The sequence below is a fragment of the Nocardioides sp. Soil_C_8 genome, assembly GCF_057656315.1.
This window is the reverse complement of record NZ_JBDGKQ010000001.1, coordinates 725,089-952,780: the sequence shown is the minus strand read 5'-3', so window position 1 is coordinate 952,780 and position 227,692 is coordinate 725,089. Positions and strand designations below refer to the sequence as shown.

General features: G+C 71.7%; 220 protein-coding genes, 1 tRNA gene and 1 riboswitch (2 of these 222 running past the window's edge). Of the genes, 148 read left to right on the top strand and 73 right to left on the bottom strand.

The genetic code is table 11. The annotated features are described in order from the left end of the window. From AC3A3L_RS04655 to AC3A3L_RS04625, 7 genes are all read left to right on the top strand, one after another. Window positions 1-520, top strand: the end of a protein-coding gene (locus AC3A3L_RS04655; RefSeq protein ID WP_487638857.1) for a quaternary amine ABC transporter ATP-binding protein. It extends 551 nt beyond the left edge of the window; 520 of the gene's 1,071 nt are visible here — the last part of the coding sequence; its start codon lies beyond the left edge, outside the window; it ends in the stop codon at window positions 518-520. Beyond that, on the top strand, window positions 517-2,595 hold the full coding sequence (locus tag AC3A3L_RS04650) for an ABC transporter permease (RefSeq protein WP_487638856.1): 2,079 nt from the start codon (window positions 517-519) through the stop codon (window positions 2,593-2,595). Before AC3A3L_RS04655 ends, AC3A3L_RS04650 begins: the two co-directional genes overlap by 4 nt. A gap of 61 nt (window positions 2,596-2,656) precedes the next feature. Further along, on the top strand, window positions 2,657-3,646 hold the full coding sequence (locus tag AC3A3L_RS04645) for an ABC transporter substrate-binding protein (RefSeq protein ID WP_487638855.1): 990 nt from the start codon (window positions 2,657-2,659) through the stop codon (window positions 3,644-3,646). A gap of 117 nt (window positions 3,647-3,763) precedes the next feature. Then, window positions 3,764-5,497 (top strand): BCCT family transporter, encoded by a 1,734-nt coding sequence (locus AC3A3L_RS04640; RefSeq protein WP_487638854.1) that lies wholly within the window; start codon window positions 3,764-3,766, stop codon window positions 5,495-5,497. 139 nt (window positions 5,498-5,636) lie between these two features. Further along, on the top strand, window positions 5,637-8,162 hold the full coding sequence (locus AC3A3L_RS04635) for a GcvT family protein (RefSeq protein WP_487638853.1): 2,526 nt from the start codon (window positions 5,637-5,639) through the stop codon (window positions 8,160-8,162). Next, a complete protein-coding gene (locus tag AC3A3L_RS04630; protein ID WP_487638852.1) occupies window positions 8,159-8,929 on the top strand; it encodes an electron transfer flavoprotein subunit beta/FixA family protein in 771 nt (256 codons plus the stop codon). Before AC3A3L_RS04635 ends, AC3A3L_RS04630 begins: the two co-directional genes overlap by 4 nt. Further along, the gene (locus AC3A3L_RS04625) at window positions 8,926-9,906 is read left to right on the top strand and encodes an electron transfer flavoprotein subunit alpha/FixB family protein (protein WP_487638851.1); all 981 of its coding nucleotides are present in this window, start codon (window positions 8,926-8,928) and stop codon (window positions 9,904-9,906) included. Before AC3A3L_RS04630 ends, AC3A3L_RS04625 begins: the two co-directional genes overlap by 4 nt. Window positions 9,907-9,960: 54 nt before the next feature. Here the strand turns inward: AC3A3L_RS04625 and AC3A3L_RS04620 are convergent, their stop codons facing one another. From AC3A3L_RS04620 to AC3A3L_RS04600, 5 genes are all read right to left on the bottom strand, one after another. Then, window positions 9,961-10,179: a hypothetical protein gene (locus AC3A3L_RS04620; RefSeq protein ID WP_487638850.1), complete on the bottom strand. Its 219-nt coding sequence runs from the start codon at window positions 10,177-10,179 to the stop codon at window positions 9,961-9,963. 16 nt (window positions 10,180-10,195) lie between these two features. After that, window positions 10,196-10,387, bottom strand: a complete 192-nt coding sequence (locus AC3A3L_RS04615; protein ID WP_487638849.1) for a hypothetical protein — start codon at window positions 10,385-10,387, stop codon at window positions 10,196-10,198. Between the two features lie 95 nt (window positions 10,388-10,482). Next, window positions 10,483-11,133, bottom strand: a complete 651-nt coding sequence (locus tag AC3A3L_RS04610) for a Crp/Fnr family transcriptional regulator (protein WP_487638848.1) — start codon at window positions 11,131-11,133, stop codon at window positions 10,483-10,485. A gap of 36 nt (window positions 11,134-11,169) precedes the next feature. After that, window positions 11,170-11,556, bottom strand: coding sequence for a response regulator (locus AC3A3L_RS04605; RefSeq protein ID WP_487638847.1), 387 nt, complete (start codon window positions 11,554-11,556; stop codon window positions 11,170-11,172). A 4-nt stretch (window positions 11,557-11,560) separates the two neighbouring features. Further along, on the bottom strand, window positions 11,561-13,822 hold the full coding sequence (locus AC3A3L_RS04600) for a GAF domain-containing protein (protein ID WP_487638846.1): 2,262 nt from the start codon (window positions 13,820-13,822) through the stop codon (window positions 11,561-11,563). 255 nt (window positions 13,823-14,077) lie between these two features. Between AC3A3L_RS04600 and AC3A3L_RS04595 the strand changes: the two genes are divergently transcribed. From AC3A3L_RS04595 to AC3A3L_RS04525, 15 genes are all read left to right on the top strand, one after another. Further along, window positions 14,078-15,034 (top strand): ABC transporter ATP-binding protein, encoded by a 957-nt coding sequence (locus AC3A3L_RS04595; protein WP_487638845.1) that lies wholly within the window; start codon window positions 14,078-14,080, stop codon window positions 15,032-15,034. A 6-nt stretch (window positions 15,035-15,040) separates the two neighbouring features. After that, window positions 15,041-15,826 (top strand): MlaE family ABC transporter permease, encoded by a 786-nt coding sequence (locus tag AC3A3L_RS04590; RefSeq protein WP_487638844.1) that lies wholly within the window; start codon window positions 15,041-15,043, stop codon window positions 15,824-15,826. Then, window positions 15,823-16,653 carry an MlaE family ABC transporter permease gene (locus tag AC3A3L_RS04585; protein ID WP_487638843.1) on the top strand — a complete coding sequence of 277 codons (831 nt, stop codon included), beginning with the start codon at window positions 15,823-15,825 and terminating at the stop codon, window positions 16,651-16,653. The genes AC3A3L_RS04590 and AC3A3L_RS04585 overlap by 4 nt, the downstream gene beginning before the upstream one ends. Before the next feature lie 7 nt (window positions 16,654-16,660). Beyond that, entirely contained in the window at window positions 16,661-17,935 is a 1,275-nt protein-coding gene (locus tag AC3A3L_RS04580) for an MCE family protein (protein WP_487638842.1), read from the top strand. Beyond that, entirely contained in the window at window positions 17,932-18,969 is a 1,038-nt protein-coding gene (locus AC3A3L_RS04575; protein ID WP_487638841.1) for an MCE family protein, read from the top strand. The genes AC3A3L_RS04580 and AC3A3L_RS04575 overlap by 4 nt, the downstream gene beginning before the upstream one ends. Then, window positions 18,966-19,928 (top strand): MCE family protein, encoded by a 963-nt coding sequence (locus AC3A3L_RS04570; protein ID WP_487638840.1) that lies wholly within the window; start codon window positions 18,966-18,968, stop codon window positions 19,926-19,928. The genes AC3A3L_RS04575 and AC3A3L_RS04570 overlap by 4 nt, the downstream gene beginning before the upstream one ends. Window positions 19,929-19,931: 3 nt before the next feature. After that, a complete protein-coding gene (locus AC3A3L_RS04565) occupies window positions 19,932-21,104 on the top strand; it encodes an MCE family protein (protein WP_487638839.1) in 1,173 nt (390 codons plus the stop codon). After that, window positions 21,101-22,552 (top strand): MCE family protein, encoded by a 1,452-nt coding sequence (locus tag AC3A3L_RS04560; protein ID WP_487638838.1) that lies wholly within the window; start codon window positions 21,101-21,103, stop codon window positions 22,550-22,552. Before AC3A3L_RS04565 ends, AC3A3L_RS04560 begins: the two co-directional genes overlap by 4 nt. Beyond that, complete coding sequence (locus AC3A3L_RS04555) at window positions 22,549-23,862, top strand: MCE family protein (RefSeq protein ID WP_487638837.1); 1,314 nt, start codon at window positions 22,549-22,551, stop codon at window positions 23,860-23,862. Before AC3A3L_RS04560 ends, AC3A3L_RS04555 begins: the two co-directional genes overlap by 4 nt. A gap of 58 nt (window positions 23,863-23,920) precedes the next feature. Continuing rightward, window positions 23,921-24,595: a hypothetical protein gene (locus tag AC3A3L_RS04550; RefSeq protein WP_487638836.1), complete on the top strand. Its 675-nt coding sequence runs from the start codon at window positions 23,921-23,923 to the stop codon at window positions 24,593-24,595. Continuing rightward, a complete protein-coding gene (locus AC3A3L_RS04545; protein WP_487638835.1) occupies window positions 24,592-25,416 on the top strand; it encodes a J domain-containing protein in 825 nt (274 codons plus the stop codon). Before AC3A3L_RS04550 ends, AC3A3L_RS04545 begins: the two co-directional genes overlap by 4 nt. A 263-nt stretch (window positions 25,417-25,679) precedes the next feature. After that, on the top strand, window positions 25,680-29,261 hold the full coding sequence (rpoB, locus tag AC3A3L_RS04540) for a DNA-directed RNA polymerase subunit beta (RefSeq protein WP_487638834.1): 3,582 nt from the start codon (window positions 25,680-25,682) through the stop codon (window positions 29,259-29,261). Between the two features lie 85 nt (window positions 29,262-29,346). Next, window positions 29,347-33,192: a DNA-directed RNA polymerase subunit beta' gene (locus AC3A3L_RS04535; protein WP_487638833.1), complete on the top strand. Its 3,846-nt coding sequence runs from the start codon at window positions 29,347-29,349 to the stop codon at window positions 33,190-33,192. A gap of 116 nt (window positions 33,193-33,308) precedes the next feature. Then, complete coding sequence (locus AC3A3L_RS04530; RefSeq protein ID WP_487638832.1) at window positions 33,309-34,556, top strand: geranylgeranyl reductase family protein; 1,248 nt, start codon at window positions 33,309-33,311, stop codon at window positions 34,554-34,556. Further along, on the top strand, window positions 34,553-35,341 hold the full coding sequence (locus tag AC3A3L_RS04525; RefSeq protein WP_487638831.1) for a lysophospholipid acyltransferase family protein: 789 nt from the start codon (window positions 34,553-34,555) through the stop codon (window positions 35,339-35,341). The genes AC3A3L_RS04530 and AC3A3L_RS04525 overlap by 4 nt, the downstream gene beginning before the upstream one ends. On the opposite strand, the gene AC3A3L_RS04520 is transcribed toward AC3A3L_RS04525, so the two are convergent. Next, the gene (locus tag AC3A3L_RS04520; protein ID WP_487638830.1) at window positions 35,316-36,347 is read right to left on the bottom strand and encodes an acyltransferase family protein; all 1,032 of its coding nucleotides are present in this window, start codon (window positions 36,345-36,347) and stop codon (window positions 35,316-35,318) included. The two genes, AC3A3L_RS04525 and AC3A3L_RS04520, sit on opposite strands and share 26 nt — an antisense overlap. A gap of 31 nt (window positions 36,348-36,378) precedes the next feature. Here AC3A3L_RS04520 and AC3A3L_RS04515 point away from each other — a divergent pair, with 31 nt between their 5' ends. The 4 genes from AC3A3L_RS04515 to AC3A3L_RS04500 all read left to right on the top strand — a co-directional run bounded on the left by AC3A3L_RS04515 (window position 36,379) and on the right by AC3A3L_RS04500 (window position 40,764). Further along, window positions 36,379-37,281, top strand: a complete 903-nt coding sequence (locus AC3A3L_RS04515) for an NUDIX domain-containing protein (protein ID WP_487638829.1) — start codon at window positions 36,379-36,381, stop codon at window positions 37,279-37,281. Next, the gene (locus AC3A3L_RS04510; RefSeq protein WP_487638828.1) at window positions 37,274-38,539 is read left to right on the top strand and encodes a hydroxyacid-oxoacid transhydrogenase; all 1,266 of its coding nucleotides are present in this window, start codon (window positions 37,274-37,276) and stop codon (window positions 38,537-38,539) included. Before AC3A3L_RS04515 ends, AC3A3L_RS04510 begins: the two co-directional genes overlap by 8 nt. A gap of 130 nt (window positions 38,540-38,669) precedes the next feature. Next, window positions 38,670-39,872, top strand: coding sequence for a class I SAM-dependent methyltransferase (locus tag AC3A3L_RS04505; protein ID WP_487638827.1), 1,203 nt, complete (start codon window positions 38,670-38,672; stop codon window positions 39,870-39,872). Continuing rightward, window positions 39,865-40,764: a hypothetical protein gene (locus AC3A3L_RS04500; RefSeq protein WP_487638826.1), complete on the top strand. Its 900-nt coding sequence runs from the start codon at window positions 39,865-39,867 to the stop codon at window positions 40,762-40,764. Before AC3A3L_RS04505 ends, AC3A3L_RS04500 begins: the two co-directional genes overlap by 8 nt. Window positions 40,765-40,794: 30 nt before the next feature. Here the strand turns inward: AC3A3L_RS04500 and AC3A3L_RS04495 are convergent, their stop codons facing one another. Both AC3A3L_RS04495 and AC3A3L_RS04490 read right to left on the bottom strand, forming a co-directional pair. Then, on the bottom strand, window positions 40,795-41,484 hold the full coding sequence (locus AC3A3L_RS04495; RefSeq protein ID WP_487638825.1) for an aspartate/glutamate racemase family protein: 690 nt from the start codon (window positions 41,482-41,484) through the stop codon (window positions 40,795-40,797). A gap of 20 nt (window positions 41,485-41,504) precedes the next feature. Next, on the bottom strand, window positions 41,505-42,257 hold the full coding sequence (locus AC3A3L_RS04490; protein ID WP_487638824.1) for an SDR family NAD(P)-dependent oxidoreductase: 753 nt from the start codon (window positions 42,255-42,257) through the stop codon (window positions 41,505-41,507). A gap of 25 nt (window positions 42,258-42,282) precedes the next feature. On the opposite strand from AC3A3L_RS04490, the gene AC3A3L_RS04485 reads away from it, so the two are divergent. The 4 genes from AC3A3L_RS04485 to AC3A3L_RS04470 all read left to right on the top strand — a co-directional run bounded on the left by AC3A3L_RS04485 (window position 42,283) and on the right by AC3A3L_RS04470 (window position 45,469). Continuing rightward, window positions 42,283-43,167: an RNase H family protein gene (locus AC3A3L_RS04485; RefSeq protein ID WP_487638823.1), complete on the top strand. Its 885-nt coding sequence runs from the start codon at window positions 42,283-42,285 to the stop codon at window positions 43,165-43,167. Between the two features lie 59 nt (window positions 43,168-43,226). Continuing rightward, complete coding sequence (locus AC3A3L_RS04480) at window positions 43,227-43,598, top strand: hypothetical protein (RefSeq protein ID WP_487638822.1); 372 nt, start codon at window positions 43,227-43,229, stop codon at window positions 43,596-43,598. A 96-nt stretch (window positions 43,599-43,694) separates the two neighbouring features. Beyond that, complete coding sequence (gene mshA, locus AC3A3L_RS04475) at window positions 43,695-44,951, top strand: D-inositol-3-phosphate glycosyltransferase (protein ID WP_487638821.1); 1,257 nt, start codon at window positions 43,695-43,697, stop codon at window positions 44,949-44,951. Beyond that, window positions 44,948-45,469, top strand: coding sequence for a type III secretion system chaperone family protein (locus AC3A3L_RS04470; RefSeq protein ID WP_487638820.1), 522 nt, complete (start codon window positions 44,948-44,950; stop codon window positions 45,467-45,469). The genes mshA and AC3A3L_RS04470 overlap by 4 nt, the downstream gene beginning before the upstream one ends. Window positions 45,470-45,505: 36 nt before the next feature. On the opposite strand, the gene AC3A3L_RS04465 is transcribed toward AC3A3L_RS04470, so the two are convergent. The 3 genes from AC3A3L_RS04465 to AC3A3L_RS04455 form a co-directional block, all read right to left on the bottom strand. Beyond that, complete coding sequence (locus AC3A3L_RS04465) at window positions 45,506-46,432, bottom strand: DMT family transporter (protein WP_487638819.1); 927 nt, start codon at window positions 46,430-46,432, stop codon at window positions 45,506-45,508. 89 nt (window positions 46,433-46,521) lie between these two features. After that, a complete protein-coding gene (locus AC3A3L_RS04460) occupies window positions 46,522-47,199 on the bottom strand; it encodes a response regulator (RefSeq protein WP_487638818.1) in 678 nt (225 codons plus the stop codon). Further along, window positions 47,196-48,428, bottom strand: coding sequence for a sensor histidine kinase (locus AC3A3L_RS04455; RefSeq protein ID WP_487638817.1), 1,233 nt, complete (start codon window positions 48,426-48,428; stop codon window positions 47,196-47,198). The genes AC3A3L_RS04460 and AC3A3L_RS04455 overlap by 4 nt, the downstream gene beginning before the upstream one ends. A gap of 120 nt (window positions 48,429-48,548) precedes the next feature. Here AC3A3L_RS04455 and phoU point away from each other — a divergent pair, with 120 nt between their 5' ends. Further along, window positions 48,549-49,199: a phosphate signaling complex protein PhoU gene (gene phoU, locus AC3A3L_RS04450; RefSeq protein ID WP_487638816.1), complete on the top strand. Its 651-nt coding sequence runs from the start codon at window positions 48,549-48,551 to the stop codon at window positions 49,197-49,199. A 178-nt stretch (window positions 49,200-49,377) separates the two neighbouring features. On the opposite strand, the gene AC3A3L_RS04445 is transcribed toward phoU, so the two are convergent. The 3 genes from AC3A3L_RS04445 to AC3A3L_RS04435 are packed head-to-tail and all read right to left on the bottom strand — an operon-like array spanning window position 49,378 to window position 51,332. Next, the gene (locus tag AC3A3L_RS04445; protein WP_487638815.1) at window positions 49,378-50,121 is read right to left on the bottom strand and encodes a phosphoglyceromutase; all 744 of its coding nucleotides are present in this window, start codon (window positions 50,119-50,121) and stop codon (window positions 49,378-49,380) included. After that, entirely contained in the window at window positions 50,118-50,600 is a 483-nt protein-coding gene (locus tag AC3A3L_RS04440) for a copper chaperone PCu(A)C (RefSeq protein ID WP_487638814.1), read from the bottom strand. The genes AC3A3L_RS04445 and AC3A3L_RS04440 overlap by 4 nt, the downstream gene beginning before the upstream one ends. A gap of 21 nt (window positions 50,601-50,621) precedes the next feature. Further along, complete coding sequence (locus AC3A3L_RS04435) at window positions 50,622-51,332, bottom strand: UbiA family prenyltransferase (RefSeq protein WP_487638813.1); 711 nt, start codon at window positions 51,330-51,332, stop codon at window positions 50,622-50,624. Between the two features lie 157 nt (window positions 51,333-51,489). Between AC3A3L_RS04435 and AC3A3L_RS04430 the strand changes: the two genes are divergently transcribed. After that, the gene (locus tag AC3A3L_RS04430) at window positions 51,490-51,975 is read left to right on the top strand and encodes a CarD family transcriptional regulator (RefSeq protein WP_056602200.1); all 486 of its coding nucleotides are present in this window, start codon (window positions 51,490-51,492) and stop codon (window positions 51,973-51,975) included. A 2-nt stretch (window positions 51,976-51,977) separates the two neighbouring features. Next, window positions 51,978-52,571 carry a 2-C-methyl-D-erythritol 4-phosphate cytidylyltransferase gene (locus tag AC3A3L_RS04425; RefSeq protein ID WP_487638812.1) on the top strand — a complete coding sequence of 198 codons (594 nt, stop codon included), beginning with the start codon at window positions 51,978-51,980 and terminating at the stop codon, window positions 52,569-52,571. Here AC3A3L_RS04425 and AC3A3L_RS04420 read toward each other — a convergent pair. Together AC3A3L_RS04420 and ispF are read right to left on the bottom strand one after the other, a co-directional pair. Beyond that, window positions 52,552-53,235, bottom strand: coding sequence for an IspD/TarI family cytidylyltransferase (locus AC3A3L_RS04420; protein WP_487638811.1), 684 nt, complete (start codon window positions 53,233-53,235; stop codon window positions 52,552-52,554). The genes AC3A3L_RS04425 and AC3A3L_RS04420 overlap by 20 nt on opposite strands. A gap of 10 nt (window positions 53,236-53,245) precedes the next feature. After that, a complete protein-coding gene (ispF, locus tag AC3A3L_RS04415; RefSeq protein WP_487638810.1) occupies window positions 53,246-53,731 on the bottom strand; it encodes a 2-C-methyl-D-erythritol 2,4-cyclodiphosphate synthase in 486 nt (161 codons plus the stop codon). Between the two features lie 36 nt (window positions 53,732-53,767). On the opposite strand from ispF, the gene AC3A3L_RS04410 reads away from it, so the two are divergent. Continuing rightward, the gene (locus tag AC3A3L_RS04410) at window positions 53,768-55,285 is read left to right on the top strand and encodes a molybdopterin-dependent oxidoreductase (protein ID WP_487638809.1); all 1,518 of its coding nucleotides are present in this window, start codon (window positions 53,768-53,770) and stop codon (window positions 55,283-55,285) included. Between the two features lie 34 nt (window positions 55,286-55,319). Here AC3A3L_RS04410 and AC3A3L_RS04405 read toward each other — a convergent pair whose 3' ends face one another. Beyond that, entirely contained in the window at window positions 55,320-56,282 is a 963-nt protein-coding gene (locus AC3A3L_RS04405) for a hypothetical protein (protein WP_487638808.1), read from the bottom strand. Window positions 56,283-56,390: 108 nt separating this feature from the next. Continuing rightward, entirely contained in the window at window positions 56,391-57,602 is a 1,212-nt protein-coding gene (locus AC3A3L_RS04400) for a C39 family peptidase (protein ID WP_487638807.1), read from the bottom strand. 111 nt (window positions 57,603-57,713) lie between these two features. Here AC3A3L_RS04400 and cysS point away from each other — a divergent pair, with 111 nt between their 5' ends. Genes cysS through AC3A3L_RS04385 form a run of 3 tightly spaced genes read left to right on the top strand, consistent with a single transcriptional unit; the run spans window position 57,714 to window position 61,599 of the window. After that, a complete protein-coding gene (cysS, locus tag AC3A3L_RS04395) occupies window positions 57,714-59,114 on the top strand; it encodes a cysteine--tRNA ligase (RefSeq protein ID WP_487638806.1) in 1,401 nt (466 codons plus the stop codon). A 5-nt stretch (window positions 59,115-59,119) separates the two neighbouring features. Further along, window positions 59,120-60,076, top strand: coding sequence for a 23S rRNA (guanosine(2251)-2'-O)-methyltransferase RlmB (gene rlmB, locus AC3A3L_RS04390; RefSeq protein WP_487638805.1), 957 nt, complete (start codon window positions 59,120-59,122; stop codon window positions 60,074-60,076). 2 nt (window positions 60,077-60,078) lie between these two features. After that, window positions 60,079-61,599: a metallophosphoesterase gene (locus tag AC3A3L_RS04385; RefSeq protein WP_487638804.1), complete on the top strand. Its 1,521-nt coding sequence runs from the start codon at window positions 60,079-60,081 to the stop codon at window positions 61,597-61,599. Here AC3A3L_RS04385 and AC3A3L_RS04380 read toward each other — a convergent pair. Both AC3A3L_RS04380 and AC3A3L_RS04375 read right to left on the bottom strand, forming a co-directional pair. Then, window positions 61,583-62,791, bottom strand: a complete 1,209-nt coding sequence (locus AC3A3L_RS04380) for a DUF4032 domain-containing protein (protein WP_487638803.1) — start codon at window positions 62,789-62,791, stop codon at window positions 61,583-61,585. The two genes, AC3A3L_RS04385 and AC3A3L_RS04380, sit on opposite strands and share 17 nt — an antisense overlap. 9 nt (window positions 62,792-62,800) lie before the next feature. Beyond that, the gene (locus tag AC3A3L_RS04375; protein WP_487638802.1) at window positions 62,801-64,636 is read right to left on the bottom strand and encodes a glycoside hydrolase family 13 protein; all 1,836 of its coding nucleotides are present in this window, start codon (window positions 64,634-64,636) and stop codon (window positions 62,801-62,803) included. Between the two features lie 49 nt (window positions 64,637-64,685). Here AC3A3L_RS04375 and AC3A3L_RS04370 point away from each other — a divergent pair. Then, window positions 64,686-64,758 (top strand) — tRNA-Thr (locus AC3A3L_RS04370). A gap of 103 nt (window positions 64,759-64,861) precedes the next feature. Here the strand turns inward: AC3A3L_RS04370 and pdxY are convergent. From pdxY to AC3A3L_RS04340, 6 genes are all read right to left on the bottom strand, one after another. Next, entirely contained in the window at window positions 64,862-65,725 is an 864-nt protein-coding gene (gene pdxY, locus AC3A3L_RS04365) for a pyridoxal kinase PdxY (RefSeq protein WP_487638801.1), read from the bottom strand. 110 nt (window positions 65,726-65,835) lie between these two features. Further along, on the bottom strand, window positions 65,836-66,609 hold the full coding sequence (locus tag AC3A3L_RS04360; RefSeq protein WP_487638800.1) for a dioxygenase family protein: 774 nt from the start codon (window positions 66,607-66,609) through the stop codon (window positions 65,836-65,838). A 96-nt stretch (window positions 66,610-66,705) separates the two neighbouring features. Further along, window positions 66,706-67,416, bottom strand: a complete 711-nt coding sequence (locus tag AC3A3L_RS04355) for a uracil-DNA glycosylase (RefSeq protein WP_487638799.1) — start codon at window positions 67,414-67,416, stop codon at window positions 66,706-66,708. Then, window positions 67,416-68,849: a pyridoxal phosphate-dependent decarboxylase family protein gene (locus AC3A3L_RS04350; RefSeq protein WP_487638798.1), complete on the bottom strand. Its 1,434-nt coding sequence runs from the start codon at window positions 68,847-68,849 to the stop codon at window positions 67,416-67,418. Before AC3A3L_RS04350 ends, AC3A3L_RS04355 begins: the two co-directional genes overlap by 1 nt. Next, window positions 68,846-70,198 carry an MFS transporter gene (locus tag AC3A3L_RS04345; protein ID WP_487638797.1) on the bottom strand — a complete coding sequence of 451 codons (1,353 nt, stop codon included), beginning with the start codon at window positions 70,196-70,198 and terminating at the stop codon, window positions 68,846-68,848. Before AC3A3L_RS04345 ends, AC3A3L_RS04350 begins: the two co-directional genes overlap by 4 nt. Then, window positions 70,195-71,385, bottom strand: coding sequence for an alpha/beta fold hydrolase (locus tag AC3A3L_RS04340; RefSeq protein WP_487638796.1), 1,191 nt, complete (start codon window positions 71,383-71,385; stop codon window positions 70,195-70,197). Before AC3A3L_RS04340 ends, AC3A3L_RS04345 begins: the two co-directional genes overlap by 4 nt. Window positions 71,386-71,498: 113 nt before the next feature. Here AC3A3L_RS04340 and AC3A3L_RS04335 point away from each other — a divergent pair, with 113 nt between their 5' ends. The 4 genes from AC3A3L_RS04335 (at window position 71,499) to AC3A3L_RS04320 (ending at window position 75,139) form a co-directional block, all read left to right on the top strand. Further along, the gene (locus AC3A3L_RS04335) at window positions 71,499-72,137 is read left to right on the top strand and encodes a fasciclin domain-containing protein (RefSeq protein WP_487638795.1); all 639 of its coding nucleotides are present in this window, start codon (window positions 71,499-71,501) and stop codon (window positions 72,135-72,137) included. Between the two features lie 39 nt (window positions 72,138-72,176). Beyond that, complete coding sequence (locus tag AC3A3L_RS04330) at window positions 72,177-72,818, top strand: RNA polymerase sigma factor (RefSeq protein WP_487638794.1); 642 nt, start codon at window positions 72,177-72,179, stop codon at window positions 72,816-72,818. After that, complete coding sequence (locus tag AC3A3L_RS04325; protein ID WP_487638793.1) at window positions 72,805-73,515, top strand: anti-sigma factor; 711 nt, start codon at window positions 72,805-72,807, stop codon at window positions 73,513-73,515. The genes AC3A3L_RS04330 and AC3A3L_RS04325 overlap by 14 nt, the downstream gene beginning before the upstream one ends. A 61-nt stretch (window positions 73,516-73,576) precedes the next feature. Then, window positions 73,577-75,139: a glutamate synthase-related protein gene (locus tag AC3A3L_RS04320; protein ID WP_487638792.1), complete on the top strand. Its 1,563-nt coding sequence runs from the start codon at window positions 73,577-73,579 to the stop codon at window positions 75,137-75,139. Window positions 75,140-75,158: 19 nt separating this feature from the next. Here AC3A3L_RS04320 and AC3A3L_RS04315 read toward each other — a convergent pair whose 3' ends face one another. Next, window positions 75,159-76,601: an alpha,alpha-trehalose-phosphate synthase (UDP-forming) gene (locus AC3A3L_RS04315; RefSeq protein WP_487638791.1), complete on the bottom strand. Its 1,443-nt coding sequence runs from the start codon at window positions 76,599-76,601 to the stop codon at window positions 75,159-75,161. Between the two features lie 213 nt (window positions 76,602-76,814). On the opposite strand from AC3A3L_RS04315, the gene napA reads away from it, so the two are divergent. The 5 genes from napA (at window position 76,815) to AC3A3L_RS04290 (ending at window position 80,437) form a co-directional block, all read left to right on the top strand. Next, a complete protein-coding gene (napA, locus tag AC3A3L_RS04310) occupies window positions 76,815-77,108 on the top strand; it encodes a nucleoid-associated protein NapA (protein ID WP_487638790.1) in 294 nt (97 codons plus the stop codon). Between the two features lie 120 nt (window positions 77,109-77,228). Then, window positions 77,229-77,720 carry a LytR C-terminal domain-containing protein gene (locus AC3A3L_RS04305; RefSeq protein ID WP_487638789.1) on the top strand — a complete coding sequence of 164 codons (492 nt, stop codon included), beginning with the start codon at window positions 77,229-77,231 and terminating at the stop codon, window positions 77,718-77,720. A gap of 77 nt (window positions 77,721-77,797) precedes the next feature. Next, entirely contained in the window at window positions 77,798-78,628 is an 831-nt protein-coding gene (gene otsB, locus AC3A3L_RS04300) for a trehalose-phosphatase (protein ID WP_487638788.1), read from the top strand. Window positions 78,629-78,703: 75 nt separating this feature from the next. Then, window positions 78,704-78,842, top strand: a riboswitch (SAM riboswitch). A gap of 10 nt (window positions 78,843-78,852) precedes the next feature. After that, entirely contained in the window at window positions 78,853-80,145 is a 1,293-nt protein-coding gene (thrC, locus tag AC3A3L_RS04295; protein ID WP_487638787.1) for a threonine synthase, read from the top strand. Window positions 80,146-80,161: 16 nt separating this feature from the next. Further along, on the top strand, window positions 80,162-80,437 hold the full coding sequence (locus AC3A3L_RS04290) for a MoaD/ThiS family protein (RefSeq protein ID WP_268109825.1): 276 nt from the start codon (window positions 80,162-80,164) through the stop codon (window positions 80,435-80,437). A gap of 20 nt (window positions 80,438-80,457) precedes the next feature. Here the strand turns inward: AC3A3L_RS04290 and AC3A3L_RS04285 are convergent, their stop codons facing one another. Together AC3A3L_RS04285 and AC3A3L_RS04280 are read right to left on the bottom strand one after the other, a co-directional pair. After that, on the bottom strand, window positions 80,458-80,955 hold the full coding sequence (locus AC3A3L_RS04285) for a GDYXXLXY domain-containing protein (protein WP_487638786.1): 498 nt from the start codon (window positions 80,953-80,955) through the stop codon (window positions 80,458-80,460). Further along, the gene (locus tag AC3A3L_RS04280; RefSeq protein ID WP_487638785.1) at window positions 80,952-82,202 is read right to left on the bottom strand and encodes a DUF2157 domain-containing protein; all 1,251 of its coding nucleotides are present in this window, start codon (window positions 82,200-82,202) and stop codon (window positions 80,952-80,954) included. The genes AC3A3L_RS04285 and AC3A3L_RS04280 overlap by 4 nt, the downstream gene beginning before the upstream one ends. A gap of 124 nt (window positions 82,203-82,326) precedes the next feature. Between AC3A3L_RS04280 and AC3A3L_RS04275 the strand changes: the two genes are divergently transcribed. The 32 genes from AC3A3L_RS04275 to AC3A3L_RS04120 all read left to right on the top strand — a co-directional run bounded on the left by AC3A3L_RS04275 (window position 82,327) and on the right by AC3A3L_RS04120 (window position 115,415). Beyond that, window positions 82,327-83,166, top strand: coding sequence for an SGNH/GDSL hydrolase family protein (locus AC3A3L_RS04275; RefSeq protein WP_487638784.1), 840 nt, complete (start codon window positions 82,327-82,329; stop codon window positions 83,164-83,166). Between the two features lie 9 nt (window positions 83,167-83,175). Further along, a complete protein-coding gene (locus AC3A3L_RS04270; protein WP_487638783.1) occupies window positions 83,176-84,018 on the top strand; it encodes a hypothetical protein in 843 nt (280 codons plus the stop codon). Then, complete coding sequence (locus tag AC3A3L_RS04265) at window positions 84,015-84,881, top strand: ATP-grasp domain-containing protein (protein WP_487638782.1); 867 nt, start codon at window positions 84,015-84,017, stop codon at window positions 84,879-84,881. Before AC3A3L_RS04270 ends, AC3A3L_RS04265 begins: the two co-directional genes overlap by 4 nt. A gap of 197 nt (window positions 84,882-85,078) precedes the next feature. Further along, window positions 85,079-85,498, top strand: coding sequence for a TadE/TadG family type IV pilus assembly protein (locus tag AC3A3L_RS04260; RefSeq protein ID WP_487638781.1), 420 nt, complete (start codon window positions 85,079-85,081; stop codon window positions 85,496-85,498). After that, entirely contained in the window at window positions 85,495-86,979 is a 1,485-nt protein-coding gene (locus tag AC3A3L_RS04255; protein WP_487638780.1) for a TadE/TadG family type IV pilus assembly protein, read from the top strand. The genes AC3A3L_RS04260 and AC3A3L_RS04255 overlap by 4 nt, the downstream gene beginning before the upstream one ends. Before the next feature lie 244 nt (window positions 86,980-87,223). Next, entirely contained in the window at window positions 87,224-88,852 is a 1,629-nt protein-coding gene (gene groL, locus AC3A3L_RS04250; protein ID WP_487638779.1) for a chaperonin GroEL, read from the top strand. A gap of 215 nt (window positions 88,853-89,067) precedes the next feature. Next, window positions 89,068-90,516, top strand: coding sequence for a hypothetical protein (locus tag AC3A3L_RS04245; protein ID WP_487638778.1), 1,449 nt, complete (start codon window positions 89,068-89,070; stop codon window positions 90,514-90,516). A 215-nt stretch (window positions 90,517-90,731) separates the two neighbouring features. Then, complete coding sequence (locus tag AC3A3L_RS04240; protein ID WP_487638777.1) at window positions 90,732-91,781, top strand: ABC transporter ATP-binding protein; 1,050 nt, start codon at window positions 90,732-90,734, stop codon at window positions 91,779-91,781. A gap of 9 nt (window positions 91,782-91,790) precedes the next feature. After that, entirely contained in the window at window positions 91,791-93,008 is a 1,218-nt protein-coding gene (locus AC3A3L_RS04235; RefSeq protein WP_487638776.1) for an ABC transporter substrate-binding protein, read from the top strand. Between the two features lie 4 nt (window positions 93,009-93,012). Continuing rightward, window positions 93,013-93,891, top strand: coding sequence for an ABC transporter permease (locus tag AC3A3L_RS04230; protein ID WP_487638775.1), 879 nt, complete (start codon window positions 93,013-93,015; stop codon window positions 93,889-93,891). Between the two features lie 16 nt (window positions 93,892-93,907). After that, on the top strand, window positions 93,908-94,717 hold the full coding sequence (locus AC3A3L_RS04225) for an ABC transporter permease (protein ID WP_487638774.1): 810 nt from the start codon (window positions 93,908-93,910) through the stop codon (window positions 94,715-94,717). Window positions 94,718-94,756: 39 nt separating this feature from the next. Next, on the top strand, window positions 94,757-95,446 hold the full coding sequence (locus tag AC3A3L_RS04220) for a hypothetical protein (RefSeq protein WP_487638773.1): 690 nt from the start codon (window positions 94,757-94,759) through the stop codon (window positions 95,444-95,446). 83 nt (window positions 95,447-95,529) lie between these two features. After that, entirely contained in the window at window positions 95,530-96,033 is a 504-nt protein-coding gene (locus tag AC3A3L_RS04215) for a hypothetical protein (RefSeq protein WP_487638772.1), read from the top strand. Then, window positions 96,030-96,581 (top strand): nucleotidyltransferase family protein, encoded by a 552-nt coding sequence (locus tag AC3A3L_RS04210; protein ID WP_487638771.1) that lies wholly within the window; start codon window positions 96,030-96,032, stop codon window positions 96,579-96,581. Before AC3A3L_RS04215 ends, AC3A3L_RS04210 begins: the two co-directional genes overlap by 4 nt. 120 nt (window positions 96,582-96,701) lie before the next feature. Next, window positions 96,702-97,745 (top strand): ABC transporter substrate-binding protein, encoded by a 1,044-nt coding sequence (locus AC3A3L_RS04205; protein WP_487638770.1) that lies wholly within the window; start codon window positions 96,702-96,704, stop codon window positions 97,743-97,745. Further along, window positions 97,738-98,631 (top strand): ABC transporter ATP-binding protein, encoded by an 894-nt coding sequence (locus AC3A3L_RS04200; protein WP_487638769.1) that lies wholly within the window; start codon window positions 97,738-97,740, stop codon window positions 98,629-98,631. The genes AC3A3L_RS04205 and AC3A3L_RS04200 overlap by 8 nt, the downstream gene beginning before the upstream one ends. Further along, a complete protein-coding gene (locus AC3A3L_RS04195) occupies window positions 98,628-99,650 on the top strand; it encodes an ABC transporter substrate-binding protein (protein WP_487638768.1) in 1,023 nt (340 codons plus the stop codon). Before AC3A3L_RS04200 ends, AC3A3L_RS04195 begins: the two co-directional genes overlap by 4 nt. Next, a complete protein-coding gene (locus AC3A3L_RS04190; protein WP_487638767.1) occupies window positions 99,647-100,489 on the top strand; it encodes an ABC transporter permease in 843 nt (280 codons plus the stop codon). Before AC3A3L_RS04195 ends, AC3A3L_RS04190 begins: the two co-directional genes overlap by 4 nt. Beyond that, a complete protein-coding gene (locus AC3A3L_RS04185; RefSeq protein ID WP_487638766.1) occupies window positions 100,486-101,265 on the top strand; it encodes an SDR family NAD(P)-dependent oxidoreductase in 780 nt (259 codons plus the stop codon). Before AC3A3L_RS04190 ends, AC3A3L_RS04185 begins: the two co-directional genes overlap by 4 nt. Then, the gene (locus tag AC3A3L_RS04180) at window positions 101,262-102,503 is read left to right on the top strand and encodes a cytochrome P450 (RefSeq protein ID WP_487638765.1); all 1,242 of its coding nucleotides are present in this window, start codon (window positions 101,262-101,264) and stop codon (window positions 102,501-102,503) included. Before AC3A3L_RS04185 ends, AC3A3L_RS04180 begins: the two co-directional genes overlap by 4 nt. Continuing rightward, window positions 102,500-103,069 (top strand): nuclear transport factor 2 family protein, encoded by a 570-nt coding sequence (locus AC3A3L_RS04175; RefSeq protein ID WP_487638764.1) that lies wholly within the window; start codon window positions 102,500-102,502, stop codon window positions 103,067-103,069. The genes AC3A3L_RS04180 and AC3A3L_RS04175 overlap by 4 nt, the downstream gene beginning before the upstream one ends. 63 nt (window positions 103,070-103,132) lie before the next feature. Continuing rightward, the gene (locus AC3A3L_RS04170; protein ID WP_487638763.1) at window positions 103,133-104,044 is read left to right on the top strand and encodes a beta-keto acid cleavage family enzyme; all 912 of its coding nucleotides are present in this window, start codon (window positions 103,133-103,135) and stop codon (window positions 104,042-104,044) included. Between the two features lie 57 nt (window positions 104,045-104,101). Beyond that, a complete protein-coding gene (locus AC3A3L_RS04165) occupies window positions 104,102-104,980 on the top strand; it encodes an AAA family ATPase (protein WP_487638762.1) in 879 nt (292 codons plus the stop codon). Then, entirely contained in the window at window positions 104,977-106,179 is a 1,203-nt protein-coding gene (locus AC3A3L_RS04160) for a vWA domain-containing protein (RefSeq protein ID WP_487638761.1), read from the top strand. Before AC3A3L_RS04165 ends, AC3A3L_RS04160 begins: the two co-directional genes overlap by 4 nt. Then, the gene (locus AC3A3L_RS04155) at window positions 106,172-107,305 is read left to right on the top strand and encodes an XdhC family protein (protein WP_487638760.1); all 1,134 of its coding nucleotides are present in this window, start codon (window positions 106,172-106,174) and stop codon (window positions 107,303-107,305) included. Before AC3A3L_RS04160 ends, AC3A3L_RS04155 begins: the two co-directional genes overlap by 8 nt. Before the next feature lie 67 nt (window positions 107,306-107,372). Then, the gene (locus tag AC3A3L_RS04150) at window positions 107,373-108,287 is read left to right on the top strand and encodes an exonuclease/endonuclease/phosphatase family protein (protein ID WP_487638759.1); all 915 of its coding nucleotides are present in this window, start codon (window positions 107,373-107,375) and stop codon (window positions 108,285-108,287) included. 93 nt (window positions 108,288-108,380) lie between these two features. After that, complete coding sequence (locus AC3A3L_RS04145; protein WP_487638758.1) at window positions 108,381-109,598, top strand: AfsR/SARP family transcriptional regulator; 1,218 nt, start codon at window positions 108,381-108,383, stop codon at window positions 109,596-109,598. Between the two features lie 111 nt (window positions 109,599-109,709). Further along, entirely contained in the window at window positions 109,710-110,774 is a 1,065-nt protein-coding gene (locus tag AC3A3L_RS04140) for a ScyD/ScyE family protein (RefSeq protein WP_487638757.1), read from the top strand. 117 nt (window positions 110,775-110,891) lie between these two features. Continuing rightward, window positions 110,892-111,374, top strand: a complete 483-nt coding sequence (locus tag AC3A3L_RS04135; protein ID WP_487638756.1) for a (2Fe-2S)-binding protein — start codon at window positions 110,892-110,894, stop codon at window positions 111,372-111,374. Continuing rightward, window positions 111,371-113,857 carry a xanthine dehydrogenase family protein molybdopterin-binding subunit gene (locus AC3A3L_RS04130; protein ID WP_487638755.1) on the top strand — a complete coding sequence of 829 codons (2,487 nt, stop codon included), beginning with the start codon at window positions 111,371-111,373 and terminating at the stop codon, window positions 113,855-113,857. The genes AC3A3L_RS04135 and AC3A3L_RS04130 overlap by 4 nt, the downstream gene beginning before the upstream one ends. Further along, window positions 113,854-114,699, top strand: coding sequence for an FAD binding domain-containing protein (locus tag AC3A3L_RS04125; protein ID WP_487638754.1), 846 nt, complete (start codon window positions 113,854-113,856; stop codon window positions 114,697-114,699). Before AC3A3L_RS04130 ends, AC3A3L_RS04125 begins: the two co-directional genes overlap by 4 nt. A 2-nt stretch (window positions 114,700-114,701) precedes the next feature. Then, the gene (locus tag AC3A3L_RS04120; protein WP_487638753.1) at window positions 114,702-115,415 is read left to right on the top strand and encodes an SRPBCC family protein; all 714 of its coding nucleotides are present in this window, start codon (window positions 114,702-114,704) and stop codon (window positions 115,413-115,415) included. Here AC3A3L_RS04120 and AC3A3L_RS04115 read toward each other — a convergent pair whose 3' ends face one another. Beyond that, entirely contained in the window at window positions 115,416-116,036 is a 621-nt protein-coding gene (locus AC3A3L_RS04115) for an alpha-ketoglutarate-dependent dioxygenase AlkB (protein WP_487638752.1), read from the bottom strand. 111 nt (window positions 116,037-116,147) lie between these two features. On the opposite strand from AC3A3L_RS04115, the gene AC3A3L_RS04110 reads away from it, so the two are divergent. After that, window positions 116,148-116,870 (top strand): GntR family transcriptional regulator, encoded by a 723-nt coding sequence (locus AC3A3L_RS04110; RefSeq protein ID WP_487638751.1) that lies wholly within the window; start codon window positions 116,148-116,150, stop codon window positions 116,868-116,870. On the opposite strand, the gene AC3A3L_RS04105 is transcribed toward AC3A3L_RS04110, so the two are convergent. Genes AC3A3L_RS04105 through AC3A3L_RS04085 form a run of 5 tightly spaced genes read right to left on the bottom strand, consistent with a single transcriptional unit; the run spans window position 116,857 to window position 122,895 of the window. Further along, a complete protein-coding gene (locus tag AC3A3L_RS04105) occupies window positions 116,857-117,450 on the bottom strand; it encodes an HD domain-containing protein (protein WP_487638750.1) in 594 nt (197 codons plus the stop codon). The two genes, AC3A3L_RS04110 and AC3A3L_RS04105, sit on opposite strands and share 14 nt — an antisense overlap. Beyond that, window positions 117,447-118,313 carry an oxygenase MpaB family protein gene (locus AC3A3L_RS04100; RefSeq protein ID WP_487638749.1) on the bottom strand — a complete coding sequence of 289 codons (867 nt, stop codon included), beginning with the start codon at window positions 118,311-118,313 and terminating at the stop codon, window positions 117,447-117,449. Before AC3A3L_RS04100 ends, AC3A3L_RS04105 begins: the two co-directional genes overlap by 4 nt. A 42-nt stretch (window positions 118,314-118,355) precedes the next feature. Continuing rightward, window positions 118,356-120,002, bottom strand: coding sequence for a DNA repair helicase XPB (locus tag AC3A3L_RS04095; RefSeq protein WP_487638748.1), 1,647 nt, complete (start codon window positions 120,000-120,002; stop codon window positions 118,356-118,358). A gap of 10 nt (window positions 120,003-120,012) precedes the next feature. Beyond that, a complete protein-coding gene (locus AC3A3L_RS04090; RefSeq protein WP_487638747.1) occupies window positions 120,013-120,579 on the bottom strand; it encodes a CGNR zinc finger domain-containing protein in 567 nt (188 codons plus the stop codon). Between the two features lie 45 nt (window positions 120,580-120,624). Further along, window positions 120,625-122,895, bottom strand: a complete 2,271-nt coding sequence (locus tag AC3A3L_RS04085) for a helicase-associated domain-containing protein (RefSeq protein WP_487638746.1) — start codon at window positions 122,893-122,895, stop codon at window positions 120,625-120,627. 68 nt (window positions 122,896-122,963) lie between these two features. Between AC3A3L_RS04085 and AC3A3L_RS04080 the strand changes: the two genes are divergently transcribed. From AC3A3L_RS04080 to AC3A3L_RS04055, 6 genes are all read left to right on the top strand, one after another. After that, window positions 122,964-123,779 carry a PP2C family protein-serine/threonine phosphatase gene (locus AC3A3L_RS04080; RefSeq protein WP_487638745.1) on the top strand — a complete coding sequence of 272 codons (816 nt, stop codon included), beginning with the start codon at window positions 122,964-122,966 and terminating at the stop codon, window positions 123,777-123,779. Further along, a complete protein-coding gene (locus tag AC3A3L_RS04075; protein WP_487638744.1) occupies window positions 123,776-124,924 on the top strand; it encodes an FHA domain-containing protein in 1,149 nt (382 codons plus the stop codon). Before AC3A3L_RS04080 ends, AC3A3L_RS04075 begins: the two co-directional genes overlap by 4 nt. 86 nt (window positions 124,925-125,010) lie before the next feature. Next, window positions 125,011-126,132 (top strand): RDD family protein, encoded by a 1,122-nt coding sequence (locus AC3A3L_RS04070; RefSeq protein ID WP_487638743.1) that lies wholly within the window; start codon window positions 125,011-125,013, stop codon window positions 126,130-126,132. A gap of 36 nt (window positions 126,133-126,168) precedes the next feature. Beyond that, entirely contained in the window at window positions 126,169-128,016 is a 1,848-nt protein-coding gene (locus tag AC3A3L_RS04065; protein WP_487638742.1) for a helix-turn-helix domain-containing protein, read from the top strand. 97 nt (window positions 128,017-128,113) lie between these two features. Continuing rightward, the gene (locus AC3A3L_RS04060) at window positions 128,114-128,884 is read left to right on the top strand and encodes a 3-hydroxybutyrate dehydrogenase (RefSeq protein WP_487638741.1); all 771 of its coding nucleotides are present in this window, start codon (window positions 128,114-128,116) and stop codon (window positions 128,882-128,884) included. A 45-nt stretch (window positions 128,885-128,929) separates the two neighbouring features. Continuing rightward, the gene (locus tag AC3A3L_RS04055) at window positions 128,930-130,300 is read left to right on the top strand and encodes an MFS transporter (RefSeq protein WP_487638740.1); all 1,371 of its coding nucleotides are present in this window, start codon (window positions 128,930-128,932) and stop codon (window positions 130,298-130,300) included. 67 nt (window positions 130,301-130,367) lie between these two features. On the opposite strand, the gene AC3A3L_RS04050 is transcribed toward AC3A3L_RS04055, so the two are convergent. Continuing rightward, the gene (locus tag AC3A3L_RS04050; RefSeq protein ID WP_487638739.1) at window positions 130,368-132,479 is read right to left on the bottom strand and encodes a S8 family serine peptidase; all 2,112 of its coding nucleotides are present in this window, start codon (window positions 132,477-132,479) and stop codon (window positions 130,368-130,370) included. A 213-nt stretch (window positions 132,480-132,692) separates the two neighbouring features. On the opposite strand from AC3A3L_RS04050, the gene AC3A3L_RS04045 reads away from it, so the two are divergent. Beyond that, window positions 132,693-133,088 carry a cold-shock protein gene (locus AC3A3L_RS04045; RefSeq protein WP_487638738.1) on the top strand — a complete coding sequence of 132 codons (396 nt, stop codon included), beginning with the start codon at window positions 132,693-132,695 and terminating at the stop codon, window positions 133,086-133,088. 19 nt (window positions 133,089-133,107) lie between these two features. Here AC3A3L_RS04045 and AC3A3L_RS04040 read toward each other — a convergent pair whose 3' ends face one another. Next, window positions 133,108-134,562 (bottom strand): MFS transporter, encoded by a 1,455-nt coding sequence (locus AC3A3L_RS04040; protein WP_487638737.1) that lies wholly within the window; start codon window positions 134,560-134,562, stop codon window positions 133,108-133,110. A 111-nt stretch (window positions 134,563-134,673) separates the two neighbouring features. On the opposite strand from AC3A3L_RS04040, the gene AC3A3L_RS04035 reads away from it, so the two are divergent. Continuing rightward, window positions 134,674-135,468 carry a DUF3027 domain-containing protein gene (locus tag AC3A3L_RS04035; RefSeq protein WP_487638736.1) on the top strand — a complete coding sequence of 265 codons (795 nt, stop codon included), beginning with the start codon at window positions 134,674-134,676 and terminating at the stop codon, window positions 135,466-135,468. A 28-nt stretch (window positions 135,469-135,496) separates the two neighbouring features. On the opposite strand, the gene AC3A3L_RS04030 is transcribed toward AC3A3L_RS04035, so the two are convergent. Continuing rightward, on the bottom strand, window positions 135,497-136,093 hold the full coding sequence (locus AC3A3L_RS04030; protein ID WP_487638735.1) for a class I SAM-dependent methyltransferase: 597 nt from the start codon (window positions 136,091-136,093) through the stop codon (window positions 135,497-135,499). After that, window positions 136,090-136,377, bottom strand: a complete 288-nt coding sequence (locus AC3A3L_RS04025) for a DUF2530 domain-containing protein (RefSeq protein WP_487638734.1) — start codon at window positions 136,375-136,377, stop codon at window positions 136,090-136,092. The genes AC3A3L_RS04030 and AC3A3L_RS04025 overlap by 4 nt, the downstream gene beginning before the upstream one ends. A 69-nt stretch (window positions 136,378-136,446) precedes the next feature. On the opposite strand from AC3A3L_RS04025, the gene AC3A3L_RS04020 reads away from it, so the two are divergent. The 8 genes from AC3A3L_RS04020 (at window position 136,447) to AC3A3L_RS03985 (ending at window position 145,087) form a co-directional block, all read left to right on the top strand. Continuing rightward, window positions 136,447-137,934, top strand: a complete 1,488-nt coding sequence (locus AC3A3L_RS04020; RefSeq protein WP_487638733.1) for an NCS2 family permease — start codon at window positions 136,447-136,449, stop codon at window positions 137,932-137,934. Window positions 137,935-138,110: 176 nt separating this feature from the next. Next, the gene (locus AC3A3L_RS04015) at window positions 138,111-138,554 is read left to right on the top strand and encodes a MarR family winged helix-turn-helix transcriptional regulator (protein WP_487638732.1); all 444 of its coding nucleotides are present in this window, start codon (window positions 138,111-138,113) and stop codon (window positions 138,552-138,554) included. Between the two features lie 95 nt (window positions 138,555-138,649). Further along, window positions 138,650-139,867, top strand: a complete 1,218-nt coding sequence (locus AC3A3L_RS04010) for an MFS transporter (protein WP_487638731.1) — start codon at window positions 138,650-138,652, stop codon at window positions 139,865-139,867. Between the two features lie 215 nt (window positions 139,868-140,082). After that, window positions 140,083-140,454, top strand: a complete 372-nt coding sequence (gene rpsL / locus AC3A3L_RS04005; protein ID WP_056906817.1) for a 30S ribosomal protein S12 — start codon at window positions 140,083-140,085, stop codon at window positions 140,452-140,454. Further along, window positions 140,454-140,924: a 30S ribosomal protein S7 gene (gene rpsG / locus AC3A3L_RS04000; protein WP_135838828.1), complete on the top strand. Its 471-nt coding sequence runs from the start codon at window positions 140,454-140,456 to the stop codon at window positions 140,922-140,924. Before rpsL ends, rpsG begins: the two co-directional genes overlap by 1 nt. Window positions 140,925-141,013: 89 nt before the next feature. Then, complete coding sequence (gene fusA / locus AC3A3L_RS03995; RefSeq protein ID WP_487638730.1) at window positions 141,014-143,131, top strand: elongation factor G; 2,118 nt, start codon at window positions 141,014-141,016, stop codon at window positions 143,129-143,131. Between the two features lie 74 nt (window positions 143,132-143,205). After that, complete coding sequence (tuf, locus tag AC3A3L_RS03990; protein WP_487638729.1) at window positions 143,206-144,399, top strand: elongation factor Tu; 1,194 nt, start codon at window positions 143,206-143,208, stop codon at window positions 144,397-144,399. Between the two features lie 106 nt (window positions 144,400-144,505). Then, complete coding sequence (locus AC3A3L_RS03985; RefSeq protein ID WP_487638728.1) at window positions 144,506-145,087, top strand: mismatch-specific DNA-glycosylase; 582 nt, start codon at window positions 144,506-144,508, stop codon at window positions 145,085-145,087. A gap of 18 nt (window positions 145,088-145,105) precedes the next feature. On the opposite strand, the gene AC3A3L_RS03980 is transcribed toward AC3A3L_RS03985, so the two are convergent. From AC3A3L_RS03980 to AC3A3L_RS03930, 11 genes are all read right to left on the bottom strand, one after another. After that, window positions 145,106-145,525 (bottom strand): hypothetical protein, encoded by a 420-nt coding sequence (locus AC3A3L_RS03980; protein WP_487638727.1) that lies wholly within the window; start codon window positions 145,523-145,525, stop codon window positions 145,106-145,108. A 32-nt stretch (window positions 145,526-145,557) separates the two neighbouring features. After that, on the bottom strand, window positions 145,558-146,193 hold the full coding sequence (locus tag AC3A3L_RS03975; RefSeq protein ID WP_487638726.1) for a helix-turn-helix domain-containing protein: 636 nt from the start codon (window positions 146,191-146,193) through the stop codon (window positions 145,558-145,560). 30 nt (window positions 146,194-146,223) lie between these two features. Continuing rightward, window positions 146,224-147,585 carry a transaminase gene (locus AC3A3L_RS03970; RefSeq protein ID WP_487638725.1) on the bottom strand — a complete coding sequence of 454 codons (1,362 nt, stop codon included), beginning with the start codon at window positions 147,583-147,585 and terminating at the stop codon, window positions 146,224-146,226. Between the two features lie 7 nt (window positions 147,586-147,592). After that, window positions 147,593-149,053, bottom strand: coding sequence for an NAD-dependent succinate-semialdehyde dehydrogenase (locus tag AC3A3L_RS03965; RefSeq protein WP_487638724.1), 1,461 nt, complete (start codon window positions 149,051-149,053; stop codon window positions 147,593-147,595). Next, window positions 149,053-150,405 carry a 4-aminobutyrate--2-oxoglutarate transaminase gene (gene gabT / locus AC3A3L_RS03960; RefSeq protein WP_487638723.1) on the bottom strand — a complete coding sequence of 451 codons (1,353 nt, stop codon included), beginning with the start codon at window positions 150,403-150,405 and terminating at the stop codon, window positions 149,053-149,055. Before gabT ends, AC3A3L_RS03965 begins: the two co-directional genes overlap by 1 nt. Next, entirely contained in the window at window positions 150,402-151,757 is a 1,356-nt protein-coding gene (locus AC3A3L_RS03955; protein WP_487638722.1) for a saccharopine dehydrogenase family protein, read from the bottom strand. Before AC3A3L_RS03955 ends, gabT begins: the two co-directional genes overlap by 4 nt. A 25-nt stretch (window positions 151,758-151,782) precedes the next feature. Further along, on the bottom strand, window positions 151,783-152,667 hold the full coding sequence (locus tag AC3A3L_RS03950) for an ABC transporter permease (protein WP_487638721.1): 885 nt from the start codon (window positions 152,665-152,667) through the stop codon (window positions 151,783-151,785). A gap of 1 nt (window position 152,668) precedes the next feature. Beyond that, window positions 152,669-153,580: an ABC transporter permease gene (locus AC3A3L_RS03945; RefSeq protein WP_487638720.1), complete on the bottom strand. Its 912-nt coding sequence runs from the start codon at window positions 153,578-153,580 to the stop codon at window positions 152,669-152,671. Then, window positions 153,577-154,689 carry an ABC transporter ATP-binding protein gene (locus tag AC3A3L_RS03940; protein WP_487638719.1) on the bottom strand — a complete coding sequence of 371 codons (1,113 nt, stop codon included), beginning with the start codon at window positions 154,687-154,689 and terminating at the stop codon, window positions 153,577-153,579. Before AC3A3L_RS03940 ends, AC3A3L_RS03945 begins: the two co-directional genes overlap by 4 nt. A gap of 1 nt (window position 154,690) precedes the next feature. After that, the gene (locus AC3A3L_RS03935; RefSeq protein WP_487638718.1) at window positions 154,691-155,944 is read right to left on the bottom strand and encodes an ABC transporter substrate-binding protein; all 1,254 of its coding nucleotides are present in this window, start codon (window positions 155,942-155,944) and stop codon (window positions 154,691-154,693) included. A gap of 70 nt (window positions 155,945-156,014) precedes the next feature. Next, complete coding sequence (locus AC3A3L_RS03930) at window positions 156,015-157,460, bottom strand: gamma-aminobutyraldehyde dehydrogenase (protein ID WP_487638717.1); 1,446 nt, start codon at window positions 157,458-157,460, stop codon at window positions 156,015-156,017. A gap of 181 nt (window positions 157,461-157,641) precedes the next feature. On the opposite strand from AC3A3L_RS03930, the gene AC3A3L_RS03925 reads away from it, so the two are divergent. From AC3A3L_RS03925 to trmB, 3 genes are read left to right on the top strand one after another with little or no spacing between them, the layout of a single operon-like run. Next, a complete protein-coding gene (locus AC3A3L_RS03925) occupies window positions 157,642-158,112 on the top strand; it encodes an Lrp/AsnC family transcriptional regulator (protein WP_487638716.1) in 471 nt (156 codons plus the stop codon). Beyond that, on the top strand, window positions 158,109-159,512 hold the full coding sequence (locus AC3A3L_RS03920; RefSeq protein ID WP_487638715.1) for an aspartate aminotransferase family protein: 1,404 nt from the start codon (window positions 158,109-158,111) through the stop codon (window positions 159,510-159,512). The genes AC3A3L_RS03925 and AC3A3L_RS03920 overlap by 4 nt, the downstream gene beginning before the upstream one ends. A gap of 60 nt (window positions 159,513-159,572) precedes the next feature. Beyond that, on the top strand, window positions 159,573-160,304 hold the full coding sequence (gene trmB, locus AC3A3L_RS03915) for a tRNA (guanine(46)-N(7))-methyltransferase TrmB (protein WP_487638714.1): 732 nt from the start codon (window positions 159,573-159,575) through the stop codon (window positions 160,302-160,304). Here the strand turns inward: trmB and AC3A3L_RS03910 are convergent. Beyond that, entirely contained in the window at window positions 160,280-160,687 is a 408-nt protein-coding gene (locus AC3A3L_RS03910) for a hypothetical protein (RefSeq protein ID WP_487638713.1), read from the bottom strand. The two genes, trmB and AC3A3L_RS03910, sit on opposite strands and share 25 nt — an antisense overlap. Before the next feature lie 80 nt (window positions 160,688-160,767). Here AC3A3L_RS03910 and AC3A3L_RS03905 point away from each other — a divergent pair, with 80 nt between their 5' ends. The 26 genes from AC3A3L_RS03905 to AC3A3L_RS03780 all read left to right on the top strand — a co-directional run bounded on the left by AC3A3L_RS03905 (window position 160,768) and on the right by AC3A3L_RS03780 (window position 175,969). Beyond that, complete coding sequence (locus AC3A3L_RS03905; protein WP_487638712.1) at window positions 160,768-161,580, top strand: alpha/beta hydrolase family protein; 813 nt, start codon at window positions 160,768-160,770, stop codon at window positions 161,578-161,580. A 388-nt stretch (window positions 161,581-161,968) separates the two neighbouring features. Continuing rightward, entirely contained in the window at window positions 161,969-162,277 is a 309-nt protein-coding gene (gene rpsJ, locus AC3A3L_RS03900; RefSeq protein WP_008360994.1) for a 30S ribosomal protein S10, read from the top strand. Window positions 162,278-162,285: 8 nt separating this feature from the next. Then, window positions 162,286-162,951 (top strand): 50S ribosomal protein L3, encoded by a 666-nt coding sequence (gene rplC, locus AC3A3L_RS03895; protein WP_487638711.1) that lies wholly within the window; start codon window positions 162,286-162,288, stop codon window positions 162,949-162,951. A 2-nt stretch (window positions 162,952-162,953) separates the two neighbouring features. After that, window positions 162,954-163,820: a 50S ribosomal protein L4, sunset domain variant gene (rplD, locus tag AC3A3L_RS03890; protein ID WP_487638710.1), complete on the top strand. Its 867-nt coding sequence runs from the start codon at window positions 162,954-162,956 to the stop codon at window positions 163,818-163,820. Next, window positions 163,817-164,122, top strand: a complete 306-nt coding sequence (rplW, locus tag AC3A3L_RS03885; protein ID WP_056599661.1) for a 50S ribosomal protein L23 — start codon at window positions 163,817-163,819, stop codon at window positions 164,120-164,122. Before rplD ends, rplW begins: the two co-directional genes overlap by 4 nt. A gap of 24 nt (window positions 164,123-164,146) precedes the next feature. Further along, window positions 164,147-164,983: a 50S ribosomal protein L2 gene (gene rplB, locus AC3A3L_RS03880; protein ID WP_129453376.1), complete on the top strand. Its 837-nt coding sequence runs from the start codon at window positions 164,147-164,149 to the stop codon at window positions 164,981-164,983. 5 nt (window positions 164,984-164,988) lie between these two features. Then, window positions 164,989-165,270: a 30S ribosomal protein S19 gene (gene rpsS, locus AC3A3L_RS03875; protein ID WP_090969263.1), complete on the top strand. Its 282-nt coding sequence runs from the start codon at window positions 164,989-164,991 to the stop codon at window positions 165,268-165,270. Next, window positions 165,267-165,710: a 50S ribosomal protein L22 gene (gene rplV / locus AC3A3L_RS03870; protein ID WP_487638709.1), complete on the top strand. Its 444-nt coding sequence runs from the start codon at window positions 165,267-165,269 to the stop codon at window positions 165,708-165,710. Before rpsS ends, rplV begins: the two co-directional genes overlap by 4 nt. Further along, window positions 165,710-166,528, top strand: a complete 819-nt coding sequence (gene rpsC, locus AC3A3L_RS03865; RefSeq protein WP_487638708.1) for a 30S ribosomal protein S3 — start codon at window positions 165,710-165,712, stop codon at window positions 166,526-166,528. The genes rplV and rpsC overlap by 1 nt, the downstream gene beginning before the upstream one ends. A gap of 4 nt (window positions 166,529-166,532) precedes the next feature. Beyond that, a complete protein-coding gene (gene rplP, locus AC3A3L_RS03860) occupies window positions 166,533-166,952 on the top strand; it encodes a 50S ribosomal protein L16 (RefSeq protein ID WP_135838849.1) in 420 nt (139 codons plus the stop codon). After that, window positions 166,952-167,194, top strand: a complete 243-nt coding sequence (gene rpmC / locus AC3A3L_RS03855; protein ID WP_204811325.1) for a 50S ribosomal protein L29 — start codon at window positions 166,952-166,954, stop codon at window positions 167,192-167,194. Before rplP ends, rpmC begins: the two co-directional genes overlap by 1 nt. Beyond that, a complete protein-coding gene (gene rpsQ / locus AC3A3L_RS03850; RefSeq protein ID WP_172262169.1) occupies window positions 167,191-167,475 on the top strand; it encodes a 30S ribosomal protein S17 in 285 nt (94 codons plus the stop codon). The genes rpmC and rpsQ overlap by 4 nt, the downstream gene beginning before the upstream one ends. Before the next feature lie 103 nt (window positions 167,476-167,578). Continuing rightward, on the top strand, window positions 167,579-167,947 hold the full coding sequence (rplN, locus tag AC3A3L_RS03845; protein ID WP_056599693.1) for a 50S ribosomal protein L14: 369 nt from the start codon (window positions 167,579-167,581) through the stop codon (window positions 167,945-167,947). 3 nt (window positions 167,948-167,950) lie between these two features. Continuing rightward, entirely contained in the window at window positions 167,951-168,304 is a 354-nt protein-coding gene (gene rplX, locus AC3A3L_RS03840) for a 50S ribosomal protein L24 (RefSeq protein WP_487638707.1), read from the top strand. A 1-nt stretch (window position 168,305) separates the two neighbouring features. After that, window positions 168,306-168,872, top strand: a complete 567-nt coding sequence (gene rplE, locus AC3A3L_RS03835) for a 50S ribosomal protein L5 (protein WP_378550484.1) — start codon at window positions 168,306-168,308, stop codon at window positions 168,870-168,872. A 1-nt stretch (window position 168,873) separates the two neighbouring features. Next, complete coding sequence (locus tag AC3A3L_RS03830) at window positions 168,874-169,059, top strand: type Z 30S ribosomal protein S14 (protein ID WP_011757321.1); 186 nt, start codon at window positions 168,874-168,876, stop codon at window positions 169,057-169,059. A gap of 89 nt (window positions 169,060-169,148) precedes the next feature. Continuing rightward, window positions 169,149-169,568 (top strand): 30S ribosomal protein S8, encoded by a 420-nt coding sequence (gene rpsH / locus AC3A3L_RS03825; protein WP_487638706.1) that lies wholly within the window; start codon window positions 169,149-169,151, stop codon window positions 169,566-169,568. A 34-nt stretch (window positions 169,569-169,602) separates the two neighbouring features. Then, on the top strand, window positions 169,603-170,145 hold the full coding sequence (gene rplF, locus AC3A3L_RS03820) for a 50S ribosomal protein L6 (RefSeq protein WP_487638705.1): 543 nt from the start codon (window positions 169,603-169,605) through the stop codon (window positions 170,143-170,145). A gap of 1 nt (window position 170,146) precedes the next feature. Continuing rightward, the gene (gene rplR / locus AC3A3L_RS03815) at window positions 170,147-170,530 is read left to right on the top strand and encodes a 50S ribosomal protein L18 (protein ID WP_268109908.1); all 384 of its coding nucleotides are present in this window, start codon (window positions 170,147-170,149) and stop codon (window positions 170,528-170,530) included. Window positions 170,531-170,568: 38 nt separating this feature from the next. Then, complete coding sequence (gene rpsE, locus AC3A3L_RS03810) at window positions 170,569-171,192, top strand: 30S ribosomal protein S5 (RefSeq protein ID WP_487638704.1); 624 nt, start codon at window positions 170,569-170,571, stop codon at window positions 171,190-171,192. After that, entirely contained in the window at window positions 171,192-171,374 is a 183-nt protein-coding gene (rpmD, locus tag AC3A3L_RS03805) for a 50S ribosomal protein L30 (protein WP_056599717.1), read from the top strand. The genes rpsE and rpmD overlap by 1 nt, the downstream gene beginning before the upstream one ends. A gap of 1 nt (window position 171,375) precedes the next feature. Beyond that, the gene (gene rplO / locus AC3A3L_RS03800) at window positions 171,376-171,816 is read left to right on the top strand and encodes a 50S ribosomal protein L15 (RefSeq protein ID WP_487638703.1); all 441 of its coding nucleotides are present in this window, start codon (window positions 171,376-171,378) and stop codon (window positions 171,814-171,816) included. A gap of 204 nt (window positions 171,817-172,020) precedes the next feature. After that, the gene (secY, locus tag AC3A3L_RS03795) at window positions 172,021-173,316 is read left to right on the top strand and encodes a preprotein translocase subunit SecY (protein WP_487638702.1); all 1,296 of its coding nucleotides are present in this window, start codon (window positions 172,021-172,023) and stop codon (window positions 173,314-173,316) included. After that, window positions 173,317-173,892, top strand: a complete 576-nt coding sequence (locus AC3A3L_RS03790) for an adenylate kinase (RefSeq protein ID WP_487638701.1) — start codon at window positions 173,317-173,319, stop codon at window positions 173,890-173,892. A gap of 16 nt (window positions 173,893-173,908) precedes the next feature. After that, entirely contained in the window at window positions 173,909-174,733 is an 825-nt protein-coding gene (gene map / locus AC3A3L_RS03785) for a type I methionyl aminopeptidase (protein WP_487638700.1), read from the top strand. A gap of 204 nt (window positions 174,734-174,937) precedes the next feature. Next, window positions 174,938-175,969 carry a TerC family protein gene (locus AC3A3L_RS03780; RefSeq protein WP_487638699.1) on the top strand — a complete coding sequence of 344 codons (1,032 nt, stop codon included), beginning with the start codon at window positions 174,938-174,940 and terminating at the stop codon, window positions 175,967-175,969. 27 nt (window positions 175,970-175,996) lie between these two features. Here AC3A3L_RS03780 and AC3A3L_RS03775 read toward each other — a convergent pair whose 3' ends face one another. After that, window positions 175,997-177,463, bottom strand: coding sequence for a serine/threonine protein kinase (locus tag AC3A3L_RS03775; RefSeq protein ID WP_487638698.1), 1,467 nt, complete (start codon window positions 177,461-177,463; stop codon window positions 175,997-175,999). Further along, window positions 177,460-178,644, bottom strand: coding sequence for an FHA domain-containing protein (locus AC3A3L_RS03770; RefSeq protein ID WP_487638697.1), 1,185 nt, complete (start codon window positions 178,642-178,644; stop codon window positions 177,460-177,462). The genes AC3A3L_RS03775 and AC3A3L_RS03770 overlap by 4 nt, the downstream gene beginning before the upstream one ends. A 176-nt stretch (window positions 178,645-178,820) precedes the next feature. Here AC3A3L_RS03770 and AC3A3L_RS03765 point away from each other — a divergent pair, with 176 nt between their 5' ends. From AC3A3L_RS03765 to rplQ, 11 genes are all read left to right on the top strand, one after another. Beyond that, window positions 178,821-185,081, top strand: a complete 6,261-nt coding sequence (locus AC3A3L_RS03765; protein ID WP_487638696.1) for an Ig-like domain-containing protein — start codon at window positions 178,821-178,823, stop codon at window positions 185,079-185,081. 31 nt (window positions 185,082-185,112) lie between these two features. After that, window positions 185,113-186,084 (top strand): AAA family ATPase, encoded by a 972-nt coding sequence (locus tag AC3A3L_RS03760; protein WP_487638695.1) that lies wholly within the window; start codon window positions 185,113-185,115, stop codon window positions 186,082-186,084. A gap of 20 nt (window positions 186,085-186,104) precedes the next feature. Next, window positions 186,105-187,274 (top strand): DUF58 domain-containing protein, encoded by a 1,170-nt coding sequence (locus tag AC3A3L_RS03755; RefSeq protein WP_487638694.1) that lies wholly within the window; start codon window positions 186,105-186,107, stop codon window positions 187,272-187,274. Beyond that, window positions 187,271-189,763: a transglutaminase domain-containing protein gene (locus AC3A3L_RS03750; protein ID WP_487638693.1), complete on the top strand. Its 2,493-nt coding sequence runs from the start codon at window positions 187,271-187,273 to the stop codon at window positions 189,761-189,763. Before AC3A3L_RS03755 ends, AC3A3L_RS03750 begins: the two co-directional genes overlap by 4 nt. Window positions 189,764-189,965: 202 nt before the next feature. Next, window positions 189,966-190,187, top strand: a complete 222-nt coding sequence (infA, locus tag AC3A3L_RS03745) for a translation initiation factor IF-1 (protein WP_056599768.1) — start codon at window positions 189,966-189,968, stop codon at window positions 190,185-190,187. Between the two features lie 30 nt (window positions 190,188-190,217). Continuing rightward, window positions 190,218-190,331: a 50S ribosomal protein L36 gene (rpmJ, locus tag AC3A3L_RS03740; RefSeq protein ID WP_004008316.1), complete on the top strand. Its 114-nt coding sequence runs from the start codon at window positions 190,218-190,220 to the stop codon at window positions 190,329-190,331. A 152-nt stretch (window positions 190,332-190,483) separates the two neighbouring features. Next, window positions 190,484-190,858, top strand: coding sequence for a 30S ribosomal protein S13 (gene rpsM / locus AC3A3L_RS03735; protein WP_056599771.1), 375 nt, complete (start codon window positions 190,484-190,486; stop codon window positions 190,856-190,858). Window positions 190,859-190,925: 67 nt separating this feature from the next. After that, on the top strand, window positions 190,926-191,321 hold the full coding sequence (rpsK, locus tag AC3A3L_RS03730; RefSeq protein WP_056906616.1) for a 30S ribosomal protein S11: 396 nt from the start codon (window positions 190,926-190,928) through the stop codon (window positions 191,319-191,321). Window positions 191,322-191,349: 28 nt separating this feature from the next. Further along, window positions 191,350-191,958, top strand: a complete 609-nt coding sequence (rpsD, locus tag AC3A3L_RS03725; RefSeq protein WP_135838865.1) for a 30S ribosomal protein S4 — start codon at window positions 191,350-191,352, stop codon at window positions 191,956-191,958. Window positions 191,959-192,083: 125 nt separating this feature from the next. Next, entirely contained in the window at window positions 192,084-193,100 is a 1,017-nt protein-coding gene (locus AC3A3L_RS03720) for a DNA-directed RNA polymerase subunit alpha (protein ID WP_179619758.1), read from the top strand. A gap of 113 nt (window positions 193,101-193,213) precedes the next feature. Then, window positions 193,214-193,816 carry a 50S ribosomal protein L17 gene (gene rplQ, locus AC3A3L_RS03715; protein WP_487638692.1) on the top strand — a complete coding sequence of 201 codons (603 nt, stop codon included), beginning with the start codon at window positions 193,214-193,216 and terminating at the stop codon, window positions 193,814-193,816. Window positions 193,817-194,065: 249 nt separating this feature from the next. Here the strand turns inward: rplQ and AC3A3L_RS03710 are convergent, their stop codons facing one another. Genes AC3A3L_RS03710 through AC3A3L_RS03690 form a run of 5 tightly spaced genes read right to left on the bottom strand, consistent with a single transcriptional unit; the run spans window position 194,066 to window position 197,115 of the window. Beyond that, window positions 194,066-195,022, bottom strand: a complete 957-nt coding sequence (locus AC3A3L_RS03710) for a ketopantoate reductase family protein (RefSeq protein WP_487638691.1) — start codon at window positions 195,020-195,022, stop codon at window positions 194,066-194,068. Window positions 195,023-195,057: 35 nt separating this feature from the next. Next, on the bottom strand, window positions 195,058-195,657 hold the full coding sequence (locus AC3A3L_RS03705; protein ID WP_487638690.1) for a dihydrofolate reductase family protein: 600 nt from the start codon (window positions 195,655-195,657) through the stop codon (window positions 195,058-195,060). Further along, the gene (locus AC3A3L_RS03700) at window positions 195,654-196,232 is read right to left on the bottom strand and encodes a TIGR03086 family metal-binding protein (protein WP_487638689.1); all 579 of its coding nucleotides are present in this window, start codon (window positions 196,230-196,232) and stop codon (window positions 195,654-195,656) included. The genes AC3A3L_RS03705 and AC3A3L_RS03700 overlap by 4 nt, the downstream gene beginning before the upstream one ends. Next, window positions 196,232-196,753 (bottom strand): SRPBCC family protein, encoded by a 522-nt coding sequence (locus tag AC3A3L_RS03695; RefSeq protein WP_487638688.1) that lies wholly within the window; start codon window positions 196,751-196,753, stop codon window positions 196,232-196,234. The genes AC3A3L_RS03700 and AC3A3L_RS03695 overlap by 1 nt, the downstream gene beginning before the upstream one ends. Then, the gene (locus AC3A3L_RS03690) at window positions 196,750-197,115 is read right to left on the bottom strand and encodes an ArsR/SmtB family transcription factor (protein WP_487638687.1); all 366 of its coding nucleotides are present in this window, start codon (window positions 197,113-197,115) and stop codon (window positions 196,750-196,752) included. The genes AC3A3L_RS03695 and AC3A3L_RS03690 overlap by 4 nt, the downstream gene beginning before the upstream one ends. A gap of 125 nt (window positions 197,116-197,240) precedes the next feature. On the opposite strand from AC3A3L_RS03690, the gene truA reads away from it, so the two are divergent. Continuing rightward, window positions 197,241-198,077, top strand: a complete 837-nt coding sequence (truA, locus tag AC3A3L_RS03685) for a tRNA pseudouridine(38-40) synthase TruA (protein WP_487638686.1) — start codon at window positions 197,241-197,243, stop codon at window positions 198,075-198,077. Continuing rightward, on the top strand, window positions 198,070-198,678 hold the full coding sequence (locus AC3A3L_RS03680; RefSeq protein ID WP_487638685.1) for a class I SAM-dependent methyltransferase: 609 nt from the start codon (window positions 198,070-198,072) through the stop codon (window positions 198,676-198,678). The genes truA and AC3A3L_RS03680 overlap by 8 nt, the downstream gene beginning before the upstream one ends. On the opposite strand, the gene AC3A3L_RS03675 is transcribed toward AC3A3L_RS03680, so the two are convergent. Genes AC3A3L_RS03675 through AC3A3L_RS03665 form a run of 3 tightly spaced genes read right to left on the bottom strand, consistent with a single transcriptional unit; the run spans window position 198,675 to window position 201,680 of the window. Then, window positions 198,675-199,616: a phosphotransferase family protein gene (locus AC3A3L_RS03675; protein WP_487638684.1), complete on the bottom strand. Its 942-nt coding sequence runs from the start codon at window positions 199,614-199,616 to the stop codon at window positions 198,675-198,677. The two genes, AC3A3L_RS03680 and AC3A3L_RS03675, sit on opposite strands and share 4 nt — an antisense overlap. Window positions 199,617-199,663: 47 nt before the next feature. Continuing rightward, window positions 199,664-200,386 (bottom strand): class E sortase, encoded by a 723-nt coding sequence (locus AC3A3L_RS03670; protein ID WP_487638683.1) that lies wholly within the window; start codon window positions 200,384-200,386, stop codon window positions 199,664-199,666. Window positions 200,387-200,417: 31 nt separating this feature from the next. After that, window positions 200,418-201,680: a cytochrome P450 gene (locus AC3A3L_RS03665; RefSeq protein WP_487638682.1), complete on the bottom strand. Its 1,263-nt coding sequence runs from the start codon at window positions 201,678-201,680 to the stop codon at window positions 200,418-200,420. 98 nt (window positions 201,681-201,778) lie between these two features. On the opposite strand from AC3A3L_RS03665, the gene mgrA reads away from it, so the two are divergent. From mgrA to AC3A3L_RS03645, 4 genes are all read left to right on the top strand, one after another. Next, complete coding sequence (gene mgrA / locus AC3A3L_RS03660) at window positions 201,779-202,813, top strand: L-glyceraldehyde 3-phosphate reductase (RefSeq protein WP_487638681.1); 1,035 nt, start codon at window positions 201,779-201,781, stop codon at window positions 202,811-202,813. Further along, on the top strand, window positions 202,810-204,183 hold the full coding sequence (locus AC3A3L_RS03655) for an FAD-dependent oxidoreductase (protein WP_487638680.1): 1,374 nt from the start codon (window positions 202,810-202,812) through the stop codon (window positions 204,181-204,183). Before mgrA ends, AC3A3L_RS03655 begins: the two co-directional genes overlap by 4 nt. A gap of 96 nt (window positions 204,184-204,279) precedes the next feature. After that, entirely contained in the window at window positions 204,280-205,395 is a 1,116-nt protein-coding gene (locus AC3A3L_RS03650; RefSeq protein ID WP_487638679.1) for a hypothetical protein, read from the top strand. Window positions 205,396-205,520: 125 nt separating this feature from the next. Beyond that, window positions 205,521-206,255 carry an N-acetyltransferase gene (locus AC3A3L_RS03645; protein ID WP_487638678.1) on the top strand — a complete coding sequence of 245 codons (735 nt, stop codon included), beginning with the start codon at window positions 205,521-205,523 and terminating at the stop codon, window positions 206,253-206,255. A gap of 12 nt (window positions 206,256-206,267) precedes the next feature. Here AC3A3L_RS03645 and AC3A3L_RS03640 read toward each other — a convergent pair whose 3' ends face one another. After that, the gene (locus AC3A3L_RS03640) at window positions 206,268-207,521 is read right to left on the bottom strand and encodes an Nramp family divalent metal transporter (protein WP_487638677.1); all 1,254 of its coding nucleotides are present in this window, start codon (window positions 207,519-207,521) and stop codon (window positions 206,268-206,270) included. Between the two features lie 173 nt (window positions 207,522-207,694). On the opposite strand from AC3A3L_RS03640, the gene AC3A3L_RS03635 reads away from it, so the two are divergent. Next, window positions 207,695-208,468, top strand: coding sequence for a PASTA domain-containing protein (locus tag AC3A3L_RS03635; RefSeq protein ID WP_487638676.1), 774 nt, complete (start codon window positions 207,695-207,697; stop codon window positions 208,466-208,468). A gap of 183 nt (window positions 208,469-208,651) precedes the next feature. Here AC3A3L_RS03635 and AC3A3L_RS03630 read toward each other — a convergent pair whose 3' ends face one another. Next, entirely contained in the window at window positions 208,652-210,067 is a 1,416-nt protein-coding gene (locus AC3A3L_RS03630) for an HNH endonuclease signature motif containing protein (protein WP_487638675.1), read from the bottom strand. Between the two features lie 189 nt (window positions 210,068-210,256). On the opposite strand from AC3A3L_RS03630, the gene AC3A3L_RS03625 reads away from it, so the two are divergent. The 5 genes from AC3A3L_RS03625 to AC3A3L_RS03605 are packed head-to-tail and all read left to right on the top strand — an operon-like array spanning window position 210,257 to window position 216,331. Continuing rightward, window positions 210,257-211,936, top strand: a complete 1,680-nt coding sequence (locus tag AC3A3L_RS03625; RefSeq protein WP_487638674.1) for an ABC-F family ATP-binding cassette domain-containing protein — start codon at window positions 210,257-210,259, stop codon at window positions 211,934-211,936. Next, window positions 211,933-212,958 (top strand): GNAT family N-acetyltransferase, encoded by a 1,026-nt coding sequence (locus AC3A3L_RS03620; RefSeq protein ID WP_487638673.1) that lies wholly within the window; start codon window positions 211,933-211,935, stop codon window positions 212,956-212,958. Before AC3A3L_RS03625 ends, AC3A3L_RS03620 begins: the two co-directional genes overlap by 4 nt. A 58-nt stretch (window positions 212,959-213,016) precedes the next feature. Then, a complete protein-coding gene (locus AC3A3L_RS03615; RefSeq protein ID WP_487638672.1) occupies window positions 213,017-214,051 on the top strand; it encodes a glycosyltransferase family protein in 1,035 nt (344 codons plus the stop codon). Further along, window positions 214,048-215,508, top strand: coding sequence for a glycosyltransferase (locus tag AC3A3L_RS03610; RefSeq protein WP_487638671.1), 1,461 nt, complete (start codon window positions 214,048-214,050; stop codon window positions 215,506-215,508). Before AC3A3L_RS03615 ends, AC3A3L_RS03610 begins: the two co-directional genes overlap by 4 nt. A gap of 34 nt (window positions 215,509-215,542) precedes the next feature. Next, window positions 215,543-216,331, top strand: a complete 789-nt coding sequence (locus tag AC3A3L_RS03605; protein ID WP_487638670.1) for an LLM class flavin-dependent oxidoreductase — start codon at window positions 215,543-215,545, stop codon at window positions 216,329-216,331. On the opposite strand, the gene AC3A3L_RS03600 is transcribed toward AC3A3L_RS03605, so the two are convergent. The 10 genes from AC3A3L_RS03600 to AC3A3L_RS03555 form a co-directional block, all read right to left on the bottom strand. Continuing rightward, window positions 216,328-217,545, bottom strand: coding sequence for a hypothetical protein (locus tag AC3A3L_RS03600; RefSeq protein ID WP_487638669.1), 1,218 nt, complete (start codon window positions 217,543-217,545; stop codon window positions 216,328-216,330). The two genes, AC3A3L_RS03605 and AC3A3L_RS03600, sit on opposite strands and share 4 nt — an antisense overlap. 24 nt (window positions 217,546-217,569) lie before the next feature. Continuing rightward, window positions 217,570-218,721, bottom strand: coding sequence for an acyl-CoA dehydrogenase family protein (locus AC3A3L_RS03595; protein ID WP_487638668.1), 1,152 nt, complete (start codon window positions 218,719-218,721; stop codon window positions 217,570-217,572). After that, on the bottom strand, window positions 218,721-219,857 hold the full coding sequence (locus AC3A3L_RS03590) for an acyl-CoA dehydrogenase family protein (RefSeq protein WP_487638667.1): 1,137 nt from the start codon (window positions 219,855-219,857) through the stop codon (window positions 218,721-218,723). Before AC3A3L_RS03590 ends, AC3A3L_RS03595 begins: the two co-directional genes overlap by 1 nt. Before the next feature lie 12 nt (window positions 219,858-219,869). Next, window positions 219,870-221,021 (bottom strand): acyl-CoA dehydrogenase family protein, encoded by a 1,152-nt coding sequence (locus AC3A3L_RS03585; RefSeq protein ID WP_487638666.1) that lies wholly within the window; start codon window positions 221,019-221,021, stop codon window positions 219,870-219,872. 96 nt (window positions 221,022-221,117) lie between these two features. Next, window positions 221,118-222,467 carry a S1C family serine protease gene (locus AC3A3L_RS03580; protein ID WP_487638665.1) on the bottom strand — a complete coding sequence of 450 codons (1,350 nt, stop codon included), beginning with the start codon at window positions 222,465-222,467 and terminating at the stop codon, window positions 221,118-221,120. 131 nt (window positions 222,468-222,598) lie between these two features. Then, complete coding sequence (locus AC3A3L_RS03575) at window positions 222,599-223,132, bottom strand: GNAT family N-acetyltransferase (RefSeq protein ID WP_487638664.1); 534 nt, start codon at window positions 223,130-223,132, stop codon at window positions 222,599-222,601. A gap of 17 nt (window positions 223,133-223,149) precedes the next feature. Beyond that, on the bottom strand, window positions 223,150-223,659 hold the full coding sequence (locus AC3A3L_RS03570; protein WP_487638663.1) for a SigE family RNA polymerase sigma factor: 510 nt from the start codon (window positions 223,657-223,659) through the stop codon (window positions 223,150-223,152). A gap of 13 nt (window positions 223,660-223,672) precedes the next feature. After that, window positions 223,673-224,383, bottom strand: a complete 711-nt coding sequence (locus AC3A3L_RS03565; protein ID WP_487638662.1) for a hypothetical protein — start codon at window positions 224,381-224,383, stop codon at window positions 223,673-223,675. Window positions 224,384-224,513: 130 nt separating this feature from the next. After that, window positions 224,514-226,841 carry an ATP-binding protein gene (locus AC3A3L_RS03560; RefSeq protein WP_487638661.1) on the bottom strand — a complete coding sequence of 776 codons (2,328 nt, stop codon included), beginning with the start codon at window positions 226,839-226,841 and terminating at the stop codon, window positions 224,514-224,516. Window positions 226,842-227,001: 160 nt separating this feature from the next. Continuing rightward, a protein-coding gene (locus AC3A3L_RS03555; RefSeq protein WP_487638660.1) for a citrate synthase crosses the window boundary here: on the bottom strand, window positions 227,002-227,692 show its 3' portion. Its footprint extends 614 nt past the window's final position; only the last 691 of its 1,305 coding nucleotides appear in the window; its start codon lies beyond the right edge, outside the window; the stop codon is at window positions 227,002-227,004.

Here is a 227,692-nt window from a genome sequence, read left to right as displayed (position 1 = left end):
GCAGCAGCGCGTCGGGCTGGCCCGGGCGCTCGCCGGTGACCCGGAGATGCTGCTCTTCGACGAGCCGTTCTCGGCACTCGACCCGCTGATCCGGCGTGACATGCAGAACGAGGTCATCCGGCTGCACCGCGAGCTGGGCAAGACGATGGTCTTCATCACCCACGACCTGAGCGAGGCCCTCAAGCTCGGTGACCGGATCCTGATCATGCGGGACGGTGCGATCGTCCAGATCGGCTCGCCCGACGAGGTCGTCGCCCGGCCGGCCGACGACTACGTCACGGACTTCGTCTCCGAGGTGCCGAAGTCGCACGTGCTGACCCTGAAGTGGGTGATGCGCGACCCGCGGCCCGGGGAGTCGCTGGAGGGCCCCGCGCTCCCGGTGACCACGATCGTGCGCCAGGCCGCCCGCGCGGCGATCGCATCGGAGCACCCGATCCGGGTGGTGGACGGCGAGGAGCTGCTGGGCGTCGTGGACGAGGAGGACATCATGCGCGTGGTGGTGGCCGAGGAGGCGTCATGACCGCCACCGCCCCAGCCCCCGCCGTCCGCAAGCCGGTCGAGCCCGGCGCCGAGCCGCCGCCTCCCGAGCGGAGGTCCGTCAGCCGGTGGATCCCGGCCGCGGTGGTCGTCGGCGTCTGGATCGTCGTCTACCTCCTCATGGAGGGCACCGACACCCTCGCCCTGCCGGGCGTCGCGCGGACCGACCTCCACGACCGGCTCACCGAGTTCAACAACGACCTCCTCGCGAGTCGCGACACCAACCCGATCATGCAGCTCACCAACTCCATCTCGGACCTGCTGCGCAGCCTCTTCGAGTGGGTGCAGCGCATGGTCGTCGTGCCGAACCCGCCACGCCCCGTGCCGGAGATCGGCTGGCTCGGCGTCGTCGCGATCGCGACGTACGTCGGCCTGGTGATCGCCAACTGGCGCATCGCGGTCCTCGTCTGCCTCTCCTTCCTCTCGTTCGGCGTGCTGGGCTACTGGCAGGACTCGCTCGACCTGCTCATCGTCACCTTCATCTCGGTGGCGATCGTGATCGTCCTGGGGATGCCGCTGGCCGTCCTGGTTGGCACGAGCGCCCGGGCCAACAGGGTGATCACGGTCGTCCTCGACCTCATGCAGACGATGCCGACGTTCGTCTACCTGCTGCCCGTCGTGCTGTTCTTCGGCATCGGCGTGAGCGCGGCTGTCGTGAGCACGATGATCTACGCGCTCCCGCCACTCGTCCGGATCGCCGGGTTCGGGATCCGGGAGGTCCCGACGACCACCATCGAGGCGACCGACTCGGCCGGCCAGACCTACTGGCAGCGGCTGTTCAAGGTGCAGATCCCCATGGCGCGCAAGACCATCATCGTGGGCCTCAACCAGACCACGCTCGCCGCGCTCTCGATGGCCACGCTGGCGGCGTTCGTGAACGGGCCGGGTCTCGGCAAGCCCGTCCTGGCCGGCCTGCGGATCAACGACGTCGGCGCGGCGTTCGTGCCGGGCGTGCTGATCGTGGTCATGGCCGTCATGCTCGACCGGACCACGACGGCCGCCAGCGAGCGCTCGGAGAAGGTCGCGCGCGGCGGCGGCGGCGGCGTCCGGCTGCGGCGCATCCTCCTCGCCGTCGGCGGGGCCGGGACGCTCGTCGCCGTCTACCTCTCGCGCACGTACATCAGCCTCGCCGAGTTCCCCGTCTACACCATCGGCGACCGGATCGCCACGTGGGTGAACGACGTCATGGACTGGGTCACCAGCACCTTCGGCGGCATCACCGGCGCCTTCAAGGACTTCGTGACCGACTGGCTGCTCAACCCGATGCAGTCACTGATCGCCGAGTCGCCGTGGTACGTCTCCTTCGTCGCGATCGCCGCCCTGGCGTTCGTCTTCGGCGGCGGCCGTGCCCTCGTGTCGGCCCTGGTGTGCCTGACCGGCATCTGGTTCTTCGACCTGTGGCACGACGCGATGATCACCCTGACCATGACGCTGGTCGCCACCGTGCTCGTGATGGTCCTGGCCCTGGTCTTCGGGGTCTGGATGGCCCGGGACCGGAAGGTCGACCTCGGGATCAGGCCGCTGCTCGACGCGGGCCAGACGATTCCGCCGTTCGTCTACCTGATCCCGGTGCTGGCCCTCTTCGGGCCCTCCCGCTTCACCGCGATCGTGGCCGGCGTCGTCTACGCGGCCCCCGCCGCCATCAAGCTGGTGGCCGACGGCGTCAAGGGTGTCTCGCCCACGACCATCGAGGCGGGCCGCTCGACGGGTCAGACGACGTGGCAGGAGATCACCAAGGTGCAGCTGCCGATGGCGAAGGGCTCGCTCGTGCTGGCCACCAACCAGGGCCTGCTCTACGTGCTGTCCATGACCGTGATCGGCGGCCTCGTCGGCGCGGGCGCCCTCGGCTACGACGTCGTCTACGGCTTCTCGCGCAGCGAGGCGTGGGGCAAGGGCCTCGCCGCGGGCATCACCATCGTGCTTCTCGGCGTGATGCTCGACCGGATCACCCGCGCGGCTGCAGACGTACGCCGGGACGACGGACCCGGACCGCGCCGGGCGTTCCACACGCGGCTGCCGATCGGCTTCCCGGGCGACCGGAAGGTCGTCGAGACGTGACCGCCGGGCCCCGGAGGCCACCAACGCCATGTGCGACCAACCACCAGATGAGGAGACCCACATGAGAACTCCCCGCAGCCGGGGTGCGCGAATCGGGGCAGTAGCCGCCGTCGCCACGCTGGCCCTGTCCGCCTGTGGCGGCGGATCGATCGACGAGCAGACCCAAGCCAACGAGGAGCAGGCCGCCGAGTCCGGTGGCGAGTGCGGCGACCTCAACATGGCGGTGAACCCGTGGGTCGGCTACGAGGCCAGCGCCTACGTCGTCGGCACGGTCGCCGAGCAGGAGCTCGGCTGCAACGTCGAGTACAAGGAGCTCAAGGAAGACGTCTCCTGGCAGGGCTTCGGCACCGGCGAGGTCGACGTCGTCATCGAGGACTGGGGCCACCCCGACCTCGAGAAGAAGTTCTTCGCCGACCAGGGCGACGGCACCGCGACGGACTTCGGCCCCCAGGGCAACGTCGGCATCATCGGCTGGTTCGTCCCGCCGTGGCTCGCCGAGGAGCACCCGGACATCCTCGACTGGGAGAACCTCAACAAGTACGCCCAGGAGTTCGCGACGTCGGAGTCCGGCGGCCAGGGCCAGTTCCTCGGAGCCGACCCCTCGTACGTGCAGTTCGACGAGGCGATCGTGAGCAACCTCGACCTGGACTTCAAGGTCGTCTTCTCCGGCTCCGAGGCCGCCTCCATCGAGGCGTTCCGCAAGGCCCAGGAGAACAAGGAGTGGGTCATCGGGTACTGGTACGAGCCGCAGTACTTCAATGCCGAGGTGCCGATGCAGCGCGTCGCCCTGCCGCCGTACGAAGAGGGCTGCCAGGACGACCCGCAGACGGTCGCGTGCGACTACCCGGAGACCGAGCTGAAGAAGATCGTCAGCACCGAGTGGTCGGAGGGCGACTCGACCGCGGTCGACCTGGTCCAGAACTTCACGTGGACCAACGAGGACCAGAACGTCGTGGCGGGCTACATCGCCTCCGACGGCATGTCGCCGGAGGACGCCGCGGCAAAGTGGATCGACGAGAACCAGGACAAGGTGGACGCCTGGCTCGGCTGACGCCGGGCGAGACCCTATCCCGGGCGACCCTTGACACCCGCCCGGGGGAGGGTCATCGTACGTCTGTTGCAAGTCACGCACTAGGTTGCGCAAGACGCAACCGGATGGGTAGGCGGCATGGCGCTCAAGGAACCCGTCGGAGAAGCCCTGATACCTCCGCACAAGCAGGGGCAGGACCTGTCGCTCGACAAGGTGACGTTCGGTGTGGCGGCCGCGCTGGCGATCGCCTTCCTCCTGTGGGGGACCCTCGACTCGGAGGGGATGGGCACGACCACCGGCGAGCTGCTCGGCTGGCTGGAGACCACGTTCGGCTGGCTGTTCATCCTGGTCAGCGCGTCGTTCCTGCTGTTCTCGGGCTACCTCGCGGTGACCCGCTACGGCAACATCAAGCTGGGCCCCGACGACTCCGAGCCGGAGTTCTCGACGTTCTCGTGGGTCTCGATGATGTTCGCGACGGGCATGGGGATCGGCCTGATGTTCTGGGGCGTCGCCGAGCCGCTCACCTACCTCACCGCGACCGACGCGTCGAGCATCCCGCCGGGCCGGGGTGACCCGTCGACCCCGGACAGCGCACGGGTGGCGATGGAGTACGCGTTCTTCCACTGGGGCTTCCACCCGTGGGCCATGTACGCCGTGATCGGGCTCGCCATCGGGTACTTCGCCTACCGCAAGAACACCGGCAACCTCGTCTCCGGGGCGTTCGGGCCCCTCCTGGGGCGCCGTGCGACGGAAGGCCCAGGCAAGGCCATCGACGTGATCGCGATCTTCGCGACGCTGTTCGGCTCCGCCACCTCCCTCGGCCTGGGCGCCCTGCAGATCACCGGCGGCCTCGACGACGTGTTCGCGACCGGCGACTCGAAGTGGCTGACGGTGGCGGTGATCGCCGTGCTGACCTTCTGCTTCGTGGCCTCCGCCGTGACCGGCATCGAGAAGGGCGTGCAGTACCTCTCCAACGCCAATGCGATCGCCGCCCTGCTCCTCGTCTTCTTCCTGTTCGTCGTCGGCCCGACGGTCTTCATCCTCAGCACCTTCACCGAGTCCCTCGGTGGCTACCTCACGCACCTGCCGACGATGGCGTTCCGGACCGGCGCCTTCGGTGGCAGCGAGTTCCTCGACGCCTGGACGATCTTCTACTGGGCGTGGTGGATCTCCTGGACCCCCTTCGTGGGCATGTTCATCGCTCGCATCTCCAAGGGCCGCACGATCCGGCAGTTCGTCGTCTACGTGATCCTGGTGCCGAGCGTGGTGTCGTTCGTCTGGTTCTCGATCCTGGCCGGCTCGGCGTTCGACCTGCAGCTCTCCGGCGCCAAGGACCTCGGCGCCGTGCTCGCGGACGAGGGCACCGAGAGCGCCTTGTTCGCCACGCTGCGGGAGTACCCGCTCTCGAGCATCACGGTCGTGCTGGCGGTGTTCCTCGTCGCCATCTTCTTCATCACCGGCGCCGACTCGGCCTCGATCGTCATGGGCATGCTGAGCCAGCACGGCGAGGAGCACCCGATGCGCTGGCTGGTGATCTTCTGGGGCGTCGCCCAGGGCGCGGTGGCCGCGGTGCTGCTGTTCTCCGGGGGCCTCGGCGCGCTGCAGACCCTGGTGATCATCGTGGCCGGACCGTTCATGCTGGTGATCTGCGCCATGTGCGTGTCGCTCATGAAGGCGCTGCGCCAGGAGCCCTACGAGTCGACGCTCCCCTCGAGGGTGCGCAAGGCCGTGCTGCACGCCCAGAAGTACGACTCGGTGGAGAACCAGTCGGTCGCCCTGACCGCCCTCGGCGCCGACCCGGAGGAGGTCACCAGCACGCCCCCGGGAGACGAGACGTCCTCAACCGCTGGCCGGCGCCCCGAGGGCTCGTAGCACGACCGTCCGCCGTCGCCCCGAGCACCTTGACAGTGCTCCGGGGCGACGGCGTACATTTCTGAAATCGCGCAAGACGCAACAAGTTGCACGATGCGCAACACGTAGTGACACCGTCGTCCCGTCCTAGGAGCCCGCCATGGCAGACGTCCCCACGACCGCGAACGTCGTCGTGATCGGTGCCGGCATCGTCGGCAACAGCCTCGTGCACCACCTCACCAGGCTCGGGTGGACCGACGTCGTGCAGATCGACAAGGGCCCCCTGCCCAACCCGGGTGGGTCGACGGGCCACGCGTCCAACTTCATCTTCACCGTCGACCACTCCCGCGAGATCACCGACCTGACCCTCGACTCGGTCGCGCAGTACAAGGAGATGGACGTCTTCACGCAGTCGGGGGGCTTCGAGATCGCCCGCACCGAGGAGCGCATGGAGGAGCTGCGCCGCCGCATGTCGAGCGCGAAGGCCTGGGGGATCGAGGCCGAGCTCGTCAGCCCCGCCTTCGTGAAGGAGAAGGTGCCCTTCATCGAGGAGGACCAGTTCATCGGCGCCTTCTGGACGCCCGGGGTCGGGGTCGTCGACTCCCTGCGTGCCGGCACCGTCATGCGGGAGCGCGGTCTCGCCACCGGCGAGCTGACCGTCGTCCCGACCGTCGAGGTGACCGGCCTCGACACGACCGAGGGCCCGAACGGACGGCGCCGGATCACGCGGGTGCGGACGACCGGCGGGGACATCGAGACCAGCGTCGTGGTCATCGCCGCGGGCGTGTGGAGCCCCAAGCTCGGCGACATGGCCGGCATCAGCATCCCGCTGACGCCCGCCGTGCACCAGATGATCAGCGTCGGGCCCTGCCCGCAGCTGGCGGAGAAGGAGGGGGAGATCTCCTTCCCGATCGTCCGCGACATGGACACCTTCTGCTACGAGCGCCAGCACGGGGCCGACATGGAGGTCGGCTCCTACGCCCACCGCGCGATCCTCCACGAGCCCGAGGACATCCCCTCGATCGAGCAGGCCAAGCTGTCGCCGACCGAGATGCCCTTCACCTCCGACGACTTCGACCCCCAGCTCGAGCAGGCCTACGAGCTGATGCCCGAGCTGCTGGGCGCGGAGGGCGCCGAGATGCGCTACGCCATCAACGGCCTGCTCTCGCTGACCTGCGACGGCAACCCGATCCTGGGCGAGAGCGAGGTCGCCGGGCTCTGGACCGCCGCCGCGGTGTGGATCAAGGAGGGTCCGGGCGTCGGGCGCGCGGTGGCCGAGTGGATGACCCACGGCCACTCCGAGATCGACCTGCACCACAGCGACATCGCGCGCTTCCACGAGCACCAGAAGCGTCGCGAGCACACCCGGCTGCGCACCACGGAGTCGTTCATCAAGACCTACGGCATCGTGCACCCGGGCGAGCAGTACGAGTCCGACCGTGACCAGCGGCTCTCCCCGATGCACGACTCCCAGGAGAAGCTGGGCGCGGTGTTCTTCGAGACGGCCGGCTGGGAGCGCCCGTTCTGGTACGAGACCAATGCGTCCCTGCTCGAGGCGTACGGCGACGCGGTGATGCCGCGCGAGCACGAGTGGGACTCCCGCTGGTGGAGCCCGATCATCAACGCCGAGCACCTGCGGATGCGCGAGGCGGCCGCGGTGATCGACCTGTCGGCGTTCTGCATCTTCGACATCGAGGGGCCCGAGGCGCTCGACGTGGTGCAGCGGACCTGTGTCGCGCAGTGCGACGTCGCGGTCGGGAAGGTGATCTACACGCCCGTCCTGGACGCGAAGGGCGGCTTCCGCTCCGACCTGACCGTGATGCGGCTCGGCGACGACCACTTCCGGGTCGTCACCGGCGGAGCCCACGGCATGGCCGACCGGGCCTGGTTCTCGGGGCACCTGCCCGAGACGGGCTCGACCACGCTCACCGACCTCACCGACGACGTGTCCACCATCGGCATCTGGGGGCCGCGCGCACGCGACATCGTCTCCTCGCTGACCTCCGCCGACGTCTCCGACGCCGAATTCGGGTTCCTCACCTGCCGGGAGGTCGAGCTCGCGGGCACGTCCGTCCTCGCCTCGCGCATCTCCTACGTCGGCGAGCTGGGCTGGGAGCTCTACGTCCCGATGGAGCACGCGGCCGGGCTGTGGGACGCGCTCCTCGAGGCAGGCGCGCCGCACGGCGCGGTGCCCGCCGGCATCGGGGTCTACGGCACGACGGGGCGCATCGAGAAGGGCTACCGGGCCTACGGCGCCGAGCTCGACAGCGAGCGCACGATCGTCGAGGCCGGCATGCAGCGGCCCAAGGTCAAGGCGGCCGACTTCGTGGGCAAGGAGGCCTACCTGGCCCAGCGCGAGTCCGCTCCGCAGACGGTGCTGTGCACGCTGACCGTCGACGACCACACCTCGGCGTCCGGGACGAAGCGCTACATGCTCGGCGGCGAGCCGATCCTGACCCGCGACGGCGGCACGCTCACCGACGGCCACGGTCACCATCCCTACGTCACGAGCGCCGGGTCGGCCCCGTCCCTCGGCAAGCACGTGCTGCTCGCCTACCTGCCGCCCGACCAGGCCGTCATCGGCAACGAGCTCGCCGTGTCCTACATGGAGGAGCTCTACCCGGTCACCGTCGGGTCCGTCGACGCCACCCCGCTCCTCGACCCGACCAACGAGCGCATCCGATGACGAACCCCCTGGTGTGCGTGAAGCGCGTCGTCGACGCGACGAGCGAGGTCGTCCTCACCGAGGACGAGCAGGGCGTCGACGGCCGCTACGCCGGCTTCACGACGAGCGCCCACGAGGAGTGCGCGGTCGAGCTCGCGGTCCGCATCGCCGCCGACGGAGGTGCGGCGACGGTCATGACGCTCGGGGACGGCGACGCCGTGGAGCAGCTCCGGGCGGCCCTCGCCGTCGGCTGCACCGCGGCCACCCACGTGGTGGCCGAGGCGCAGGCGTTCGGCCCGGCCGACGTCGCCCGCGAGATCGCGGCCGTGGTCCGCGACCACGAGGCCGCCGGCACGCCCCACGAGCTCGTGCTGCTGGGCAACGACGCCGCCGACTCGGGCGACTTCCAGGTCGGCATCCGCCTGGCCTACGAGCTCGGCTGGCCGGTCGTCAACGGGGTCAGCACGGTCACGGTCGCCGACGGCGAGGTGACGGCGAGCGGGGCCGGGCCCGACGGCCACGAGACCTTCCGCCTGCCCCTTCCTGCCGTGGTCACGGTCCTCGAGGGCGGGGTCGAGCCCCGCTACCCGAGCGTCCCGGGCCGGATGAAGGCCAAGAAGGCGCCGATCGAGGAGCGCCGGCCCACCGCCGACCCGGTCGGACCGTCGCGCGTCCGGCTGGTCCTGCCGCCTCCCTCCCCGTCGTCCGTCCAGGTCCTCGGCAAGGGCCCCGAGGCCGCGCCCGCCGTCGTCGACCTCTTCGAGCAGCTGGGGGTGCTGGCCCGATGATCGTGGTCCTGGTCGAGGTGACGCCGGCAGGGGAGGTCGTCGAGACCTCCCTCGAGGCGATGACGTTCGCGCGCGAGCTGTCCGCCGCCGGGGGCGGTGTGCCCGTCGACAGCGTTGTCGTCGGACACCCCGACGACGCGCTCGTCAGCACGCTGGCGTCGTACGGCGCCCGCCGCGTGCACGCGCTCACCGGTCCGGCCTACGACTCGTTCTCCGGCGCCGCATGGGCTGCCGGCCTGATGGCCGTGCGCGAGCAGGCGGGGGCGGTCGTCGTCACCGCTGCCGGCACCGCGCGAGGCAACGAGGTCCTCGCCCACGTCGCCGCGCGATCCGGGGTGCCGATGGCCGCCAACGTGGTGTCGTTCGGCAGCCTGTCGCCCTTCACGGTCACCCGCCAGGTGGTGGGCGGGGCCGCGCTGGAGGAGATGAGCCTGGCCCAGCGCCCGGCGGTCTTCAGCCTCGCCGGTCACGCGGTGGAGGCGACGCCGGCCGCGGCGCCCGGTGCCGGCGAGCTGGTGGTGGAGACCCCGGAGGTGGCCGAGGCCGACCTCGTGGCCCGGGTCGTCTCCACCGAGGAGCCTGAGCCCGACCTCTCCGGCACCCTGAAGTCGGCCCGCGTCGTGGTCGGCGCCGGTCGCGGTGCCGGCTCGGCGGAGGGCTTCGACGACCTCCTCGAGCTCGTCGACCTCCTCGACGCCTCGCTCGGGGTCTCCCGCGTGGTGACCTCCCTGGGCTGGCGGCCCCACCACGAGCAGGTGGGCCAGACCGGCAGCCGGATCTCGCCCGACCTCTACATCCCGTGCGGCATCAGCGGCGCGATCCAGCACTGGGCCGGGTGCAGCAGCGCCAAGGCCATCCTGGCCATCAACACCGATCCCGACGCGCCGATGGTCACCAAGGCCACCCACGCCGTCATCGGCGATCTCCACGAGATCATCCCGGCGGTCAATGCCGAGATCCGCCGCCGCCGCGCGTGAGGGCCCCCTCGTCGAGGTCATCGAGCGGTGCGGTGCGCCGTACCCGGACCTCGGTCATTCCGGAAGGTGCTGGTCAGCAGCCTCGCGGAGGGCTGCGGCGCACTGGCGGTGGACGACCACGGTGACGGGAGTGGGTTCCCAGTAGTGCACGCGTGCCGCCTCCCGGCTGGCGGCGTCGTCCTCGTGCTGGGCCAGACGGAGCAGCTCCTGACGCAGGGCGTCGTGGAGGAGGTCGGGCCGGACGGTGGCCCGGCCGCGGGAGCGGATGTTCATGGTCGACTCCGTGCGGTCAGCCGTATGCGTGCGAGAGGTGGACGAGCCTCCAGAGGCGGGAGCGCGGGCCGGCGGACCCGGTCGCGGCGCCGCCCGCGCTGCGTGGCTCGGACTGCCCGGTCCTGCGGACGAGGCGGCAGTGGTCCGCCTCGCGGACGCGGTCGGCGATGATGGCTCGGCTGAGGGCTTCGGCCTCGTAGGGGTACATGACGGGCTCCTTCGGTGGGATCTGTGTGGTGATCCCGATCCTGAGCCGCCGCGAGGGAAAGTTCTGTTCGCCCGGAGACACTCCTGGCAGGTCGCTCAGGTACCGCGTCGGCGCAGCTCCGCCGGGTCGAGGACCTCGATCCGCGAACGGCTCAGGCGGACCACGTCGCGGTCCGCGAGCCGCCGCAGGACCTGGTTGACCGGCGGCCGCGTCGCACCCACCAGGTCCGCGAGCTGGGCCTGGCTGAGGGGGATGGTGACGGCGCCGTTGCCCTCGCCGTAGGCGTCTGCGAGATCCAGGAGGCGGCGGTGGACCCGGCGGTCCAGGCTCTCGTACATCGTCTCGAGGAGTCGTCGGCTGAGGAGGTCGATCCGGTCGGCCAGGAGCATGGCCACGACCCTCTCGATGCCCGGGTTGCGCTCGCAGAGCCGGTCGAAGGCCGTTCCCGCCACCGCGAGTGTCCGGCTCGGTTCCAGTGCCGTGACCGTCGCCGTGCGACGTCTGTCGGCGCGCAGCAGCGCGAGCTCTCCGAAGTAGTCCCCAGGCGAGAGGACCGTGAAGGTCGCGGCGGCACCCGACGCCAGCGTGCCGCGCACGGCCAGGTGGCCGCGTTCGACCAGGTGGAGCGAGTCCGCCGGGTCGCCCTCGTGGCAGAGGACCTCGTCGCGCGCGAACGTGCGGCGGTGGGCGAGGGCGAGGAACGCCTCCCGGTCCTCGGCTCGCAGGGGTTCGAGCAGCCGCCACACGGTGTCAATGACGCCGGGTGCGTCGGTCGTCGGGGGTCATCGCACCTCTCCGAGGCCGAGGAAGTCCTCCACCTGTTGGGGCAGGGCCCGCACGCTGATCGGCTTCTCGACATAGCCGTCGAACCCGGAGGCGAGCGCCCGCTCGCGGTCGTCGTCCATGGCGAAGGCGGTGACGGCCACGACCGGCACGGAGCGGGTGCTCTCGGCTTCCCGGAGCCGCCGCAGCGCCTCCGCGCCGTCGATGCCGGGCAGGTGCAGGTCCATCAGGACGAGGTCGGGAGCGACCTGTGCGGCGAGGCGCACTCCCTCCTCGCCCGTGGTCGCCTCGACGACCTCGTAGCCGTAGTGGGTCAGCACGTCCCGGACGAGCTTGAGGTTCTTGGGGTTGTCCTCGACGACGAGGACCCGCCTGCCGGTGGTCACGTCCTCACTCCTCTCCTGCCACGTGGGAACCCGTGTGGACGGAGGGCACGACCTCCGCAAGGGCGTCGAGCAGTGCGCTGCGGCCGACCGGCTTCACGAGGTAGGCCGCAGCCCCCAGCGCGGCGCCGCGCTGCCGCTCGTCCACGATCGACACCACGATCACGGGGATGTCGCGGGTCTCGGGGTCCTGCTTGAGGGTGGTCAGGACCGCCCAGCCGTCCATGCCCGGCAGCCTGATGTCGAGCAGCACCGCGCTCGGCCGGTTCCGGCGCACCGCCTCGAGCCCGGCCGCCCCGTCGCGTGCGGTGATGACCCGCACCGAGGCGCCGTCGAGGAAGGCCGTGAAGAGGTCGAGCGAGGGCCGGTCGTCCTCGATCACGACGACCTCGCACATCCCGGAGGTCGGCACCGGAGCGGCGGCGTCGTCGCTGGTGCGCGACGGGAGCGTGAAGCCGAAGGTGCTGCCGACGCCCACCTCGCTCTCCAGCCACATCCGGCCGCCGAGCAGCTCGACGATGCGGCGCGACAGGGTCAGCCCGAGTCCGGTGCCCTCCTCGCGTGAGGCACCCCGTCCGCCCTGCTGGAAGGACTCGAAGATGCGCTCACGGTCCGCCTCCGGGATGCCGACCCCGGTGTCGGTCACCGTGACCTCGATGTCGACCGGCGTGCGCCGTGCCCGCACCGCCACCGAACCACCGTCGCCGGTGAACTTGACGGCGTTCGTCACGAGGTTGAGCACGACCTGCTTGAGCCGCAGCTGGTCGGAGTATGCATGGACCAGGCCCGGCTCCACGTCCACGGTGAGGTCGATCTCGTGCGCGGTCGCCCGCTCGCGGAGCATGGCCACCGCCTCCTCCAGGAGCACGCGCAGCTCGAACGCGGAGTAGTCGATCTCCATCCGCCCGGCTTCGACCTTCGACAGGTCGAGGATCTCGTTCAGCAGCTCGAGCAGGTGCTTCCCCGAGCCGTGGATGTCGCGCAGGTACTCCTCCTGTCGTTCGTTGATGTCGCCGAACATGCGCTCGAGCAGCACCTCCGAGAAGCCGAGCACCGCGTTGAGCGGGGTGCGCAGCTCGTGCGACATGCTCGCCAGGAACTCCGACTTGTGCCGGCTCGCCAGCTCCAGGGCCAGGCTCTGCTCCTTCAGCTCCCGGAAGAGCTGCGCGTTCAGCAGCGCGAGTGCCGACTGGCTGGCGAAGGTCTCCAGGAGGTCGACCACCTCCGGGGAGAAGTCGCCGGTGCGCTTGCGCCGCACGATCAACGAGCCGACGATCGTGTCCTCGCGGAGCAGGGGGACGGCGACGAGGGAGGACCACCCGGCGCGGTGCAGGATCTCCAGGTGCGGGTCGAGCTCGACGGCCGCGAGGTCGGGGACGACGATCGGGCGCCGCTCCAGCGCGGCTCTCCCGACGAGCGTCGTGTCGAGGTCGATCCTCACGGAGCGCAGCTGCTCGACGACCTCGGGAGCCGTGCGGTGGACGCTGCGCACGACGAACCGACGGTCGCGCTCGGCGTACTCCATGATCGAGCCACCGTCGGTGCCGGACAGTGCGACCGCGTGCTCGGCGATCGTGTCGAGGACGTCCTCGAGGTCGAGGGTGGAGCTGACCGCCTCGCCGACCGCGCGGAGCGCCTCGAGCTCGTCGACCTTGCGGGCCAGCTCCGCTCCCCGCATCTCGAGCTGCTGGACCAGCCCGACGCCGTTGACGGCGATGGCCGCCTGGACGGCGAACGCGCTGACGATGCCCATCTCACGGTCGTCGAACGGGCGGACCTCGTTGCGCCACACGTTGAGGGCGCCGACGACCGCGTCGTCGACGATCAGCGGAGCGGTGACCACGGTGCGGAAGCCCGCCGACCTCTGCAGGTCGTGGCGGCCGTAGTCCGGGTCGGCCAGCACGTCGGGGATCTGGAGCGTCCTCCGCTCCAGGCCGACGCGTCCGGTGAGTGTCTCGCGGTCCATGGAGATCGGGTGCTCGGTCAGCACCCGCCGGGACGCCTCGGACAGCCCGACCGTCGCCATGAGGCGAAAGGTGTCGCCCTGCAGCAGGTACAGGTGCGCGGCCTCCGACCGGCACAGCCTGCGCGCGTTCTCGACGATCGTGGTGAGCACCGCGTCCGGATCGGCGGTCGAGCGGCCCATCGCCTCGAGGACCTCGGACGTCGCGCCGAACTGGTCAGCCAGGGCGTCGTAGTCCCGGCGGAGCCGCTCGTGCTCCGCGGCGCTGACTGGTCCCTGGTCCGGGAACGGTGCAGGTTCGGCCACAGGAGGTCCTCCCCGCGGTCGGGCACCCCTCGACCGCACCGACCAGTCTCCACCCGCCTCAGCAGGGTCGGCAACCACCGGTATGGAGGGCTGGCTGCGTCACCCGGGCTGCACACGCCCCTGGCCTGTGAACCCGCTCGAGGCCGTCTCGTACCCGCCCGTAACCTCTCGCGTCCTCCCGCGTTGGACCCCCAGTAGCAGCGCTGGGCGGGAGGCCCGGCGCGGTGGCGAGCCAGACGACAGGGAGGGTGGAGCATGGGTGTCGAGATCCAGGTCGACGACCTCACCAAGTCCTTCGGCAAGCAGCTCATCTGGGGCGACGTCACGCTCACCGTCCCGGCCGGCGAGATCTGCGTGATGCTCGGGCCGTCGGGCACCGGCAAGTCGGTGTTCCTCAAGACGCTCATCGGCCTGCTCAAGCCCGACAAGGGCTCGATCATCATCGAGGGCACCGACATCGCGAGCTGCTCCGAGCGCGAGCTCTACGAGATCCGCAAGCTCTTCGGGGTGCTGTTCCAGGACGGCGCCATGTTCGGCTCGATGAACCTCTACGACAACGTCGCCTTCCCGCTGCGCGAGCACACGCGGAAGTCGGAGTCGGAGGTCCGCGACATCGTCATGGAGAAGATGGACCTCGTCGGTCTCCTCGGTGCCGAGGACAAGCTGCCCGGCGAGATCTCCGGCGGGATGCGCAAGCGTGCCGGCCTGGCCCGCGCCCTGGTCCTCGACCCGGAGATCGTGCTGTTCGACGAGCCGGACTCGGGTCTCGACCCCGTGCGCACGGCCTTCCTCAACCAGCTGATCGTCGACCTCAACGCGCAGATCGACGCCACCTTCCTGATCGTCACCCACGACATCAACACCGCGCGCACGGTGCCCGACAACATCGGACTGCTCTACCACCGCCACCTGGCCATGTTCGGCCCGCGCGAGCAGCTGCTCAGCTCCGAGGAGCCGGTGGTGCGCCAGTTCCTCAACGCCCAGCGGGTGGGCCCGATCGGCATGTCGGAGGAGAAGGACGCCGACGAGCTCGCCGCCGAGGCCGGGCGGGAGCTGCCGCCGCTGCCGCCCATCCCGCTCCAGCTCGACCCGTCCAACGGCATCCCGCGCCGCGGCCAGCGTCCGGCGGGGGAGTGGTGCCGGGAGAACGGCGTGACCCCGCCGCCGGGATCCTTCGAGTCCAGCAACGCCGGCCTGGCCCCGGGGGTCTGAGCCGCCATGTCCACGTCGACGTCCTCGCGCGCCCTCGCACCGATCGGTGTCGCCGGCAACCTGTTCGCCTTCGCCCTCGACGTCTTCCGCGGGCTGTTCCGGCGACCCTTCCAGCTGCGCGAGTTCATCCAGCAGGCGTGGTTCATCGCCTCGGTCACCATCGTCCCGACCGCCCTCGTCGCGATCCCGTTCGGCGCCGTCATCGCGCTGCAGGTCGGCGGGCTGATCAAGCAGTTCGGCGCGCAGTCGTTCACCGGCTCGGCCTCGGTGCTCGCGGTCATCCAGCAGGCGGCCCCCATCGGCACAGCGCTGCTGATCGCCGGCGCCGGCGGCTCCGCGATCGCGGCCGACCTGGGCGCGCGCAAGATCCGCGAGGAGCTCGACGCGATGATGGTGCTGGGCATCGACCCGATCCAGCGCCTCGTCGTGCCCCGCGTGCTCGCGTGCATGCTCGTGGCGTTCTTCCTCAACGGCATGGTGAGCGTCGTCGGCGTGAGCGGCGGCTACGTCTTCAACGTCATCCTCCAGGACGGCACTCCCGGGGCGTACCTGGCGAGCTTCACGGCGCTGGCGCAGCTGCCGGACCTGTGGATCGGGCTGGTCAAGGCGCTCGTGTTCGGCCTGATCGCCGCGGTCGTGGCGTCCTACAAGGGGATGAACGCCAAGGGCGGGCCCAAGGGCGTCGGCGACGCCGTCAACGAGTCCGTGGTGATCACGTTCCTGCTGCTCTTCGTGGCCAACTTCGTCCTCAGCATGATCTACCTGCAGGTCGTGCCCCCGAAGGGCGGATGACGATGCCCCTCCGCGACGTGTACGCCAAGCCCCTCGCCTCCCTCGACGGCCTCGGCGGCCAGCTCGCCTTCCACCTCAAGGTGCTGCGGGCCGTGCCGCGCTCGATCACCCGCTACCCGCGCGAGATCATGCGGATCCTGGCCGAGGTGACCCTCGGCTCGGGCGCGCTCGCCGTCGTCGGCGGCACCGTCGGCGTGATCATCGGCATGACGTTCTTCACCGGCGCCCAGGTGGGCCTCTCGGGCTACGCCGCGCTCAACCAGCTCGGCACCGCGGCCTTCTCCGGCTTCGTCTCCGCCTACTTCAACACCCGCGAGATCGCGCCGCTCGTCGCCGGCATCGCCCTCGCCGCGACGGTCGGCTGCGGCTTCACCGCCCAGCTGGGCGCCATGCGCATCTCGGAGGAGGTCGACGCCCTCGAGGTGATGGCGATCCCGTCCATGCCGTTCCTCGTCGCCACCCGCGTCGTCGGCGGGCTGATCGCGATCATCCCGCTCTACGTCGTGGGCCTGCTCTCGTCGTACTTCGCGAGCCGGCTCGTGGTGACCCAGATCTACGGGCAGTCCGCGGGCACCTACGACCACTACTTCAACGCGTTCCTGCCGCCGGGCGACGTGCTGTGGTCCTTCGGCAAGGTGCTCGTCTTCGCGGTCACCGTGATCCTGATCCACTGCTACCACGGCTACAACGCCTCCGGCGGTCCCGCCGGCGTCGGCGTCGCCGTGGGGCGCGCCGTGCGGACCAGCATCGTCGCCATCAACGTGCTGGACCTGCTGCTGTCCATGGCGATCTGGGGCGCGGCGACCACCGTGCGGCTGGCCGGGTGATCGGGTGATGAGGACGAAGTCCCTCGGCGTGCTCTTCCTGGCCCTCATGCTCGCGGCGGTGTGGGCGACGTACGGCGTGTTCACGCAGAAGTTCAGCGACTACGACGAGGTCACGGTCAAGGCGTCGAAGATCGGGCTCCAGCTGCCGCAGCGCGCCGACGTCAAGATCAAGGGCGTGATCGTGGGCCAGGTGCTCGGCTACGAGCCCACCGCCGAGGGTGCCGACATCACGCTCGGCCTCTACCAGGACCGCACCACCGAGATCCCGGGGGACGTCACCGCCTCGATCCTGCCCAAGACGCTCTTCGGCGAGAAGTTCGTCTCGCTGGTCGTCCCCGACGGCGGGTCGTCGGCCCAGCCGATCGCCGACGGCGACGTCATCCAGCGCACCGACCTCTCCATCGAGGTCGAGCAGGTGCTCAGCGACCTCTACCCGCTCCTGCGCGCGGTGCAGCCGGCCGACCTCAACACCACCCTCAACGCGGTCGCCACCGCGCTCGAGGGCCGGGGCGAGCAGCTCGGCGAGACGCTCGAGACCCTCGACGACTACCTGACCCGCTTCAACCCCGAGCTTCCCGCCCTCGTCGAGGACCTGCGGCTCACCGCGCGGGTCTCCGACACGTACGCCGACGTGCTGCCCGAGGTGGCCACGATCCTCCGCAACACCATCACCACCACCTCGACGCTGGAGGACCGCGAGGACAAGCTGCAGGCGCTGTTCAACGACGTGACGAGGCTCGCCACCGTCACCGACCGCTTCACCCGCGCCAACGGCGACAACCTCGTCCGCCTCGCCGACCTCGGCGCCGCGCAGCTCGAGGTGTTCGCGCGCTACGCCCCCGGCTACCCCTGCCTGCTCGGCGGCATCGTCGGCGCGGGCAAGCTCCAGGCCGAGGCGTTCCGCGGCTTCACCCTGCACATCGTGCTGGAGACGCTGCCCAACCAGCCGCGCGGCTACGGCCCGCAGGACGCCCCGGTCTACGGCGACAAGCGCGGCTACTACTGCGGCCGGCTGCCGAACCCGCCGTGGTCCCAGAGCAACCCGGTGACCCACCAGCCCGACTTCGTCGACGGTGTCGACGAGTCCACCGGCAAGGGCACCAGCCGCGTCGGCCCCGGCTGGTCCGGCAGCGCCGCCGGTTTCGCGGGCGGCCGCGACGAGTCGGCGCTGCTCAAGGCGCTGCTCGCGCCCGGTCTCGGCGTCAGCACCGACGACGTGCCCGACCTCGGTGTGCTCCTGGTCGGGCCGATGGCGCGCGGGGCGGAGGTGTCGCTGCGATGAGCCGGATCCTCGATGCCAGGACCTCGGTCGACCTGGTCAAGCTGCTCGTCTTCGTCGTCGTGACGTCCCTCGCGACCGCCGTGCTGGTGGTCACCATCGGCAACCTCGACCTCGGGTCGTCGCGCGAGTACCGGGCGGAGTTCACCGACGCGACCGGCGTCAACAAGGGCGACGACATCCGCGTCGCCGGTGTGCGCGTCGGCACGGTCAGCGAGGTGGAGATCGTCGACCGCACCCGCGCCCTCATCACCTTCTCGGTCGACCGCGACACGTCGGTCAACGGCGGCACCAACGCCGCCATCCGCTACCGGAACCTCGTCGGACAGCGCTACATCTCGCTCACGCAAGAGGTGGGCGACACCCGACGCCTCCCGCCCGGCTCGACGATCCCGGTGTCGCGGACGACCCCCGCGCTCGACCTCACGGTCCTCTTCAACGGCTTCAAGCCCCTCTTCGAGGCGCTCTCGCCGGACGACGTCAACCAGCTGTCCTACGAGCTCGTCCAGGTGTTCCAGGGCGAGAGCGGGACGCTCGAGGGACTCCTCGCGCACACCGCGTCGGTCACCTCGACGCTCGCCGACCGCGACCAGGTCATCGGCGACCTCATCGACAACCTGTCGCTGGTGCTCGACCACGTCGCCGACCGCGACAAGCAGCTGACCCGGCTGATCCAGTCCTTCCGCACGCTCGTCGGCGGGCTGAAGAAGGACCGCAACGCCATCCTCGGCTCGCTCGAGGAGGTCTCGACGCTCTCGGTCGAGACCGCGTCCCTCATCGACGGCATCCGCGAGCCCTTCGTGGAGGACATCAAGGAGCTGCGCGCGGTGGCCGGCAACATCGACAAGAACAAGGCCGAGCTCGACCGCGCCATCCAGGTCCTGCCGATCAAGCTGAACAAGATCGGGCGCACCGCGATCTACGGCTCGTTCTTCAACTTCTACCTCTGCGAGTTCCAGGGGCGCGTCAACCTGCCCCGCGACGTCTCGATCCCGGTCAAGTACAACACCGGGTCCGACAGGTGTGATCTCGGATGAGACCTTTCCGCGAGCGCAACCCCGTGGTGGTCGGGGCCGTCAGCCTCGTCGTCCTGGCGCTGACGCTGGTCGCCGCGCTGCGCGCCGACGACCTGCCGGTCATCGGCGGTGGCGACACCTACCACGCGATGTTCACCGAGGCGGGCGGCCTCAAGGTCAACGACGAGGTCCGCATCGCCGGCGTGCGCGTGGGCAAGGTCGACGACATCGAGCTCGCCGGCGACGAGGTGCGGGTCAGCTTCAAGGTGGACAGTGCCGCCGACTTCGGCAGCGACACCCGCGCCGCGATCAAGGTCAAGACGATCCTGGGGGCGATGTTCCTGGCGCTCGAGCCGGCCGGCGGCGGCCGGCTCGACGAGGGAGCCACCATCCCCGCGGCGCGCACCTCCTCGCCGTTCGACGTGGTCGAGGCATTCGAGGGCCTCGCCTCGACCTCCGAGCAGATCGACACCGACCAGCTCGCCGAGTCGCTCACCACGCTCGCCGACCTCACCCGCAACACCCCCGAGGAGTTCCGGGGCGCGCTCGACGGCCTGAGCCGGCTCTCGTCCAACATCGCGGCCAAGGACGAGCAGCTCAACACCCTGCTGGTGAACCTCGAGCGCGTCGCGACGGTCCTCGACGAGCGCGACCAGGACATCATCAAGCTGATGGAGGACAGCGACGTGCTCTTCCGGGCCCTCGTCGCGCGCCGGGAGGCGGTCCACGACCTGCTGGTGTCCAGCACGACGCTCTCGAAGGAGCTCACCCGGCTGATCGACCAGTCGCGCGAGGACCTCAGGCCGGCGCTCGCCCACCTCGAGAACGTCGTCGCGGTCCTCAACAAGAACGAGGACAACCTCGACAGCAGCCTCCGGCTGATGGCGCCGTTCTACCGCGTCTTCGCCAACACCCTCGGCACCGGTCCGTGGTTCGACACCTGGATCTCCAACTTCCCGCCCGTCCCGCAGGTGGGCTGACCCATGGACCTCGTGAAGCGTCTCCTCGTGCCGCTCGTCGTGCTCGGCTTCGTCGTCGCGGCGGCCGTCAGCGTCCTCGGCGGCGACACCTCCAAGACCCTCGTCGCCCACTTCCCCCGCACCATCTCGGTCTACGAGGGGAGCGACGTGCGGGTGCTCGGCGTGCCCGTCGGGACGGTGACGCGCGTCGAGCCGACCGGCACGGACGTGACCGTGACGATGACGTACGACGACGAGGTCAAGCTGCCCGCCGACGCCCGCGCGGTGATCATCGCGCCGTCGGTGGTGGGCGACCGCTACGTCCAGCTGACGCCCGCCTACTCCGGCCGTGGCGAGGTCCTCGCCGACGGCGCGGAGCTGTCCGTCGAGGAGACGGCGGAGCCGCTCGAGCTCGACCAGGTGTACGAGAGCCTCGACCGCCTCAACGTCGCCCTCGGGCCCCGTGGCGCCAACAAGTCCGGTGCCCTCTCCGACCTTCTCTCGGTCACGGCCGACAACTTCGGCGGTCAGGGCTCGACGTTCCGGCAGACGATCAAGGACTACTCCCGCCTCAGCTCCACCCTCGCCGGCAACTCCGACGAGCTCTTCGGCTCGGTGAAGGCGCTCGGCGGCTTCATGGAGACCCTCGCCGACAACGACCGGACGGTGCGCCAGTTCAACCAGTCCCTCGCCGACGTCTCCACGATGCTGTCGGGGGAGCGGCAGGAGCTGGTCGCGGCGACGCAGAACCTGTCGGTGGCGCTCACGGCGGTCAAGGAGTTCGTCGAGGAGAACAAGGGCTCGCTGAGCCGCAACATCGCGGGCGTCAACCGGGTCGCCAAGGTGCTCGTGCGCCAGCGTGCGGCCCTCGACGAGATCCTCCACGTCGCGCCCGGGGCGCTCAACAACCTCGCCCTCACCTACAACCCCCAGGCCGGCACCCTCGACACGCGCGCCAACTTCGGCGAGTCGATCAACCAGCTCGAGATCGACCCGGCCGCGTTCCTGTGCGGCTTCGTCGGGCAGGTCGAGCGCTCGGGCCAGGTCTGCGACCGGATCACGCAGCTGCTCGCCCGGCCCCGCGCCGGTGCCCTCGGCGGCAAGGCCGCGCCGCTGCCGGCCCAGGACGTCTTCGACCCGACCCTCGGTGGCCTGGTCGCACCCGACACGGAGGCCCACACGAAGGAGGAGTGGTGACCCGGTTCAAGGTGCTCGTCCTCGGCGTGCTGGCCACGCTCTTCCTGTCCGCGTGCGACGCCAGCGTCTACTCGCTGCCACTCCCGGGCGGGCCCGATGTCGGTGAGGACCCGATGACGGTCAAGGTGGAGTTCGCCGACGTCCTCGACCTGGTCCCGCAGTCGACGGTCAAGGTCAACGACGTGAGCGTCGGCAAGGTGTCCGCCATCGACCTGGACGGCTACCAGGCCCTCGTCACGCTCGAGGTCCGGCGCGACGTCGACCTGCCCGGCAATGCGGTCGCCGAGCTGCGCCAGACCAGCCTGCTCGGCGAGAAGTTCGTGGAGCTCAGCGCGCCCGACGAGGGCGCGATCGCGTCCCGGCTCGAGGACGGTGCGGTCATCCCGATCGAGCGCGCCGGGCGCAACCCGGAGGTCGAGGAGGTGCTCGGCGCCCTGAGCCTGCTCCTCAACGGGGGCGGCGTCGCGCAGCTCAAGTCGATCACCCAGGAGCTCAACCGGGCCCTCGAGGGCCGCGAGGACTCCGCGCGCTCCGTCCTGCGCAACCTGCGCACGTTCACAGGCCAGCTCGACGACAACAAGGCCGACATCCTGGACGCCATCGAGTCGCTCAACCGGCTCGCGCTCGCGGCCGAGAAGCAGCTGCCCACCATCGACAAGGCGCTGGACGAGCTGCCCAGCGCGCTCGACTCGATCGACCGCCAGCGCGACGACCTGGTCGAGATGCTCGCCGCCCTCGACCGGCTGTCGTCGGTCGCGGTGGACGTGATCACCCGCTCCAAGGGAGCCACCATCACCTCGCTCGAGCGGCTCAACCCGGTGCTGACCCAGCTCGCCGCGTCCGGTGACGACTTCACCAACGCCTTCAACGTCTTCCTCACCTACCCGTTCGTCGACGAGGTCGTCGGCCGGGACCCCCAGGTGGCGCGCAACCTGCACATGGGCGACTACACCAACCTGTCGATCACCCTCGACGTCGACCTGACGGGCATCCCGACGACGATCCCGACCACGCTGCCGACCGAGGCCTGCATCCCGCTGAGCGCCCTGCCGCAGGACGGCCCGCTGCCCGACACGAGCCGGCTGTGCCAGGACGCGATCGAGGCGATCAACGACTGCGTCGAGGGACTGCGGCGGGGTGACGTGTCGGCGTGCATCGGCCTGCCCGGATCGGTCATCAGCGTGGTGTGCAAGCAGTACCCGGTGCCGGGCCTCTGCGGAGGGTCGGGCGACCCCACCGTCCCGCTCCCGACGCCCACGCTCCCGAGCGTCCCGGTCCCGTCGCTGCCGACGATCAGCCTCCCCGGCCTGCCCGGGCTTCCCCGACCCGGTGCGTACCCCACCGGCGCGCCACCCGGCCGCGGGCGCGGGCCGACGATGGGCGAGCTCGCCGAGGTCTACGACCCCGCCCTCGTGAGCCTCCTCGTCCCCGGGATGGTGACGCGATGATCACGCGACGGACCAAGCTGCAGCTGCTCGTCTTCGCCATCATCACGATGGTGGGCGTGAGCTTCGTGGGCGCTCGCTACGCGCGGCTCGACCGCCTCGTCATGGACCGGAGCTACACCGTGGTGGCGCACTTCGCCGACTCGGGCGGAGCCTTCGCCGGAGCAGAGGTGTCCTACCGCGGGGTGCGCGTGGGCGAGGTCGACGAGCTGGTCCTCACCGACGACGGCGTCGACCTCGTGCTCGACATCGACGACGAGCACGCCGACATCCCCGCCGACGCGCACGCGCTGGTCGGCAACAGGTCGGCCGTCGGCGAGCAGTACGTCGAGCTGCAGCCGCAGAGCGACGACGGCCCCTTCCTCCGGGACGGCTCCGAGATCGCGCGCGACCTGACGACCACGCCCATCCAGACCGACACCCTCCTCACCCACCTCGACGAGACGGTCCGCAGCGTCGGCCAGGACGACCTGCGCACCGTGACCTCGGAGCTCGGCCTGGCGTTCAACGGCGCCGGCCAGGACCTGCAGGCCATCCTCGACAGCAGCAGCGAGTTCATCACCGCGGCGGAGCAGAACTTCGACGTCACCGTCGACCTCATCCGCGACAGCAACACCGTCCTCAACGGCCAGATCGACTCCGAGCGCGCCTTCCGCCGCTTCGCGCGGGACCTCTCGACGTTCTCGACCACGGTGGCCGACCACGACCGCGACCTGCGTCGGCTGATCGAGGACGGCTCGCTCGGCGCCAACGAGCTGCGGGTCTTCCTCGAGGACAACGAGGTGGAGCTCGGCGACCTGATCAACAACCTGGTGACCACCGGCGAGGTCGTGGTCAAGCACCTCGACGGCATCGAGCAGCTGCTGGTGATCTACCCCTACGTCGTCGAGGGCGGCTACACCGTGGTGTCGAAGTCGCCCGGCACCGGTCTGTACGACGCCCACTTCGGCATGGTGCTGACGCAGGACCCCAAGGTGTGCCTCGGCGGCTACGAGGGAACCGACCGCCGCTCGCCCCTCGACGGCAGCGACGCCGCCATGAACGAGGGCGCCGGCTGCACCGAGCCCGCCTCGCAGTCCAACGCCCGCGGCGCGCAGAACATCCAGGCGCCCCGCGCGGCCACCGGATGGGGTGCCGCCGACTTCGCCTACGACCCGGAGTCCGGGGCGCTGACGTCCGACCCCGCCGAGATCGAGCGACTCACCGGGCCGCGTGCGGCGGCCCCGCGCACCCTGGGCGAGGACAGCTGGAAGTGGCTCTACCTCGAGCCGCTGCTCGGCGAGCGCGTGACCTCCGGCGCCCGGCGTCGTTGACCCTCCAGACCCCTTGGAGGAGGGGTCGGAGCTCCAGACGCAGGTACAGGGAGGGAACATGTCCGTGCTGACCGAGCTCGCCCGACCGGGCGAGTCCGTCGAGACCGGGACCGACGGGACCGGTCCCATCAGTCCTGACCAGTCGCCGCCGCCACGGTGGAGGAGCATCCTCGCCGTCGCGCTCACGGTCGTGGTCGTGGCCTGCCTCGCCCTGCTCGTCTGGCTGAGCGCCGGTGGGCGCGCGACCCCGGGCGGCGGGCTCGACCACCCCCAGGAGCGCGAGCAGGTGATGAGCCTGACCGACCAGTTCGTGAAGCGGCTCGGCACCTACAGCCCCGACATGCTGGACGACTCCGGGCAGATGCCCGACTACCGCGACCAGGTCCGCGAGGTGATCACCCCCAAGTTCGCCGCCGACTTCGACAAGGAGGTGGCCACGGCCGAGCAGCTGGTCGCGCAGGGCGGCATCACCCGCACCGCCGACGTCTTCGCCACCGCGGTGTCGTCCGTCGACGACGACTCCGCGCGGGTGCTGGTGGCCGGTGCCTTCACCGACAGCTACTCGCGGGGCGAGGGCAAGAAGCAGCAGACCGTCGACCAGGAGCCGTTGCCGTTCCGCTTCACCGTCGACCTGGTGATGATCGAGGGCGAGTGGCTCGTCGACGACTTCACCCCCGTCAGCGCGCCGGCCGAGCCCGGTGCCGCGGGCGCCACCGGAGGGAGCACGCCGTGACCGACGCACCTACCTGGTACGACGTCCTCGACGTCCCTCACGACGCCTCCACCGAGGACGTCCGCGCCGCCTGGAAGGACCGGATCGCCGACCTCGAGCCGGGCGACCGCCGCTTCGACACGCTCAACCGCGCCGCGAAGGTGCTCCTCGACCCGCCCTCGCGCGCGGCGTACGACGAGACCCTCCCCGAGACCTCGCCGGTTGAGGAGGGCGCCCCGGCGCAGCCCCCGCTGGTCGAGGAGGGCGCCCCGGCGCCCGTCGCGAGACCCGACCGGCCCCGACCGGGTCTCGCGACGCGCCTCCGTCGCGTCCGGGCCGAGGACGCCCCAGCGCGGGGCGTCCCGAGCTGGCTCCTCGCCGGGCTGGGCGTGCTTGCGGCCGCCCTCGTGGTCGCGACCGCCTGGACGGGCACCCGCGCCGAGGCAGCCGGTGACGACCCTGCCGTCCGGGCCGCGCAGGTCGCCGCCGAGCGCGCCGTCGTGCCGGTGCTGTCCTACGACTACGAGACGCTGGAGGCCGACCAGCGCGAGGCCCAGGCGCTGATGACCGGTGGCTACCGCGAGGAGTACGACAAGCTCTTCGCCGTCCTCGAGGAGAACGCGCCGCGGACCAAGACCAAGGTGAGCGCCTCGGTCGTCGCCTCCGGGGTGGTGCGGGCCAGCGACGACCGGGTGCAGGTGCTGGTCTTCGTGGACCGGCCCACGACCAACAAGCTCAACGCCGAGCCGGTGGTCTACAAGGACCAGGTGACCGTCTCGATGCAGCGCGTGGACGGCGAGTGGCTGGTCGACGACCTGATCACCTCGCCCACCCAGGGGTAGGGGAGCGGGCGCGCTCCGGACGGCCGGCGGGCAGGCGAAGAAAGGCAATCGGCGCGTTCTGCTTGACCCGGGGCGATGTGGCGTTCATAGTCGTGGCCAACGCGTGGAGCAGACCCTCTGGGAAATCGACCCCGCGTTTGTGGCGTGTCCTGAGTTGCGCTATCGTGTCTCCTTGCGCCTGCCCTCAGATGCCCGACGCCTTCCGGACGGCCGTCGTGGTGGTCGGCAAGCGCCGATCACTCGCTCATCTGTGAGGACACCTCTTGGCCGTGCGCAGCTCTGCTGGTAACCACCGTCGCACCTCTTTCGCAAAGATCACCGAACCTCTCGAGGTTCCCCCCCTCATCTCGCTCCAGACGAGCAGCTTCGACTGGCTGGTCGGCGGAGAGCGCTGGGAGGCGGAGGTGGCCGCCCGTCGGGCTGCCGGTGAGGACGTCTCCGAGAAGACCGGTCTGCAGGAGATCTTCGAGGAGATCTCCCCGATCGAGGACTTCTCCGAGACGATGATGCTCTCCTTCGACAACCCCGTCTTCCTCGACGAGAAGTACACCGAGGAGGAGTGCAAGGAGAAGGACTTCACCTACTCCCGCCCGCTCTACGTCTCCGCCGAGTTCATGAACCACGAGACCGGTGAGATCAAGGGCCAGACAGTCTTCATGGGCGACTTCCCCATGATGACCCGCAAGGGCACCTTCATCATCAACGGCACCGAGCGCGTCGTCGTCTCGCAGCTGGTGCGCTCGCCCGGCGTCTACTTCGAGTCGAGCCCCGACAAGACGTCCGACAAGGACATCTTCACCGCCAAGCTCATCCCGAGCCGCGGTGCCTGGCTCGAGTTCGAGATCGACAAGCGTGACCTCGTCGGCGTGCGCCTCGACCGCAAGCGCAAGCAGAACGTCACCGTCCTGCTCAAGGCGCTCGGCTGGACCACCGACCAGATCCGCGAGGAGTTCGGTCAGTACGAGTCGATGATGCTGACCCTCGAGAAGGACAGCGTCCGCTACGAGGTCGTCTACGAGGAGCTGCAGAAGAAGGCGCGGGGCGAGGCTCCGACCGCCGAGCAGGTCAACGACGAGGTCACCCGCCTCGCGCTGCTCGACATCTACCGCAAGCTCCGCCCGGGTGAGCCGCCGACGGCCGAGGCCGCGCAGACGCTCCTCAACAACTACTACTTCAACCCGAAGCGCTACGACCTGGCGAAGGTCGGCCGCTACAAGATCAACAAGAAGCTCGGCCTCCACGAGGCGTTCGACCAGCAGACGCTGACCATCGACGACGTCGTGGCCGCCATCCGCTACGTCGTGCAGCTGCACGCCGCGGGTGTCCAGGCCGAGTCGCCCGACCTGGTCGACGCCGAGGGCAACGTCGTCGAGGGCCCCGACGGTGCTCCCGTCAAGGTCCAGGCCGACGACATCGACCACTTCGGCAACCGCCGCATGCGCACCGTGGGCGAGCTCATCCAGAACCAGCTCCGCACGGGACTGGCCCGCATGGAGCGCGTGGTCCGCGAGCGGATGACCACCCAGGACGTCGAGGCCATCACGCCGCAGTCCCTGATCAACATCCGTCCCGTGGTCGCGGCGCTGAAGGAGTTCTTCGGCACCTCGCAGCTCTCGCAGTTCATGGACCAGACCAACCCGATCGCCGGCCTGACGCACAAGCGTCGCCTCTCGGCGCTCGGTCCCGGTGGTCTGTCCCGCGACCGCGCCGGCATGGAGGTCCGTGACGTCCACCCGTCGCACTACGGCCGCATGTGCCCCATCGAGACCCCTGAAGGCCCCAACATCGGCCTGATCGGCTCGCTGGCCTCCTACGGCCGGATCAACCCGTTCGGCTTCGTCGAGACCCCCTACCGCCGCGTGGTCAAGGGTGTCGTCACCGACGAGATCGACTACCTGACGGCCGACGACGAGGACCGCTACGTCATCGCGCAGGCCAACGCCCCGCTCGACGCGAAGATGAAGTTCGTCGAGGAGCGCGTCCTGGTCCGCCAGAAGAACGGCGAGGTCGACGCGATCCTGGCCGAAGAGGTCGACTACATGGACGTCTCGCCGCGCCAGATGGTGTCGGTCGCGACGGCCCTGATCCCGTTCCTCGAGCACGACGACGCCAACCGCGCGCTCATGGGCGCCAACATGCAGCGCCAGGCCGTGCCGCTGATCACCAGCGACAGCCCGCTGGTCGGCACCGGCATGGAGTACCGCGCCGCGGTCGACGCCGGTGACGTGGTCGTCGCCGACAACGCCGGTGTGGTGAAGGAGGTGTCCGCCGACGCCATCGAGACGATGAACGACGACGGCACCTACCAGACCTACCGCCTGGCCAAGTTCCGTCGCTCCAACCAGGGCACCTGCATCAACCAGCGCCCGCTGGTCAAGGCCGGTGACCGCCTCGAGGTCGGCACGCCGATCGCCGACGGCCCCTGCACCGACGACGCCGAGATGGCGCTGGGCACCAACCTGCTCGTCGCCTTCATGCCGTGGCAGGGCCACAACTACGAGGACGCGATCATCCTCAGCCAGCGCCTGGTGCAGGAGGACATCCTCACCTCGATCCACATCGAGGAGCACGAGGTCGACGCCCGCGACACCAAGCTCGGCCCCGAGGAGATCACGCGGGACATCCCGAACGTCTCCGAGGAGGGCCTGGCCGACCTCGACGAGCGCGGCATCATCCGCATCGGCGCCGAGGTCACCACCGGTGACATCCTGGTCGGCAAGGTCACGCCCAAGGGCGAGACCGAGCTCACCCCCGAGGAGCGCCTGCTCCGCGCGATCTTCGGTGAGAAGGCGCGCGAGGTGCGCGACACCTCGATGAAGGTGCCCCACGGTGAGTCCGGCACGGTCATCGGCGTGCGCGTCTTCGACCGCGAGGACGGCGACGACCTGCCCCCCGGCGTCAACCAGCTGGTGCGCGTCTACGTCGCGCAGAAGCGCAAGATCTCGGTCGGCGACAAGCTCGCCGGACGCCACGGCAACAAGGGCGTCATCGCCAAGATCCTGCCGATCGAGGACATGCCGTTCATGGAGGACGGCACCCCGGTCGACGTCGTGCTCAACCCGCTGGGTGTGCCGCGTCGTATGAACATCGGCCAGATCCTCGAGCTGCACCTCGGCTGGCTCGCCAAGCAGGGCTGGGACCTCAACCTCTCCGGCGAGAAGGGCGAGTCCGACTGGAAGAAGCGCCTCATCGCGATCGGCGCCGACAAGGCCGACCCCGACACCAAGGTCGCCACCCCGGTGTTCGACGGTGCCCGCGAGGACGAGATCACCGGTCTGCTCGGCTCCACGCTGCCCAACCGTGACGGTGAGCGGATGGTCAAGGAGGACGGCAAGGCCGCGCTCTTCGACGGTCGTTCGGGCGAGCCGTTCCCGGAGCCGGTGGCTGTCGGCTACATGTACATCCTCAAGCTGCACCACCTCGTCGACGACAAGATCCACGCTCGCTCGACCGGCCCCTACTCGATGATCACGCAGCAGCCGCTGGGCGGTAAGGCCCAGTTCGGTGGCCAGCGGTTCGGTGAGATGGAGGTCTGGGCGATGGAGGCCTACGGCGCCGCCTACGCCCTCCAGGAGCTGCTGACGATCAAGTCCGACGACGTGCCGGGCCGCGTGAAGGTCTACGAGGCCATCGTGAAGGGCGAGAACATCCCCGACTCCGGCATCCCCGAGTCGTTCAAGGTGCTCGTCAAGGAGATGCAGTCCCTCTGCCTCAACGTGGAGGTGCTGTCGCAGGACGGTTCCCAGATCGAGCTCAAGGACGCGGAGGAAGACGTCTTCCGCGCCGCCGAGGAGCTCGGCATCGACCTGTCCCGCCGCGAGCCCAGCTCCGTCGAAGAAGTCTGAGTGACGCGGTACGCCGGCCCCGCCGGCGTACCGCCCTCAGTCCCCAGCTCCACTTTCCACGTACTAACGAAGGACTGCAGCCATCGTGCTCGACGTTAACTTCTTCGACCAGCTTCAGATCGGCCTGGCCACTGCGGACGACATCCGCACGTGGAGCCACGGCGAGGTCAAGAAGCCGGAGACCATCAACTACCGCACGCTCAAGCCCGAGCGTGACGGCCTCTTCTGCGAGAAGATCTTCGGTCCCACCCGGGACTGGGAGTGCTACTGCGGCAAGTACAAGCGCGTGCGCTTCAAGGGCATCATCTGCGAGCGCTGTGGCGTCGAGGTCACCCGCTCCAAGGTGCGCCGCGAGCGCATGGGCCACATCGAGCTCGCCGCTCCCGTGACCCACATCTGGTACTTCAAGGGTGTCCCGTCGCGCCTGGGCTACCTGCTCGACCTGGCGCCGAAGGACCTCGAGAAGGTCATCTACTTCGCCGCCTACATGATCACCTCGGTCGACGAGGACGCGCGCCACCGCGACATGGACTCCCTGGAGAACAAGGTCGGCCTGGAGCGCGAGCGCCTCGAGAAGCGCCGCGACACCTCCGTGGAGGACCGCGCCAAGAAGCTCGAGGAGGACCTCGCGACCCTCGAGGCCGAGGGTGCCAAGGCCGACGCCAAGCGCAAGGTGCGCGACGGCGCCGACCGCGAGATGAACCAGCTCCGCGACCGCGCGAACCGTGAGATCGCGCGCCTCGAGGAGGTCTGGGACACCTTCAAGAGCCTCAAGGTCCAGGACCTGCTCGGCGACGAGCTGCTCTACCGCGAGATGAAGACCTGGTTCGGCAAGTACTTCGAGGGCCACATGGGCGCCACGGCGATCCAGAAGCGCCTCCAGGACTTCGACATCGAGGCCGAGGTCGAGTCGCTGCGCGACACCATCGCCAACGGCAAGGGCCAGCGCAAGGTCCGTGCCCTCAAGCGCCTCAAGGTCGTCGACGCGTTCCGCAAGACCGGCAACCAGCCGATCGGCATGGTCCTCGACGCCGTCCCGGTGATCCCGCCGGACCTGCGCCCGATGGTCCAGCTCGACGGTGGCCGCTTCGCCACCTCCGACCTGAACGACCTCTACCGCCGCGTCATCAACCGCAACAACCGCCTCAAGCGACTGCTCGACCTCGGCGCGCCCGAGATCATCGTCAACAACGAGAAGCGGATGCTGCAGGAGGCCGTGGACAGCCTCTTCGACAACGGTCGTCGCGGTCGTCCCGTCACCGGCCCGGGCAACCGGCCGCTGAAGTCGCTCTCCGACATGCTCAAGGGCAAGCAGGGACGCTTCCGTCAGAACCTGCTCGGCAAGCGCGTGGACTACTCGGGCCGTTCGGTCATCGTGTCGGGTCCGCAGCTCAAGCTGCACCAGTGCGGCCTGCCGAAGCAGATGGCGCTCGAGCTGTTCAAGCCGTTCGTCATGAAGCGCCTCGTCGACCTGTCGCACGCGCAGAACATCAAGTCCGCCAAGCGGATGGTCGAGCGCGCCCGCCCGGTCGTGTGGGACGTCCTCGAAGAGGTCATCACCGAGCACCCCGTGCTGCTCAACCGTGCGCCCACCCTGCACCGCCTCGGCATCCAGGCATTCGAGCCGCAGCTGATCGAGGGCAAGGCCATCCAGATCCACCCGCTCGTGTGCGGCGCGTTCAACGCCGACTTCGACGGTGACCAGATGGCCGTCCACCTCCCGCTGTCCGCGGAGGCGCAGGCCGAGGCCCGCATCCTGATGCTGTCGACCAACAACATCCTCAAGCCGTCGGACGGCCGTCCGGTGACCATGCCCTCGCAGGACATGATCATCGGCCTGTTCTGGCTGACCGCCGACCGTGACGGTGAGCCCGGCGAGGGTCGCGTCTTCTCCAGCCCGGCCGAGGCGATCATGGCCTTCGACCGCCGCGAGATCACGCTGCAGAGCAAGATCAGCATCCGCCTCACCGACGTGGTGCCCCCGCTCGACCTCGAGCTGGGCGCCGACTGGGAGGAGCGGACCGCCGTCCAGCTCGACACCACCCTGGGCCGTGTCTACTTCAACGACACGCTCCCGGCGGACTACCCGTTCGTCAACGAGGAGGTCGGCAAGAAGCGCCTCGGCGCGATCGTCAACGACCTCGCCGAGCGCTACACCAAGGTGCAGGTCGCTGCCTCGCTCGACGCCCTCAAGGACGCCGGCTTCCACTGGGCCACGCGCTCGGGTGTGACCGTCTCCATCGACGACGTCACCACGCCCGACAGCAAGGCCGAGATCCTGGCCCGCTACGAGGCGCAGGCCGAGAAGGTCCAGAAGAACTACGAGCGCGGTGTGATGACCGACGACGAGCGTCGTCAGGAGCTCATCGAGCTGTGGACCCAGGCTGCCGCCGAGGTCGGTCGCGCGATGGAGGCCAACTTCGACCGCGCGAACCCGATCTACATGATGGTCGACTCGGGTGCCTCCGGAAACATGAACCAGATCCGGCAGGTCGCGGCCATGCGTGGACTGGTGGCCAACCCGAAGGGCGAGATCATCCCGCGCCCGATCAAGGCCAACTTCCGCGAGGGCCTGACGGTGCTCGAGTACTTCATCGCCACCCACGGTGCCCGCAAGGGTCTGGCCGACACCGCGCTCCGCACCGCCGACTCGGGCTACCTGACCCGTCGTCTGGTGGACGTGTCGCAGGACGTCATCATCCGTGAGGACGACTGCGGCACCGAGCGTGGCCTGCCCAAGCGGATCGACGACGAGCACGTGGAGACCTCGGCCTACGCCCGCTCCTCGGCGGTCGACATCCTCCACCCGGAGACGGGTGAGGTGCTCGCCGGCGCCGGCGAGGACCTGGGTGACGTCAAGATCGGCGAGCTCGTGGCCGCCGGCGTCACCGAGGTCAAGGTCCGCTCGGTCCTGACCTGCGACGCCCGCACCGGCACCTGTGCCAAGTGCTACGGCCGCTCGCTGGCCACCGGCAAGCTGGTCGACATCGGTGAGGCGGTCGGCATCATCGCCGCCCAGTCCATCGGCGAGCCCGGCACGCAGCTGACCATGCGCACCTTCCACACCGGTGGTGTGGCCTCCGCCGACGACATCACGCAGGGTCTGCCCCGTGTGGTCGAGCTCTTCGAGGCCCGCTCGCCCAAGGGTCGTACGCCCATCTCGGAGTCCGCCGGTCGCGTGAAGATCGAGGAGACCGACAAGGCCCGCGTCGTCGTGGTCACCCCCGACGACGGCTCCGAGGTCCAGGAGATCCCGGTGTCGAAGCGCTCGCGCCTCAACGTCGAGGACGGCGACCACATCAACGTCGGTCACCACATCACGTCCGGTACCCCCGACCCGCAGGACGTCCTGCGCATCCTCGGTGTCCGCAAGGCCCAGGAGCACCTCGTGGACGAGGTGCAGGAGGTCTACCGGTCCCAGGGCGTGGCGATCCACGACAAGCACATCGAGATCATCGTGCGGCAGATGCTGCGTCGCGTGACGGTCATCGAGTCCGGTGACACCAACCTGCTCCCGTCCGACCTGGTCGACCGGGTGCGGTTCGAGGAGGAGAACCGTCGCGTGGTCTCCGAGGGCGGCAAGCCGGCCTCGGGTCGCCCGGTCCTCATGGGCATCACGAAGGCCTCGCTCGCGACCGAGTCGTGGCTCTCGGCGGCCTCCTTCCAGGAGACCACCCGGGTGCTCACGGACGCCGCGATCAACGGCCGCTCCGACAGCCTCCGCGGCCTGAAGGAGAACGTGATCATCGGAAAGCTCATCCCGGCCGGCACCGGCCTCGAGCGCTACCGCAACATCCGGGTGGAGCCCACCGAGGAGGCGCGCGCCGCGGCCTACTCGGTCACCGGCTACGACTCCTACGACTACGACTTCGGTCCGTCGTCGCAGGCCGTCGCGCTCGACGACTTCGACTTTGGGTCGTACCAGAACTGATCGCGAAGCGATCAGGTCTGGTGTGACGACCCAGATCGAGTAGCACCAACGCCCCGTCCTCGCTTGCGAGGACGGGGCGTTGTGCGTATCGAGATCGACCCTGAGAGAATCCGCGCGTGACGACCCCCTCCTCGCGTCCCACCTCGACCGACGTGCTCGTCGTCGGCGCCGGCCCTGCGGGCTCGGCAGCCGCCGCGTGGGCAGCCCGCGCCGGGCTCGACGTCGTGCTGGCCGACGCGGCGACGTTCCCGCGCGACAAGACCTGCGGCGACGGCCTGACCCCGCGCGCGATCGGGGAGATGCAGAAGCTCGGCCTCGAGGACTGGCTGCGCGCCCACACCGTCAACGAGGGGCTGCGGGCCCACGGCTTCGGCCAGACCCTGCTGCTGCCGTGGCCGGGTGGATCGCTGCCCGACTGGGGCTCGGCGGTCGCCCGCACCGAGCTCGACGACCACCTGCGCACGGTGGCGATCAAGAGCGGGGCGCGGGCCGTCGACGGCGCCCGCGCGGTCGGCGTACGACGTGACGGCGAGCGCGTGGCGGCGGTCGAGCTGCGCGACGCCGAGGGCACCTACGAGGTCGCGTGCCGGTGGCTGGTCGTGGCCGACGGCGTCCGCTCGCCGCTGGGCAAGCTGCTCGGGCGCGAGTGGCACCGCGACACCGTCTACGCCGTGGCGGGTCGCTCCTACGTCGACTCGGAGATGAGCGACGACCCCTGGATCAGCTCCCACCTCGAGCTGCGCGACGAGCAGGGCGAGCTGGTGACGGGTTACGGCTGGATCTTCCCGCTCGGCGACGGCACCGTGAACCTCGGCGCCGGCACCCTGGCGACCAGCAGGCGGCCGGCGGAGGTCGCCATCAAGCCGCTCATGCAGACCTACGCCGACACCATCGGCGCGGACTTCGGCCTCTCGGGCGAGCTGCGGATGCCGACCTCGGCACTGCTGCCGATGGGTGGCGCGGTCAGCAACGTCGCCGGCCCCAACTGGGCCCTCATCGGCGACGCCGCCGCCTGCGTCAACCCGCTCAACGGCGAGGGCATCGACTACGGCCTCGAGACCGGCCGCCTCGTCGCCGAGCACATCGCGAGCGGCACCGGCCTCGGCGAGGCCTGGCGCTCGACGCTGGTCGAGCACTACGGCGAGGCGTTCTCGATCGCCCGCCGGCTCGCCGGGATCGCCACGCAGCCCAAGGTGGTGGCCGCGCTCGGGCCGGCCGGGATGCGCTCGGACTGGCTGATGACGCTGGCCCTGCGCTGGATGGGCAACCTCGTCGACGACGCCGACCGCGACCGCGCGGCACGGGTCTGGCGCTGGGCCGGTCGCCGGTCGATGGCGCGCGACGCCCGGCCACCCTTCGCGTGAGCCGCGAGCGCACCTACCGGGCGGCCGTCGCGCTCGGTCGGACCGGCATGCGTGCCCTCGGCATGCAGGTCACCGGGCTGGGGGCCGAGCACGTGCCGACCGAGGGGCCCGTGCTGCTCGCGGCCACGCACGTGTCGTACCCCGACTTCGTCTTCGTGCAGGACGCCGCCCGCTCCTCGGGCCGCTACATCCGCTTCATGACCCGTCACGACGTCTGGCAGGTGCCCGGCGTTGGCCGTGCGATGACCGCCATGCGGCACGTCCCGGTCGACCGCGAGGCCCCTGCGGGGGCGTACGTCGTGGCGCGTCGGCTGCTGCGCGACGGCGAGGCGGTGTGCGCGTTCCCCGAGGCGGGGATCAGCTACTCCTACACCGTCCGCTCGCTGATGCGCGGGGTGGCCAGCCTGGCCCGCGAGACCGGTGCCCCGGTCGTCCCGGTGGCGCTGTGGGGTGCGCAGCGGGTCTGGTCCGTCGGCATGCCCGACGAGCGCGGTCGCGAACCGCGCCCGGACCTCACCCGGGGCCGCCGGATCGACGTCAGCTTCGGACCGCCGCTCACGGTTGCCCCGGACGAGGACCTCACCGCCTGGACGTGCCGGCTGGGCGCGGTGCTCAGCGAGCAGCTCGAGGAGCTCCAGCGGCTGGCACACCACCGGCCGCAGCCCGGCGAGCACGCCCCGTGGTACCCCGCACACCTGGGCGGGCACGCGCCCACCCGGGCCGAGGCCGCGCACCTCGACGTGGTGCCGCGCGCCGCGATCAGGCCGACGTGGGGGCCGAGGTAGGCCTGGACCGCTTGCGGCGCGCCTCCAGCCAGCCGAGCGGGTTCGTGAACGGCTCGAGCACCCTCCGCACGGGCGGGCACGCCAGGAAGAACGTGAGGCCGATGGCGCCGACGACGGTGAGGACGAGGCCGAGCGTCGGGTAGGCGGCGGTGAAGTCGGGCCAGCCGAGCGCCAGGAACGTCTTGATGACGAAGCCGTGGAACAGGTAGATGACCATCGTGGCCGTGCCCATCGTGGTGAACCAGCCGAGGTTGCGCCGCGGCACCAGCGACATCGCGGAGAAGGTGCCGAGCAGGCCGACCATCATGACCGTGAGCCGGGTCTGGAAGACGATCTCGTTGTCGATCGGGATCTCGGAGTAGCCGGTGTCGTACCAGAGCAGCGCCGACTCCGCCCAGGTGTCGGTGTAGAGCGCCATGATGCCGATGCCGACGAGCATCGGCACCGCCGCGACCTTGACCCACACGTCGTCGAGGTGCGCGAGGTGGCGGGGCTTGAGGTGCAGGCCGAGCACGAAGAACGGCAGCAGGCCGAGGAACCGCGGGATCATCAGCGCCTCGGTGTCCCAGACCCCGCCGACCAGGCTGACGATCACCGACAGCGGCAGGAACAGCCAGTGCAGCTTGAGGATCGGCGTGATCAGGCGCCACATCAGCAGCACGATCAGGTACCACATGGTCCAGTGCGGCTCGATCCACAGCGGGCCGGTGACGCCCTCGCCGACCACCTCGCGGCGGTAGTAGAACAGCGCCGGCTCGAAGAGCAGGTAGGGGATCAGGAGGGTGTAGACCAGGTTCTTCATCCGGCGGCGGTCCCACTCGAAGGACTTCGAGAGGTAGCCGCTGATGAACACGAAGGCCGGGATGTGCCACAGGTAGATGAAGTCGTAGACCCAGTGACTGCCCGCCGTGTCCTCGACGAGCCCGATCGAGTGGCCCACGACGACCAGCGTGATCAGGACCATCTTGACGTTGTCGAGCCACGGATCTCGGGACGCGGGGGGCACGGCGCTCACCGTACTTCACTAGGTTGGAGGCATGGGATCCCTGCCGAGGCGACAGCGGGTGGCGGCGTACGCCGTCATCCTCCGCGAGCGCGGCGGCCGGGTCGAGATCCTGCTGAGCCGCCTCGCGCCGCGGGTCTCACGCTCCGAGCTGTGGACCCTCCCGGGCGGTGGCGTCGACCACGGCGAGGACCCGCGCGACGCCCTGATCCGCGAGGTGCAGGAGGAGACGGGCCTCGACGCCACCGTGGGTGACCGGGCCCGTGTCTACAGCGCCCACATGCCCCGGGCGCCGCGCGACGGGCAGCTCGTCGACGCCCACGCGATCCGGCTGGTCTACGAGGGCTGGGTGCCGCCGGACGCGCCCGTCCCACGGGTGGTCGAGGTCGACGGCTCCACGATCGAGGCGGCCTGGAAGGCGCTCGACGACGTCGCCTCGGGCGTCGTCCCGGTGTCGTCGGTGGTGACCGAGGCCCTCGTCGACCACCAGCCCTTCCGGCTGCAGCGCGTCGCGGCGTACGCCCTCGTCACCCGCTGTGCCGCAGGGCGCGACGAGGTGCTGCTGACCCGCCTCTCGTCGACTGCGGCGCACCCCGGACGGTGGACGCTGCCCGGCGGGGGCGTGGACCACGGCGAGCACCCGTCGCTCGCCCTGGCCCGGGAGGTCGAGGAGGAGTGCGGCCTGGCGTGCGAGGTCGGCGTGCTCCTCGGCGTGCACGACACGCACTTCGCCGGCACCGCCCCGTCGGGACGCATCGAGGACTACCACGGCGTGCACCTCCTCTACCGGGCCACCGTCGCCGACGGCGAGCCCCGGGTGGTAGAGGTGGACGGCACCACCGACGCCGTCGCGTGGGTGCCCACGGCCGGCATCGTCTCGGGCCAGGTCGATGTGCTGGACGTCGTCACCTACGCACTGGGAGCAGACCGTGACTGAGACCGTCTTCACCTACGCCGCGCCCGGCCTCAAGTTCGGCCGCGGCGCCAGCGACGAGATCGGCTGGGACGTCCACCAGCTGTGCCGCGACGTCCCCGGCACTGAGCGGCGGGTGCTGCTCGTCACCGACCCCGGCGTCGCGGCCACCGGCCACCCCGACCGGATCGCCGACGGCATGCGGTCCCGCGGCCTCGACGTGGTCGTCTACCCCGGGGCGCGCGTCGAACCGACCGACGCCTCGCTGGAGGCGGCCATCGCCGCGGCCCGCGAGGCAGGGCCGTTCCACGCCGTGGTGGCAGTGGGCGGCGGCTCGTCGATCGACACCGCCAAGGCGGTCGACCTGATGCTGACCAACCCGGGCGAGCTGATGGACTACGTCAACGCGCCGGTCGGCGGCGGCCGGGCGCCGGAGCACCCGCTCCTGCCGCTCGTCGCCGTGCCGACGACCACCGGCACCGGCGCGGAGTCGACGACCATCTGCGTGCTCGACGTCCTGGCCCTCGCGGTCAAGACCGGCATCTCCCACGCCCGGCTGCGGCCCACCCTCGCCGTGGTCGACCCCGACCTCACGATGACGCAGCCGGCAATGGTGACGGCGTCGGCGGGCATGGACATCCTCTGCCACGCGCTCGAGAGCTGGACGGCCCGTTGGTTCGCCGACTTCGACGCCAAGCAGCCCGAGCAGCGGGTGCCCTACTGCGGCGCCAACCCGATCGCCGACATGTGGGCCGAGAAGTCGCTGTCCCTCCTGGCCGGGGCGTTCCGACGTGCCGTCCAGGACGGGTCCGACGCCGAGGCGCGCGAGCAGATGGCCCTCGCCGCCACCTTCGCCGGGCTGGGCTTCGGCAACGCCGGCGTCCACGTGCCCCACGCGTGCGCCTACCCGATCGCCGGCCGGGTCCGCGACTACCGGCCCGAGGGCTACCCCGCCGACGAGCCGATCGTCCCGCACGGGATGGCGGTCGTGATGACCGCGCCCGCCGCCTTCGCGCTCCTGCACGACGCCGCGCCCGAGCGGCACCGCCGTGCGGCCGAGATCCTCGGCGGCACCGGAGAGCCCCTCCCCGACGTGCTGCGCGGGCTCATGCGCGACGTCGGCCTGCCGAGCGGCCTCGCCGAGCTCGGCTTCGGGGAGTCCGAGATCGACGACCTGGTCGAGGGCGCGCTCAAGCAGCAACGCCTGCTCGCCACCGCGCCCGTCGACGTCACCGCCGAGCACCTGGCGACCGTCTTCCGGGAGTCGCTCGAGCACTGGTGACGTGCCGCGAGGAATGAGCGGGCGCCGCCCCGGTCACTAGGATGAGGGGCATGAACCCCCGCCACCGCCGACTCGTGATCCCGGTGGCGTTGGGGGCACTCATCCTCATCGTCGTCCTCGCCGCCGTCCTGTGAGTGACGAGCTCGCCACCGTCCGCTCGGCGATCCTCGACGCCGACCACCTCGTGCGCGCGCTCGCGAGCGGGCGGCGCAAGGGCCGACCGGTCCCGGTCGTGGAGGGTCGCGAGGTCCGTCGGGTCGAGGTGCGGGTCGTGGACCTGCGGGCCGGGCGCCACCTGCAGGTGACGTCGTACGACGCCACGCAGGCGCACACCACCAACCACCTCGTCGGCGAGGCCGCCGAGGCCGCGGTCGACGCGCTGCTCACGGAGCCGTTCGGCAACTGGCACGTCGACACCGCCACCGCCACCCACCAGCTGCGGGTGACGAAGAAGGGCGTGCCGCTGCTGCACACCGCGAACCGCGCGGAGGAGGTCGCGCCGTTCCGTGGCCACGACCGGTCCAAGGACCGGCTACTCGCCGAGGACCACCCGGTGCTCGTCGCCCTCGGGATCAGCGACGCCCAGGGACGGGTCAAGCCCACCCGGCAGGCGAAGTACCGCCAGGTGGAGGAGTTCGTCCGGCTCCTCGACGCGAGCCTCACCGAGGCCGTCGCCCAGGGACGGGTGCGCACCCCGACCGCCGACGACCCGCTGCGGGTGGTCGACCTCGGCTGCGGCAACGCCTACCTCTCGTTCGCCGCCCACGCCTTTCTCTCCGACCGCTTCCCGGTGCGGGTCACCGGCGTCGACGTGAAGCAGCAGTCCGCCGACCACAACGCGCGCGTCGCCGCCGACCTGGGCATCGACGCCGACTTCGTCGTCGGCTCGATCGCCGACGCCCGCCTCGAGCAGGCGCCCGACGTCGTGCTCGCCCTGCACGCCTGCGACACCGCGACCGACGACGCCCTCGGCCGGGCGCTGGAGTGGGAGGCCCCGCTGGTCCTCGCCGCACCGTGCTGCCACCACGACATCGCCGCCCAGCTCCGCACCGCCGACGTGCCCGAGCCCTACGCGATGCTCACCCGCCACGGCATCCTGCGCGAGCGTTTCGCCGACACGCTCACCGACGCCCTGCGCGCCGCGTTGCTGCGCCGCGAGGGCTACCGCGTCGACGTCGTCGAGTTCGTCGAGAGCGCCCACACCCCGCGCAACACGCTCCTGCGTGCGGTGCGCACGGGCGCCGACGGCTCCGACGCGGCCCGCGAGTACGACGACCTGCTCGCCGCGTGGGGCGTCCGTCCCCGGCTCGGCGAGCTGCTCGGGCATGGCTGACCGTCGCCGCGTCGCCCTCGGGGCGCTCGTCGCCGTCCCCTTCCTGCTGGGGGCGGCCGCCGGCGCGCCGGGAGCCGCCGACCACCCGGCGTTCCGCTTCCAGGACCCCGAGATCGTCGAGTCGAGCGGGCTCGTGGTGCTGCCGGGTCCCGGGCGCGACGCCGGCCTGGTGGTGACCACCAACGACTCCGGTGACTCTGCACGCGTCTTCGCCGTCGACCCCGCCACCGGCGCCACCGTCGGCGTGACCACCTGGGCGACCGACCCCGAGGACGTGGAGGCGCTCGCGCCCGCCGGCCCCGGCCACGTGTGGGTGGCCGACATCGGCGACAACCGGCACGCCCGCGACTCGGTGTCGGTGCTCCGGGTGCCGGTCGGACGCGGCGACCGCGACGTCGTGCCCGATGCCTACGACCTCGCCTACCCCGACGGGTCGCACGACGCCGAGGCCCTGGTCAGCCACCCCGTCACCGGGCGGCTCTTCGTCATCACCAAGGGCGTCTTCTCCGGCACGGTGTACGCCGCCCCGCAGCGGCTGCGAGCCGACCGCACCAACACCCTGACCGAGGTCGGCCAGGCACCGGGCATCGTCACCGACGCCACCTTCCTGCCGGGCGGGGGAGGGGTGGTCATGCGCACCTACTCCTCGGCCCACCTGTCGGCGTTCCCGTCGTGGCAGGGCGTCGAGTCGTGGACGCTGCCCGACCAGGACCAGGGTGAGGGCGTCGCGCTCGCCGGGGACGGGCTGCTGGTCAGCACCGAGGGCGCCCGCTCGGAGGTGCTCCGGGTCGGACTGCCGGCGTCGGCCGGCGCGACCGACTTGCTCTCGCCGGCGTGGACGAGCCTGCGCTGGCTCGCGACGGCCCACGCCGTGCCGCTGCCCGCTGGTTGAGGAGGTCGCGCCGCGACCGTCACGAAACCCCTAGCCGAGCGCCGCGTCGAGCGCGGCCTGGACGTGCAGAGTCGTGCAGGGGAACACCGGCAGCTCGACGTCTGCCTGCTTCACCAGCAGCTCGAGCTCGGTGCACCCGAGCAGCACGCCACCGGCGCCGGCGTCCCACAGCTCCTCGATGATCGACACGACTCGGCTGCGCGTGCGGGGCAGCACGACCCCGTGCACGAGCTCCTCGTAGATCGCGTCGTTGAGGAGGTCGTGGTGCGACGCCTCGGGCACGACGACAGACAGGCCGTGGCCCTGGAGGCGGTCGACGAAGAACGACTCCGACATGGCGACCTTGGTGCCGATGAGGCCGACGGTCTCGACCCCCGCTGCCGTGACCGCCTCAGCGACGACGTCACCGAGGTGGAGCAGCGGGATGCCGACCGCCTCCTGGACCTGGACGGCGACCTTGTGGAACGTGGTGGTGCACAGCAGCAGGAAGTCGGCGCCCGCCCGCTCGACGCCGCGCGCGGCGTCGGCGAGGAGCACACCGACCTGGTCCCACTTCTCCTCGTCCTCGAGGTGGGTGACCTCGGCGAAGTCGACGGTCGTCAACGCCAGCCTCGGCGACGACAGCCCGCCGAGCCGCTCGCGCATCCCGAGGTTGAGGTCGCGGTAGTAGGCCGCGCTGCTCTCCCAGCTCATCCCGCCGACGAGTCCGATGGTCTTCACGCGCGGCAGTCTTCCACGACTCAGCTGCGGTGCACCTTGTGTGCCGCAGCCTGGGCACGGGGCTTGATCACGAGCTCGTCGATGTCGACGTGCGAGGGCCGGGTGGCCACCCAGGCGATGGCGTCGGCGACGTCCTCGGCCAGCAGCGGCTGGTCGACACCGGCGTACACCGCGTCGGCGCGCTCCTGGTCGCCGCCGAACCGCACGAGCGAGAACTCGTCGGTCCGGACCATGCCGGGGGCGACCTCGCTGATGCGCACCGGCTCGCCGTTGAGCTCGAGCCGCAGCGTCTCGGTCACCACCTTCACGCCGTGCTTGGCGGCGGTGTAGCCGGCGCCGCCCTCGTAGGCCCAGCGCCCCGCCGTCGACCCGACGTTGACGATCACCGCGTCGCCGCTGGCGCGCAGCGCGGGCAGCAGCGCCTTGGTCACGCGCACCAGCCCGAGGACGTTGACGTCGTACATCCAGCGCCAGGCGTCCACGTCGGCCCCGTCGACCCGGTCGACCCCGACCGCGCCCCCGGCGTTGTTGACGAGCACGTGGCAGGTCGGTACCGCCGCCGCGAGCGCGTCGACCGAGGCCTGGTCGGTGATGTCGCAGGTGATCGCCTCGCCGCCGATCTCGGCGGCGAGGTCCTCGATGCGGTCGGTGCGGCGTGCGGCGCAGACGACGCGGAAGCCCTGCGCCGCCAGGGCGCGGGCCGTCGCGGCACCGATGCCGCTGGAGGCGCCGGTCACGACGGCGGTACGGGTCTGGGGGCTGTCGGCGCTCATGCACCCATCCTGCCAATATGTCCCCGTGATCATCGCGGCGGCTGACGGTTCGGCACTCGGCAACCCCGGCCCGGCCGGCTGGGCGTGGTACGTCGACGACGACTGCTGGGCGTCCGGGGGCTGGCCGCGCGGCACCAACAACATGGGCGAGCTGATGGCGGTCCTCGACCTCCTCCAGCAGACCGCGCACGTCGACGACGAGCTGCACGTGTTCTGCGACAGCAAGTACGTCATCGACTCGGTCACCAAGTGGATGCCGGGCTGGAAGCGCAAGGGCTGGAAGAAGAGCGACGGCAAGCCCGTGCTCAACGTCGAGCTGATGAAGGCGCTCGACGCCGCCATGGAGGGCCGGCGCGACCGGGTCCGGTTCGAGTGGGTCAAGGGTCACGCGGGCCACGAGCTCAACGAGGCGGCCGACAGGCGCGCCAACGCTGCGGCGTCGGCGTACCAGCGCGGCGTCGAGCCCGACGCAGGCCCCGGCTTCGTCGGGAGCAGCGTCTCCCACCCCGACGCCGCGGTGGGACAGGTCGAGGAGGAGCCGGACCTCTTCAGCGACCTCGAGGGCGAGGTGCCGGCCACCGACGAGCAGCACGTCGTCGCGATGGAGCGGGCGCTGCTGACCGACGAGGTGCGCGGCGACCGGGCCGCGGTCGCGGCGCTGCTCCACCCCGAGTGGCAGGAGGTCGGTCGCTCGGGCCGGCTGTGGACCCGCGACGACCTGCTCGCCGAGGTCGGCCCGATCGATCAGGTGAGCCTCGACGTGGTGTCGGTCGAGCGGGTCGACCGCGACACGATCCTGCTGCTCTGGCGTGCGCTCGCCGACGACCGGTCGACGCTGCGCAGCAGCCTCTGGGTGCGCGCCGGCGGGCAGTGGCAGCAGCGCTTCCACCAAGGCACCGACGAGCCCTGAGCGGACGGCCTGACCATCCCGAGGCCACCCGTCGGGGTGAGACGTGGCACACTCGTCCGATGCCTCCTGCGAAGCTCGCCGCGCCGCTCGCTCTCCTGGGCGGCGTGCTGTGGATCCTGCACGCGCTGCTCGGCGGCGGTGACGGCCTCCTCCTCGACGTCCTGCACGTCGCCGGCTACGTGTGCCTGATGGGCGCCTCCGCCGTCTTCGGCACCACGCTCGTCAAGGGCGACGCGATGGGCGTGCGCGCCGTCGTCGCGGTGGCGTCCGCCCTCCTGGCGCTGTCGGTCGTCGAGGCGTTCCGCCCCGCCGGCACTGCGTGGTACGACGGCTCGTGGGGCGTCGTGGCCGTCCTCCTCGGCGGCCTCGCCCTGTCGCGTGTCCGCGGCCGCTCGGCCGCACGTCGCCCGGCCGGCGCGCACGCCCGCTGACCCACGGGATCCTCGAGGGAATCCCGGGAGGCTTTCCGGGGTTGTGCCTGAGGTGCCCTGACCGGGGCACGCAGTCGAGGGTACCGAGGAGGCAACGTGGGCGAGCGGGTCGCGATGATCAGCCTGCACACCTCACCGCTGGACCAGCCCGGGACCGGCGACGCGGGCGGCATGAACGTCTACGTGATCGAGCTCTCCCGTCGCCTGGCAGCCCAGGGCATCGCGGTGGACGTCTTCACCCGGGCCACCTCCTCCTCGCTCCCGCAGGTCGTCGAGGCCGCCGACGGCGTGCTCGTGCGCCACGTGGCCGCCGGACCGTTCGAGGGGCTGACCAAGGGTGAGCTCCCCGGCCAGCTCTGCACCTTCGCCCGCGAGGTGCTCCGCACCGAGGCGATGCAGCCTCTCGGCCACTACGACGCGGTGCACTCCCACTACTGGCTCTCCGGCCAGGTCGGCGCGCTCGCCCGGGACCGGTGGAACGTGCCGCTCGTGCACTCGATGCACACCATGGCCAAGGTCAAGAACGAGGCGCTGGCCGACGGCGACACCCCCGAGCCGGTGTCCCGCGTGATCGGCGAGGAGCAGGTCGTGGAGGCCGCCGACCTCCTCGTCGCCAACACCGACACCGAGGCCCGCCAGCTCATCGACCTCTACGACGCCAGCCCCGACTGCGTCGAGGTGATCCACCCCGGCGTCGACCTGTCCGTCTTCGCCCCCCGCGGTCGGGCGGAGGCCCGCCGCGAGCTCGGCCTGCCCGCGGACGCGGCGGTGCTGCTGTTCGCCGGCCGGATCCAGCCGCTCAAGGCGCCGGACGTGCTGCTCCGCTCGGTCGCGGTGCTGCTCGAGCAGGACCCGTCCCTGCGGCACCGGCTCGTCGTGCCCGTCGTGGGCGGACCGTCCGGCTCCGGGCTCGAGCACCCCACCGCGCTGGCCGACCTGGCGAGCGGCCTCGGCATCGACGACGTGGTGCGGTTCGTCCCGCCGGTCAGCCAGTCGGAGCTGGCGGTGTGGACCTCGGCCGCCACCGCGGTCGCGGTCCCGTCCTACAACGAGTCGTTCGGGCTCGTCGCCGTCGAGGCGCAGGCGACCGGCACGCCCGTCGTGGCCGCCGCGGTCGGCGGGCTCACCACGGTGGTGCGCGACGGGGTGAGCGGCCTGCTCGTCGACACCCACGAGCCCCGGGACTGGGCCGCCAGCCTGCGCCGCCTGATCGACGACCCGGTGCTGGTGGCCCGCCTCGGCCGCGGCGCCGTCGCGCACGCCCAGGACTTCTCGTGGGAGCGCACCGCCGAGCGCACCCTCGCGGCGTACGAGCGTGCCAGCGGACGCATGCGTGCTGAGATGGCCTCATGAGCAGCCCCTCCTCGCCCGCCACCGCGACGGCCGTCGACGTCGTCCGCGACTACCTCGCCGCCAACGACATCGAGCACGAGGAGACCAGCCGCGAGGGCGTCGAGGGCGCGAGCTTCTCCCTCACGCTCCCGGGGGAGAAGAAGCTGCAGACGCCCGTGCGCCTCGACGTCGGCGCCCACGCGCTGGGGGTGCACGCCTTCGTGTGCCGCAACCCCGACGAGAACCACCCGCGGGTGCACCGCTGGCTGCTGGAGCGCAACCTCAGGATGTACGCCGTCTCGTTCGCCGTCGACCGCCACGGCGACATCTACCTCGAGGCGCGGTTGCCACTGGCCTCCGTCGAGCCCGACGAGCTCGACCGCATCCTCGGCTCCGTGCTGGCCAACGCCGACGAGTCGTTCAACGCGATCCTCGAGCTCGGGTTCGCCACCTCCATCCGCAAGGAGTGGGAGTGGCGGATCTCCCGGGGCGAGTCGACCCGCAACCTCGAGGCCTTCCGCGGCTGGCTCGAGGCCTAGCAACCCCGCTGGTCGAGGAAGGCGCCCCGGCGCCTGTCACGAGACCCGGTCACGCGTCCTCGGCTTGCGGCGCGTCATCAGCACACCGACGATGGCCAGCGCGCCGCCCACGAAGCTGAGCGTCGGCGGCACCTCGTCGATCGTCAACCACGCCACGAGCGTGGCGATGCCAGGCACCAGGAACGTCGTCAGCGACAGCGCCCCGGCGTCGGTGTGGGTGAGCGCGTAGGCCCACGTGGTGAAGGCGACGGCGGTGGGGAAGACGCCGAGGTAGACGATCCACCACAGCTCGGCGCCCCCGTCGGCGACGATGCCCGGCAGGTCGCCCGAGAAGGGCAGGCAGATGAGCGCGCCCATCAGGAACGACACGAACACGACCTGCACGGACGGCAGGCGGCGCAGCAGGACCTTCTGGGTCAGCACCCCGACGGCGTACATCACGGCGGCGACGATCACGAGGCCGACGCCGAGGAGGCTGGCGTCGGCGTCGGTGGACGACCCGCGGGCGATGACCGCGACGCCGGCGAAGCCGACGACCATGCCGCCCAGCAGCCACGCGTGCATCCGCTCGCCGAACAGCGGGATGGCGAGCAGGGCGACGATGACGGGTCCGACCTGGATGATCATCGCGGCGGTTCCGGCGTCCACGTGGCGCTCGCCGGCGTTGAGGGCCAGGTTGTAGACGCCGAACCAGCCGATGCCGCCCGCTGCCAGCAGGGTCCACTCACGACGGGTCGGGCGCACCCACCCGCGGCGCAGCACGAGCGGCAGGACCACCAGCGCCGCGACCAGCAGGCGACCCGACCCGAGGGCGCCCGGGCTCACGTCGTGGGCCACGTGCCGGATCACCACGAACGCCGAGGCCCACATGACCAGCGTCACCGCGCCGGCCGCGACCGGGAGCCACGGGGCGGGTGAGGTGGTGGTGGGTCGGCTCGCGGCGGTCTGGGTCGTGGTCGTCACAAGTCAAGGCTAGGTACGGTCATGACCGGTCGCCAGCGCATTTCGGACGTCGTACGCCGACATCCCGCCGCCACGTAGCCTCCCTCCGGTCAGAGGTCCAGCTTGTAGCCCAGCCCGCGGACGGTCACGAGGTACTTCGGCTCCCCCGGGTCGGGCTCGAGCTTGGCGCGCAGCCGCTTGACGTGCACGTCGAGCGTCTTGGTGTCGCCGACGTAGTCCGAGCCCCACACGCGGTCGATGAGCTGGCCGCGGGTGAGCACGCGGCCGGGGTTGCGCAGGAACATCTCGAGCAGCTCGAACTCCTTGAGCGGAAGCCGCTGCTCCGACCCGTCGACCGTGACGACGTGGCGCTCGACGTCCATCCGGACCGGGCCGGCCTCGAGGGTGTCGGGCATGAGCTCGGGCTCCTGGCCGCGGCGCAGCACGGCGCGGATGCGGGCGACCAGCTCGCGCGGGGAGTAGGGCTTGGTGACGTAGTCGTCGGCCCCGAGCTCGAGCCCCACGACCTTGTCGACCTCGTCGTCCTTGGCGCTGACCATGATCACCGGGACCGACGACGTCTGCCGGATCTGCCGGCAGACCTCCGTGCCGGGGATCCCCGGGAGCATCAGGTCCAGCAGGACGATGTCGGGTCCGAAGCGGTCGAACTCCGTGAGGGCGGTGTTGCCGTCGGCGGCGATCGCCACCTCGTAGCCCTCCTTGCGGAGCATGTAGGCGAGGGCGTCGCTGTAGCTCTCTTCGTCCTCGACGACGAGTACGCGGGTCATGTGTTGGTCTCCTGCTGTGCTCTGCGTGGTGCGGGATCGGTGCCGGTCCGGGGCCGCGCGGGTGCGACGACCTCGACCGGGGTGGTGGTGCTGCCGGTGGCCTGGCCCGGCCCCGAGCTGCGGGGGAGGGTGAGGGTGAAGGTCGAGCCCTGCCCCTGCACCGACCACACGGAGATGTCGCCCCCGTGGGTGGCCGCGACGTGCTTGACGATCGAGAGGCCGAGGCCGGTGCCGCCCGTCGAGCGGTGGCGGGCCGGGTCGACACGGTAGAAGCGCTCGAAGATCCGGTCGATGTCCTCGGCGGGGATGCCGATGCCCTGGTCGACCACGGAGACCTGGACCTGTTCGCCCTCGGAGCGGGTCGTGACGACGACGCGCGAGCCCGCGTTGGAGTAGGCGACCGCGTTGGCGACGAGGTTGCTGACCGCCGCGCCGATCTGCTCCTGGGAGCCGAAGACCTCGAGGCCCGTCTCGCCACGCGACTCCACGGAGATCTGCTTGGCGGCCGCCTCCATCGCGCTGGTGTCGACGGCGGTCGCGACCGCGGCGTCGAGGTCGACCATGACGGGCGTCTCGAGCGGGTCGTGTCCCTGGAGCCGGGAGAGCTCGATGATCTGCTGCACGAGCTTGGAGAGCCGGTCGCTCTCGGTGAGCATCCGCCCGGCGAAGCGCTGGACGGCCTCGGGGTCGTCGGCGGCATCGGTGACCGCCTCCGCGAGCAGCCGGATCGCGCCGACGGGGGTCTTGAGCTCGTGGCTGACGTTGGCCACGAAGTCACGGCGTACCGCCTCCACGCGGCGCTCCCGCGTGCGGTCCTCGACCAGTGCCAGCACCAGCCGGGCTCCCAGCGGCGCGACGCGCGCGGTGAGCGTGCGGGTGAACCCACCGTCGGGTGCGGGCATGTCGAGGTCGCTCTCGCGGATCTGCCCGTCACGGCGCACCTGCGCGATGAGGTCGAGCAGCTCGGGCACCAGGACGGTGTCGCCGCGCACCAGCCCGAAGGCGTACGCCGGCGCCGAGGCCTTGAGCACGTGGTCGGACTCGTCGACCACGACCGCGCTCGAGCGCAGGATGCTCAGGACGGCCGCGACGCCCGCCTGGACGACGGGTGGCTCCACCTCGGGCACCGTGTGGCGCTGGCGGTCGCTGATGTGCCAGGCGAGGACCGCGCCGCCCGCCACGATGGCTCCGACGAGCGCGGCCAGGGCAGCCTGCGTCGTCGGATCCACGCTCACATCGTACGCATCGGCGAGGGGCGTCCTGGCCGGATGGACGGGCGGCACGGAGTGTTCACCCCTCGTTCATCGAGTGCGTACGTCTGTTCGCTTGGGCTGCCTACAGTGCGCGACATGCGTGAGGCTTTCCATGACCAGCTCGACGGCATCTTCGCCGACCTGTCCGACATCTGCGGGCAGGTCGAGGTCGCCGTGCGCGAGGCCACCAAGGCGCTGCTGAGCGGCGACGTGCACACCGCCGACCAGGTGATCAGCAACGACAAGGCGATCGACGCCGCCCGCGAGCGGGTCGACGACACCGCGTTCGCGCTGCTCTCGCTCCAGCAGCCCGTGGCCGGCGACCTGCGGATGATCGTCTCGGCCCTGCGGATGGTCAGCGAGCTCGAGCGGATGGGCGACCTCTCGGTCCACGTCGCGAAGATCGCCCGCCTGCGCGTGCCCTCCGTGGCGGTGCCCGACGAGCTACGTCCCACCATGGAGCTGATGGCCGACACGGCCGAGGACATGGTGCGCCGCGTGCGCGACATCATCGTCGACCGCGACGTCGAGGCCGCCATCGAGCTCGGTCGCGACGACGAGGTGATGGACCAGCTGCGCCGCCGCAGCTTCACCGAGCTGCTCTCCACCGACTGGCAGCACGGCGTCGAGGCCGCGGTCGACATCGCCCTGCTCGGCCGCTACTACGAGCGGATCGCCGACCACGCCGTCTCGGTCGCCAACCGGGTCGTCTTCGTCGTCACCGGCGACCTGCCCCCGCGCGACTGACGTACGCCGCTGCTTCCTCTCCGTCGAGCGGTGCCTGAGCCACATTCCGGAGGCCCGGGATGTGGGTGGGCCACCGCTCGCCGGCGTGTCGTACGACGGCGCGCGCCCGGGCGGTGCCGGACCTGCATTCCGGCTGATCGGAATGTGGGTGGGCCACCGCCACGGCGGCGGAAGCTGCTCAGCGACCCTGGTTGGCGACGGCTGCGGCAGCGGCCGCGGCGGCCTCGGGGTCGAGGTACTCGCCACCGGCGACGGTGGGGCGCATGTCGTCGTCGAGGCGGTAGACCAGCGGCATGCCGGTGGGGATGTTGAGGCCCGCGATGTCCTCGTCGCTGATCTGGTCGAGGTGCTTGACCAGGGCCCGGAGGCTGTTGCCGTGGGCGGCCACGAGGACGGTCCGGCCGGACTGGAGGTCCGGCACGATCTCAGCCTCCCAGTAGGGCAGGAAGCGTGCGATGACGTCCTTGAGGCACTCGGTGCGCGGCAGCTCGTCACCGAGGTCGGCGTAGCGCGGGTCGGCTGCCTGGGAGAACTCCGAGGAGTCGTCGAGCGGCGGCGGCGGGGTGTCGAACGAGCGGCGCCAGAGCATGAACTGCTCCTCGCCGAACTCGGCCAGGGTCTGCTTCTTGTCCTTGCCCTGGAGTGCGCCGTAGTGGCGCTCGTTGAGCCGCCACGAGCGCTTCACCGGGATCCAGTGGCGGTCGGCGGCGTCGAGGGACAGGTGGGCGGTGGTGATCGCGCGGCGCTGCAGCGAGGTGTGCACGATGTCGGGCAGCAGGCCGGCCTCGACCAGGAGCTCGCCCCCGCGTACCGCCTCGGCGCGACCCTTGTCGGTCAGGTCGACGTCGACCCAGCCGGTGAACAGGTTCTTGGCGTTCCACTCGCTCTCGCCGTGGCGGAGCAGGACGAGCGTGTGCGTCATGAGGCGTCCATGCCTTCCCAGTAGCCGAAGTCGTCGGGGACGACGGGGACGTTGAACGAGACCCGCTCACCGTTGCCGAAGTCGAGGGACAGCGGGACGAAGTCGCCCGCGGTGAACTCGCCGGTCAGGACGATGTCGGCGGGCGGCTCGGCCAGGTTGACCAGCCCGTCGGCCGGGACGGTGACGGGCTCGAACTCGGCGGCCTGGATGGTCGCCCCGTCGGTGCCGGACTCCCCGGTGATGGCGGTGAGGCTCTGCTCGTCGACGTCGTCGTTGTTGGACAGCGATGCCACGAAGGTCCCCGACCCCTCGGCCCCGGAGACCACCACAGCGGAGAGCACGTCGACCACGCCCTCGCGGTTGTTGGCCCCGCCGGCGGGGGTGTAGTCGCGCTCGGTGGCGTAGCTGAACCCGCACGAGGTCAACGGAACGGCGAGAGCGACGACCGCGGCGGCGGTCGCGAGGGATCGGAGTCGCATGGCGGACAGCCTAGCGTCGGCTCAGGTCAGTCCGACGGTCCGCCCTGCGATGAGGATCACGACGACGACGACGCCCGTCCACACGCTCGCCAGGAGGAGGAGCCGCGGGGTGCCGGTGCGCAGCGCCACCAGCATCGGGAAGGACTTCTCGCCCTCCTCGTGGTCGGCCACGAGACCGGGCAGGGCCAGGAGCACGTGGACGCCCAGTCCCAGCGCCGCCGCCAGGGCGATCATCACTGGTGTGGGCGGCGTCGGGGAGCCGACCCCGCCCCAGCCGCCGTACGCGAGGAACGCGGGGTAGAGCGCGAAGCTCGCCATCCACGGCAGGAACGACAACGCCCGCGCGTGGAGGAACCGGTCGCCGACCGCGGACACCACGAGGAGCGCGAGGTACGTCGCCCCGGCGCGGCGTCCGTTGGCCACGGCGAGGGGCACGACCAGCAGGAACGCGCAGGTGAGCGCGAACCACACCGTGCCGGGGTCGAGCCGCCCCGAGGCCAGCGGCTTGTCGGGGCGTCGTCGGGCGTCGCGCTCCCGGTCGGTGAGGTCGTCGGTCCACCCCAGCATCGACTGGCCGACCAGCACCGTGGCGGCGACGAGGGCGACCTCTCGCAGCGGGCGCCCGGCGACGGCGGCCGAGGTGCCCAGCGCGGCCGCGGTGGCGATCGCCTGGCGTGGGTGGGCTGCCCGGACGAGGAGCAGCGACGGGGGCAGCGCTTGGGCCCGGAGCATGGGCCGCAGTATGGCCGAGCAGGGGACCGGCAGGGGGCGCACACCACAGCAACACGTGTCTTGTCAAGCCCGGATATGGCCTCTGACCTGCGCAAACGCGGCTGGAGGTGTCTCGAACCCGTGTTAGAATGTTCACCTAGGAAGGGGAACTGAACATATGACTTTCACCGTTGGCGAAACGGTCGTCTATCCCAATCACGGGGCCGCGGTCATCGAGGACATCGAGATGCGGACGATCAAGGGAGAGGACCGGCAGTACCTCGTCCTCAGGATTGTCGCTCAGCAGGACCTGGTCGTGCGCGTCCCGGCCTGCAACCTCGATCTGGTCGGCGTCCGCGACGTCGTCGACAAGGAGGGCCTCGACCGCGTCTTCGACGTGCTGCGTGCGGCCCACGTCGAGGAGCCGACCAACTGGTCGCGCCGCTACAAGGCAAACCTGGAGAAGCTGCACTCCGGCGACGTGATGAAGGTGTCGGAGGTCGTGCGCGACCTGTGGCGCCGTGAGCGTGACCGCGGCCTCTCCGCGGGCGAGAAGCGGATGCTCGCCAAGGCCCGCCAGATCCTGGTCTCCGAGCTCGCGCTCGCCGAGAAGACCAACGAGGACAAGGCCGAGGCCATGCTGGACGAGGTGCTCGCCTCCTGAGCGTGGACGACTCCGGTCGAGGCCCCTGGGACGACGTTCCCCGGGGCCTCGGTCTCGTTCTGGACGAGGACCGTGGCGCCCTGCCCTACGCGCTGATCCACGGTGAGGCGCTCGTGGCGTGCGCCGCCTGGGCGCTGGGGGAGTCCGGGGTCGACCTCGTCGACGCGACGGTCTCCTGGGAGGGGCTCGTCGAGTCCGGGGAGGACCTGGTCCTGCACGACGCCCTGTGCCCGATGACCCCGCCGGCGTTCCTCGCCGCCTGCCTCGACCACGCCCGTACGACCGGGCGTCCCGTCGCCGGCGTCCGCCCGGTGACCGACACCGTCAAGGTGGTCGCCGACTCCGGAGCCGGACCGGTCGTCCGCGAGACGCTCGACCGCGACGCGTTGGCGGCCGTCGCCTCACCCCTCGTGGTCCCCGCCGCTGTGCTGGCCTCCCTGGCGCAGCGGCCGTCGTCCGACCTCGCCAGGGCGGTCGCCGACCTGGCCGCCGCGGGTCACCCGGTCGAGACGCTCGAGGCGCCGCCGGAGGGCCGCCGGGTGGCCTCGCCCGACGACCTGCGCCTCCTCGACGCCCTCACGACGCGGTCGGGCTGAGCTCCTCCGCCAGCGCGACGTCCTCGGGGAAGGTGACCTTGAGGTTGAGCGGGCTGCCGGGGACGGCCGCGACGTCGACGCCGCGGTAGGCGGCGACGCACGCCGAGGTGTCAGTGCCCTCGAAGCCGTCGGCCGACGCCGCCCGGTAGGCCGCCAGCACCTCGTCGGCGCGGAAGGCCTGGGGCGTCTGCACCCCACCGACCCGCTCGCTCACGAGCCGCTGGTCGTGGTGGAGCAGGTGGGTCACCGGGACGACCGGGATGGCGCCACCCACCTCGCGGGCGGCGGTGACCACGGCCTCCCACAGGGCGCGCCCCGCCAGCGGCCGCGCGCCGTCGTGGACGACCACGACGTCCACCTCGCCCGACTCGACGTCGGCGGCCAGCACCCGCAGGGCGGCCCACTCCGAGGCATGACGCGACGCGCCGCCGTCGACGACCAGCACCTCCCGGTCACCGAGGTGGGGGGCGACGGCCGACTCGACCGCGGAGCGGTCCTCCGGGCGCACGACGAGCACGAGACGGCGTACGTCGGGGAGCGAGAGCGCGTCGCGCACCGACCACACCAGCACCGGGACTCCCCGCAGCGGCAGCAGGACCTTGTTGACCTCGGCGCCGACCCGGCTGCCCGAGCCGGCCGCGAGGATGACGACAGCGATGGACACGCGGGCCGCCTCAGCGGGTGAGGAGCGCGGTGGCGATCGCCGCCACGCCCTCGCCGCGGCCGGTGAGCCCGAGGCCGTCGGTGGTCGTGGCGGACAGGCTGACCGGGGCGCCGAGCGCGGCGGTCAGTGCCGCGACGGCCTCGTCGCGGCGCGGCCCGAGGCGCGGCACGTTGCCGATGACCTGGACAGCGACGTTCCCGATCTCCCAGCCCGCGGCACGCACGCGGCGGGCGGTCTCCTCGAGCAGCGCGGCGCCCGAGGCTCCGGCCCACTCGGGGGCGGAGGTGCCGAAGTTGCTGCCCAGGTCGCCGAGCCCCGCGGCCGAGAACAGCGCGTCGCAGGCCGCGTGGGCGGCGACGTCGGCGTCGGAGTGACCCTCGAGGCCCGCCGGCTCGTCCGGCCAGGCCAGGCCTGCCAGGTGCATGGGGACGCCGGCGACGAGCCGGTGCACGTCGGTGCCGATGCCGATCTGCGGGGTGGGGAAGGGGGAGGTCACGTCGGCATCATGCCGGACGCCCGTCACAATGGAGGCGTGACCGCTCGCCGTGCTCCCTGGGTGCTTGCCGGGGTGCTGGCCGGTCTTGCCGGCCTCGCGACGAGCTATGCGACCGCGATGGTGCTCACCATCCGGGAGGCGCCGGTGGTCGCCGTGGCCGAGGGGGTCATCCGGCTGACCCCAGGACCGGTCGCCGAGCGCGCCATCGCGGTGCTCGGCACGTCCGACAAGCCGTTCCTCGTCGGCGTCGTCCTCCTCCTGCTCCTGGGTCTCTTCGCGCTGGCGGGCCTCCTGGCCCGCGGCGGCTGGTACCGGCCCCTGTTCGTCTGGCTGCCGCTCGCCGGGGTCGGGCTGGTCGCCGTCCTCAGCCAGCGGGGCGCCGGGGCCGTCGACGCCCTGCCGGTGGCCGTCGGCCTGCTCACCTGGGTGGCGCTGCAGTCCGCGCTCGACGACGCCCTCGAGCGGGGACGGCGACGGCCCGACCTCGAGCCGCGCGAGCGCCGGGTGTTCCTCATGGTCGCCGGGGGCGTGTCGATCGCGGCGGTCGGCATCGCGGTCGCGGGGCGCGTGGTGGGAGCTGGACGGCGGCACGTCGAGGCGAGCCGCCGGCTGCTCCGCATCCCTGGAGTGACGCGGCGCCAGGCGCCCGCGAGCACCTCCGTCGGCCTGCCCGGCATCGCGCCGTGGCAGACGCCCAACGAGGACTTCTACCTCATCGACACGACCATCGCGAAGCCGACCATCGAGCCCGAGGACTGGTCGCTGCGCATCCACGGCATGGTCGACCGCGAGCTCACCCTCAGCTACTCCGACCTCGTCGCCCGCCGGATGACGCAGTCGTGGATCACCCTGAGCTGCGTGAGCAACGAGGTCGGGGGCGGGCTGGTGGGCAACGCCCGCTGGAGCGGCATCCGCGTCGCCGACCTGCTGGCCGGTCTCGGGGTGTCCGACGAGGCCGACTGCGTGCTCCAGACCTCGCACGACGGGTGGACCTGCGCGACCCCGCTCGAGGCCCTCACCGACGACCGTGACGCCATGCTCGCCGTGGCGATGAACGGCCGCCCCCTGCCCATCGAGCACGGCTTCCCGGTCCGCACGATCGTCCCCGGCCTCTACGGCTACGTGTCGGCCACCAAGTGGGTCGTCGACCTCGAGGTCAGCACGTTCGCGCGGTCGACCGGCTACTGGACGACCCGGGGCTGGTCGGCCGAGGGGCCGGTGAAGATCGCCTCGCGCATCGACGTCCCGCGCGCGGGCGACGACGTCGCGGCCGGACCGGTGTCCTTCGGCGGCGTGGCCTGGCACCAGCACACGGGCATCGACCACGTCGAGGTGCAGGTCGACGGCGGCCCGTGGACCCGAGCCGAGCTCGGCGGCGTGCCGTCCGTGGACACGTGGGTGCAGTGGAAGGTGACGATCGACGTGCCGAAGGGTGACCACGAGGTCCGGGTCCGGGCGACCGGCACGGACGGCCAGACCCAGACCAGCGTCGTACGGTCACCCGACCCCGACGGCGCGACCGGGTGGCACACCGTCGAGTTCAGCGCCGGCTGAGCGGTCCCTCGCAGATCGGGGAACGCCGGCTTGCTCAGGGCGAGCCGGAAGTCCCCGATCCGACCTCGCAGGCGGGCGAGCACGGACGTGGGACGCCCTGCCAGCCCCGCAGCGCGAAGAACGCGGCCAGCAGCCGGGCCGTGCGGCACGGCCAGCCGAAGACCTGGGCATAGCGCAGCCGCGGCGCCACGAGCCCGTCGGCGATGTCCTGCAGGTCGCGGTCCGCGTCGTCGTCCTTCTGCGTGCTGCCGTCGTGGTGGCCGCCGTCGAGCTCGACGTGGGCGCCGAGCTCTTCGAAGAAGGTGTCGCGGTACTCCGTGCCGCGGCGGCCGGAAGCGAGTGCCTGGTGGCGGGCAGGCAGCGGGAGGCCGTGCGGGCGCAGCACCCGGTCGAGGAATCCGTGCTCGAGCACGGAGTGCGTACCTGCGGCCAGGTCGTCGACCAGCGCGGCCACCAGCCGCCGGCGCGCGTGCCGTGGACGGGCAGACAGGCTCGAGGACAGGCGCGCCGCAGTCGTCCGACGGGAACCGACGAGCCGGCACAGCAGTGCGATCGCCTCGAGATCGGTTCGAGCCCGGTCGGATGCGATGATGGCCGCCGTCTCCAGGCGCACCCGCGGCGGCATGCGGTTCCAGCTCACCTGTGCGTCCAGGTCGCGCATCCGGACGACACGGATGCCGGTCCGGGTGCGCACCCGGCGGGTCCAGTCGATGGCGACCTCGATGGGCTCGGACGCTGATGTCGGCGGGTCGGGAAGGGCGTGACGCCCGGCCAGCGCCGCCGGCTCGGCGTACAGCACGGCGGCCCAGCACCGCTGAGCGTGGCTCGGGGTGCCGGTGTGGTCGACGTAGACGCCGGGGTGCATCGCCACGAGGAAGCGTCGGCGCAGCAGGGTCTCGACCTGGGGCTTGGTCACGCCCAGCTCCCGCAGCTGACGCCTGTTCACCACGCCGTCCTGGGCGCGCAGGAGGTCGATGAGGACGGGTGTCGGGTCCATGGGCATCCGATGCCCGACGCGGAGCGCCGTACACCCGTGGACCGCCGCCTGTGGACGAGCGGATCGGGGAGCGCCGGCTCGCTCAGGGCGAGCCGGGAGCCCCCGCTATCAGCTGTTGCGGACGACGTACGCCGTCCCGCCGGAGGCGGCGATCCAGATCCGCTCGAACTGGGCGCGGTCGTAGACGCGGCGGACCTCGGCGTTGGACGCCCCCGCCGGGTCGTTGACCACGACGTCCCCGTCGGCCTCGAAGCCGACGACGACGAGCAGGTGGCCGTTGCTGGCGGAGATGGGGGCGCCGGCGAGCTGGTTGCGGCCGAAGGCGATCGAGACGATCAGCGGCACGCCCGCGGCGATGTAGTCCTCGGCCTCGCGCAGCCCGTGCATCCACGTGACGTAGGAGTCGCCGCCGACGAGCGTGGCCGCGTAGGCGGTGTTGAAGGCCCAGTTGCCGGTGCCGCGGTAGCCGTTGTCGTAGACCATCTTGGCGGTGTGGTCGACGACGGCGTCGGTGTGGCCGGCCGCGATGCCGGTGGGGGTGGGGGAGATGCCGTGGTAGGCGAGCACCATCGCCAGCGAGGTGGGGGAGCACCACGCCTCGCCGCCACCGCCCCACGCGGGGTAGTGGCCGCTGTGCACCATCTGGGAGTACGTCGGCACCGGCAGCACGGTGCCGGCCGCCGGCCCGGGCTGCGAGGTGGCACGGGGTGCCGAGGCGTCGGCGGAGGCGACGGCGCCGACCCGCTCGAGGCTGACGGCCTTGCTCGAGCCCTTCGGTCGCATCAACGTGACGCGCAGCTGGTACGACGTCACGGCGGAGGCGGCGAACCAGGTGTCGGCGCTGACCCGGCCGAGGTCGTCGGTCTGGCCGGAGTAGGTCCGCCGGGGGATCGGCCGGTTGGTGCGTGCCCAGTCGGCCACGGTGTCCCAGGTGCCGGTGCGGCCGCTGGCGTCCTGCGCCCGCAGCTCCACGCGCACCAGCGTGCGGCCGGGGGTGGTCGCCTCCCACGACGGGATGATCGCGGTGGCGCCGAAGCCGGGCGTGGCCCACGGGGAGGTCCAGGTGCCGGCCTCGTAGGCCTTGCCGGCGACGGTCCGCGGCTTGGCGCCGAGCAGGGAGACCTGGCCCCGGCCGAGCTTGAGGCCCGCGCGCTTGCCGGCCTTGAGGTCGCGATAGGTGCTCCAGGACGAGAGCGCGACCTGCGGCGTCGCGCGCTTGCGGGCCGAGGGCGCCTCGCCGCTCGCCGCAGGGACGAGGGAGGGCGCGAGGGAGGTGGCGAGCAGCAGGGGGAGCGCGAGGACCGCGACACGTCGGAGCACCGGTCGACGATAACCCGGAATGTCCCACACGTCTCAGGAGTCACAGCCGTCGATGGACGAGGGCGGCCGGCGAAGCCGGCGGATCGGACCCCTCGCCCTAGACTTGCCCGGGTGACCCTGAGGCTCCACGACACCGCGACGCGCGAGACCCGCGACTTCGTCCCGCTCACCCCGGGCCGGGCGGGCATCTACGTCTGCGGGCTGACCGTCCAGTCGGAGCCGCACGTCGGGCACGTGCGGTCCGCGGTCAACTTCGACGTTCTCCGTCGCTGGCTCGCCGCCACCGGCCACGAGGTCGACTTCATCCGCAACGTCACCGACATCGACGACAAGATCCTGGCGAAGGCCGCCGACCAGGGCGTGCACTGGTACGCCCTCGCCTCGGCGATGAAGCGCGAGCTCGACGCCGCGCTCGCCTCGATCAACGTGCTGCCGCCGACGTACGAGCCGGGCGCGACCGGCCACGTCCCGGAGATCGTCGAGCTGATCGAGCAGCTCATCGCCCGCGGCCACGCCTACGCCGCCGAGGACGGCAGCGGCGACGTCTACTTCGACGTGCGCAGCTGGCCGGCCTACGGCGAGCTGACCCGCCAGCGGGTCGACGACATGGAGCCCGCCGGCGACGCCGACCCGCGGGGCAAGCGCGACCCGCGCGACTTCGCCCTCTGGAAGGGCTGGAAGAAGGACTCCGAGCCGCAGACGGCCTCCTGGCCCTCCCCGTGGGGCCCGGGCCGCCCGGGCTGGCACATCGAGTGCTCGGCGATGGCCGGCAAGTACCTCGGCCCCGCCTTCGACATCCACGGCGGCGGCGTCGACCTGCGCTTCCCCCACCACGAGAACGAGCAGGCCCAGTCCCGGGCCGCGGGCCGCCCGTTCGCGTCGTACTGGCTGCACAACGCCTGGATCACCACCGCGGGCGAGAAGATGAGCAAGTCGCTGGGCAACTCGATGCTGGTCCCGTCGGTGCTCGAGCGCGTGCGCGGCATCGAGCTGCGCTACTACATCGTCGCGGCCCACTACCGCTCGCACGTCGAGTTCAGCTTCGAGGCGCTCGAGGAGTCGGCCAAGGCGTTCCGGCGGATCGAGGACTTCCTCGACCGCGCCGCGCCCGTCGTGGGCACCTGGTTCGCCTCGATGCCCGACGCCTTCCGCGAGGCGATGGACGACGACCTCGGCACCCCAGCTGCGGTGGCGGTCATCCACGACTCGGTCCGCGAGGGCAACCGACTGCTGGCCGACGGGCCGTCCGACGAGCTCAGCCAGAAGTTCGGCGAGGTGATCGTGATGCTCGACGTGCTCGGGCTCAACCCCGCCGACGACGCGTGGGCGACCGGCGGCTCCGACGACCGGCTGACCGAGGTCGTCGACGCACTGGTCAGGGGACTGCTCGAGGAGAGGACGGCGGCGCGCGAGGCGAAGGACTGGGCCCGCGCCGACGCCATCCGTGACCGGATCAAGGCGGCCGGTGTCGAGGTGGAGGACACCCCCACCGGCCCGAAGTGGAGCGTGTGAGATCAGTGGCTGGTAATTCGCAGCGCAAGGGCGCGATCAAGAAGAGCGGCAAGGGCAACCCGACCGCAGGGTCGGGCGGACGCGTGCGCCGCGGGCTCGAGGGCCGCGGCCCGACGCCCAAGGCCAAGGACCGTCCCTACCACCAGGCTCACAAGGCGGCCAAGCGCGCCGAGCGTGACAAGGCGACGCGGCCCAAGCGTCGTACGACCTCCGACGCCGAGTGGGCCGCCGGCCGCAACTCCGTCGTGGAGCTGCTGCAGGCCGGCGTGCCGGTCGCGGCGGTCTACGTCGCCGAGGGCGCCGAGCGCGACGGGCGGATGCGTGAGGCGTTCAAGCTCGCCGCCGAGCAGGGCCTCACGCTGCTCGAGGTCACCCGCAACGAGATGGACCGGATGACCGGCGGTGCCGTCCACCAGGGACTCGCCGCGCGGCTGCCGGCCTACGAGTACGCCCACGCCGACGACCTGCTCGAGCGCGCAGCCGACGCCAAGGAGCCGGCGCTGGTCGTCGCCCTCGACTCGGTCACCGACCCGCGCAACCTCGGCGCCGTGGTCCGCTCCGCGGCGGGCTTCGGCGCCCACGGCGTGCTCATCCCCGAGCGCCGGGCCGCCGGCATGACGGCCTCGGCGTGGAAGACCAGCGCTGGCGCGGCCGCTCGGCTGCCCATCGCGCAGACGGTCAACCTGACCCGCCAGCTCAAGGCCTACCAGGAGGCCGGCTGCATGGTCGTCGGCCTCGCGGCCGACGGTGACATCTCGCTGCCCGAGCTGGTCGCTCCGGGCGGCCTGGCCGAGGGTCCGCTGGTCGTCGTCGTCGGGTCCGAGGGCAAGGGCCTCGGCCGCCTCGTCGCCGAGACCTGCGACCAGATCGTGTCGATCCCGATGGCCGGCCAGCTGGAGTCGCTCAACGCCGGGGTGGCCGCCTCGGTCGCCCTCTACGCGATCTCGCAGGCCCGCTCGTAACGATGGGCTCCACCCCACGGCGGCTCCTCGTCGGTGCCGTGCTGCTCGTGGGCAGCGTGGCGCTCGGGCTCGCCGTGGCGGTGTCGCTGTTCCTCAACAGCAGCCGCACCGTCGTGCTCGTCGGCCACGACACCGTCGTACGACCCACGATGGCGCGCGACGCCGTGGTCGAGACCGGGCCGCTGCTGCCCGACCTGCGCTTCCGCGACATCGGCCCGGTCGGCGTCACCCTCACGTTGGGCAAGACCGAGGTGGGGTCGATCGAGGAGCTGGTGCAGCGCTACGCGCTCATTGCCAGCGACCCGTCCGCGCCCATCGACAAGGTCCAGGACGTCGTGCTCGACATGGCCCTCTCCGCGGCGCTGCGCGGCCTGGCGGTGGGGCTGCTGCCCGTCGTGGTCTTCCTGCTGCTGGGGCGTCACCGGCGCGGCGAGCTGTTCCGGGGGCTGCGGACGCGCCACGGGCTGATCGCGCTCGTCCTGCTGCTGACCCTCCCGCTGCTCGTCTGGCAGCCGTGGGAGAGCGACGAGGAGACCCAGGACGACCAGGGCAGCTGGCAGACGCTCGCCGAGCTGGCCGGACCCGACGTGGAGCTGCCGGCCGAGGTGCGCGACATCGAGGTGCGCACCGGGCCGGTCACGACGCAGAGCAAGCGTCTCGTGCTGAGCGCGGTGGACACCTACGACAAGAGCAAGGCGTTCTACTCCGCGGCCGCCGAGGCGGCGGCCGACCTCCCCGAGCAGGGTCTGCGCACGCCCGAGGACGGCGAGACCGTCGCCCTGCTGGTCAGCGACCGCCACGACAACATCGGCATGGACCGCGTGGCCCGCGCGATCGGCGACGCCGCCGGTGCGACCGTCGTGCTCGACGCGGGTGACGACACCTCGACCGGCCAGCCGTGGGAGGCCTTCAGCCTCGACTCCCTCCAGACCGCGTTCGAGGACTGGGACCGCTTCGGGGTCGCCGGCAACCACGACCACGGCACCTTCGTGAGCACGTACCTCGCGGACCTCGGGTGGACCATGCTCGACGGCGAGCTGGTCGACGCCCCGTGGGGTGGCACCCTGCTCGGCGTCGACGACCCCCGCAGCAGCGGGCTGGGCAGCTGGCGCGACGAGTCCGGCCTCAGCTTCAGCGAGGTCGGCGACCGGCTCGCCGACGGCGCCTGCGCCGCCGCAGAGGACGGCGAGCGGGTGAGCACGATGCTGGTCCACGACGCCAACCTCGGCCGTGAGGCGCTCGCCCGCGGGTGCGTGGACCTCGTGGTCGGCGGCCACACCCACGTGCAGAACGGTCCGGACGCCGTCGACGGCGAGGACGGCGCGACCGGCTACACCTGGACCAACGGCACCACCGGCGGGGCGGCGTACGCCATCGCGCTCGGCAGCAAGCCGCGACGCGACGCCGAGGTCAGCCTCGTCACCTACGCCGACGGGCGACCGGTCGGGCTGCAGTGGGTGCGGCTGCGCACCAACGGCACCTGGCAGGTCGGCGAGTGGGAGCCGGTCACTCCTGCCCCGTGATCGCCTCGTCCGGCTTGGCCGTGAGGAAGCGGTCGATGTAGTCGCGCGCCGTCTCGTGGATGCCGACCTCGTCGCCGGCCTGCTCGGAGAGGTACCAGCGGTGCTCCAGGATCTCGTGGAAGACCTCGGCCGGCTCGAGCTTGCCCGTGGCGTCGGGCGGGATCATCGCCATGATCGGCTCGAAGATCTCGTGCATCCACCTGCTCGCGACGAGGTGGCGGTCCTCGCGGCCGAGGTCGTAGTGGGCGGTGAAGGAGGCGAGGTCGTTGAGCATCCGGCGGGCTTGGTTGTCCTCGACGGTCATGCCGGTGAGGTCGCGCAGCTCGCGGGTGTGGTGGCCCAGGTCGACGACCTTGGGCTGGATGCGGATGGTGTCGCCGCCCAGGTCAGTGACGATGTCGAGCTCGTCGACGTCGAAGCCGAGGTCGTTGAGCCGCTCCACGCGGCGCTCGATGCGCCACATCTCGTCGGCGCCGAACTCCTCGAGGTCGGTCAGCTCGCGCCACAGCGCCTCGTAGCGTGATCGGAGGTGCTCGATGATCGCGAAGCCGTCGATGGGGCGCTGCACCGCACCGCTCGCGCTGAGGTCCATGAGCTCGGCGAAGACGTTCTCGCAGCCGACGGTGATGTCGTACTCCCGCAGCCGGTCGCCGACGGCCTCGTGCAGCTCGCCGGTCTCGGCGTCCACGAGGTAGGCGGCGAGCGCGCCGGCGTCGCGTCGGAAGAGGACGTTGGACAGCGACACGTCACCCCAGTAGAAGCCGGCGAGGTGGAGCCGGACCAGCAGCACGACGATGGCGTCGATCAGGGTGGGCACGTGCTCGGCGTCCATCCCGCGGCTGAAGAGGCTGCGGTAGGGCAGCGAGAAGCGGAGGTGGTGGGTGATCAGCGCCGCTGGGAGCTCCCCGCCATCGCGGCTCTCGCGCCCGGTGACGACGCCCTGCGGCACCACCGCCGGCATCCCCATGCGCTGGAGGTCGCGGAGCATCCGGTACTCCCGGAAGGCGATGTCGTCGGTGGTCTCCTTGACGGCGTAGACGCTGCTGCCGAGCCGCACGATCCGCACGACGTGGCGCGACAGACCCCGCGGGAGGGGTACGACGACCTCGTCCGGCCACTCCTCCAGCGGCAGGTGCCAGGGCAGGCGGAGGATGGCCGGGTCGGGCCGGCTGGCGACGATCCGCATGGCCATAGGCGCACGTTACTCGGTGGCGATCTCCCAGACGTCGAGTCGCGCTCCGGCCGATGCGGCGACCTCGACACCGTCCGCTCCCGCGACGAGGTCGGCGCCGCCCGGCTCGGAACCGAGGAGGTGCCGGCCCGCGCCGACGGGGACCGTGAAGGCGTCGCCCGCGTCGCGGCGGGCTACGACCAGCACGGTCTGGTCCGGGTGCTCGCGGAGGTAGGCGATGGTGTCGGCGTCGACGTGGGCCCAGCGCAGACCGCCGCGGCGCAGGGCCGGGTGGTCGCGCCGCAGCCGCGCCAGGTCGGCGTACGTCGCGAGTGTCTGGTGGTCCCACTCCTCGCGGCGGCGCCAGGGCATCGGGCGCCGCGCGTCCTCGCCGTTGACGCCCTCGAGCCCGATCTCGTCACCGGCGAAGACCATCGGGACGCCGGGCATCGTGAACTGCAGGCCGGCGGCGACGCGGTGGAGGGCGGCGTCGCCACCGACGAGGGTGCGGATCCTGGCGGAGTCGTGGGAGCCGAGGATGTTCCAGCTCGACGCAGTGGCGCGCCAGCCGAGCGCGCCCTGCCAGGCGCGGAACGTCTCGACGACCGCGTCACCCCCACGCCGCGGGACGGGCACCGGGCGGCCGAAGGGACGTGCCGGCGACGCGGGGTCGCGCAGCCACGACCACACGGGCCACGAGAAGCCGGAGTAGTTCATCGTCCCGTGCCAGCCGTCGCCGTCGACGTCGCCGGTGGCGTCGTGGTTGTGCTCTCCGATGACCCACGGGTCGTCGTGCAGCGCGGCGGCAGTGGCCCGCACGGTGCGGGCGACCTCGTGGGCGACGTCGATCGCGCCGAGGCGGCCGGTCATGTTGGCGACGTCGATGCGCCACCCGTCGACGGCGTAGGGAGGTTGCAGCCAGCGACCGACCACGGAGTCGGGGCCGTCGACCATCGCATGGCGGACGTCGAGGTTGGCGTGGTTGATCTTGGGGAGGGTGCCGTGGCCCATCCAGTTGGCGTAGGTGCCGTCGTCCTCGAAGTGGTAGAACGAGCGGTGCGGGTCGCGCGCGTCGTCGACCGCGCAGAGGAACCACTCGTGGGTGTCGCCCGTGTGGTTGGTGGTCAGGTCGCCCAGGATCCGCCAGCCCCGCTCGTGGACGGCGGCGCTCAGCCGGGCGTACGCCTCGCTGCCGCCGAGAAGCGGGTCGACCTCGGTGAAGGTCGTGGCGTTGTAGCGGTGGTTGCTCTCGCCGGGGAAGACCGGCGTCGTGTAGAGGACGTCGGCCCCGACCTCGGCGAGGTGGTCGAGGTGCTCGGTGATGCCGTCGAGGTCGCCGCCGTAGAGCTGCATCGGCGTGCGCGGGTCGCTGCCCTCGAAGACCACCTCGTCGTCCCACTCCGCCGGCAGCGCCCAGTCCGGGACCTCCCGCCCGTCGGCCGCGGCCGAGCGCGCGAAGCGGTCGGGGAACACCTGGTAGACGACGCCGTCACGCCCCCAGTCCGGCGCGGGTCGGTGGGCGGCCAGCCGGAAGTCGGCGGCGTCGGGGAGGTCGTGGCCGACCACGCCCGCGCCCGTCAGCCACTCCTGCTCCTCGCCACCGTCGCGGACGAGGAGGAAGCGGTAGTGCGTCACCGGGTTGTGCACGGGCAGCTCGCCCTCCCACCACACGACGTCGCCGCGGGCGGTCGGCGTGGTCGGGTGGAAGACCGGCTCGGCGTCGTACGTCGTCCGCAGCCAGACCGCCTCGACCGGGTCGGCGGCGCTCGTGCGCATGCGGACGGTCACGGTGGCGCCGAGCTCGGGTGCCTCCTCGGAGACGTAGAGCGGGGACCCGTCGTGGTGGGGGTCGTGGAGGAGGCTCACGCGCCACATCCTCCCTCACCTAGGATGGCCGCCGCGCTGCGAGGCGCACGCCGGTGTAGCTCAGTTGGTAGAGCGCATTACTTGTAATAATGATGTCGCGGGTTCGATTCCTGTCACCGGCTCTTCACCATGAAGGCAGTTGGCGTCCCGGCGCCCGGTCGCGAGCGTGGAACGCTGCCGCGATCGGGCGAACTGCCTTCCTGGTGCCGTGCCGGGGAAGTCCTGCTAGCGGACCTGCTGCACCTCGAACTCGTTGGCCGGCGAGGCGATGGCGTCCTGGGCGGCGATGAGCCGGAGCTCGCGCTCGCCGGAGTCGAGGGTCTCCTTGAGGACGGCGAAGACCGAGGAGGCCGTCCGGGCGAGGGCGTCGGCGGGGGAGCCCGTCGTCCGCAGGTGGGCGGTGAACAGGGCGGCGGTGATGTCACCGGAGCCGTTGGCCTTCATCGGCAGCCGCGGCGTCGTGACGAGCCACGCGCCCTCACCGGTGACGGCGAGCATCTCGATGACGTCGTCGTCCGCCCCCTCGCGGTCCACCGACGTGACCAGCACGGTCGACGGGCCGAGACCGCGCACCTCCTCGACGGCCGACAGGATGTCGTCGAGCGACGACGGGGCGCTGAGGCCGTCGCGATCGGTGATGAAGCCGAGCTCGAACTGGTTGGGCGTCAGCACGTCGGCGACCGGGATGATCGTCGAGCGGTACTTCGGCGGGATAGCCGGGTTGACGAAGCAGCCCGAGGTGGCGTTGCCCATCACCGGGTCGCAGGTGTAGGTCGCGTCGGGGTTGGCCGCCTTGACCTGCGCGACCGCGTCCACGATGACGTCCGCGATCTCCGGGGAGCCCTGGTAGCCCGACAGGATGGCGTCGCAGGTCTCGAACGCGCCGCGCTCGCCGATGCCGGTGATCACCTCGGCGACGTCCTGCGCCGCGATCAGCGGCCCGCGCCACGCGCCGTAGCCGGTGTGGTTGGAGAAGTTCACCGTCAGGACCGGCCACACCTCGTGGCCGAGGCGCTGGAGCGGGAACACGGCTGCGGAGTTGCCGACGTGGCCGTAGGCGACGTGGGACTGGATCGAGAGGACGCGCACGCCCCGAGACTAGACCCAGGTCTCGGTACGCGCCGTCGCGACCTCGTGCCTCGGTCGCGGGCGCACTCGACCTCGCCTGACTCCGGACCGCCTCGTTCCTCGGCGCTCCGTCAGGCGACCTGGAGGGACCTCTTCGACAGACCCATCCAGTAGCCGTCGATGACCTGGATGCCCGGCTCGTCGGCGGTCGTCGCCGCGCCGAGCGTCACGAACAGCGGCGTGTAGTGCTCCACGGTCGGGTGGGCGTACGGCATGCCGGGCGCCTTCGACCGGTACGCGGACAACGTGTCGACGTCGCCACGGGCGAGCGCGTCTGCGGCCCAGAGGTCGAAGTCCACCGACCAGCCGGGGGCCGCGGCCTCGATGCGGAACTCCTTCAGGAAGGGCAGGCCGTGGGTCAGGAAGCCGGAGCCGATGATGAGCACGCCCTCCTCGCGCAACGGGCGCAGCCGCTCGCCGAGCTTCATCAGGCGGTGCGGGTCGTCGGTCGGGAGCGACATCTGCAGCACCGGGATGTCGGCCTCCGGGTACATGATCTTCAGCGGCACCCACGCGCCGTGGTCGAGGCCGCGGGACACGTGCTGGTGCACCGGCTCGCCGCTCGGCATCATCGCCGCCACCCGCTGCGCCAGCGCCGTGGCGTCCGGCGTCTCGTAGGTCATCCGGTAGTACTTCGGCGCGAACCCGCCGAAGTCGTAGACCAGGGGCGCGCCGCTGGCCGTCAGGCTCACGGGCGCCGACTCCCAGTGCGCCGAGACGATGAGGATCGCCTTCGGGCGCGGCAGGTCCCGGGCCCAGGCCGCGAGCTGGCCGGACCAGATCGGGTCGTCGAGCAGCGGCGGCGCACCGTGGCCGATGTACAGGGCGGGCATGGGAGCGTTCATGTCGATCCTCAATAGTTGTTGGTTCAACTATATTCCCCGGGTAGTCCAGAGGCAAGTGGTCGTCAGGGGCCGGTCGCACCACCATTCGGCACTGGACTACCTCGCCGGGACGTCGTCGTACGCCGGCAGGGACCAGTCGACGGGCTCGGCGCCCTGCTCCACCAGCAGCCGGTTGACGGTGCTGAAGGGCCGGGACCCGAAGAACCCGCGGCGTGCGCTGAGCGGCGAGGGGTGCGCGGACTCCACGCACGGCACCTCGCCGAGCAGCGGCCTGAGCTTCTGGGCGTGCCGGCCCCAGAGGATCGCAGCAGCCGGACCGCCGCGCTCGGCGAGCGCGACGATCGCCCGCTCCGTGACCGCCTCCCAGCCCTTGCCCTGGTGGCTGTTCGAGTCGCCGGGCCGCACCGTCAGGGTGCGATTCAGCAGCATCACGCCCCGGTCGGCCCACGCCGACAGGTCGCCGTGCTTCGGCGGCACGATGCCGACGTCGTCCCGCAGCTCGACGTAGATGTTGAGCAGGCTCGGCGGCAGCGGCCAGACGTGGCGCTCGACGGCGAAGCTCAGTCCGATCGGGTGCGACGGGTTGGGGTAGGGGTCCTGCCCCACGACGAGGACGCGTACGTCGGCCAGCGGGCGCTGGAACGCCCGGAGCACCAGGTCTCCCGCGGGCTGGTAGCCGCGACCGGCGGCCACCTCCTCGCGCAGGAACCCGCCCATCTCCGCGATCCGGTCGTCGACCGGCGCCAGCGCCTCGGCCCAGTCCGGGGCCACCAGCCCCTTCTCGACCAGACCGGCGAGCGCGCTCATCACGCGCTCCCGCGGACGGGTCGCTGGAGGCGGTCGAGGAAGGCCACGAGCAGTGCCTCCCGCATGGCCTGCGAGGCGACGTCGAGCATCGCGTTGACCTCCGCCATCCGGCTCGGCAGCTCGAGCTCCCCGGCGGCCGACTCGCCGACCAGCCCGGAGGCGGCGAGCAGGCCGTCGAAGTCGTCGTCGCCCAGCGCGGCGGGGTCCAGCGCCTCGATGAACGCGACCACGCCAGGGTCGACGGCGACCGGACCGACCGCGCGGGCAGCCGCGACGGACTCGGAGAGCGCCGCCCCGAACTCCTCGACGTGCGGGTGCGTGCCGGCGCTGACCGAGAGGTGGATGCTCGCCCCGTCGTCGCCGAAGGACAGCTGCGGCTGGACGTACCACCCACGCGCGACCAGCTCGTCGGTGAGGGTGAACGGGTCGCAGGAATCGTCGGTCGCCAGGGTCACGAGGGTGGAGTCCGGCGCCACGACCAGGCGGAGCGCCGGCTCGCCCTCGATGCACGACACGATCGCGTCGACCGCATCCAGGGCACGCTCGGCGAGGGCGAGGTAGCCGTCGTCGCCGATGTGCTCGACGACCGCCCAGGTCCCGGCGACCGGGCCGCCCGACCGCGTCGACTGCGTGGTGGCGTTGAGCATCGTGTAGCCCGGCCACGCTGCCGAGGCGAAGAACTGCGGCCGGCGCAGCGACGGGTCGCGGTGCAGCAGGAGCGAGGTGCCCTTGGGTGCGTAGGCGTACTTGTGCGTGTCGACGGAGATGGACGTGACGCCCTCCACCGCGAACGTCCACGGCGGGACCGTGCGCCCCAGCCTGGCGGCGTACGGCAGCACCCACCCGCCGATGCAGGCGTCCACGTGGCAGCGGATCCCCCGTGCCGCTGCGGCGGCCGCGATCTCGGCCACCGGGTCGACGACCCCGTGGGCGTACGACGGCGCGCTCGCCGCGACCAGCACGGTGGAGTCGTCGATCGCGGTCGCCATCGCCGCGGCGTCGGCGCGGAAGTCGGGCCCGACCGGCACGAGGACCGCCTCGACGCCGAAGTAGTGCGCGGCCTTGTGGAAGGCGGCGTGCGCGGTGGCGGGCAGCACCATCCGGGGTCGTACGACGTCGGGGCGGCTGTCGCGTGCGCCCTGGACCGCCAGCAGGATCGACTCGGTGCCGCCCGACGTCACGGTGCCGACCGCGGAGTCCGGTGCGTCGAGCAACCCGCAGGCGAAGCCGACGAGCTCGTTCTCCATCTGCAGCAGCGAGGGGAACGCCGTCGGGTCGAGCGCGTTGGACGCGGCGTAGGCCGCGACCGCCTCCCGGGCGACCCGGTCGACCTCGGGGTCGCCGGAGTCGTAGACGTAGGCCAGCGTGCGGCCTCCGTGCACCGGCAGGTCCCGGCCCTGGAGGGCGGCGAGCCTCTGCATCGCGTCGGTCACCGGGCTGCTCCTTCCGCCGCCGCCACCTCGGCGGGGCCCCCGAGGGTGTACTGCCGCAGCCACCACAGGCTGACGAGGGTGAGCACCGCGGGCACGATCGAGAAGCCGAGCGCGATCGTCGTCAGTGCGGAGTCGGGCTGGCTGATGTCGCGTCCCTCGCTCGACAGGTAGCCGCCCAGCGCGAGCATCAGGGCGAAGAGCGCGGGCCCCAGGGCGAGGCCGAGCGTCTCGCCGGCCGTCCAGACGCCGGTGTAGACACCGGCGCGGTTCTCGCCGGTCCGGGCAGCGTCCACCGCGGCGACGTCCGGCAGCATCGCCATCGGGAAGACCTGGCAGCCGGCGTAGCCGACCCCGACGAGGCCCGTCGCCACGAACGTCCAGACGTCGTTGCCCCCGCGTGCCAGCACGGCGAGCGCCGCGCCCGCCGCGAGGAGCAGCGACGCGGCGACGTACCCCTGCTTCTTGCCCACCCGTTCGCCCCAGCGGGCCCACAAGGGTGTCAGCAGCAGCGCCGGACCGACGAAGCACACGAACAGGACCGTGGCGGCCGAGGTGCGGCCCAGCAGGTCCTCGGCGACGTAGGCGACGCCGGCGAGCATGCAGCCGGTGGCGAGCGCCTGCAGGACGAAGGTGGTGAGCAGCACCCTGAAGTCGCGCGCCCGGGAGACCACCTGGAGCTGCTCCCGCAGCGACCCGGCTCCCGCCCCCACCGCCCCGATCGGCGCGCGCCGGGTGCCCCACCAGGCAGAGAGGACGCCGACGAGGATGACCGTCGCCATCACCACGCCCATCACCCGGTAGCCGTCGCGCCCGCCCACCGCGTCGCGGATCACGGGCGCCGTGGCGCCCGCCAGCATGATCGTGAGGGCGAGGATCGCGACCCGCCACGTCATCAGCCGCGTGCGCTCGTCGTACGACGTCGTGATCTCGGCGGGCATGGCGACGTAGGGGACCTGGAAGAAGGCGTACGCCGACGCGGCCAGCACGAAGAAGAGGAGCACCCACCCGGCCTCCAGCCAGCGACTGTCGAGGTCGGGGGCCGCGAAGATCAGCGCGAACGCGCCGGCCAGCATCAGGCCGGCGCGCAGCAGCCACGGGCGACGCGGGCCGGCCGGGTCGACGGTGCGGTCGCTGACCCGGCCCGCGACCGGGTTGAGCACGACGTCCCACGCCTTCGGCAGGAAGACGATGACGCCGGCCCAGAGCGCCGCTATGCCCAGCTCGTCGGTGAGGTAGGGCAGCAGCATCAGGCCCGGCACGGTGCCGAACGCGCCGGTCGCGACCGAGCCGCTCCCGTAGCCGATGCGGACGCCGCGCGGCAGCCGCGCGGAGTCGACCGCCGTCCTCACCGTCCGCCCAGTGCGCGGGAGCCCGCGGACCCGTAGCGGCGCGAGGGGTTGGACCCGATGGTGCCGGCGGAGGCCTTCGTCGGACCCTTCCTCGTGGCTTCCTTGCCGTCGGGCCGCGAGGCGCGCGACCACTCGTCCACCCACTCGTCGATCGCGGTCCAGGTGGTCGACCGGGCGGCCCGGCCGGTCAGCATCCCGAGGTGGCCGCCGGGCACGACCTCGAAGCGCACCTGCGGCGAGCCGGTCAGCAGCGGGACCACGGCGCGTACGGCCGGGAGCGGGGCGATGCCGTCGGTGTTGCCCGCGAACACCAGGGTGGGCACCGAGATGTCGGCGAGGTCGACGGTCCGGTCACCGATCTCCATGCGGCCCGTCGCGAGCGCGTTGCCCTTGACGAAGCGGTGGTAGAGCTGCCCGAACGTGCGGCCCGGGTAGGCCGTCATGTTGTTCATGAAGCGGGTGACCGCCTCCATCTGGGCCAGGTAGTCGGTGTCGTCGAGGTGGGTCAGCACCGCGAGCGGCTTGGTGAGCACCTTCTGCGCGGACGCGGCGGTGAAGGCCCAGTTGACGAGCGGTGTGGGGACGCCGCCCAGTGCGCGGTAGGTCCGGGTGATGGCGCCCTTTCCCTGCGTCAGGTTGAGCAGCGGCCGCACCGGGGCCACGAGCGGCACCTTCGTGACGTCGACCGGCGACCCGACGACGGTGATCGAGGCGATCGGCAGGTCCTGCTGGTCCGCCGCGACGAGCAGCGTGAAGATCCCGCCGAGGCTCCAGCCGACGAGGTGCACGCCGCGGTCGCCCGCGTGCTCGTGGACCGTCCGGATCGCCTCGGGCAGGACCTCGTCGACCCAGTGCTCCATGCCCAGGGACCGGTTCTTGAAGGAGACCTGGCCGTACTCCAGCAGGTAGGTCGGACGACCCTGCGTGACCAGGTGCTCGACCAGCGAGCAGTCGCGGCGCAGGTCGTAGCACAGCGCCGGCGCGGCGAGCGGGGTCACCAGCAGCACCGGGTCGCCGGTCTGGGCGACGCCGGCGGCCGGGCGGTAGTGGTAGACCTCGCGCAGCTCGCCGTCGTCGATCAGCGTCCGGGGCATCGGCCGCAGGTCGGCCAGCCCGCCGTAGAGCAGGGTGTGCGCGACATTGCCGGCCGCGGCGACCACCTGGTCGGGCTTGGGGATGAGGTCCATGGAGGAAATCTACGTGCAGAAAATTCTCGGGGGCGGTGCATCCGGTCGCGTGGTTCGCCCGGAGAAGAGGGGGACGGGCGCCAACGGGCGCCCCTGACGGAAGGACCTCTCTCATGAAGCGACGCGTTCCCGCCATCCTCGCCGCCTCGGCCCTCGCCCTCGGCGCGGTGCAGGCAACGGCCCCTGCTGCCAACGCCAAGGCCGCTGGTGAGGACAGCCTCGCGGCCCTCCTCACCTCGGACGGCAACACGTTCGACAAGAACAAGAAGGACTTCGACATCGTCACCGAGGCGGCCCTGGCCGTGGTCGCCGCCAAGCCCGACTCCCCGGTCGCGCTGCTCGCCGACGGCAGCAAGCGCCTCACGGTCTTCGCGCCCACCGACGAGGCGTTCCGCCTGCTGGCCAAGGACCTGACCGGCAAGACGATCAAGAGCGAGAAGAAGATCTTCGAGGCGCTCGTCGACCTGGCCGGTGTCGACATGATCGAGACCGTCCTGCTCTACCACGTCGTCCCGGGCAAGACGCTCACCAGCAACAAGGTGCTCAAGGCCGACGGTGCCAAGCTCACCACCGCCCAGGGCGGCAAGATCAAGGTCAAGGTCAGGACCAAGCCGAGCGTGAGCATCACGCTCAAGGACCGTGACAAGAACGCGCAGGACCCGCAGGTCGTGCTCAAGGCGCTCGACCTCAACAAGGGCAACAAGCAGGTCGCCCACGGCATCGACCGGGTGCTCCGCCCGATCGACCTCTGAGCCGGGTCGGCACGGACGCCTGACGGGCGGGGAGCGACGGTGACCATCATCCCGCTCCCCGCCCGCGCGGCGCGCCGGTACGGTGGCCCGGTGGTCACCGAGGCGATGGCGTTCGTGGACGAGCAGGACGACAGCGTCCGGGCTCTCGCCGCTCGCCTCGTCGCCGGCGACGAGCGGGCCCTCGAGGAGGTCTACGACCGCTGGTCGGCCCTCGTCCACACCTACGCGTTGCGGGCGCTGAGGGACGGCCACGACGCCGAGGAGGTCACCCAGCAGGTGTTCGTCGCTGCCTGGCGCAGCCGGCACACGCTGACACCCAGTCCCTCCGCGCTGCCGGCCTGGCTGGTGGGGATCGCCCGCCACAAGGTCGCCGACGTCCGGGCGGCCCGGGCCCGGGAGGCCGACCGGCTCGCAGCCGTGGTGTCGCTCCCCGGCGTCCACGACGACGCCCTCCAGGCCGCCGACGAGGAGATCGCCGAGCGGCTCGTCGTGCGCCAGGCCGTCGAGGAGCTGCCCGACCCGCGCCGCACCATCTTGTTCCTCGCGTTCTGGGAGGAGCGCAGCCACGCCGAGATCGCCGAGAAGGTCGGCCTCCCGCTCGGCACCGTGAAGAGCCACGTCCGTCGTGGCCTGATGAAGCTCCACCACCAGCTCGAGGGGGTGCGCCATGAGTCACGCTGATCCCGAGCAGCTCGCCGGGCTCGCCCTCGACCCCACCGACGGTCCCGCCGACGTGCGCGAGCACGCCGAGACCTGCCCCGAGTGCGCAGCGCAGGTCGCCGCGTTCACCGGCGTACGACGTCGGGCCGGCGCCGACGCGCTGGTCCCCCCTCCGGCGGAGCTCCGCGCGCAGGTGCTCGCGCAGGTCCGCGCGGGTGGCGCCGAGTCGCCGCCGCAGGCCGTCCCCGCCGCGCCGGCGTCGCGACGCGGCGTACCGCTGTGGCTGGCCGGGGTGGCCGCCGTGCTCGCCCTCGTGGCGGGCATCGGCCTCGGGCGCATCGGCACGGGCAACGACCCCGAGGCGGTCGAGCCGCCGACGGACACCGGCACCGTCGTCGCCGCCACCGCGCTCACCGCCCTCGACAGCGACGCCGAGCGAGGCGAGGCGAGCGCCGTCGAGTCCGACGACACCTTCACCATCCGGGTCAGCGCGACCGAGCTCGGCGACGAGCCGGGCGTGCACGAGGTCTGGCTGATCAACGTCGACGGCAAGCGGATGATCTCCATCGGCCTGCTCGCCTCGGGCGACGAGGGCGAGTTCGCCGTCCCCATGCACCTCATCGACGAGGGCTACCGCATCGTCGACATCTCGGTCGAGCCCGACGACGGCGACCCCACCCACTCCGGCGTGAGCGTCGCACGGGGCGAGCTCGCCTGACCCCCCTCCATCGGGATGGTCCGTCCTCGACAACGTGTCGTGGGAGGGCTAGGAACGGGGCATGAGGTGGAGGTACGCGATCCTGGGCGGTACGGCCGCTGCCGCAGCTGCCACGACTGTGCACGACCTGGTCCAGACGAAGCACGCGATCGTGCGCAACTTCCCCGTGATCGGGCACGCCCGCTTCTTCCTGGAGCGGTTCGGGCCGGAGCTGCGGCAGTACATCGTCACCAGCAACGACGAGGAGCGCCCGTTCAGCCGCGACCAGCGTCGCTGGGTCTACGCCAGCTCGAAGCTCGAGAACAACTACTTCGGCTTCGGCACCGACAACGACGTCGAGCGCGTCGAGGGCTACCCGATCATCAAGCACCGCACCTTCACCGGTCCGGGGGCGGCCACGATGCCCCACGCGCAGGAGGAGATCGTGCTGCCGTGCGCGAAGGTGATGGGCGCCGCGCGCGGTCGTACGCACGCCTTCCGGCCCTCCTCGGTGGTCAACATCTCCGGGATGAGCTTCGGCTCGCTGTCGGGCAAGGCCATCGAGGCGCTCAACAAGGGCGCGGCGATGGCGGGCTGCTTCCAGAACACCGGTGAGGGGGCGTTGTCGCCGCACCACCGCAACGGCGGCGACATCGTCTTCCAGATCGGCACCTCCTACTTCGGTTGCCGCGACGAGCAGGGTCGCTTCGACATGGCGCGGCTCGTCGACGTGGTGCAGTCGGCGCCGGTGCGCGCGATCGAGGTCAAGCTCAGCCAGGGCGCCAAACCGGGCCTCGGCGGCATGCTGCCGGGCGGGAAGGTCAGCCGCGAGATCGCCGAGATCCGCGGCATCCCGGAAGGCAAGGACTGCGCGTCGCCCAGCCGGCACACCGTCTTCCACGACATCGACTCGATGCTCGACTTCGTCGAGTCGGTGGCGCAGGCCACCGGCCTGCCGGTGGGGATCAAGTCGGCGGTCGGCAACCTCACGATGTGGGACGAGCTCGTCGAGGCGATGGGGTCCGGTGCGCGCGGGGTCGACTTCGTCAACATCGACGGGGGCGAGGGTGGCACCGGCGCGGCCCCGATGATCTTCGCCGACTCCGTGGCCTACCCGTTCCGCATCGGCTTCAGCGAGGTGTGGCGCCGGTTCGCCGCGGCCGGCATCAGCGACGACGTCGTGTTCGTCGGGGCGGGCAAGCTCGGCGTGCCGGAGAACGCCGTGGTCGCCTTCGCCCTCGGCGCCGACATGGTGAGCGTGGGCCGCGAGGCGATGCTGTCGATCGGCTGCATCCAGGCCCAGAAGTGCCACACCGACCACTGCCCGGTCGGGATCGCGACGCAGAACCCCCGCTACACGCGAGGCCTCGACGTGGGCCTCAAGAGCGTCCGGGCGGCCAACTACGTCCGCTCGCTGCGCCGCGACCTGCTCAAGGTCTCCGAGGCGATCGGCGTCGTCCACCCCGGCCTCATCGCGCCCCGCGACATCGACATCCTCGACGGCACGCGGTCGGCCGTCGGCCTCGGCGAGGTCTACGGCTACGACCCGGCCTGGCCGCGCCTCGGCTCCGACCTGGTGAGCGAGATCGAGGCGATCATGGTCGCCCAGTACGAGACCGCGCCGTCCCGACGCGCCCCCGCCTGAGCGGAGCCGGACCGGGCGGTCAGCGCGTGCGGGACTGCCGCACCGTCTTGTCGTGGTGCTCGGGCAGCTCCTCGAGCTCGCGCAGGAAGTCGGCAGCCCACTTCGACACGTCGTTCTGGACGACGGTCTTGCGCATCGCCCGCATGCGCCGGGAGGTCTCCTTCCTGTCCGCGGCGAAGGCGTCCAGCAGCGCGGACTTCATGCCGTCGATGTCGTAGGGGTTGACCAGCCAGGCCTGGCGCAGCTCCTGCGCCGCGCCGGCGAACTCCGAGAGCACGAGGGCGCCGTCGTCCTCGAACCGGCAGGCGACGTACTCCTTGGCGACGAGGTTCATCCCGTCACGGAACGGTGTCACCACCATGATGTCGGCGGCGCGGTAGAACGCGGCCATCTCCTCCCGGGGGAAGGAGTTGTGGAGGTAGTGGATGGCCGGGTTGCCGATCTTGCCGTGGTCGCCGTTGATCCGTCCGACCAGCATCTCGATCTCGTCGCGCAGGATGCGGTACTGCTCGACGCGCTCGCGGGACGGCGTCGCCACCTGCACGAAGACGGCGTCCTCGACGTCGAGGTGCCCGTCGCGCACCAGCTCGCCGAACGCGCGCAGCCGGGAGTAGATGCCCTTGGTGTAGTCGAGCCGGTCGACGCCCAGGAAGATCCGCCTTGGGTTGCCGAGTGCCTCCCGGATCTCGGCGGCCCGCTCCGCCACGGCCTCCGACCGGGCCAGCTCCTCGAACCCGGCGGTGTCGATCGAGATCGGGAACGCCGTCGCCTTCACGGGCCGACCGTCCGGGAGGTAGATGGTGTCGCGGTGGGTCTTGTGGCCCACCCGGCTGCGCACCAGGCGTACGAAGTTGGCAGCCGCGCCCGGCAGCTGGAAGCCGATCAGGTCCGCCCCCAGCAGTCCCTCGAGGATCTGGCGGCGCCACGGGAGCTGCGAGAAGAGCTCGGCCGGCGGGAAGGGGATGTGGAGGTAGAACCCGATGCGCAGGTCGGGCCGCTGGGCGCGCAGCATCTGCGGCACCAGCTGCAGCTGGTAGTCCTGCACCCACACGGTGGCGCCCTCGGACGCCACCTCGGCGGCCCGGTCGGCGAAGCGCTGGTTGACCGAGACGTAGGAGTCCCACCACTCGCGGTGGAACTCCGGCTTGGCGACGACGTCGTGGTAGAGCGGCCAGAGGGTGCCGTTGGAGAAGCCCTCGTAGAACTCCTCGACCTCCTGGGCGCTCATCGCGACGGGGATGAGGGAGAGGCCGTTCTCCTCGAACGGCTCGAACTCGTCGTCGTCGGCCGAGCCCGGCCAGCCGATCCAGGCGCCGTCGTTGGCCCGCAGGACCGGCTCGAGCGCGGTGACGAGGCCGCCGGGGGAGGGCCGCCACGACACCGTGCCGTCCGGCTGGCTCACCCGGTCCACGGGCAGCCGGTTGGCCACGATCACGAGGTCTGCCTGCGGCGCTCCAGTCACGTCGGCAACCCTAGCGACGGCCGGTGAGGCGGAGACCACCCCGCGGTGTCCCGTGCAGAGCCGGGCAGGCCCCGGTCGTCCGCGGCGCGCGAGCCCGGCGCAGGTTTGTCCAGACGACTCGCCGGAGGCGAATGACATCGTTGTGGTTCGTCGCCTAGACTCGTGCTCGTCCACCCGGTCACGGGTGGTGCGGGGTCGAGGAGGAGATGTCCGATGGACGCAGCCGAGCACATCACACCCGAGCAGGGGACTGCTGCCGGGCTGAGCCAGCGCGACCGCGACATCCTCGAGTTCGAGCGCCACTGGTGGAAGTACGCCGGCGCCAAGGAACAGGCGGTCCGCGAGAAGTTCGACATGTCCTCCACCCGCTACTACCAGGTCCTCAACGCCCTCATCGACCGTCCCGAGGCGCTCGAGGCCGACCCGCTGCTCGTACGCCGACTCCGCCGGCTGCGAGCCTCCCGCCAGCGGCAGCGCTCGGCGCGCCGCCTCGGGTTCGAGATCTGACGCCACCCTCGACTCCACGCCTGATCCAACGGGCCCGCCCACTCACGATTGGTCACCTTCCCCATGGCCTCCTTCCCCAGCTCCGGCCGCCCCGCACCCCGTCGTCGTGACGAGCGAGGTGTGGCCTTCCCGTCCCCGCTCGTGATGCTGTCGGTCCTCGCCGTGGCGATGGCCTCGATCACTTTCGTCGCGACGCGCGACCAGGCGCCCACCGAGCGCCGGGTCGACACCGCCACGATCGCCAGCGCCGACCAGTCGCCCAGTGCCGAGGCGACTCCCGCCCCGGCCGAGACGCCTGCGCCCGAGCCGAAGCCGAAGCCGAAGCCGCAGGTCAAGCGGGGCGAGGTCTACGTCGAGGTCTACAACAACTCCGGCATCCGGGGGCTCGCCGCGGCGACCGCCGCGACCGCCACCGGCGTCGGCTGGGCGGTCGTGGGGGAGGACAACTGGCAGGGCCTGATCCCCACCAGCACCGTCTACTTCCCGCCCCGGCTCAAGGCCGCCGGCAAGCAGCTCGCCCTCGACCTGGGCATCAAGCGCACGGCGCCCGCCGTCGGCGTCATGAAGCGCGACCGGCTCACCGTCATCCTCACCGCCGACGCCCCGCGCTGACCCCGCCGCCCGCCGACGCCCGGGCGCAACCGCGGGCAGCCTCGGTGCTCGTGCGCCGCACGTGGTTGGGTTGACCCATGGAGTTCACCTCCGACGACGCGCGCGCCCACTACGACGCCGTACGCGACGTCCTCGACCGCACCGTCGTGGGTCTCGACTTCGACGGCACGCTGTCGCCGGTGGTCGACGACCCGGAGGCGGCCCGCCTCCACCCCGCAGCGCCCGGTGCGCTGCTCGAGCTCGCCGAGGTGGTGCGCGCCGTCGCGGTCATCACCGGCCGCCCGGCACGCCAGGCGATCGCCATGGGCGACCTCGACGCGCTCGGCAACGCGTTGCTCGACCGCGGCGCGGAGCTCTTCGTCTTCGGCCAGTACGGCAACGAACGCTGGTCGGCCACCGAGCAGCGCATCCGCTCGCCGCGCCCGCCTGCGGGACTGGCGAGCTTCGAGCGCGAGCTGCCGGCGGTGCTGCGCAGCGCGGGCGCCGGCGAGGCGTACGTCGAGGAGAAGGGCCTGGCCGTCGCCGTGCACACCCGGCGGATGGACGACCCGGCCGGGACCTTCGAGCGGCTGGTGAAGCCCATCTCGGCCCTGGCCGAGCGGCACCACCTCACGATCGAGCCCGGCCGCAACGTCATCGAGGTCCGCTCGGGCGACATGCACAAGGGCCACGCCCTGCGGGTCTTCGTGGACGAGCAGGAGGCTGCCGGCGTGATCTTCGGCGGCGACGACCTCGGCGACGTCGAGGCGTTCGAGGCGGTCCGCGCGCTGCGCGCCGACGGGATGCCCGGCCTGGTGGTGTGCTCGGCCTCGACCGAGCAGCCCGACCTGGTGCGGCTCGCGGACGTGGTCGTCGACGGCCCGAAGGGCGTCGTGGAGCTCCTGACCGGGCTCGCCTCCCGCCGCTGACCGCGTGGCGGACGCCGCCGTGCTCACATCGTGGACTCGATGTGCGCATCGTGAGACGGCTGCCTAGGCTGAGCGTGCTCATCACGAGGGACTGAGGGAACGGCCCGACGAAGTCCCGGCAACCACCCGCGAGCCTCCTGTCCGGCACAGCCGGCAGTCGCGGGAGCAGGTGCCAAATCCGGCCCCGGCGAGAGTCGCGGGGGACAGATGAGAAGGAGGACTTCATGAGCACCCTGCTGGACGACGGCACCACCACGACCGCGACCACGACCGACCGCGGGCTGCGGGAGGGCGCCTTCGGCAACGCCCGCTCCCTCGCGTGCCGCGAGTGCGGCCACGAGGTCGCCCTCGGGCCCTCCTACGCCTGTCCGGAGTGTTTCGGGCCACTGGAGGTGGCCTACGACTTCCCGACGGTGACCCGCGAGGAGATCGCCGCCGGCCCCCGCAACATCTGGCGCTACAAGGCGCTGCTGCCGGTGCCGTCCGACATCGAGCAGAGCCCCAACACCGAGCCCGGCTTCACCCGCCTGCTCGAGGCGAAGAACCTCGCCCGCGAGCTCGGCCTGGAGAAGCTGTGGGTGAAGGACGACTCGACGAACCCGACCAACTCGTTCAAGGACCGCGTGGTCGCCTGCGCGCTCAGCGCCGCCCGCGAGCTCGACGCCAAGGTGTTCGCCTGTCCCTCGACGGGCAACCTGGCCAACGCGGTCGCCGCCGCCGGCGCCCGCGCCGGCATCCCGACCGTCGTGTTCATCCCGAGCAACCTCGAGACGCCGAAGAAGGTCAACTCGGCGGTCTTCACCGAGAAGCTCGTCGCGGTCGACGGCAACTACGACGACGTCAACAAGCTTGCCTCCGAGATCGCCGGCGAGGAGGAGGGCTGGGCGTTCGTCAACGTCAACGTGCGCCCCTTCTACGCCGAGGGCTCCAAGACCCTGGGCTACGAGATCGCCGAGCAGCTCGGCTGGCGGCTGCCCGACCAGATCGTCATCCCCGTCGCGTCCGGCTCGCAGCTGACGAAGGTCGACAAGGCCTTCCAGGAGCTCATCAAGCTCGGGCTGGTGGAGGACAAGCCCTATAAGGTCTTCGGTGCGCAGGCAGCCGGCTGCTCGCCCGTCTCGGTGGCCTACAAGGGCGAGACCGACGCGATCCGGCCGGTCAAGCCCGACACCATCGCCAAGAGCCTCGCCATCGGCAACCCCGCCGACGGCATCTACGTGCTCGACATCTGCCGTCGCACCGGTGGGGCGGTCGAGGACATCACCGACGACGAGGTCCGCGAGGCGATCGTGCTGCTCGCCCGCACCGAGGGCATCTTCACCGAGACTGCCGGCGGCACCACCGTCGGAGTCCTGAAGAAGCTCGTCGAGACCGGCCAGCTCGACACCTCGCTCGAGACCGTCGTCATCAACACCGGCCACGGGCTCAAGACCCTCGACGCCGTCTCCGACCGCGTCGGCCCCGCGGCCACCATCGCCCCGTCCTATGACGCGTTCGTGGCGTCGAAGGTCCTCTGAGAGGAAGATAGAAGACATGAGTGTCTCGGTCCGGATCCCGACCATCCTGCGCACCTACACCGGCGGTGAGTCCGAGGTGAGCGCCGAGGGGGACACCCTCTCGGCCGTCCTCGACGACCTCGACGGGAACTACTCCGGCATCAAGGGCCGGATCCTCGACGAGGCGGGCCAGCTGCGGCGCTTCGTCAACGTGTACGTCGGCAACGACGACGTGCGTTTCCTCGACGAGCTCCAGACCGCCACGCCCGACGGCGTGCAGATCTCGGTGATCCCGGCGGTCGCCGGAGGCTGAGACCAGGTCGTGGTCGCGCGTCACCCGGCGCGTACGTCGACCACGGCCGCGTTGCCGCGGTCGTCCACCCGCAGCTCGGCGACCGCGCCGTCGCGCAGCAGGGCCTCGGCCTGCTGCGCCTCGTCCTGCTGGAGGAACCAGCTCTCGATGCCGCACCGGACCTGCCACGACCGGTCGTCGCAGGCGAGGTAGGGACCGTCGTCCGGCCGCGTGCGCGCCCAGTCCTCGGCCACCCAGACGCCGTCGTCCTCCACGAGGGTGATGTAGACGTCCCCGGACTCGCCGTCCTCCATCGCTCCGAGCCCGGGCTGCACGAAGGACTGGGACGCGTCGTGTCGGAGGTCGGGGTAGTCGAGCGCGACGTAGGCCCCCCGGAACGGGTCGATCGGGTCGACCGGCGCGACCCGTACCAGGTAGGTCTCGCCCGCCACCCGGGCGGAGAGCTGCGGTGCCACGGCCAGGCCGACCAGCGCGAGCTGGCTGACCGCGATCACGGTGGTCGCGAGGGTGCGCTTCATCGGTCGGTTCCCTTCGGGGCGGGGTCGGCAGGGCTGTCGGCAGGGGCGTCGGTGGGGTCGAGGGCCTGCACGAGCTCACGGCGGGCGCGGTCGAACAGGAAGCCGGTGCCGAGGAAGACGGTGCCGAGCACCACGAAGAGCCAGGCCCCGGTGACGATGGGCGCGAAGACGGCGAAGCCCTGGAAGGTCGTGAACACGACCAGCCCGGCCATCGCCATCCAGGTCAGGGCCTGGTGGTCGCGGAGGGTCCCCAGTGCCACCAGGGCGACGGCCAGGACCACGTAGGCGACGACGGAGATCGCCGCGTGCGCCCAGTCCGCCACGTCGACGGCCGAGGAGTCGGTGCCGGTGGCCCAGAGGGAGAGCGACGTGGCGGTCAGCAGCACGGCGACGGCGCCCAGCGGCTCGATGATGCGTGCTCCCCGGCGTACCACGGCGGCGGCCACCGTCGCTGTCGAGGCGACGGCGAGTGCGACCACCACCCCGGTCGACCACGTCGGGCCGGCGCTGCCCACGTCGGGGATCGCGGCGACGAAGAGCGCCGTGAGCGCCGTGCCGCCGGCGACGGTGCGCCACGTCCAGGCGAAGCGGTCGATCCACCCGTCGTGCAGGACGGCGAGGGCGGCCGCGAGCACCGCGCCGGCGCCGAGCAGGACGACGACCGTGGTCCCGTCCTGGGCGTTCCACAGCGGTTGCACGAACCACCAGGCGACGCCCGTGACGACCCCGACGACGAAGGGCATGAACGCCCGCGCGAGGTAGGCGTGGACGAAGGCGCCGACGGCCCAGAGCCCCACGAGGCGAGGCTCGTAGGCGGGGACCTGGAGCGACTGTGCGGCCTGGAAGACGAGGGCTCCGGCGCCCAGCGCCGCGAGAAGACGTGCGGCGCCGACGAGCGGCGGTGAGGCGCGGCGCGCCGCCAGCGTCTCGCCGCCGACCAGGAAGAGGAGCCACAGCGCCGCGACCAGTGCGAAGCGCGTCATGGGGGAGAGCGCGTCGAGGTTGGCGGCGACCAGCCAGATGAGTCCGACGCCGACGAACCCGCCGCCGAGGTGGAGCAGGACCCGGCCCACGCTCACGCGGGCGTGGCGCTCGGAGTGGTAGCGCGTCGAGATGCGCGCGGCCTGCTCCTCGCTGAGGAGGCCGTCCGCGGTCCAGTCGGAGAGCTCGTGGCGCAGCCACGCGAGCTGACGTGGCGCGACCGGTCGGGTGGCGAGGGACGATGCCGGTGACGAGGTGTCGGTCATGCCTCCACCGTGGCGCGCCGCGGCCGGGCTGTGATGAGTACGACGACCCATCTGTGGAGTGCCGTTCGGTCTGGGGTCGCCCGGGGTTGCGCGACCGTTCAGGGACGTCTGGTTCACAAGGGGCGTGGGAAGCAGACACCTGACCCGGGCCGGCGTCGCGCTGGCCGTCCTCGGCGGCGTCGCGGGAGGGACGGCGTACGGCGCCCGCGAGCTGCTGCAGCGCCAGGCGGCGCAGGCCCGACGCGCCATCGGCAAGCCTCTGGGGGAGCAGGCGCCGGACGCCGACCGCCACTACAAGAAGAAGCACGGCGAGCCCGTGGACCTGCTGCTGCTGGGCGACTCGATCGCCGCGGGGCTGGGCGCGGACCGCGCCAGGGACACCCTGGGCAGCCGGCTGGCGCGTGGCATCGCTGCCGCTGCGGGCCGTTCCGTGCGGCTGAGGACGGCGGCGGTGGTCGGCTCGGAGAGCAGCATGCTGGGCGAGCAGCTCGCCTCGCTGCCCCGGGGCTACCGCCCGCACGTCGCGGTCATCGTGGTGGGCGGGAACGACGTCACGCACCGAGTGCCGGTCGCGGAGTCCGTACGCCACCTGGCGGCGGCCGTCGACGACCTCCGCGCCCGCGGGGCGGAGGTCGTCGTCGGGACCTGCCCGGACCTCGGTGCGCTCCAGCCGGTGCCGCAACCCCTGCGGGCCCTCGGCTCGCGTGCCTCCCGACAGCTGGCGGAGGCCCAGCGGGCGGCCGCCCTTGCGCGAGGTGCGCGGGTCGTCTCGCTGGCCCACGTGGTGGGCCCGTTCTTCATCACGAACCCCGAGGAGATGTTCAGCCTCGACCGCTTCCACCCGAGCGCGCACGGCTACAAGCGCACGGCGAAGGCGATGCTCCCGTCGGTGCTCGCGGCCCTCGGCGTCGTGTCCGACGTGCCGTTCGGGCACCACGCACCCGAGGTGGGTGGGTCAGGCTAGGGTTCCCGGGTGCGCACCACTGCTCGACGAGCCGGCCAGGCCGTCAAGAAGGCTGCCAAGAAGGCCGGCCGGATGCAGGCATCGCCCGTCCCGGCCGAGCCCGAGCCGCTCGACCCGAAGGCCGAGCGCCGCCGCCGGTTGCTGGCCAGCAACCTGACCGAGCTGGCCATCGAGTTCCGCACCGACAAGTGGGGCGTCCACAAGTACACCCCCCACTACGAGCGCCACCTGCAGCACCTGCGCGGCGAGTCCTTCACGCTGCTCGAGCTGGGCATCGGCGGCTACAAGAAGCGCCGCAAGAGCGGCGCGTCGATGAAGATGTGGCGCTGGTTCTTCCCCAAGGCCCGCATCGTCGGGCTCGACATCGAGGACAAGACCTGGCTCACCCGCGGCCACATCCACACCTACCTGGGTGACCAGACCGACTCCGAGATCCTCCAGCGCATCGTCGACGAGCAGGGCGCGCCGCTCGTGGTGATCGACGACGGCAGCCACATCCCGGCCCACGTGCGGGAGTCCTTCCGGATCCTGTTCCCGCTGCTGCCCGACGGCGCGATCTACTGCATCGAGGACACCCAGACCTCCTACTGGCCGGCTTGGGGCGGGCAGCTCGACCCGCGCGCGCCGGGCACCTCGATGGACCTGGTCAAGGACCTCGTCGACGGCCTCAACCACGAGGAGTTCCTCCTCGAGGGCTACGAGCCCACCTACACCGATCAGTGGGTGCGCGCCGTGCATTGCTACCACAACCTCGTGATCATCGAGAAGGGCGACAACCGGGAGGGCACCAACCGCGACGACGTCGCGCACGAGCTCTACGGCGCCTCCGAGCTGCCCACCGACGACGCATGAGCGTCCTGCTCGCCACCAGCGGCGACCTGCCGCAGGGGGAGCCCGGTGCGGGCGCCCTCGACGCCGTCCTCCGCGCCCGCGGCACCGACTTCGCCTGGGCCCGCTGGGACGACCCGTCCGTCGACTGGGCCGCCGCCGACCTCGTGGCGGTGCGCTCCACCTGGGACTACGTCACCCGGCACGCCGAGTTCCTCGCATGGGCCGCATCGCTCGACCAGTCCCGCCTGCTCAACGGCGCCGACGTCTTCGCCTGGAACCACGACAAGCGCTACCTCACCGAGCTCGGCGACCTGCCGGCGGTCCCGACGCTGCTGGCCGACGACCGGGCGGGTCTCGCCGACGCGGTGCGGCACTTCGGCACCGCCGTCGTCAAGCCTCGGGTCGGCGCCGGGGGCGCGGGCCTCCTCGTGGTCACCGACCCCGACGACCCACGCCTGGGCCGTCCCGTCCGCAGCCACGCCGACTACCCCGAGGTCGACGGGCCGTGGGTCGTGCAGCCGCTCGTCGAGTCGATCCGCACCCACGGCGAGGCGTCGGTCTACGTCCTCGGCGGGCGGCTGGGTCAGCGCTTCGACAAGCTGCCGGGCGAGGGCGACGTACGCGTCAACGAGGAGTTCGGCGGCCAGGTGCGACCCGTCGCGACCGGTGACGTCGGCGACCTGGTGATGAGCGCGTACGACGCCATGGGCGAGCGCTTCGGCCGGCCGATGGACTACCTCCGCGTCGACCTCCTGCGGTGGGACGGCGGATGGGTCGTCAGCGAGCTCGAGCTGATCGAGCCCGGTCTCTACCTCGACGTGTCCGCGGCCAACGCCGAGCCGTTCGCCGACCTCGTCGACGCGAGGGTCGCCGCCCCCGACTGAGGCTGTCTAGACCGGTCGGCAAACAAATCTCGGTCCGGGGGGTGGAGCATGCCCCCCTCAAGTTAGGTTGCCCTTGTCTTGCCTGCGCTGGGGGGTGCGGGCAGGGCCGGTGATCCGTCATCCGTGCCGGGTCACCGTCACAACCTTCGCGGCGCCGGGAGCGATCTCACGCGTCGTACCTGCGGGAGGAAATAGTCATGCCCAAAACACGCCCACGCGGGGACCGCGGTGCGGCGGCGGTCGAGTTCGCACTCGTCGTGCCGGTCCTGCTGGCGGTCCTGTTCTCGATCATCGACCTCGGGTTCGCGATCAACCGCTACACCATGCTCAACAACGCCACCCGCGAAGGAGTGCGGGCCGCGAGCCTGAGTGCCAGCAAGAGCGAGGTCGACAAGGCGGTCAACGACGCGCTGGCCGACCTCAAGGGGAAGGTCACCGTCACCGTCTCGTGCACCACGCCCCTCGGCGGCACGTGCGGGTCCTGGGATGCCAACCACACGTCGGGTGGCGTCGCCGTGGTCACGGCGACCTACCAGCACGCGTGGCTGACCCCGATGGGCAAGGCGCTGTCGTCGAGCCTGTCCCTGTCCAAGACCAGCCAGATGAGGATCGAGTGAGGCGCGCGCTGGCGGCGCGTGCGAGGCAGGAGCAGGACGAGACGGGGGCGGTGGCCGTGCTGGTCGGCCTGCTCGCGATCGTCATCTTCGCCTGTGCCGCGCTCGCCGTGGACATCTCCTCGCTCGCGATGGAGCGGCAGAAGCTGCACGATCACGTCGACTCGGCGGCGCACGCCGGCGCCTTCGAGCTGCCGGCCAGCGGGGCGAAGGCCAAGACCTGGGCCGTCACGATGGCCAAGAACCAGGACCCGGCCATGACGCCCGACACCGAGCTGTTCTGCGTGGTCGCCTCGACCGGTGCGAGCAAGCAGGTGGCGGCGGGGCAGATCCCGGCGACCTGCGACCCCGGGGCGTACAGCACCGCGCAGGTGCGGTGCAACACGAAGATCTGCTCCGTCCCGTGCCCGGCCACGGCGCGGTGCAACACGATCCGCGTCACCGACTCCAAGGACGTCGACTTCGACTTCGCGCCAGTGATCGGGAAGAAGAAGGGCACGACGGGGTCGGTCGCGTCCTCGGCCTGCAAGGGTGCCTGCGGAGACACCCTGCCCAACCCCATGGACGTCGTGATCATGGCCGACCGGACGACCAGCATGGCGGACGCCGACCGGGACCAGATGAAGTCGGCGATCGTGTCGAGCCTGGGTGTCATGGACCCGACGCTGCACTACGTCGCCTTCGGGACGCTCCACAAGAGCAAGGCCACATCCAGCTGCGCCACGGCTGCATCCACCAAGGACGACGGTGTGGACGGCGGCACGTGGATCCCGGTGCCGTTCAGCAACGACTACCGCGCCAACCGGGACGCGGCGATCAACGAGTCCAGCAAGCTGGTCAAGGGCGTCAAGTGCCTCCCCAACGGTGCCGTCCCCGGCTACTCGCTGGGCAGCTACGGCACGCACCTCGCGTCCGCGATGAAGGGCGCCGCGCGCTACCTGCTCGGCAAGCAGTCGAACAACCTGTCGTCGCTGCCGAAGCGACCCGGCACGGCCAAGAAGGTCATCATCTTCGAGACGGACGGCCAGCCCGACGAGCTCGTCGACTCGGGCTCGACGTCGCTGGACACCTCCGGTGACCTGGGCGAGGGCCGCAACTTCTACGACAACGGAAACGGGAAGAAGGGCTGCGAGAACTTCAACGAGGTCGCGCAGGCGGCGAAGGACTCGGGGATCACGGTCCTGGTCATCGGCTTCGGCGATGCCAACGACGCCCCGTGCGAGAAGGCGCTCACGTCCGGGGGCTCGAAGAGGACCCCTCGGGCTCCGTGGGTCCGTGACTACCTGGCGAAGGCTGCTTCGCCCGGCCCGACGGGGGCGCCGAGCAAGGCCGACAGCGACTGCTCCACCGCAGCGGAGGTGTCCGCCGAGAACAAGGACGGTGACTACTACTTCTGTGCCGCCACCGGCTCCGACCTCGGCTCCATCTTCGCGACCGCGGTCATCGCCGTGACCGAGAGCATCCGGCTCATCGACCTGCCCTGACCCGTGGGCACGCGGGCCGAGCCGGAGCCCCCCGTCCGGCTCGGCCCAACCGTTTGCACTCTCATGGGGCGAGTGCTAAACATGACGTTGGCACTCTCCTCATGAGAGTGACAGCGACCCAGGTGACGCTGAGGTCCCCGACGCCGGCGGGAATGGATCGCCGGCCGAGCGGGATCGTCCGTCGCGGGCAGCCCGCCCGGTGTCGCACCCACAGAACTCACGTCGACAGGAATCGCGAAGAGTCATGCCGAAGCTGATTGCTTTCAACGAGGAGGCCCGCCGCGGCCTCGAGCGGGGTATGAACACCCTCGCTGACGCGGTCAAGGTCACCCTGGGCCCCAAGGGCCGCAACGTCGTCCTGGAGAAGAAGTGGGGCGCCCCCACCATCACCAACGACGGTGTCTCGATCGCCAAGGAGATCGAGCTGGAGGACCCCTACGAGAAGATCGGTGCCGAGCTCGTCAAGGAGGTCGCGAAGAAGACCGACGACGTCGCCGGCGACGGCACCACGACTGCCACCGTCCTGGCACAGGCCATGGTCCGCGAGGGCCTGCGCAACGTCGCGGCCGGCGCCAACCCGATGGGCCTCAAGCGCGGCATCGAGTCCGCCGTCGCCGCCGTGTCCGAGCAGCTGCTCGGCATGGCCAAGGACGTCGAGACCAAGGAGCAGATCGCCTCCACCGCGTCGATCTCCGCCGCTGACACCACCGTCGGCGAGATCATCGCCGAGGCGATGGACAAGGTCGGCAAGGAAGGCGTCATCACCGTCGAGGAGTCCAACACCTTCGGGCTGGACCTCGAGCTGACCGAGGGCATGCGCTTCGACAAGGGCTACATCTCGGCCTACTTCGCCACCGACCTCGAGCGCATGGAGGCCGTGCTGGAGGACCCCTACGTCCTCATCGCCAACTCCAAGGTGTCGACGGTCAAGGACCTGCTGCCGCTGCTGGAGAAGGTCATGCAGTCCGGCAAGCCGCTGCTGATCATCGCCGAGGACGTCGACGGCGAGGCGCTGTCGACCCTGGTCGTCAACAAGATCAAGGGCACCTTCCGCTCCGTCGCCGTCAAGGCGCCGGGCTTCGGTGACCGTCGCAAGGCCATGCTCCAGGACATCGCGATCCTCACCGGCGGCCAGGTCATCTCCGAGGAGGTCGGCCTCAAGCTCGAGTCCGCTGGTCTCGAGCTGCTCGGCCAGGCCCGCAAGGTCGTCATCACCAAGGACGAGACCACCATCGTCGAGGGCTCGGGCGACCAGGGCCAGATCGAGGGCCGGGTCAACCAGATCCGCGCCGAGATCGAGAAGTCGGACTCCGACTACGACCGCGAGAAGCTCCAGGAGCGCCTCGCCAAGCTGGCCGGCGGCGTGGCCGTCATCAAGGTCGGCGCGGCCACCGAGGTCGAGCTCAAGGAGCGCAAGCACCGCATCGAGGACGCCGTCCGCAACGCCAAGGCTGCGGTCGAGGAGGGCATCGTCGCCGGCGGTGGCGTAGCGCTCGTCCAGGCCGCCGACGCCGCGTTCGCCAAGCTCGAGCTGACCGGCGACGAGGCCACCGGTGCCGAGATCGTCCGCAAGGCCACCGAGGCCCCGCTCAAGCAGATCGCCGTCAACGCCGGCCTCGAGGGTGGCGTCATCTCCGAGAAGGTGCGCAACCTCGAGCCGGGTCACGGCCTCAACGCCGCGACCGGTGACTACGTCGACATGATCGCCGAGGGCATCATCGACCCGGCCAAGGTCACCCGCTCGGCGCTGCAGAACGCCGCGTCGATCGCCGCGCTGTTCCTCACCACCGAGGCCGTCGTGGCCGACAAGCCCGAGAAGGCGCCGGCCATGCCCGGCGGCGACATGGGCGGCATGGGCGGCATGGACTTCTGATCCGCCCGCGGGGCGACGTCGTACGGCGTCTCCCGCACCCAGCACCACCGACAAGGCCCCCGCCCAGGCGGGGGCCTTGTTGCGTCCGTCACACCCTCAGGGGTGGATCGGTCGTTCGCCTGACGCGGTCCGACGCGGCTTCTAGGCTCCCCGTGCTGCGCCACCACCGAGGGGGCGCCACCTGACTCTGGGGGGTCACCATCTTGCGTTCGCTCATGCCTGCACGCCCGAAGGGCCGCACCGTCTCCGCCCTGCTCGTCGCCGGTGCGCTGGTGGTCTCGGCGGGTGTCGGCGGCGCCACGGCCGGCGCCCTGATCACCGGCAAGGACATCAAGGACAAGTCCATCACCGGCGCCGACATCGCCGATCGCTCGCTCGGCAAGCGGCAGCTGAGCACGGGAGCGATCGACAGCCTGCGCACGAGCTGGAACTCCGGCGTCGGTGCGCCGTCCGCCAAGGACGGGTCCACCAACAGCTGGTACCTCGACACCGCCACCGGCGACGCGTACAAGAACACGCCCCGCGGCTGGGAGCTGCGCGTGAACATCATGGGCGCGACCGGAGCCCCCGGCGCCGTCGGCCCGCAGGGTGCGTCCGGCGCGAAGGGCGACACCGGAGCGGCTGGAGCCACGGGCGCGAAGGGCGAGACCGGTGCCACGGGCGCCGCGGGTGTCAAGGGCGACCAGGGCGAGAAGGGCGACCAGGGCGAGAAGGGCGACCAGGGCGAGAAGGGCGACCAGGGCGAGAAGGGCGACCAGGGCGACCGCGGCGACACCGGCCTGACGGGCGCCACCGGTGCCGCGGGCAGCAAGTGGCTGCGCGGCGACGGCGCGCCGGCCGCCGGTACCGGCGCCGTCGGCGACTGGTACCTCGACACCACCTCGTGGGACGCGTACGAGAAGGGTGCGAACGGCTGGACCCCGGTCGTCAACCTCCGCGGCCCGATCGGCCCCAAGGGCGACCAGGGTGACCAGGGTGAGCAGGGGGCGACGGGTGCGACCGGTGCCACCGGCTCGGCCGGCGCCACGGGAGCCACAGGAGCCGTCGGAGCCACCGGCGCGGTCGGGCCCGTCGGCCCGGTCGGCCCGGTCGGACCGACCGGTCCCCAAGGCCCCATCGGTGCGACCGGCCCGAAGGGTGACACCGGTGCAACCGGCCCTGCCGGCCCCGCCGGGCCCTCAGGTCCTGCCGGCGGCGGGATGACGCTTCGCGACGGCAACGACGCGCCCCTCGGCAAGGTCGTGTCGATGGACATGTACGGCGTGAGCTTCGTGACGGCCGAGGGCTACCTGGTCTCCACGGGCTGGGACGGCGTGACGTACCCGGGCCAGATCTACTACACCCAGCCGTGTGCCACCACGGCGAACGGGCAGGCCTACCTGAACGATGGCTGGGGCGGTAGCCAGAGCCAGACGATGCTGGCGAAGACGGCGGTCTTCAGCAAGAGCCGCAACTCGTGGATGGTGCCCAGCTCCGTCACCGACGGCTACTCGACCTCGGTGGCCTTCACCTCCCAGTCGATCGACAACCCGGACTGCGGCTCGAGCTCGGGCCGGAGCGGCGGGTGGCTGCTGCGCACCGTGGCCGCCACCGAGATCGGTCTGCCGGCGAGCGGCCAGACGGTCAACCAGTTCGTGCTTCCCCTGTCGACGAGCGCCGGCTGATCGCAGCACTGCCGGACCACCGGCACCACCAGCAGGGCCCCCGCTCCGGCGGGGGCCCTGCTGCACGTCCGGGGTGAGCGCGCCCTGGTATGGACCACCGAGCAGGTTTTCCTGCGCCGAATCGTGATCCGTTGATGATGTTCAGTGCGGGATCGGAGGTCCTACTCTGATTTTCGCGACGCTTTCCGTCGTCCCGAGCGTGGGGAGGAGGCTGCATGGGCACTCCGGCCGTCGAGCTGGTCGGCCTCACCAAGTCCTTCGGCAGCGTCACGGCCGTGGACGACCTCGACCTGCGCATCGAGGACGGGGAGTTCTTCTCCATGCTCGGTCCGAGCGGCTCCGGCAAGACCACCGTGCTCCGGATGATCGCCGGCTTCGAGCTGCCGAGCGCGGGACAGGTGCTGCTCGGCGGCGACGACGTGACGGGACGCCCGCCCTTCGCGCGCGACGTCAACACGGTGTTCCAGGACTATGCCCTGTTCCCCCACATGGACGTCCTCGCCAACGTCGAGTACGGCCTGCGGGTGAAGAAGGTGCCGTCCCGCCAGCGTCGTGATCGCGCCATGGCGGCCCTCGAGTCCGTCCAGCTGGGGCAGCTCGCCACGCGCCGCCCGACCCAGCTCTCCGGCGGCCAGCGCCAGCGCGTCGCCCTCGCGCGGGCACTGGTCAACCGGCCGAAGGTGCTGCTGCTCGACGAGCCCCTCGGGGCGTTGGACCTCAAGCTCCGCCGGGCGATGCAGCTCGAGCTCAAGGACCTCCAGCGCGAGGTCGGCATCACCTTCGTGTTCGTGACCCACGACCAGGAGGAGGCGTTGACGATGAGCGATCGGATCGCCGTCTTCAGCGACGGCCGGATCGAGCAGGTCGCGACGCCGGCGGAGCTCTACGAGAACCCCGCCACCGCCTTCGTCGCCGGCTTCGTCGGCACCTCGAACCTGCTCAGCGGCGACGCTGCGTCGGCCGTGCTCGGGAGGGAGGGCACCTTCAGCATCCGCCCGGAGAAGATCCACCTCGACTCCGACGTCGAGTCGGGCAACAGCACCGCACGCGGGACTGTCGCCGACGTCGTCTACCTCGGCTCGGTCAACCACTACCTCGTCGAGCTCGACGCCGGCCCGACCCTCACCGTGCTGAAGCAGAACCTCCGCGACAGCACGGAGCAGGCGATGGGCCGCCGCGGCCAGCAGGTCACCGTCGGCTGGGCCGACGAGCACGTCATCGACCTCTCGGGCGACACACAGCAGGTGCAGCAGCCCCAGGAGTAAGGAGAAGTCATGAAGCAGACCACCAGGCTCGCCGCGCTCGCCGCGGCGTTCGCGCTCGCGCTCACCGGCTGCGGCACGTCCTCCGGCGACGACAGCGACGACGAGAGCGCCACCGGCACCGAGGCACAGGGCGGCTTCACCGCACCGGACGTCCCGATGGCCGACCAGGTCGGGGAGTACGAGGACAGCCTCAGCGTGCTGGCCTGGCCCGGCTACGCCGAGGACGGCTCCACGGACAAGTCCGTCGACTGGGTGACCCCCTTCGAGAAGGAGACGGGCTGCCAGGTCGACGTCAAGTACTTCGGCACCTCCGACGAGGCGGTGAACCTGATGAAGACGGGTCAGTACGACGTCGTGTCCGCCTCGGGCGACGCGTCCCTGCGTCTCATCGCCGGCGGTGACGTGGCTCCGGTCAACACCGACCTCATCCCCAACTACGCCGACGTCTGGCCGTTCCTGAAGGATCGCGCGTGGAACTCCGTCGGCGGCCAGATGTACGGCGTCCCGCACGGCTACGGAGCCAACCTCCTGATGTACAACACCGACGTCGTGACACCCGCGCCGACGAGCTGGAGCGCGGTCTTCGACGACGCGTCGTCGTACTCGGGCAAGGTGACGGCGTACGACTCGCCCATCTACATCGCCGACGCGGGCCTCTACCTGATGAACACGCAGCCCGACCTCGGCATCAAGGATCCGTACGCCCTCGACGCCGACCAGCTCGCCGCGGCCGTCGACCTGCTCAAGGAGCAGCGCGAGAGCGTGGGGGAGTACTGGTCGGACTACCTGAAGGAGATCCAGTCCTTCAAGACCGGCGACTCCGTCGTCGGCACCACGTGGCAGGTGATCGCCAACCTGGCGCAGGACGAGAAGGCACCCGTGGAGGCGTTCCTCCCCGACGAGGGCTCGACCGGTTGGTCGGACACCTGGATGGTGCAGGCGTCGACCATGAGCCCGAACTGCGCGTACGGCTGGATGAACCACATCATCAGCCCGGAGGCCAACGCCGCGGTCGCCGAGTGGTTCGGCGAGGCGCCGGCCAACGAGAAGGCGTGCGACCTGACCAGCAAGGGGTTCTGTGAGTCGTACCACGCCGGGGACGAGGCGTACGCCGAGAAGATCCACTACTGGACCACGCCGATCGAGGAGTGCCTGGACGGGCGCACCGACGTGAAGTGCACGACGTACCAGGACTGGACCCAGGCCTGGACCGAGATCAAGGGCTGACCGCATGGCTGCCCAGCCGCCGCCGGGAGGCGGTGCGGCACCATCCCGCTCGGGTGTGCTGCACCGCCACCCCCGGCTGCGGCTGGGGCTCCTGCTGGGACCGCCCATGCTGTGGCTCGGGGTCCTCTACCTCGGCTCGCTGGCCGCGCTGTTCATCACCTCGCTGTGGACCGTCGATCCCTTCGGGGGCAACATCGAGCGGATCTGGAACCTCGACAACTACCGCGACCTGTTCACCATCGACGTCTACCGCACGATCACCGTCCGCACGATCCTGACCGCCGTGGCAGTGACGGTCATCGACGCCCTCCTGGCCTTCCCGATCGCGCTCTACATGGCCAAGGTCGCCTCGCCCCGCCTGCAGCGGGCGCTCGTCGTCGCCGTGCTGACCCCGCTGTGGGCGTCGTACCTCGTGAAGGCGTACGCGTGGCGCGGGATGTTCGCCAGCGGCGGGCCGCTCGACGACCTGGGATTCTCGCCCGGGTACGGCCTGACCGCGACGGTGGTGACGCTGTCCTACCTGTGGCTGCCCTACATGATCCTGCCGATGTACGCCGGACTCGAGCGGCTCCCCGACTCGCTGCTCGAGGCCTCGGCGGACCTCGGCGCGACCACCCGCACGACCATGCGTCGAGTCGTGCTGCCGGTGCTGTTCCCGGCGGCGGTCGCCGGCTCGATCTTCACCTTCTCGCTGACCCTCGGCGACTACATCGCGGTCAAGATCGTCGGCGGGGCCAACCAGATGCTCGGCAACGTCGTCTACGACTCGTTCCTGACCGGCAACAACCTGCCGTTCGCCGCGGCCGTCGCGACCATCCCGGTCGTGGTGATGCTGGCCTACCTGGGCGCTGTACGCCGAACCGGCGCGCTGGACTCGCTGTGAGCAGGGGAGGGGGACGATGAGCTTCTCGCGTGCGACCCGCGCCGTGCTGCTGGCCCTCACCGGTGTCGTGCTGCTGTTCATCTACGCGCCCTTGGCGCTGGTCGTGCTGAACTCGTTCAACGTCTCGAGGACCTTCGAGTGGCCGCCGCCGGGCTTCACCACGCAGTGGTGGTCGGCGGCCGCGAACAGCACAGGTGCGCGCAACGCCGTCGTGGTGTCGATCGAGGTGGCACTCGTGGCCACCGCGGTCGCACTGGTGCTGGGCACGATGGCCGCACTGGCGCTGCAGCGGTTCCGCTTCTTCGGCCGCGACACCGTCTCGCTGCTGATCATCCTGCCCATAGCGCTGCCCGGTGTGGTGACCGGCATCGCCCTGGCCAACGCGTTCCTGACGATGTTCGGCATCGAGCTCGGGATGCTGACCCTGGTGGTCTCGCACGCGACGTTCTGCATCGTCACGGTCTTCAACAACGCCATCGCTCGCCTCCGCCGGCTGGGTGGCAACCTCGAGGAGGCCTCGATGGACCTCGGGGCCGGGACGTTCCGCACCTTCTGGTCGGTCACGCTCCCGATGATGCGATCGGCCCTGCTGGCGGGAGCCCTGCTCTCCTTCGCGTTGTCCTTCGACGAGATCATCGTGACCACCTTCACCGCCGGGCAGGGCATCCAGACGCTGCCGATCTGGATCTACCAGAACCTGTTCCGCCCCAACCAGGCGCCGGTCGTGAACGTGGTCGCCGCGGCGCTCATCGTGCTGTCGATCATCCCGATCTGGCTGTCGCAGAAGCTCGCCGGCACCGACGAGTCGGTCGCCGCCGCCCGCTAGCACCCCTGCCGGGCGGGGTGCCGCTGGTAGGAATGGCGCATGCGCCTGCCCGTCCCCGGACCCCGTGACGTGATGTCGGCCCTCGAGCGGGGGAGCGAGCAGGTGGAGGCGCTCCTCGGCGCCGTGCCGCGGGCGCTGGCCCTGCTCGACCGCGCCGAGGTCCTGCTCGAGCGCGCCTCGGCGACGGTGGACCGGGTCGGCGGGGTCGTGGACGCGGCGACCGCCGAGGTCGCGCGAGTCGGCGCGGCGGTGGACGCCGCGACCGAGCAGGTCGAGCGGGTGGGTGCGGTGGTGGACGCGGCGACGGCGGAGGTGGCGCGGGTCGGCGGGGTCGTGGACGCCGCGGCGACCCAGCTCGAGCGGGTGGACGCCGTCGTGGGCGGTGCGGCCGTGCAGGCGGGCCGCGCGGGAGCCCTGCTCGATGCCCTCGAACCGCCGCTGACCAAGCTCCAGCCGACCCTCCAGACGCTGGCCGACACCACCCACCCCGACGAGGTGAGGGCACTCGTGCAGCTCGTCGACCACCTGCCCGAGCTGACCGAGCGGATGGAGGGCGACGTGCTGCCGGTGCTGGCCACGCTCGGCTCGGTCGCGCCCGACGTGCACGACCTGCTCACGGTAGCGCGCGAGCTCAACGACATGCTGGCCAAGATCCCCGGCATGGGTCGCATCAAGCGCAGGATCGACGAGGAGGAAGGAGACGACCGCACCGACGTCTCGGTGCGCTGAACCCACGGAACCCGGCCCCGCGACGCCCCGTCGAACCGGTGTGGCACGGTGACGACACCTGCCCGGTCCCACCAGGAGGAATCGTGAACACCACCTCGACCCGCACGCTGCTCGTCGTCCCCGTCGCCCTCGCTGCGTTCGCGGCGCTCACCGGGTGCGGGGCCGACCAGGGCGCCGACTCCGGGTCCGACTCAGCCCCCACCTCCTCTCCGTCCGAGTCGCAGTCGGACAGCACGGCGTCGGACACCCTTGCCCTGACCGCGGACGGCTCGCAGGCAGGCAAGTGCGCGATGCCGTCGGCCGAGGTCCTGTCGACGTTCGACACGGCCTTCGAGGGCACCGTCACCTCCGTCGAGGGCGGCACCGCGACGCTCGAGGTCGACCAGTGGTACGCCGGTGGTGACGCGTCCACCGTCACGGTCGCGGCGCCCAGCGAGGCCCTCCGCGACCTCCTGCTGGCGGTCGACTTCCAGGAGGGGCAGACCTACCTCGTGAGCGCCGACGGCGACCGGGTGACCCTCTGCGGATTCACCGCCGAGGCCACCCCGGAGCTCGAGGCGCTCTACGCGGAGGCGTTCCCCGGGTGACGTCGGTCGTCGGGCTGCTGCTCGCCGCCGGCGCGGGTCGCAGGTTCGGTGGGCCCAAGGCGCTGGCCCGCGACGACGACGGGACGTCGTGGCTGCTGCGCGCGGTCCAGGCGCTGCGGCCGTGCTCGGAGGTCGTGGTCGTCCTCGGTGCCGAGGCCGAGCGGGCGGCCGCCCTGCTGCCGATGTCGGTCTCGCGCATCCGCGCCGACGACTGGGCCGAGGGGATGGGTGCCTCGCTCCGCGCCGGGCTGACGGCCTTGGCGCCCACCGACCACGACTCGGTGCTCGTCTCCCTCGTCGACCTGCCCGACGTCGACGCCGCGGTCGTCGCCCGGCTCGTCGCCGCCTCGCGCGGACGTGACGACCTCGCGCGCGCGTCGTACGGCGGCGTGCCGGGGCACCCCGTGCTCCTCGGCCGCGACCACTGGGCGGGCGTGGCCGTCGGCGCGACGGGCGACCGCGGGGCGCGCGACTACCTCGCAGCGCACGACGTCGACCTGGTCGAGTGCGGCGACCTGGCGACCGGCGCCGACGTGGACTCGCCCTGAGCTGACCGACGGTCGGCACGTCGGTCCGGTCGGAACCCTTGACATCTGTCTCTGGCTAATTAATGCTCATCATTCATATGGTACGCATCACTTCCGGGGGCAGAGGTCAGGAGCAGGATCATGGCGTTCTTCCAGGTCACCAACAGCAGGAGCCGCGGCGCACTCGCCATCTGCGCCGCGGGGGTGCTCGTGCTCACCGCGGCATGCGGTTCGGACAGCGCAGCGGGCGGTGAGGAAGCCAGCGACGGCAAGGTCACGGTGGCGAACTTCGCCGGTGCCGGCATCACGCTCCCGGACCAGCTCGCGGCGAAGGACGGCTACTTCGAGGAGCACGGGATCACGGCCGAGTTCGTCCCGGTGACGTCGGCCGGCACGCAGCTCGCCGCGCTGACCTCCGGCTCGATCGACATCGCCCAGAACGCGGTCAGCCAGGTCATGGCGGCACAGCAGCAGGGACACGACGTCAGGTTCTTCTGTGGGGGCGTCTCCAAGGTCTGGAACGTCGTGATGGTCAAGGAGGACTCACCCATCGAGACCGTCGACCCTGCGGACTGGCGTGAGGGATTCAAGGCGCTGGAGGGGACGACCTTCGGCCTCGACAGCCTCGGCGCGGGGCAGGAGGCGTACTTCCGCTCCCTCGCAGCGGAGGCGGGTGTCGACGTCGAATCCATCAACCTCGTCGCCGTCGGGACCGTCGGCGAGGCGGCGGCCACCCTCGCCTCGGGGCGGGTCGACGCCATCTTCGGCTACCCGTTCGTGCAGCAGTCCGAGGTCGCCGCCGGCAAGGCACGCGTCGCCATCGACATGGTCAGCTCCGGCGAGGACCTGCCGTACCACACGGGCTACTTCGCCACCTCGGAGTGGCTCGACGCCAACCCCGACCTCGCGCGCGACTTCTGCGCGGCGATCGGTGAGGCCGACGCCGCCATGGTCGACGAGTCGAACGCCGAGGACGTCGTCCAGTTCCTGGTCGACGACTACGGTCTCGATGAGGCAGTCGCCCAGGAGTTCGCCGGGCCGGGTGGGGTGACGCAGATCTTCACGCCCGACCTGGACTGCACCGCCATCGACCTCAGCGCGGAGCAGGCCGAGGCGGCGAAGCTCGTGGAGTCCGACCCCGCCCTGCGGTGCGAGGACCTGCTCTGGAGCGGCATCGATGGCTGAGGGGGCGCCGGCGGCGACGGCCGTCAGGACCAGCCCGGGTGCACGTCGTTCGGCGCTCCGGGCGAGGGAACTGACCTTCGACTACCCGCCGAGCAGGAGGGGCACCTCGGTCGTGGACCGGCTGCGTGGCCGCGACCGGTCGCCCGACAGGACGCCGACCGTGCACGTCCTCGACGACGTGGACCTCGACGTGGCCAAGGGCGAGTTCGTGGCGCTCGTCGGTCCGAGCGGGTGCGGCAAGACGACGCTGCTGCACCTCTTCGCCGGACTCCTCGCCGGCCTTCCGGGTTCGGTGGCGGTCAACGGCCACGTGCCGCGGATGGGCAGCACCGACACGTCGTACATGTTCGCGCGCGACGCACTCCTGCCGTGGCGCGACGCCCTGCACAACGTCATGCTCGGCATGGAGTCCGAGGAGTCCTCCCGGTCCCGGCTGCGGGAACGCGCGCTGGCCGCACTCCGGTCGGTGGAGCTGGAGCACCTGGCGGCCAGCCACCCCAACCAGCTCTCGCAGGGCCAGCGACAGCGGGTGGCCCTGGCCCGGACCATGGCGCCGTCTCGCGAGATCCTGCTGATGGACGAGCCCTTCGCCGCCCTCGACGCGCAGACCAAGCTGCGGCTCCAGCGCGAGCTGCTGCAGTTCTGGGAGTCCGAGTCACCGGAGGACAGGTCGACGGTCCTGTTCGTCACCCACGACCTCCAGGAAGCCCTCCTCCTCGCGGACCGGGTGATCGTCATGCACCCGCACCCTGGACGGATCGCCTACGACCACGTCGTGGACATCCCTCGGCCGCGGCACCCGCGGCTCGAGGAGATCCTCTTCGACGACGGCTTCCACGACCTGCACCACCGGCTCTTCGACGAGCTCAAGGAGGGCGAGCGATGAGGGGCGTACTGGTCTCGGTGGTCGCGGTCGCGGTGCTCGCCTCGGCCTGCGGCTCGGACGGCGGGGACGGCGGCGAGGCGACCGACGGCTCGATCACCGTCGCCAACTTCACCGGCGCCGGCACGACGGTCCCCGACCAGCTCGCCGCCGAGCAGGGATTCTTCGAGGACCACGGCATCACTCCCGACTTCGTCCCGGTGACGTCCGCGGGCACGCAGCTGGCCGGGCTCGTGTCCGGGTCGATCGACGTGCTCCAGTACAACGTGAGCCAGGTGATGGCCGCACAGCAGCAGGGGCACGACGTACGCCTGTTCTGCGGCAGCGTGTCCAAGGCCTGGAACGTCGTGATGGTGAGGAACGACTCGCCCATCGCGAGCGTCGACCCGGCGGACTGGCGCGAGGGGTTCCAGGCCCTCGAGGGCACGACGTTCGGCCTCGACAGCCTGGGCGGTGGACAGGAGGCCTTCTTCCGCTCCCTCGCCGGCGAGGCCGGGCTCGACATGGACTCGGTCAACCTCGTGGCGGTCGGCACGGTCGGCGAAGCGGCCGCCACGCTGGCCTCCGGACGGGTCGACGCCATCTTCGGCTACCCGTTCGTGCAGCAGTCCGAGGTGGCGGCCGGCAAGGCCCGCGTGGCCGTCGACCTCGTCGCCTCCGGGGAACAGCTGCCGTACCACACCGGCTACTTCGCGACCTCGGAGTGGCTGGACGCCAACGCCGACCTCGCGCGAGGTTTCTGCGAGGCGATCGGCGAGGCCGGTGACTTCCTCGTCGACGAGGCCAACCACGACGACGTTGTCCAGTTCCTCGTGGACGACTTCGGCCTCGACGAGGCAGTCGCCGAGGACTTCAGCCGGCCCGACGGTGTCACGTCGGTCTACTCCAACGAGCTCGACTGCACCGCCATCGACCTGAGTGCGGAGCAGGCCGAGGCGGCCGCGCTGGTGGAGTCCGACCCGGCGCTGCGGTGCGAGGACCTGTTGTGGAGCGGCATCGAGGCCGGGGAGGCAGCGGGATGAGCCAGGGAACGACCGTCCACGAGGTCCCGGTCCGGGCGCCGGCGGCGAAGGCCGGCGCGGCGCCGCCCAGACGACGCCGCCCGCTTCGCGAGCGCGGCTGGTTCGTGCTGGTCTGCCAGGTCCTCCTGTTCCTGGTCCTGATGATCGGCTGGGAGGCGCTGGGCCGGTTCGAGCTCGTGGACACGACCCTCATCTCCGGGCCGCTCGACGTCCTCGAGCACCTCCAGACGCTCTGGGAGTCGGGCACGCTGGTGTCCCAGGTCGTGGCGACGATGCACGCGGTCGCCCTCTCCCTGCTGATCGGCGTACCGGCCGGCGCGCTCGCCGGCCTCGTCCTCGGGTCGTCGCGGTTCCTGGACCGGGTGGCGGAGCCGTTCCTCGTCCCCCTGAACTCGCTGCCGCGCATCGCGCTGGCGCCGCTGTTCATCGTGTGGTTCGGGCTGACGGTCAACGCGAAGGCAGCCGTCGGGGTGACGCTGGTCGTGTTCATCATGCTCTTCAACACCCGCGCCGGGGTGAAGGAGACCAACCGGGACCTGCTGCTCCTGGCGGACTCCCTGGGGATGTCGACGGTCGAGCGCTACCGCAAGATCGTGCTCCCGGGGTCCATCCCGGTCGTCGTCGCCGGCATCCGGCTGTCGCTGACGTACGCACTCCTCGGAGTGATCGCGAGCGAGATGATCGGTTCCCGTGACGGCCTCGGGACCGACATCGTGCGCTACAGCAACACCCTCCAGGTCGGCGGCGTGTTCGCCATCCTGGTGATCCTCGCGGTGATCAGCTTCGTGATGGACCGCCTGCTCGGCGCCTTCGAACGCCGGGCGTTGAGGTGGCAGTGACCGGAGCGCCCGGCCGCCTCGAGGGCGACGTCGTCGTCGTCACCGGAGGGGCGAGGGGTCTGGGTGCTGCGATCGCAGGTGCCGCAGCGCACGCGGGCGCGCACGTGCTCATCGGCGACCTGGACGGCGACGGCGCAGAGGCAGTGGCTGCCGAGCTTGCAGCCGGGGGGTGGTCCGCCCGGGGGACGCGACTCGACGTCACCGATGGCGACTCCGTGGAGGCCGCCCTGAGCTCGGTGCTCCAGTGGCAGGGCCGGGTCACCGGCCTCGTCAACAACGCCGGGCGACTCATCGAGGCCGACGTCGTCTCGCTCACCGAGGAACAGTGGGACGCGGTGCTCGACGTCAACCTCAAGGGCGCGTGGCGCATGACGCGCGCGTTCGTGCCGTCGATGGTCCGGGCCGGCGGCGGGGCGATCGTGAACATCTCCTCGCTGGAGGGCCTCTTCGCCCGTCCGGGCCACGTCGCGTACGCCGTGAGCAAGGCGGGGCTGCTCAACCTCACGCGTGCGACGGCGGTCGACTTCGGCCGCAGCGGCATCCGGTGCAACGCCATCTGTCCCGGCAGCATCGACACCGCCTTGCTCCGCCAGCACCTCGACGCGACCGGTGATGCGCGTGCTGCGGCGGACGACCTCGTCGGCCGCAACCGTAGCGGTCGACTCGGTCGACCGGACGAGATCGGCGCGACCGCGCTCTTCCTGCTCAGCGGGGAGGCCGGGTTCATGAACGGCACCCACCTCGTCGTCGACGGCGGCAGGGGGGCGACCACATGACGCACCAAGCGGTGACGCTCGAGCACGACCTCGACCGGGTGGCTGCCGACGACCCGACGGTCGACCGCGCGGCCGTGTTCGCGCGGCTGCGCGACGAGGCCCCGGTCCTGTGGAGCACGACGCTCGACGCGTGGGTCGTGACCCGCCACGAGGACGTACGGAGCGTGCTCCGGGACCCGCAGTCCTTCCGGGCCGTCGAGGGCGGTCCCGGTGCGCCGCCGTACGGACGCACCTTCCTGCACATGGAGGGCCGGGAGCACGCACAGAAGGTCGGCGTCGTCGCGCGGCGGATCCGGAGCCAGAACGCCCTGCGCGACGGCCTGGACGACCGGGTGCGCGCCATCGCACAGCGCACAGTCGACGCCGTCGCACTCGACACGGTCGTGGACCTGCGGCGCGAGGTCGCCATGTGGGTGCCCCTGCTCGCGATCACCGAGCTCACCGACCTCGGCCACAGCGACCAGTTCGAGCAGTGGTACCGCGCCGTCGGGTCGGGAGGGGTGGCCAGCGTCAACGACCCCGGTGCACGCACGCGTGCCCTGGCCGCGCGCGACGAGCTGGAGTCGTTCCTCGCGCCCTACGTGGCCGAACGTCGCCGTTCGCCCGGCGAGGACCTCGTGTCCGCCCTCGCGACCGCCGACTACGAAGGTGAGCCGCTGGAGCTCGATGAGATCGTCTCGACGGTCGTCTTCCTCCTCGCTGCCGGCGTCGAGACCACCGAACGCGTCCTCGCCAGCCTGCTGCGTCACGTCGCGGAGACGCCCGAGGTGTGGACGTGGCTGCGCGAGCACCGTGGGGAGGACGACCCGGTCGTCGCCCTCGCGGCCGAGGCGCTGCGCTTCTTCCCGCCGGTCAACGGCCTGATGCGGCGCGCCATCGCGCCGGTCACGATCGCCGGGACCACGATCGCCGACGGACAACGGGTGTGCCTGCTCCTGGCGTCGGCGAACCGCGACCCGGACGTCTTCGACGACCCCGAGACGTTCCACGTCGACCGTTTCCTCGGCCGCGGGAGCGCCCAGTTCACCGCCGCGGGCTCGATCATGCCGTTCGGGGCGGGGAGTCACTACTGCGTTGGGGCCCGCCTGGCGCAGACCGAGATGGTCCATGCCCTGCGCGAGCTCAGCGCGCGGGTCGCCCGGATCCAACCAGCAGGGGAGCTGCCACCCGATGAAGGATTCATGCTGCGGTGCCCGCCGTCGGTACCCGTCGTCCTGCGAGGGAACGACGACCGATGAGTGACCCGACCACCGACCTCGAGACCCGACTGCGCCGGCTCGAGGACCGCGCCGCGATCGAGGACCTCCTCGGTCGCTACGCCAACGCCTGCGACGACCGCGACATGCCGGCCCTGGCCGACTGCTTCGCCCAGGACTTCGAGTTCGACTCGGTCGCAGGTCGCTCGGTGGGACGGGACGCGGTCATGGACTACTACCACCAGCGGCTCGGCATGTACGGCGTTACCGTCCACATCCCGCACGCGCTCGTCCTGGACGAGCTCGACGACCGGTCGGGACGCGGCGTGGTGACGTCCCATGCCGAGCTGGAGATCGACCACGAGATGTTCGTGACGGCCTTCCGCTACCACGACCACTACGTGAAGGAGGACGGTCGCTGGCGCTTCCGGTCGCGGGGCGTCAAGGCGTTCTACGCCCTCCCGCTGCGTGAGCTCGGCGGACGGCTCGACGGGGAACGGCTCCGCTGGCCGGGGACCGAGCCGAGCGCTGCGGCGCTGCCCGAGCCGCTCCCGACGTGGGCCGACTTCCAGAAGGCCCTCGCCGCCCGCTCGCAGTCGCCCGCCTGACCCATCCACCAGCATCGTCCGCCGGCCGACCCGGCGGGCACGACCAGAGAGGTGCCACCCGCCATGGAGGACCCAGTCATCGTCGAGGTCGCGATCAACGGGGGAACGTTCCCCGACCGCAATCCCCACGTTCCCCTGACGCCCGAGGCCATCCAGTCGGACGTCCTCGGGCTCCTGGACGCCGGGGCGTCGATGATCCACACGCACACCTACGACATCAACCTGCAGGGGCAGGCCGCGGCAGATGCCTACCTGGAGGCCTGGAAGCCGATCCTCGACGAGCGACCGGACACGGTCTGGTACCCGACGCTCTCCGTGGACCAGTCGGTCGGCGCGCAGGGCGAGTCGGTCGAGGGCCGCTTCGCGCACTACCCGATCATCGCCGCGGAGGTGCCGATGCCGATCGGCATCGTCGACCCGGGCTCGGTCAACCTCGGCTTCCCCGACGAAGACGGGCTCCCCACCGGGTTCAGCTACGTCAACACCTTCGACGACATCAGGTACGCCTTCGACCTCTGCGACGAGCACCGGTTCGGCCCGTCGCTGGCTATCTACGAGCCGACCTTCCTCCACACCGTGCTGGCCTACCACCGCGCGGGACGCCTGCCCGAGGGCGCGATGGTGAAGTTCTACTTCGGTGACGAGTGGGGGATGTTCGCGAAGGGGTCCGGAGTCAGCTTCGGCCTGCCCCCGAACGCCTCCTCGCTCGAGGCCTACCTCGACATCCTCGACGGCGTCGACCTGCCGTGGTCGGTGTCGGTGTGGGGCGGTGACCTGCTCAAGTGGCCGGTGGCGCGGATGGCGCTCGAGCGCGGTGGCCACCTCCACATCGGTATCGAGGACCACTTCGACCCCGAGCGCACACCGACCAACCTGGAGCTCTTCGAGGAGACGAAGGCCCTGTGCGAGGAGCTCGGGCGCCCGATCGCGACCGGCCAGCAGACGCGGGAGATCCTCCGTCTTCCCTCGGCCTGACGAGCGCGTCGTTCCCACCCAACGTCCCGCCAACGTGGTGGGTCGTAGCCTGACCGCATGGTGCACGGGATGGACTCCGCCGCCGACGTCGCGGCCCGGCTGGGCGCGACCGGCTACCTCTCCGACGACGAGCTGGCGACGGTCGTCTTCCTCGCCGCGCGGATGCAGCGTCCGCTGCTGCTCGAGGGCGAGCCCGGCACCGGCAAGACGGCCCTGGCCGAGGCGCTGGCACAGAGCCTGGAGCTGCCGCTCGTCCGGCTGCAGTGCTACGAGGGCATCGACGCCAGCCAGGCCCTCTACGACTGGGACTTCCCCCGCCAGATCCTGCACCTCCGGGCGCTCGAGGCCGGTGGCGAGGTCGACCCCGACGAGGCCGAGAAGAGCCTGTACGACGAGCGCTTCCTGCTCGCGCGTCCGGTGCTCGCCGCGCTGCGGCAGGCGCCGGCGGTGCTGCTCGTCGACGAGGTCGACCGCGCGGACGACGAGTTCGAGGCGTTCCTGCTGGAGGTCCTGTCCACCTGGCAGGTGACCATCCCCGAGTTCGGCACGGTCACCGCGCCGGAGCCCCCGCTCGTCGTGCTGACCTCCAACCGCACCCGCGAGCTCCACGACGCGCTCAAGCGGCGCTGCCTCTACCACTGGATCGACCACCCGGGCCTCGAGCGCGAGGTGGAGATCGTCCGCTCCCGGGCGCCCGAGGTCAGCGACGCCCTGGCCCGCCAGGTCGTCGAGGTCGTGCAGCAGCTCCGGCAGCGCGACGACCTGCTCAAGCCGCCCGGCGTCGCCGAGACGCTCGACTGGGCGCGCGCGCTCACCTACCTCGGCACCGCCGACCTCGACCTGGCGTCGGCGGCCACGACCCTCGGCGCCCTGCTCAAGTACCGCGAGGACGCCGACCGGGTCCGGGCCGCGCTCGACCGGATGCTGTCGAGATGAGCCACCCCACGGAGTTCTCGGAACTCCCCCGCTCCGCTCCTCCGTCCGACAACTCCGCGGGGACCCCGACGATGACCGCCGTGCTCCACGGGGCCGACGAGGTGCTCCTCGGCTTCACCCGCGCGCTCCGGGCCGCCGGCGTGCCGGTCACCCAGGACCGGGCCCACGGCTTCCTGGCGGCGGTGGCGACCGTGGGCGCCGACGACCGGCAGGCGACCTACTGGGCCGGCCGGGCCACGCTCTGCGGCTCGCCGGACGACCTCGCCCGCTTCGACCAGGTCTTCGCGGCGTGGTTCGACCCGCGCGACGGGCTGCCGCGCGCCCAGCAGCGCGAGACCTCCCGCCCGTCCACCGCGCACCTGCTGCCCGAGGTCGAGGGCGGCGGAGGTGCCGGCGAGACCGAGGAGGCGGACGTGGTCCGCGCCATGGCGTCCGAGGCCGAGGTCCTCCAGCACCGCGACGTCGCCACCCTCGACGCGGCGGAGAAGCGGCGCCTGGCGGCGATGTTCGTGCGACTCTCGCTGCTCCCGCCGGTACGTCGTACGGCCCGGCACCGTCGCTGGCACCGAGGCGAGCTCGACGCCTCGCGCACCCTCCGCAACTCGCTGCGCCACCTCGGCGAGCCCGGCGAGATCGCCTGGCGACGGCGCGGCACCCGCCCACGCCGGGTGGTGCTGCTCGTCGACGTCAGCGGCTCCATGACGTCGTACGCCGACGTGCTGCTGCGCCTGGCCCACCGCCTGACCCGCTCGGCCCGGGCGTCGGGCGGCACCGTCGAGACCTTCACGATCGGCACCCGGCTGACCCACGTGACCCGCGCGCTCCAGTCCCCGGACGCCGACCGCGCCATCGTCGCCGCCGGCGAGGTCGTGCCGGACTGGTCCGGAGGCACCCGGCTCGGCGAGACGCTGCGGGTGTTCCTCGACCGGTGGGGCCAGCGCGGGATGGCGCGGGGCGCCGTGGTCGTCGTCTTCAGCGACGGCTGGGAGCGCGGGGACGCCGGCCTCCTCGGCGAGCAGATGGCGCGGTTGCAGCGCGTCGCCCACCGCGTGGTGTGGGTCAACCCCCACCGCGGCAAGGCGGGCTACGAGCCCCTGCAGGGTGGCGTGCTCGCGGCCCTGCCGCACTGCGACGACTTCCTCGCCGGGCACTCCCTGGCGACCTTCGCCGACCTCACGGAGGTGATCGCGCGTGCGTGACGTGCTGCCCGAGCTGATGCAGTGGTGGGAGGCAGGCGAGACGATCGGCGTCGGCACCGTCGTCGCGACCTTCCGCTCCGCCCCACGCCCCGCGGGTGCCTCGATGCTGGTGGGTCCCGACGACTCGGCCGTGGGCTCGGTGTCCGGGGGCTGCGTCGAGGGCGCCGTCTACGACCTCGCGCAGTCCGTCGTGGCGTCCGGCGAGCCGGTGCTGGAGCGCTACGGGGTCTCCGACGACGACGCCTTCGCGGTCGGCCTCACCTGCGGCGGCATCCTCGACGTCTTCGTCGAGCAGGTGTCGCGCGAGACGTTCCCGGAGCTCGGGGAGGTGGCCGCGGACATCGAGGCCGGGCGACCCGTCGCCCTGGCGACCGTGATCGAGCACCCGGACCCGGCGTGGGTGGGGCGACGCCTGGTGGTGCGCCCGCACGCTCCCGCCGACGGCAGCCTCGGCTCGCCGCGCGCCGACGCGGCGGTCCACGACGACGCCCTCGGCCTCCTGGCGGCGGGCACCAACGCCACGCTGACCTACGGCCCGGACGGCGAGCGGCGCGGCGAGGGGATGCGGGTCTTCGTCTGGGGCTTCGCCCCCAAGCCGCGGATGCTGGTCTTCGGGGCCATCGACTTCGCGGCGGCCGTCGCGAAGGTCGGCTCCTTCCTGGGCTACCACGTCACGGTGTGCGACGCCCGTCCCGTCTTCGCGACGACCTCGCGCTTCCCCGGGGCCGACGAGGTGGTGGTCGACTGGCCGCACCGCTACCTGGCGGCCGAGCTCGACGCGGGGCGCATCGACCGGCGGACCGTCCTGGCCGTCCTGACCCACGATCCCAAGTTCGACGTGCCGCTCCTCGAGCTCGCCCTGCGCCTCGACGAGGAGGTCCGTCCCGGCTACATCGGCGCGATGGGCTCGCGGCGCACCCACGACGAGCGGATGGCCCGCCTGGTCGAGGCAGGTCTGGGTGAAACCGAGCTGTCGCGCCTGTCGTCGCCGATCGGGCTCGACCTCGGCGCCCGCACTCCGGAGGAGACCGCGGTGTCGATCGCCGCGGAGATCGTGGCCCGCCAGTGGGGCGGCTCGGGGGAGCGGCTGGCCACCACCCACGGACGCATCCACCACGACGACTGACCCCCTGGGTCGCACTACCACGACCGCGGATTGGGCGGTCCGGCGGGCCTCACTTATGGTCTTCGGGATGTTTTTGCTCTCCGCGTCGCCCCGTGTCCTCGTCCGCCCCCTCGTCCGGCCCCTCGTCTCCGTCGCCGCAGCACTCCTGCTGCTGACGGGCGTGACGTGGGCAGGTTCACCGGCACAGGCTCGTGAGGAGGGGCGGCAGGCCGGCTCCTCCGCGCCCGCCGGTCGCTTCGCCGTCGCGACGCTCAACCTCAAGAAGGGGATGCGGGTCGCCGGCATGCGCCACGACATCCGGCCGGTCATCGGCGGCGGCGCCACCGTCATCGGCTTCCAGGAGCGGCTCTTCAGCCGTCCGGCGCTGCGCGCGGCGCTGCCGAAGAACTGGACGCTCCTCATGCCGAAGGGCCCGACGGGCATCGACGACAACCCCATCGCCTTCGACAAGGACGTCTGGGAGCTCCAGAAGACCTGGGCACCGCTGCTGACGGGTACGACGTGGCGGCGCTACTCCGGCCGGATCGCCCACGACCAGTACGGCGTGGTCGCGGTGCTGCGGCACCGCGCGAGCGGCCACACCATCCGCGCGATCAGCTTCCACCTGCCCAACCACCTCCACAACCGCCACTCGGGTGGACCCAACTACGCCAACCGGCGCGGCGTGGAGGCCATGTGGCGGATGGCCAGCAGGATCCGCTCGCTCGACGAGGGCACCCCCGACGCGCACCAGTTCGTCGCGATGTGCGACTGCAACGTCACGGAGAACCGCGACACGGGCGACCACCTCGTCAAGGGACGCATCACCAAGCCGCTCCGGCTGGAGACCAACTACTCCGCCGACGACCACCGTCGCGGCTCGGGGATCGACTACGTGATGGCCGAGCGCCACTCGGACTTCCGCATCCGCTCCTTCCGCTCGTACCGGCACCTGGTCACCGACCACCCGGGCATCGTCGCCACCTTCGCGCGCGTGCGCTGACCCTGCGCGCGATCCTCCGAGCGACCTCCGGCCGGATTCCCTGTTGCGGTCGTCACACTCGGGCTAGGTTGGCCGCGACCACCGGGAGCCGCCATGACCAGCGAGGACCTGCACGCGCGACGCGTGGACGCCGTGCGCGCGTGGACGCGCTTCGTCGAGGCCGGTGACGTCGAAGCCGTGCGCCCGGAGATCCTGCGCAGCTGGGAGCTGTCGGGCCTGGTCTCCCCGACGGTCACCCACGCTCCGCTCGACGACGAGGGCGACACGGCCGACTTCTGGAAGGCGTCGCCCCTGCAGACCGCCGTGTCCCGGGTCCAGGACGAGCTGCGGCGCACGGCCGAGGACGGCGACCTGGTCGTCGCGGTGACCGACGAGCAGACGCGGATCCTCTGGACCTACGGCGGGCGCGTGATGCGCCGCAAGGCCGAGACGGTGAACTTCGTGCCCGGTGGTCGGTGGGACGAGCGGAGCGTCGGCACCAACGCGCTGGCCATCGCCGGCCGCACGGGCGCCCCGTCGATGGTCTTCAGCGCCGAGCACTACGCAGAGGTGGTGCACAACTGGGTCTGCTGGGCGGCGCCCGTCTTCGACCCGGTGACCGGTCGCTCGCTCGGCGTGATCGACCTCTCGACGACCTGGGACCGCACCCACCCCATCGGCCTGGCCACGGCACGCGTGATGGCGCGACTGATCGAGGGGGCGCTCCCCACGGACCGTCGTACGACGTCGCCGGGCGACGCGGCGCCGTCCGAGCCCGGCCTGACGCTGACCCTCCTCGGCACGGCGCAGGTGTGGCTCGACGGCCAGCGGCTGCTCCTCAACCGCCGGCAGACCGAGATCCTCGCCCTGCTCGCCCTCCACCCCTCCGGCCTCTCGGTCGAGCACCTCCACGCGCTGCTCTACGGCGACGCGTCCGTCACGACCTCGACCCTGAAGGCCGAGGTCTCGCACCTCCGCGCCGCCCTGTCGGGCCAGCTCTCGTCGCGCCCCTACCGCCTGACGATGCCGGTGGCGACCGACGTCGAGGAGGTGCAGCGGCTGCTGCGCCGCGGCGACGTGCGCGCCGCGGTGCGGGCCTACGGAGGTGACCTGCTCCCCGGCACCGACTCGCCCGCCCTCGTGCAGATGGGTGACTACCTCGCCGTCAGCGTGCGCGAGGCCCTGCTGGCGCAACCCGATCCCGACGCGGTCCTGCGCTACAGCGAGCTGGCCCCGTACGACACCGCGGTGGTCGAGGCGTGCCTGGCCGCGCTGCCCGTGCACCACCCGGTCGTGCCGCTCCTGAAGGGCAGGCTCGCCAGCCTGCGGTGATGACTCCCATTTCGGGTAGATCGAGAAAATGGAGTGGACCGCTCGGATAGCGGTGCACGATCCTGCGTCGAGGTGCCGCACGGGGGTGCGGCCACGTACGAGGGAGAAAGCATGGCCGCAACACGTCGAGCGATGGCGGCAGGAGCCGTCGTCCTGCTCACGGGGAGCCTTCTCGGCAGCCCCACCGCAAGTGCCTCCACGGCACCCGAACCGACGACGGTGGCGAAGAAGCTCGTCTCGCCGCTCAGCATGGTCGTCGCGGGTGACGGCACCGCCTACGTCGCCCAGAACTTCGCCGGGCTGCTGACCGCGGTCGCGCCGGGCGCCAAGCCGGAGGTGGTCTTCGCCGCCAAGAAGGGGACCGAGGTCGGCGCGGTGTCCGAGAACCGCGGGACCGTCCAGTTCGCCACGACCAAGGGGGCGAAGACCGCGCTGTGGTCGATGCGCCCGGGCTCCAAGCCGAAGAAGGTGGCCGACCTGTCGGCCTACGAGGCCGACCGGAACCCGGACGCGGACGTCTCCTACGGCTTCGCGGGTGGGCTCGACCCCGCCTGTGCCGCGCAGATGCCGCCCGAGGTGCCCGCGTCCTACACGGGCATCGTGGAGTCGCACCCCTACGGCTCGACCGTGCACAAGGGCACGACCTACGTCGCCGACGCAGCCGGCAACACGATCCTGTCGGTCAAGCCCAACGGCAAGGTCAAGACCCTCGCGGTCCTGCCCCCCGTGCCGGTCGTCGTCACCGCGGAGGCGGCTGCGGCCAACAAGCTCCCGGCCTGCACCGTGGGCAAGACGTTCAACTTCGAGCCGGTCCCGACCGACGTCGAGGTGGGCAAGGGCGGCTGGCTCTACGTCACGCTGCTCCCCGGTGGTCCTGAGGACGGCAGCACCGGCGCGCAGGGTCGCCTGGTCAAGGTCAAGGCCAAGACCGGGAAGGTCCGTGAGGTCGCCAGCGGCTTCGCCGGCGCGACGGGCGTCGCGGTCGCGGACAACGGCGACATCTACGTCGCGCAGCTCTTCGGCGGCCAGGTCTCGCGCATCAAGGCCGGCCGGACGACCGCCAAGCCGTACGCCGAGGTGATGATGCCCGCCGCGGTCGAGTGGGCCGACGGTGACCTGTTCGTCAGCGCGCAGGTGCTGTCGGAGAAGCCGAAGGGCCTCGTGCTGCGCTACTGAGCAACACCCCGTGCGTGTGGGGTGGCGGCACCGGTGTGGACCGACCAACCGGCTGCCAACCCGGCCCGGCCTAGCGTCGGCCGCGAGTGATCCACCTCACACGCACGGAGGCGCCGCATGACCAAGATCGAACTCACCGTCGACGGGGCCGCGGTCTCCGACGACGTCGAGCCCCGGATGCTGCTGGTGCAGTACCTGCGGGAGAAGCTCGGCAAGACCGGAACAGTGATCGGGTGCGACACCTCCAACTGCGGAGCGTGCACCGTCCACCTCGACGGCACGAGCGTGAAGTCGTGCAACGTGCTCGCGGTGCAGGCCAACGGCCGCACCGTCACCACGATCGAGGGCCTCGCCGACGCCGCGGAGGGTGAGCTGCACCCGGTCCAGGAGGCCTTCCGCGAGTGCCACGGCCTCCAGTGCGGCTTCTGCACGCCGGGGATGATCATGCAGGCGGTCGACCTGCTCGCGGAGAACCCGCACCCGAGCGAGGAGGAGGTGCGGCTCGGCATGGAGGGCAACCTCTGCCGCTGCACCGGCTACCACAACATCGTCAAGAGCGTCCTCCACGCCGCCGGGCAGGCAGAGGGGGCGACGTCATGACCGCCACCCAGGACCGTCCCGCAGGCGAGGCCGACAAGGAGATCGGCCGCGACCGGCGCCGCAAGGAGGACCAGCGGCTGATCACCGGACGCACCCGGTGGACCGACAACATCACGCTCCCCGGGATGCTGCACCTCGCGATGGTGCGCAGCCCCTTCGCCCACGCGACGATCACCTCGATCGACGTCGAGGCCGCCAAGTCCTCCCCGAACGTGGTCGCCGTGCTGACGGGCAAGGACTTCGGCGACGAGCTCGGCGTCTGCATCAACGCCTGGCCCATCACGCCCGACCAGAAGACGCCGAACCACCCGCCGATGCCCGCCGACCGGGTCGCCTTCGCCGGCGAGGTCGTGGCCGTCGTCGTGGCCCGCAGCGCCGCTGCGGCGCGCGACGCGGCCGAGCTCGTGGACGTGGAGTACGACGAGCTGCCTGCGGTGATCGGCATCAAGAAGGCGCTCGAGGACGAGGTCCTCGCCCACCCCGACCTCGGCACCAACAAGTCCGCGCTGTGGGTCTTCGACTCGAACGAGGCCGGCACCGGTGGCGACGTCGAGGCCGCGATCGAGGACGCCCGCGCCAACGGGATCGTCATCGAGCGGGAGTACCGCCAGCAGCGGCTGATCCCGGCGTTCATGGAGCCGCGCAGCGTGGTCGTCGACCCCACGGGGGAGCAGATCACCATGTGGTCGGCGACCCAGATCCCGCACATCCTGAGGTTCGCCCTGGCGGCCACCACCGGCGTGCCCGAGTCGAAGATCCGGGTCATCGCCCCCGACGTCGGTGGTGGTTTCGGCGGCAAGCTGCAGACGACGCCCGAGGAGTGGATCGCGTGGGCCGTGGCCCGCCGGCTCTCCAAGCCGGTGAAGTACACCGAGACCCGCAGCGAGAGCCTGATGTCGGCGCACCACGGCCGCGACCAGGTGCAGACGCTGACGCTCGCCGCCGACAAGGACGGCAAGGTCACGGCCTTCAAGGTGCACCTCGACGCCGACCTCGGCGCCTACATCGCGATCGTCGGTGGCGGCGTGCCGGTGCTCGGCGCCTTCATGTTCAACGCGATCTACAAGTTCCCCGCCTACCGCTTCGAGTGCCAGACCGTGCTGACCAACACCACGTTCACGGACGCCTACCGCGGCGCCGGCCGGCCCGAGGCGACGTACGCCGTCGAGCGGATGATGGACGAGCTGGCGGCCGAGGTCGGCGTGGACCCGCTGGAGATCCGCGAGCGCAACTGGATCACCCACGAGGAGTTCCCGTTCACCACCGTCGCCGGCCTGGAGTACGACTCCGGCAACTACGAGGCGGCCACGGCCAAGGCGAAGGAGTCCTTCGGCTACGACGCCCTCCGCGCGGAGCAGAAGGAGCGGCGGGAGCGGGGCGACCGGGTCCAGCTGGGCATCGGCGTCTCGACGTTCACCGAGATGTGCGGCCTCGCACCCAGCCGGGTGCTCGGCAGCCTCGACTACGGAGCGGGCGGCTGGGAGCACGCGAGCGTGCGGATGCTGGCCACCGGCAAGGTCGAGATCGTCACCGGCGCGAGCGCGCACGGCCAGGGCCACGAGACGGCGTTCAGCCAGATCGTCGCCGACCGGCTCGGGGTCCCGTTCGAGGACGTCGAGGTGCTGCACGGCGACACCCAGGTCGCACACCGGGGCCTCGACACCTACGGCTCCCGCTCGCTCGTGGTCGGTGGCGAGGCGCTGGTGCAGGCGGTCGACAAGGTCATCGACAAGGCCCGGCACCTCGCGTCCCACCTGCTCGAGGCCAGCCAGGACGACCTCGACTACTCAGGTGGCCGGTTCACCGTCCGCGGCACCGACCAGGGCATCGGCATCCAGGAGCTCGCGACGGCGACGTTCACCGGGCACAACTACCCGGACGACATGGAGCTGAGCATCGACGCCGAGGCGACGTACGACCCCGTCAACTTCAACTACCCGCACGGCACGCACCTGTGCGCCATGGAGGTGGACACCGAGACCGGTGCGGTGAAGATGCGGAAGTACACCTGCTGCGACGACATCGGCACGATCATCAACCCGCTCATCGTGGCCGGTCAGGTGCACGGCGGGCTGGTGCAGGGCATCGCGCAGGCCCTGTGGGAGGAGGCCGTCCACGACGAGTCCGGCACTCTGGTCAGCGGCTCGTTCGTCGACTACCTCCTGCCGACGGCGGCCGACACGATCTCCTTCGACGTCCAGCACACCCACGAGCCGAGCGTGTGCACCACCAACTCGCTCGGCGCGAAGGGCGTCGGCGAGGCCGGCACCATCGCCTCCACCCCGGCGGTCGTCAACGCGGTCGTCGACGCCGTACGCCACCTCGGTGTCGACGACATCCAGATGCCCTGCACGCCGGAGCGTGTGTGGCGGGCGATCCATGCCCACGACGGTGATGCACCGACCCCGGCCGACGCGATGCCCCACTTCGAGGCGGACGCCCTCAACCAGGACCCCACCTCAGGACAAGGAGCAGGCCAGTGATCCCGGTGCAGTTCGACTACCTCGCCCCGACGTCGGTCGAGGAGGCGCTGGCAGCCCTCGGCCAGCACGGCGACGACGCGAAGATCATGGCCGGCGGGCAGAGCCTGCTTCCGGTCCTGCGGATGCGGCTCAATGCCCCGGAAGTCGTGATCGACCTCGGCGGCATCTCCTCGCTGCGGGGCATCCGCGACGACGGCGACGCCATCGTGATCGGTGCGATGACCACCCACCACGACGTGCGGGACGACAGCCTGGTCAAGGAGCACGCGCTCCTGCTGTCGAAGGCCGCCGCGGAGGTCGCGGACTCGCAGATCCGGCACCGCGGCACCTTCGGCGGCGCGCTGGCGCACGCCGACCCCGCCGGTGACCTCGGCGCGCCGGCGCTCGCGCTCGGTGCGCAGTTCGTCATCGCCGGGCCCGGCGGCACCCGCACGGTCGAGGCGTCGGACTTCTTCGTCGACCTCTTCGAGACGGCCATCGGCGACGACGAGATCCTCACCGAGGTCCGGGTCCCCAAGCACACCGGCTGGGGTGCGCACTACGAGAAGTTCGTGCGCGTGGCCCATCAGTGGCCCATCGTCGCGGTCGCCGCGACGGTGCGGGGCTCGATCGACGAGGCACGCGTGGGGCTGACCAACATGGGGTCGACGCCGCTGCGGGCGACCGCCACCGAGCAGGCGCTCGCCGGTACCAGCGCGACGGAGGACGGCGTACGCGACGCGGCACAGCTCGCCGCGGAGGGCACCAACCCGCCCTCGGACCTCAACGGCGCCGCGGACTACCGCCAGCACCTCGCACGCGTGCTCACCGGCCGGGCCGTGCTGAAGGCGGCGGGTGCCTAGGCATGGAGCTGAGCCACCGCTTCACCGTCCCGATCGGCGTCGAGGAGACCTGGGCGCACTTCAACGACATCGCCTCGGTCGCCGAGTGCTTCCCGGGCGCGCAGGTGACCGAGGCCGACGAGGACTCGTTCTCCGGGTCGGTGAAGGTCAAGCTCGGGCCGATCGCCCTGCAGTACAACGGCAGCGGGACGTTCGTGGAGAAGGACGCCGAGGCGCACCGCTTCGTCGTCGACGCCAAGGGCAAGGACAAGCGCGGCAACGGCACCGCGGGGGCGAAGGTCACGGTCTCGATGGTCGACGCCGGCAGCTCGACCGACGTGTCGGTGGAGACCGACCTCGCCATCACCGGGAAGCCGGCCCAGTTCGGGCGCGGGGTGATGCAGGACGTCTCCGACAAGCTGCTCGGGCAGTTCGTCGCCTGCCTCGAGCAGCGGCTGGCGGCGCCCGCGGAGTCCTCCGACGCGCCGGACGCGTCATCGGACGAGACGCCCCAGGAGGTGGCCGCGACGTCCGTGCAGCCCCCACCGCCGTCCTCGCCGCCCGCCGCGGCCGCCCCGCTGCCCCCACCCGCACCACCGAGGCCGCCGCCGCGGGAGCCCGAGGCGCTCGACCTCGGCAGCGCCGTGCTCCCGGTGCTCGCGAGGTCGTACTGGAGGCAGGCGCTCGCCGCGCTGGTCGTCCTCGTGGTGCTGCGACGGCTGCTGCGGAGGTCGTGATCAGAAGACGTTGAGCGGGCGGAACTGGACCGACAGCCGCGGTCCGGAGTGGGCGACCTTGGGCACGGAGTGCTCCCAGGTGCGCTGGCACGAGCCGCCCATCACGACCAGGTCGCCGTGGCCCATGGTCAGCGCGATCGACGCACCCCCGCCGCGCGGGCGCAGCAGCAGCCGGCGGGGGTCGCCGACGCTGACGATGGCCACCATGGTGTCGCTGGTGCGACCGCGTCCGATCGTGTCGCCGTGCCACGCCACCGAGTCGCGCCCGTCGCGGTAGTAGCAGCAGCCGGCCGTCACGAAGGGCTCGCCCAGCTCGGGGAGGTAGTGCTCGCTCAGCGCGGTGCGCGCCTGCGTCAGCGCGGGGTGGGGGAGCGGGTCGGCGGCGAGGTAGGTGTGCACCAGCCGGGGCACGTCGACCACGGCGTCGTACATCTCGCGGCGCTCGGCCCGCCAGGGCACCCGTTCGACGAGTGCGGAAAACACGGTGTCGGGGTCGCGTAGCCAGTTGCGTTGCACGTCCACCCACGCTCCGTGGGACAGCTGGCGACGCTCAGGAGCCAGCACCACGGAATCCGCGGTGTCGTCGGCGAAGAGGGACGTCTGGAAGTCCACGGGACCCATGGTACGCGATGAATCGAACATCCGTTCGAAACTCAAGAAATCCTCAAGGGTTTACCACAGGCTTGGTCAATTTGCGGACCGCCGGTCCAGCCCAGTCCTAGCCTGAGTGCCATGGAACCCGTGGACCTCGTCGTCCCGCGCCAGCGGGCGCTGAAGCACGTCCAGGTCCGCGAGCACGTGAGGGGCCTCATCGAGGCCCAGCCGCCCGGCTCCGCGGCCCCGTCCGAGCGCGAGCTCGTCGCCCGGTTCGGCGTCGCGCGGATGACCGTACGACAGGCGCTCGACGCCCTCGTCGCCGAGGGCCTGCTCGAGCGGATCCCGGGTCGCGGCACCTTCGTCGCCCAGCCTCCCCGCACAGCCGGCCGGCTCACGTCGTTCACCGAGGAGATCCGCCGCCGCGGGATGCTGCCGGAGTCGCAGACCCTCCTCGCCCGCGTCGAGCAGGCCGGCCCCGGCGTCGCCCGCGCGCTCGACATCTCGCCCGGTGACCCGGTGCTCCACTGGCGCCGGCTGCGCCGCGCCGACCAGGCCATCGTCTGCGTCGAGGACGCCTACCTCAACGAGGTGCTGCTGCCGGGGTTCCTCCAGCACGGCACCCCCACCAGCCTCTACGAGGCGCTCGCCGCCCGCGGCCTGCGCCCGACCGAGGTGGAGGACTCCATCAGCGCCGACCGGGCGAGCGCCGACGAGGCGGCGGTCCTCGAGGTGGACGAGGGCGACCCGGTGCTGCGCCACGCGCGGCGCGCCGTGTCCGACGGTCGCATCGTCGAGGTCTCCCGCACCTGCTACCGGCACGACCGCTTCACGGTCTACCTCCAGCTCAACGACCGCTGAGGTCCTCGAGCTCCGCGAGCTCGCGCTCGAGGTTCGCCCGCGCGGCGTCCTCCCACAGCTCGCGCGCCTGCGGGGTGCTGAACACCTGCTCCCGGTTGACCAGGTCGCGCAGCACTGCTGCCCGGCCGGCCCGGAAGTCGTCGTCGCCGACGTGGGCGAAGTCCGCGCGCACCCCGGCGACGTAGGCGTCGTACCGCTCACGCGGCGCGGCCAGGATGCCGAGGTCGGCATCGCTGAGCGCGGCCCCCGCGGGGTCGTCCGCGCTGGGGCGGTGCTCGGCGGTCATCCGCACGAGCCGCGCGACCTCGTCGCGGCGTCCCGGAGCAAGCGCGCGCTCGGCCCACAGCGCGGAGCGTTCCTCGTCCTCCTGGGCGCCGTCGTAGACGGCGTCGTGGAACCACGCGGCGAGGCGCACCGACATGGCGTCGAACCGGCACCCCGCCGCGGCCAGCAGGTCGAGCCGGTCCAGGACCTCCTCGAGGTGGCGGAGGTCGTGGTAGCCGGGCCGGTCCCAGGCCGCGAGCAGGTCGTCGCGGAGGTCGTGGTGGTCGGCGAGCGGCCAGCGGTCGGCAAGGCTCACTGCTGGGTCGCCTGCTGCAGCTCACGGGCCTCGGCGTGACCGGAGGCCATCGCCCACCGGATCGTGCGGGTGGCTGCCGCGCCGAGCACGCGGTTGGTCACCGGGGGCACGGGCGGCAGTCGCAGCTCGCGGCGGGCGGCGGCCGGCAGCAGCCCGATGGCGGCCGAGGCGAGGGCGAGGTAGCCGGGACGTGCGGCCACCGGCAGGTCGGGGTGCAGCAGCAGGAAGCGGATCGCCTCCTGGGCCGCCGGCGTACCGCGGAGCTCGGGGGCGTACGCCGCCAGCGTCGCGCGCAGGTCCTCCTCGGACCGCGGGGCATCCACCACGCCCAGGTGCTCGGCCGCGACAGCGGTCTGGGCGACGTACTCGTCGCGCTCCGCCCCGGCGAGGGGCCGGTGCCCGTAGCGGTCGTGCGCGACGAGGAAGCTGTGGATCTCGGCGGCGTGGACCCAGCCGAGCAGGTGGGGGTCCGAGGCGGCGTACGGCGTGCCGTCAGGCATCGTGCCGGTCACCGACTCGTGGGCACGCTGGACCGCGCGGATCATCTGCAGCGCGTCCTGCTCGGCGCCGAAGGTGGTCATCGCGATGTAGGTCGAGACCTGCGCGAGCCGTCCCCACATGTCGCCGCGGTAGCCGGAGTGGTCGGCCACCCCCTGCATCGCGGCCGGGTGGAGCGACTGCAGCATGATCGCCCGGATGCCGCCGACGAACATCGACGCGTCGCCGTGGACCCGGCCGATGGGGGAGCCCGGGGCGAACCAGCGCGGCCCCGGCGTGCCGTGGACGCGCCGCCGGTTGCGGGGGCCGTCGGGGCCGGCGACCTTGCTGAACAGCTCGGCGCCGAGGCGGTCACGGAGGGTCACGCGGTCGAGGCTAGCCAAGGAGGCGAAGCGCCCGGAGCGCGATCAAGCGTCGGCCGGCAGGTCCCCGGCGTCGACGATGCGGTAGGCGTAGCCCTGCTCGGCGAGGAACCGCTGCCGGTTCTGCGCGAAGTCGGCGTCGACGGTGTCGCGCGAGACGATCGTGTAGAAGTGCGCGCTGCGGCCCTCGGTCTTCGGGCGCAGCAGCCGCCCGAGCCGCTGGGCCTCCTCCTGGCGCGAGCCGAAGGACCCGCTGACCTGGATGGCCACCTCGGCCGACGGCAGGTCGATGGAGAAGTTGGCGACCTTGCTGACCACCAGCAGGCCGATCTCGACGGAGCGGAACGCGTTGAAGAGCCGCTGCCGCTCCTTGACCGACGTCTCGCCCTTGATCACCGGGGCGTCGAGCATCTCGGCGATCTCGTCGAGCTGGTCGATGTACTGCCCGATCACCAGCGTCGGCTGTCCGGCGTGCTGCTGCACGAGGCGTCGTACGACGTCGATCTTGGCGTGGGTGCAGGAGGCGAGCCGGTAGCGGGTGTCGGGGTCGCTGGTGGCGTAGGCGAGCCGCTCGCCGTCGGGCAGGCTGACGCGCACCTCGACGCAGTCGGCCGGTGCGATGTAGCCCTGCGCCTCGATGTCCTTCCAGGGGGCGTCGTAGCGCTTGGGGCCGATGAGGGAGAAGACCTCGCCCTCCCGGCCGTCCTCGCGCACGAGGGTGGCGGTGAGCCCGAGCCGGCGACGCGCCTGCAGGTCGGCGGTCATCCGGAAGATCGGCGCCGGCAGCAGGTGCACCTCGTCGTAGACGATGAGGCCCCAGTCGCGGGCGTCGAGCAGCTCGAGGTGCGGGTACACGCCCTTCCGCTTGGTCGTCAGCACCTGGTAGGTCGCGATGGTGACCGGGCGGATCTCCTTGACGGCGCCGGAGTACTCGCCGATCTCGTCCTCGGTCAGGGAGGTGCGCGCGACCAGCTCGTCCTTCCACTGGCGGGCGCTCACGGTGTTCGTCACCAGGATCAGCGTGGTCGCCCGGGCGTGGGCCATCGAGGCGGCGCCGACAATCGTCTTGCCCGCGCCGCAGGGAAGCACCACGACGCCCGACCCGCCGTCCCAGAACGAGTCGGCGGCCTCGCGCTGGTAGGGGCGCAGCGTCCAGCCGTCCTCGGCGAGGTCGATGTCGTGCGCCTCGCCGTCGACGTAGCCGGCGAAGTCCTCGGCGGGCCAGCCGAGCTTGAGCAGCGCCTGCTTGAGGTTGCCGCGCTCGCTGGGGTGGACGGCGACCGTGTCGTCGTCGAGCCGGGCACCGAGCATCCCCGCGACCTTCTTCGCCCGGAGCACCTCCTCGAGCACGGGGCGGTCGGTGGAGGACAGCACGAGGCCGTGGACCGGGTGCTTCTCCAGGCGCAGCCGGCCGTAGCGCCCCATCGTCTCGGCGACGTCGACGAGCAGCGCGTGCGGGACGGCGTAGCGCGACCACGACAGGAGCGCGTCGACGACCTGCTCGGCGTCGTGCCCGGCCGCCCGCGCGTTCCAGAGCCCCAGCGGCGTGAGGCGGTAGGTGTGGATGTGCTCGGGGGAGCGCTCGAGCTCCGCGAACGGGGCGATGGCCTTGCGGGCCTCGGCGGCAGCGGGGTGGTCGACCTCGAGCAGCAGCGTCTTGTCCGACTGGACGATGAGGGGGCCGTCGTTCATCCGGCGGCTCTCACGAGGACGCCGCCGCGGCGCGGCGGGCGGTCGGGGGACGGCCGACCTGCTCGGCGCGACGCCGGGCCCGGAAGGCGGCGACGTTGGCGCGCGAGGAGCACCGGTCCGAGCAGTAGCGGCGTGACTGGTTGGGGGAGGTGTCGACGAAGACGTGCTCGCAGCGGGGCTCCGAGCAGATGCCGAGGCGGGTGGCGCCGAGGTCGCAGACCAGGGTGGCCAACCCCATCAGGGCCTCCCCGATCAACAGCTCGGCGACCGACGCCGCCCGGTTGGCGACGTGCATGTGGAGGTTGTCGGGGTCGTGGTCGGAGATCATCGGCGTGACCGGGTGCCGGGCGAGCAGGTCGTTGAGCGAGCTCACCACCAGCGCGACGTCGTCGACGTCGGATGCCTCGAACACGGGCCGCAGGTCGGCCTGGAACGCCTGCACTGACCCGACGTCACCCGCGACCAGCGAGCGGTGCAGCCACGAGCGGTCGGCGAGGTGCTCGCGCAGCGCCTCCTCGTCGCCCAGGTCGGCGTTGACGAGCGCCGCTGCGCGCTCGGCGTACCGGATGAAGTCCATCGCCCAAGTCTACGGAGGCGCCCACACGGGTGCTCACGCGTGTGATCACGCGGTGCGCACCCGTGTGATGCGGTGCACGGCGAACTCCCGGACGTCGTCGGCGCGGTGGTCGTACGCCGACAGGCGCCCGCCGTCGAGGCGGCGCGGGTCGACGACGCGCTCGCCCGTCGCACCGTGGTTGTCGACGTAGCCGATGACGACCGTGCTGCCGGCCTCGATCGCCTCCCGCAGGGCGGCCAGGGCTCCCGACGGGGTGGTCGTCGCCTCGGCGCTCGCGGGCCGTGAGGACTCGGCCCGGTCGCCGGCACGGATGGCCGTCGCCACCGCCTGGACCTGCGCCGCCTGCCGCGCCTCGACGGCACCGGCCGGACGGCGGCCGCGGCGGGTGCGGGCACGCTGCAGGTCCGGGCGGCTCACGCGGACCGTGCCGTCGGCGGCCTCGACGACGGGGGCGGCTCCGAGCTCGCGGAGCCGGGGCAGCAGGACGTCGAGCGGTGAGGTGGCGATCGCCACCGTCGGGGCGAGCAAGCGCAGGCCGAGGCTGCGCCCACGGGGGTCGTGGACCAGGGCTGCGAGGGCGGCCTCGTCGTCGGCGCGCAGGAACGCCTCGGCGTGACCGACCCGCACGGTGCCGAAGGTGCGGGCGACGTCGTCGACGAGGAACTCCAGCGGCTGGGGCACCGGCGTCTGCGAGACCGAGGCGAGGAAGTCGCGCACCTCGCCGCTGGACCAGCCTGCGTCGAAGCCGCGGCGCAGCGACCCGGAGGTGAAGCGGTAGACCGTCGCCCCACCGCGCGACTCCACGTCGGCGAGCAGGTGCAGCCTCCGCGCGACCTCGGTCTCGAGCGGGCCGGGGGCCACGGCCGTGAGGTCGGCCTGCAGGAGGACGTGGTCGACCGGTCGGGGGAGGTCGGCGGCGATCGCCTCCGCGGCCGCCGCGAGGTCGCCGGTCGCCACGTGCCGTCCGCTGGGCGGCAGGCCGCCGGCGCCGGTGACGCCCAGCGCGGCCGACTCGGACAGCGCGGCCGTGACCAGGTCGGCGAAGATCGTGGGCCGGCGCGGGCGCAGCCAGCCGATGCGTCGTACGAGCGAGGCGGTGCCGGTGCCGACGGCGAGGACCTCGCCCTCCGGCACCTCCGCCAGCACCCGTAGCGCGAGCCGGCGGGCTTCCTCGGCCAGCCCGCTGGAGAGCTCGGGGGCGAGTGCGTTCCACGACTTGCCCGCGGGGTCGCGCGAGCCGACGAGCGACGGCACCCGGCTGCTGGCGAGCCAGCCGCCCACCAGGCGCGTCCACCGCTCGGCGAGCGGCAGCCCGGACCAGACGTCGAACTCGTCGGTCGGCAGCCACGACGGTGTCCCGTCGCCGGCGGCCGCCTCGGCGACGAGGCCGGCGGTCAGCGCGACCTCCACCACCAGTGCCGCAACCGGCTCGTCGACGTGCAGCTCGCGAGCCACCGCCTTGAGGTCACGCACCGCGAGCCCGCCGCTGCGCAGGACGCTCGGCGGCTGGACGCCCCAGTGGTCGAGCAGCAGCTCCACACGGCGTACGACGTCGAACGCCGCGCCCGCGGCCGTCCGGGCGACCAATGACGCATCGCGCGCCGACGTCGCCAGCGCCGGCACCTCGTCGACCGGCTCGCGGGTCGTCCGGCCGCCGCGGAGCGCCAGCCCCACCTCGCCGGGCAGCACGACCGCGTCGCCCTCGCGCGGCACGAGCAGGCGCCGGCTGATCAGCTCCTCGGCCGGCGTGCGTGCCTCCGCCGGCGAGACCGTGCGCCGCGCCGAGCCGGTCGTGCCCTCGCCGCCGTGGTCGTCGACGTGGCGCAGCAGCGCGGTCGCCGCAGGCGACAGCTCGGCGATCCGGGCCGACACCACCTCCGGGCTCGCCGGCTCGGGGCTGGACGGGCGCAGGCCGCTGACGAGGCCGGGCATGCCGCGCATCGCATCGGCCACGCCGGTGAGCGCCCGGACGCCTCCGGGGGCCTCCCACGCCAGGGCCAGGTCGAGCAGGTGCTGCAGCGCGGCCGCCGTGCGCCCCTCGTCGGCGTGGACGATCGAGATCAGGTCCGCGGAAGTGGTTTGACCTGCAACCAGAAGGGCATCAAGCACGGAAAGCTCGAGGCGGTCCAGTCCGTCGAGGGCCCGGTGGATCGACGAACGCGTGGCAGCCCGCGAGGCCAGCTGCGACGAATCTTGAGGGGCGGGTGTGGCGAGATCGGGACGGGCCCTGAGCAGCGCCACGAGCCGCTCGTCCGGCCAGCTGCGCAGCTGGTCGGCGAGGGTGCGTGCGGGTGTCGTCCGCCCTGAACTGGACATCCCTTCTACGCTACTCGCCGGGTCGGCACCGCGGCCCCACATCTCGACACGGGGCGAAGAGGGCCGACATGCTTGACGTTGATCTGCACCACGGGGCGTCGACGGACGTCGGACTGGTGCGCAAGGTCAACGAGGACTCCTACCTCGTGGCGCCGCCCGTCTTCGTCGTCGCCGACGGCATGGGCGGCCACTCCGGCGGCGACGTCGCGAGCCAGATGGTGGTCGAGGAGTTCCAGCGACTCGCCGAGTCCTACGACCCCCGCCGCGGAGCCGAGCAGGTCGCCGACGCCTTCGCGCGGGCGCAGTCGCGCATCGTCGACTACGGCGACGCCCATCGTGCGATGCAGCCCGGCTGGCACGCCGGCACGACCGCCGTGGTGGCGGTGCTCGTCGTCGACGACGGTGTCACCAAGTGGCTCCTGGCCAACCTCGGCGACTCCCGGATCTACCGCATCGTCGACCGCCGGCTCGAGCAGGTGAGCGTCGACCACTCCGTCGTCCAGGAGCTCATCGACTCCGGGCGCATCACGGCCGAGGAGGCGTCGGTCCACCCCGAGCGTCACGTCATCACCCGGGCGCTCGGCAGTCCCGAGGGCATCCGCCCCGACTTCTTCCTGCTGCCGCTCGGCTCGGTGGAGCGCCTGCTGCTGTGCAGTGACGGCGTGACCGGCATGATCGAGGACAAAGAGATCGAGGAGATCCTCGAGTCCGTCGCCGATCCTCGCGACGCCGCCGACGCGCTGGTGCGGGCGGCGGTGGCAGCCGGTGGTCGTGACAACGCCACGGCGGTGGTCGTCGATGTGGTGGGATTGGTGAAGGACGCGACCTACGACTCCCAGCGCCAGCTGGCGAGTCTCGAATCCAAGCTGGGGGGACGACTGTGAGCACTGAGGCCAGGTTCGCGCCGGGGGACTGGTACGCCGTCGTCGGTGACCGGGTGACCGTCGTGCTGCCGGTCAGCCAGCGCAGCCGGGTGGCCGCGCTGTGGGACCTCGCCGACTCGGGCGCGGGTGCCGACGCCCTGCTCGACGCGCTGCTCGCAGGAGGCCTGTCCTCGCTCGACCACTTCGCCCTGGTCGCCCACGACGACGACGCGACCCACCTCGTCGTGCGGGGAGCGCCGACCGCGACCGTGTCCGCGACCGGCGGCGACGAGATCGTCAGCGCCGCGCCCGGCGCGACGTGGGCCGAGCAGGTCCTCACCGGCGTGAGCAGCGTCCGGGTGACGCTCACCGGCGAGGGCGCGGCCGACCACCCGCTCACCGCCGGCCTGGCCCGCGTCTCGGTCGTGGAGTTCGGTACGCCGTCCGCGACCGTCGCGTCCGCGGCTCCCGCCGACGACCGCGTCGAGGCCGCCGAGCCCGAGCCCGACCCCGAGACCTTCGCCGCACCGGAGCCGGAGCCCGACCCGGAGCCCGAGCCGGAGCCCGAGGTGGCCCGGGAGCCCGACCGCGAGCCCGGCCCGGAGCCCGACCCGGTCCCGGCCGCCCCCGTTCTCCCCGCCGCGCCGATGCAGTTCGGCGCCCCCGCGGACGACCCGACGCCGACCGGGGAGACCCCCGTCGTGCCGGACGACTGGACCGACCGCGACGGCCAGACGCAGGTCGGCCCCCCGCACGCCGACTTCCACCGTCCGCCGATCCCCGGCCAGGAGATCGCCCCCGACGTGGTCGCGCAGCCCGTCGCCTCGCTCGTGTTCTCCACCGGTGACGTCGTCGCCGTCGACCGCACCGTGCTCGTGGGCCGCGCGCCCGAGGCGCGACGCTTCGCCTCCCACGAACAGCCCCACGTGGTGACGGTGCCCAGCCCGCACCAGGAGATCTCCTCCACCCACCTCGAGATCCGCCCGGGCGCGGGCGCCGACCACGGGTCGGCCATCGCGACCGACCTCGGGTCCACCAACGGCACCGTGCTGGCCCAGCCCGGCCTCGACGCGGAGGACCTCAAGCCCGGCATCGCCGTCAGCCTGATCCCCGGCGCCGTCCTCGACCTCGGCGACGGCGTGACCATCCAGGTCACCAACCCCTGAGCCGGAACCCACCCGCGACCGAGCCGCCGAGACCCCAGAACCGCCGAGATCCCCTCGTGACCCCCGTGACCCAGCACCCCCAGGCCATGACCTACCCCGTCGCCGAGCTCGAGCGACGCTTCGCCGCGTTCGCGATCGACCGGCTCCTCGCCTGGACCCTCATCGCCGCCGTCGGTGTCGCGACGGCGCTGTTCGTGTCCGACGACCTCTGGACCGTCGTCGGCGCCGTCGCCGGTGCGATGGTGCTGGTCTGGCTGGTCCTGGCCGTCGTGCTCGGCGTCACCGGCACCTCGCCCGGCAAGGCGGTGACCGGCCTGCGGGTGGTCCACCACGGCACCGGCACCCCGATCGGGGTCGGCCCGGCGCTGCTCCGCTCGCTCGTGCTGGGCGTCGCGGGCCTGCCCACCTTCGGCATCGGCGTGGCCACCCTGGCCTGGACGGCCGTGGAGGACCGCGGCCGCCAGCGCCGCGGCTGGCACGACCACCTGACCCACACCGTCGTGGTCGACGTACGCCCCGTGGTCGAGGTGGCCGACGCCGCCGTCGACGACGGACCGCGCCACATCGTCAACCTCACCGCGATGCGCCTGGTCCCGGCCCCGCCCGTCGAGCAGGTCAGGACCCCGGAGCGCTCCGAGCACTCCATGCGCCGGCAGCCGCTGCCCGCCGACCTCGCCGGCCCGGCGGCCGCCCCGCCGTCGGTCCAGGCGCCACCGCCACCGGCCCAGGCGGCACCCCCGAGCCCGGCCCAGGCGCCCTTGTCACCGGCGCGGCCGGTCCAGGCCCAGGCGCCGCTGCCACCCGCGGCGGCGCACCAGCGGCCACCCGCCCCCGCGCAGCCGTGGTCACCGCCGCCCGGCACGCCGGTCGCACCCCAGCGCTGGCGCGTCCACTTCGACAACGGCGAGAGCTTCGTGATCGCGGGCCTCGCGTTGGTCGGGCGCCGCCCCGAGCCGCGGTCGGGCGAGCAGGTGGCCCACCTGATCCCGCTGACCTCGGCCGACATGTCGGTTTCCAAGACGCACGCCCAGTTCGGCCCGGCGCCCGACGGGACGATCGTGGTCATGGACCGCGGCTCGACCAACGGCACGGTGCTCGTGCGCCAGGGGGTCTCGCGCCAGCTCGCGCCGGGCAAGCCGGCAGCGCTCGTCGACGGCGACAAGGTCGTCTACGGCGACCGCGAGATGCTCCTCTCCCGGGAGGGCTGAGGCCACCACCGGCTCCGACGGGGCAGGATGTGCGGCGTGCCGACCTTCCTGGACCTGCTCTACGACGAGGCGCCGCTGGCCGCCTTCGACGAGCACCTCGCGCAGTGCGAGGCGCGCCTGGACGGTGCCGACGCGACCGTCCTGCGCTCGGAGTACGACGTGGCGGTCCGGCTGCGCGACCTGATGGGGCGGATGCGCTCCCGCGAGGCAGAGCTGTCCGCGCTCTACGAGACCGCCTCCGACCTCACCGCGATCCGCGACGTGGACACCATCCTGGCGGCGATCGTGCGCCGCGCACGCCAGCTGCTGCACTGCGACATGACCTACCTCTCGCTCAACGACGAGGACGACGGCGCGTCCTACATGAAGGTCACCGACGGCGCGCTGACCCGCGAGTTCCAGACGCTGCGGCTGCCGCTCGGCACCGGCCTGCTCGGGCTCGTCGCCCAGACCGGCGCGGCCTACTTCACCGAGGACTACGCCGCGGACGAGCGCTTCGTGCACCAGGGCTACATCGACGAGGCGGTGGCCGGCGAGCAGATCCGCGCCATCCTGGGCGTGCCCCTCGTCCTCGACGGCGTGGTGATCGGCGCGCTCCTCGCGGTGCACCGCTCCGTGCGCCGGTTCCCGCAGTCCGAGGTCAGCCTGCTCACGTCCTTCGCGGCGCACGCAGTGGTGGCGCTGGAGAACGCCCGCCTCTTCGCCGAGCTCGACGAGGCCAACCGGTCCCTCACCCGGCACACCGAGGCCGTCGACGCCGCGGCGCTGGCCCACGACCGGCTCACCGACCTGCTCATCGGCGGCGGCGGGGTCGCCGAGGTGGCCGAGGTGCTCTCCGGCGTGCTGGGCGGCGCGGTGTCGGTCTGGACACCCACCGACGAGCTGCTGGCCGGGGAGGATGCCCCGGCGGCTCGGCCGGACGCGGTGCCGGAGGCCGTCGCCGAGGCGGTGGCCTCTGGTCGCTCGGTGGCGACCGGGTCGGGGCTCGTCGCCGCCGCGCTCGCCCGCACCGAGCACGTCGCCACCCTGGTCCTCCGACGCGACGAGCCGCTGGACCTCGCCGGTCGCCGTACGCTCGAGCGCGGGGCGCTGGTCACCGCGCTGGTCCTGCTGTTCGCCCGCTCCGTCACCGACGCCGAGGAGCGCCTCGGCGGCCAGCTCCTCGCCGACCTGCTGGAGTCCGACCCGGACTCGCGCGAGCGCCTGCGTGACCGCGTACGACGCCACAGCGCGAGCCTCGACGGGCCGGTCGTGGTCGCGGCCGCCACCGTCGACGGTGCCGACCGGCACCGCGCGAGCCGCGCCGCCGTGGCCCTCGCGCGCCGCAGCTCCGGGCTGGCCGGCGAGCACCGCGGCGCGGTCGTGGTCGTCGTGCCGAGCGAGGACCCCCGCCGGGTGGGGGCCGACCTGCAGGCGGCCGTGGCCGAGCTCGGGGGCGTGGCGACCGTCGGCGTCGCCGGGACGAGCGACGCGCTCAACGGCGACCGGCTGGTGACCGCCCACGACGAGGCGCGGCGCTGCCTCGACACGCTGGTGCGCCTCGGCCGCCGTGGCGCCGTGAGCGACCCGGCCGGCCTCGGCGTGGCCCGCCTGCTCCTCGGTGACAACGACCCCGAGCACGTCACCTCCTTCATCGAGGCCTCGATCGGTCCGGTGCGCGCGTGGGACGAGCGGCGCGGCACGAGCCTGGTGGCCACGCTCGAGGCGTGGTTCGCGAGCGGCGGCCACCTCAAGGACACCGCGGCCGCCCTGCACCTGCACCCCAACACGGTGACGCAGCGGCTCGAGCGGATCGGGGAGCTCCTCGGGGCGGGGTGGCGCGAACCCGGCCGCGCGCTCGACCTCCAGCTCGCGCTCCGTCTGTCGCGCCTCCAGGACGGCTGACGGCCCTCGCAGGTGTGCTCTCGCCACATGCTCGCGCCCCAACTGTGGGCGCGCACCCCATGTGCCGTCCGTCACTCCGCTCCCTACGGTGAGGGCCATGACCACCGCCACCCCCTCCGCGCCACCCGCCCTGACCGGACGCCGGGCCCTCGTGACGGGCGCCGCCAGCGGCATCGGCGCAGCGGTCGCCGCCCGGCTCGCCGAGGCCGGCGCCGAGGTCCACCTGCTCGACCGCGACGACGAAGGTGTCGCCAAGGTCGCCGCGCAGGTGCACGGCACCCCTCACGTCGTCGACCTCACCGACGAGGCGGCGATCGCCGGGCTCGACCTCGACGTCGACATCCTCGTCAACAACGCCGGCGTGCAGCACGTCGCCGCCGTCGAGGACTTCGACCCCGAGCGGTTCCGCACGATCCACACGCTGATGCTGCACGCGCCGTTCCTGCTCGCGCGTCGCGTCCTGCCCGGGATGTACGCCCGCGGCTGGGGCCGGATCGTCCATGTCTCGAGCGTCCACGGCCATCGCGCGTCGGCCTACAAGTCGGCCTACGTCAGCGCCAAGCACGGCCTCGAGGGCCTCTCGAAGGTCATCGCCCTCGAGGCGGCGGACAAGGGCGTCACCAGCAACACCGTCTGCCCCGGCTACGTCCGCACGCCGCTGGTCGAGGGCCAGCTCACCGACCAGGCGCGCGCGCACGGCATCGCCGAGGACCAGGTCCTCGACTCCGTGCTCCTCGCCCGCACCCCGCTGAAGCGGCTCGTCGAGCCCGAGGAGGTCGCCGACGCGGTGGTCTTCCTGTGCAGCCCGGCCGCGACCTCGATGACCGGGACGTCCCTCTCCCTGGACGGCGGCTGGACCGCCGCCTGAGCCACGCCCCACCCCGCCCCCCGATTCCCCCATGAAAGGCACGTCATGAGCACCGACACCACCAGCGCCGCCGGGCGCGGGGCGTCCGGCACCGAGCCGGGACGCACCAGCATCGTCAAGGTCGTCTTCGCCTCGCTGATCGGCACTGCCGTCGAGTGGTACGACTTCTTCCTCTACGGCTCCGCAGCCGCGCTCGTCTTCGGCACGCTGTTCTTCCCCGAGAGCGAGCCCGCGACCGCGACGCTGCTCGCCTTCGGCACCTACGCGCTCGGCTTCGTCGCCCGCCCCCTCGGCGGCATCGTCTTCGGGCACTTCGGTGACAAGGTCGGGCGCAAGAAGATGCTCGTGGCGTCGCTGTTCCTCATGGGCATCGCGACCTTCGCCATCGGCCTGCTGCCGACGTACGCCTCCATCGGCGTCGCCGCGCCGCTGCTGCTGCTGACCTGCCGCCTGCTCCAGGGCTTCGCGGTCGGCGGCGAGTGGGGCGGGGCCGTCCTGATGGCCGCCGAGCACGGCGACGACTCGCAGCGCGGCTTCTGGTCGTCGTGGCCGCAGGCCGGCGTGGCGCTGGGCAACCTGTTCGCCACCGGCGTGCTGTGGGTGCTCGCGGCCGTCCAGTCCGACGCCGCCTTCGAGTCCTGGGGCTGGCGCGTGCCGTTCCTGCTGAGCGCCGTGCTGGTCGCGGTCGGGCTGTGGGTGCGCCTGTCGATCGAGGAGTCCCCGGTCTTCACAGAGGCGAAGGCCGAGATGGAGACCAAGGAGACCCCGCACCTGCCGCTCGTCGAGGTGTTCCGCAAGTACCCCAAGGAGGTCCTGGTGGCCATGGGGATGCGCATGGCGGAGAACATCTCCTACTACCTGTTCACGATCATCTCGATCTCGTTCCTCACGATCTACGCCGGCACCGCCGACGACAAGTCCCTCATCCTCAAGGCGCTGCTGATCGGCTCCGTGGTGCACTTCGTGACCATCCCGCTGATCGGTGCGCTCAGCGACCGCGTCGGTCGGCGTCCGCTCTACCTCGCCGGTGCCGTCGGCGTCGCGGCATGGTCGTGGGTCTTCTTCGACCTGATCGCCTCCCGCTCGGAGGGCAAGATCATCCTGGCGATCGTCGTCGGCCTCGTCCTCCACGCGCTGATGTACTCCCCGCAGGCGGCGTTCTTCTCCGAGCTCTTCGGCACCTCGGTGCGCTACACCGGCGCCTCGGTCGGCTACCAGCTCGCGTCGATCTTCGCGGGTGCCCTCGCCCCGATCATCGCGATCGAGCTGCTCGGCGACGCCAGCGCCGGCGTCACCAACGTGCCCAAGGTGGCGATCTACATGACGATCGCGTCGGTGATCACGATCGTCTCCGTGCTGGCCGCCCACGAGACCAGGGCCAGCTCGCTCCGCCACGACCGGGTGCTCCAGGACTGAGCCTGCCTGCCCCCGGATGCGGGCCGTCGTCCCTCGTGGACGGCGGCCCGTCGGCGTACCTGGAGGGTCAGCGCGTCAGGGCGACCGGCACGCGGGTCACGCCCCCGCGGGCGCCGAGCCAGACGAGCATGCCGTCGTCGAGCCGGCCGGGAGCGGTGGGCCCCGAGACGGTGATCGTGAAGTCGGCCGACTCGCCCGGCGCGAGGCGTACGGCGAGGGGCTGGACCCGTACGCGGTGGGAGGTGAAGCCGCGGGTGGTGACCGAGAAGTACTCCGGCCGGGTGCCGATGTTGGTCACCGTGCGCACCGCGCGACGCTGCCGCGCCGGCATCAGGAGCGAGCTGGTGTTGAGCCGTGCGAGGGAGTGGCGGCGCATGGCGCGGCGCCACTGCTCGGGAGCGACGTCGAGCGCGAGGTGGGCGGTGGGCGCGCGGCTCGGGAGGGCACCGGCGCCTTGTTCGAGGACCGAGGAACCCGGGATCGGGCGCGCCGAGGTCGCGAGGAGCGAGCGGACCACCGAGGCCGACCGGTCCGGGTGCCGGGCGAGGACGAGCGCCGCGAGCCCGCTGGCGTGGGCGGTGGCCGCCGAGCTGCCGCTGAAGACTCCCCAGGTGCGGCCGGTGGCATGCGGGAGGGCGCCGAGCACGGCGTCGCCGTCGGCCACCGCATCCGGCTTGACGGAGGTCCCGCGCGGGTCGCCGGCAGCGCTCCAGCGGGCGGTGCGCCGCGTGCCGGGGTCGCCGGCGATCCGGGAGACCGTGACCCGGGTGTCGGGGTGGCGGGACACCCAGCGGCTGAACGTGCGGCCGGCCGACGCGGCCAGGTGCACGGTGGGGACGGAGTGGAGGTCGGCGGTCACCGAGCCGGGGCGCCGGTTGACCAGCACCATCGCGCGACCACCGGCCTGCGCGACCGACTCGGACTTGTCGATGCGTCCGATCGCACCCCGCTGGCAGACCACGACCCGGTCGGCGACCAGGCGTGAGTCGAGGGCCCCGAGCCGGCACTGCGCGGCCTCACGTCGCGACGCCCCCGGTGCAGCGGCGTCGCGTGCCAGCACGGCGCGGCCCTGCACGGAGGCAGGACGTCCGCCGCCGTCCCACGAGCGGCCGCCGGGCAGGCTGACCCGGCCCCGTGACATCCGGCCGACCGCGGCGCCGACGGTGGTGACCCACGGGGCCGCGTGCGCGGCGTAGGCCGACGCACCGGAGTTGCCGGCCGCACCGACGACGACCACGTCGGCCTCGGCGGCGCCGAGGAGCGCGACCTGCAGGGTGTCGATGCGCTCGCCGCCGGCGAGGGCGAGGCTGAGGACGTCGACGCCGTCGGCGACCGCGGCGTCGACGGCGGACACGACGTCGGCGGTCGAGCAGCCGTCGTCGGCGGGGTCGGGTGCGCCCCAGCAGGCCTTGTAGGCGGCGACGCGCGCCTGCGGCGCCACGCCACCGAAGAAGCCGGCGTCGCGGTCGTCGACCCGGACGCTGACGCCGGCGTTGCCGGCCGCGACCGAGGACACCTGCGTGCCGTGCCCGAGCGCGTCGCGGGGTGACAGCGACTCCGACGACCGCACGCGGTCGGCGCCGAAGCCGTCGACGTACCAGCGCGCGCCGACGATCTTGCGGGTGCAGTCCTCGACCGTCCAGCCGTCACCCTCGGCGCACGCGCCGGCGAAGGCGTCCGGGTCGGCGCCCAGGCCCGGCACCTCGGCGAACGCGGGCGACTCCGGCGCGATGCCCGAGTCGACGACACCGATCACCACGCCGGCCCCACCGCGCAGGCGCGGGCTGGCCGCGGCACCCCGCACGGCCGCGAAGGAGGTGCGCCCCGCCATCGGGCGGATGGAGTCGGCCTCGACCGAGGCGACGCCGGGCTGGTCGACGAGGACCGTCAGCTGGGCCTCGGTGAGCCGGACCGCGAAGCCGTTGAGCGCGGTGGTCCACCGGTAGACGGGCTCAGCGGCTCCGACGGCTGCGAGCACGGCGTCCTGCTCGGCCAGCAGCTCGGGAGCCTCCGCGCGGCCCGCAGCGGTGCCGCCGCCGTTCAAGGTGACGAGGGCGAGGTCGCCCGGCACGGCGGCCGGTGGTGCGTCGTCGGCGGTGGCGACGGCGGGGACGGACAGGCACAGGGCGAGCGCGAGCAGGCCGTGGCCCAGCAACCGCCTCGTCCGTCGTGTGCGCACGTGTGTCTCCCGCTCAGCAGCTCTGGTCGCCCTCCGCCCCAGCGGTGGGGGGACCCCGAGCCTCCCATGGTCCCAGTAGTGCCGTCAGCAAATCAAAGCCGTCCCCAGGATGCGACGGCAGAACCCGTTGGTCGGGGGTCGGGGCCGCCCCCTATCCTGTGCCCGGCCGCGTGGAACCATGCGGCGTCGATGCTGAGCTGAGTGGGGTGGACCGTGCCGAGTGGCAAGGTGAAGTGGTACGACGCGGAGAAGGGCTTCGGCTTCCTGTCGCAGGACGACGGCCCGGACGTCTACGTCCACGCCGACGCGCTGCCCGAGGGCACGTCCACGCTCAAGGCCGGCACCAAGGTCGAGTTCGGCATCGCCCAGGGACGCCGCGGCGACCAGGCGCTGCAGGTGCGCGTCCTCGACGCCCCCGCCTCGGTCGCGCGCAACCAGCGCAACGCCCAGCGCAAGCAGCCGGAGGCGATGGTGACCATCGTCGAGGACCTCATCAAGATGCTCGAGGGCGTGGAGGAGACCTACCGGCGCGGCCGGCACCCCGAGCGCGCTGCGGCGCGCGGCACGGCGAAGGTGCTGCGCGCCCTCGCCGACGAGCTCGACGCCTGAGCCGCGCGGGCCGACGTCGTCACACGGCTGGTCGTGACGCCCGCCCCGAGCGGCTGAGCAGCACGAAGGCCGCCCACAGGCCCAGGACCCCGGCCGCGATGCCGAGGCCGAGCTGCGGCATCAGCGGCATCGCGATGCCCACGAAGCCGCCGATGACCCACGCCAGCTGCAGCGTCGTGTCGGAGCGGGCGAACGCGCTCGCCTGGATGCGGCTGGGGATGTCTCGCTGGATCGTCGAGTCGAGCGACAGCTTGGCGAGCGACTGCGCCAGGCCCGCCGTCAGGCCGAGCAGCACGAGGGTGACGAGGCCGTAGAACACCGACGCCAGGGTGGCGACGACGACGTCGGCCAGCAGGGCGAGCACCACCGTCACCGCGGGGTTCAGGCGTCTCAGCAGCGACCCGATCGTGATGCCGAGGGTGTTGCCGAGGCCGGCCGCGCCGATCACGAGGCCGAGCAGGACCTCGGGCCGCCACTCGCCGATCGGGTTGTCGCGCAGCAGGAACGCCATGAACATCGTGAGGAAGCCCGAGAGCCACCGCGGGCCGCAGTTGGCGCGCAGCGCGAAGGCCACGGCGCCGGGGATGCGGGTGCGCGGGCGACGGCCGGTGCGCGTGTCGTCGGTCGAGCCGGTCAGCACCATCTCGCCCTCGCCGTGGCTGGCGTCGACCTTCTCCGGCAGCCGGATCGCCCAGATGGTCGCCAGCACGAAGACCAGGAAGCCGTAGCGCAGCGACCACTCCGGACCGAAGGTCGAGGCGAGGATGGCGAGCGGTGCCGACAGGCCCGCGCCCACCACACCGGCGAGCGACACCCTCGCGTTGGCCTTGACCAGCGTCAGGTCGGGCGGCAGTAGGCGCGGCACGGCGGCGGCGCGCGTGACGCCGTACGCCTTCGAGGCGACGAGGCAGCCCAGCGCCGCGGGGAACAACCAGTCGGACTCGGTGACCACGGCCGTCGCCAGCACCCAGCAGAGGAAGCACCGGATCGCCATGGTCGCGCCCACGGCCCACCGGCGGCCGTGGCTGAAGCGGTCGAGGAACGGGCCAATCAGCGGCGCGACGATCGCGAAGGGCAGCATGGTCAGCCCGAGGAAGAGCGCGACCTGGCCGCGGGCCTCCCCGGTCGGGACCTGGAAGAACAAGGTGCCGGCGAGCGAGATGGCGACGGCGGCGTCACCGGCGGCGTTGAAGGCGTGGAGCTCGATCAGGCGCGAGAGGCCGGAGTCGCCGGCGCCCTCCGCGCGGCTGGCCCGCCGCGCCTGGGCCACCGCGAAGTGTCCCGCGGTCCCTGCCCCGCGACCGGCCGCCCGCGCGCCCCGGGCAGCACCGGAGAGGGAGCGTCGTACGGCTCCCGGGCGGGGTGCGCCGGCTCCCGGCGACGGCGCGTCGGCTCCCGGGCGGGGTGCGTCGGTGGCGGTGTCGGAGCGCCCCGACTGCGGACCCGCGGCGGGTTCGGGGCGGTCGGACGTCACGTGCACCATCTTGACCTACCGCCCATGCATCCGGGTCCGACACCCGCAGGTCTGGACCCCGTCCGGCGTCCCGACGGGACAGGACGACCTGCCATTTGCCAGAATGCCCGGGTGATCGCTCTTCCTACCCGTGCCGGCAAGCCCGACTCGGTCCTCGCCAAGGCCGTGGAGCTGGCGCGCAGCGTCGTCCTCGAGGTCGCCGACCCGGCCGACCTCGGCGACCACCTCGGTGCCCGCGCCGAGGGCGAGCGCGTGGTCACCCACCACTTCGCGTGCGCCCGTCCGGGCTACCCCGGGTGGTACTGGTCGGTCACCATGACCCGCGCCAAGCGCGGCAAGGACCTGACCGTCAACGAGGTCGTCCTGCTGCCCGGCGACGAGGCCATCGTGGCGCCCGACTGGGTGCCCTACAAGGAGCGCCTCCAGCCCGGCGACCTGTCGCCCGGCGACCTCCTGCCGGTCGAGGACGAGGACGTCCGGCTGGTCCCGACCTACCTCGTGGGCGACGACCCGATCGACACCCCGCTCGACGGCGACGCCCGGGCGCAGGTGCGCCGCGTGGCCGACGACCTCGGGCTCGGTCGCGTCCGCACCCTGAGCCGCGAGGGTCTCGACATGGCGGCCGAGCGCTGGCACGCCGGCCCAGGCGGCCCCGACGCCCCGCTGGCGAAGAGCGCGCCCGAGAGCTGCTGGTCCTGCGGCTTCCTGGTTCGGCTCAACGGGTCGCTGTCGATGCGCTTCGGCGTCTGCGCCAACGGCAACGCCAACGACGACGGCCGCGTCGTCACCCTCGACCACGGGTGCGGCGCCCACTCCGAGGTCAAGCTCGCCCGCAAGCAGCAGCCCGTCCCGCTGCCGGACCACGTCCTCGACACCGTCGTCGAGGACGAGCTCGAGCCCCTCTGAGCCCCCCGGCTCCCACCGGGACCACCGGTCAGCGGCCCAGCACCCACACGGCGTAGTCGTCGACGGGCTCGTGCAGCTCGTAGCTGCCGAACCGGTGCACCACCCGCAGCCCCGCCGCCTCGACGTCGGCGACGAACTCGTCGGCGGGATAGGTGCGGCTGCCGGCCTTGACCGCCTGCAGGTGGAAGCCCACGAGCGCCCGCCCGCCCGGCGCGAGCAGCTCGCGCACCCGCTCCAGCACGCTCCGCTCGGTGCCCTCGCCGAGGAAGATCATCACGTTGCCGACGAGCACGGCGAGGTCGAACGCGCCCAGCTCGTCCGGGTCGAGGGCCAGCGCCTCGTGGGGGAGGACCTCGAGGTCGGTGTACGTCGCCCTGGACTGGTCGCGGAGCGCGGCATCGGGCTCGGTCGCGACGACGTCGTGGCCGCGTGCCGCCAGCTCGGCCGCGACGCGACCCATGCCGGAGCCGATGTCGATGATCCGGGCGCCACGGGGGACCAGGGCGTCGGCGAGCCGGGCCTCGCCGGCGACGTCGGCGCCCTGCGCCACGAGGTCGGCGAAGTGGCGGCCGTAGCCGCGGTTGTCCTCACCCGCGAGCTCCCAGCGCGTCGGGGTACGGCTCACTGAGCGGCCTGCTGGGACGCGCGCTCCCGCCGCCGGCGCCGGCAGTACTCCAGGCCGCAGAGGCCGAGCCCGAAGCCGGCGAGGCAGGTCCACAACCACCAGGTGCGCCCGCTGTCCTCCAGCGTGCCCCAGAAGGGAAGCAGCCCGAGGAAGCCCAGCAGCCACAGGGCGGTGCCGACCTCGGTCGTGCGGACACCGTCGACGTCGAGCGGCTCGACCTGCGCGACGATGTAGGTGCGCCGACCGATCTCGTGCTGCGTCGGCTGCTCGTCACCCAGGTCCACGCGTTCACGCTACACGCGCCGGACGGCGCGACACACGGGCGTAGCAGAGTCGTGCCACACTGCGGTCCTGTGAGCGACCAGACGCAGACATCGCGACAGCGACCGCAGGGCTCGGGCCTCGACGGCTACTTCCGCATCACCGAGCGCGGCTCCTCCGTCGGGAGCGAGGTCCGCGGTGGCATCGTGACCTTCCTGACGATGGCCTACATCATCGTGCTCAACCCCCTCATCCTGGGCTTCGTGCCCGACTCGACGGGAGCCTTCCTGGGCGGCGGCACCGAGCCTGGCAGCGGCATCCCGGCGATCGCGGCCGGCACGGCGCTGGTCGCCGGCGTGCTGACCATCGCCATGGGCGGGTTCGCCAACTTCCCGCTCGCGCTGGCCACCGGCCTGGGCCTCAACGCGTTCGTCGCCAACACGATCGCGCGTCAGTCCACCTGGGAGGCGGCGATGGGACTCGTCGTCCTCGAGGGCATCCTCATCCTCGTGCTGGTGCTCACCGGCTTCCGCAAGGCCGTCTTCCACGCCGTGCCCCAGCAGCTGAAGGTCGCGATCTCGGTCGGGATCGGCCTGTTCATCGCCCTCATCGGCTTCGTGGACGCCCGCGTCGTGACCCGCATCCCCGACGCCTTCCAGACCACCGTCCCGGTGCAGCTCGGCGCCGACGGCCACCTCGGCGGCTGGCCCGTGCTGGTGTTCTGCCTGGGCCTGGCGCTCATGGTCGCGCTCTGGGTGCGCAAGGTGCGCGGCGCGATCCTCATCTCGATCCTCGTCACCACGGTGGTCGCCGTGGTGGTCGAGGCCGTCGGCGACCTCGGCGCCGCGTCGGGCGACAACCCCAAGGGCTGGTCCCTGAGCGTGCCCACGCTCAGCGGTGACGTCGTCGGCCTGCCGTCCTTCGACACCCTCGGCCAGGTCGACCTCTTCGGCGCCTTCGGCAGCGCCGGCACCGGCGTGCTCGCCGCGCTGCTCCTCGTGTTCTCGCTGCTGCTGGCCGACTTCTTCGACACCATGGGCACGATGACGGCCATCGGCGCCGAGGCCGGCCTGAACGACGAGGAGGGCACCCCGCCCAACGCCCAGCGCATCCTGGTCGTCGACTCGGTCGCCGCGATCGCCGGTGGCGCCGCGGGCGTCTCGTCGAACACGTCCTACATCGAGAGCGCCTCGGGCGTCGGCGAGGGCGCCCGCACCGGCCTGGCCTCCGTCGTCACCGGTGCGCTGTTCCTCCTCGCGACCTTCTTCACGCCCCTCGTCGCGGCCATCCCCTCCGAGGCGGCCGTCCCGGCCCTGGTGCTGGTGGGCTTCCTGATGATGCAGCAGGTCACCGAGATCGACTGGCGCGACCTCGAGGTGGCCATCCCGGCGTTCCTCACCGTCGTCCTGATGCCGTTCACCTACTCGATCTCGGTCGGCATCGGCGCCGGGTTCGTGGCGTACGCCTTCATCAAGGTCGTCGTCGGCAAGGGTCGGGAGGTCCACCCGCTCATGTGGGTCGTCGCCGGCCTCTTCGTCATCTACTTCGCCTACACGCCCATCAGCGGCTGGCTCTCCTGACCTCGGCCGCCTGAGACCCCGGTCTCGCGCCGCGCTCCGCTCGCGGAATCCCCGCTCGAGCGGGGAAACCGACTCCTGGAGGCCTTTGCAAAGGCCTCCAGGAGTCAGTTTCCCCCTCCAAGTCCGCACGCCGTCGGCCGGAATAGTTAGCACAAGTAATGAGTTATGCTAACGACATGCCGACCGCAGACCTCCGCACAGACGCCGGACTCGCCTCCGAGCTCCGGGCGGGCGTGATGCGCCTGCGCCGCCGCCTGATGAGCGAGCGTCACCCCGACAACGACCTGAGCATCCCGCAGATGGTCGTGCTCGGGCTTCTCGTGCGGACCGGCGACCAGACCGTCGGCGACCTGGCCCGCGCCGAGCGCGTCCAGCCGCCGTCGATGACCCGGACGGTCAACTGCCTCGAGACCGACGGCTACGTCGTACGGCGCCCCCACGAGACCGACGGCCGCCAGGTGGTCGTCTCGCTGACCGATGCCGGCCGCGCGGCCGTGCTGGCCGACCGCCAGCGCCGCGACGCCTGGCTCTCCCAGCGCCTCGCCGGCCTCACGCCCGCCGAGCGCGCCACCCTCCGCGACGCGGCCCCGATCCTGGCCCGGCTCGCCGTCGCCGACTGACCACCTGACCGATGACCGACTGAGGAGTCACCACGAGTCCCACGTTCCGCTCCCTCTCCAACCCGAACTACCGCCGCTACGCCGCCGGCGGTGTCGTGTCCAACACCGGCACCTGGATGCAGCGTGTCGCCCAGGACTGGCTGGTGCTCGAGCTGGCCGCCGGGTCCGGCGCCACCGCGCTGGGCATCACGACCGGCCTGCAGTTCCTGCCCGTCCTGCTCCTGACGCCGCTGGCAGGCCTCGCCGCCGACCGCATCCCCAAGCAGCGCCTGCTCCAGCTGACCAACATCGGTATGGCGCTCCCGGCCGCCGTGCTCGGCCTGCTCGCCGTCACCGGCACGGCCGAGGTGTGGCACGTCTACCTGCTCGCCTTCCTCCTGGGCACGGCGTCGGCCTTCGACGGTCCGGCCCGCCAGTCGTTCGTCTCCGAGCTGGTCGACCCGGTCGACCTCACCAACGCCGTCGGCCTCAACTCCGCCAGCTTCAACGCCGCACGCCTCGTCGGCCCCGGCCTCGCCGGCGTCCTGATCGCCGCCTTCGGCGGGGGAGCGGTCGCGACCGGGTGGGTCATCCTGCTCAACGCGGTGTCGTACGCCGCCCCCATCTGGTCGCTGCGCCACCTCGACGCCAGCCGCATCGACGCCGCGGCGCCGGCCGACCGAGGTCCCGGCGCCATCCGCGAGGGCGTGTCCTACGTCCGTGCGCGGCCCGACCTGCTGCTGGTGCTGAGCCTGGTGTTCTTCGCCGGCACCTTCGGCCTCAATTTCCAGATCACCTCCGCGCTGATGGCGACCGAGGTGTTCGGCAAGGGGCCCGAGGAGTTCGGGCTCCTCGGCACCTTCCTGGCCGTGGGCTCGCTGACCGGCGCGCTGCTCGCCGCGCGGCGCAACCAGGTCCGCCACCGCCTCGTCGTCGGCGCGGCCCTCGCCTTCGGCGCCTCGGTGACGTTGGCCGGGCTGATGCCGTCGTACCTCACGTTCGCGCTGCTCGCGCCGGTCACCGGCCTGACCGCGCTCACCTTCATCACCAGCGCCAACTCCTACATGCAGCTCCACACCGACGCGGGCGTCCGCGGGCGGGTGATGGCCCTCTACCTGATGATCTTCATGGGCGGCACGCCCGTCGGCGCGCCCATCATCGGCTGGATCGGCGAGGAGTACGGCGCCCGCTGGACGCTGCTGGGCGGCGGCATGCTCACGATCGCCGGTGCGGCGGTCTCGGCGGCCCTCTACCTCAGGCACGACCGGGCGCGGCGCGAGCGCGACCGGCAGGTCGTCGAACCGGGCGTCCAGGCGGCCTCAGCCGCATTTTGATTCTGCCGTGGCGCACGAGTAGCCTCAATCCTCGTGTCTGGCACGTCCAGACCCATGCCCATGCTCGCCAGACCCCACGGTCGAGAGGCGCGGCGATCTAAGCCGCGCGCCAGGCTGGCCACGGTATTCGCAACAGGCACACGCAACAGCGCACGACACCCGAGCCCGGCACCTCGCCGGGCCGTGACGAGAAGACAGAGAGAGGGAACCACCCGGTGCCCACCATCAACCAGCTGGTCCGCAAGGGCCGCCAGGACAAGGTGTCCAAGAACAAGACGCCTGCCCTGAAGGGATCCCCGCAGCGCCGTGGCGTCTGCACCCGCGTCTACACGACCACCCCGAAGAAGCCGAACTCCGCCCTCCGCAAGGTCGCCCGTGTGCGCCTGAGCAGCGGCGTCGAGGTCACCGCCTACATCCCGGGTGTCGGTCACAACCTGCAGGAGCACTCGATCGTGCTCGTCCGCGGCGGCCGTGTGAAGGACCTTCCCGGCGTCCGCTACAAGATCATCCGCGGCTCGCTCGACACCCAGGGTGTCAAGAACCGCAAGCAGGCCCGCAGCCGCTACGGCGCGAAGAAGGAGAAGTAATGCCTCGCAAGGGTCCCGCTCCCAAGCGCCCCCTCGTCGTCGACCCGGTCTACGGCTCCCAGCTGGTCACCCAGCTCGTGAGCAAGGTCCTGCAGGACGGCAAGAAGGCTGTGGCGCAGCGCATCGTCTACACCGCCCTCGAGGGCTGCCGCGAGAAGACCGGCACCGACCCGGTCGTCACGCTCAAGCGCGCGATGGACAACGTCAAGCCGGCCATCGAGGTCAAGTCCCGCCGCGTCGGCGGCGCGACCTACCAGGTCCCGGTCGAGGTCAAGGCCAACCGCTCCACCACGCTGGCCCTGCGCTGGCTCGTGGGCTACGCCGCCGACCGCCGTGAGAAGACCATGGCCGAGCGCCTGATGAACGAGATCCTCGACGCGAGCAACGGCCTCGGTGCCGCTGTGAAGAAGCGCGAGGACACCCACAAGATGGCCGAGTCCAACAAGGCCTTCGCCCACTACCGCTGGTGACGGCGAGGGGCCGTACGACCCGCACCGCGCGTCGTACGGCCCCTCACCCCACGAGCTCCCACCAACTTCCGAGGGACTGAGACACAACAGTGGCTGTCGACATCACCACCGACCTCAACAAGGTCCGCAACATCGGCATCATGGCGCACATCGACGCCGGCAAGACCACCACCACCGAGCGCATCCTCTTCTACACCGGCATCACCTACAAGATCGGTGAGGTCCACGAGGGTGGCGCCACGATGGACTGGATGGAGCAGGAGCAGGAGCGCGGCATCACCATCACGTCGGCCGCGACGACCTGCTGGTGGAAGAACCACCAGATCAACATCATCGACACCCCCGGCCACGTGGACTTCACCGCCGAGGTCGAGCGCTCGCTCCGCGTCCTCGACGGCGCCGTGGCGGTGTTCGACGGTGTCGCCGGTGTCGAGCCGCAGACCATGACGGTGTGGCGCCAGGCCAACAAGTACTCCGTCCCCCGCATGTGCTTCGTCAACAAGCTCGACCGCACCGGCGCGGACTTCTTCCGCTGCGTCGACATGATGGTCGAGCGCCTCAACTCCACCCCGCTCGTGCTCCAGCTCCCCATCGGTGCGGAGTCCGACTTCCTCGGTGTCGTCGACCTGGTCGGCATGCGTGCCCTGACCTGGCGCGGCGAGACCAAGATGGGTGAGGACTACGACGTCGAGGAGATCCCGGCCGAGCTCGCCGAGCAGGCCGCGGAGTACCGCGAGAAGTTCATCGAGACGCTCGCCGAGGCCGACGACGACGTCATGGAGAAGTACCTCGAGGAGGGTGACGAGAACTTCACCGTCGAGGAGCTCGAGGCCGCGATCCGTCGCGCCACGCTGGCCGACAAGGTCAACCCGGTCCTCTGCGGCACCGCGTTCAAGAACAAGGGCGTCCAGCCCCTGCTCGACGCGGTCGTGAAGTACCTCCCCTCGCCGCTCGACATCGACGCCATCGTCGGTCACTCGCCGCGCGACGAGGAGGAGGCCATCTCCCGCAAGCCCTCCGACGACGAGCCGTTCTCCGGCCTCGCCTACAAGATCGCCTCCGACCCGCACCTCGGCAAGCTGATCTACGTCCGCGTCTACTCGGGCAAGCTCGAGGCCGGCTCGACCGTGGTCAACTCGGTCAACGGCAAGAAGGAGCGGATCGGCAAGGTCTACCAGATGCACGCCAACAAGCGTGAGGAGATCGCGTCGGTCGGCGCCGGCCAGATCGTCGCCGTCATGGGCCTCAAGGACACCAAGACCGGTCACACGCTCAGCGACCCCAACAACCAGGTCGTGCTCGAGTCGATGACCTTCCCGGCCCCGGTGATCGAGGTCGCGATCGAGCCCAAGACCAAGGGCGACCAGGAGAAGCTCGGCACCGCCATCCAGCGACTCTCCGACGAGGACCCGACCTTCACGGTCAAGACCGACGAGGAGACCGGCCAGACCATCATCGCCGGCATGGGCGAGCTCCACCTCGAGATCCTGGTCGACCGCATGAAGCGCGAGTTCCGCGTCGAGGCGACCGTCGGCAAGCCGCAGGTGGCCTACCGCGAGACCATCCGCAACAAGGTCGAGAACCACAGCTACACCCACAAGAAGCAGACCGGTGGTTCGGGCCAGTTCGCGAAGGTCGTCATCTCCCTCGAGCCCAACATCGACCCGGAGACGGGCACCGGTGCGGGCTACGAGTTCGCCAACAACGTCACCGGTGGTCGCGTGCCCAGGGAGTACATCCCCTCGGTCGACCAGGGCGGCCAGGAGGCCATGGAGTTCGGTGTCCTCGCCGGCTACCCGATGGTCGACGTGAAGTTCTCGCTCGAGGACGGCGCCTACCACGACGTCGACTCGTCCGAGCTCGCGTTCAAGATCGCCGGCAACCAGGCCTTCAAGGAGGCCGCACGCAAGGCCAGGCCGGTGCTGCTCGAGCCGATGTTCGCCGTCGAGGTGACCACCCCCGAGAGCTTCCTCGGCACGGTCATCGGCGACATCAACTCGCGCCGCGGCCAGATCCAGGCGCAGGAGGAGCGTCACGGCGACATGGTCGTGAACGCCCTTGTGCCCCTGTCCGAGATGTTCGGGTACGTTGGCGACCTGAGGTCCAAGACCTCCGGTCAGGCGTCGTACTCGATGGAGTTCGACTCGTACGCCGAGGTTCCCACGAACATCGCCGACGAGATCATCAAGAAGGTCCGCGGCGAGTAATCGCGCCTCGGATCCTCGGCACCAGCACCACCCCACACCCACGAGTCAAGTAACAACAATCAGGAGGAGCCCCAGTGGCTAAGGCGAAGTTCGAGCGGACCAAGCCGCACGTCAACATCGGCACCATCGGTCACATCGACCACGGCAAGACGACGCTGACCGCGGCGATCACCAAGGTGCTGCACGACAAGCACCCGGACCTCAACGAGGCTTCGGCGTTCGACCAGATCGACAAGGCTCCCGAGGAGCGCCAGCGCGGCATCACGATCTCGATCGCGCACGTCGAGTACCAGACCGAGTCGCGTCACTACGCGCACGTCGACTGCCCCGGTCACGCCGACTACATCAAGAACATGATCACCGGCGCGGCGCAGATGGACGGCGCGATCCTCGTGGTCGCCGCCACCGACGGCCCGATGCCGCAGACCCGTGAGCACGTGCTGCTCGCCCGCCAGGTCGGCGTCCCCGCCCTGGTCGTCGCGCTCAACAAGTGCGACATGGTCGACGACGAGGAGCTCATCGAGCTCGTCGAGATGGAGGTGCGCGAGCTCCTCTCCGAGTACGAGTTCCCGGGCGACGACATCCCCGTCGTGCGCGTGGCGGCCTTCCCGGCGCTCAACGGCGACGCCAAGTGGGGCGACTCGGTCGCCGAGCTCATGCAGGCCGTGGACGACTACATCCCGACCCCCGAGCGTGACACCGACAAGCCCTTCCTCATGCCCGTCGAGGACGTCTTCACGATCACCGGTCGTGGCACCGTCATCACCGGTCGCATCGAGCGCGGCATCGTCAAGGTCAACGAGGAGGTCGAGATCATCGGCATCCGCGAGGGCTCGCAGAAGAGCACCGTCACCGGTGTCGAGATGTTCCGCAAGCTCCTCGACGAGGGCCAGGCCGGTGAGAACGTCGGTCTGCTCCTCCGTGGCACCAAGCGCGAGGACGTCGAGCGCGGCATGGTCGTGATCAAGCCGGGCACGACCACCCCGCACACCAACTTCGACGCCTCGGTCTACATCCTGTCCAAGGACGAGGGTGGCCGTCACACGCCGTTCTTCAACAACTACCGTCCGCAGTTCTACTTCCGGACCACGGACGTGACCGGTGTCGTGACCCTGCCCGAGGGCACCGAGATGGTCATGCCGGGTGACAACACCGAGATGTCGGTCGAGCTCATCCAGCCCATCGCCATGGACGAGGGCCTGCGCTTCGCCATCCGCGAGGGTGGCCGCACGGTCGGCGCCGGCCGCGTCACCAAGATCACCAAGTGATCTGAGCGCCCCAGGGCGCACCAGCACCACCTCGAGACCCCGTCTCCCGCAAGGGAGGCGGGGTCTCGTGCGTCCCCGGTCGGACCGGCCCGGCAGGATGTCGGTCATGGGGTTCACCAGGGCCGAGCTCGAGTCCTTCCGCGACGTCGAGGTCCCCGACCTGCTGCCGGCGCCCGACGAGCCGCTGCGGCTGCTGTTCGTGGGCATCAACCCGGGGCTGTGGACCGCGGCCACGCAGTCCCACTTCGCCCGTCCCGGCAACCGGTTCTACCCGGCGCTGCTGCGCGCGGGGATCGTGCCGCGGCCGATCGACCCGTCGGCGGGCATGACCGACGCGGACCGTGACGAGCTGCGCCGCCGCGGCATCGGCATCACCAACGTCGCACCGCGCGCCACCGCGCGGGCCGACGAGCTCACCGCCGACGAGCTGCGTGCGGGTGGCGAGCGACTGCGGTCCCTCGTGGCGGAGCGACGGCCCACCGTCGTAGCCGTCGCCGGCATCACCGCCTACCGCTCGGCGTTCGGTGAGCCCCGGGCGAGGGTCGGCGAGCAACCCGGGCGGTGGGGGAGCTCGCGCGTCTTCGTGGTGCCCAACCCGTCCGGTCTCAACGCCCACGAGACCGTCGACACGCTCGCCGTCGCCTACGCCGAGGCGGCGCGCGCGGCCGGGGTGCTCCCGCGGTCCTGATCCTCCGGCCGGCGCTGCTCAGGCGACGTACGGCGGTGGGAGCAGGCAGTGCTCGACCAGCAGCGACTCCACGCGCTCACGCTCGCGATCGAGCTCGTCGCCGGGCGGCAGGACGGCCAGCAGGTGGGGACGTCCCGTCATGTCGGCGGCCTCGCCGAGCACCCGGTCGTATGCCAGCCGGCAGCCCTCGTACTTGGCGAACCGCATCCCGCCGCGGTGGAACGAGGCGCTGAGCCGGCGCAGGTCCGCGACCACCTGCTCGACGGGCCTCCGGGCCGGGACCACGTCGGCCCCGAGGCGTCGGGCGAGCCGGGCCCGCCGGGCGGCGGCACGGGTGCTGCGCCACTCGGCGAGGTCACCGCGCAGGACGGCGCAGGCCACCCGCATCAGCGCCAGTGCCAGCAGCAGGCCACCGACGGTGGCGAGCCAGCTCCTCATCGCTCCACGGTACGCCCGCCGCATGCCCGGCGTCAGCCCATGTCGACCGCGTCGAAGTCCTCCGGGGAGTGGTCCCGCTTCTCGACGAGCACCATCCAGTTGCCGGAGTTGTCGCGCATCAGGGCCTCGACGCCGTACGGCCGCTCCTCCGGCTCCTGGAGGAACTCCACGCCCTTGGACCTCAGGTCCCGGTAGGTCGCGTGGCAGTCGTCGACGTTCATCCCGATGCCCGGCAGGCCGCCCTCGTCCTGCGCACGCTTCATCGCCTCGATGAGGTAGTCCGGGAGCGGCCCGCTCGGAGTGGTGAGGTGCAGGTGGACCTCGGGCTGCTTGGGGTGGAAGACGGTGCACCAGCGGAAGTCGGGCATGCGACGAGCCCAGGAAGGAGCGGCGCTGTCCTGCTTCTCCTGCGTCGCGGTCCCGTGAGGACCGCGCCTCTCGACGAGCCCTGCCATGAAGACGTAGCACCCGGGGATGCGCGGGTTGCCCGCGGCGGCGTAGCGTCGCTGGAAGTCGCTGGGGTTCTCGCCCACGATCTCGCTGAAGCGCGAGCTGAACGAGCCAAGGCTGCTGTAGCCGACGGCGTGGCAGACCTCGGTCACGGTCAGGTTGGCCGCCCGCAGCAGGTCCTGTGCCCGCTCGACGCGAACGGGCGTGTCGAGACCCACCCGGGAGCTCACATCGTCCGGAGCAGCAGATCAATTGACCAGCGCCTCCACGGCGCCGCGGAACGCCGACGTGTGCGCGTCGACGTCCGAGCGGTCGTGGAACGGGGAGAACAACGACATGTTGTGGAACGGGGCCAGGAGCACGCCGCGGTTGACGGTCCAGAGGTGGAAGAACGCGTCGAGCTCCTCGTCGACGGCGGCCGCGGCCTCGGCGCCGGTGCGCGGCGGCGGGCAGAACCAGTACTCCGCCCGGCAGCCGAGGCGCTGGACGTGCCACGGCAGGTCGTGCTGGGCGATGACCTCGCGGATGCCGTCTGTGAACAGCTCGGCCAGCGGGACCGAGACGTCGAAGTCCTCCTGCCGCAGGGCGGTGGACAGGGTCGCCCGGACGGCGGCCATGGCGAGGGCCGAGCCGGACAGGGTGCCCCCGACACCGGCAACGTCGATGTCGTGCCCGAGCATCGGGCCCTCGAGCCGCGAGGCGACCTCGTCTGTCATGCCGTAGGCCGCGACGGGGATCCCGCCCCCGATGGGCTTGCCGATCACCACGAGGTCGGGGTCGAGGTCCCAGGCCGCCGTCGCCCCGCCCGGGCCGGCGCAGATCGTGTGCGTCTCGTCGTTGACGAGCAGCACCCCGTGGCGCCGGGTCACCTCCCGGACTCCGGCGAGGTAGCCGTCGTCGGGCAGCACGATGCCGATGTTGGTGAGGGCCGGCTCCATGAGCAGGCACGCGACGTCGCCCTCGGCGAGCCGGGCGTCGAGCGCGTCGAGGTCGTTGAACGGCACCACGGCGGTCGTGGCGGCGACGTCGACCTGCGGCCCGAGCGCGCCTGGACGGGGGACCACCCGGTCGCCGGCACGGCCGTGCTCGAGGACGCCGAGCGTCTCGTCGACCGTGCCGTGGTAGCACCAGTCCATCACCGCGACCCGGGGTCGTCCGGTCAGGTGCCGGGCGAAGCGGAGCACGAAGCGGTTGGCGTCGGTGGCCGTCATCGCCATCTGCCACCGGGGCAGGCCGAAGCGGCGGCTGAGCTCGCCCGCGACCCAGGCGGCGTCGGTCGACGGCAGCATCGTGGTGATGCCGCGCTCGGTGCGCTCGCGCACCGCCTCGGCCACCGCCGGCAGGCAGTGGCCGGTCATCGAGCCGGTGTCACCGAGGCAGAGGTCGACGTAGGAGATGCCGTCGACGTCCGTGAACCGGCCTCCCTCGGCGGACTGGACGAACAGCGGGAAGGAGCCCGGCCACCTGGTCATCCACGGCATCGGCACGCCGGCGAGCAGGTGCTCGCCCGCCTCCTCGGCCAGCCGCGCCGACGCGGGGTGCAGGTCGACGAAGCGCTGCTCCTCCTCCGCGTGGAGGGCGGCCAGCCGCGACCGGTCGAGCGTCGTCACCGGCGCCTCACAGCGCGCTGCCGACGTACTTGGTCTCGAGGTACTCCTCGATGCCCTCGAAACCGCCCTCGCGGCCGAAGCCGGAGTGCTTCACGCCACCGAAGGGCGCGGCCGGGTTGGACACGATGCCGGTGTTGACCCCGACCATGCCGAACTCCAGCGCCTCGCTGACCTTCAGGACGCGGGCGTGGTCGCGCGTGAAGACGTAGGCGACCAGGCCGTACTCGGTGTCGTTGGCCCGACGCACTGCCTCGTCGTCGTCGGAGAACGTCGAGATCGGCGCGACGGGTCCGAAGATCTCCTCGCGGAACACGCGTGCGGCCGGGGGTACGTCGACCAGGACCGTGGGCGGGTAGAAGTGGCCGGGCCCGTCGGGCACCTCGCCGCCGACGAGCGCGCGGGCACCGGAGGAGACCGCCTCGTCGACGAGCTCGTGGACGCCGCGGCGGGCCTTGTCGGTGATGAGCGGCCCCACGTCCACACCGTCGCCCGTGCCGTCGCCGACGGTGAGGGCACCCATCCGCTGGGCGAACTTCGTCGAGAACTCCTCGGCCAGGGACTCGTGCACCAGGAACCGGTTGGCGGAGGTGCAGGCCTCGCCGATGTTGCGCATCTTGGCGAGCATGGCTCCCTCGACGGCCGCGTCGATGTCGGCGTCGCCGAACACCAGGAACGGGGCGTTCCCGCCGAGCTCCATCGAGACCCGGAGCAGCTGGTCTGCCGCCTGCGCCACCAACGTCTTGCCGACGCCCGTCGAACCGGTGAACGTGAGCTTGCGCAGGCGGGGGTCCTTGATGATCGGCTCGCACACACCGCCGGAGTCGGTCGTGGTGACCACGTTGAGCACGCCCTTCGGCAGCCCGACCTCCTCGAGGAGCCTGGCGAGCGCGAGCATCGTCAAGGGCGTCTCGGAGGCCGGCTTGACGACCATCGTGCACCCCGCCGCGATGGCCGGGCCGATCTTGCGGGTGCCCATCGCGAGCGGGAAGTTCCAGGGCGTGATCATCAACGTCGGCCCGACCGGTGCCTTCATCGTGATCAGCCGCGACGAGCCGGAGGGGGCCGTCGAGTAGCGGCCGTGGATGCGCACCGCCTCCTCGGAGAACCAGCGGAAGAACTCCGAGCCGTAGGTCACCTCGCCCTTCGCCTCGGCCAGCGTCTTGCCCATCTCGAGCGTCATCAGGCGCGCGAAGTCGTCGGCGCGCTCGGTGAGGAGCTCGAAGGCGCTGCGCAGGATCTCCCCGCGCCGGCGCGGCTCCGTCGCACCCCACTCCCGCTGGGCGTCAGCGGCCGCGGCCAGCGCGCGATCGCCGTCGGCAGGCGTGGCGTCCGCGATGCTGGTCAGCACGCTGTCGTCCGCGGGGTTGTGGACCTCGAACGTGGCGCCGCCGCTGGCGTCCACCCACTCGCCGCCGATGAGCAGCTGCGTGGGGACGGTCTCGATCAGGGTCTGGTTCTGGTCTGCCATCACTCCACCTTGCCACCGGCTGCGGCATCGAACGCCGCCTCGAAGATGTCGAGCCCCTCGGCGAGGAGGTCGTCACCGATCGCGAGGGGCGGGAGGAACCGGAAGACGTTGCCGAAGGTGCCGCAGGTGAGCGTCACCAGTCCCTGGGCCGAGCACGCGCGGTGCACGGCACCGGCGAGGGCAGCATCCGGCGTACGACCGGGGCCGTCGCTGACGAGCTCGACGGCCAGCATCGCGCCGCGTCCGCGGACGTCGCCCACCCGGTCCGGGTGGCGCTCGGCGAGGGCGCGCAGACGCGGCAGGAACGCGGCCTCGACCTCCCGGGCGCGCGCAGGCAGGTTGTCGGCCTCCATCGTCTCGATCGCCGCGAGGGCTGCCGCGCAGGCGACGGGGTTGCCGCCGTAGGTGCCACCGAGGCCACCGACGTGCACTGAGTCCATCACGTCCGCTCGCCCCGTCACGGCCGCGAGCGGGAGACCGCCCGCCATGCCCTTGGCGGTGGTGACCAGGTCGGGGACGACCCCCTCGTGGTCGCAGGCGAACCAGTCGCCGGTGCGGGCGAAGCCGGTCTGGATCTCGTCGGCGATGAGCAGGATGCCCTGCTCGCGGCACCACGCGGCGACGCGGGCGAGCCATCCCGGCGGCGGCACGATGAAGCCGCCCTCGCCCTGGATCGGCTCGATCAGCACCGCGGCGCAGTTGTCCTCGCCGACCTGGGCGTGGACGGTGGCGACGAGGGCGTCGAAGGCCTCCTCGGCGCAGGCCTCGGCCCCGCCCGGCCAGCGGTAGGGGTAGGCCATCGGCGCGCGGTAGACCTCGCCGGCGAACGGGCCGAAGCGGTGCTTGTAGGGCATGTTCTTGGCGGTCAGCGCCATCGTGAGGTTCGTACGCCCGTGGTAGGCGTGGTCGAAGACGACGATCGCGTCCCGCCCGGTGTGGTGGCGGGCCACCTTCACGGCGTTCTCCACCGCCTCCGCCCCGGAGTTGAAGAGCGCCGACCGCTTCTCGTGGTCGCCCGGGGTCAGGTCTGCCAGCTTCTCGCAGACCGCGACGTACTCCTCGTAGGGCGTGACCATGAAGCAGGTGTGCGTGAAGTCCGCGACCTGGCGCTGCACCGCCTCGACCACGCGCGGGGCGGCGTTGCCGACCGTGGTGACGGCGATGCCCGAGCCGAAGTCGATCAGCTGGTTGCCGTCGACGTCGCGCAGGATGCCGCCGCCGGCCTGCTCGACGTAGACCGGCAGCGTCGTGCCGACGCCGGCGGAGACGGCTGCGACCTTGCGGGCCTGCAGCGCCTGCGACTTCGGGCCCGGGATCTCGGTGGCGAGGATCCGTTCCTGGCTGAGTGTCATGTTCTGTCCTTTTCCGGGGTCCCCGCGGCGTTGTTCGGAGGAGCAGAGCGGGGGAGAAGAACGTCGTGGGGTGGTCGGTCCTCCATCCCCCACGGGGAGCCGTAGCCCTCCGGCTTGGGTGCGGCGAGCAGGTCGAGGAAGGGCTTCGGTGGCAGGGCCTCGGGGCCGAGGACACCGCTGCCCTTCCAGGTGCCGTCGGCCAGCAGCTCCAGCGCGACGACGGGGTTGATCGCGGTCTGCCAGACCACGCACTGGGCGCCGTAGTCGCGCATCGAGTCGGCGTTGTCGACGACGTGGTAGAGGTACGTCGACCGGGGCGCGCCGTCCTTCCCGGTGCCGGTCACCAGGAGACCCGCGCACGTCTTGCCCTCCATCCGCGGGCCGATCGTGGCCGGGTCGGGCAGGCAGGCCGCCACGACGTCCCGGGGGGAGACCTCCACCCCCTTCACCGACACCGGCTGGGTCGAGTCGAGGCCCAGCGTGTGCAGCGTGCGCAGGATGCCGATCATCTCCTCGCCCAGGCCGTACTTGAACGTGACCCGGTCGGCATCGACCCAGCGGGGCATGAGGAGCACCTCCTCGTGCTCGACGTGCACGCACTCGACGGGGCCGATGCCCTCGGGGAAGTCGAAGACCTCGGGCTCCGAGAAGGGCGGCAACGTGAAGAACCCGGCCTCCAGGTCGCCGCCGCCGCGCTCGCGCTCCCACACCACGGGCGGGTTGAGGCACTCCTCGATGATCGTCCACATCGAGAAGCCGGGCGCGAACACCTCGTTGCCGTTGTCGTCGCGGATCACGAGGTTGGCGCCGTCGCGGGTGCCGAGCTCGTCGATGTGGTCGAAGAGCTCGTCGGCGGCGTAGCGGGCGAAGACGTCGGACAGGCCGGGCTCCACGCCGATGCCGAGCAGGGCGAGCCGGCCCGCAGCCTCCCACTCGGCGGCCCGGGCGAACTGCTCGTCACCGAGCTTGACGCCGACCTGCTCGTACGGCGCCTCGGGGTGGCGCACCGACAGGCTCATCGCCATGTCGAGGTAGTCGGCGTCCGCAGCGAGCGCGCCGGTGAAGATGGGCATCACGAAGCGCGGGTCGACGGCGTTGAAGACGTGGGTGGCACGCACCTCGCGGGCGAGCGCCGTCACCGCGTCGGCGTCGGACGCGTCCACCTGCGCGGCGCCGAAGCGCTCCTCGCCCGCACGTCGCCCGACCGCCGCCGCGACCGTGCGCTCGGCCCGCTCGAGGTCGTAGTCGGCCACCACCCAGGCCTCGAAGAAGTCGCGCTCCACCGCGATCCGGGCCGCGGCGTCGCCGACGCCGCCGGCGCCGACCATCAGGACGCGCATGGGTTCAGGCACTCGATTCTCCTAGCGGGGAGGGGGATCAGGTCTTGTACTTCGAGGCCCGCAGCGAGCTCACGACCTGCGCGCCCACGACGAGCAGGACGGCGATGACGAACATCGAGAAGCCGATGACGTTGGCCTCGGCCGGGATGCCGCGCCGCGAGGCGACGTAGACGAACTTGGGGAACGTCGACTCGTTGCCGGAGACGAAGTTGGTGATGATGAAGTCGTCGAAGGACAGCGAGAACGCGAGCATCGCGGCGCCCGCGATGCCGGGCAGGATCAGCGGGAAGGTGACCTTCCAGAACGTCTGCATCGGGCTCGCGTAGAGGTCCTGGGCCGCTTCCTCGACCCGTGGGTCGAGGGACTGGATCCGGGCCCGCACCGTGACGACCACGAAGCTGATGCAGAACATGATGTGGGAGAAGACGATGGTGCCGAAGCCGAGGTTGATCCCGACCTTGGTGAAGCCCTGGACGAAGATCGTCAGCAGCGCGGCGCCCATCACGATCTCGGGCGTGGCCATCGGCACGAAGATCAGGACGTTGCTGGCCGACTTGCCCCGGAACCGGTAGCGGACCATCGCCAGCGCCATCAGCGTGCCGAGGACCGTGGCGACGACCGTCGAGATCACGCCGACCTCCAGCGAGGTGACCAGCGACTCGCACACGCCCTGGACCCCGCACGGGTCCTGCCAGTGCTCCCAGGTGAAGCCCTGCCAGACGATGTTGGTCTTGCCGTGGTCGTTGAACGAGAAGGCGAACGTGTAGGCGACCGGCAGGAAGAGGTACAGCAGCACCAGGATCGCGCTGATCATCGCGAAGTGGTTGGCCAGCCAGACCTGCGCGCGCTTGCCGGCGGACGGCCGGTAGGCCGTCGGCGAGCTCGCGGTCGCGGGCGGGGTCGGGCGCGTCGTCGTGGTCATCTCACACCAGCTCCTCGGTGCCGAAGCGGCGGATGTAGAGGAAGACCAGGACGAGGATCGCGGCCATGAGGGTGAAGGACAGCGCCGCAGCCACCGGGTAGCCGCCGGGGACGGCGAGGAACTGGTCGTTGATGACGTTGCCGATCATCTTGCCGCGCTGGGGGCCGAGGAGCTCCATGTTGACGAAGTCGCCTGCCGCCGGGATGAAGGTCAGCAGCGTCCCGGCCAGGACGCCCGGCATCGAGATCGGGAGCGTCACGGTGCGGAAGGTCGTGAACCCGTTGGCGTAGAGGTCGCCGCCGGCCTCGATGACGCGCGGGTCGGCGCGTTCGAGCGAGGCGTAGATGGGCAGCACCATGAACGGCAGGAAGTTGTAGGTGAGGCCGGCGACCACGGCGATCGGGGTGTTGATGATGTGCCCGTTGGGCAGCAGGTGCAGGAAGTTGAGGAGGCCCGCCACCCACCCCTCGTCGGCGAGGATCTGCGACCACGCGAAGGTGCGGAGGATGAAGGAGGTGAAGAACGGCGCGATGACGCAGATCATCATCAGGTTGCGCCACTTCCCGGCCTTGAACGCCATGGCGTAGGCCAGCGGGTAGGCGACGACGAACGCCAGGAACGTCGCCAGGCCGGCGTAGAGGAACGACCGGGCGAAGTGCGGGGCGTAGTCGGTGAGTGCGCTGGCGTAGTTGGAGAAGTTGAGGTCGCGGTAGTAGTAGCCCGGGAAGCCGGGGTAGCGGCTCTGCAGGCTCACCGACGCGAGCTGCACCAGCGGCAGGAGGAAGAAGACGCCGAGCCAGAGCACGCCCGGCAGCATCAGCAGGTAGGCAGTCCAGGACCGCCGCTTGACCTCGGGTGCAGCGGCCGCGGGCTCGAGAGCCGGGTCGCCGGTCACCTGGGCGAGCGCGCTCATGCGGTGGACCCCGGGTCGTCCGCGGGCACCCCGAACGCGTGCCCGGGGTTCCAGGTGAGCCAGACCTCGTCGCCCGGTCGCAGGTCGAGCGGCTCGACGTCGAGGTTCTGCTCGTAGCAGCTCCAGGTCGCGCCGCTCGGCATGTCCACGAGGTAGCTCGTGGCCACGCCCAGGAACGACACGTCGCGCACCACGCCCCGCACGTCGTTGCCGACACCTTCGGGGCGGGTCCGTGACACCGTCACCTTCTCCGGGCGTACGCCGAACAGCACGTCGCCCTCGTGCACCTGCGAGCGGGACTTGAGGATCTTGACGGGGGTCCCCAGCACGTTGACCACGAGGTGGTCGCCGTCGACGTCCTTGATCGTGCCGATACCGGTGTTGGCCTGTCCGAGGAAGTCGGCGACGAACCGGGTGCGGGGCAGGTCGTAGAGCTCCTCCGGTGCGCCGAGCTGCTCGATGCGGCCGCGGTTCATCACCGCCACGGTGTCGGCCATGGTCATGGCCTCCTCCTGGTCGTGCGTGACGTGGATGAAGGTGAGCCCGACCTCGGTCTGGATGCGCTTGAGCTCGACCTGCATCTCGCGTCGCAGCTTGAGGTCGAGGGCTCCGAGCGGCTCGTCGAGGAGCAGCACCTCCGGGTGGTTCACCAGGGCCCGCGCCAGCGCCACCCGCTGCTGCTGACCACCGGAGAGCTGCGCCGGCTTGCGCCCGGCGAAGGGCGCCATCTGCACCAGCTGCAGGGCGTCGTCGGCCCGCTCGGCCGCGTCGGGGACCTTGCGGCGCTTGGGGCCGAAGGCGACGTTGTCGCGGATCGTGAGGTGCGGGAACAGTGCGTAGGACTGGAACACCGTGTTGACCGGACGTTCGTAGGGCCGCGAGCCGGTGAGGTCGGTGTCCCCGATCCGCACTCGTCCGGCGGTCGGCTGCTCCAGCCCGGCGATCATCCTCAGCGTGGTCGTCTTGCCGCAGCCCGAGGGCCCGAGCAGGGCGAAGAAGGAGCCGCGAGGGACCTCGAGGTCGATGCCGTCTACCGCGGTGAAGTCCCCGAACGTCTTGGTGACGCCCTCGAGCCGGAGGTCGCCCTGCGCTTCGCGGAATCCGGCCATGTCAGTTCCCCATCACCTTCGTGGACCAGAGGTCGGCGTACAGGATGTCCTCGTCCGCGTCGAGGACCCGGAACTGCTGGACGTTGTTGTCCTCGATGAACTCGACGGTCGGGAAGATCCACGGGCTCTCGGCGAGGTCGGGGTCGATCTTCTCCATCTCGGCCTGGGCGCCCTCGACGGGACAGACGTAGTTGACCCATGCGGCCACCTGGGCAGCGACGGCCGGGTCGTAGTAGTAGTCCATCAGCCGCTGGGCGTTCCTGCGGTGCGTGGAGGTGATCGGGACCATGAGGTTGTCCGACCACAGCGTCCCGCCGGACTCCGGCAGGGTGAAGGTCCAGTTGGGGTCCTCGGTGTCGTACGCGAGGACGAAGATGTCGCCGCTCCAGGTGATGCCGGCGACCGCGTTGCCGCTGGTGAGGTCCTCCATGTAGGAGTTGCCCTTCACCTTGCGGATGTAGCCCTCCTCGATCTTCTGCTCGATGAAGTCGAGGGCCTTCTCGAACTCCGCCTGGCCCCAGTCACTCTCGATGTCGACCCCCTGGGACTGCATGACGAGGCCCGCTGTGTCGCGGTACTCCGAGAGCACGACGACGCGGCCCTTGAGGTCGTCGGTCCACAGGTCGTCGAGCGACTTGAGCTCGCGGCCGACCTTCTCCTTGTTGTAGCCGATGCCCGCGAAGCCGCTCTGCCACGTGATCGAGTGGAGACGGCCGGGGTCGAAGGAGGCGTCCTTGAGCGGCTGCAGGAGGTTGCCGACCACGTTGGGCATCTGGATCAGCTCGAGCGGCTGGACCACCTGGTCGCGGATGAGCCGGGCCGCCATCCAGTCGGTGAGCGTGATGATGTCGCGGTCGATGTCCTGGCCGGCACGCAGCTGGGGACCCACCTTGGCGTAGTAGGAGTCGTTGTCGTCGATCTCCTCGTAGTAGCTGGCCTGGATCCCGGTCTGCTCGATGAAGGCCTCGAGGGTGGGGGACTTCGTCTCCTTGCCGTTCATGTCGAGGTACGCCGTCCAGTTGGCCCACCTGACGATCTTCTCCTCGTCGGAGACGTCGGTCGGGAGGTCCAGGGCGGCGGCGCCGGTGGCGGCGGGCGGCTCGGGCGGGGCGCACCCGGTGAGCGCCAGGCCGGCGCCGGCGGCGACGCCGGTGCCGAGCAGCGCCCGACGGCTCAGCCCGCCGGAGGCGGCCGCGGTCAGCGCCGCGGCCGGTGGGGACAGGGGGCGCCGTCCGCGGCGCGGGATGGGTGTCATCGGTGCATCTCCTCCGGTTCGCCCCCGAGCCGTGCTGGTGTGCTGGTGCTGGCCATCCTGCGCTCGTCGCTCAACTCTCGATGTTGGCCATGACGTGCTTGACGCGTGTGTAGTCCTCGAACCCGTACATCGACAGGTCCTTGCCGTAGCCGGACTTCTTGTAGCCGCCGTGCGGCATCTCGGCGACGAGCGGGATGTGGGTGTTGATCCACACGCAGCCGAAGTCGAGGGCCTTCGACATCCGCATCGCGCGACCGAAGTCCTTGGTCCACACCGACGACGCCAGCCCGTAGTCGACGCCGTTCGCCCAGCGGACCGCCTCCTCCTCGTCGGTGAAGCGCTGCACCGTGATGACGGGGCCGAAGATCTCGTTCTGGATCGCCTCGTCGTCCTGCCGCAGCCCGGAGAGGACGGTCGGCTCGAGGAAGTAGCCGTCGCCGAGGTCCGTACGACGGTTGCCGCCCGCCGACACGGTCGCGTGGGACGGCAGGTTCTCGATGAACCCGCTCACCCGGGCGAGCTGGTTGGCGTTGTTGACCGGGCCGAACAGGGCGTCCTCGTCGTCGGGCAGCCCCACCGGCGCCGAGCCGGCGGCGTAGTCGGCCAGTGCGGCGACGAAGTCGTCGTGGATGCCCGGCGCGGCGAGGACGCGTGTGGCGGCCGTGCAGTCCTGGCCGGCGTTGAAGTAGCCGGCGATCGCGATCCCCTCGACGGCGGCCTCGATGTCGGCGTCGTCGAAGACCACGACGGGGGCCTTGCCGCCCAGCTCGAGGTGGACCCGCTTGAGGCTCGGGGCGGCGCTGGCCGCGACCTCGCTGCCGGCGCGGACCGAGCCGGTGATCGCGACGAGTCCCGGCGTGGGGTGCTCGACGAGCAGGCGCCCGGTCTCGCGGTCGCCGGTGACGACGTTGAGCGTGCCGGCGGGGAGGAACTCCGCGGCGAGCTCGGCCAGCCGGAGCGTGCTCTCGGGCGTCGTGTCGCTGGGCTTGAGCACGACGGTGTTGCCGGCCGCGAGGGCCGGGCCGATCTTCCAGACCGCCATCAGCAGCGGGTAGTTCCACGGCGTCACCTGGCCGACGACGCCGATCGGCTCGCGGCGGATCCACGACGTGTGGCCCGCCATGTACTCGCCGGCAGCCTTGCCCTCCAGCAGCCGCGCCGCCCCGGCGAAGAACCGCAGCTGGTCCACCATCGGTGGGATCTCCTCGCTCGCGGTGAGCGCCTTGATCTTGCCGGTGTTGGCGGACTCGAGGGCGATCAGCTCCTCGGCGTGGTCCTCGATCGCGTCGGCGATCTTCAGCAGGGCCTGCTGGCGCTCGCCCGGCGTCGTGCGTCCCCACTCGCCGAACGCCCGGTCGGCCGCCTCGTAGGCAGCATCCACCTCCTCCGCCCCGCTGACGGGGGCATGGGCGACCACCTGTCCGGTCGTCGGGTCGACGACGTCGCTCGTCGCGCCGGCGCTGCCGTCGACGTACGTGCCACCGATGAAGTTGCGCAGCGTGCGTGGGCTGGTCACGGAGGTCCTCCCGGTCGGGTGCGGTGAGGGGAGACTAGGACGGGTGGGCGTGCCATCGCCATACTTGTTGCCGAAGATTGTGCGGGAATCGCGGAATTAACAGTCCTGAAATGCGGAATCCACGCTCGGCGACTTGCGAACCAGCGATCTCACGTCCACGATGGCGCCATGAGCGAGCGCCGTGGGCACCAGGATGGGTGAGGCACAGGTGCGCCTCGACGCCACCGCCAAGCGGATCATCGAGCTGCTGCAGGAGGACGGTCGGATCTCCTACGCCGCGATCGCCAAGGCGGTCGGGCTGTCGGAGGCGGCCGCCCGGGCCCGGGTCCAGAAGCTGCTCGACTCCGAGGTGATGCAGGTCGTCGCGGTCACCGACCCCACACAGGTCGGGTTCACCCGCCAGGCCATGATCGGCGTCCGCACCGAGGGCGACCCGATGAAGGTCGGCGACCGCCTGGCCGAGGTGCCGGAGGTCGACTACGTGGTCACCACCGCCGGCAGCTTCGACCTCCTCGTCGAGGTGGTGTGCGAGGACGACCCGCACCTGCTCGACGTGATCCGACAGGTCCGCGAGCTCGAGGGCGTCGTCTCCTCCGAGACCTTCGTCTACCTCAAGCTCAACAAGCAGCACTACAACTGGGGAACGAGATGAGCCTCCACACCACCGAGGGCAAGCCCACCGACGCGTCCTTCGACTACCAGGCCGCCGGCCGCGACCACCTCTGGTTGCACTTCACCCGCCACTCGACCTACGAGAACGGCGGCGAGATGCCGCTCATCGTCAAGGGCGAGGGCCACAAGATCTGGGACAGCCACGGCCGCGAGTACATCGACGGCCTCGCCGGGCTCTTCGTCGTCCAGGTGGGCCACGGCCGCCAGGAGCTCGCCGAGGCGGCGGCGAAGCAGGCGCAGGAGCTGGCCTTCTTCCCGCTCTGGTCCTTCGCGCACCCGCGCGCCGTCGAGCTCGCCGACCGGATCGCCGCGATGGCGCCCGGCGACCTCAACCGCGTCTTCTTCACCACCGGTGGCGGCGAGGCCGTCGAGTCGGCGTGGAAGCTCGCCAAGCAGTACTTCAAGCTCACCGGCAAGCCCAACAAGCACAAGGTCATCTCCCGCGCGGTGGCCTACCACGGCACCCCGCAGGGCGCACTCTCCATCACCGGCATCCCGCCGCTGAAGGAGATGTTCGAGCCGCTCGTGCCCGGCGCCCACAAGGTGCCGAACACCAACTTCTACCGCCGCCCCGAGTTCGTCGGCGACGACGAGAAGGCCTTCGGGCGCTGGGCCGCGGACCGGATCGCCGAGGCGATCGAGTTCGAGGGCCCCGACACCGTCGCCGCCGTCTTCCTCGAGCCGGTGCAGAACGCCGGCGGCTGCTTCCCGCCGCCGCCCGGCTACTTCGAGCGGGTCCGCGAGATCTGCGACGAGTACGACGTCCTGCTCGTCTCCGACGAGGTCATCTGCGCCTTCGGCCGGGTGGGGGAGATGTTCGGCGCGGCCGAGTTCGGCTACCAGCCCGACATCATCACCTGCGCCAAGGGCATGACCTCGGGCTACTCGCCGATCGGCGCCATGATCGCCAGCGACCGTCTCTTCGAGCCCTTCAGGTCCGGCACGACGGCCTACGCCCACGGCTACACGTTCGGCGGCCACCCGGTCTCGTCCGCGGTGGCGATGGCCAACCTCGACATCTTCGAGCGCGAGGGACTCACCGACCACGTCCAGCAGAACGCGCCCGCCTTCAGGGCGACCCTGGAGAAGCTCCTCGACATCCCGATCGTCGGCGACGTGCGCGGCCACGGCTACTTCTACGGCATCGAGCTGGTCAAGGACCGCGAGACCAAGGAGACCTTCGACGACGCCGAGTCGGAGCGCCTGCTGCGCGGCTACCTGTCCGGTGCGCTGTGGGAGGCCGGCCTCTACTGCCGTGCCGACGACCGCGGCGACCCGGTCATCCAGCTGGCACCGCCCCTGATCATCGGCCAGACCGAGTTCGACGACATCGAGCAGCGGCTTCGCTCCGTGCTCACGGGGGCGCTCGAGCACCTCTGAGGCGTGGTCGCGTCCCGCGCCGATGTGCATCCGGCCCCGCGGGCCGGGGATCATGGTCCGGTGAACGACGTCGTACGCCCCGCCCGCCCGCACCACAAGCTCACCGCGGACGGGCGCCGGATGCGGGAGGTGCTCACCTACTCGCGGCGGGGGAGCCGGTTCACGCCGCGGCAGGCCGAGTCGTGGGCCGCCCACCACGCCGACTGGGTGATCCCGGAGGAGGCCGTCGACCGGCCGGGCTTCGACCTCACCGAGTGGTTCGGCCGCGAGGCGCCGCTGATCCTCGAGATCGGCCCCGGCATCGGCGAGGCGACCGCGGTGCTCGCGGCCGCGCGGCCCGACCACAACGTGCTCGCCCTCGAGGTGTGGCTGCCCGGCATCGCCGACTCGCTCTGGCGCGTCGCCGAGGCGGGGGCCGACAACGTGCGGTTCTGCTCCGTCGACGCCGTCTGGACCCTGGAGAACCTCCTCGGCCCGGCCAGCCTCGCCGAGCTGTGGACGTTCTTCCCCGACCCGTGGCGCAAGACCAAGCACCGCAAGCGCCGGCTGGTCAACCCCGCCAATGCCGCGCTCGCCTCCTCCCGGCTGGTGCCGGGCGGCGCGTGGCGGCTGGCGACCGACTGGGCCGACTACGCCGACCAGATGCGCGAGGTCCTCGACGCAGAGCCGACCCTCGAGGGTGGGCCGGTCGAGCGCTGGGACGAGCGGCCGGTGACCCGGTTCGAGCGCAAGGGTCGCGACGTGGGCCGCGACATCGTCGACTTCTGCTACCGCCGGTCCGATCGCGGCTGATCGATCACCAGGCCGGCCTCGCGCAGCAGGTGCTCGAGCCGCAACCGCTCCGCCTCGCGGTCGGTGCCCTCGCGCAGGTCGCTGACCAGGTCCGGCACCCCGAGCGCGCGTGCCGCCTGGCCCAGCAGGTCGTCGTACGCCGCCACGGTGCCGCGTCGACGCGCCATCGGGGTGCCCGGCGCTGGGGCCAGCACCGCCGGCCGGACCCGGCGCAGGGCAGCAGCGAGGTCCTCGATCGCCGGGAGCGACGGGGCCGGCGGGGGAGGGGAGACGTGCGCACGCACCCGGCGGACCGCGCGGCCGATCTCGGCCTGGCAGAGGGCGAGCCCCACAGCAGCGCCCAGCATCAGGGTGCAGAGGACGAGCGTGACCAGACCGGCCATCCTTCGACGGTAGGACGGTCCGGGAGACGAGGCAAGGGCGGGGCATCGACCGACGTCGCTCCTCTTCCTATCCTCGTGCCGTGCGGGTGACGTGGGGGCGGAGCGGTGCGGTGTCCGCTGCCGTCCTGGCCCTGCTCGTCGCCGGGTGCTCGGGCACGGACGGGACGACCGCGGGCGAGTCGTCGGACCCCGACCCGACCGCGGTGCTGCGCGAGCGGTGCTCCTCCGCAGTCCCGGCGGACGCGGAGCTCGAGGCCCTGACGCTGCGCGGCGAGCGCGGCGGGCAGCTCGAGGCAGCCCGCACCGGCCCGGCGGAGAACGCGACGGTCGCGGTGCTGCTGCCCCAGACGAGCGGCCTCTGCGGCTGGGGGCGATGGGCCGCCGCCGCGGTCGAGGACGCGGACGTCACCTCGCTGCTGGTCAACCCGTGCGGCTACGGCGAGTCGGTCTGCGATGCCGACCAGGACGCCGACCCGCTCACCGAGGTCGGTGCAGCGGTGCGGGTGGCCCGCGACGACGTCGGGGCCGAGCGCGTCGTGCTCCTCGGGACGTCGATGGGCGGGTCCCTGACCGTCATGGCTGTCGCCGCCGGGGCCGACGTCGACGCCTGGGCCGACATCAGCGGGCCCTCCTCGTGGGAGGGGGTGGAGCTCGCGTCGCTGGGCCACGACCTCCCCGCCACCGGTCTCGTCGCCGGTCTCGTCGCCATGGCCGCCAGCGACGGCCCGGCCGAGCTCGCGGACGCGCGAGCGCTCGCCCGGGCCGGCGGAGTGCCGTTCGTCCCGCGCAGGTACGGTCACGGCTGGGAGCTCCTGGTGGACCCGGTCAGCGGGTCCCCGACCCGGCTCGGACGTCGCCTCATGGCACTCGCCGCGGGCCGGCAGCAGGGGTGACGCGCACGACAGCGGACGACCCACCATTCCGATTTGGCGTGGGCACGTGGAGTCTGTCAAGATGTTCCGGTTGCTCCGGCGGGTCGCCGGGGTGCGGCACACACCTTGACTTCTGAATCGCGTCTCCTTGATCGAGCCAGTCGTCTGCGTGCGCCGCACCGGATCACATGGTGATCGGAGACCCGACCAGATCCGACAACCGTCGGGTGCCACCCAGAGCAGTTCCGATCCCTCCGGGGTCGTGTCACGAGCCGATGTTTTCAGTTGGACGCGCGACACGCCCGACCGCGGGGGTCGGAGGGTGGAGGAGAGACAGGCGGCGCTCGCCCACCGGGGGCTGAGAGCCGAAACCAGACCAGGCGTACGAGATCGAAGAGGACAGGGACCTATGGCGGGACAGAAGATCCGCATCAGGCTCAAGGCCTATGACCACGAGGTGATCGACACCTCGGCGCGGAAGATCGTGGACACCGTCACCCGTACGGGTGCGAAGGTCGCCGGCCCTGTGCCGCTGCCGACCGAGAAGAACGTGTACTGCGTCATCCGTTCGCCCCACAAGTACAAGGATTCCCGCGAGCACTTCGAGATGCGCACCCACAAGCGCCTGATCGACATCATCGACCCGACGCCGAAGACCGTCGACTCGCTGATGCGTCTCGACCTGCCTGCCGGTGTCGACATCGAGATCAAGCTCTGAGGCCTGACATGACCAACACTTTCGAGCGCAACGCGAAGGGGCTGCTGGGCACCAAGCTCGGCATGACCCAGCTCTGGGACGAGAACAACAAGGTCGTCCCCGTCACCGTGATCGCGGCCGCGACCAACGTCGTGACCCAGGTCCGCCGCCCCGAGGTGGACGGCTACAACGCCATCCAGGTCGGCTTCGGCGAGATCGAGGCCCGCAAGGTCAACTCGCCCGAGGCCGGTCACTTCTCCAAGGCCGGCGTGACCCCGCGCCGCCACGTGGCCGAGATCCGCACCGCTGACGCGGGCTCCTACACGGTCGGCCAGGAGCTGACCGTCGAGACCTTCGCCGCCGGCGAGGAGATCGACGTCACCGGCACCAGCAAGGGCAAGGGCTTCGCCGGCACGATGAAGCGTCACGGCTTCGCCGGTGTGTCCGCCTCCCACGGTGCCCACCGCAACCACCGCAAGCCGGGCTCCATCGGCGCCTGCGCCACCCCGGGTCGCGTGTTCAAGGGCACCCGCATGTCGGGCCGCATGGGCAACGACACGGTGACCACCCAGAACCTGACGGTGCACGCCGTCGACGCCGACAAGGGCCTGATCCTGATCAAGGGTGCCGTTCCCGGCCCCAAGAACGGTCTCGTGGTCCTCCGCTCGGCCGCCAAGAAGACGCAGGAGGCCTGAGCATGGCTGTCAAGACCGTCAAGGTCGACCTCCCCGCCGAGATCTTCGACGTCGAGGTCAACATCCCCCTGATCCACCAGGTCGTCGTGGCCCAGCAGGCCGCTGCGCGCCAGGGCACGCACGCCACCAAGACCCGCGGCGAGGTCCGCGGCGGTGGTCGCAAGCCCTACAAGCAGAAGGGCACCGGCCGCGCCCGCCAGGGCTCGACGCGCGCCCCGCAGTTCGCCGGCGGTGGCACCGTCCACGGCCCGCAGCCGCGCAGCTACGACCAGCGCACCCCCAAGAAGATGAAGGCCGCCGCCCTCCGCGGTGCCCTCTCCGACCGGGCCCGCAACGACCGCGTCCACGTGGTCGACGGCCTGGTGTCGGGCGACAAGCCCTCCACCAAGGCCGCGCTCGCCGCGCTGACGTCGCTGACCGACCGCGTGGGCTACCTCGTGGTGCTCGAGCGCTCCGACGCGCTGACCTGGCTCTCGCTGCGCAACGCGCCCGAGGTCCACATCGTCGCCGTCGACCAGCTCAACACCTACGACGTGATCGCCGCTGACGACATCGTCTTCACCAAGGGTGCCTACGACGCCTTCGTGGGTGGCGCCTCCGCCGCTCCGGCCGCGAAGACCGAGTCGGCTGCTGCCCCCGCCACCGAGCAGGCCACCGACGAGCCGGCCCTGCCGGCCGGTGCGAAGGCCCCGCTCAAGAGCGGCAAGAACCCCAAGGGCTACGACGTCCAGGGCCTGCAGTCCGGCACCTACCTGGTCGAGGGCGACGCCGCCTACGACGTCTCGGGTGGCGACTTCTGGTTCAAGTCCGCCGAGGACGCCGAGGCGGCCGGCCTGACCCGCGCCGACGAGAAGGAGAGCGACAAGTGAGCACCCTGCACAAGGACCACCGCGACGTCCTGATCGCCCCGGTCGTGTCGGAGAAGAGCTACGGCCTGCTCGACGCCAACAAGTACACCTTCATCGTCCACCCGGACGCCAACAAGACCGAGATCAAGATCGCGGTCGAGAAGGTCTTCGACGTCAAGGTCACCTCGGTCAACACGATCAACCGACAGGGCAAGACCCGTCGCACCCGCTACGGCATGGGCAAGCGTCCCAACACCAAGCGCGCGATCGTCAGCCTCGCCGAGGGTCACCGCATCGACATCTTCGGAGGTCCGGTCTCCTGACCGGGCTCCTGACTAGGAACTGATATGGCTATCCGCAAGTACAAGCCGACCACCCCGGGCCGTCGTGGCTCGTCGGTGGCCGACTTCGTCGAGATCACCCGGTCCACGCCCGAGAAGTCGCTGACGCGCCCGCTGCCGAAGAACGGTGGCCGCAACAACCAGGGCCGCATCACCACCCGTCACAAGGGTGGCGGCCACAAGCGCGCCTACCGCATCATCGACTTCCGTCGCTACGACAAGGACGGCGTCCCGGCCAAGGTCGCTCACATCGAGTACGACCCCAACCGCACCGCGCGCATCGCGCTGCTGCACTACGCCGACGGCGAGAAGCGCTACATCGTCGCCCCCAAGGGTCTGACCCAGGGCACCGCGGTGGAGTCCGGCCCCAACGCCGACATCAAGCCCGGCAACAACCTGCCGCTGCGCAACATCCCGGTCGGCACGACCATCCACTGCGTGGAGCTGCGTCCGGGCGGCGGCGCCAAGATCGCCCGCTCGGCCGGCAACTCCGCCCAGCTGGTCGCCCGTGAGGGCAGCCGCGCCACGCTGCGCATGCCCTCGGGCGAGATGCGCTTTGTCGACGTCCGCTGCCGCGCCACGATCGGCGAGGTCGGCAACGCCGAGCAGTCCAACATCAACTGGGGCAAGGCCGGCCGCATGCGGTGGAAGGGCGTCCGCCCGACCGTCCGCGGTGTCGTCATGAACCCGGTGGACCACCCGCACGGTGGTGGTGAGGGCAAGACGTCCGGTGGTCGCCACCCCGTCTCCCCCTGGGGCAAGCCCGAGGGCCGCACGCGCAAGCGCAAGGCCAGCGACTCCCAGATCATCCGTCGTCGCAAGTCCGGCAAGGGTAGGAAGTAACCGACATGCCTCGCAGCCTCAAGAAGGGCCCCTTCGTCGACGACCACCTTCAGAAGAAGGTGGACGCCGAGAACGAGAAGGGCAGCCACAACGTCATCAAGACCTGGTCGCGCCGGTCGATGATCGTGCCCGACATGATCGGCCACACCATCGCCGTGCACGACGGTCGCAAGCACGTCCCGGTCTTCGTGACCGACTCCATGGTCGGCCACAAGCTCGGGGAGTTCGCCCCCACCCGCACCTACCGCGGGCACGTCAAGGAAGACCGGAAGGGACGCCGTCGATGAGCACCACCGAGCGCAGCCGCACCAGTGCGCGCCGCGAGTCGCTGCTCGGCGACCAGCCGGGCGCGTTCGCCAGCGCACGCTTCGTGCGGATCACCCCGATGAAGGCCCGCCGTGTCGTCGACATGGTCCGCGGCCTCCAGGTCGACGAGGCCCTGACCCTGCTGCAGTTCGCGCCGCAGGCCGCCTCCGAGACCGTCTACAAGGTGCTGGAGAGCGCGATCGCCAACGCGGAGACCACCGAGGGCCTCAACCGGGCCGACCTCGTGCTGTCCGTCGCCATGGTGGACGAGGGCCCGACGATGAAGCGTTGGCGTCCGCGTGCCCAGGGCCGTGCGACCCGCATCAACAAGCGCACCAGCCACATCACCCTCGCGGTGCAGCCGGCCGACGTGCTGGCCACGAAGACCGGCCGCGCCAACAAGAACGGAAGGGGTGCCTGATGGGCCAGAAGATCAACCCGAACGGCTTCCGCCTGGGCATCTCCACCGACCACAAGAGCCGTTGGTACGCCGACAAGCTCTACAAGTCGTACGTCGGTGAGGACGTCGCCATCCGCAAGCTGCTCTCCAAGGGCATGGAGCGGGCCGGCATCTCCAAGGTCGAGATCGAGCGCACCCGTGACCGCGTGCGGGTGGACATCCACACCGCCCGTCCGGGCATCGTGATCGGCCGCCGCGGCGCCGAGGCGGACCGCATCCGCGGCGAGCTCGAGAAGCTCACCGGCAAGCAGGTCCAGCTCAACATCCTCGAGGTCAAGAACCCCGAGGTCGACGCGCAGCTGGTCGCCCAGGGCGTCGCCGAGCAGCTCTCGGGCCGCGTGCAGTTCCGTCGTGCCATGCGCAAGGCGATGCAGACCTCGATGCGCTCCGGTGCCAAGGGCATCCGGATCCAGTGCTCGGGTCGTCTCAACGGCGCCGAGATGTCGCGCACGGAGTTCTACCGCGAGGGCCGCGTGCCTCTGCACACGCTCCGCGCCGACATCGACTACGGCTTCTACGAGGCCCGCACGACCTTCGGCCGCATCGGCGTGAAGGTCTGGATCTACAAGGGCGAGGTCGCCGGCACCCGTGCCGAGCGCCAGGCCCAGCAGGCTGCTCGCGCCGGTGCTCCCGGCCGCGGCGGTCGTCCCAACACCCGTGGCGGTGACCGTCCGAGCCGTGGCTCGCGCGGCGACCGCGCTCCTCGCACCGAGGCCACCGCTGAGACCTCAGCTGCCCCGGCTGCCGAGGCTGCACCGAGCACCGGACAGGAGGCCTGACCTCATGTTGATGCCCCGTCGCGTCAAGCACCGCAAGCAGCACCACCCCAAGCGTCGTGGCGTCGCCAAGGGCGGCACCTCGCTGGCCTTCGGTGACTTCGGCATCCAGGCGGTCGAGGGTCACTACGTGACCAACCGGCAGATCGAGTCGGCCCGTATCGCCATGACCCGCCACATCAAGCGTGGCGGCAAGGTCTGGATCAACATCTACCCGGACCGTCCGCTGACCAAGAAGCCGGCCGAGACCCGCATGGGTTCCGGCAAGGGCTCCCCCGAGTGGTGGGTTGCCAACGTCAAGCCCGGCCGCGTCATGTTCGAACTCTCCGGTGTCGACGAGGTGACTGCTCGTGAGGCCATGCGCCGCGCGATGCACAAGCTCCCGATGAAGTGCCGGTTCATCTCCCGTGAGGCCGGTGAATTCTGATGGCTACCAAGCTGAACGCCCACGAGCTCGACGAGCTCGACGCACCCGCCCTCGAGGCCAAGCTGCGCGAGGCCAAGGAGGAGCTGTTCAACCTGCGGTTCCAGGCCGCCACCGGGCAGCTCGAGAGCAACGGCCGCCTGCGCGTGGTCAAGAAGGACATCGCCCGCATCTACACCGTGGTCCGCGAGCGCGAGCTCGGCATCCGCACCACCCCGGGCACCAACGAAGAGGCGAAGGCATGAGCGAGAACACTGCGACCCAGTCGGCCGGCGAGCGCAACCAGCGCAAGGTCCGTGAGGGCCTCGTCGTCAGCGACAAGATGGACAAGACCATCGTCGTCGCCGTCGAGGACCGCGTGAAGCACGCCCTCTACGGCAAGGTCATGCGCAAGACGTCGCGCCTGAAGGCGCACGACGAGACCAACCAGTGCGGCATCGGCGACCGGGTCCTCATCATGGAGACCCGTCCGCTGTCGGCCACCAAGCGCTGGCGCCTCGTCGAGGTGCTGGAGAAGGCCAAGTGACCTGAGGCCCACCGGCCTCGAGCACAAGTTTCCACATATCAGTTCGGCCAGGCTCGCCCCCCGCTGAGAGGGCGAGAACCAGCTCGACAACCAGGAGAAATCAATGATCCAGCAGGAGTCGCGACTCAAGGTCGCCGACAACACCGGTGCGAAGGAGATCCTCTGCATCCGTGTTCTCGGTGGCTCTGGTCGTCGCTACGCCGGCATCGGTGACGTCATCGTCGCCACCGTCAAGGACGCGATCCCCGGTGGCAACGTCAAGAAGGGCGACGTCGTCAAGGCCGTGGTCGTGCGCACCGTCAAGGAGCGTCGCCGCGCCGACGGTTCCTACATCCGCTTCGACGAGAACGCCGCCGTCATCCTCAAGAACGACGGCGAGCCCCGTGGCACGCGCATCTTCGGCCCCGTGGGCCGCGAGCTGCGCGAGAAGCGCTTCATGAAGATCATCTCGCTCGCCCCGGAGGTGCTGTGAGAGATGGGTAAGGACATGAACATCAAGAAGGGTGACACCGTCAAGGTGATCGCCGGCAAGGACAAGGGTGCCCAGGGCAAGGTCATCTCGGTCCTCCGCGAGGAGGAGCGCGTGATCGTCGAGGGTGTCAACCTCGTCAAGCGCCACACCAAGTCCGTGCAGCAGACCAACACCACCGGCGGCATCATCACCCGCGAGGCGCCCATCCACGTCTCCAACGTGATGCTCGTCGAGGGTGACGGCGTCACGCGCGTCGGCTTCCGCCGCGACGAGGTCACCAAGCGCCGTCCCGACGGCTCGACCTACGCCGCCAGCCGGTCGGTCCGCGTGTCCCGCAAGTCCGGCAAGGAGATCTGAGATGGCCGAGACCCAGACCACTGAGATTCCCCGTCTCAAGGCGCGCTACCGCGAGGAGATCGTCCCCGCGCTCCGCTCCGAGTTCGACATCGCCAACATCATGCAGGTGCCCGGCCTGACCAAGATCGTGGTCAACATGGGCGTCGGCGAGGCTGCGCGCGACTCGAAGCTGATCGAGGGCGCGATCCGCGACCTCACCGCGATCACCGGCCAGAAGCCGGCCGTCACCAAGGCCCGCAAGTCCATCGCGCAGTTCAAGCTCCGCGAGGGCATGCCGATCGGTGCGCACGTCACTCTGCGTGGTGACCGCATGTGGGAGTTCCTGGACCGCCTGCTGTCCCTGGCCCTGCCCCGCATCCGCGACTTCCGCGGCCTCTCGCCCAAGCAGTTCGACGGTCGTGGCAACTACACCTTCGGTCTCACCGAGCAGGTCATGTTCCACGAGATCAACCAGGACAGGATCGACCGGTCGCGCGGCATGGACATCACCATCGTGACCACCGCCACCAACGACGACGAGGGCCGCGCGCTGCTCAAGCAGCTCGGCTTCCCGTTCAAGGAGAACTGACATGGCGAAGACTGCACTCAAGGTCAAGGCCGCCCGCAAGCCGAAGTTCGCTGTCCGCGGCTACACGCGCTGCCAGCGCTGCGGCCGCCCGAAGGCCGTCTACCGCAAGTTCGGCCTGTGCCGCATCTGCCTGCGCGAGATGGCCCACCGCGGCGAGCTCCCCGGCGTCACCAAGTCTTCTTGGTAACTAGCACCGTCTCCTGGTAAATCACCGAAATACGTTGCAGGTCCTCCGGCCGCGAGCCTGAGGAAACCACGACGAGAAAGAACCACATCATGACGATGACTGACCCGATCGCAGACATGCTCACGCGTCTGCGCAACGCCAACCAGGCGTACCACGACGTGGTGTCGATGCCCTACAGCAAGATGAAGGCCGGCCTCGCGGAGATCCTCAAGCAGGAGGGCTACATCACCTCCTACGACGTCGCCGACAACGTCACCGCCGAGGGCGAGCCCTCGGTCGGCAAGACGCTGACCGTGACGCTCAAGTACGGCCGCAACCGGGAGCGCTCGATCGCGGGTGTCCGCCGCATCAGCAAGCCCGGCCTGCGCGTCTACGCCAAGCACACCAACCTGCCCAAGGTCCTCGGTGGCCTCGGCGTCGCGATCATCTCGACGTCGCAGGGCCTGCTGACCGACCGCCAGGCGAACCAGAAGGGCGTGGGCGGCGAAGTCCTCGCCTACGTCTGGTGACCCGGACCAACTGAGACCAGGAAGAGAGAGAAGCATGTCGCGCATTGGCAAGCTCCCCATCGCGGTCCCGTCCGGTGTCGACGTCGCGATCGACGAGTCGCTGGTGACCGTCAAGGGCCCCAAGGGCACCCTGTCGCACACCATCGCCGCGCCGATCACGGTCGCCAAGGGCGAGGACGGCGTCCTCGAGGTGCAGCGCCCCGACGACGAGCGCAACAGCCGCTCGCTGCACGGCCTGACCCGCACGCTCATCAACAACATGGTGGTGGGCGTCACCGAGGGCTACGAGAAGAAGCTCGAGATCGTGGGCGTGGGCTACCGCGTCCTGCCCAAGGGCCCGACGCAGCTCGAGTTCCAGCTCGGCTACTCGCACCCGATCATCTTCGACGCCCCCGAGGGCATCACCTTCACCGTCGAGGGCCCGACCAAGCTCGGCGTCGTCGGCATCGACAAGCAGCTCGTCGGCGAGGTCGCGGCCAAGATCCGCAAGCTCCGCAAGCCCGAGCCCTACAAGGGCAAGGGCGTGCGCTACGCCGGCGAGCACATCCGCCGCAAGGTCGGAAAGGCCGGTAAGTGACATGGCGATCTCGCTGAGCAACAACAAGCACACCGCCAACCGCGTGCGTGCGCGCCTGCGCCGTCAGGCGCGTGGCCGCAAGCGCATCAGCGGCACCGCCGAGCGTCCGCGCCTGGTGGTCACCAAGTCGGCCAAGCACCTCTCGGTGCAGGTCGTCGACGACCTGCAGGGTGCCACGCTGGCCTACGCCTCCACGATGGAGGCCGACGTCCGCGGCACCGAGGGCGACAAGACCGCCAAGGCCAAGCTGGTCGGCGAGCTGGTGGCGTCGCGTGCCAAGGCCGCCGGTATCGAGGACGTCGTCTTCGACCGGGCCGGCAACAAGTACCACGGCCGTATCGCGGCCCTGGCTGACGCCGCCCGTGAGGGCGGCCTCCAGTTCTGATCGCCCACGCGAAGAATTCTGAAAGAGGAGAAAGTCTCATGAGCGGAGCCCAGCGCGGACAGCGCGGTGGCGAGCGCCAGGGTGGTGACCGTCGCGGACGCGACAACGGTCGCAACCAGGCTGACAAGACCGCCTACATCGAGCGCGTCGTGGCGATCAACCGAGTCGCCAAGGTCGTGAAGGGTGGTCGTCGCTTCAGCTTCACCGCCCTCGTGATCGTCGGCGACGGTGAGGGTCTGGTCGGCGTCGGCTACGGCAAGGCGAAGGAAGTTCCCGCGGCGATCGCCAAGGGTGTCGAGGAGGCGAAGAAGCACTTCTTCAAGGTCCCCCGCATCCAGGGCACGATCCCGCACCCGGTCCAGGGCGAGAAGGCCGCAGGCGTCGTCCTGCTGCGTCCCGCCGCTCCCGGTACCGGCGTCATCGCCGGCGGCCCGGTGCGTGCGGTCCTCGAGTGCGCCGGCATCCACGACGTGCTGAGCAAGTCGCTCGGCTCGTCCAACCAGATCAACATCGTCCACGCGACCGTCGAGGCGCTGCGGATGCTCGAGGAGCCCGAGGCCGTCGCCTCGCGCCGCGGCATGCGCGTCGAGGACGTCACCCCGGCCGCGCTGCTCAAGGCTCGTGCCGAGAGCCAGGCCGAGACCGCGGGGGTGCAGTCCTGATGGCACAGCTCAAGGTCCAGCAGAAGCGTGGACTGGTCGGCCTCAAGGCCAACCAGCGCGAGACGCTGCGGTCGCTCGGTCTCAAGCGGATCGGCGACGTCGTCGTGAAGGAAGACCGCCCGGAGATCCGGGGCATGATCAACACCGTCCGTCACCTGGTGACGTTCGAGGAGGTGGAGTGACATGACGCTCAAGCTGCACCACTTGCGTCCCGCTCCGGGAGCCAAGACCGCCAAGACCCGTGTGGGTCGCGGTGAGGGCTCCAAGGGCAAGACCGCCGGCCGCGGTACCAAGGGCACCAAGGCGCGCTACCAGGTTCCGGCTGCCTTCGAGGGTGGCCAGATGCCGATCCACATGCGCCTGCCCAAGCTGAAGGGCTTCAAGAACCCCTTCCGCGTGGAGTTCCAGGTCGTCAACCTCGACCGCCTCGGGGAGCTGTTCCCCGAGGGTGGCACCGTGACGGTCGACGACCTCGTGGCCAAGGGCGCCGTTCGCAAGAACCAGCCCGTCAAGGTCCTGGGTCAGGGCGACATCTCCGTCGCCGTCCAGATCAGCGCCGACGCGTTCTCGACCTCCGCCAAGGAGAAGATCGAGGCTGCCGGCGGCACCGCGACCGTGGCCTGAGGCCACGATCTCGCTCATCCGGTGAAGGCCTGGCCGCACAGTGGGAACTGTCGGCCAGGCCTTTGTCGTTCTCTCCTTGATTCTGGGGGAGGAAGCGGGTCGAACCCCGACTGTTAGGCTTCCCCGGGCCCTCAGCCGTACGACGGCGAGGGTGTCTCGTCCGCCCGCCGATCCTGGCCGGGCACCCATACGAAAGAGGAACCAGTGCTAGGCGCGTTCGCCAACGCTTTCCGGACTCCGGACCTGCGGCGCAAGCTGCTCTTCGTCCTGCTGATCGTCACGATCTTCCGGCTGGGCTCCCAGGTGCCCACCCCGGGAGTGCACGTCGCCAACGTCCAGGCGTGCATCGACCAGCTCGAGGAGGGCGGCCTCTACAGCCTGATCAACCTCTTCTCGGGTGGTGCGCTGCTGCAGCTCACCATCTTCGCGCTGGGGATCATGCCGTACATCACGGCCTCCATCATCCTGCAGCTGCTCGTCGTGGTGATCCCACGGCTCGAGGCGCTGAAGAAGGAGGGACAGGCCGGTCAGACGAAGATCACCCAGTACACGCGCTACCTGACGCTGGGCCTGGCCGTGCTGCAGGCGACCGGCATCGTCGCCCTGGCGCGCAACGGCGCCCTGCTGCAGGGCTGCACGCGCGACCTGCTGCACGACGACGGCACCACGACGTTCCTGGTCATGGTCGTCACGATGACGGCGGGCACCGCGGTCATCATGTGGCTCGGTGAGCTCATCACCGACCGCGGCATCGGCAACGGCATGTCGATCCTGATCTTCACCCAGGTCGTCGCGACCTTCCCCGCGTCCCTGTGGAGCGTCCAGACCTCGCAGGGCTGGGTCACCTTCGCCATCGTGATGGTGATCGGCCTCATCCTCGTCGCCGGCGTCATCTTCATCGAGCAGGCCCAGCGCCGCATCCCGGTGCAGTACGCCCGCCGGATGGTCGGGCGCAAGATGTTCGGCGGCAACTCGACCTACATCCCGCTCAAGGTCAACCAGGCCGGCATCATCCCGGTCATCTTCGCCTCCTCGCTGCTCTACCTGCCGGCGATGGCGGTGCAGTTCAACCCCGACAGCAAGAACGCCGTGCTCGACTTCATCGGCACGTACCTCGTGGGCGGCGACCACCCGCTCTACATGGCGATCTACTTCCTGCTGATCATCTTCTTCACGTACTTCTACGTCTCGATCACCTTCAACCCTGTCGAGGTGGCGGACAACATGAAGAAGTACGGCGGCTTCATCCCCGGGATCCGGGCGGGCAAGCCGACCGAGGACTACCTGTCCTACGTCCTGTCCCGCATCACGTTCCCTGGAGCCCTCTACCTCGGCCTGATCTCGTTGGTCCCGCTCGTCGCCTTCGCGATGATCCAGGCCAACCAGAACTTCCCGTTCGGCGGCACGTCCATCCTGATCATGGTCGGCGTGGCCCTCGACACCGTGAAGCAGATCGAGAGCCAGCTCCAGCAGCGCAACTACGAAGGATTCCTGAAGTAGATGAGACTGATCCTCATGGGCCCGCCGGGGGCGGGCAAGGGCACGCAGGCCCGCTTCGTGGCCGATCACTTCGGCGTCCCGGCGATCTCCACCGGTGACATCTTCCGCGCCAACGTCTCCCAGGGCACGCCGCTCGGCGTCGAGGCCCAGCGCTACATGGACGCGGGCGAGTACGTCCCCGACGAGATCACCAACATGATGGTGCGCAACCGCATCGACGAGGCCGACGCCGAGCCGGGCTTCCTGCTCGACGGCTACCCCCGCACCCTCGCCCAGGTCACCGAGCTCGACGGCATGATCGGGTTCACCGGTCACCAGCTCGACGCGGTTGTCGTGCTCACGGTCGACCCGGAGGAGCTCGTCCAGCGCCTGCTGCAGCGTGCGCAGACCGACGGCCGCGCCGACGACACCGAGGACGTCATCCGTCGCCGGCAGGAGGTCTACGCCGAGCAGACCGAGCCGCTCATCGGGGTCTACCGCGAGCGGGGCATCCTCGTCGAGGTCGACGGCATGGGCGAGGTCGACGAGGTGACGACCCGCATCTTCGACGCACTCGACGTCGTCCCGCAGAGCTGACGGCCGGCGCAGGCCCATGGGGTTCAGGGACCGCGGGATCGAGATCAAGACCCCCGAGCAGATCGACCTGATGCGGGTCGCGGGGCTGCTCGTGGGGGAGACCCTCGAGCTGCTCCGCGCCGCGGTGCGGCCCGGGGTGAGCACCCTGGAGCTCGACACCCTCGCGGAGACCAACATCCGCGACCACGGGGGCGTGCCGTCCTTCAAGGGCTACAGCCACCCGCCCTTCCCCGCGACGATCTGCGCCTCGGTCAACGACGAGGTGGTGCACGGCATCCCCGGTGAGCGCACCCTCTCCGAGGGTGACGTCATCTCGATCGACTGCGGCGCCATCGTCGCCGGATGGCACGGCGACGCCGCGATCACCGTCCCGGTCGGCGAGGTGCGCGACGACGTGGCGGAGCTGCTGCGGGTCACCGAGGAGTCCCTGTGGCGCGGCATGGCAGCCGCCCGCCTCGGTGGACGCGTGGGCGACATCAGCCACGCCGTGGAGACCCACGTCCGCTCGGAGGGCCGCTACGGCATCCTCGAGGACTACACCGGGCACGGCATCGGCACCGAGATGCACATGCCGCCCAACGTGCCCAACGTCGGGCGGCGCGGTCGCGGCCCCTCGATCGTCGAGGGTCTCGCGCTCGCCGTCGAGCCGATGGTCACGCTCGGCAGCAAGCACACCGACCTGCTCGAGGACGAGTGGACCGTCGCGACCGTCGACGGGTCCTACGCCGCCCACTTCGAGCACACCTTCACGGTGACCCCCCAGGGTGCCTGGGTGCTCACCGCCGTCGACGGCGGCCGCTCGCGCCTCACGGCCCTCGGCGTCCCATTCGGCGGACGCTGACCTCGATTTCGCACCCTCCTCGCGACGCGTGACACACTGACGCGGTTGGAGGGGAGTATTCCCTGAGCAGTGGTGTCGTCAGTACGGCGTCCGCGCGAGCGGGGCCCGGTGCCACTGGTCCGTGGCAGCAGCGCGGGCGGAAGAGACCTCTGGCGTCCGTGCGCTGCGCGGACACCGATCTCGCCTCATCCCTAGGAGCAACGCGTGAACGTACCCACCTGGGTCTGGATCGCCACATTCGCCGTCACGATCGTGATCTTCACCTTCGACCTCGTCATCGTCGGCCGGCGGCCGCACGAGCCGAGCATGAAGGAGTGTGCGACCTACCTCTCGATCTACGTCGGCCTGGCCATCCTGTTCGGCATCGGCGTGTGGGTCACGTGGGACCACCAGCACGGCCTGGAGTTCTTCTCCGGCTGGTTGGTGGAGTACTCGCTGTCGATCGACAACCTCTTCATCTTCATCATCATCATGGCGAAGTTCGCCGTGCCGAAGGAGCTGCAGCAGTACGCCCTGATGATCGGCATCGTGATGGCGCTGGTCATGCGCGCGATCTTCATCGGGGTCGGCGCCGCGGCGATCGAGCAGTTCAGCTGGGTCTTCTACCTCTTCGGGATCTTCCTGATCTACACCGCGATCAAGCTCGCGAAGGAGGGCGGCGAGGACGAGGACGACGAGTTCGAGGAGAACAAGCTCGTCGCGTTCGTCGAGCGGCGCTTCCCGGCCACGTCGGAGTGGCACGGCAAGAAGCTGCTGATCACCGGCGACAACGCGAAGAAGATGATCACGCCGATGTTCATCGTGATCCTCACGCTCGGCACCACCGACCTGCTGTTCGCGCTCGACTCGATCCCGGCGATCTTCGGCATCACCAAGGAGCCCTACCTGGTGCTCACGGCCAACATCTTCGCGCTGATGGGCCTGCGCCAGCTCTACTTCCTGATCGGCGGGCTCCTGCAGCGCCTGATCTACCTGTCCTACGGCCTCGCGTTCCTGCTGGCCTTCATCGGCGTCAAGCTGTTCTTCCACGCGCTGCACGAGAACGAGGTGCCGTTCATCAACGGTGGCGAGCCGCTCCACTACGACTGGCTGGAGATCCCGATCTGGCTCTCCCTCGTGGTCATCGTCGCCACGCTGGCGATCACCGCCGTGCTGTCGCTGTGGGCCTCGAGCCGGATGTCGTCGGAGGAGCAGGACGCGGCCACCGGCCCGCGCCGCGACTGGGAGGACGGCTGACCGCCGCCTGACGTCGGGACCCGCGGGTCAGGACACGCACTGGCTCGCGCTGGGCGAGTTGTCCGACCCGCGGGTCATCCGCACGTCGAGGCACACCGGGTCGTCGGTGCGCACGAGGAGACGCCGGCGCGACGTGCTGCCGTACTCGTCGGTGTCGTCGCGGTGCCAGCTGAACGAGTCACCGGCCTCGACGGGCACGGGCGGGCGCCACTCGAACAGCACGCCCCGGGGCGTCCGGCTCCCGGTCAGCGAGACCGCCTCGGTGAGGACGTCGGGGATCACGTCAGCCGGCGTCTGCGACTCGGTCGGCACGACCACGCCTGGATCCTCCCCACGGTCGTTGCCGCCGAGGACCAGGAACCCCACCAGCAGCGCGAGCACCGCGACGCCGACACCCGCCCACACCAGGCCCGGCACGCCCGTGCGCTCCTCCTCGCCGTCCAGCGGCGCGGGCGCCGGGTCCTGGGCTGCGATGCGGCGGGGGCCGCTCGCCGAGATCACCGTGACCGGCTTCATCGCCGTCGCGTCCTCGGCCGGTCCCGTCGGGCCGGAGGGCCCGAACGCGCCCGACGCGCCCGTCGTGCCGGCTGAACCGGTCGAGCCGTCCGAGGCACTCACCGAGGCGTCCGGCCGGTCACCCTCCACCGCCACCACGGTCCGCGGCCAGCCGGCGGCCGACTCGATGCGCTGGAGCGCCCGGGCGAGCTCGAGCGCGCTGGCGGGCCGGTGCTCCGGGCGCTTGGCCAGGCACTGCTGGAGCAGCCGGTCGAGCGCGGGAGGGACGTCGGGGCGCTGGGTGGCGGGGGGAGCGGCGTGCAGGATGCGCGCGCTGAGCGCCCGGGTCGAGTTGTCGCCCGACGGGATGGAGAACGGCGAGCGGCCGACGAGCAGGTGCCAGATGGTCGCGCCGAGGGAGTAGACGTCGGAGGCCACGGAGCCGTTGGACCGTCCGTCGAGCAGCTCGGGTGGCGACCAGGGGTAGGAGATGCGGACGTCGTTGTCGCCCTCGACGTCGGCCATGTGGCCGGCGATGCCGAAGTCGGTCAGCGCCGGCTCGTGGTAGGTGGTGACGAGGACGTTGCTCGGCTTGATGTCGCGGTGCAGGATGCCCGAGCGGTGCGCGGTCTCGATCGCGCTGGCCAGCTTGATGCCGGTGGACACCGCGTCGACGGGGGCCATCGGGTTGGCGCGCACCCGCACGCCGAGGTCCGGCGGGGGGCAGTAGCGCATCACGAGGAACGGCCGCCCGCCCTCCGCGGTGACACCGGCGGTGATCACCGAGACGATGTAGGGGTGGTCGGCCAGGCGCGCCATCGCGTTCGCCTCGGCGGTGAACAGGTACTTCTCGCGGTCGGTGAGGGGCACGTCCGGGCGGACGACCTTGACCGCGACCCGCTGGCGCGGCCACTGCTGCTCGTAGAGGAAGACGTCGGCGAAGCCGCCGCTGCCGAGGTGCTCGACGAACGCGAACCCCGGGATGACTGGTGCGCTCACCGGGCGACCGCCCCCGACTCGTAGCGGACGCTGTAGACGTGGGCCATGTCGAGCACCGTGCCCGGCTCGAGGACGTAGGCGTCACCGGGCCGCATGCGCTCCGGCTCCCGTCCGGGGGGCGCGATGGTGGTGCCGCCGCGGCTCTCGAGGTCGCGGGCGACGACGTCCCAGCCGTCGAGCTCGATCTGCAGGTGGCGCCGCGAGACGAACGAGTGGTCCCTGGGCAGGTGCACCAGGTGCGGCCAGTCGGTGCTGCCCTCGGCCGGCGCGGGCTTGCGGCCCAGGACCACGCCCCGGTCGAGGGGGACGACCTCGCCGGTCGGGAGCCGGAGACCCCCGAGTGACGGACGGTCCACACGTCGCGGTTCCTGCGGCGCGACGCGCTGGTGGCAGACGCGGCACTGCGGGGCGATCGGCGGGGTCAGGTGCCCGAGGGGACAGCTCACGGCGAGCACCGTCGGCGTGGTGCTCTGGGACAGGTGGGCCGGCCGGAGGGACGTCGCGCCGTCGTGGTCGTCGGGCTCCGCCGCGGCGCTCGGTCCGCCACCCGGTGCGGTCGGGGGCCGGATCGTGGTGTGGGCGCCCTCCTCGATGCGCTGCATCATGAGGGGGTCGGGCTCCGAGGTGTCGACCAGCGAGCCGGTGTCCTCGACCCGGCGGCGCACGCGGGTGCGCGGGGGAGGGCCGTCGGGACCCTTCGCCGCCAGGATGGCGTCGGGGATGCCGTCGATGAGTGCGGCCGCCGCGGGCGGCGGGCTCTCCTGGGCGCGCTGCTGCACCGGGGCGGTGCGGGCCGAGACGGGCGTCAGCTCCACGCGGTCGGCGGCGACCACCCCGCCCACCAGGCGCCGGGTGGTCGCGAGGCCGCCGGGGTCCGCCCCGCCGTCGAGGCTCAGCACCCGCGCGGGTCCGGCGAGGCGTACGTGGCCCACGCCGCGCGAGAGCGTCGTCGAGGCCCCGGAGGTGAAGTCGACGAGGGCCAGCCCGGGCGGATCGCCCTCGAACGCCTTCTCGGCGATCGCCAGCACGCGCTCCGCGGCGCTCGCTCCCGAGGGAGCCCCCAGGGAGAGGGCGTCCCAGATCTCCTGGACCACCCGCTCGTCACCGGGGTCGGTCAGCAGCACCCAGTGGGCGCCACTGCCGACGAGCACACCAGCACCGCTGGCGTACCGCGCTTCCACGATCAACGCCGGCTCCCCTCGTACGCGCCCACGCGGCCCATCATCACCCATCACGCCAGTCCCGCGCACATGGTCACGATTTGTCGGAAACTTGTCCCAACTTGCGACACATACATACGCTCCTCCTGGGTGAGTGCGGCGGGCGTACCTCATCCGTGGGGCCAAGGGGGACTGGCGTGGCACGTGTGACTGCTCTGCGTCGACACCGGGCGAGCATCGCCTCGGGCGTCGCGCTGGCGGTCGCGGCCACCGCCGTCGTCGTCTACGCCGCCTCCGCCGACGGCTACAAGAAGCACGAGGCCGAGCTCAACGACGGCGGCGTCTGGGTGGTCAACGGCAAGAAGGGCTGGTCCGGCCGGCTCAACAAGCCGATCAACCAGCTCGACGGCGTGGTGCCCGGCGACAACGGCAAGGCCCGGCTCGACGTGGTCCAGGACGGCGCGGCCGTCGTGACCCTGGACGCCGGCACGAGCCGCGGGCAGGTGATCGAGACCAGTCGTCTCGAGGCCCAGGACGGCGGCTCGGCCGCGATCCCGGTGACCGGCGACGTCGCCATGGCCGGCGGGACCCTCGCGACCGGGGACGCCGAGACCGGCGAGGTCTGGGCCGTTCGCTACGACGCCCGGCTCGGCAAGCCTGTGGTCAGCGCGGTCGACCGGCAGGCCAAGCCGCTTGCCGAGGCCGGTGAGGGGGCGGCCCTCGCCGTGAGCCAGTCGGGCACCGTCGTGGTGACCTCCACCGAGGAGGGCACCGTCACGACCCTCGCACCGAGCGACGCACGGTTCCGCAAGCCGCGCACCCGGGACCTGCCGGGCGACGCGGGCCAGGTCTCCGACGTGACCACGGTCGGCGACCGCATCGTGACCCTCGACGCCGAGGCGGGGGTCCTTAGCGTGCTCGACGGCGCCACCATCTCCGTCACGCCGGGCAGCCGGCTGCAGCAGCCGGGACCCGCCCACGACGCCGTGCTGGTCGGGGCCCCCGACGGGCTGCTGAGCGTCGACCTCGAGTCCGGCGACGTCACGACCGTGTCCGACCGCTCCGGCAACGCCGTCGAGCCGGTCCGCCTCGGTGCGTGCGTCTACGGCGCGTGGTCGGGCGGCCTCGGCGCGGTCGCCGTGCAGTGCGGGTCGGGGGACGTCATGGAGGACGACCTCGCCGGCAACGCCACCAACCTCGCGTTCCGCGTGAACCGCGGCGAGATCGTCCTCAACGACGCCAACAGCGGCAGCGTCTGGGACGTGCAGCAGGACAAGCCCGTCCGCATCGACAACTGGGAAGCGTTCACCTCGAAGAAGACCAACAAGGACGACGACGAGGAGAACGAGAACCAGACCGACGCCGACCGGCGCCCGCCGCGTGCCAAGCCCGACTCCTACGGCGTCCGCGCCGGGCGCACGACGGTGCTGCACCCCCTCGACAACGACTCCGCCCCGGACGGCCGGCTGCTGAGCATCGTCGACGTGGACCAGCCGTCCGGTGGGGCGCGTGTCGAGATCAGCCCGGACGGCCAGACGCTGGTCCTGGAGATGCCCGAGGACGGCAGGGCCGCCCGTTTCGACTACTTCATCGACGACGGACGCAACGGCCTCTCCGCCAACGCGGCCATCGACGTCGAGGTGCGCGGCTCCCAGGAGAACGAGTCGCCGGCACCGCGCGAGGGGTGGAAGAAGCCGACCTACAAGGTCCCGCACGCCGGTGAGCTCGCCGTCCCCGTGCTGGGCGACTGGCGCGACGACCGCGACGGCGACACCCTGCTCCTCCAGTCCGCGACGGCCGTGGGCGGGGAGCAGACCGGCGCCGCCGCGCGCACCACCGCCGACGGCCGCATCCGTTTCACCGCCCCGTCCGGGCCCGCCGACGGACCCCAGCTCGTGCGGGTGGAGTTCTCCGTCACCGACGGTCGCTCCGCCCCGGTCACGAGGTCGATGGCCTTCCAGGTCCAGGCGCCCAAGGACCAGCAGGCCTACGCCCCGCAGGCCGAGCCCGACGTCGTGCGCGGCGAGGTCGGCAAGCCGATCAAGATCCGCCCCCTGCTCAACGACCTGCCGGGGTCCGACCCCAACTCCCCGGACGTCGACCTGTCGCTGGGCGGCAAGGTGCCGCAGCAGCCCAACGCGAAGGTGGTCACCGACCTCGACGCCGGGCAGCTGACCTTCACCGGCGAGCGGGCCGGGACCTACTTCCTCAGCTACGACGCGGCCTTCGGCAACGCCCCGCTCGACCAGGGCATGGTCCGCGTCGACGTCAAGGCGCCTCCCAAGCGCGCCGCCGCACCGATCGCGATGCCCGACACGCTGACCATCTACGGCCAGGCTCCGGGGATCGTCGACGTGCTGGCCAACGACCTCGACCCCGCGGGCGGCCTGCTCGTCGTCCAGCGCGCCGTGGCCGACCGTGCCGACCAGCTCGACGTCGCGATCGTCGACGGACGCTGGCTGCGCATCTCCGCGACCCGCCCCGACCTCGCCCCGGCGACGCAGACCGTCTCCTACACGATCAGCAACGGCACCAGCTCCGGGGTCCAGGGCGAGGTGGTGGTCACCCAGCGTCCGGCGCCGGAGGACAACACCCCCGTCACGGTCTCCGACAAGGTCGTGGTGCGTGCCGGGGGCTCGGTCGCAGCCCCCGTCCTCGACAACGACGTCTCGCCGGCGGGCGACCGCCTGACGCTGCTCAACGACCTCTCCAGCACCGACACGCCGGGCCAGCTCGCCGTGGTCGCCCCCATCGACGTCACCGGCGACGTCGGCAAGGCCTTCGTCTCCGGCCGCGTGGTGCGCTACGTCGCTCCCGAGAAGGTGGAGGAGCGCGACACCTACACCGTCAAGTACGTCGCCCAGAACCTCGAGGGCAAGCGGGCGGACGGCACGCTCAGGGTGACCGTCGTGCCCGCGGACGACCCCAACGACGCACCGGAGCCCCCGACCCTGGAGGGCCGGGTCGTCTCCGGGGACACCGTGAAGGTCCGGGTCCCGGGCGTGGGCGTCGACCGCAACGGCGACCCGGTCACGGTCACGGGCATCACCTCCGCCCCGAGGCTCGGACGGATCGAGGCCGTCGGCGGCAACTTCCTCGAGTACGAGGCCTACCCGCGCACGGTCGGCACCGACGAGTTCACCTACTCGGTCGTCGACTCCCAGGGCGCCTTCGCGACCGGCACCGTGCGGGTGGCCGTCGTCGCGCCGGGCCAGCCCCAGCCGCCGCTGGCGGTCGAGGACCGGCTCACGGTCGAGCCGGGACGCACCGCGACCTTCGACCCGCTCGCCAACGACTTCATCGCCGCCGGGGACTCCGTCGAGGTCGAGATCCTCGACGGCCCGGACGGCGCCCGCCTCGACCCCGCCACCAACCTGGTGACGGTGCCGGCCCCCGACTCGGCGGACGCGCCGCCGACCGTGCTCGTCTACCGGGTCACCAACGGCATCGACGAGTCGCGTTCGACGATGACGCTGACCACCGAGGCGGACTACGACAACCCACCGGTCGTCTACGACGCCTTCGGCCGGGCCGACGACAGCGGCAGCGTCGTCGTCGACGTCCTCGAGGGCGCGTACGACCCGGACGGTGCCGCCGAGGACCTCGAGGTCGTCGACGTGTCGGGTGACCCGTCGGCCCGCGTCGTCGACGGGTCGCAGATCCGCGCCGACCGTGGGGAGGCGCCGAAGGTGCTGCCCTTCGAGGTCCGCGACGCCGACGGCGCCACCGCCGCAGCCTCCGTCTACATCCCGCCCACGGGAGACGGCCTGCCCTACGTCCTGCCCGGCTCGCTCATCGAGCTCGACTCCGGCAGCAGCACCAGCGGCAAGGTCGCCGACTACATCGCCGCACCCGACGGTGGCCGGGTGCGCCTCGCCTCGGGTCGCCGCTCGTGGTCCGCATCGCCCACCGACCTCACCGTCGACCCCGACGGCGACAACGGGTTCACGCTGACCGCCCCGGCGGACTTCCGAGGGCCGGGATCGGTGCTCGTGGAAGTCACCACCGCGACCGACGCCAGCGGCAACGAGGACGCGACGACGACCGCCGACGGCGTGACCGCCATCCTCTCCATCCCGGTCGTGGTGGGCGACGACGTCCCGTCGCTGGAGTGCCCCTCGAACGTCATCCCGATGACGTCGGGCCAGCGCTACGACCTCGACATCGCGACCTACTGCAAGGTCTTCACCGTCGACCCCCGCGATGCCGCGGACCTCGACTTCACCGCCGAGTGGAGCCAGGCGGTCGACGGCGTCCAGGTCAGCAGCCCGGCGGGCTCGGTCGTCGCCGTCACGGCAGCCGACGACGCCAACCAGGGCGGCGAGGCGGTGCTCACGGTGCGTGCGGGCGAGAGCAACCCGCAGGAGATCCGCTTCCGGCTGGCCCAGGCCCCGCCGCCGCGGCTGAACCCGATCCGCGTCGAGACGATGGAGGCCGGGCAGAGCCGCACCTACGACCTCGCGGCCTACCTCGAGGCCGGCGTCGCCACCCCGGACACCACCATCGTGCAGGTGCAGAACACCGGGACGCCCGGGGTACGGGCCAGCGTGAGCGGGAGCCGGCTCACCCTGACCGCCGAGCGCGACACGCGCGGCGCCGAGGCGAGCTTCCGGCTGGTCGTCAGCGACGTGTCCGACGCCGACCCGCCGCCGTCGCGCACGGCGGAGGGCCGGATCCAGTTCCGGGTGATCGGCACGCCGTCGCCGCCGGGCGAGCCGCGGCCGTACCCCCTGTCCGACGAGGTCGGCACCATCAAGATGGGGTGGGCGCCCCCGGACGACGACGGAGGGGCACCGCTCCTCTACTACGTGGTGCGTGAGGAGAAGACCCGCACCACGCAGCGGTGCGACACCAACGAGTGCGTGTTCCGCAAGCTCAAGAGCGGCGGCAACTACAGCTTCCGCGTGCAGGCGTTCAACCGGGTGGGTGGCAGCGACTGGAGCGGTCTCTCCCAGTCGGCGCGCGCCGACACGCAGCCGGGCCGGGTCCAGAACATCCGGATGGCAGGCCGCGACAACGGGCAGATCACCGTCGCCTGGGACAAGCCGTCCACCAACACGTCCCGGATCCTCGACTACACCGTCACGTGGACCGGCGGAGGTCCCCTCGTCGTCGACGGCAGCACGACGTCCGTCCCCGTCAGCGGGCTCGACAACAACAAGCAGTACGTCTTCACCGTCAAGGCCCAGAACGCGGTCGGCTACTCGCTGGCGCGCGAATCCATGCCCATGCAGCCCCTCGGGACCCCACCGGCACCGGCGGCGCCGGCGGTGACCGACCTCCAGTCCGGCGCCAACCAGACCAGCATCCGGATCGCGTGGCAGGGGGTGCTGCCCGAGGGGCCCGGGCCCACGGTCTACACCGTCAGCTACAGCAACGGCGTCTCCTCGGGCACGGTGCCCGGATGCCAGCGGCTCGCGTCGCTGACCTGCACCCACGCGGGCGTGCCCTACGACGGACTGACCTACACCTACACGGTCGTCGCGGCCAACCAGCCCGGCAACGAGCCGGGGAAGCGCTCGCAGCCCAGCGCCGGCACGTCCATCGAGGTCGTCGGACGGCCGGCGGGCTGGGGCGACTGGACGGTCGCGCCCACCGGTGTGAGCCAGGAGGTCCAGCTCACCTTCACCGTGCCGGACTCCCGTGGCAGCCAGAGCAACGTCGACGTGCTCGTCGGCGGCCAGGTGGCGAGGCCGCTGCCCGGGGCCACCGGCACCGTCACGACGAAGGTCAACATGCCGGGCAACGAGCAGCCCTACGCCGTGGAGCTCAGGGTGTGCAACGAGAAGGCGCCGGCCGGGTGCACCCTCAGCGGGGCGAAGCCCGCGCAGAGCTATGGCCCGCTGGGTGACGCGCTGGTCGACGTCAGGTCGGTCGTGGACGGCAAGAACGTCTACTGGGTCATCACCGGCACCGCCAACGGCTCACCCGTCTCGGTCCGCTACGACGTGGCGGGCGACGTCACGACGCTGCAGCCGTCCGGGACCGGCCAGTTCAGCCTCCAGACCAAGACGTTCACCACCTCCCGCTACCGCCAGGACATCCGCATCAACGTCGCGCTGTTCGACCCCTCCAAGCCCGGGCGCGGGCAGGACACGGCGGACAACACCGCGACCTCCGGCAACCCGCCACCACCGCTGGTCAGCCTCTCGCGCGGCGACAGGTGCGGCGACGGCCCGCAGACGACCAACCCGTGCAAGACCAACGGCTTCCAGGCGCCCTGCCTGGTCAACAGCTGCAGCTTCGTCCGGCTGACGACGTCCGGCTTCGAGGAGAACTACCGCTGCACGATCCAGGGCACCGGCAACGACGGCTCGGAGTGGTACAACCAGAACTTCCCCGGCGGGTCCCAGACGAGCTGGTACTCCGCGGGCGGCACCATCTCGATCTCGTGCACCGACAGCACGGGCTACCAGACCAACTCCGCCACGGTCTACTGGGACATCAACAACGACTGACCGGCACCTGCCGGCAGCCCGAAGGAGCAGCATGACGATCAGCCACGAACAGGCCGAGTGGTTCAAGTCGACCTTCGACCAGCTCACCGACAACATGGAGAAGGCGGTCCTCGGCAAGCGTCACGTCGTCCGGCTCGCGCTGACCTGCCTGCTGTCGGAGGGACACGTCCTCCTCGAGGACTTCCCCGGCACCGGCAAGACGATGCTGGCCCGGGCGCTGGCGAACACCGTGCAGGGCAGCCACGCCCGCATCCAGTTCACCCCCGACCTGCTGCCCTCCGACGTCACCGGCGTCACCGTCTACGACCAGCACAAGGGCACCTTCGAGTTCCACCCGGGCCCGATCTTCCACACCATCGTGCTGGCCGACGAGATCAACCGTGCCTCGCCCAAGACGCAGTCGGCGCTGCTGGAGGTGATGGAGGAGGGCCGGGTCACCGTCGACGGGGTCGCCCACCCGGTCGGCAAGCCGTTCCTGGTGATCGCCACCCAGAACCCCATCGAGCAGGCCGGCACCTACCGGCTGCCGGAGGCCCAGCTCGACCGCTTCCTGATGAAGACCTCCGTCGGCTACCCGGACCGCCAGGCGACCGTCGAGCTGCTCAACAACGCAGCGGTCCGTGACCGGGCCGCCCTCGTCACCCCGGTGATCACCGCGGCGACGATCGCGCAGATGAGCGGCCTCGCGGACGAGGTCTACGTGGACCCGGCCGTCGTGGGCTACGTCGCGGAGCTGGCCGAGGAGTCGCGCCGGCAGCCGCACGTCAAGCTCGGCCTGTCGGCCCGCGGGTGCCTGGCGTTCGTCCGCGTCGCGAAGACGTGGGCGGCCGCCGACGGTCGCGACCACGTCGTGCCCGACGACATCAAGGACCTCGCCGAGCCGGTGCTGTCGCACCGGCTGCTGCTCGACGCCGAGGCGCAGTTCAGCGGCGTCGACGTCCAGACGGTCATCTCGCGCCTGCTCGACGCCGTCGCGCCCCCGACCGACCGCGTGGGGGCCTGACGACCTTGGTCCGACAGCGGTTGAACGACGCGCTCGAGGTCATCAAGCCGGTCGGCTGGCTGGTCCTCGGCCTCGGCCTGGGTGCGCTCCTGGTCGCGGTGTTCGCGCAGTGGCGCGAGCTGGCGGTGCTCGGAACGGGCTGCCTGGTGCTGATGGTGCTCGCTCTGCCGTTCCTCCTCGGCCGCACGTCCGTGACGGTCGACCTGCGGCTCCAGCCCGAGCGGGTGGCGGCGGGGGAGTCGGTCGCTGCTGGGGTCCTGGTCGTCAACCGCGCGTCGTCGCGCTTGGTCCCGACGACGCTCGAGGTCCCCGTCGGGTCGGCCGTGCACCGCTACGGCATCAGCTCGCTCGCTCCGGGCGCTGCCCACGAGGAGTCGTTCACCATCCGCACGGAGCGTCGCGGCGTCATCACCGTCGGCCCGGCGATGACCCGTCGTGGCGACCCGGTCGGCATCTTCTCCCGCGACGTGGTCTGGACGCCGGTGCGCGAGGTGCTGGTGCGTCCGCACCTCGTCCCGCTGGACTCGCTGGGGGCCGGCCTGCTGCGCGACCTCGAAGGCGTCTCGACCGACGCGGTGAGCCAGAGCGACCTGGCCTTTCACGCCCTGCGGGAGTACGTCCCCGGCGACGACCTGCGCCACATCCACTGGCGGTCGTCGGCGAAGGTGATGGCCTCGACCGGTGAGTCGTCCCTGCTGGTGCGCCAGTACCTCGACACCCGCCGCAGCCACGCCACGATCGTCGTCGACGACCGGCTCGGGTCGTGGTCGGACCCGGAGGACTTCGAGACGGCGATGGCGGTCGCGGCGTCCATCGCCGTACGGGCGGTGCTCGACGAGTTCGACGTGTCCTTCGTGTGCGGCAGCCACGCGTCCTCGGGTGCCGACGGCCACCTCGCCCTCGACGCCGTCTGCCGCGCCGACTTCGGCGACCGTGGCCTCGTGGAGTCCGGCCGGCAGGCCAGCATGCTCGCGCCCGACACGAGCCTCGCCTTCTTCATCGGCGGCAGCGAGTCGCCGTTCACCGACCTGCTGCGCTCGTCGGCCGCCTTCCCGCCCGAGGTGCGTCGCTTCGGCATCGTGGTCGACCCCCAGGGCAACAGCCGCGTCACCGAGACCGGCGGCCTGCCCGTGCTCCACCTGGCCGCCAAGGAGGACCTCGGCGGCCTCCTCCGCTGGAGCATCAAGTGAAGAGCTCCCGCGCCTCCGCCACGACGGGCACCCGCACACGCGTCCGGCGGCACGCGTTCCTGCCCGACCGGCACTCGTGGATCGACATGGGCTTCACGCTCGCGCTGGCGGCCGTGGCGCTGACGGCCTTCGGCTCGTCGTTCACGGGGTCGGCCTACCTCGTGGTGGGGCTGCTCGGCGCGGTGCTCGCGGTCGTGGTGACCCACCTGACCCGCGCGGCCGGCTGGCCCGTGATCTCCGCGGTCGTGATCTGCCTCGTGCTCTTCTTCCTGCTCGGCGGACCGCTCTGCCTGCGCTCGCTCGGCGACGCGTACGCGCTTCCGGGGTCCGGGACCATCGCCCGCGTCGCGGACCAGGCGATCTTCGGCTGGAAGGACCTGCTGACGACGCTGCCTCCCGTCGACGGCGACGGCCCCCTGCTGGTGCTGCCCTGGCTGGTCGGGATGGTGGCCGGGCTCGTCGGCAGCGTGCTGGCACACCTCCCGGTGCGTCGCGCCTGGCTCGCGGCGCTGCTGCCGGTGGCCGGGATGACCGCGGTGCTCGCGGGGGCGATCCTGCTCGGGGTCCGCCACCCCCAGTCCCTCGTCGTCCAGGGCGCGGTCTTCACCGCGCTCGCCCTCGCCTGGCTGGCGGTCCGGGCGCGCCGGGCCAGCGCCACCGTGCACGGCGGCAGCACGTCGTACGTCCGGGGCCTGGGTGCCGTCGTCATGCTCGGGCTCGCGGCGCTCCTCGCCCAGCCCGCGAGCGCGCTCTTCGTCGGCGACGACTCCGGACGGGCGGTGGCCCGCAACTGGGTCGAGCCGCCCTTCGACATCGGACGCTATCCCTCGCCGCTGGCCGGCTTCCGCAAGTACGTCGACCTCAAGGGCCAGAACAGCCCCACCAACGTCTACGACAAGACGTTGCTCGACATCGACGGGGTGCCGGCCGACACCCGGGTGCGGTTCGCGGCGATGGACCGCTACGACGGGATGGTGTGGGGCGCGACCGACGACGCGCTGCCCGGCCCGGCCGACGACTCCTTCCAGCGCGTGTCGTCCACGATCGACAACCCCGTGGAGGGCGACGAGGTCGACGCGACCGTCACCCTCGGCGAGGGGTGGAGCGGCGTGTGGCTGCCCACCGTCGGCGCGCTGCGCTCCATGGACTTCCAGACCGGCGACGCACGCGCCAAGGCCGAGGTGTTCCGCTACAACCTCGCCACGTCCACGGCTGTCGTCCCCACGGGCATGCAGCCCGGGGACCGCTACTCCTTCACGGCCGTGCAGCCCGACGACGAGCTCACCGAGGAGACCGTCGGGTCGGCCGACCTGACGCCCCTCCCCGCGGGTGCGGCGTTCATCCAGGGGCCGACGGAGAAGTGGACCGAGGACGCCGGGACCGACCCGATGGACCGGGTGCTGACCGCCGCTGAGCACCTCCGCTCGGAGGGCAAGTACTCCGACGGCATCGGCCGCACCGAGCGCATCTACGTCGCCGGACACAGCACGTGGCGGCTGTCCGACGAGTTCGTCAACGCCCCCCAGATCGTGGGCAACGACGAGCAGTACGCCGCGACCATGGCGCTGATCGCCAACGACATCGGTGTCCCCGCGCGCGTCGTGCTCGGCGCCGTCGTGCCGGAGGGTGGGCGCGTCACCGGCAAGGACGTGTCCGCCTGGGTGGAGCTGCGTGCCGCCGACGGCTCGTGGAAGACGCTGCCGACCGAGGCCTTCATGTCGGACACGCCTCCCGCGGACCAGGTGCCCGAGACCAACACGCCCATGTCCGGGACGGTCATCCCGCCGCCCAACCCCATCCCGCCGCCGTCCGACGCGGGGGAGCAGAGCGACGCCGACCTGAAGGAGCGCAAGGCCACCCGCAAGAAGAAGGCCGACGAGGACGAGGACAGCATCATCCCCGGGCTGCCGTCGTGGGTGGGCCTCGTGGTGACCTACGTGGGTCTCCCGCTGCTCGTCGCCGCGCTGTTGCTCGGGGCGGTGGTCGGCCTCAAGGCGTGGCGCCGGCACCGCCGCCGCAGCGCGGCGTCGGCATCGGCCCGCTTCGTGGGCGCCTGGCGCGAGCTCGTCGACCACGCCCGCGACCTGGGGCAGCCGGTGCCGCTGGGACCGACCGTCACCCGGCGTGAGCAGTCGGCCGGCATCGTGTCCGGCCAGGCCGGCGTGCTGGCGCGCCGGGCCGACAGCTTCGTCTTCGGCCCCAGCGCCCCCGAGACGGCGGCGGCCGCGACCTACTGGGAGTCGGTCGACGCCGAGCGCCGGGCGATGTCGCAGGAGGTCGGCCGCTGGCAGCGCTTCCGGGCCGCGACCAGCCTCCGCTCGCTGAGGCGTACGACGTCCGCGCCGGCGCGCGACGCCGGACGGCGGCAGGTCGCCGACGACGGGCCTGACGGCCCGAGCGGCCCGACCCCCGCGCCCGGGCGTGTCTCAAGGGCTGCCGAGCGGCTGCGCGGCCGCGCTGATTGGCGTTCTCGCCGCACGCCTGACTAAACTGGTGCGTCGGCCCAACGTGGGCTGTGTTTCGTGGCGCCTCGCGGCTGCCCGGGATCTCGTGTGATCGTCACAGACGGCTGCGCGCGTGCCCGGGAAGGGGCTCCCCGGACCGCCTCACGAGGTCCACCGGCCACCTGAACTCAGGAGCCGGGCGGTTCCCGGGCCACGGTAGACAACGAGACGACAGATTGTGGAGGACATGCCGAAGAAAGAAGGCGTGATCGAGATCGAGGGCACCGTCGTGGAGGCCCTTCCCAATGCCATGTTCCGTGTGGAGCTGGCCAACGGGCACAAGGTGCTCGCGCACATCAGCGGCAAGATGCGACAGCACTACATCCGGATCCTCCCCGAGGACCGGGTCGTGGTGGAGCTCTCGCCGTACGACCTCACCCGGGGTCGGATCGTCTACCGCTACAAGTAACCAGCCAGCCGAGTAGCAAGGATCGTTGACATGAAGGTCAACCCCAGCGTCAAGCCCATCTGTGACAAGTGCAAGGTCATCCGCCGTCACGGCCGGGTCATGGTCATCTGCGAGAACCCCCGCCACAAGCAGCGGCAAGGCTGAGCAGGACCACTCCGCACAACCCCACAACGTGATCGCTAGGTCCGCCCAGGCGGACTGAAGTCACCTCCGGAGCACTGGCCGGAGCCCACCCGAGGCGGGATGGGACGCGACACGACCAGAAACCACTGCGAGAACAGACAAGGAACCGCCACATGGCACGCCTCGTTGGTGTCGACCTCCCGCGCGACAAGCGCATCGAGATCGCGCTCACCTACATCTACGGCATCGGCCGTACCCGCGCCCAGCAGCTCCTGGCCGCCACCGGCGTCGACCCGAACGCCCGGGTCCACACGCTCGGTGACGAGGAGCTGGTCAAGCTTCGCGACGAGATCGAAGCCAACTTCAAGATCGAGGGTGACCTCCGACGTGAGGTCCAGGCGGACATCCGCCGCAAGATCGAGATCGGCAGCTACCAGGGTCGCCGCCACCGCATGGGCCTCCCGGTCCGCGGTCAGCGCACCAAGACCAACGCGCGCACCCGCAAGGGCCCGAAGCGCACCGTCGCCGGCAAGAAGAAGGCGAAGTGATCGGCGCCCTGCGCTGATCGCCGTCGTCATCGAAGCTTCCAGACCAGAACCTCACAGGAGTTACTGAATGCCTCCCAAGAGCCGCGCGACCAAGGTCCGCCGCAAGGAGAAGAAGAACGTCGCCCAGGGCGAAGCCCACATCAAGAGCACGTTCAACAACACCATCGTCACGATCACCGACCCGACCGGTGCGGTGATCTCGTGGGCCTCTGCCGGCACCGTCGGCTTCAAGGGCTCGCGCAAGTCCACCCCCTTCGCCGCCCAGATGGCTGCCGAGGCCGCCGGCCGTCGCGCCATGGACCACGGCATGAAGAAGATCGACGTCTTCGTCAAGGGCCCGGGCTCGGGTCGTGAGACCGCCATCCGGTCGCTGGGTGCCATCGGCCTCGAGGTCGGCACCATCCAGGACGTCACGCCCACCCCGCACAACGGATGCCGGCCGCCCAAGCGCCGCCGCGTCTGACCCGAGACTGAGAAAGAGAGACTGACACATGGCCCGCTACACCGGTCCCATGACCCGCAAGTCGCGCCGTCTCGGTGTCGACCTCGTCGGCGGCGACGCCGCCTTCGAGAAGCGTCCCTACGCCCCCGGCCAGCACGGCCGCGGTCGCATCAAGGAGTCCGAGTACCTGCTGCAGCTCCGTGAGAAGCAGAAGGCTCGCTTCACCTACGGCGTGATGGAGAAGCAGTTCGTCCGCTACTACAAGGAGGCCAGCCGTCGCCAGGGCAAGACCGGCGACAACCTCCTGCAGCTCCTCGAGTGCCGTCTCGACAACGTGGTCTACCGCGCCGGCTTCGCACGGACGCGCCGCCAGGCCCGCCAGCTCGTCGTGCACGGTCACTTCCTGGTCAACGGCAAGAAGGTCGACATCCCGTCCTTCCAGGTCACCGACCACGACATCATCGACGTGCGCGAGAAGTCGCTCGAGCTCACCCCGCTCATCGTGGCGCGTGAGACCCACGGCGAGCGCGTCACCCCCGCGTGGATGGAGGTCATCCCGTCGCGGATGCGCATCCTCATCCACCAGGTCCCGGTCCGGGCGCAGATCGACGTCCCGGTCCAGGAGCAGCTGATCGTGGAGTACTACTCCAAGAAGTGATCCACCGCCGGTGGTCGCCCTCGCGGGGCGACCACCGGCGCAGCTCGTCCCATTCCTTCTTCTCCGCCAACCTCATCAGGTTCGGATCCGTCAAATAGTGGGTGGATCCGGAAAGGAAAAACTCCGTGCTTATCGCTCAGCGCCCGACCCTCACGGAAGAGACCGTCGACGAGTTCCGCTCGCGGTTCGTCATCGAGCCCCTCGAGCCCGGCTTCGGCTACACGCTCGGCAACTCGCTTCGTCGTACGCTCCTCAGCTCGATCCCGGGTGCCTCGGTCACCAGCATCAAGGTCGACTCCGTCCTCCACGAGTTCTCGACGATCGAGGGCGTCACCGAGGACATGACCGAGATCATCCTCAACCTCAAGGGCATCGTCGTCTCCTCCGAGCACGACGAGCCGGTCGTGATGTACCTGCGCAAGTCCGGTGCCGGTGACGTCACCGCCGCCGACATCACCCCGCCCGCCGGCGTCGAGGTGCACAACCCCGACCTGAAGATCGCCACGCTGTCCGACAAGGGCAAGCTGGAGATGGAGCTGGTCGTCGAGCGCGGCCGCGGCTACGTCTCGTCCGTGCAGAACAAGGGTGCCGACAACGAGATCGGCCGCATGCCGGTCGACTCGATCTACAGCCCGGTGCTGAAGGTGACCTACAAGGTCGAGGCCACCCGTGTCGAGCAGCGCACCGACTTCGACAAGCTCGTCATCGACGTCGAGACCAAGCCGTCGATCCGTCCCCGCGACGCGATCGCCTCGGCCGGCAAGACCCTCGTCGAGCTCTTCGGCCTGGCCCGTGAGCTCAACGTCGAGGCCGAGGGCATCGACATCGGCCCGTCGCCCGTCGACGAGCAGCTCGCCGCCGACCTCGCCCTCCCGGTCGAGGACCTGCAGCTCACCGTCCGCAGCTACAACTGCCTCAAGCGTGAGGGCATCCACACCGTGGGCGAGCTCATCTCGCGCTCGGAGCAGGACCTGCTCGACATCCGCAACTTCGGCGCCAAGTCCATCGACGAGGTCAAGGCCAAGCTCGTCGAGATGGGCCTCTCGCTCAAGGACAGCGCGCCCGGCTTCGACCCGCACGCCGCCCTCGCCGCCTACGGCGACGACGACGACGACGCGTTCATCGAGGACGAGCAGCTCTGACCCCCGGCCCTCGCCACGAGGGTCGTACCACCAAACCGACCGGGCCCAGCCGAACGACTGGGCCGGTCGTCTACCCGGGTACCTGACACGGCCCGAGAGAAGGAAGGCACCACATGCCCAAGCCCAAGAAGGGTCCCCGCCTCGGCGGCAGCCCTGCCCACCAGCGCCTGATGCTGTCGAACCTGGCGACCGCCCTGTTCGAGCACGGCCGGATCACCACCACCGAGACCCGCGCGCGCCTGCTGCGACCGGTCGCGGAGAAGCTGATCACCAAGGCCAAGCGCGGCGACCTGCACAACCGTCGTGAGGTCCTCAAGACCGTCCGCGACAAGTCGGTCGTGCACACGCTGTTCACCGAGATCGCGCCGACCTTCGCCGAGCGTCCCGGTGGCTACACCCGCATCACCAAGATCGGCCCCCGCAAGGGCGACAACGCCCCCATGGCGGTCATCGAGCTGGTGACCGAGGCCTACAGCCCCAAGGCGCCCTCGACCAAGAAGACCGAGAAGGCTGCCGCTCCGGCGCCGGTCGCTGACGTCGAGGCCGAGGAGACCGAGGTCGCCGAGACCGAGGACGCCGCTGGCGAGACCGCTGCCGCCGAGCACGAGGCCGCTGCCGCCGAGCACGAGGCCGCCGCTGCCGAGCACGAGGCCGCCGCCGCCGAGCACGAGGCTGCCGCAGAGGCCGCCGAGGAGTCGGACGACACCAAGGCCTGATCCCAGGTCCGCCACGCAGGCCCGTCACCCCGCTGGGGTGGCGGGCCTGCGTGCGTCCGGCGGTGCGTGAGACACGTTTTCGGCGCGCAGAAGGTGTCTCACTCACCGCTCGCGCGGCGACACGCGGTCCAGCGGTGAGTAGGACAGGTTCTCGGCCGTCAGAAGGTGTCTCACTCACCGCTCGGGGGTGGTGGTGGCTGAGCCACATTCGCGAGACGAGGAATGTGGCTCACGCACCGCTCGAGGGACTCAGAGGCGCGCGAGGACCTCGGCGGCGTCGAGGCTGCGAGGAGCGCCACCGGTGGCGGTGAGGTGGCGGGTGGCGGCGACGACGGCGTCGTTCACGGGCGTGGGGACGCCGTGCAGGCGACCCTGGAGCACGACCTCGCCGGCGAGGTAGTCGATCTCGGAGTCGCCGGTGCCGCGGGTGAGGCTCTGCCAGGTGGAGCCGCCGCGCCGCTCGAGGTCAGGCCGGCGCTGCAGGATCGAGCCGCGGCGCTGTCGGTCCTCGTCCGCGGTGACGACGGTGAGGCCGGCCGCGGACAGCACCCGCTCGCCCTCCGCCTGCGCGCGCCCGGCGAGCTCGTCGGCGGCGTCGCCCCGGGCGAACGACGCGTCGACGCCGTTGCCGAGGTTCATCACGAGCTTGCGGCGCTTCCGCGCCATGATGTCGTCGCGCTCCTCGGAGACGATGCCGGCCGCGCGGAGGTCGGCGGAGACGGCTGCGGTGGTCGCGTCGGTGCCGCCGGGGACGCGGCCGATGTCGAGGATCGCCGGCGTCGGGTGGCACCCCGCCACCACCACGCCCGGCTCGAGGTGGGTCGCGGGCAGCATCACGCAGACGGCGTACGTCCTCGCGAAGAGGCGCAGGGCGGCCGTCTCGGTGGCGACGCCGTTGGTGGCGCAGACGACGGGTACGTCGGCGGGTGCGTGGGCCCGCAGGTCGGCCAGGGCGACCGCCGCCTGGTGGGACTTGACCGCCAGCAGCACGACGGTGTCGTCGGTCCACCGGACCTCCGCGGCGGTGTCGGTGGCCGGGGCGTCGATCCGGTGACGGCCGTCCCCGGCGTCGAGCACCAGGCCACCGGCCCGGATGGCCTCGAGGTGGGCGCCCCGGGCCACCAGCGTGACCGCGTGGCCGGCCCGGGCGAGCGTGCCGCCGACGACTCCACCGACGGCGCCTGCGCCGTAGACGACGTACTCCATGTCGTCGACCCTACGAGGGATGCCGGGCCCGCCGGTCAGCGGCGTACGCGGAACCTGAGGTGGAGCACGCGGTCGCCCTGGACGACGACCTCCGGGTCGTCGAGCAGGTGCTGGGTGTCGATGGAGCCGAAGTAGCGCTTGCCAGTGCCGAGCACCACCGGCACGACGTCCATCGCCACCTCGTCGACGAGGCCGAGGGCGAGCGCCTGCCCGCCCACGTCGCCTGCGGCCACCGACACCGTGCGGTCGCCGGCCAGCTCCCGCGCGGTGGCGACCGCGGCGGTCACGTCGCCGACGAAGTGGTAGGACGCCTCCGGGTGCCACCCGTCTGGCCGGGGGCGGTGCGACACCACGACCACGTGGTCGCCCGTCGGTGGACGCCCCTCCCACCCGTTCGTGATGTCGAACAGGTGGCGTCCGATCACCATGGCGCCGACGGAGTCCCACACGGGCCGGACGTAGTCGTACGACGTCTGCGAGATCCGCAGGCCCCCGGGCGCCGGGTCGTCCATGTCCTGCGCGGACAGGGGTCGGTCGCCGTTGAAGTACCAGTCGAACAGCGGACCGGGGTCGTCGTGCGGGTCGGCGATGAACCCGTCCAGCGAGACCACGTTGTTCATCACCACGGTGCTCATCGCGGGCCACCGTCGCCGGGGCGCCAGGCGGGGTCGCGACCCACGAAGCCCATCAGCCGGTCGACGACGGGCGCGTCGTCGGGCACTGGGACCGCCGGGCCGTACTGCCCCGAGTCGCGCAGCAGCTGCTCGATCGGGCGCATCCCCTCCAGCAGCTGGGCCGCGAAGTCCTCGTCGAGCCCGGCCTCCTGGCCACCGGCGCGGGCGAGGTCCCACGAGTGCATGAAGACGTCGGAGGTGTAGAACCGGTCGACCGCGTCGGCGAGCCGATGGGTGCCGGCGTGCGGATGGGTGAAGGTCTCGTCGCCGCGCTGCTCGAGCACTCCCTGGACGGCGTCCGTGTGGTGCTGCCAGGCCGCGACCGGGTCGTCGGCCACCCGGGGGCCGGTCGGCAGGTCGACCCCGCCGCCGGCGAGGAACCCGGGGAACCAGGTGACGAGGTGGTCCACCACGTCGCGGGCGGTCCAGCCGTCGACCGGGGCCGGGGCGGACCAGTCCGGGGTCGCAGCGACCAGGCGGCCGAAGCCCCCGGCGACCGCAGCGTGGCGGTCGGCCGGGGCGTCGGGGAGTGCCATCAGAGGGCGCCGTCGGCGAGGAGGCGGTCGATGGCGGCGTAGCCGTCGTTGACGCCGACCTCCATGCCGCTGCGCAGCCAGGCGTCGCGGTCCTCGAACGAGTCGCAGAGGCTCACCGCGTGCAGCCGGGTCCGGCCGTCGCCGAGGTCCTCGAACGTCATCGTCTCCAGCGAGACGCCGTCCGGCATGCCCTCCCAGGTGAAGGTCTGGACGATGCGGTCCTCGCGCACGGTGTGGAAGCACCCGCGGAAGGAGGTCTCGAAGTCCTCGCGGCCGTCGCTGCCGCGTGCGGTGTAGCTCCAGCTCCCGCCGTCGCGGGCGTCCCACTGGGTGATGTCGGCGCCGATGCCGTCGGGTCCGATCCACTGGGCGAAGAGCTCGGGGTCGGTGTGCGCCCGGAACAGCTGGGCCGGGGTGGCCGCGAAGTCGCGCCGGACGTGGATGGCGGGCACCTCGCTGTCGGCCTCGATGGCGGCCTCCGGGTAGCGGGTGGCGGCGTCGTTGGTCTGCACGGTGGTCATGATGCGGTTCCTTCCTGCTTCGTGGGAATGGTGTCGGAGTTCTCGTCCTGCATCCGCGCGAGCACGGCGTCGAGGCGCGAGAAGCGCTCCTCGGCCTGTCGGCGGTAGCGCTCGATCCACTTGGTCATGAGGTCGAACACCTCGGCTTCCAGGTGCACGGGACGTCGCTGCGCCTCCTTGGTCCGCGTCACCAGGCCGGCGTCCTCGAGCACCTTGAGGTGCTTGGAGACGGCCTGCAGGCTCACGTCGTAGGGCGCGGCCAGGTCGTTGACCGTGTGGTCGCCCTCGGTGAGGCGAGCCACGATGTCCCGACGGGTCGGGTCGGCCAGTGCGGCGAAGACTCGGGAGAGCTGGTCGGTCACGAGGCACCTTCTTCAACTGATTGGTTGAATAGAAAGTAGGCGGACGGCCGCCGGCTTGTCAACCATCTGGTTGAACAAAGTCGGGCGACCGCCGGTGGTCCGCGCACGCGTCCTAGGATCGCTGCGTGCGCCTGCGGATCGACTGTGCCTACGACGGCGCGGACTTCTCCGGCTGGGCCGCCCAGCCCGGGCGTCGTACTGTCCAGGCGACGCTCGAGGCGGCGCTGGCCACCGCGCTCCGGGTGCCCGAGGTGCGGGTGACCGTGGCCGGCCGGACCGACGCCGGCGTGCACGCACGCGGCCAGGTGGCGCACGTCGACGTCGACCCCGAGGTGGTCGCGTCCTCCGCCGGACGTTCGGCCGACCCGCCGGTGCCGGCCTTCGCCCGGCGCGTGGACGGGATCCTGCCGCCGGACCTGCGTGTACGACGCGTGGTCGAGGCCCCGGTGGGCTTCGACGCCCGCTTCTCCGCGGTGTGGCGCCGCTACGCCTACCGGATCGCCGACGCGCAGGAGCTCGCCGACCCGCTCGTGCGCGGGCACGTGCTGACGTGGGGCCGCCGGCTCGACCTCGACGCGATGAACGAGGCGTCCGGCCCGCTGGTGGGCCTGCGCGACTTCGCGTCCTTCTGCAAGCAGCGGGAGGGGGCCACCACCGTCCGCACGCTGCTCGACCTCGACTGGCGGCGCGACGACGCCGGCCTGGTCGTCGGCTCGGTGCGCGCCGACGCCTTCTGCCACAACATGGTGCGCGCGCTGGTCGGCTGCCTCGTCGCCGTCGGCGAGGGGCGCCGGCCCGTCGGCTGGCCGGCCGAGGTGATGGCCGGCCGCCGGCGCGACCAGGGGGTGCGCGTGCTGCACGCCCACGGCCTCACGCTGGAGGAGGTCGGCTACCCCGACGACGACGAGCTCGCCGCCCAGGCCGAGCGTGCCCGAGCCCGACGAGAGGCGATCCATGACTGAGCACTACTTCTCCGCCGACCCCGGCGTCCCCTTCGAGCGGGAGCGCTTCACCGCCGAGCTGTGGGGCAGCACGCTGACCCTCGACTCGGGCTCCGGGGTGTTCAGCCGCGGACACCTCGACCACGCCACGGCAGTGCTGTTCAAGGAGCTGGAGCCGCCGGTCCAGGGCCAGTTCCTCGACCTCGGCTGCGGCTACGGGGTCATCGGACTGGCGATCGCGAAGGCGGTGCCGCTGGCCAACGTGACCGGTGTCGACGTCAACGAGCGCGCGCTGCTGCTGGCCAACGACAACGCGCGCGCCGCCGGCCTCGACTCGCGCTTCGTCGCCTGCCTGCCCGAGCAGGTGCCGGGCAACCAGGTCTTCGACGAGATCTGGTCCAACCCGCCCATCCGCATCGGCAAGGAGGCGCTCCACGAGCTGCTGCTCGCCTGGCTGCCGCGCCTCGCGCCGGGCGGGCGGATGGTCATGGTCGTCGGCAAGAACCTCGGCGGCGACTCGCTGCAGAGGTGGCTGACCAACCAGGGCTGGCCGACCGAGCGGCTGGCCAGCAGCAAGGGCTTCCGCGTGCTGGAGACGCGGCGTGCGGAGGCGCCCGCCTAGGGCCTGCCGTCGAGGAACATCCGCAGCCGGGTGTGCGTCTGGTCCGGGTCCTGCGGCAGCGCGCCGTTGATCGCGCGGCACACCCAGCCCAGGCGCATCGCGAGGCGCGCGGCCTCGCGGAGCTCGGCGTCGCTCAGCGGGTAGCGCTCGGCATAGGGCCGGAGGTACGCCGACAGGTGCGGCTCCAGGTCCTCGGAGCCCTCCTCGTCGTCGACACCCCAGGCGATGACGCCCTCCAGGGTCACCGCGAGGGTGAAGAACGGGTGCGAGACGCAGGCGTCGCCCCAGTCGAGCACCTGGTGCACGCCAGCACCGAGGAAGACCTGCCCGTCGTGGAGGTCGTCGTGCTGGACGGTCTCGCGGATGCCGAAGGCGGCCAGCCGGTGGCACAGGTCGGCGATCGCGTCGGCGCCGGGGAGCCGCGGGTCGACGTCGGCGAGCGTCGCGAGGAGGGCGTCGTACGCCGCGGGCAGCGTCGGCAGCCGGCGGTCGGGCAGCCCGGCGGCGAGCAGCGCGTCGACCTGGTCCTCGCACGCGACCTGGATGCGGGCGTACGCCTCGAGCACGTCGTACCAGCGCTCGAGGCTGCGCTCCTCGGGGACGACGTCGCGCAGGCGTGGCCCGGCGTCCGCGAGCAGCAACCAACCGGTGTCCGGGTCCGCGGCGAGCGGCGCCGGCACGCGTCCGGCCGATACCGGCGCGACCAGGGCGGTGACGGCACCCTCGTGGCGCATCGACTCGTCGTTGGCCTTGAACCACACCACCCCGTCGTCCGTGGGCACCCGCATCACCGTCGACCAGTCGGTCACGTGGGGCTGCTCGACCGCCCCGACGACCGAGCGGCCGTGCTCGGCCAGCCGGTCGGCGATCCACCGGTGGGCGTCATCGAGGAAGCCGGGGTCGCGCCACCGGTCGCTGGGCTCGGACGTGACAGGCATGGCGCGCATCCAACCGCGCGCCGCCCGCCGCGGGCAACGGGGTTTCGTCAGGCCGGGCGGGTCGCGACGAGCACGCCGATCTTGTCGATGCGGTGCTCGGGGTTGTCGAACTCGTCGGACCAGTAGTTGCCGTTGGCGTGGTCCTCAAGCGTCGCGCAGGTGGACAGGGTGATCATCGGCTGCGTGGCCGTCTCGCCTGGACGGCCCGGCACCTCGGCCCGCTGCGCCCGGAGCGAGGCGGGCTGCCGGAACGACGTCCACCGGGTGCGGCGCACCTCGTAGACGAACACCGTGTCGCCGGATCGCACCTGGATGCGGTCGCCCCTCGCCAGCGACGGCGAGTAGCGCAGGGGAGCGGTCCCGGTCAGCCGGTGGCCGGTCACGATGTAGTTGCCGACCTCGCCGGGCCCGGTGCCGCCACGGGGTCCGCGCGGCGACGCCATCTCGCCGGCGTTCTGCAGCGCGGTCCCGGGAGCGTCGTCGGACGTGCCCCTGTAGCGCACGACGGGGAAGTCGCGCAGGCCGATCGCGGGGATGGTGACGAAGGAGCGACGCGGCTCCGGGGCCGCCTCGGGCTCAGGGGACGGCGCGTCGGTGGGTGGCTCGGTCGGAGTCGCGGTGGGTGGGCTCGTGGACGTGCCCGTCGGGGTCTCGCTGGGCGCGCTCGTCGTACGACGCTCGCGCGGTGCCTGCGTCGAGCCGTCGCCCGAGCAGCCGGAGACCACCGCGACCACCGCCGCGGCGAGGAGGGCGACGACTCTTCCTGCCACCCGCTCCACGGTACGCAGCGGGTGGTCGGCCTCAGCCGAGCCGGACGGGCAGCGCCTCCACGCCGTGGACGATGGCGAGCTCGGTGAACCGGAGGTCGGCGGGGTCGCAGGCGAGCGCCAGGTCCGGGAAGCGGCGGGCGAGAGCGACGAGCGCGGTGCGCAGCTCCATGCGGGCCAGCTCGGCGCCGAGGCAGCGATGCATCCCGTGGCCGAAGGCGAGGGTGCCCGCGACGGCGGAGGTGGGGTCGAACTGCTCGGGCTGGAGTCGGTGGGCGGGGTCGCGCTCGGCGCCGGTCAGCGAGACGAGGACGATGTCGCCCTGCTGGACGACCTGGTCGCCGACCGTGACCTGGTGGCGCGCGATCCGGGGGAACGCCATCTGCACGGGGCAGACGAACCGCAGCAGCTCCTCGACGACGCGGTCCACCTCGGCGGGCTCGCCCCGCTGGAGGGTCGCCCAGGCGTCGGGATGCTGGAGCAGGACCCACGTGCCGAGCGACAGCATGCTGGCGCTGGTCTCGTAGCCGCCGAGGAAGACCCCGTCGGCCAGGCCGCCCAGCTCGACGTCGTCGAAGTCGGCGCCGTGGTCGGCGACCATCCGGGCCACCAGCCCGTCCGGCAGGTGCGGGGCGCGACGCTCGGACGCGACCAGGTCGATGAGGAACTGCCGGGTGCCGGCGGCGGTGTCGAAGATGCCGGCTCCGGCGTCGCGGAGGTCGAACCGTGCGGCGCCGTGCGCCCGGAACGCCTGCCGGTCGACCTCCGGCATCCCGAGCAGGTCGCAGATGACCCCGAAGGGGACCCGGAAGCCGAACCGCTCGACCAGGTCGACCTCGGGCCCGTGGGCGGCCATGTCGTCGAGGGCGTCGCCGACGACCCGGTCGATGTCGGCCTGGAGGTCGGCGAGGCGCCGCCTGGTGAAGTAGGGCGTGAGCACGCCGCGCAGGCGACCGTGGTCGGGCTGGTCGGTCATCCCGAGGCCGCCGATCCGCTCGGCCGGGGCCCGGTCCTGGCGGCCGATGATGTCGCGTACGTCGTTGGCGAACGACGCGGAGTCGGCCAGCACGGCGCGCGCTGCGTCGTACCCCGTGACGAGCCAGACGCGGGTGCCCAGCAGGCTCGCGAAGCGCACCACCTCGCCGCGCTCGCGCGTCGTCGCGAGCCGGACGACCGGATCGACCCCGTCGCGCTGGAGGGGGAACCGGATGTTCGCCGGGACCCGACGCACGTAGGGAACCCGCCGCGCGGTCGACAGCGCGAGCTTGAAGGCGGTGCCACGCCACGAGGAGCTCATGGGTCCAGTACACCCGGGTGCGCCCCTCGGGGCCATCCGGTATCACCCCGGTCCAGCCCGGGCACGGCCCCGACACCCGACCGGGCAGGATGTGCGGCATGGCCTACGACGCAGCCCCTGACAGGTACGACGACACGACCGGGATGCACTACCGGAGGACCGGCCGCAGCGGCCTGAGGCTGCCGGCGCTCTCGCTCGGGCTGTGGCAGAACTTCGGCACCGACCGCCCCGAGGAGACCCAGCGCGCGATCCTGCGCCGGGCCTTCGACCGCGGCGTCACGCACTTCGACCTCGCGAACAACTACGGACCGCCCTACGGCCGCGCGGAGGAGAACGCCGGTCGCTACCTCGCCGACGACTTCTCGCCCTACCGCGACGAGCTGGTGATCTCGACGAAGGCGGGCTACGACATGTGGCCGGGACCCTACGGTCAGGGCGGCGGCTCGCGGAAGTACGTGCTGGCCTCGCTCGACCAGTCGCTGGCCCGGATGGGCCTCGACTACGTCGACATCTTCTACAGCCACCGCTTCGACCCCGAGACGCCCGTCGAGGAGACGATGATGGCGCTCGACACCGCGGTGCGGTCGGGGCGCGCGCTCTACGCCGGCATCTCCTCCTACTCGCCGGAGCGGACCCGCGAGGCGGCCACGATCGCGCGCGAGCTCGGCACCCCGCTGCTGATCCACCAGCCGTCCTACTCGATGCTCAACCGCTGGGTCGAGGGAGGGCTGCTCGACGAGCTCGAGGAGCAGGGAATGGGCTGCATCGTCTTCACCGCGCTCGCCCAGGGGCTCCTGACCGACCGCTACCTCGACGGCGTCCCGGCCGACTCGCGCGCGGCGCGCGACGACTCGACGATCGCCGGGCTCGACGACGAGACGCTGGACCGGGTGCGGTCGCTGAACGCCATCGCCGAGGGGCGCGGGCAGAAGCTCGCCCAGCTGGCGCTCCAGTGGGTGCTCCGCGACGGCCGGGTGACGAGCGCCGTGATCGGCGCCTCCAGCGTCGAGCAGCTCGACACCAACCTCGACGCGCTCGAGGCGCCGCCGCTGACGGAGGCCGAGCTCGCCGAGATCGACCGCTTCGCCGTCGACTCGGGCGTGAACCTCTGGGCGAAGCAGATCGAGGAATGACGGGCCCGCGCCGCGTCGTCGTCGTCGGCGCGGACGCTGCCGGGATGGGGGCGGCCCACCAGGCCCTGCGCACGGCCGCCCGGCGCGGGGAGGAGCTGGCCGTCACGGCGCTGGAGGCGAGCAGCCACACGTCCTACAGCGCGTGCGGCATCCCCTACTGGATGGCCGGTGACGTGCGCAGCGGCGACGACCTCGTCGCGCGCACGGCCGAGCAGCACCGCGAGGCCGGGATCGACCTGCGCCTCGGCACCGAGGTCGTCGCCGCCGACCTCGCGGCCCGCACGGTGACGACGGCCGCGGGCGACGTGGTGGAGTACGACGACCTGGTGGTCACGACCGGCGCCCCGGCCGTGGTGCCCGACTGGGCGCGGCGGCCCGACGGGACGCCGTACGACGGGGTCGGCGTGGTCAAGACCCTCGACGACGGGGCCGAGTGGGTGCGCAGCTTCACCCGGGTCGGACCCGGCGCGCACGTGGTGGTCGTCGGCGCCGGCTACGTGGGCGTCGAGGTCGCCGAGGCGGTGCTCGACCAGGGCTTCGGCGTCACCGTCCTCACCCGCACGCGGGGGATGGGCATGCTCGAGGACGAGATGTCCGACCGGGTCAACACCGGGCTGGTCGACGCCGGGGTCGAGCTGGTGCTCGGTGCCGAGGTCACCGGCCTCGAGCTCGACGGCGACCGGGTGACGGGCGTGCGCTGGGACGGCGGTTCGCGGCAGGCCGACCTGGTCGTCGTCGCGGTCGGCGTCGAGCCGGCCACCGGCTTCCTCGTCGGGAGCGGCCTGGAGATGACCGAGGACGGCGCGCTGCGACCGGACCCGCACGGCCGGGTGGCCGACCACGTCTGGGCCGCGGGGGACTGCTGCGAGGTGCGGCGCCGGATCGACGACCAGTGGGTCTTCCGGCCCCTCGGCACCCATGCCGCCAAGCACGGCCGCGCCCTGGGCGACAGCCTGGCCGGGGGTGACCTGACGTTCGACGGGATGGTCGACACCTCGATCACCCGCTTCTCCTCGGGCGGGGTCCACCTCGAGATCGCGCGGACCGGGCTGTCCCGCGCCGATGCCGATGCTGCCGGACTCGACCCGCTGGCGCTGGTCACCGAGGGCACGACCGCCGCCGGCTACATGCCCGAGGCCGAGCCGATCGCGATCTGGGTGATGGCAGACCGCACGACGCGTCGGCTGCTGGGTGTGCAGGTCGTCGGCGGGCACGGTGCCGGCAAGCGGATCGACACCGCCGCGGCCGTCCTCTGGGCCGGTGGCTCGGTCGACGACCTGGCCTGGATGGACCTGTCGTACGCCCCGCCGTTCGCGACCACGTGGGAGGTGCTCCAGATCGCCGCACGGCGCGTCGCCGAGCGCCTCTAAGGGGTGGTCCGCGTCCGGCGCGGTCGACCTACGTTGAAGTGCTCCGCCCTACCCGGACGGGACAGTCCACGTACGATCCCCCCAAGGAGAACCCCTGTGAGCAGCACTTCTCGGTGGCCTGTGGCGCTCGGCGCCGCGGCCCTCCTCCCGCTCGGTTTCCTCGTCCCGGCCGCCACCGCGACCGCGGCCCCCGCCCCGAGCGCAGCACCAGCCCAGTCCCGGCACACCCTCGTCGAGGTGCCCGCGCAGGCCGCCCTGCGCGACGCCGTCGACCCCAGTGAGTGCGCCACGACGCTGCTCGACGACTACATCGACGGCCTCTTCGCCGAGATGAGCGACGAGCAGTTCACCTTCCTGGTCCAGCACCAGGACGCCCTGCTGTCCGTGCCGACCTACGACGCCCTCTTCTTCGGCACCGCGGGCGACCCGGACTACGCCCTCGACTCGCACGCCCGGCAGCTGCAGAACACCTTCCGCGACCTGCGACGGTTCTGGGACATCGAGTCCGGCGACATCCAGCTGATGGCGATGCACAGCGACTCGCTGCTCGACGCCGCCCGCATCGCCCGGACCCTCGAGGCCATGGTCGACACCGTCGAGCTGGCGCCGATGACCGACGCCGAGATCGCGGAGGAGGCCCAGACCGTCGCCACGTTCATGCAGGCGCAGGACGAGGCCTTCCAGGACAACCCGCTCTGGACGCTCAACGCCTATGCCTTCTCCGGGGAGGGCGAGACCGACCCGATCGTCGCCGCGCTGCCCGACAAGCTGGTCTTCGGTGACGGCATCCTCGAGGCGTACGACGCCATCGGTCTCGGCGACGTCGGCCCGCGGGTGATCATGGCCCACGAGTTCGCGCACCACGTGCAGTACGAGCTCGGCACCTTCGACAGCGGCCCCACCGACCCGGCAGCGGCGACGCGCCGCACCGAGCTCATGGCCGACGCCATGGCGTCGTACTTCGCCACCCACAGGAAGGGGCTGGCGCTCAACCGCAAGCGGGTCAGCGACGCCCTTCTGAGCTTCTACACGGTCGGCGACTGCTCCTTCGCCAGCCCCGGCCACCACGGGACCCCGCTGCAGCGTGAGCGCGCGGCGGACTGGGGTGCCGACCTCGCAGCGGCGGCCCGGCCGCGCAGCGCCGTCCTCCCGGCCGCCACCGTGGTCGAGATGTTCGACGCCGCCCTCCCGGGCATCATCTCGGGCAGCTGACCCGAGCAGCATCACCTCGCTCAGCACGCACCGCCCCCGGCCCTCGAGGTCGGGGGCGGTGCTGCGTCCAGGGACGACCACGGAAAACGCCGGCGCCGGCGGTGCGGCTCGGCGAGGATGACGCCATGCACCTCGAGATGTTCACCCTCGCCGAGCGCCCCGAGCTCATGGACACCTTCTGGGACATGGAGACGTCGTGGCCCGAGTTCATGAAGCACGACCCGATCGGCAACGGCTACTACGCCTCGCTCGAGCACTTCCGCGAGTTCGTCCTCGTCTGCCTCGACGAGTCCGGGCGGATGGTCGCCAAGGCGCACTCGGTGCCGTTCCAGCTCCCCGAGGGCGAGCTGCCCGACGCGGGCTGGGACTTCGCGATCCGCAGCGGGCTGCTGACGGAGCTGTGGGGGGACGAGCCCGACGCCGTGTCGGCAGTCGAGATCGCGATTGAGCCGGGCCTGCAGGGATCCGGTCTGTCGGGCCGCATCGTCGCCGCCCTGCGCGACAACGCTGCCCGGCTCGGCTTCTCCGAGCTGCTCGCCCCCGTCCGCCCCAACGGCAAGGCCGACGTGCACGAGCCGATGGCGGACTACGCCTCCCGCACCCGCGACGACGGGCTCCCCGTCGACCCCTGGCTGCGCGTCCACGTCCGGGCCGGCGGCCGCATCGATCGGGTGGCGCCGCGCTCCATGGTCATCCCGGGCACGGTCGAGGAGTGGCGGGAGTGGACCGGGCTGCCGTTCGACATCACGGGCCCCGTCGTCGTACCCGGTGCGCTGGCGCCCGTCATGTGCGACGCCGAGCACGGCACCGCGACGTACGTCGAGCCCAACGTCTGGGTCAGGCACCCCACCGGCGCGTGAGGCGCCGCGCGCTCAGCCGCCGGCGACGGCCTTGCGGACCTCGTTGACGCACAGCGCGATGAACGCGAGGGCACACAGCGCCATGAGCACGTTGGAGTGCAGCTTGTTGCGCCACTCGGCAGGCGTGCGATCGGTGTTGAGCAGCCACAGCAGCGTGATCGCGAGGAACGGCATGAAGAACGCGCCGAGGACGCCGTAGGCGAGGATCAGCCACACCGGCTTGCCGAGGAACATCATCACCATCGGCGGGAAGGTGAGCCACAGGATGTAGGCGCGGTACCACTTGCCGCCGGCGCGGGCGTCGTCCGCATCGCCGTTGGTCACGTGGGTCATGAAGTCGGCGAACATCAGGCTGACGCCGTTCCAGACGCCGACGAGCGACGACATGGCCGCGGCCCAGAAGCCGAGCAGGAAGAGCTTGCCGGCCCACTGGCCGTAGCGGTCCTGCAGCACGACACCGAGGTCGACGAGCCCCTGGTCGCCGCTCTCGATGGCGACGCTCGTGGAGTAGAGCAGCTCGGCGCCGACGACGAGCGTGGCGAGGACGAAGATGCCGGTGACGACGTAGGCGACGCTGTTGTCGATCCGCATGACCCGCATGTAGCGGGGGGTGTCCCAGCCCTTCTCGCGCAGCCAGTAGCCGTACGCCGCGAGGGTGATGGTGCCGCCGACGCCACCGGCGAGGGCGAGGGTGTTGACGAGCCCGCCGTCGGGGATGCGTGGCGCGAGGCCGGTCAGCAGCTCGCCGAGGTTCGGCAGCGTCAGCAGGGCGGCGCCGACCATGGTCACGAACATGATGCCGACGAAGGCGGCGAGCACCTTCTCGAAGACGCCGTAGCGCCCGGTCCACACCAGCACGAGGCCGAGGACGCCGGACAGGATGCCCCACCAGGTCGTGGAGAGGCCGCCGAGCAGGCCCTGCAGCGCGAGGCCCGTGCCGGCCATGGCGGCGGCACCGTAGACGAAGCCCCAGATCACGATGTACGGCCCGAAGTACCAGGTCGTCCAGGCGCCCAGCGAGCGCCAGCCCTCGAAGATGGTCCGGCCGGTCGCCAACGAGTAGCGGCCCGCGCCCTCGACCAGCACGATCTTCATGACGCATCCCACGACCACGCACCACAGCAGCGTGTAGCCGAACTTCTGGCCCGCGATCAGCGTCGCCACCAGGTCGGCGGCGCCGACGCCGGTGGCCGCGACCACCAGGCCGGGACCGACGATCTTCCAGCGGGGGACGGTGGACTGCTCGGTCGTCGAGGGAGTCGCCATGGATCAGCACCCTACTGGTGGTCTGGACCAGTGGGCGGTCCTCCTCCAGCCGAAGGCAGCATCGCCGCAGTTCTGCGACCTCTGCTGACTAGCCTCCACCCATGGGTCACGGGACGGAGGAGGCACGCAGGGCGAGCCGCCCGGACCTGGGTCAGGTCCTCGTGCTGCTGTCGGTGGTGGTCGTCGTCGTGGCTGCATGCTCCAGCCCGGAAGCGCCGGGCTCTGACAATCCTGCGACACCGGCGGCCGGCGACTCGGTGCGAGCCGAGGTCGCGGAGGTCGAACCCCTGGCCCTGCCCCAGGTGACCGGGCAGCCGGTACGTCAGGCGCGGCGCACCCTGGGAGGGATGGGCCTCGAGGTAGAAGTCGTCGACGTGCGCGGCAGCGCGTGCGTCCCCCACGGCGAGGTGCTGGAACAGCGCCCGGCCTGGAAGCGTGACGTGGCCGCTGGCTCCACGGTCACGTTGGTGGTCAACCGCTCGCCCGGGTCAGCATGCGGTCTCGGGTTGTGGGAGCCTTCCGACGTCCTGCGCCGAGCGGGAGGCAAGCTCGTCGCCTTCGCGCGCGGCGACCTGCCCGGACTGCCGGCCGACACGCCGATCACCCTGTTCCTCGGAGGAGTCCGCCGCGGCATCGCTGAGGAGCCGACGGACCGGTCGGCATGGGGTGTGTGCCCGCCGGCCGGCTCCTATGCCGGACGATTGTGTCCGTTCTCGGCGCTGGAGGTGATCTCGAGCTGGCCCGGACCGGTGGCGATCGCCGGCGATGCTCCGGCCCACGCGTGTGCTCACCCCGAGCCGTTCGACGCCCGCCAGGTCGGTGGCGTAGCGGCCGTGACCATCACGCCCGACGAGGAACTGGACTGCGCGTCGTACTGGGCCGTGCGGCTCGCTGTCAACGACGTCGGCCAGGTCGTGGCGGTGGACCTCGTCCTCGCGGAGCCATGACCCACGTCAGCAGTACGCGTCCCCGGCTCAGCGCCGGCCGTGGGGGTTCGATCCAAGTCTGGACGTGATGATGCCCGGTCGCTTCTTCGTCACACCCTCGAACAGGCCGACGGCGACCGCTTCACGGGCCGTAGACGTGCCTGCGGCCCCGCCACCCGATGGATGGCGGGGTGTGGGGCGGGGTCATGGCCGGCGCGGTCGTGGGATGTCGGGTGGATCATCGGCTGGCGGGTCGATGGGGCTGGTGCCGGTGCGGTCGCGTCGGTAGCGGTGCCCATGCGGGCTGGTCCACTCAAAGCAGCCGTTGCTGGTCATCCGGTAGCGCCATGCTGTGTGGGTCTTCAACCGGTGGTGGAACCTGCAGAGTGCGGCGAGATTGCGGGTGTTGGTGGGGCCAGGTTGTGGTCGGCCTTCCGCCTCTGCCTGATGGTCGAACTCGGTGACGTGGTCGATGTCGCAGCCCCGTGCGGGACGGGTGCACCACGGGAACACGCAGGTCCGATCGCGCAGAATGATCTGCTCCCGGATGCGGTCGGGGACCTCGTACGCCTCGGTGTGCAGCTGGGCGTTGAGGTCGATGACCGGCTTGATGGTGACCTTGGTGCGGGAGTCGCCGCACCAGTCGCGGATCTGGTCGAGCAGGATCAGCCGCTGGCCCTGCTCCATCCGGCCGGTGGGACCGAAGACCGTGGTGTCTCCGGAGTGGATGGCGTCGAAGTGGGCGTGGAGGACGACCTCCCGCGCGGCGGGGAGGTGCTCACGGTCGGCACCCGCCCCGGCGTCCTGGGTGTGGAGGTCGAGGGCGGTCTGGGTGCGGGCGAGGTTGCCCAGCGCAGCCGAGCGGCGCGCTCCGAGCGAGGCGTCCGACCCGAGGGCCTTCAAGGTGGCGGCGCCGTGGGCGAGGGCGCGGTCGAGGTCGAGGGCGTCGGCGATGTCGACCTCGGCCTCGATCCGCATGGTGCCGGCGTAGTGCACGTCGTCGTCGTGGAGGGTGACGTGGCGGGGGTCGACCGACAGGTAGCCGTCCTCCGGGTCCGCGGTCGGGTCCGCCTCGGCGAGGTCGTAGCGCTTGATCGCCTCCGCGACGAGGCGGTCCAGCTGCGCCGGACCGACCCGCCCCGCGACCGCTGCGACCTGCGCGTCCACGAACCCGGCGGCCTCCCGCGTCAGCCTGGGGGTGGCGTGGATGGTGGTCTCGGCGACCGAGCGGGCACGCCACGCCGGCACCCGCCCGGCCTGGACCTGCGCCCACAGTCGAGGGAGGCGGTGGCGCAGCTCGAGGGCGTGGCCGACGAGCTTCTTCGCCGCGGTCGTCGAGACCCCGAGGACGCCGCCGAGCTCGGCGAGGCAGAACTCCGCGACCAGCGGCGCACCGTCGCCCGCGATGGGCTCCTCGTGCTCGGAGCCGGGGACGGTGAAGGCTGCCGCGTCGTGGATCGATTCCGGCGGGTGCAGGTCGGCCCACCGCGCGGCGAGGACCAGCTGGTCGGCCGCCGCGCGCTCCTCGTCGAGACGTCGGGCCCGGATCGCACGCAGCAACCCCGAGGCGGTGAGGTCCTCGACCTCACCTGCTCCGCGGCCTGCCAGCGTCTCGATCATGTGTTCGATTCTACCGACGGCCACCGACAGCCGCTATGGCTGTGGACGGTTGGTGGCCCGCCTTCTCGGCTTGGTCTCGTGACGGGCTTCGTCCTTCCTCGACCAGCGCAGAGTCCCTCCTCGACCAGCGGAGGCGGGCGACGGGATAACCACGCGACGGGGGAGGGGGTGGCTTGCGAGAATCAGCCCGTGGGACACGTGGACGTTGCTGGAGTGAGGTACGAGCTGCCGGACGGGCGGGTGCTGCTCGACGACGTCAGCTTCCGCGTGGGCGACGGGCAGAAGGTCGCTCTGGTGGGTGCCAACGGCGCGGGCAAGACCACGCTGCTGCGGATCGTCACCGGTGACCTCAAGCCCCACGCGGGCGTCGTGACCCGTTCGGGCGGCCTGGGGGTCATGCGGCAGTTCGTCGGCCACGGGGGAGCCGACGAGACCGTCGCCGACCTGTTGCTCTCGGTCGCGCCGGCCGACGTACGCCGGTGGTCCGAGGAGGTGGCGGCCCAGGAGCTGCGGCTGATGGACGACGACAGCGAGCCGGTGCAGATGGCGTACGCCGAGGCGCTGGGGCACTACGGCGACGTCGGGGGCTACGACCTCGAGGTCGTGTGGGACAAGGTCACCACCGCGGCGATGGGGATGCCCTACGACCGCGCCCGCTACCGCGCGCTCACCACGCTGTCGGGCGGCGAGCAGAAGCGGCTCGTGCTGGAGTACCTGCTCCAGGGGCCCGACCAGGTGCTGCTGCTCGACGAGCCGGACAACTACCTCGACGTGCCGGGCAAGATGTGGCTCGAGGAGCGGATCCGCGAGTCGCCCAAGACGATCCTCTTCATCAGCCACGACCGCGAGCTGCTCAACAACACCGCCACCCGGATCGTGACGGTCGAGCTCGGCAGCGCCGGCAACCTCGTGTGGACCCACCCGGGTGGCTTCGCGAGCTACCACGAGGCACGCGCCGAGCGCTTCGAGCGCTTCGAGGAGCTGCGCCGCCGCTGGGACGAGGAGTACGCCAAGCTGCGCGCCCAGATGCTGATGTACAAGCAGAAGGCGGCCTACAACTCCGACATGGCGAGCCGCTACCAGGCCGCCCAGACCCGGCTGAAGAAGTTCGAGGAGGCCGGGCCGCCGACCGAGCAGCCGCGCGAGCAGCAGGTGAAGATGCGGCTCAAGGGCGGACGCACGGGCAAGCGCGCCGTCGTGTGCACCGACCTCGAGCTGACCCACCTGATGAAGCCGTTCGACCTCGAGGTCTGGTACGGCGAGCGGGTGGCGGTGCTCGGCTCCAACGGGTCCGGCAAGTCACACTTCCTCCGGTTGCTCGCCGCAGGCGGCAGCGACCCCGACATCGAGCACCAGCCCGTCGGCGTACCTCCGGCGCCGGTCGCGCACACCGGCAGCGCCAAGCTCGGGGCACGCGTGCGGCCGGGGTGGTTCGTGCAGACGCACGAGCACCCCGAGCTCGTCGGCCGCACCCTGCTGGAGATCCTGCACCGCGGCGACGACCACCGTGACGGGATGGGGCGCGAGGCGGCGAGCCGCGTGCTCGACCGCTACGAGCTGGCCCACGCCGGCGAGCAGAAGTTCGAGTCCCTCAGCGGTGGGCAGCAGGCGCGGTTCCAGATCCTGCTCCTCGAGCTGTCCGGGGCGACGCTCCTGCTCCTCGACGAGCCGACCGACAACCTCGACGTGCAGTCCGCCGAGGCGCTCGAGGCCGGGCTCGAGGCCTTCGAGGGAACGGTGCTCGCGGTGACGCACGACCGCTGGTTCGCCCGCGGCTTCGACCGCTTCCTGGTCTACGGCGCCGACGGCGAGGTCTACGAGTCCGACGGCCCGGTGTGGGACGAGGGCCGGGTGACGCGCGCCCGATGAGCCTCGACATCGCGCCGGTCGACCCGGCCGACGACGCTGCCTTCGCGGCCTGGCACCGCGTCTACGAGGTCTCGACGCAGCACGAGCTGGGCGAGGTGGCGACGACCTGGCAGCTCGAGGAGCTGCGGGCGAGGATGCAGGGCGGCGGGAGCCACGACTGGTCGGGCGCCTGGGTGGCCGTCGCGGACGGGACGACCGTCGGGGCGGGCTGGCTGCGGACGCCGCTGCTCGACAACCTCGGGCTCGCCGAGCTCGACGTCCACGTCCTGCCGCAGCACCGGCGCGTCGGCACCGGGTCGGCCCTGCTGGCCCTGCTCGAGGACGAGGCACGCTCGCGGGGGCGTCGGGTGCTGACCGGCCTCTCGTCGTGGCCCTACGACGCCGGACCGCGCGGCGAGCGTGCACCGGGCCCGGAGTTCGCGCGGGCCCGCGGCTACGGCCTGGCCCTGTCGGAGGTGCAGCGCGAGCTGCGGCTGCCGGTCGACGACGACCTGCTCGCGGAGCTCGCCGACGCGGCGGCGCGCGCGCACCCGGCGTACACGCTGCGGTCCTGGAGCGGCCCGGTGCCCGACGACCTGCTGCAGGGGTGGGCCGAGATCACCTCCATCCTGGCGACCGAGGCGCCCACGGGCGACCTCGAGCTCGAGCCGGAGGCGGTCAGCACCGACGCCGTCCGCGAGCGCGAGGACACCCTCGCCAGGCAGGGGCGGACGAAGTACAACACCGTCGCGCTGTCGTCCTCGGGCGAGGTGGTGGCCTACTCCGACCTGGCCACGACCCTCCACGAGGCCGGACGCGCCTACCAGTGGGGCACGCTCGTGCGCCGTGAGCACCGGGGCCACCGGCTCGGTGTGGCGGTCAAGGTCGCCAACCTGCGGCTGCTCCAGCGCGAGCGTCCCGACGTCACCCGGCTGACCACCTACAACGCCGAGGTCAACCGCCACATGATCGGCGTCAACGAGGCGCTCGGCTTCCGACCGGTCGCACGGCTGGGTGACTTCCAGAAGAAGCTGGACCGCTGATCCGTACCCCACGCCTTGGGGGGAGGTCGGGTTTGTCCAACGTCGGCAGGATGAGCGCGTGCTCAGGCCGGCCTCCCACCTCCGCGACACGGATCCCGTCGCACCCCACCACCTGCTGCTCGGCCCCGACACGCACGGGGTGACCCGGTACGCCGGAGAGGTGGCCGGCGCTGCCCGCGCACCCGTCGTCCGCGACGTCGCCGAGCTGGTGCCGGGGGCGGCGGTGCACCTGCACCTGACCGACCGGCTGCTGGGCCGCGACCCCCTCGACGCGGCTGCGGCGGTCGAGCAGCTCGCCCGGCGCGTGCGCCTGACGGTCACGTTGCACGACGTCCCGCAGCCGACCGACGGCCCGGTGTTCGCGGCGCGCGCGGAGGCGTACGGCCGGATCGTGCGGGCGAGCCATGCCTGGGCGACCAACTCCTGGCACGAGCACGCGCTGGTGGACCGCTGGAGCGCGTCGGGTGCCCGCGGCACCGTGATCCCGCTGCCGGTGCCCGTCCCGTCCGGCGTCGAACGCCACCCCGGCCCGCCCGGCCGGACCGTGGCCGGACCCGCCGCGACGGACCCGGTGGTCGGCGTGTTCGGCTTCGTCTATCCCGGCAAGGGCCACCGGCAGGTGGTGCGCGCGGTCGCCGCACTGCGCCGCGCCGGGACGATGGCGTCCGTGCGCGTCCTCGGTGACGCAGCGCCTGGGCACGCCGACGAGGTCGAGGCGTTGGTGCGGACCAGCCGGGCCCGCGGCGTGCCGGTCGAGGTCACCGGCCGGGTGCCGGAGGACGACCTCGTCGCCGCCCTGCGCGACGTCGCGGTCGGCGTCACGGCGCACCGCAACGTGTCCGCGTCCGGCAGCCTCAACTCCTGGATCGCCGCGGGTCGGCGGCCGCTCGTGCGCGACGGTTCCTACGCGCGGGAGATGGCCGCGCTCCGGCCCGGCACCCTCAACCTCTTCGACGACGCCACCCTGGTGCCCTGCCTCGACGCCGCCCTCCGGCGCCCGACCTCGACCTGGACATCGCCGGTGGCCGACCTCGGACCGCGCCTCGAGGACACCGCTGCCGCCTACCGCGCGTGGTGGGCGTCGGTCGGATGACCGCCCCGCCCTACGGCACGTCGGTGCCGGGCAACCGGTGGGACCTCGCTCCCGGCGGCGCGACGAGGCGACGGGTGTCCGTGGTGGTCACCCACTTCGAGCAGCAGGCCGAGCTCGATCGCACCCTCGCGGCGCTGCGTCGCCAGACGCGCCCGCCGGACGAGGTCGTCGTCGCCGACGACGGGTCGCGGCGCACCCCCGAGGTGCCCGCGGGCGTGCGACTGGTGCGGCAGCCCGACGACGGCTTCCGGGCCGCGGCCGCACGCAACCTCGGCGTGGCGGCCAGCACCGGTGAGGTGCTGGTGCTCCTCGACGCCGACACCGCTCCGGAGCCGGCCTTCGTGGAGCGCATGGTCGCGCTTCCCGAGGCCCTCCCGGAGGCCCTCGTCGTGGGGCGGCGCCGGCACGCCGACCTCGCCGGCACCGCGCCGGGCGACCCGGTCGAGGAGGTCGCGCCGACGCGCGCACTGACGGAGCCCGCGTGGCTGCGCGAGGCGTACGCCGACTTGCGCGACCTGCTCGACGCCGACGGCACCAGCCACCGGTTCGTCATCAGCGCCGTCCTCGCGTGCAGCCGGTGGTGGTACGACGAGGTCGGCGGGTTCGACGAGACCTTCCGGAGCTACGGCGGCGAGGACTGGGACTTCGCCCACCGGTCCTGGACCGCGGGTGGCCTGCTGGCGCACCGGCCCGACGCCGTCGCCTGGCACGACGGGCCCGACGCGGGCGCCCGGGATCGCGACGGCGCCGACCGTTTGGCCGAGACCGTGGCGGTCGCCGACCGCACGTCGGCCCCGGGCACCGCCTGGCGCGGCCTCGTGCGCGGCCCCGCCGACCTCGTGGTCACCTGCGCGTCCACCCTGGGCGACGCCGAGCTGCTGGTGACCGTCGACTCGCTGCTGACGGCGCTGCCGCGAGTCGTCGTACGCCTCTCCGAGCAGCACCGCGAGCTGGTCGGCACCGACGTGCGCGTGGTGCCGGCCGAGGCAGGCCTGCCCGCGTCCGCGCGGCTGCACCTCGAGGTGCGCCGAGGCCTCCTCGGGGACACGGCGGGGTGGGCGTCGCTCCTCGACGGGCTCGGCGGGTGCACGGGGTCCCGCGCCGTCGCGGGCGGTCGTGCGGAGCTGCAGGACCTGCGTCTCCGGCGCCGTGCCGCACGGTGGGACCGCCCCGACCTCGCCCCGTCCGGGGCACCGCTCGCCACGACCCTGCGGCCGTGGACCGACGACGTCACGCTCGAGGCGTGGCTCGGCGGCTGGGCGGGCGTATCCGCGGCTCGCGGGCCGGGTACGGGCGCCGCAGAGACAAGGAGGCCCAGCATGAGCAACCCATCGCACGACGGCGCCGTCGACCGCGCCGAGGACGAGGCCGAGGAGCGTGCCGGCGCCGAGGTCGGCATGAGCGACGAGGGCAGCACCTTCGAGCCCGAGGAGGACCCGGAAGGCCACGCCGGCTGACGGGTCGGCCCGGCCCGCGTGCTCGAATGGCGCCATGACCACGCGTCGCGGACTCTTCGTCGCCCCGTTCGACGCCCTGGCCGACCCGAGGATCGTCGGCGACCTCGCGGCCGACGCGGAGGCGGCCGGCTGGGACGGCTTCTTCGTCTGGGACCACCTGCTGTACGGCGACCGGGTGGCCGCGATCGCCGACCCGTGGACGTGCTGCGCGGCGATCGCCATGCGCACCGAGCGGCTGCTGCTCGGACCGATGGTGACCCCGCTGCCGAGGCGCCGACCGCAGGTGCTGGCGCGGCAGGCCGCAAGCCTGGCCGTCCTGTCGGGTGGCCGCTTCGTGCTCGGCCTCGGACTCGGCGACGACTGGGTGGGGGAGTTCAGCGCCTTCGGCGACGAGCCGGACCCGCGGGTCCGCGGCCGGATGCTCGACGAGGGGCTCGCGGTCCTGACCGGGCTGCTGGGCGGCGAGACCGTCGATCACGAAGGTGAGCACCTTGCCGCGCGGGGCGTGCGGTTCCGGCCGGCACCTCGGGTGCCCGTCTGGCTCGCCGGTCGCCACGGCAACCGTGCGCCGCTGCGGCGCGCGGCGTCGTACGACGGCTTCTTCGTCATCGGCCTGGACGGTCCCGCCGACCTCGACACCGTCACCACGGACCTCGCCGCCCACCACCCGGGGCCGGACTTCGACGTGGTCGTCGACCTCCAGCCCGACCAGGACCCCAGTCCATGGCTGGGCCGTGGGGCGTCGTGGGTGCTCACCCGGGTCGGGCCGTTCGACCTCGACCTCGACGAGGTGCGCGGTGTCGTGCGGGCGGGCCCGGTCTAGGGCCGGGAACGGCGGACGGCGACGCGAGCGACGCCCCACACCACGAGTCCCGCCAGGGCGGCGAGCACACCACGGAGCGCCCACGGCCACGGACCCCGGTCCACGCCGTCGGGCTCGACGACCTCGAGCGAGCCGGCCACCGCGGAGGCCAGCTGGAAGCGACCGACGCCGTAGGACCCGAGGTCCGTCATCCGCATGAGGGTGCGCGGCTCGGCCCCGTCGAGCGGCACGGCGGACAGCGTCTGCTCGTCCACCCCGTCGACCCCGAGCACCGTCAGCACCTCGTCGGGGCCTGCCCACCCGAGCACCCGCCCCGGACCGGTGAGGTCGAGCGACAGCGGATCGGGCACGGCGCCGGCACCACCGACGGCGTCGACGAACGACAGTCCGGTCGGGTTGCCCGGCGCGCCGCCGCCGGGTGGCGTGCTCGCACCCTCGACGGTCGTCACGGCGAGCAGCCGGCCGTCGGGGGACCAGGCGGCCGGACCGGCCAGCACGCCGTCGACCGCGACGCTGCGTCGACCGCCGTCCTGCAGGTCGACGACCGTGACACCGCCCGACTGCTCGACGGCGAGCCCGGTCCCGTCGGGGGAGAAGGCGGCCGCCGTGGCGGACCCGTCGAGGTCGAGGACCTCGGCGGAGTCGTCGGTCAGGTCGGCCACGGCGATCGCCCCGGTGATCCGGCCGCCGGAGTACGGGTTCGTCGCCTCCTCCGACACCAGGCTGGCGAGGGTCTCGCCGTCGCTCGACCACGCCACCGGCACCACGCTGCGTCCCTCGGGCAGTGCGTGCCTCGTCGTCCCACCAGTGGTCAGGTCGACGACCACCACGTCCGGTCGCTCGGTGTCGTGGTCACCGACCGCCACCCGGGTGCCGTCGGGGGAGAGCAACATCGGTGCCGGGTCGCCCTGGGTCTCGCCACCGGCTCGCTCCTCGGCGACGTCGACGCGGCGGTAGGTGTCGCCGCCGGCGCCGAGGACGACCGCCTGCGGGAAGTCGAGGAGCTCGACTCCGTAGCCGTGCTGCCACAGCGCGACGACGGGCCCCGGGGGCGACGACGACACCGACCCGGTCAGGTGGGAGTAGCCCGCCATCACCTCGGGAACAGCAGGCGTCCGCGCCGCCGTCGGGCTGCCACCCAGCCCCGTGAGGACGAAGACCGTCGCGGCGACGACCGCGCCGGCGACGGGGGGCACCACGGCTGGCAGGGGCACGCGCGGATCCTAGGGCGTACGACGTCAGCCGAAGGCGCTGATGCCGGTCTCGGCGCGGCCGATGATGAGCTTCTGGATCTGCGACGTGCCCTCGTAGAGCGTCATCACGCGTGCGTCCCGGAGGTACTTCGCGACCGGGAAGTCGTCGACGTAGCCCGCACCGCCGTGCACCTGGATCGCGCTGTTGGCTGCGCGCACCGCGGCCTCCGACGCGAACAGCTTGGCCTTGGAGGCCGCGACACCGAAGGGCTCTCCGCGGTCGACCAGGTCGGCGCACCGCCACGCCAGCAGCCGCGCGGCGTCGGCGTCGAGGGAGATGCCGGCGATGAGGTCCTGCACGAGCTGGAACGCCGCGATGGGCCTGCCGAACTGCGTGCGCTCCCGCGCATAGGCCACGGACGCCTCGAGGCAGCCCTGCACGATCCCGACGCAGCCGGAGGCGACCGCGAGCCGGCCCTTGTCCAGCGTGCCCATCGCGATCTTGAAGCCCTGGCCGACCTCGCCCAGACGGGCCGAGTCCGGGACGCGCACGCCGGACAGGAACAGCTCGGCTGTCGCCTGGCCGCGCAGCCCGAGCTTGTTCGTGACCTCGCGCGCCTCGAAGCCGGGGGAGCCGGTCGGGACGAGGAACGCCGTGACGCCCCGCGGGCCGTCGTCGCTCGTGCGGGCGAACACGAGCGCCACGTCGGCCCAGGTGCCGTTCGTGATGAACAGCTTCTGGCCGTCGAGCACCCAGTCCGCCCCGTCGCGGACCGCCCGGGAGGTGAGGTTGCCGGCGTCGGACCCGGTGCCCGGCTCGGTCAGCCCGAAGCAGCCCAGCGCCGTGGCGGAGGCGAGGCGGGGCAGCCACTCCTGCTTCTGCTCCTCGGTGCCGTGGTCGAGGATCGACTTGCCCACCAGCCCGCTGCTCACCGACACGATGCCGCGCAGCGCGGAGTCGGCGCGGCCGAGCTCCTCCATGGCGAGGGAGTAGGTGACGTAGTCGCCGCCGACGCCGCCGTAGTCCTCGGGGATGGTGAGCCCGAAGAAGCCGAGCTCGGCCATCTTCGGCACGATCGCGAGGTCGACGGACTCGTCGTGGTCCCACTGCATCCGGTGGGGGACGGCCTCGCGCTCGAGGAAGTCGCGCGCGAGGTCGCGGAAGGCCTGCTGCTCCTCGGTGAGCGAGAGGTCCATCAGACGGCGTCGACCATCTCGTGGTCGGTGACGCGGGAGGCGAGCCGCGTGAGGTGGTGGCCCGCGTTGCCGAGCCACTGCTCGAGCACCGTGAGGTGGGCGGTGCCCACCCCGACGGCGTACTCGGCGGTCATGCCGATGCCGCCGTGGAGCTGGATCGCCTCCTGCCCGATGTGGCGGGCCGCCCGCGCGACCTGGAGCCCGACCCGGTCGGCGGCGTCGGCGACGGCCTCGCGGTCGCCCCCGGCGATCGTCATCGTCGCCCAGTCGACGGTGCTGTGGGCGAGCTCGAGCGAGACGTACATGTCGGCGGCGCGGAAGGTGAGGGCCTGGAAGGTGTTGAGCGTGACGCCGAACTGCTTGCGGCTCTTGAGGTAGTCGGTGGTCGCGCGTACCTGGCTCTGCATCACCCCGAGCGCCTGGTTGGCGCCCATGATGCGGGTCAGGTCGCTGATCGTGGCGATGCTCGCCGAGAGGTCGCGGCCCGGCTCGCCCAGCGGCGTCGCGGCGCTGCCGTCGAAGGTGACCGTGGCCGCGCGGGTGAGGTCGGCCGCGACGTAGCCGGTCACCGACGCCGCGGAGGCGTCCACCAGGAACACGCCCGTGCCGCCCTCGGGCAGGGCTGCCGTGACGACGAGGTGGTCGGCGGACGCGCCGCCGACGACGGGGTCGGCGACTCCGTCGAGGGTCCAGCTCCCGTCGGAGACGGACGCACGCACGCCGTCCGCGCTCGACGCCCAGCGGCCGCCGGGGGAGGTGTCGGCCGCGGCCAGCACGACCTTGCCGGCGCTGAGCCGGCCGAGCAGGTCGGCCTTCTGCTCGGCCGTGCCGACGGCGGCCACGAGGCCGCCGGCGTGCACGACCGCCGCCAGGTAGGGCTCCGGGGCGAGCACGCGGCCCAGCTCCTGGCACACGATCCCGATCTCGACCGGACCGGCGCCGACCCCGCCGTCCGCTTCGCTGAACGGCAGCCCGAGGACGCCCATCTCGGCCAGCCGGCCCCAGAGGCTGCGGTCGAATCCCGGGTCGTCGGCCACCGTGCGCCGCCGCGCCTCGTGGTCGGCGTACGCCGTCGCGAGCAGGCCGCGAACGGCCTCGCGCAGCGCCTGCTGCTCGTCGTCGTAGGTGAAGTCCATGTCGAAGCCCCCTCAGAGTCCCAGGATCGTGCGGCTGATGATCTGGCGCTGGATCTCGTTGGACCCGCCGTAGATCGAGGCCTTGCGCAGGTTCAGGTAGGTCGGCGCCGACCGCCGGGCCCAGCCCGCCTGCGGCGAGTCGTCCCCGGCACGCGCGGCGAGCGAGGCCGGGCCGGCGAGGTCGAGGGCCAGCTCGCTCACGGCCTGCTGGAGCTCGGTGCCGCGGAGCTTGAGCACCGACGAGGCGGGGTGCGGGGCGCCGTCGGACGAGTGCGCCACCACGCGCAGCGCGGTGAGCTCGAGGGCGAGCAGCTCGGTCTCGAGCTCGGCGACCCGGGCGCGGACGAGCGGGTCGTCCATCAGGGCGCCTGCATTCGCCTTCAGCGCGGCCAGCGCCCGCTTGGTCGCTCCGACGGGTGCGACGCCGACGCGTTCGTTGCCGAGCAGGAACTTCGCGATCGTCCACCCGCCGTTGAGCTCCCCGACCAGGAGGTCGCCCGGCACCCGCACGTCGGTGAACCACACCTCGTTGACCTCGTGGCCGCCGTCGATGAGCTCGATCGGCCGCACCTCGACGCCCGGCGTGGTCATGTCGATGAGCAGCAGGGAGATGCCGGCCTGCTTCTTCACCTCGGGGTCGGTGCGGACGAGGGTGAAGATCCAGTCGCCGTGCTGGCCGAGCGTGGTCCACGTCTTCTGGCCGTTGACGACCCAGTCGTCCCCGTCGCGCACCGCGGTCGTGCGCAGGGACGCGAGGTCGGAGCCGGCGTCGGGCTCGGAGAAGCCCTGGGACCACCAGATGTCCAGGTTGGCCGTCGCGGGCAGGAAGCGCTCCTTCTGCTCCTGCGTGCCGAAGTGGGCGATGACCGGCCCGATCATGGAGGCGTTGAAGGCCAGCGGGATCGGCACGCCGGCGCGCTGCATCTCCTCGTGCCACAGGTGTCGCTGGAGCTCGGTCCAGTCCTGACCGCCCCACTCGACGGGCCAGTGCGGCACCGCCAGCCCCTCCGCGTTGAGGGTCTGCTGGGCCTCGACGATCTGGTCGCGCGTGAGGTGGCGTCCGTCGAGGACCGTGTCGCGGATCTCCTGCGACACCTTCGTCGTGAAGAACTCCCGCATCCGCGTCCGGAACTCCGCGTCGGCAGGGCTGAGCTCGAGCTGCATGTGACTCCTCGGGTCGGGATCCGGGCGGGCACGGCAGAGGGCCGGCCGCACCATCATGGCGCGGCCGGCCCAACCCGGCGAGCAGATCCGGGCGGCTCAGCCCTGGGTCGCGTCGGAGTCCAGCACGAGGTTCGCGGTCTGCTCCTTGCCGCCGGTCGTCCAGGTGACGCTCACCGAGTCGCCGGGGCGGTACGAGCGGATCGTCGCGACGAGCGAGTCGGCGCCGGTGATCCGGTGGTCGTCCACCTTGGTGATCACGCTGCCGGACTGGAGGCCCGCCTTCTCGGCGGTCGAGCCGGCCGTCACCTCGCGGACGACGGCGCCCGTGCCCTCGCCGGCCTGCTCGCCGGTGCTCTGCACGTCACCGACCTGGATGCCGAGCCGTGCGTGCGTGGGGGTCTCGCCCGCAGCCATCTGGTCCACGATCGGCATCACCTCGTCGATGGGGATCGCGAACCCGAGGCCGATCGATCCCGACTCGGACTGGCCGCCGTAGGGCGACTGCGACGCCGCGGTGCGGATCGAGGAGTTGATCCCGATCACCGCGCCGGTCAGGTCGACCAGCGGACCGCCCGAGTTGCCGGGGTTGATCGCGGCGTCGGTCTGGATCGCGGGGTACGTCGTGGAGTTGCCCTGGTCGTCGGAGCCGACGTTGACCGGACGGTCGAGCGCGCTGACGATGCCGCTGGTGACGGTCGCGTCGAGGCCGAACGGCGACCCGATGGCCACGACGCTCTCGCCGACGCCCAGGTTGGCGGACTTGCCGATCGTGGCGGGGGTGAGGCCGGAGACGTCCTGGGCCTTGATGACCGCGGTGTCGGTGAGCGGGTCGGTGCCCAGCACCTCCGCCTCGGCGGTGGTGCCGTCGTCGAACGACACGGTGAGGCTGCCCGGCTCCGCGCCCTCGACCACGTGGTTGTTGGTCAGGATCGTCCCGTCGGCAGTGAGGATGATGCCCGAGCCCGACGCGCCGCCCTGGGCGGTGGTGACGTCGATCTTGACGACGCTGGGCAGCACCTTCTTGGCCACCGACTCCACCGATCCGTCGGGTGCCGGGGCCTGCGACTGCGAGGACACCTGCGACGTCGACACCGTGCTCGCCTGCGTCGAGCCACCCGAACCGTCCTGCGTGGCGTCCCACCAGGCGGCACCGCCGACGCCGGCCCCTCCGCCGACGAGCAGGGCGGTGGCGACGACCGCGGCGGCCAGGCCCGCCCGGCCACGCCCACCCTGGCGGGGCATCGTCTGGGTCGGCTGGTGGAGGGGCAGCCCGGCCTGCGCGCCGTAGGTGGGCGGCACGGGCTGCGTGCGGTGAGTGTCGGTGCCGGACCACCCGGCCGAGGCGCGCTGGTACGGGTTGTCGTCGGCGGGCCGCTGGTGCTGGGGCTGCTGCGGCTGCTGGGGGTCGTGCGGGGCTCCGTGCTGGGGGATCTGTCCGTCGCTCATGTCTTCGACAGTGCGCCCGGACCCTGTGGAGGCCCTGAGAACGGGGTGTGAAGGTGCAGAGACCTCGCGCCGCGCGGCCGGCACCCTCGGCGGCGCCTGCTCCGGCAGCACGTCGGGCATCACCCCGCGGATCACGTCAGGCCCGGCCGTGGCAGGTCCGGCAGCGACAGCCACTCCGCCCACGTGAGGTCGCGACCGACGTAGCGCGGCCGCTCCAGCGGCCAGTCCGCGGCGATCCAGCGCGGGACGAGCTCGTCGAGGGCGGCCTCGAGCTCGGTGCCCACGCACTCGTCGACCACCCACCACGAGATCTCCGCGTCGGCTCCCGGCTTCTCCGGCGGGTCGATGTAGACGCACCCCAGCAGTGCCGTCTCGTCGGTGTCGAGGAGCGCGTAGTTGAACGACTCGTGCGTCTCCATCTCCGCGGCGTGGCGGGCCAGGTCGGCGCGGTCGGCCTCGTGCGTCATGTCGGCGGGCGGCCAGCCCCAGGCCTCGCCGTAGATGGTCCACAGCCGCTCGCGCGAGCCCATGACGGCCACCATGTCGAGGTCGGTGTCCTCGGCGCGGATCGGGCGCAGGTGGTGCCCGAACGGGACCTCGACCCGGGTCGGGTGACGGAAGTCGGCGGGCAGCCAACCGGCTGTGGCGGTGGACGGTGACGGCATGGGGTGTCCTCTCGAGATCATCGGTGGTCATCGGGTCCGGCGGCGAGCCGGCGGAGCGCCGCGATGCCGCGGCTGGTGTTGGACTTGACGGTCCCCGGGGAGCAGCCGAGGACGGCCGCGGTCTCGGCGACGCTGAGCTGCTCGTAGTAACGCAGGGCGACGGCCGCGCGCTGCTGGGGCGGGAGCCCCAGGACGAGGTCCCAGAGCCGGCCGGACGCGTCTGCGACAGGGACGGGGTCGTTGGACGGACCGGCCTCGTCGAGGTCCGCGGAGGCGACCTCGTCGCGTCGCCACGGCTGGCGCTGCCAGCTGACGTACTGGCGGGTGATGGTGCGCCGGACGTAGGCGTCGGCGGCGGCGCCCTCGCGCAGGCCGTCCCAGCGGGGCAGGACCCGGACGAGGGAGTCCTGGAGCAGGTCCTCGGCGCTGTGCGGGTCGCCGGCCACGGACCGTGCCCAGCGGAGCAGGGCGGGCCGGCGGGCGGTGACGTACGACGCGAAGTCGGGCACCGTCCCCGTCTCGTGCATGGCGGCCCGCACCTCAGGCCCGGCGCACCGAGCGCAGGAGCGCCACGGAGACAACGACGAGCCAGATCGGGCCGGTCATGCCAGCCATGTACTGGACCGGGCTGACGAGGAACAGCGTGGTGATCCCGCCGAGCGCGAGGCTGGTCCAGCCGAGCCAGCGCGCGAACGCACCCTGGCTGAACGCGGCGCTCGCCATGGCGAGGGCGGTGAGCCCGATGCCGCCCCACAGCCACGGGATCGTGCCGATCCAGTGGCCGAAGAAGGCGACCGTCTCGGGTACGACGGGGGCGTCCGGGTCGGAGACCGCGAAGGCGAACTCGGTGGTCAGGCCGGCGCCCATCAGCTGGGCGACGCAGACCATCACCAGCCCGATGGCGGCCACCCCCGGGACGATGCTGTCGGCGTGCGTACGACGCTGCAGGTGCCGGTGCAGGCCGGCCGCGAACACGACCAGCAGGGCGCAGGACACCATCGTGGCGGTGTGGAAGGTGAGGATCTGGGGCAGCAGCTCCGAGGTGGCCTCGACGATGGCCTCCGCGTCGCCGCTGGTGGCCGGGTCGTAGACCGCGTCGACCATGCCGCTGGCGACCACGGAGACGATCCCGGTGAGACCGGCGCCGAGGCCGGCGAGCACCCATCCGCGGCCGGGTGGCCGGGTCGGTGCACCGGTGCTGGCGTCGCGGCGCGGACCGGACGTGGTGGACGGGTCGAGCGTGCTGCTCATCTGCGGCTCCTCGGTGGCGGGGCACGGGTGCGTGCCGTGCCTCCACCCTCGGGTCCGTACGACGTCGGCGACCACCGACAGCCGCAGGTGTACGAGGGGTGTACGAGGTGCGGCTTAGTCAGTCGGCGGGTCAGTCGGCGGGAGGTCCCGGGTCGCGCAGCATGGCGGCGGCCTGGAGGCCGGTGAACCCGCGGCCGGTGTCGAGGGCGTCGTCGTAGCGGTCGGGGCCGAGGTGGGTCCTCGCGTCGTCGGCCGCCGCGGTGATGGCGGCCGGGTCGGGGCGGTAGTAGCCGTAGCCCTGGGCGCCCTGCGCCTCGCGGATCGCCTGGGCGGCGCCGAGCAGCAGCGGCACGCGCGCGTGCCGGTCGGAGGCTGCGGCGAGCACTGCCCCGGCGTCGAGGAGGTAGGCGAGGTTGGCCTGGTCGCCGGTCTCGAGCGACAGGCGCGTGCCCTCCTCGAGGTGGCTCCTCGCGGCGGCGTGGTCGCCGCGCGCGAGCTCGACCTGGAAGAGGTTGTAGAGCGCGATGTAGGAGGTGAGCCGGTCGTCGCGACGACGTGCGGAGGCGAGGCCCTGGGCGATCTTCCGCACTGCCTCGTCGGGATCTCCTCGCAGCAGGGCGACGGTGCCGATCCAGATGTGGCAGAGCGCCCAGGTCCACTCGATCGAGGGCCCGCCGGCCTCGGCATGGACGATCGCCGCCTCGAAGCAGCGCTTCGCCGTGTCGAGGTCGCCCTCGACGAGGGCGACGAGGCCGGCGCCTGCGACGGAGTTGGACAGGATGTCGGGCTCGTCCCCGGCGTGCTCGCGGGCGACGGCCCACCACCTGGCCGCGGCGACGACGTCGTCCATCGCGAACGACATCGACGCGGCTGCGAGTGCCGCACGCCCGTGCACCGGCGGCTCCAGCCGGTCGGCGTGCTCGAGCGCGCTCTCGGCGAAGCGCCTCCCGTGCTCGGTGTGGCCGCGCAGCCACCAGTAGAGCCACAGCTCCCACGCCAGACGGGCGGGGGTGTCGGCGTCACCCTCGGCGAGCGAGCGCTCGGCAGCAGCGCCGAGGTTGGCGTGCTCGAGGTCGATCCGCGCCAGGGCGCTGACCTGGCCGCCGTCGCGGTAGCTGGAGCTGTTGGCGGTCGCGACCTCGAGGTAGTGCGCGGCGTGGGCACGTGTGGCGTCGTCCCACTCGCCCGCCTCGCGCAGGAGGTCGCGGGCGTACTGGGCGACGGGCTCGAGCATCCGCAGCCGACCCGAGCCCTCGGCGAGGACCAGGGAGTGCTCGACCAGCTCCTCGAGGCTGGTGACGACCTCGTCCTCGGCGATGCCCACCCGTGCCGCGATCGCCTCGAGGTCGGCCAGGGTGGTGCCGCCGGCGAAGACGCCCATGAGACGCAGGAGCCGGCGCGCCGGTGCGTCGAGCAGGCCCTGGCTCCAGTCGAGGGTCGCGCGCATCGTCCGCTGGCGGGGCGGCAGGTCCCGGGGGCCGGCCTGCAGCGCCGTGTCGAGGCGCTCCAGCAGCGAGCCGGGATCGAGCAGCCGTGCCCGGGCGGCAGCGAGCTCGAGGGCGAGGGGCAGCCCGGCGAGGCGTTCGCAGGTCGCGCCCACCGCTCCGGCGTCTGCCGGGTCGTCGCCCCATCCCGGGTTCACCCGCTGCGCCCGGTCGAGCAGGAGCCGCGCCGCGGGGGAGGGCGTCCCGTCCGGACGGTCGTCCACCTCGAGCGGCTCGACGGCGTACTCGGTCTCGCCGCGCACCCGCAGCGGCGCCCGGCTGGTCGCGAGCACGGACAGGTCCGGCACGGCCGCCACGACCGCGGCGACGTCGGGCGCGGCGTCGAGGAGGTGCTCGACGTTGTCGAGCACCAGGAGCAGGTGCTGGCCGCGCAGCCGGTCGACGATGTCGTCGGTCACCGTCCGGGTCGGGTCGCGGGTGGCGTCCACGGCGTCGGCGACCGCCGGGAGCACCTGGGCCGGCTCGAGCAGGGGCGCGAGCTCGACCAGTCGTACGCCGTCGGTGTAGCGGTCGCGGACCGCCGACGCCACCGCCAGGGAGAGGCGGGTCTTGCCCACGCCGCCGGGGCCGCTGAGGGTGACCAGGCGGCTCGTGCGCAGGAGGTCGACCACCCGGGCGACGTCGTCGTCGCGTCCGATGAGCGGCGTGGCCGGGACCGGCAGGTCCCTCCGGCCGGGGACGCCGTCAGCTGCCGCGGCGGGGGCGGTCGCGCGGGGCGACCGCGACGGCACCGCGGCCAGCAGCGCGGCCCGCTGGTCCTCGTCGAGGTCCAGCGCCGCCGCGAGGGAGCGCAGCGTGTGCGGGTAGGGCCGGGTGCGCGTGCCGCGCTCGAGCGCGCTGATGGCGTGCGGGCTCAGCCCTGCGCGCTCGGCGAGCTCCTCCTGCGAGAGGCCGGCACCCTCCCGCAGCCCGCGCAGCACCGATCCGAGCGTGCTGTCCCCACGTGCCCCCACGTCGCCTCCGTGACCCCTGCCGTGCCCGCCGACCCCGAGTGTGCTCGGGAGTGTAGTGACCGCCGCGGCCCGGGGTGCACGATCGGAGGGGTGGATCGGGTTCCGGATGCACGAACGCCCCCGGCCGTGCGGCCGGGGGCGTTCGTCGTACGTCTGGTGCTTACGCCCAGCGCTCGGACGCCGCGGTGAACGTGAGCTCGCGGTCGCCGGTGTAGATCTGCTTCGGGCGGGCGATCTTCTGGTCCTTGTCCTGCACCAGCTCCGACCACTGCGCCAGCCAGCCCGGGGTGCGGCCGATGGCGAACAGCACGGTGAACATCTCCGGCGGGAACTGGAAGGCCTCGTAGATCAGGCCCGAGTAGAAGTCCACGTTGGGGTAGAGCTTGCGCTTGACGAAGTACTCGTCCTCGAGCGCGATCTTCTCCAGCTCGAGCGCGATGTCGAGCAGCGGGTTGGTGCCGGTGACCTCGAAGACGTCCTCGGCGGACTTCTTGATGATCTTGGCGCGCGGGTCGTAGTTCTTGTAGACCCGGTGGCCGAAGCCCATCAGGCGCTCGTTGCCGTCCTTCACGCCGTCGATGAAGGCGGGGATGTTCTCCTTGCTGCCGATGCGCTTGAGCATCCGCAGGACCGCCTCGTTGGCACCACCGTGCAGCGGGCCGTAGAGGGCGCCGATGCCGGCGGAGACGGCCGAGTAGGGGTCGACCTGCGAGGAGCCGACGGAGCGGACCGCGTTGGTCGAGCAGTTCTGCTCGTGGTCGGCGTGCAGGATGAACAGCACGTCGAGGGCCTTGACGAGGCGCTCGTCGGCCTCGAACTTCGACTCGCTCATCTTGAAGAGCATGGAGAGG

Coding starts and splice junctions, on each gene's coding strand:
- AC3A3L_RS04650 (WP_487638856.1), top strand. CDS start 517: ATGACCGCCACCGCCCCAGCCCCCGCCGTCCGCAAGCCGGTCGAGCCC.
- AC3A3L_RS04645 (WP_487638855.1), top strand. CDS start 2,657: ATGAGAACTCCCCGCAGCCGGGGTGCGCGAATCGGGGCAGTAGCCGCC.
- AC3A3L_RS04640 (WP_487638854.1), top strand. CDS start 3,764: ATGGCGCTCAAGGAACCCGTCGGAGAAGCCCTGATACCTCCGCACAAG.
- AC3A3L_RS04635 (WP_487638853.1), top strand. CDS start 5,637: ATGGCAGACGTCCCCACGACCGCGAACGTCGTCGTGATCGGTGCCGGC.
- AC3A3L_RS04630 (WP_487638852.1), top strand. CDS start 8,159: ATGACGAACCCCCTGGTGTGCGTGAAGCGCGTCGTCGACGCGACGAGC.
- AC3A3L_RS04625 (WP_487638851.1), top strand. CDS start 8,926: ATGATCGTGGTCCTGGTCGAGGTGACGCCGGCAGGGGAGGTCGTCGAG.
- AC3A3L_RS04620 (WP_487638850.1), bottom strand. CDS start 10,179: ATGAACATCCGCTCCCGCGGCCGGGCCACCGTCCGGCCCGACCTCCTC.
- AC3A3L_RS04615 (WP_487638849.1), bottom strand. CDS start 10,387: ATGTACCCCTACGAGGCCGAAGCCCTCAGCCGAGCCATCATCGCCGAC.
- AC3A3L_RS04595 (WP_487638845.1), top strand. CDS start 14,078: ATGGGTGTCGAGATCCAGGTCGACGACCTCACCAAGTCCTTCGGCAAG.
- AC3A3L_RS04590 (WP_487638844.1), top strand. CDS start 15,041: ATGTCCACGTCGACGTCCTCGCGCGCCCTCGCACCGATCGGTGTCGCC.
- AC3A3L_RS04585 (WP_487638843.1), top strand. CDS start 15,823: ATGACGATGCCCCTCCGCGACGTGTACGCCAAGCCCCTCGCCTCCCTC.
- AC3A3L_RS04580 (WP_487638842.1), top strand. CDS start 16,661: ATGAGGACGAAGTCCCTCGGCGTGCTCTTCCTGGCCCTCATGCTCGCG.
- AC3A3L_RS04575 (WP_487638841.1), top strand. CDS start 17,932: ATGAGCCGGATCCTCGATGCCAGGACCTCGGTCGACCTGGTCAAGCTG.
- AC3A3L_RS04570 (WP_487638840.1), top strand. CDS start 18,966: ATGAGACCTTTCCGCGAGCGCAACCCCGTGGTGGTCGGGGCCGTCAGC.
- AC3A3L_RS04565 (WP_487638839.1), top strand. CDS start 19,932: ATGGACCTCGTGAAGCGTCTCCTCGTGCCGCTCGTCGTGCTCGGCTTC.
- AC3A3L_RS04555 (WP_487638837.1), top strand. CDS start 22,549: ATGATCACGCGACGGACCAAGCTGCAGCTGCTCGTCTTCGCCATCATC.
- AC3A3L_RS04550 (WP_487638836.1), top strand. CDS start 23,921: ATGTCCGTGCTGACCGAGCTCGCCCGACCGGGCGAGTCCGTCGAGACC.
- AC3A3L_RS04515 (WP_487638829.1), top strand. CDS start 36,379: ATGGGATCCCTGCCGAGGCGACAGCGGGTGGCGGCGTACGCCGTCATC.
- AC3A3L_RS04500 (WP_487638826.1), top strand. CDS start 39,865: ATGGCTGACCGTCGCCGCGTCGCCCTCGGGGCGCTCGTCGCCGTCCCC.
- AC3A3L_RS04490 (WP_487638824.1), bottom strand. CDS start 42,257: ATGAGCGCCGACAGCCCCCAGACCCGTACCGCCGTCGTGACCGGCGCC.
- AC3A3L_RS04480 (WP_487638822.1), top strand. CDS start 43,227: ATGCCTCCTGCGAAGCTCGCCGCGCCGCTCGCTCTCCTGGGCGGCGTG.
- AC3A3L_RS04470 (WP_487638820.1), top strand. CDS start 44,948: ATGAGCAGCCCCTCCTCGCCCGCCACCGCGACGGCCGTCGACGTCGTC.
- AC3A3L_RS04460 (WP_487638818.1), bottom strand. CDS start 47,199: ATGACCCGCGTACTCGTCGTCGAGGACGAAGAGAGCTACAGCGACGCC.
- phoU (WP_487638816.1), top strand. CDS start 48,549: ATGCGTGAGGCTTTCCATGACCAGCTCGACGGCATCTTCGCCGACCTG.
- AC3A3L_RS04445 (WP_487638815.1), bottom strand. CDS start 50,121: ATGACGCACACGCTCGTCCTGCTCCGCCACGGCGAGAGCGAGTGGAAC.
- AC3A3L_RS04440 (WP_487638814.1), bottom strand. CDS start 50,600: ATGCGACTCCGATCCCTCGCGACCGCCGCCGCGGTCGTCGCTCTCGCC.
- AC3A3L_RS04435 (WP_487638813.1), bottom strand. CDS start 51,332: ATGCTCCGGGCCCAAGCGCTGCCCCCGTCGCTGCTCCTCGTCCGGGCA.
- AC3A3L_RS04430 (WP_056602200.1), top strand. CDS start 51,490: ATGACTTTCACCGTTGGCGAAACGGTCGTCTATCCCAATCACGGGGCC.
- AC3A3L_RS04405 (WP_487638808.1), bottom strand. CDS start 56,282: ATGGACCCGACACCCGTCCTCATCGACCTCCTGCGCGCCCAGGACGGC.
- AC3A3L_RS04385 (WP_487638804.1), top strand. CDS start 60,079: ATGGGCTCCACCCCACGGCGGCTCCTCGTCGGTGCCGTGCTGCTCGTG.
- AC3A3L_RS04380 (WP_487638803.1), bottom strand. CDS start 62,791: ATGGCCATGCGGATCGTCGCCAGCCGGCCCGACCCGGCCATCCTCCGC.
- AC3A3L_RS04360 (WP_487638800.1), bottom strand. CDS start 66,609: ATGAACGCTCCCATGCCCGCCCTGTACATCGGCCACGGTGCGCCGCCG.
- AC3A3L_RS04355 (WP_487638799.1), bottom strand. CDS start 67,416: ATGAGCGCGCTCGCCGGTCTGGTCGAGAAGGGGCTGGTGGCCCCGGAC.
- AC3A3L_RS04340 (WP_487638796.1), bottom strand. CDS start 71,385: ATGGACCTCATCCCCAAGCCCGACCAGGTGGTCGCCGCGGCCGGCAAT.
- AC3A3L_RS04335 (WP_487638795.1), top strand. CDS start 71,499: ATGAAGCGACGCGTTCCCGCCATCCTCGCCGCCTCGGCCCTCGCCCTC.
- AC3A3L_RS04325 (WP_487638793.1), top strand. CDS start 72,805: ATGAGTCACGCTGATCCCGAGCAGCTCGCCGGGCTCGCCCTCGACCCC.
- AC3A3L_RS04320 (WP_487638792.1), top strand. CDS start 73,577: ATGAGGTGGAGGTACGCGATCCTGGGCGGTACGGCCGCTGCCGCAGCT.
- napA (WP_487638790.1), top strand. CDS start 76,815: ATGGACGCAGCCGAGCACATCACACCCGAGCAGGGGACTGCTGCCGGG.
- otsB (WP_487638788.1), top strand. CDS start 77,798: ATGGAGTTCACCTCCGACGACGCGCGCGCCCACTACGACGCCGTACGC.
- thrC (WP_487638787.1), top strand. CDS start 78,853: ATGAGCACCCTGCTGGACGACGGCACCACCACGACCGCGACCACGACC.
- AC3A3L_RS04290 (WP_268109825.1), top strand. CDS start 80,162: ATGAGTGTCTCGGTCCGGATCCCGACCATCCTGCGCACCTACACCGGC.
- AC3A3L_RS04285 (WP_487638786.1), bottom strand. CDS start 80,955: ATGAAGCGCACCCTCGCGACCACCGTGATCGCGGTCAGCCAGCTCGCG.
- AC3A3L_RS04280 (WP_487638785.1), bottom strand. CDS start 82,202: ATGACCGACACCTCGTCACCGGCATCGTCCCTCGCCACCCGACCGGTC.
- AC3A3L_RS04265 (WP_487638782.1), top strand. CDS start 84,015: ATGAGCGTCCTGCTCGCCACCAGCGGCGACCTGCCGCAGGGGGAGCCC.
- AC3A3L_RS04260 (WP_487638781.1), top strand. CDS start 85,079: ATGCCCAAAACACGCCCACGCGGGGACCGCGGTGCGGCGGCGGTCGAG.
- groL (WP_487638779.1), top strand. CDS start 87,224: ATGCCGAAGCTGATTGCTTTCAACGAGGAGGCCCGCCGCGGCCTCGAG.
- AC3A3L_RS04245 (WP_487638778.1), top strand. CDS start 89,068: ATGCCTGCACGCCCGAAGGGCCGCACCGTCTCCGCCCTGCTCGTCGCC.
- AC3A3L_RS04240 (WP_487638777.1), top strand. CDS start 90,732: ATGGGCACTCCGGCCGTCGAGCTGGTCGGCCTCACCAAGTCCTTCGGC.
- AC3A3L_RS04235 (WP_487638776.1), top strand. CDS start 91,791: ATGAAGCAGACCACCAGGCTCGCCGCGCTCGCCGCGGCGTTCGCGCTC.
- AC3A3L_RS04230 (WP_487638775.1), top strand. CDS start 93,013: ATGGCTGCCCAGCCGCCGCCGGGAGGCGGTGCGGCACCATCCCGCTCG.
- AC3A3L_RS04225 (WP_487638774.1), top strand. CDS start 93,908: ATGAGCTTCTCGCGTGCGACCCGCGCCGTGCTGCTGGCCCTCACCGGT.
- AC3A3L_RS04220 (WP_487638773.1), top strand. CDS start 94,757: ATGCGCCTGCCCGTCCCCGGACCCCGTGACGTGATGTCGGCCCTCGAG.
- AC3A3L_RS04205 (WP_487638770.1), top strand. CDS start 96,702: ATGGCGTTCTTCCAGGTCACCAACAGCAGGAGCCGCGGCGCACTCGCC.
- AC3A3L_RS04200 (WP_487638769.1), top strand. CDS start 97,738: ATGGCTGAGGGGGCGCCGGCGGCGACGGCCGTCAGGACCAGCCCGGGT.
- AC3A3L_RS04195 (WP_487638768.1), top strand. CDS start 98,628: ATGAGGGGCGTACTGGTCTCGGTGGTCGCGGTCGCGGTGCTCGCCTCG.
- AC3A3L_RS04190 (WP_487638767.1), top strand. CDS start 99,647: ATGAGCCAGGGAACGACCGTCCACGAGGTCCCGGTCCGGGCGCCGGCG.
- AC3A3L_RS04180 (WP_487638765.1), top strand. CDS start 101,262: ATGACGCACCAAGCGGTGACGCTCGAGCACGACCTCGACCGGGTGGCT.
- AC3A3L_RS04175 (WP_487638764.1), top strand. CDS start 102,500: ATGAGTGACCCGACCACCGACCTCGAGACCCGACTGCGCCGGCTCGAG.
- AC3A3L_RS04170 (WP_487638763.1), top strand. CDS start 103,133: ATGGAGGACCCAGTCATCGTCGAGGTCGCGATCAACGGGGGAACGTTC.
- AC3A3L_RS04165 (WP_487638762.1), top strand. CDS start 104,102: ATGGTGCACGGGATGGACTCCGCCGCCGACGTCGCGGCCCGGCTGGGC.
- AC3A3L_RS04160 (WP_487638761.1), top strand. CDS start 104,977: ATGAGCCACCCCACGGAGTTCTCGGAACTCCCCCGCTCCGCTCCTCCG.
- AC3A3L_RS04150 (WP_487638759.1), top strand. CDS start 107,373: ATGTTTTTGCTCTCCGCGTCGCCCCGTGTCCTCGTCCGCCCCCTCGTC.
- AC3A3L_RS04145 (WP_487638758.1), top strand. CDS start 108,381: ATGACCAGCGAGGACCTGCACGCGCGACGCGTGGACGCCGTGCGCGCG.
- AC3A3L_RS04140 (WP_487638757.1), top strand. CDS start 109,710: ATGGCCGCAACACGTCGAGCGATGGCGGCAGGAGCCGTCGTCCTGCTC.
- AC3A3L_RS04135 (WP_487638756.1), top strand. CDS start 110,892: ATGACCAAGATCGAACTCACCGTCGACGGGGCCGCGGTCTCCGACGAC.
- AC3A3L_RS04130 (WP_487638755.1), top strand. CDS start 111,371: ATGACCGCCACCCAGGACCGTCCCGCAGGCGAGGCCGACAAGGAGATC.
- AC3A3L_RS04120 (WP_487638753.1), top strand. CDS start 114,702: ATGGAGCTGAGCCACCGCTTCACCGTCCCGATCGGCGTCGAGGAGACC.
- AC3A3L_RS04115 (WP_487638752.1), bottom strand. CDS start 116,036: ATGGGTCCCGTGGACTTCCAGACGTCCCTCTTCGCCGACGACACCGCG.
- AC3A3L_RS04110 (WP_487638751.1), top strand. CDS start 116,148: ATGGAACCCGTGGACCTCGTCGTCCCGCGCCAGCGGGCGCTGAAGCAC.
- AC3A3L_RS04095 (WP_487638748.1), bottom strand. CDS start 120,002: ATGAACGACGGCCCCCTCATCGTCCAGTCGGACAAGACGCTGCTGCTC.
- AC3A3L_RS04090 (WP_487638747.1), bottom strand. CDS start 120,579: ATGGACTTCATCCGGTACGCCGAGCGCGCAGCGGCGCTCGTCAACGCC.
- AC3A3L_RS04085 (WP_487638746.1), bottom strand. CDS start 122,895: ATGTCCAGTTCAGGGCGGACGACACCCGCACGCACCCTCGCCGACCAG.
- AC3A3L_RS04080 (WP_487638745.1), top strand. CDS start 122,964: ATGCTTGACGTTGATCTGCACCACGGGGCGTCGACGGACGTCGGACTG.
- AC3A3L_RS04070 (WP_487638743.1), top strand. CDS start 125,011: ATGACCTACCCCGTCGCCGAGCTCGAGCGACGCTTCGCCGCGTTCGCG.
- AC3A3L_RS04060 (WP_487638741.1), top strand. CDS start 128,114: ATGACCACCGCCACCCCCTCCGCGCCACCCGCCCTGACCGGACGCCGG.
- AC3A3L_RS04055 (WP_487638740.1), top strand. CDS start 128,930: ATGAGCACCGACACCACCAGCGCCGCCGGGCGCGGGGCGTCCGGCACC.
- AC3A3L_RS04015 (WP_487638732.1), top strand. CDS start 138,111: ATGCCGACCGCAGACCTCCGCACAGACGCCGGACTCGCCTCCGAGCTC.
- rpsG (WP_135838828.1), top strand. CDS start 140,454: ATGCCTCGCAAGGGTCCCGCTCCCAAGCGCCCCCTCGTCGTCGACCCG.
- AC3A3L_RS03985 (WP_487638728.1), top strand. CDS start 144,506: ATGGGGTTCACCAGGGCCGAGCTCGAGTCCTTCCGCGACGTCGAGGTC.
- AC3A3L_RS03980 (WP_487638727.1), bottom strand. CDS start 145,525: ATGAGGAGCTGGCTCGCCACCGTCGGTGGCCTGCTGCTGGCACTGGCG.
- AC3A3L_RS03965 (WP_487638724.1), bottom strand. CDS start 149,053: ATGGCAGACCAGAACCAGACCCTGATCGAGACCGTCCCCACGCAGCTG.
- gabT (WP_487638723.1), bottom strand. CDS start 150,405: ATGACACTCAGCCAGGAACGGATCCTCGCCACCGAGATCCCGGGCCCG.
- AC3A3L_RS03950 (WP_487638721.1), bottom strand. CDS start 152,667: ATGACCACGACGACGCGCCCGACCCCGCCCGCGACCGCGAGCTCGCCG.
- AC3A3L_RS03945 (WP_487638720.1), bottom strand. CDS start 153,580: ATGAGCGCGCTCGCCCAGGTGACCGGCGACCCGGCTCTCGAGCCCGCG.
- AC3A3L_RS03940 (WP_487638719.1), bottom strand. CDS start 154,689: ATGGCCGGATTCCGCGAAGCGCAGGGCGACCTCCGGCTCGAGGGCGTC.
- AC3A3L_RS03935 (WP_487638718.1), bottom strand. CDS start 155,944: ATGACACCCATCCCGCGCCGCGGACGGCGCCCCCTGTCCCCACCGGCC.
- AC3A3L_RS03920 (WP_487638715.1), top strand. CDS start 158,109: ATGAGCCTCCACACCACCGAGGGCAAGCCCACCGACGCGTCCTTCGAC.
- AC3A3L_RS03910 (WP_487638713.1), bottom strand. CDS start 160,687: ATGGCCGGTCTGGTCACGCTCGTCCTCTGCACCCTGATGCTGGGCGCT.
- rpsJ (WP_008360994.1), top strand. CDS start 161,969: ATGGCGGGACAGAAGATCCGCATCAGGCTCAAGGCCTATGACCACGAG.
- rplC (WP_487638711.1), top strand. CDS start 162,286: ATGACCAACACTTTCGAGCGCAACGCGAAGGGGCTGCTGGGCACCAAG.
- rplD (WP_487638710.1), top strand. CDS start 162,954: ATGGCTGTCAAGACCGTCAAGGTCGACCTCCCCGCCGAGATCTTCGAC.
- rplB (WP_129453376.1), top strand. CDS start 164,147: ATGGCTATCCGCAAGTACAAGCCGACCACCCCGGGCCGTCGTGGCTCG.
- rpsS (WP_090969263.1), top strand. CDS start 164,989: ATGCCTCGCAGCCTCAAGAAGGGCCCCTTCGTCGACGACCACCTTCAG.
- rplV (WP_487638709.1), top strand. CDS start 165,267: ATGAGCACCACCGAGCGCAGCCGCACCAGTGCGCGCCGCGAGTCGCTG.
- rpsC (WP_487638708.1), top strand. CDS start 165,710: ATGGGCCAGAAGATCAACCCGAACGGCTTCCGCCTGGGCATCTCCACC.
- rplP (WP_135838849.1), top strand. CDS start 166,533: ATGTTGATGCCCCGTCGCGTCAAGCACCGCAAGCAGCACCACCCCAAG.
- rpmC (WP_204811325.1), top strand. CDS start 166,952: ATGGCTACCAAGCTGAACGCCCACGAGCTCGACGAGCTCGACGCACCC.
- rpsQ (WP_172262169.1), top strand. CDS start 167,191: ATGAGCGAGAACACTGCGACCCAGTCGGCCGGCGAGCGCAACCAGCGC.
- rplN (WP_056599693.1), top strand. CDS start 167,579: ATGATCCAGCAGGAGTCGCGACTCAAGGTCGCCGACAACACCGGTGCG.
- rplX (WP_487638707.1), top strand. CDS start 167,951: ATGGGTAAGGACATGAACATCAAGAAGGGTGACACCGTCAAGGTGATC.
- rplE (WP_378550484.1), top strand. CDS start 168,306: ATGGCCGAGACCCAGACCACTGAGATTCCCCGTCTCAAGGCGCGCTAC.
- AC3A3L_RS03830 (WP_011757321.1), top strand. CDS start 168,874: ATGGCGAAGACTGCACTCAAGGTCAAGGCCGCCCGCAAGCCGAAGTTC.
- rpsH (WP_487638706.1), top strand. CDS start 169,149: ATGACGATGACTGACCCGATCGCAGACATGCTCACGCGTCTGCGCAAC.
- rplF (WP_487638705.1), top strand. CDS start 169,603: ATGTCGCGCATTGGCAAGCTCCCCATCGCGGTCCCGTCCGGTGTCGAC.
- rplR (WP_268109908.1), top strand. CDS start 170,147: ATGGCGATCTCGCTGAGCAACAACAAGCACACCGCCAACCGCGTGCGT.
- rpsE (WP_487638704.1), top strand. CDS start 170,569: ATGAGCGGAGCCCAGCGCGGACAGCGCGGTGGCGAGCGCCAGGGTGGT.
- rpmD (WP_056599717.1), top strand. CDS start 171,192: ATGGCACAGCTCAAGGTCCAGCAGAAGCGTGGACTGGTCGGCCTCAAG.
- rplO (WP_487638703.1), top strand. CDS start 171,376: ATGACGCTCAAGCTGCACCACTTGCGTCCCGCTCCGGGAGCCAAGACC.
- AC3A3L_RS03790 (WP_487638701.1), top strand. CDS start 173,317: ATGAGACTGATCCTCATGGGCCCGCCGGGGGCGGGCAAGGGCACGCAG.
- map (WP_487638700.1), top strand. CDS start 173,909: ATGGGGTTCAGGGACCGCGGGATCGAGATCAAGACCCCCGAGCAGATC.
- AC3A3L_RS03760 (WP_487638695.1), top strand. CDS start 185,113: ATGACGATCAGCCACGAACAGGCCGAGTGGTTCAAGTCGACCTTCGAC.
- infA (WP_056599768.1), top strand. CDS start 189,966: ATGCCGAAGAAAGAAGGCGTGATCGAGATCGAGGGCACCGTCGTGGAG.
- rpmJ (WP_004008316.1), top strand. CDS start 190,218: ATGAAGGTCAACCCCAGCGTCAAGCCCATCTGTGACAAGTGCAAGGTC.
- rpsM (WP_056599771.1), top strand. CDS start 190,484: ATGGCACGCCTCGTTGGTGTCGACCTCCCGCGCGACAAGCGCATCGAG.
- rpsK (WP_056906616.1), top strand. CDS start 190,926: ATGCCTCCCAAGAGCCGCGCGACCAAGGTCCGCCGCAAGGAGAAGAAG.
- rpsD (WP_135838865.1), top strand. CDS start 191,350: ATGGCCCGCTACACCGGTCCCATGACCCGCAAGTCGCGCCGTCTCGGT.
- rplQ (WP_487638692.1), top strand. CDS start 193,214: ATGCCCAAGCCCAAGAAGGGTCCCCGCCTCGGCGGCAGCCCTGCCCAC.
- AC3A3L_RS03710 (WP_487638691.1), bottom strand. CDS start 195,022: ATGGAGTACGTCGTCTACGGCGCAGGCGCCGTCGGTGGAGTCGTCGGC.
- AC3A3L_RS03705 (WP_487638690.1), bottom strand. CDS start 195,657: ATGAGCACCGTGGTGATGAACAACGTGGTCTCGCTGGACGGGTTCATC.
- AC3A3L_RS03700 (WP_487638689.1), bottom strand. CDS start 196,232: ATGGCACTCCCCGACGCCCCGGCCGACCGCCACGCTGCGGTCGCCGGG.
- AC3A3L_RS03695 (WP_487638688.1), bottom strand. CDS start 196,753: ATGACCACCGTGCAGACCAACGACGCCGCCACCCGCTACCCGGAGGCC.
- AC3A3L_RS03680 (WP_487638685.1), top strand. CDS start 198,070: ATGACTGAGCACTACTTCTCCGCCGACCCCGGCGTCCCCTTCGAGCGG.
- AC3A3L_RS03675 (WP_487638684.1), bottom strand. CDS start 199,616: ATGCCTGTCACGTCCGAGCCCAGCGACCGGTGGCGCGACCCCGGCTTC.
- AC3A3L_RS03665 (WP_487638682.1), bottom strand. CDS start 201,680: ATGAGCTCCTCGTGGCGTGGCACCGCCTTCAAGCTCGCGCTGTCGACC.
- mgrA (WP_487638681.1), top strand. CDS start 201,779: ATGGCCTACGACGCAGCCCCTGACAGGTACGACGACACGACCGGGATG.
- AC3A3L_RS03655 (WP_487638680.1), top strand. CDS start 202,810: ATGACGGGCCCGCGCCGCGTCGTCGTCGTCGGCGCGGACGCTGCCGGG.
- AC3A3L_RS03645 (WP_487638678.1), top strand. CDS start 205,521: ATGCACCTCGAGATGTTCACCCTCGCCGAGCGCCCCGAGCTCATGGAC.
- AC3A3L_RS03640 (WP_487638677.1), bottom strand. CDS start 207,521: ATGGCGACTCCCTCGACGACCGAGCAGTCCACCGTCCCCCGCTGGAAG.
- AC3A3L_RS03630 (WP_487638675.1), bottom strand. CDS start 210,067: ATGATCGAGACGCTGGCAGGCCGCGGAGCAGGTGAGGTCGAGGACCTC.
- AC3A3L_RS03620 (WP_487638673.1), top strand. CDS start 211,933: ATGAGCCTCGACATCGCGCCGGTCGACCCGGCCGACGACGCTGCCTTC.
- AC3A3L_RS03610 (WP_487638671.1), top strand. CDS start 214,048: ATGACCGCCCCGCCCTACGGCACGTCGGTGCCGGGCAACCGGTGGGAC.
- AC3A3L_RS03605 (WP_487638670.1), top strand. CDS start 215,543: ATGACCACGCGTCGCGGACTCTTCGTCGCCCCGTTCGACGCCCTGGCC.
- AC3A3L_RS03595 (WP_487638668.1), bottom strand. CDS start 218,721: ATGGACCTCTCGCTCACCGAGGAGCAGCAGGCCTTCCGCGACCTCGCG.
- AC3A3L_RS03590 (WP_487638667.1), bottom strand. CDS start 219,857: ATGGACTTCACCTACGACGACGAGCAGCAGGCGCTGCGCGAGGCCGTT.
- AC3A3L_RS03585 (WP_487638666.1), bottom strand. CDS start 221,021: ATGCAGCTCGAGCTCAGCCCTGCCGACGCGGAGTTCCGGACGCGGATG.
- AC3A3L_RS03580 (WP_487638665.1), bottom strand. CDS start 222,467: ATGAGCGACGGACAGATCCCCCAGCACGGAGCCCCGCACGACCCCCAG.
- AC3A3L_RS03575 (WP_487638664.1), bottom strand. CDS start 223,132: ATGCCGTCACCGTCCACCGCCACAGCCGGTTGGCTGCCCGCCGACTTC.
- AC3A3L_RS03570 (WP_487638663.1), bottom strand. CDS start 223,659: ATGCACGAGACGGGGACGGTGCCCGACTTCGCGTCGTACGTCACCGCC.
- AC3A3L_RS03565 (WP_487638662.1), bottom strand. CDS start 224,383: ATGAGCAGCACGCTCGACCCGTCCACCACGTCCGGTCCGCGCCGCGAC.